We start from the raw sequence: 230,686 nt of genomic DNA, 5'->3' as shown, positions 1-230,686 counted from the left end.
AGAAATTTTATCTAGGCTGGTGCGGCTCAACCCAGTGATCAGACAGGCGAACACGCCACCTAAAAACATAATCAGAGCAAAGACAAGATAAAACGAGTTGAATGGCATTATTAAAAAATAGCCGATACAGCCGAGGTACCCAAGAATAAACAGAGCGACAAAAGCCCATAAAAATCGCCACTGTGGCAAAGCAGTACGCCGGCAAATACGAGTGGTTTCTCGAAGGGTGCACAACAAAAACATCAAACCAACGAGAAGAAGACCGATGATCAATAATTGCATTAAGAAATGGCCACAAACAGTCGGGGGTCAATGCCAAAAGTATAGGATCAAAGTTAACTTTTTGCATTACTGTATTGTGGCCATAGTGGCATTTTTGCCTTACAGTGACGTAAAGAAAAAATCAGCCATTTAAATCAATCGCAAAATCATTATCTTATAACTTCAAGAATCACAGTAGCGCTAAGGTCATCGCCAAGGACAACACCGGTTTCGCACCCAGTTTTCAGCCCTCTATTTTAGCCGCTACTCTGGCGTTCTCACGATCTAAGCTAGATTACTCAACTGCCATAAAGAGCTAAAATTATATTTTATCATTGCTTTGATAATAAAAAGTTATGATGATAAAAAGCGCTCGAACTGCACAAAGGAAATGCCATGTCTCTTGACAACAAACGCCTTCACCCGACGTGGTTGAAAACGTTCACCACCTTAGTGGAAACCGGCCACTTTACCCGCACGGCTGAAATTTTATTTATGACTCAACCGGGTGTCAGTCAGCATGTCAAAAAGCTCGAGGAAGCGTGTGGCCAAGCCCTGATTTCGAGAGTCAACAAACAATGCCACATCACCGATGCGGGTAAAAAAGTCTATCACTATGCATTAAAAGCCCAAAAGCTGGAACGCGAGTTGATTGAAACCATCAACCAGCAAGACCCATACAGCGGTGAGTATCGACTCGCCTGCTCTGGCGCACTGGCGTTGCGGCTCTTTCCCGTGTTGCTTACCTTGCAACGACAATACCCCAAATTGCTGACCCACTTAGAAGCCGCGCCGAATCACCAGATGTTACAGGGCGTGAAAAATGGCACGCTTGATGTTGCCTTAGTGACATCGACCCCAAGTGAAGGCTTATACGACAGTGAGTTGATTGGCTATGAACCGCTCTGTTTAATTGTCCCTGCAAAGGTGCAGACCTCGTCTGTCGATACCCTGGTCGAGAAATTATTGTCACTGGGGTTAATTCACCACCCCGACATTGAGCATTACTTATCGCTGTACCTTGGCAAAACGGCGCTCACCGAACTCAAAACATTAACGGTGCACCACTTTGCCAAAAAAGCCTACATCAACCAGATTCATCAAATCCTCGAACCGGTCGCCGAGGGGCTGGGGTTCACAGTCTTGCCACAATCGGCGCTCGACAGTTTCAGCCGCCATCACCAAGTGCAAATTTTAGAGCCACAACACCCGGTCAAAGAGCCCTTGTATTGGGTGACTAAGCGCCATCGCCCGTTACCTGAGCGTTTTACAAAACTAAAACAGCGCATTAAAGACACGCTCGAACTTAGCAATGCGTCGTGATTATTCCAATGTCATCAACAAAGTATTGCCTTGTTTTTGCACCTTGGCTTTACCGACTGGGGTCTCAGGCCGTTTGATATTTTTCACTTGGATCTGATCAAATCCCCACCCGTTTTTATACAAAAACGGCTTGATGTAGTGCTCGCGTAAATTGTGGCGATTAATAAAGGTTCTTGAGCGAGTCAAATCATAAAAATAATCACTCATTTTTCGTTCATCAAGGGTGACGACAATACGCTTAAATTGCTGGGGTTGCTTGAGGTAATGACGTGCATCATTGGCGTTAAACAACTGAGCCATGTAAATGCGCTTATGGTTATAGCCAAAATTGTAGTCATGCATTTTGTAGGCAAAGGGCACGCACAAACACAGCAGTAAAGCGCCGCGAGCCCAGTCGGTCTTAACCAACAAAGCAAACATCATCAACCCTAAGGGTAAGGTGATCCCAGAGCGCAACGGCACGTTCACCCCTAAGACAAGAACACTGGCGTAAATAGAAAAAATCACCATAAACACCAGTACACAATACTTGAACTCTTGACCCAAAGCCCAAAGCATTACCGCCAACACCGGCAAGTAAAACCACCCACTGAGATCGGCAATATAACGGGCATTGCGTTCAAAATTACCACTGCTTTTCAATACGTTTTGCCACAGAGAAGCCACATCGTGCATCGGGGTCGACTTTCGCCATTGGGCAAACTCAATCCAATGCCCATGGTCAGTGGCAAGAGTGGTGTACAAATACACCGAAGCTTGTGACACGCCATACCCCAACACATAACCGGCAATCCACACCGCGACAAACCGCAACAGCTCTGGCCAAGAGGCGCGCTGCAGTGGGCCAACAAACAGCAAGGGCATTAAAAAGTAAAACGCCGGATAGGTTGCAAAAAACAGTACCCCAGCCGTCAGTAACAAGACCGTACGGGACATCTTATTGCTCAATAAAGCAAACAGCGCCATCATCAAGGTCCCCGGCACTAAGGTCATTGGCCATTTAAACAGCATGGTAAAATAAGGGATGTTTAACGCCACCAGAGCAAACAACACAGAAGACCACAACACCGGACGAAAGCGATGGGCAACGACAAAGCTAAAGACAAACAAAAACGCGTTGCTCAGTAGCGCGGCCAGATCCGGAGGCATGCGTTTGAGCCCCTCAAACAAGGCAAAGTTAATCCAACGCCCTTCTGAGATAAACTTCTCGGTGTAGCTCGGCATGTAACTGAGCGCATCGTGGGCGACATTTTCAATCAAAGAGATGTGTAGGTTATACCCGCTCAGCACGGCCACCAGTACAGTAACCCCCCAATACAAGCCGTGCATTTTTTGCTCGCCTTGCAGTTTAGACCAACGTAAAGCCCAAGACTGACATACTTGATTCATCGTCTCTCCTTAGCGAAACACCATTCGGTAGCCCAAATAATTCACTGTCATTGAGCTAAGCATGGCAACGCCTTGTCCAACATAGACATTGATACCCACCCCATCGACCAAAACGTAAAGCAATGCGGTACTGATCAATAACGAGGTGCCATTCACCGCAATAAACGCCCCAACCTGCCCGGCGCGTTTTTGCGCTTGGAAGACAAAATGGCGATTGAGAAAAAAGCTCACCATAACCCCAATGCCGTACGCCGCCACCGAAGCCAATAGATAAAGCCCCAACCACCAGTGCAACAAAACAAAGCTCACATAGCTCACGGAACTGTTGATCGCGCCAACCATCGCAAAACGCAGCACTTGCCCCCATGGCAACCAATCGGCTTTTTTCTGCTCGGCCTTGGCATCGGGGTGCTTTTCTTCCCTATCACTCTCCGCCTTACTGCTCTGGTTGGCGTGAGCGGGCCATTTTGCGTTACTCATGGCGATCGCTTAACTCTGAATCACAGGGACTGTGGTTCTTATCACGGCCAGACTCACCGGGCGTCTTTTTAACAATGTACAAGGGCCGGCCTTGTGATTGCTTGTAAATCCTGGCCACGTATTCGCCTAGGATCCCAATCGAAATCAGCTGCACTCCGCCCATGAACAGCACAGACACCAACAGCGATGTCCAGCCTGAGACCCAGTGATCAGAGATCAAGCGATTGATCACCGAATAAATCAACATCACAAAGGCGATACCTGAGCTCATAAACCCAAGGGCAATCGAGATTTTCAGCGGTTTAACAGAAAAAGACAAAATGCCATCGAGGGCGAATTTAATCATTTTCTTCAGTGGGTATTTGGTCTCACCAGCAAAACGAGGGGCACGCTGATAACTCACCGAAGTTTGATTAAAGCCCACCCAGCTGACCATACCGCGAATAAATCGCGATTTCTCCGGCATGGCTTTTAGCTGCTCGACCACCTCGCGATCCATTAAGCGAAAATCCCCAGTATCGAGTGGGATAGGCACTTCCGATAACCGGTTAAGTACCCGATAAAACGCTTTGGCCGACCAACGTTTAAAGCCCGATTCGCCCTCGCGACTTTCGCGTGTGCCGTACACCACATCGTAACCGGCTTGCCACTTTTCTATCATTTGCTCGATCACCGCTGGCGGGTCTTGCAGATCGGCATCAATCAAGACCACCGCCTCGCCTAAACTGGCATCGATTCCGGCGCTCACCGCCACTTGATGACCAAAGTTACGCGAAAAAGAAATCACTCGAATGGCATCATGGGCCTGGCTATGCGCTAACAATTTACTTTCCGTGTCATCACTGCTGCCGTCATTGACGAAAACAAATTCAAACTGATAACCGCGCATGTGGCTGCCAAAAGCCAGTAACTCACTCACGGTTTGATCAATCACTTCACTTTCATTAAAACAAGGCACAACGATGGATATCAAAGCAGACATTTCTCTCTCCATGTTGAAATTTTTTCTTACATTAACAGGTCTTTGTAAAGACACTTACAAGTTTTGGTGAATTGTGTGTACAAAATGTCACCGCTTCTTGAGGCCGGATGCGATTTACTTTTCAATAGAATAACGACATCAAATCGTCATCTTTTTGTCACTAGAAACTCATTTTTCTGCCGTGGAACTGACACATGAGCCACTTACAATCCAACAGCATGAGGTCATTGAGGTAACTAATTATATGGAACAGAAATCGCCATTCAGACTGCCCCGAAAAACGCCTTTTGGGGTCGGTGAAAACATCGCAGAGTGGGCGACGGGACTGAGCAAACTGGATACGTTTTATCAAACTCGCCCTGCCAACTGCAGCACGGAAGAATTTTTGCGCTACACCCTAAGTGTGCTGAACATCGATTATCAAGTCGTTCGCGGTGCGGTTGATTCCATCCCCAAACACGGGGCCACCGTGGTGATGGCCAACCACCCACTGGGCTGTGTTGAAGGGGTGATCTTAGCCGAAATCCTATTGATGATTCGCCCTGATGTGCAAATTTTAGCTAACCAATACCTCAAAACGGTTCCTGAGCTCGACCAATTATTCATTGGTGTCGATGTCTTTGAAGGGCAAAATGCGGCAAAAGCCAACCTAAAAGCGCTGCGCCAAGCCAACAAGCACCTGGCAGAAGGCGGCTTGCTGCTCATGTTTCCCGCCGGCGAAGTGTCTCAATTAGTCAACCGCAAAGAAAAACGCCTAGAAGACAAAGAGTGGAGCCGCTCGGTCAGCAGCCTGATCCGCAAAAACAAAGCGCAAGCGGTCCCGGTCTTCATCAACGGCCACAATTCACAACGCTTTTATATGGCGGGAAAAATCCACCCTTTATTACGCACTTTAATGCTCGGGCGTGAATTGCTTAACAAAGGCCAGCAAACGATTGAATTAGCCATTGGCGAAACCATCAAATACAAAGAGCTCAACAAACTCGACGACCAACAGTTAGTCAGTTATCTGCGTCTCAATACCTATTTGATGCAAAAGTACACCCAACCACCTGCTCTAGCGACTTCTGGGGATCAAAGTCAAGCGTTGCCGATTGCCGACCCTTTGCCGTTGACCGCCTTGTTGCAAGACATTCAATCACTGCCTCGCGAAGCACACATGGTGTCAAGTGGCGAGTTTGACGTTTACTGTGCCACCAGCGATCAACTGCCTTCTATGATTCACGAAATCGCTCGCCAGCGCGAAATCAACTTTCGCGATGTGGGCGAAGGCACCGGCTTAGCCCTCGACATGGACGATTTTGATCACGATTATTACCACCTCTTTGTTTGGGACCGCGAAGCGCAGCGATTTGTTGGCGCATACCGGTTGGGATTGGTCGATCAAATCCTCAGCCAAAAAGGCGTGAAAGGCTTGTATTCGCGCACCTTATTTCACTACGACGAGCGCTTTTTAAATACCATGGGCAAGTCGATTGAAATGGGCCGCTCCGTGGTGGCAAAAGAATACCAAAAAAGCATGAGTGCCCTGCTATTACTCTGGAAAGGCATTGCAACTTTCGTGGCTCGACACCCCGATTACACCCATTTATTTGGGCCGGTCAGTATCAGTAATGACTACAGCTTAGAAGCGCGTCAATTATTGGCTCAATCCATGACCCTGCACTACTACGACGATCAAAGCGCCGAATACGTATTGCCGTCTAACCCCTTACCAGACACCCGTCACTGGAACACCGGCATGCTCACGGCGCTTGGCGATTTGCAACTGCTGTCACGCGTGCTCTCTCGCATGGACAACGGCAAAGGGGTACCGGTTCTATTGCGCCAATACCTAGGGCTCAATGGAAAAATTGTCTCTTTTAACGTCGACCCCGACTTTAATGATGCCCTCGATGGCCTGATCATGGTCGATTTAACCGACGTCCCGGTTAAAACACTCGCGCGCTACATGGGCTTAGAAGCGGCCGAGCACTATTTGCAATATCACGCCATCGACTGAGTTGTTAACCGCGTGTTAACCACTCAGCCATTACCCTAAACCATTGGTGCAATACCAATGGTTTTTTTATCCACGCCCCGTTGACGTGTGAGCCGACATTCAGTCACCAAAAATCAAACACTGTTCGAGAAATAAACCGACGTATTGCGATACACTGCGCCTTTCGCCACCGATGGCGATTTTTGTTCCCAACCACAAGTGAGACACCCGCATGTTAAAAGCGCTTTTGGTCGAAGACGACATCGATCTGGCCTCAACATTAATCGACTATTTAGCTCTAGAAGACATCGAATGCGATTTTGCCGCCGATGGGCTGGTCGGCTTAAACTTAGGTCAGAGTCAGGATTACCAAGTGATGATTCTCGACCTCAATTTACCGGGTTTACAGGGGCTGAGCGTGTGTGAGCGTTTGCGAAGCCAAGGGATCGCCACGCCCATTTTAATGCTGACCGCCAAAGACACCCTCGAAGACAAACTCAACGGCTTTGATAAAGGCGCCGACGACTACCTGGTCAAACCCTTTGATATGGAAGAATTAGTCGCGCGTCTTAAAGCGTTGTCTAAAAGGCGCAGCGGGCAAGTCACCAAACTGCAAGTCGCCGATTTGATCTTTGATCTCACTCTAGGCGAGGTGACGCGCGGCGAAGGGCGCTTAAAACTCTCGCCGATTGCCAGTCAATTACTGGAGATTTTGATGCGTGCCTCACCAAGTTGTGTCACCCGCGAGACCTTGATCAATGGCGTCTGGGGCGAGGAGCAACCCGATAGCAACAGCTTAAAAGTCCACATCTACAACTTGAGAAAACAAATTAACGCCCACGGCCCTGCCCTACTTCACACTGTCGCGGGTCAAGGCTTCGTGCTTCGCGAAGAGAGCTAATATGAAAATTCGCCGCAGTGTTAAGATTTATCTTTTTTGCGCCATGATCCTAATGGGGATCATTACCATCGCCAGTTTGACCACCATCAGTGGCAGCTATTACATCGACGGCATGGATCGGGCCATTCGCTATGCCATGATCGACATTGCCAAAAACACCGACATGGCAGAACGCAAACAAGCCAATGTGTTGGGCTATAACCTATACAGAAACTGGGAAGATATCCCAAGTGCCATCTCAGAAAATGTCGAGCGCCCCCAGTCGTCATCACAATTGAACAAATGGTCTGACACTTGGCCATTTTGGTTTACGCCTCCAAATCGGGTCATCATTATTGCTCGTTATGACACGCCAAAAAATCAAACCATTTATATCACCCGAGAGTTTAACGACATCAAAAACGATAAAACCATGGAGAAACCGACGTTTTATCGACAACTGATCTGCATCGGCTTTATCGGTATCACCTTGTTTGTGATCATGTTGTTTTTTATTTTCCATCGCATTGCCAAGCCGATGGAACGCATGCTGGATTGGACCAAAAGCTTAAACAAAGAGAACTTACAAGACGATATCCCTGACTTTCGCTATACCGAACTCAACACCTTAGCAGAGCTGATCATCGCCAGTATGACCACAGTGCAAGACTCATTAAAGCGCGAGCAACAGTTTTTGTCCTACGCCAGTCATGAACTCAGGACCCCCATCGCTGTGGTGCGCAGCAACAGCGAATTGATGAAAAAAATGATTGCACTGCCCAACACTCAAGACAAACAAGAGAGTGCATTAAACCGCATCCAACGCGCTGGGCTAACCATGACCGACTTGTGCGAAACCTTGCTGTGGCTCAATCGCCGCACCAACGAAAAGCTGCCCATTCAATCCCTCGAGTTGGATAAGCTGGTATCGCAAATCGCTCATGAACTCGATTACCTGAGTAAAGACAAACCGGTTCACGTCGACATCATCACCACGCCTTATACTTGCCTGTGTGTCAAGACCTTAGCGCGCATCGTGATCAGCAACTTAATTCGCAACGCTTTTCAACACACGCACTGCGGTCACGTACTCATCAAACAGCAGGGCTCTGAGCTCGAAATCGTCAACCACAATCAAAGTGAACTTTCCAAGGAAGCGGAATTGGGCTTTGGCTTAGGACTCGAGCTCGCCGAGCGGATTATTCGCCAACAACAATGGTCTTATCAAGTGCAAAAGCATCCTCAAGGCCGCAGTATTTGGTTGGATTTTAGTCAACAAACCGCCCCTAACCGCTCAATAAATCAACCAAATAGAGATCGAGATCAAATGTAGTAAAATTACAAAATTGAGGTCGTAAATTACACAATGACGAATGGCTGCGATGAAATCACCCCCCAAAAGTGACATAGATCACATTTTTAGAATTTCACCAAGCTCCAAAGCGCCTGTTAAGTGAGCAAAATCACACAAATAAACAAAGAAAAATTGGTATTTGTGTGATTCGAATCAATAAAGTACACCTTGACTTATAAAGTGACGCCTTTTTGTATCATAATTACCTCCATTTTTGAGACACAGATCACTAAACTGCCGAAATAGTGCTTCTTTATTAGACGATTGATCACAAAAATTTCTCATCCCTTTAAACTTGCGCCGACTGTGCTAAATTTCACTCAAACCAATAAAGACTCACCTGAGTCAACCAACGTAAACCATTGAACATCAAAACGGGGAACAAGCATGATTTCACCAGAAGCTAAGATCAAAGTGCAAAACTTTGGCCGCTTCCTCTCCAATATGGTCATGCCGAATATCGGCGCCTTTATTGCATGGGGATTTATCACCGCACTATTTATTCCAACAGGTTGGATTCCTAACGAGACTTTGTCAAAACTCGTTGGTCCAATGATCACTTACTTGCTGCCATTACTCATCGGTTACACCGGTGGTAAATTAATCGGTGGCGAACGCGGCGCCGTTGTCGGTGCTATCACGACCATGGGTGTGATTGTCGGTACTGACATTCCAATGTTCATGGGCGCAATGATTGTCGGTCCTCTTGGTGGCTGGGCAATTAAAACGTTTGACCAAAAAGTTGACGGTAAAGTAAAAAGTGGTTTTGAGATGTTGGTAAACAACTTCTCTGCCGGTATCATTGGTATGATCTGTGCGATCATCGCCTTTATGGTTATCGGTCCATTTGTCAAAGGCCTATCTAACGTCCTTGCTGCAGGTGTTGATGTCCTAGTCAGCGCTGGTCTTCTTCCTCTGACTTCAATCTTTGTTGAACCAGCGAAAGTTCTCTTCTTGAACAACGCCATCAACCACGGCATCTTCACTCCGCTTGGTATCCAACAAGCTGATGACATGGGTCAATCGATCTTCTTCCTTATCGAAGCAAACCCAGGTCCTGGTTTTGGTATCTTGTTGGCTTACATGGTGTTTGGTAAAGGTACTGCTCGTCAAACGGCTGGTGGTGCATCGATCATCCACTTCTTGGGCGGTATCCACGAGATCTACTTCCCATACATTCTGATGAACCCACGTCTTATCCTAGCGGCGATCGCTGGTGGTATGACAGGCGTATTCACACTGACTATGTTCAACGCAGGTCTTGTGTCTCCAGCGTCTCCAGGTTCTATCTTCGCGGTACTCTTGATGACTCCTAAGGCGTCTATCGTTGGCGTATTGCTTTCTATCGCTGCTGCAACCGCGGTTTCCTTCATCGTTGCTGCGCTGCTAATGAAAACGCAAAAAGCGACGGATTCAGAAGACGACATCGAAAAAGCCACTGCGCAAATGAAAGACATGAAAGCGTCTTCAAAAGGCCAAACCATCAAAACTAACGGCCCAGTTAACCGCATCATCGTTGCTTGTGACGCAGGTATGGGTTCAAGTGCAATGGGTGCAGGTCTGCTGCGTAAGAAAGTCCAAACAGCCGGTCTTGATATCGATGTGACGAACATGGCGATCAACAGCTTGCCACAAGACGTTGACATTGTTATCACTCACAAAGACCTGACTGACCGTGCTCGCAAACACGCGCCAAACGCTCAGCACATTTCACTGACTAACTTCCTAGACGGTGACACGTACAACAATCTGATTGCTGAACTGCAAAAAGAAGCAGCGCCAGCGGCGGCACCTGCACCAGAAGCGGCTCCAGAAGCGCCAGCGGCTGAAGAGTCAGGTAGTGTTTTCAAACTGCAAGCGAAAAACATCCACCTTGGCCTAACAGCAAGTACGAAAGACGAAGCGATTCGCTTTGCCGGTGAGCAACTTGTTGCCATGGGTTATGCGGAGTCTGAGTATGTTGACGCCATGTTTGAACGTGAAAAACTGGTTCCGACTTACCTCGGTGAATCTATCGCCGTCCCACACGGTACTGTTGAAGCTAAAGACAAAGTTCGTGAAACTGGTATTGTGATTTGTCAGTACCGCGAAGGTGTTCAATTTACTGACGACGAAGATGACGTAGCTAAATTAGTTATCGGTATCGCAGCGAAAAACGACGAACACATTCAAGTTATCACAACGATTACGAATGCCCTTGACGACCCAGATGCCATCGACATCTTGACGCAAACCAACGACGTCAACGAAGTCTTGAAAATTCTCGGTTAATTAGGACAAACTCGCTCCTAAGCAGAGGTCAACAGCCACCCCCAACGCGCTGTTGGCCTCTTTTTCCAATACTCATTAAGTAGGTATCCATCATGAACACAGCAATTCACTTTGGCGCAGGTAACATCGGCCGTGGTTTCATCGGTAAACTGTTGGCAGATGCGGGTATTCACGTCACCTTCGCCGACGTTAACGAGACTGTCGTTGACCGTTTGATCCAAGACCAAGCATACCAAGTTAAAGTGGTCGGCGAAGACTGCGTTTTCCAAGACGTCAACAATGTCACGGCCATGTACTCAAACAAGCCTGAAATTGTTGAAGCGATGGCGAAAGTCGATTTGATCACCACCGCGGTTGGTCCAACCGTCCTTGAAATTATTTCATCCAGTGTTGCAAAAGCCATTGAGCTTCGTTGCCAAGCGCAAAACACCACAGCATTGAACATCATTGCCTGTGAAAACATGGTTCGCGGCACCACCTTCCTCAAAGAAAAGGTGTACGCACAGCTGTCTGAGAGCGCGCGCTCTTTTGCAGACCAATACATTGGCTTTGTCGATTCAGCGGTTGACCGTATCGTGCCACCGGCAGAAGCGAGCGATAACCCGCTCGACGTTACCGTAGAAAGCTTTAGTGAGTGGATCGTTGACCAAACTCAGTTTGTTGGCGATATCCCTAATATTCCTGGCATGGAAAAGACTGACAACCTGATGGCGTTTGTTGAGCGTAAGCTGTTTACTCTCAATACCGGTCACTGCATTACCGCTTACCTTGGCTGCTTAAACGGCGTCAACACCATTCGCGAAGCCATCGAGCGTGAAGACATCCGCAGCGTAGTGAAGCAAGCGATGCAAGAAAGCGGTGAAGTACTGATCAATCGCTACGGGTTCGACCGTGAAGCACACAGCGCTTACATCGAAAAAATCCTTGGCCGCTTTGCCAACCCATACTTGCTTGACGAAGTGGATCGCGTTGGCCGTCAACCGCTGCGCAAACTGGGTGCCAATGACCGTTTGATCAAGCCACTACTCGGCACGATTGAATACAACACCGCTAACGATGCCATCTTACACGGCGTCGCCGCAGCGCTGAAATACAACAACGCCGACGACCCGCAATCTGTTGAGCTACAACAAGACATCAAAGACCTTGGTGTTGAAGCGGCACTGGCAAAAGTAAGCGGCCTAGAGCAAGACGGCGAGATCGTCAAAAAAGTCGCCGAGCTATACCAAGCACTATAAGCTCGCAACCATTTATCCGTCGCCCTTTTAAGGACGAGCGAAGATAAAACGTTAAAAAAGAGATAAACAGGGTGAGCGCACTCTGTTTATCTCAGACAACAAGGATTGCGATATACCAAAACCCATTGTAATATCCGCACCCCAAATTGAACCGTTTCTCTTTTACCCTGATTGATCTATGCAAATGGCATAGCTTTGGATTTTCAGTCTTATGCAACAACAACTTAGTGATAACGACATCCTAGAGCGCCTAGAACAATCGCCCACATTACGCGGCTTTTTTGTCAGTGCCGTCGATATCCTCACCCAAGGCATTGATCAGTTAATTCAGCGGGTATTTTTAAAAGACGATTTCGCCGTTCAATCTGTGGTAGGCCCACTGCTTGGCGAGCAAGGTCCCTTAGCGGATGTCCAAGTTCGACTCAAATTGTTACTCGGCCTTGGCGTTTTGAGTAACCAAACCTTTCAAGACATTGATGCCATTCTCAAGCTCAGTCAGCAGCTCAACCGCGAAGTCGATGAATACCATTTTACCTCGTTTGCTTTGCTACAACGCTTAGAAAAAATCCCATCGATGGCCATGGTCGCGCAGCAAGCCCAACACCAGCTCAACCTGCCCAATATGGACGACAACCTCAAGGCGATGCAAAAAGAGCGACAAACCCAGGTATTGATTTCAGCCTTGTCGTTGACCTTAGTGCAGCTCTACCAGCAGCTCAATATTGAAAGCCCACTGTAACCCTAGCTTTAGTGTCGCTCTCTTGATACCACCCGGTATACTGAAAAGACACAGACTCACTTGCCGAAGATAAGATCATTTGTCGATAATCAACCGCTCGCTCGTCACTGGCGCTCAACGCGATAAAACGCTTTTCCCTGTGTATTCGTTATTGATTCGCCCCTTTTTTCCCTTCGGTATACCAGACAAAGATAACCAAACTCTGCCCCAAGTTAGGCCTTGAATCGTTACAATTTGGTGCGTGAAATTATTTTAATTAATTTCATTAAAGTGAAAAGGTTGTAATCAATTTATAAAAACGTTGTCATACTAGGCCATTTTTATATCAATTTGGCATACTTGTACCTTTTAAATAACTTTTTGTTCTAGATTCAGTCACCGATATTGACCGCTATTGCCGTCATTTTTAACGCTCCACAAACTGACAAATCATTAATAATTGCCTATTCAGTAGCATAAAAAATCATAAAATTGCGATTCATTAGTGAATAACCAATATGATTGGTGATGTTATTAACCCGTTCAACTAAAGTGACAAAATGGAACCGCTTCCATATAAGTTTGCTCACCGGCCAATACGGACGATGTTTAAGCAACCGGTTGGCCGCTTCTTTGTGGCTGAGATGGCAAATCTATTGCATTAGCCCTAACGCACCGATGTGTGGTCTGGCGCACATTGCACCAACAATGAGGCATTGGGTTTCGCGCTTGGCAAGGCGTCTTGTCAAACGGATCACTCTCTCGATATGGAAATACAGCAGCAAAGGAAAGCATAAGTGGCGACTAGGCCCTTATGCCAGCGAATTTAAGTGAGGTTTAGTATGAAAGTTTTGGTCCCGGTAAAACGTGTCATTGACTACAACGTCAAAGTGAGAGTGAAAGAAGACGGTACGGGTGTCGATCTCTCCAACGTCAAAATGTCCATGAACCCCTTTGATGAGATCGCCGTTGAAGAAGCGATCCGCTTAAAAGAAAAAGGCATCGCCGACGAAGTGATCGTCGTCTCCATCGGCGTCAAACAAGCTCAAGAGACCTTGCGTACTGCCCTGGCGATGGGCGCCGATCGCGCGGTGCTCATCCTCAGTGGCGATGACGTCAATCAAGACATCGAACCTTTAACCGTGGCCAAACTGCTGGCAGCTATCGTCGACAAAGAGCAGCCTCAGCTGGTGATCACCGGCAAGCAGGCGATCGATAACGACATGAATGCCACCGGGCAAATGCTCTCTGCCCTACTCGGTTGGAGCCAAGCGAGTTTTATCTCTCATCTTGAGGTCGAAGGCGGCATGGCTCGCGCCACTCGCGAAGTCGATGGCGGTTTGCAAACCCTGGATGTGGCATTGCCAAGTATTGTGACCGTGGACTTGCGCCTCAACGAGCCGCGCTTTGCTTCCCTGCCCAATATTATGAAAGCCAAGCGCAAGCCATTAGAAGAAATCAGCGCCGATTCACTCGGTATTGATTTAGCGCCTCGTCTGAATGTCATCACAACCACTCCCCCCCCGACTCGCGCAGCGGGAACCAAAGTCGACTCGATTGAACAATTAATTGATAAACTCAAAAACGAAGCGGAGGTGCTCTAATGTCTGTTTTAGTCCTAGCCGAACTCAACCAATCCAATTTAGTGTTAGACACCACCGCTCGCGTGGTCAATGCCGCCAAAGCACTGGGTGAGGTCACGTTACTTTGCTTGGGAGAAAACCTCTCCGATGCCGTTGCCAGCGCGGCGACCATTGACGGGGTGAGCCAAGTACTGGCCGCTGACAGCCCGCTATTGGGTCAGCGCCTCGCCGAGCCATGTGCGGCCCTCATCAGCCAATTAGAAGGCTACCAATACATCGTTGCCGCAACCAGCAGTGATGGCAAAAACCTCTTGCCAAGAGTGGCGGCACTGCTCGATGTCATGATCATCAGTGATGTGATTGCCATCGATAGCCCAGATACTTTCCAGCGTCCAATCTATGCTGGTAATGCCATTCAAACCGTGCAAAGCCGCGACGCCGTCAAAGTACTCACCGTGCGCGCGGCAAGCTTTGAACCGGCGACAACCGGACCCGCCGCCGCGGTACAAGACCTCGCCGCAGTTGATCTACCGAGCCCATCGACCTGGGTCGAAAACAAAGTCTCAGCCAATAAAGGGCCTGAGCTGTCATCGGCCAAAACCATCGTTTCTGGTGGCCGCGCGGTCGGCTCCGAAGACAATTTCAGCCTAATTCGCAGCCTGGCAGACAAACTCAATGCCGCGGTAGGCGCTTCGCGAGCCGCTGTCGATGCAGGTTATGCCCCCAACGATTGGCAAGTTGGCCAAACCGGGAAAGTCGTCGCACCAGACCTTTATATCGCTTGTGGTATTTCCGGCGCCATCCAACACCTTGCTGGCATGAAAGACTCAAAAGTCATCGTCGCCATCAACAACGACCCCGATGCGCCTATTTTCCAAATTGCTGATTACGGCTTAGTCGGTGATTTATTTGACCTGGTCCCCAAACTGACGGAGGCCTTGTGATGAGCGCTCGGCGTATCGATGGCCGAGCGCGTGCTGAGCGACTAAAGCGCGAGGTGGCCGCAGAGGTTAAAGCCCTGTGTGTGGCCGGTGCCCAAAAGCCCGGCCTCGCCGTCATACTGGTTGGGCAAGACCCGGCCAGTGAGATTTACGTCAATAACAAAATCCGCACCACCACTGAGGTTGGCATGGCGACCTTCGCTCATCACCTCGATGAGCAAACGCCAGAAGCCGAACTCATTGCGCTGATTGAGTCACTCAATGGCGATGACAACATACATGGGATCTTAGTTCAGCTGCCTTTGCCTATGCATCTCGACAGCAAAAAAATCATTGAACTTATTGCGCCACACAAGGACGTCGATGGTTTTACCCTTGGTAATGTCGGCCGATTGGTCAACCAATTACCCGGCTTGATCCCCTGTACGCCGCTGGGCTGCCTGTTGCTGCTCGAAGAACAGATAGACGACTTTCGCGGTAAGCAAGTCGCGCTGATCGGCTGCTCGAATGTTGTCGGTAGGCCGCTGATCCAACTGTTATTACAACGCGACTGTACGGTGACGGTGGCTCACAAGCACACCACCAACACCGCCGAGCTCACACGCATGGCCGATATTGTCATTGTCGCTGCGGGCAGCCCTGGGTTGGTCAAAGGCAGTTGGATCAAACCGGGTGCGGTGGTGATCGACGTGGGAATTAACCGCATCCAAAACGGCGAAAAAACCCAAGTGGTGGGCGATGTCGCGTTTAATGAAGTCAGTGAGGTGGCGAGCGCCATTACTCCCGTGCCAGGGGGCGTGGGTCCGATGACCATCGCCTGCTTGCTGGCCAACACGTTAACCGCTTACCGCTTACAAACGCAGTAAGTGTTATGGAATCAATTACATTCAAAGGATTGTCGAGGTCGTTATGCCCAAGTATTGTTTAACCGTTACCTGCCCTTCACAACGCGGTATTGTCGCCGCGATTTCAGGTTATTTAGCTGAAAAAGGCTGCTTTATTTCAGATAGTGCTCAGTTTGATGATCCCGACACCGGGCGCTTTTTTACTCGGATCAGCATCATCAGCGAAATGGGGGCCACCCGCGATGATCTGGCCGTTGGTTTTGCCGATGTGGCGGAAAACTTCGAGATGGATTGGGATATTCGCGGCGAAGACGAAAAAATGAAAGTGTTGATCATGGTGTCTCGCTATGGCCATTGCTTAAATGATTTGATCTACCGCAGTCGCATTGGCTCATTGCCGATTGAGATTGTCGCGGTGGTGTCTAACCACATGGACTATCAAAAACTGGTGGTCAACAACGACATTCCTTTCCATTACATCAAGGTCACCAAAGACAACAAAGCCGAGGCCGAAGCGCGCTTGCTGTCGCTGGTTGACGAAAGCGGTGCAGAGCTTGTGGTCCTCGCCCGCTACATGCAGATCTTGTCTGACGCGCTTTGTCAAAAAATGTCCGGCAAAATCATCAATATTCACCACTCTTTCTTGCCGTCATTCAAAGGGGCCAGCCCTTATCGCCAAGCCTTCCAAAAAGGCGTGAAATGGATAGGGGCAACGTCGCATTACGTGACCGCCGACCTCGACGAAGGACCGATCATTGAGCAAGACACCACCCGGGTCACTCACGCGCAATCGGCTGATGATTACGTCAGTCTTGGCCGCGAAGTGGAATCCTCGGTGTTAGCGCGAGCGATTCACGCCCACGTTAATCGTCGGGTGTTTCTCAACGGTCAAAAAACCGTGGTGTTCCCGCCGTCACCAGGTAGCTTTTCGTCAGAGCGAATTGGCTAAATCACAAGCTAGGCGGACGAAAGCCTAGTCTCTCGTCTGCCTTGGCTGGTTAGACACCATCAAATGAGCTACCCACCCTCGTGTCACCCGACTGGGGGCGGTTAGGTTTCATTAGGTTATTCAACAAGGAGTAGTGTATGACCACAGAACGCGAACTCATGGAATACGACGTCGTCATTGTCGGCGGCGGTCCGGCTGGCCTTTCGGCCGCCATTCGCACCAAACAGCTCGATCCTGAATTGTCGGTGATTTTATTGGAGAAAGGCTCAGAAATTGGCGCGCACATTTTGTCTGGTGCGGTATTAGACCCCAGCGGCCTTGATGCGTTATTCCCCCATTGGCGAGACATGGACACGCCAATCAAGACCCCAGTCACCAGCGATAAGTTTGTCATGCTCACTGAGCGAGGCAAACTGACACTGCCTAACATGGCAATGCCAAAATTGATGAACAATCACGGTAACTACATCGTCTCGATGGGCAATGTGTGCCGCTGGCTGGCCGAACAAGCCGAAGCGCTGGGCGTGGAGATTTTTCCTGGCATGGCGTGCTCAGAACTCGTCTGGGAAGGCGATACCTTAGTCGGCGTGGTTGCTGGGGAATTTGGCCGCCAAAGCGATGGCAGCGAAGGCCCCGCTTACGAACCCGGCATGATCTTAAAAGGCAAATACGTTTTCTTAGCCGAAGGCGTGCGCGGGTCGCTTAGCCAACAAGTGATCAAAAAGCTCAATTTAAGCCAAGGGCATCAAGTACAAAAATACGGTCTTGGCATGAAAGAGATCTGGAAAATCGACCCAGAAAAACACCAGCTCGGCACCGTAGTGCACACCATGGGCTGGCCTTTAAACAACCACGCTGGTGGCGGTTCATTCATCTATCACGCCGAAGACAATCAAGTGTTTATCGGTTTTGTTGTGCACCTGAATTACGCCAACCCCCATTTATCGCCCTATCAAGAGTTTCAACGCTTCAAGCACCACCCCGAGATCGCCCAATTACTCGAAGGCGGTGAGCGCGTCGCGTATGGCGCTCGTGCTATCTCGGAAGGCGGTTACCAGTCGATCCCAGAGGTGGCCTTTGCCGGCGGTGCGCTGCTTGGCTGCTCGGCCGGCCTGGTCAATGTGCCGCGTATTAAAGGCAACCACAATGCGATGTTATCTGGGCAACTGGCCGCCAGCGCCGCCGTCGAGGCGATCCATCAAGGCCGTCAAAGCGATGTGCTCACTGACTACAACGATGAGCTTCGCAATGGCGCCATTGGTCAAGATTTAAAACCGGTGCAAAACGTCAAACCATTGTGGTCGAAGTTTGGTCTGTGGGGCGGTCTGATCTTTGGGGGGCTAGATATGTGGTGGGCCAGTTTGTTTGGCAAGCCGTTATTGGGTTCAATGCCCCATGGCAAAAGCGACGCCGAATCGACGCAAGCGGCGGAAAAGTTCACGCCCATCGATTACCCCAAGCCCGATGGCGTACTCAGTTTCGACCGACTCACCAACGTGGCCTTTTCTGCCACCAATCACGATGAATCCCAACCGGCGCACCTGCGTCTGCACGACAGTGAGTTGCCGATCAAGGTGACCTTGCCCCAGTTTGATGAACCCGCGCAGCGCTATTGCCCGGCTGGCGTTTATGAAGTGGTGACAGAGCAACAAGCGCACAAGTTTCAGATCAACTTTCAAAACTGCTTGCACTGCAAAACCTGTGACATTAAAGACCCGATGCAAAACATTGTCTGGAGTACGCCACAAGGGGGGGATGGCCCTAATTATCCCAATATGTGAGCACTGTCTTGCCCCGCCCTTCGCAGCCCCACTCACTCGGTGGGGCCTTCTCGTTTCGATGTGATGAGTGTCCAATCGCCTCATCCAACCTGCTCAGCACTAAGACTGACTCATGGCAAGTCAATGACAGTCGTTTGATAAGTCTCTATAATCGGCCAAAAGATCAAGAAAACAACGCGGCTCAACACGTTATCGACAGCGGCGAACACCGTTGCGAACACGATGGTTATCAAAGGATTTAGGACTCATAGCACCATGGCACTCACCACCCATAATCTCAGTGTTGGTTATCACGACAAAGCGATTGTCCAACACGTTACTATTGAGATCCCCGACGGCAAAGTCATCGCACTGATTGGCCCAAACGGATGCGGTAAATCGACCTTGCTCAAGGCGTTGGCCAATATTTTAACGCCATTAACGGGTGAAGCGCGATGGCAAAACCAGTCCCTGCATGGCCTGTCACCCGCTTACCTCGCCACGCAATTGGCCTTGCTGCCACAAACGCAACCCATCCCAGAAGGCATTATCGTTAAAGATCTAGTGGCGTACGGACGCAGTCCTCACACCGGGTTTTGGGGGCGACTGAAGCCGCGCGATCACCAAATCGTTGCCGAGGCAATGCAGACCGTTGGTGTCGATGCGTTGGCAGAACAATTGGTCAGTGAACTTTCCGGCGGCCAACGCCAGCGGGTGTGGCTTGCCATGACACTCGCTCAAGATACCCCGTATTTACTGCTCGATGAGCCGACCACTTATATGGACATCAACCACCAAGTCGAGTTGATGAAGCTGTTGCGCAAACTCAATGAGCAAGGCAAGACCATCGTCACTGTCTTACACGACATCAACCAAGCTGCGCGATATTGCGATCATTTGATTGTGATGAAAGCCGGGCAGATCAGCGCACAAGGCAGCCCTGAAGCCATCCTAAGTCAATCTATGCTCAAAGCCGTGTTTGATCTCGATGCCCAAATTCACCGTGATCCGATTGCCAATACCCCGATGTGCGTGGTCGAATAATGTCTGTGGTGAAATGATGCCTGTGGCCGAGTGATCTGTGTGATCGAATAAGCCCACCAGCGCTCAAACGACGCACTGGTGGGCTTTAACGCGACTAGGCGGGGCGAGTAAACCACTGTTGAATGAATACCGTGAGCCAACCGCTGAACACACCAAGCCAGATAATAGCAAGGTACACAGCTAGGCTATCGGCATGCAGTGGCGGATGGGCTGCAAAAAAAGCAATCATACCAATAAACCAAGCCGCTAAATTATTGACCCAAGGGATGACGCGCAGGCTGACTACTGCAAAAGCGCACACAAACACCGCGCAGGCAAACGACAACACTCCGATAACCGGCATCAAACCGCCGATCAAGTGCGCCGCGCCAATGGCCAACACAAACCCCAACCCAGAACAAAGCCCGGCACTGAGCGCATTTTGCCAAGTGGGTGGACGGGTGAAAAATGCCACCCAGCCAACAAACATCACCCAAGGTGCTAAACCGATTAATGCCGTCAGTAAGGCAGATAAACTGGCGACACAGGCGGCAACCAAGGTCGCGCGATGAAAGGTACACTCACGCCAAGCACGCATCTGAATCAACATATCAAGACTCCTTAAATCATGCCGCCATTGGCACGCAGTACTTGCCCGTTAACCCATTGACCATCAGTGCCGGCCAGAAAAGCCACTACATTGGCAATGTCTTCTGGCTGACCAAGGCGGCCAAGTGGGTTGAGTGACGATAAGTGTTCAATGACCGACGGTGGTTTTCCGTCTAAGAACAATTCGGTCGCCGTCGGACCTGGTGCGACGCAATTTACCGTGATCTGGCGCCCGGCAAGCTCTTTGGCAAAGATCGCCGACAGCGTCTCGACCGCGGCCTTCGTCGCGGCGTAGACGCCATAGTTGGCCATTTTTAACCCCACTACACTGGTCGACATATTGATAATGCGCCCGCCCTCGTTCATGTGACTGGCGGCGCAGCGCAAGGTGTTAAAAGTGCCGGTTAAATTGGTATCAATATGGGATTGATAATGCTGGTCACTGGTTTGTGACACCGGTGCTAGGGCCATAATCCCCGCGTTATTGACCAGCACATCTAAGCGGCCAAACCTGCGTTTCACTTCATCAAACAGGTGATTGACCGACTCCGAATTGGCCACGTCCGCTTGTATTGATACCGCCTGGCCCCCTTGTTGTTCAATCTCTTCAACCAGCTGCTCGGCCTTGGCGGCACTGTTGGCGTAATTGATCACCACCGCATAACCATCACTGGCTAAGCGCTTGGCAATACTGGCACCGATGCCTCTCGACGCGCCGGTAATTAAGGCGACAGGTAAAGTGTTCATCATGATTTCCTCACAGTTACTTAGTTAACAAAAACCAGTATAAAGTGAGAAATTAATTCGATAATGAGGCAATAATGGCCTACATTATTCGAAAATTAACAACAATCTCCATGACAGACACAACGGCTCGCGCTATAAAGAAGGTGTCAAAGATGGAACCGCTCGAGCAAGGGAAAGTGTTATGGACAGATTAAAACAAATGGCGGTTTTTGTGCGTATTGCCGAGCGCCAGAGCTTTACCAAAGCCGCCGATGACTTATTGCTGCCTCGCGCCACCGTAACCAATCAAATCAAGCAACTTGAAGCGCGTTTACAAGTGCGGCTGTTAGAGCGCAGTACTCGCCAAGTGCACTTGACGCAAGAGGGCGCGCTGTTTTATCAACGGGCGACTAAGATCCTTGCCGAGCTAGACGAAGCGGAACACTTATTTTCTCCCCGTGAGCCAAAAGGCGTATTGCGGGTCAATATCGTGGGGGCACTGGCCAGCCACTTTGTGATGCCTTACCTCGATACCTTTTGCCAACGCTATCAGGGCATTGAGTTGCATTTGTCAGAAGACGATCACTACATCGATCTCATCAAAGAAGGGGTCGATTGTGTGGTGCGCGTCGGCCCGCTGCACGACAACACCTTAGTGGCCAAACCTTTGTCTCGGCTTGATATTATTACCGTCGCCAGCCCGCGTTATTTGGCGCAACACGGCACACCGACAACCTTAGACCAACTGACCGAGCACTTTGCCATTGGCTACGCCCATGATATTACTCACCAGCCCTGTCGGCTCGATTTTATGCAAGCCGGTGAGCCCGTGAGCGTCACGCTCAAATCCCGTTTAACCGTCAGCAGTACCGGGCTTTATGCTGATGCGGCACTGGGCGGATTGGGACTCATTCAGGCGCCGCGCTATCGGCTAGAAACCGCGCTGCAACGTGGCGAACTGATCGAAGTACTCAGCGATTACCAGCCCGCTCCTATTCCCGTGTCGCTGCTTTACCCGCAAAATAAGCACGTAACGTCTCGCGTACGGGTATTCGGTGACTGGCTCAGTGAGCGCTTTGAGTCATTATCCTTTAATAAAACGTGATCTCAGAGGGTGTTTTTGGTTACATTAGTCGCCTTCAATAACGGCTTAATCACACCGTCGCATCACTCACGGTGTTACCCATTGCCCTTTATTTCAATCTGACATGGAAGCATGAAACACATGAATCACAAGTTTCAACTCATTTTGACCGGCGGTACTATCGACTCTTACTACGATACGGAGCGTTGTACCCCCATCCCACACCAGCACAGCGTGATTGCCGATCACCTAAAAGACGTCGCCGGTATGCAAGCGGAGCAATTTGATGTGACGACCGTCTGCATGAAAGACAGTCGCGAGATTGAAGATAAAGATATTGATCAAGTGGTTGCTGCGATTGAGCAAAGTCCATTAAACCGCCATGTGATCACGCATGGCTCGTTTACCCTCTTTACCAGTGCGCGTTATTTACAGTCTCGCCTTCAAGCCGAGCACCAACAAGTGATCGTCTTTACCGGTGCCATGATCCCGCTAGCCGGATTTTCTCCTAACGATGCCAGCTTTAACCTGGGCAGCGCCATCACCGCCGCTCAGTGTTTAGAGCCAGGGGTGTACATTGCCTTTCACGGCAAAATTTATCGCCCAGAAGACATGGAAAACCTTCACTAAACGCTCATTGTTTCGCTAAAGCACACTCACCATTAATGGCCAATTGCGTCTTAAACCAAGTGCGCAATTGGCACACTAACTTGTGGTCGCTGCGATAAGAAGGCGCGAGGAAATAAAAGCCAAATCCGCTGTCATACGCCAGCCCCAATGGGTTGACGAGCTCACCCGATGCAATGGCGTGCTCGGCTAAAAAATCAGGGACCAACGCTAACCCCAGTTGTTGGCGGGCCGCTTCGAGTGACATGTAAAAATGCTCAACGCCATGGCTGGTGTGGAGTAAATCGGAATTGGCCACCCCCCAATTATCCAGGCATTGGCGCCACAACTGAGGCCTTGTGGTGTGCATCAACAACGGATGCGACAACAGATCATCAGGGCAATCAATTGGCGACCTTGCCAAACGCTTGGCCCCCGCCACCAATAACAAACGCTCCGCACGCAGCAGCACCGCCTTGTCATCCCCGACCGACAAAGGCAAACAACGCACCGCAATATCGGCACTGGATGAATGAAATTGATAGCCGCCATCGCCGGCACTGATATCAAGGTGCAAAGAGGGGATTGTCGATCGCAATGACTCGAGCCTGGGGATCAACCACAGTGAACTGAACGACGGAGTAACATCAACCGTAAAGCGCTCAACCGACTGAGTTTGTTGCGAAAGGTAAGACGAAGCGCTCTGAATCTGATCCAAGGCCTCGATCACCGTGGGCAAAAATTGTTTACCCGCCTGAGTGAGGCGCAAACCGCTGCCTTGGCGATCAAACAAGGCGACGTCCAAGTGACTTTCCAAGCGTTTAATTTGCTTACTGACTGCCCCTTGTGTCACGAATAGCTCTTTGGCCGCTTGTGAGAAGCTGAGTTTTCTCGCTGCAACTTCAAAGACTTGCAATGCATTTAATGGCGGCAATCGATTTTTCACAGACCTACCCTATGACTTTTATTCACTGGCTATGAGAATAGATCGTTTGTTGAACTCGGTAAAGCAGGCGTAGAGTCAACGCAAAGGAAAACACAGACATGGATATCGAGATGAGCCACATTTTTCAACGTCATTGCCACAGCCAACTGCCGATAGCCACACGTGGTGAAGGCGTCTATCTTTTCGATCAGAATGGCAACGCCTACCTCGATGGCAGTGGCGGTGCCGCGGTCTCTTGTTTAGGCCACAGTCACCCGGCCATTCGCGACGCGTTGCATCAACAAATCGATTCGGTTGCCTACGCCCACAGCGGTTTTTTTAACACTCAAGCCAGTGAGGCTCTGGCAGAAAAGCTGATCGCGCACGCCCCTGGTAAGCTCGACAAAGTCTACTTTTTATCTGGCGGCTCGGAAGCCATTGAAGCGGCGCTCAAACTGGCTCGACAATACTTTGTCGAAAAAGGCCAACCGCAAAAACAACAGTTCATCGCCCGCCGCCAAAGCTATCACGGCAATACCTTAGGCGCATTGGCCGCCGGAGGCAATGCACTGCGCCGAGCCCCCTTTGATCCCTTGTTAATGAAAGTGCACCACATCGCGCCGTGTTTTGCCTACCGATATCAAAGCGCCGACGAAAGTGCTTACCAATATGGGCAGCGCTGCGCGTTAGAGCTTGAACAAAAAATTCTCGAGGTGGGCGCCGAAAACCTGATTGGCTTTATCGCCGAGCCGGTGGTGGGAGCGACTCTTGGGGCTGTCGCCGCCGAACAAGGCTACTTTCAAACCATTCGCCGAATTTGCGACCAATATGGCCTGTTACTCATTTTAGATGAAGTGATGTGTGGCATTGGCCGCACCGGCAGTTTGTTTGCCCATCAACAAGAGCACATCGAGGCGGATATCGTCACCGTTGCCAAAGGGCTTGGCGCGGGGTATCAGCCGATTGCGGCCATGATTGCCAGCCAAGCGATCCATCAGACCATCGCCGATGGCAGTGGTTTTTTCCAACACGGTCATACCTATATGGGCCATGCCGTCGCCACCGCAGGTGCCTTGGCCGTGTTAAACACGCTAGAGCAAGAACAGCTTTTGCCTCAGGTGGTCAGCAAAGGTGAGTTGCTGCAACACACGTTAACCGAGCGCTTTGCCGAGCACCCGTTCGTCGGTGATGTGCGCGGACGCGGGCTGTTTCGCGCCATTGAATTGGTTGAAGACAAAGCCAAGAAAACCCCTTTTGCTTCGTCGAGCGCGTTGCACACCAAGATCAAAGCCAAAGCGATGGCACTTGGGTTAATGTGCTATCCGATGCCCGGCACCGCCGACGGTCAGCACGGCCATCACATTTTGCTAGCCCCGGCCTATATCATCACTAATGACCAAATCGATGAACTGGTCGATAAATTGTATCGCGCTGTCGATGATGTCACTCAATCACTGACCAAAATGTAACCACATTGAAGAAACACCCCATTGATAAGGAAACCCCATGAGTACGCCAACCCCTCACGCCACTCGTATCATCGTCGCCGCCAATGGCGCGAGGCACAGCAAAGACCATCACCCACATTTGCCCATCACGGCACAAGAGATGGCGATAGAAGCTCAGCAGTGCGTCGCGGCAGGCGCCAGTATGATTCACTTACACGCCCGCGATGCCAATGGCGTACACAGCTTGGCGGTGGAGGAGAATCGAGAAGTCTATCAAATGGTCAAGCAGGCAGTTGGCGACCAAGCCTTGGTCCAGTTAACCACCGAAGCGGTCGGCCGTTACTCTCCAGAGCAACAAATGGCACTCGTTGACACCCTTCAACCCGAGGCCACTTCACTGGCACTGGCTGAGCTGATCCCAAGCCCGGAGAGTGAGCCCTTAGCGGCGGCGTTTTTTCAGCGACTCGCAAAGCAAAACACCCTAGTGCAATACATTCTCTATACCCCTGAGCAAGTGCGTGAGTATGGCGCCTTGCGCCAACGCGGCACGATCCTCGATTCGCCCCATCACCTGTTGATTGTGCTTGGTCGTTATCAGCAACACCAACAATCTCACCCCCAAGATTTAGACGCCTTCATGCCGTTGTTGTCTGATATTGCGGTGCCTTGGGCGGTCTGTGCGTTTGGCGCTCAAGAGCAGGCGTGTCTGTGCTACGCCGCCTCACTCGGCGCGGATGTGCGCGTTGGGTTTGAAAATAACCTGTTCGACGAACACGGCCAATTAGCCGCCAGTAATGCCAGCCAAGTCGCCGCATTAAAGCGCGCGTTAGCACAACGAGGCATTGAGGTGGTGACACACCCCACCTGGCCTTAGAGGTTGCGTGGGCTTAGGTGCATTAGACTTAGGTAAAGTGAGCTTAGGTAAAAGCGCTTCGCAAACCACCTCGCGAAAATGTTAACAGGCCCCTTTTTTCGCTTGGCCCGGCGGGCAAAATTTACCGTGGCTGTGATGACCGCCGTGGCCACCATCGGAGCCCACTTTCACGTCGACATTGTCTAAGCGCCCTTCAACGCGCGTGAGTTGGCATCCTGATAACAAGAGCACACTACTGAGTAATAAAAGGGATAATTTCATCGGGTTATTCTCTATGCGTAAAAGTGAATCGACAACCACATCACCAAGCGGAGCAACGACATGGGGTCACCTTGTTGAAGGTGCGGTGGTTACTTTTGTGTCTTGCGAAAAATGCAGTGCTCGGCATACTCGCCAACCTGATTGGCGGTCCAGTCACCTTTTGGTTTGTCGTCCATTTCTTGGCACCATTGTTCGCTGCCCACCTCTGGGCTGCACGCCATTAATCCCATCACACTGACTAAAAGCAAGGCGCGGGTCGCGCGGCTAAATTGAGACATGACACTCTCCAAATAAATAACGCCAGTTTAATTGACGGGGCTTATATAATGACAAATTAAGGTAAAAACCTCCTCAAGGCGGTGTTAGGTGATGAGGTTATTGGGGTTTCAGTCACGTTGTTTTTAGGACAACCGCGTGAAATACTATCGGCTTGATTTTACTAACCGAAGTAAGGAAGGAGCCATGGAGCTTTCTCAAGTCGATATTCAATCGCTGCTGATTTTAAAAACGCTGTTGGAAGAAAAACACGTTTCTAACACCGCTTATAGTATGAATATCAGTCAATCTTCTGTTAGCCGTACTTTACAAAAGATGCGTGGGTTATTTGATGATGACTTGCTGGTTCGCTCTCCTTCGGGGTACGACACCACCGCGAAAGCCCGACAAATTCTGCAAGATATCACTCAGGTCATCAACAGCCTTGAGGTACTAATACACAAACAATCTTTTCAACCCGAACTTTGTACCAGCACGATTAAATTTTTTGGCCTTCAGCCACAAATTAATCGTATTTTACCCACCATTGTCGGTGAGATTCGCCGTCAAGCCCCAAACATGAAAATCAATATTAATAGCAATGCACAGCGCCATTTTGACGCGCTGATTGACGGTAATGTTCACTTTGTCCTGTCTTCTCATCAACCCGAGCACTCGGATCAAAACCTATACCGTATGGCGGTGGCCAAGCGCGACTTTCGGCTATTAATGAACAAAAATCACCCTCTGGCAACACGCCCTCTGACCCCAGAAGCCTTACTTGAATGTCACTTTGGCCAAATTTCATTACAAGGTGAACAAACCCTTTCTTTTGAACATAAATTTATTGAGCTTGGCTTGAGCAACAAAAAAAATCGCTTATCGATCCCGGTACAACTGTCGCACTTTAGCTCAGCCCCTGATATCGCAGCGTGTTCTGATATCGTTTTTCACCTGCCAACGCCATACGCCGAAGAAGCGTGCCGCGATCCTAGGCTCATCACACGCGAGGTTCCCAAAGCGTTGCAGTTACACTTTTCTTCGGTGTTTTTGTATTGGCACAAACGATTTCACAATGACCCGATGTGTGAATGGGTTCGAGGATTGTTTAAGGCCCACTTTGATGAAGAATCTTCAAAAGCCTAACGTCAGATCGCCACAAGAATAACAAAAAAGGCCGAGATCACGTGACCCACTATCCATATTGAGAATAGTGGTCTTGCACAAAATCGATAATGATATGATTGCGAATAATTGTCATTCTCTATTTAATTGATAACAATTATCAATTAAATGGAACTTTGTTATTCATGAAATCGTTTGCTGTGTGCTCTCTGCCTTTCTTGTTGAGTGCCCTGTTGCCTGTATCCCTCTTTGCTCAAGATAATCAGACAGAACATCTGGTAGTGACTGCAACTGGGTATCAACAAACCGAGCTTGAAGCCCCTTCATCGATCAGTGTGATCACTCGAGAAGACATTGAGCAGCGCGCTTATCGCGATCTCACCGATGCCCTAAAAAATGTTCCTGGGGTTACCGTCACAAGTGGAGGTTCCCGACAGGACATTTCCATTCGAGGTATGCCAGCAGACTACACCGCCATTTTAGTGAACGGCCGCAAACAATCGGGGCGCGAAACTCAAGTCAGCAGCAGTGGTGGCTTTGAGCAAGATTGGTTACCCTCGATTGAGATGATTGATCGCATTGAAGTCATACGCGGGCCCATGTCAACGTTATACGGCTCCGATGCCATTGGTGGGGTGATAAATATCATCACACGTCAAGAGTTTGCTACCTGGCAAGGCTCACTACGTGTAGAAACCGTACTCCAAGAAGACGCTGACTATGGCAACTTTTATCAAGGCCAGTTATCGCTCGCCGGGCCTCTGTACCAAGATAAACTCAGTGGCGCGATCAGCGGCTTATATCAAGAACAACAAGAAGATGACATTTTATACGCCAATGGCAGTAAAAGGCTGGACAATGTCAGAACGTCTCTCTATTACCAAGCCACCGAAGCTGACCGTCTGACTTTTGATGCCACGTTTCACGATCAAACACGTAAAAATAGCGCGGATAAATCCCGTACTCGTGATTCTGAAACCAACAATGATCGTGTCTCATTTGGGCTTGCACACCAAGGCCGCTACCTAGATTGGCAAGGGGATTCCTACCTCACTTACGAACAAATAGAGAATCGAGGACGAGAGCTCAAAGTTGAGAACTACCAGGCTCATTCTCAATGGTCAGTGGCAAGCCTTAACCACTACCTGACACTTGGCAGTACACTTGAGTACCAAGCGCTAGACAACAATGAGTACCTTTTTAGCAACGGGCAGTGGTCAGTATTTATCGAAGATGAGTGGCGACTGAACGATGATTGGACTTTAACCTTAGGGATGAGGTACGACGATAACCAACAGTTTGATGGCCATTTAAGCCCCCGCCTTTACAGTGTTTATCACTTAGCGCCGCAATGGACGCTTAAAAGCGGAATCTCTACGGGTTACCGAGCGCCATCGTTAACGGAAATGGAAGCAGACTGGGTTCAAGAAAGCTGTAACGGGCGATGTGACGTTTACGGAAATAGCGATCTAACGCCAGAGCAATCGATCAACTCTGAGATGGGATTGTATTATCACGACAATTCATCGCTAAACGCTAATATCACGGTATTTTACAATGATTTTAACGATAAAATCGATACCGAGGATCTTGAGGAAAATTGTACTGAGACCTATTGTGACAGCCGTTATAACAATATTGATCAGGCCTTTGCATATGGTGTTGAAACCAGTCTATCGAGTGAACTTAGCCAACAAATCAAGATCAATTTAAGTTACACCTATACACACAGCGAACAGTTATCGGGCGAGGACCGCGGCCAACCACTCACACAAATGCCTGAACACTTAGTCAGCCTTAACGGACAATGGCAATTGAGCGACCAAGTCGGCTATTGGTTATCGGCAAATTATCGCGGTAAAGATAACAATACCATCACGACCAACTCGCGTAATAACCTTGCTCCTTCTATAACGGTTTTTGACAGCGGCGCGCACTGGCAAGTGACGCCTTCGCTCAAAGCAATGGCCGCCGTTTACAACATCTTTGATAAAGAAACCACCTACCAAGAATACGGTTACGTTGATTATGGCCGTCGATATTGGCTTGCTATGCACGTGAATTTTTAACGACATCACAGAGAGATAAGATCACAAGGCCTTATTCAAGGCCTTGAATAAATAAGGAATAAAATGAAGTTCATCACTGCGCTTTTCACCCTATTATTCAGCTTTAACACCGCTGCCACATTGCCACCACATGTTTTACACCAAGACATCGCAATCGATCATCCTCAAGGGGCCCCTCTCTCGCTCGACCTGTATATCCCGAGTAAAAAACCACTCGCCGCAGCGCGCCCGTTACTGATTTGGATCCACGGCGGTGCGTGGAAGCGCGGTAGTAAAGATCAATTACCGACCAAAAACCCATTACTGCTCAAACGCGTGCTTGACCAAGGGTACGCACTCGCTGCCGTTAATTATCGTCTTAGTGGTGAAGCGGTTTTTCCCGCACCAGTCATCGATATCAATGCGGCGTTAAATCACCTGCAAACGCTATCATCACAATATCACTTAGCCAGCCAAGATATCATTGTGATGGGCCGCTCTGCCGGTGGACACCTCGCCAGCTTAATCGGTGCACTTAACCGCGATAAAAGTGTGACGTTTTATGGTCAAGCTAATTACAACGTACTCGCCGTCGTTAGCTTCTTTGGACCAACAGACTTATTAGCGTTAGGAAAAAAAGGCAATAAGATTGTGTCAGAGCGCTCTTCCGTGGCGAGATTTCTCGGTACTCTTCCAACGGATAATCCAGAGTTAGCTCGTCAAGCTTCGCCAGTACACTACATTTCTAAGCAGAGCCCGCCTTATCTTTTAATGCACGGCGACCAAGATAAACGGGTTCCACTAGCCCAAAGCGAACGATTAAAAGCGAAACTCGATCAAGCCGGTGTCGATAATACGCTGTTAATCGAGTATGGCGTCGGACACAGTGCGGCCATTTTCGATAGTCCAGCTTATGTCGACCAAGTCATTGCTTTTGTGCAGCGCTATCTGCCTCTTTCCGTCACCAAGTAGCATTGGATGTAGAGTAAAGTGACCACCATTTGGGATAGGTAACCAATAGGCAAAAAAAAATGCAGCAAGGGGATTTGCTGCAAAAAAGGATTATAACAGGAGTTACAAATCATGAAAAAAGTAATTAGCGTTCAAGGCAGTGGATTCGCTAACCGGGCTAGAATACGGTTTTTCGTGATTTAGGTCACGTTACAATAACACCATTCATTGTGGTCAGAATGTCACAGGTAAATACCCATCGAGCTCAATAACTGATCACCCTAGAGGGTTAAACCACTCACCAGCATCACTGCGCATTGACGCAAAAAAGCCCGCGGCGACATGCAGCGGGCTCAATGTCATATCGGCTCTGTCAGAGTTAGAACGAGTAACGCGCAGCGACAGCAAAGATATCGTCTTCACCCTCGATGTCGTTGATCTTATATTCGGCTAACGTTTTAAAGTTCTCCGTCAGCTGATATTCACCGCCGATCGAGTAAGAATCGACAGTATCTTCATCATCGCGCTCAAGGCCATTGTAGCCGATAAGCGCAGACAGTTTTTCGGTTACTTGGTAGGTTGCCACCGCTTCAATACCGGTGTAATCAACGCCGTCTTCTGAGCCGTCTTTTGCCCAGTTTTCGCCGTCGCTGTACAGCGCTGCCAGGTAGAGTTTGTCGTACTGATATGAAATCGCCGTTGTGATCAGCGTTTGATCGTCGGCTTCGTCGAGGCCTTCACCTTGGTTGTAGCCCAATGCCACATTAAAGCCGTACGGCAATTTATAATTCGCCGCGAGGCCAAAAGAAGAGGCATCGGTCTCGCCATTGGTTTGCACGACTTCGTCGTTTTCTGCTTGATAGCTAGCGTGTACCGTCAAGTCTTGGTAGTGACCGGTCAGTTTAAATACTGAATCCGAACGGCCCGTGCCGAACAAGTCAGAGCTCACCCCGGCGGCTTCATTGCCAAACTCAGGGAAGATATCGGTGTAATCAGAGACCAATGTCACCGCGCCGTATTGGCGGCCGTAACTGATGGTACCATAATCCGCACCCACACCAATGTACCCTTTACGTACATCAAACTCATCGTCTTCATCGCTGTCGTCGCGGCGGTTAGATTTGAATTCAAGCTCATAAAGACCAAAGGCGTAGTAGTCTTGATTGATTTGTGATTTGCCAGACAGGCCAACGCGAATGTAGCTTTGATCGCCATCGCTGTCGTCATCACCTGAAAAGTAGTACATGCCTTGTGCACGGCCGTGGATATTCAGTTCTTTTTCATCGTCTGAATACACGGTGGCAGCTAAAGCTGAGTTGCTCAAAAGAAGGGCGCTGATCGCCAGCGTTATTTTTTTCATTTCCATGATATCACCACTGCATGATTTCCTAATAAACGCGGTTAATTATGGTGATATCAATGAAAAACGACAGTGCAATATTGACTATGAACTATGGTGAAAAAGCCGCAACAAAGACAGAATAACACAGTATGGACAACGACTTAGCGCTCAAGTTCCGTTACCCAGCATGGTGAACCACCGTCAACGGCGCTGATGAGACAAATTGTTGCCAAACCGGAGGCGTGCCAATACTTTGCTGCACAGAGTCAATAAACAGCTTGACCAGAGGTTGCTGGTTGCGATGGCTGTACATGGCGTAGATCTCCCCAAATGGCGGCAGGTGATGGTCGGGTAACAAGCGAACAAGCCCTTGAGACTCGAGTGATGAGGTGAGGAAAAACTCGCCGATCAAAGCAAAACCAAGCCCTGATTTAACCGCCTCTAAAATCAAGTCGGTTTCATTGACAAAATACGCGCCCTGAATGGGATAGGTTTTGATTTCCCTTGATTGCGGCGTGGGCGCAATGCGCAATTTATCGGTTTTAAAGTGATGATTGGCGTAAACTATGGCCGGCAACTGACTGAGTGCCTCTGGGCTTTGCGGCATGCCGTGTTGCACAATAAATTCGCGTGAGGCCACCAACGCCATGTGGTTGGTCGCCAAGCGGCGCACGATCATATTCGACTCTTGAATCGGGCCAATGCGAAATGCCACGTCGTACCCTTCGTGGATCACATCGACGCGTTCGTCATCGAGACGCAGCTCTACCGTTACCCCTGGGTAATGTCTCATGAAGGTTTGTACGGCTTGGCCCAAGTAAGTGCGACCAAAAAAAGCCGAGCAGGAGATTTTTAAATGCCCTTTGGGTTCGCTTTGAAAAAGAGAGGCTTTATTGCGGGTTTCGGTGAGGACATCGCGCACTTTTTTCGCTTGCGCGACCATTTCGACCCCAGCTTGGGTCAGCGACAGAGAACGCGTGGAGCGATTGAGCAAACGCAGGCCAAGGCTGTCTTCTAATTTTTTAATTTGTTTCGACAAGGCCGAACGGTCGATGTGGTTGCGATCCGCAGCTTTGGCAAACGTGCCATATTCTGCCACATCCAATAGTAATTCGAGTTGGGTTGCCAAATCCATTGCTCGCATTCCTCTTTAACCAAAATAACTATTAATTAAGTCAACAGAGTGTACCGAATTCATTGGCGTTGTTTATCGTTTAATTGGCGCTTGTGTGATGCCAAAACGGCACGAAAGTGACTGAAATTTGGGCTTAAAAGGAAACAATACCCAAAGGGAGGTGACAACATTCATTTATTGATTTGTTTTTCAGTTAATACCTACTTTGATTTTGCGATAAATAGCCCGTGAGCGGTTAATACGTTTTCAGACTTTAATGTCCACCGGGTACTTGTTGTGTTGGATAACAAAGTTTGAAACTTAGTTTTGGACAGAAACGTTTTAGAACTGATGTGCTATAGCATTTCTGCCAGATTAGGAAAAATATGTTGAGGCCATAGTCGTTTGTTAGCTATTGCTTCCCCTCGAGGTTTGGAGCTGCATTTTTCGCCATATTATTGGCCGCTGCAATAATCAAGCTCTGTACAATAGCTGGTGAAGTTAATCCTATTTGAAACGCTAAAATCGTACTGATTTTGTCACCGTTTAACAAATATATACAAGTAACACCCGCGCCTAAGATAGGAAGCGTAAAAAATAGTGATATTGTAAATCCAATGTACTTGCCTAATGGTAGTTTATCTTGCTCTGGTTTCATGAAATGCTCAGAGATTTTCATACCGAACAAAACGACTCCACCGAAGATTGCAATAATTATTAGTCCAAGGTGAGGGCCTAACGTACTGGTTATTGAATTTAGTGACTCAGGCATCTTCTACCCCTTGACGTTTTGAAGCAAAGAAATCAATAAACTTCCATTTCAAAGGCGCTTCTTTAATAAAACGCTCTTTCGACATGAGCAATACTTTCCCATCCTTTGAACGAAAAGGCATATATTTTATTTCTTTTGCTAATTTTTTGTCATAAGCGATAAGTTGTCTTAATTTCTTTTCAGGTACGTGAGCCTCTTTCGCAATGCCCTCTATACTTCTCATACTAAATTTACGGTTGTTTAATGCCAACCGTATCTTCTTTCTAATTTCCTCGACAGAAGATTCTTGTTTTGCCTTTTTTTCTTTGTTCAATTTTACAACCTCTGCATTTCAAGAAAATAGTTACCGCATTATACCTTAATCACTTAAGCCACTACATATCAAAAATGCAACACGTGCCGAATCACGCTTAAACAGTTTTTATACAAAAAATATAAGATACTAATTAGTTTATTTAGGCTGCATACTTCTGAATGCTTTTTCGTTATCATCACCTTTATATTCATACAAACACACCGCAGCAGATATCAGCGTATTTCTAGCAACTTCATAAGCAATTTTCCTTTCAGCGTCTAGAGGCTCCAACCTGTCATAGTAAGTGCCATGCAATACCTTTGAACGTCCATCGTCATAAATTTGCTTAATCAATTGATCTAACGTTTTAGGTTTGTCTCCTTTCGTTACGACCTCTTCTCCATCAACCCCAAGCAAAGTTGAAACCATGTTTGAGATACCAACGGACTTACCTCCGTTTGAAAGAACATCTAAACTTGTCCCTAACTTTGCAATAGCAACTGCATCACTCGATTCACGACATGCTTCGCCAAACCAATCTAAAGCCGTAGCCCAACGAACAACTAACTTAGGATGAGAATGTGGTCCTGGATGTAGTAACCCCTCTAAAATTGAAGCGATTGACGGAATAAATGATTCTATACTCGACATAGCTTCCTCCAGCCTAGCTTTAGATACTCCATTAAATCGGTCGCTTAATCCTGCTCCAGGGAGCCAAAGATTGCCATTGGTTTCTATTAACTGATGGATACTAATAGGACCTAACCTTTCTTCATGGAGTGCTTGCTGCAAAAAGGAAGATCGTACTCCAAGGAGCAACGAAAGCGAGTCAAGAGCACTTTTGGCGACAATCTGAGCAAGCTTTCGAGAATAATCTCTTTCAAAACCTGTAATAGTAACCTTAATTAAAGACGGACAATCTTTTATGGCTAGATAAATATCCGAACCCAAACCTAGTATTTTTTCTCGATGTTTCGGTTTTTTTAAAGCCTCTTTTACTAATGTTTTCCAATTATTGTTAGCTTCTTTTTCTCCTAGATAACTATCCTTGCTAGATTGTGGAAAATCAACTGTGTCAATCCAATTTTCTCTAGTTATAAATGTAATAGGACCTAACTCAAAAGGGGCTTCAGACTCTACCCCTAAAGTCCAAGCAGGAAAATAATGAGTAAATGATGTTACGTTATCAGAAATTACTTGTTCAATTTTACACTTAAGTTCTTTAATCGCGGATTTATCACCATCCATATATTTTTTGTCAAAAGAACCTTCTACGAACATATTTGCAACGATTTGTTGCGTTACTTTCATGTAACTTCCCAGCTCAATCCTCGGTAACCCATTTTGTCGGTTTTCAAATATAACTGTCGTTAGCTTTCTTAAGTGATCATTCGCATCTGGCGTAAATCTAATTTGATATCCGTGAGTATCATCTGTTACAAAACAAGGAAAACCATGTTCGCTCCCCCAAGAAAATTCTTTCGAATGAATATATGTTAATTCGACAACTAATGCAGTTAGGTGCTCTCTAATACTCATCTAATCAACTAACCTCTAGTACCATACTTCTAATTTTTTACAATTCGTTCTATATGGCGTTTAGCCGCTTTTCATACTCCCATAATGCAACCTTTCCAATTGCAGTTCAATTTATAATCAATATGTTAATGAAAGGAAATGGATATTAGATTGCAAAATAAGCCATAATTTTAAAAAGCTTACGACGACGCTCCCTCGGATAACTACAGGTAAGGGAAACTTTCATCCAAAAGAAGTTAATTAACTTCTGTCATAACAAACAATGGCGGCATAATCGTGCCAGATTGAAAAAGCTGTCACGAATGGGACATTTCAAATTACTGTATGCCCCTTTCAGTCAAATCTATAAGGCGCTCTACAAGATATCAGCAAATTTGGGGAGAGCACTGGAAGACGATAACTCTTCTTCTAACTTTCCTTCTCTTGCTAGACGCTGTTTGTTCATCGCTTGTGTTTCGTAATAGTCCTGTGCAATAGCTGTTTCAATGAACTCCACCGACTGATCGGTAAAGTCATTTACCGCATGTTTGATCTCTTCCAGCGAGACACTGAAAAACTCTTTACGGCGATTAATCATATTCAATCGGTGAGTATCAAACTTATCGTGAAGCTTCTTCTCTAGAGTTGGAGCATCATCAGTATGAATCATTGCATGTACATCAAAGGTAAACGGTACTGATGCATCTCCAAGCTCTTTCACTCGATCCATTGGTTCTAATCGACGGGTCATGCCTATCTTGTAGACATTTTCCCCAAACGATCCAATGTTAGAAATAACATAAACATGACCTTGCTTAGTTTGCTCAGCCATTGATTGAGCACGTTGGTGCTTGCGCTCTGCTTCCTCTAAGTTTGCCTGTAACTGTGCAATCTGTTTTTCTAGTTCTGATTTCATTTCATCGCTAGCTTTTTCAAGCTCTTTTCTCGCAGCATCCAAAGCCTTGTGATAACGCTTTTCTTCCTTTATAGCTTCCGCTTCTGCTTTTTTTATCTCTGCCTCTATTTTTGCTTCTTCACGCATTTGTGCTTTGATTTCCGCCTGTTCTTCTTTTTCGCGTTGTTTCTTTTCACGATATTCGTAAGTCAATTGGAGTTCTTTTAACTTTTCTTTGAGATAACGCTCTGTAATAGATATGGCATTCGGTTCATTTAGCTGATTGATTGCGACGAACGCTTTTTTTATACGTTCTTCCATTTTTGTAACGTTTTTCCACGTACAGTTGGCAATAGCTGCCTCACATTCGTTATTGAAGGCTCTTGCGGTGAGACGAATAGTCTTGTTGGTCATTTTCTTGCCTTCGCTTCGAGAACCGTCTACAGACCATTCACGGTAGCAGTATATCGCTCCACCAGAAGACTTCTCTCTCAACAAGGTTTTCTGGCACTCTTTACATTTCTTGATCTCTTCTTTGAATGTTTCAGATGCATCAAAATCAAACTTTGGTTCATAGAATCCGAGTTCAATAAGCTCAATATCTTCGCTGAATATGGCGATTTGTGTAGTTAAAGAGTCATAAGTACTTTTCTTACTTTTGTAGTCAACCTGAAGTTTACTGATCTGCTCTTCAACAGATTGACGTTTCGCAATTGCCTCGTCTCTCTTGGATTCGATTTCGCGTAAGGCTTGACTCGATTTTTCTTCTATCTCTTTCTTGTCAATTTTCAGCTGATCCTTGATTTGCTCGCACTCAGCTTCAATATCAAATATGTGAGAGTATTTTTCTTTATACTCTTCGATTGTTGTTGCTGCCTCAGATAATTGAGTTTCTGTAACGGCCAGTTTCTGACTTAGCTTTGAAGACTTTCTTACCAAAAAAATCCCGACAACAAGTAAAATTACTATAGCGCCTATTAGCATATAAGTTAGTGAAATTTGTTCCATCTACCGCCCCCTACCGTCTCATTAAATATGAAACTGGTAAGATAACTAATATCTACTCTCGTGTAACCGAGAAAATGTCACAATAGAGATATTTGTGTGCGGAAAATGTGAGTCAATCATACTGTCTTCATGTGCTAACATGTTCGAGGATTTCTATTAGTATTTGTATGGAAAAGCCAGATGAGCAGGGTGTGAATGAATTCCTACTCTGACTGAAATGGCGCAAAACCTCACTAGAGCAAACAAAAAAGGCAGCGAATCTTCGCTGCCTTTTTAGTATGAGACGTTATTCGCTAAAGCGCTTTGGCTTACTCAACCGTCACCGCTTTGGCGAGGTTACGAGGTTGGTCAACATCCGTGCCCTTAATCAGCGCGATGTGGTACGACAGCAACTGCATCGGCACCGTATAGAAGATAGGCGCCGTCACTTCATTAACGTGTGGCATCTTGATGATCTTCATATTCTCATCGCTTTCAAAGCCCGCATCGCGATCGGCAAACACGTACAACAAACCGCCGCGCGCACGCACTTCTTCCACGTTCGACTTTAACTTCTCAAGCAAATCATTACTAGGCGCAATCACCACCACCGGCATATCGGCGTCGATCAGTGCTAACGGGCCGTGCTTAAGTTCACCGGCGGCGTAGGCCTCGGCGTGAATGTAAGAAATTTCTTTTAGCTTGAGTGAAGCTTCCATCGCGATCGGGTAATACTCACCGCGCCCCAAGAACAAAGTATGATGCTTATCGGCAAAATCTGGCGCTAAAGCTTCGATGTCTTTATCAAATTCAAGCGCTTGCTCTATCGCCTTTGGCAATTCGTGCAAAGCATTGACAATCTCTGCCTCGCGCTGCTCAGACAAACGGTGTTGCAAACGACCAATCGATACCACCATCATGAGCATCGCAGCCAACTGAGTAGTGAATGCCTTAGTCGAGGCTACGCCAATCTCGGTGCCGGCACGGGTCATAAAGGCAAAATCCGATTCGCGCACCAAAGACGAGCCCGCCACGTTACAAATGGTCATCGCCGCCATATAGCCTTTGGCTTTGGCAATGCGTAGCGCCGCCAAGGTATCCGCGGTTTCCCCCGATTGAGAAAGAGTGACCAACAAACTGTTAGGACGCACAACAAAATCGCGATAACGGAACTCAGAAGCAATCTCGACATCGCAGCTCACACCAGCGATCGACTCAAACCAGTAACGCGCGGCCATGCCCGAATTGTAAGACGTACCACAGGCAATGATCTGCACGTGTTCCACTTTGCTTAAAATATCTTCAGCGTGAACGCCAATCGCATTGGTGATCACTGATGCCTCAGACAGGCGACCTTCCATGGTATTGATCAGCGCTTTTGGCTGCTCAAAAATTTCTTTTTGCATAAAGTGACGATAATGGCCTTTATCACCGGCATCGTGCTCGGCATTCGACTCGCTCACCTCGCGCTCAACACGCTCGCCTTGGGCATTAAATACCGTCACATCGCGACGGGTGATCTCCGCCACATCGCCTTCTTCTAAATACATAAAGCGGCGAGTCACGTTTAACAATGCCAACTGATCCGACGCCAAAAAGTTCTCACCGACCCCAAAACCAATCACAATCGGGCTGCCAGAGCGCGCCACCACAATACGCGATGGGTCGTTGCGATCCACCACCACGGTACCGTAAGCCCCTTCGAGCTGCTTGGCGGTTTTTTGCAATGCTTCCAATAAGGTTTCTGACGTGCGTCGCTCCCACTCCACCAAATGAGCAATCACTTCCGTATCGGTCTGAGATTCAAACACATAGCCGCGCGATTGCAGCAAAGTACGCAAGCTTTCGTGGTTTTCAATGATTCCATTATGCACCACGGCAATATCGCCAGACATATGCGGGTGAGCGTTGATTTCAGACGGCTCACCGTGCGTTGCCCAACGGGTATGGGCGATCCCCGTCCCACCGGTCACTTGCGCCGCTTCTACCGCATCCGCCAACTCTTGTACCTTGCCCAAACGGCGTACACGAGTGAGGTTTTTCTCGCCATCGACGACCGCCACACCGGCAGAATCGTAACCGCGATACTCCAAACGGCGTAAACCCTCGACTAAAATCTCTGCCACATCACGCTGCGCAACCGCGCCAACAATACCACACATATATCGACTCCTAACTTTTGGCTCTGATTTGCCACGATCTCACGGCCCTGGCAACTGCTATCTAATGGTAAAGGACTCGCATTGAGCATAGTCCCTCTATTAAGCCGTGGCCAACAAAACGCCAACGGGTTTTGTCAACTCAACGGCAAAGGCTGGGTCACTATAAACTGCTGACCAAAACGCGAACCCCTTGGGCTTCAATCGCGCTTTTTTGCTCACTGCGAATGCGCTCATCGGTCACGAGCACGTCAATGTCTCCCCAGCCCAGCTCTAAATTTGGCATGCGGCGGCCAATTTTATCGGCTTCAATCATCACCACCACCTGCCTAGACACTTCCGCCATCACTTGGCTAAGGCCCACTAATTCATTAAAGGTTGTCGTCCCGCGTGCTAAATCAATACCGTCTGCACCGATAAACAGCTGATCAAAATCGTACGAACGCAATACCGATTCTGCGACTTGGCCCTGAAAAGACTCTGAATGATTGTCCCAAGTGCCACCGGTCATCAACAAGGTCGGCTCACTTTCTAGCTCATTAAGCGCATTGGCGACATTTAATGAGTTAGTCATCACAACTAAGCCTTGTTTTTGATTGAGTTGTTTAATCAGCGCTGCAGTCGTGCTGCCACTGTCGATCACAATTCGATGATGATCGCGAATTAAACTCGCCGCCGTTTTGGCCAAGGAAACCTTACGAACCGAAACATTATCATCTAACGCATCATTCAATACTTCTTTCGGCAAAGCCACCGCGCCACCATAACGACGAAGCAGCTGACCATTTTTTTCTAATGACGCTAAATCTTTGCGAATAGTGACTTCTGAAGTTTCAAACAAACGAGATAAAGCATCTACGCTGACTTCGCCAAGTTGATTAACCCGCTTAGAAATGGCCAATCGTCTCAATTCAGTGTTTCGTTTCGACATATAAATTTAGCACACAAGTTACGAACTGAAAGTCATTATATCGACAACGAAAGGTAAAAATCCATTTATTTCACTGCCAAAAATTAATAAATAACGTTAAAACCTTGTCCTAAGACAAAGTGATTTTCGTGATATTGACTAAATTCGGTGGTAGAATCACACCAAGAAAGTAAAAAAATTACAGAATCTATGATGACAGTATAAAAAAACAGCGCCTAATGGCGTTTTTTGTCGTAATATAGCTGTCATCTGCTAATGCAATAGTCATAAAATGACTAAATGATGTGAAAGACTTACAACTCTGAAGTAAACTGATAACCAATCGCGCTCTGATACAAGGAAGACAGAGCAAAGACAACTTTAGAGTCGATGTTTTCTAAAATTACAACTGTATGTATCGGAGACTATTTTCCATGAAAAAGACCAAAATCGTTTGTACGATTGGCCCTAAGACTGAATCTGTTGAGAAACTGACTGAACTCGTAAACGCTGGCATGAACGTTATGCGTCTTAACTTTTCTCACGGTGATTTCAACGAGCATGGAACCCGTATTGCTAACTTCCGTCAAGTGATGGAAGCCACAGGTCAACCACTGGCTATTCTTCTTGATACCAAGGGCCCTGAAATCCGCACCATTAAATTGGAAGGTGGCCAAGACGTTGACCTAGAAGCAGGTCAAACCTTCACTTTCACTACCGATGCGAGCGTTGTCGGTAACAAAGACATCGTAGCGGTGACTTACCCAGGCTTCGCCGCTGACCTAAGCGTCGGCAACACCATTTTGGTTGACGATGGCTTGATCGAAATGGAAGTGACCAAAGTGACCGCAACCGAAGTAACCTGTACGGTACTCAACAACGGTGCTCTTGGCGAAAACAAAGGCGTTAACCTACCTGGCGTTTCTGTCAGCTTGCCTGCGCTGTCTGAAAAAGACAAAGCCGACCTTAAGTTTGGTTGTGAGCAAGGCGTTGATTTTGTTGCCGCTTCTTTCATCCGTAAAGGCCAAGACGTTCGTGAAATCCGCGAGCACCTAAAAGCCCACGGCGGTGACAACATCCAAATCATCTCAAAAATTGAAAACCAAGAAGGCGTAGACAACTTCGACGAAATTCTAGAATTGTCTGACGGCATCATGGTTGCTCGTGGTGACCTTGGGGTAGAAATCCCAGCGGAAGAAGTAATCTTCGCGCAAAAAATGATGATCGAGAAGTGTAACCGCGCACGTAAAGTGGTGATCACAGCAACACAAATGCTTGATTCTATGATCAAAAACCCACGTCCAACCCGTGCAGAAGCCGGTGACGTAGCCAACGCGATCATGGACGGTACTGATGCCGTTATGCTTTCAGGCGAAACCGCGAAAGGTAAATACCCAGTTGAAGCCGTGACCATCATGGCACAAATTGCGGCACGTACTGATAAAGCGCTACAAGCAGAGCTAGGCTCTCGCCTTGACAGCCCTCGCCTACGCATTACAGAAGCAGTTTGTAAGAGCGCGGTAGACACGGCAGAAAAACTGACGGCGCCAGTGATCGTTGTTGCAACAGAAGCCGGTAAATCAGCACGCTCTGTACGTAAATACTTCCCAACGGCGAACATTCTTGCTGTCACCACTAACAGCAAAACTGCAGCGCAACTTGTGCTAACCAAAGGGGTTACGCCAATCATCGTTGATTCGATTGCCAACACCGATGCTTTCTACCACTTAGGTAAAGAGTTGGCGCTTGAGTCTGGCTTTGGTAAAAAAGGCGATATCGTAGTGATGGTTTCTGGTGCCCTTGTGTCATCAGGTACAACCAACACCACATCAGTACACGTACTGTAATCACATCGTTATCGAGACGCAAAAACGAGGCCCAAGTGGCCTCGTTTTTTATGGTTAGAACCTTGATATTACTAGGACGCTGCTCTTGTTGTAAGGCTGATATTGCTGGAACGCGGGCTGGTTTCTTTAAGAGAAAAATCATCGCCGGAAAAAGGATATAAAAAAGACGTCGATAACCTCGAACTCGAGTAACAAACTAAGCGGCGCTCACCACAGGGATCAGTGTATGTTAGACTTACCAGCCAAAGAACTCACGATGATGGGTATTGAGCAGCAAGATCATGGGTAAAAAATACAGCGCACTGAACTGAAAACCGAGCACAATCAAACTGACAATCGTCAAACGAACTAATAAACGCGATGGTGAAAGCACACCGACCTCCTCAATAACACTTCTATCAATGATGACATCAGTATACATTTTAACCAGTTCAGTGCAATATCATTTTGGCTATTAGACCTTAGTCGTAATGCGTAAAAACTGAAGGCAAGATCACAAGTTATTGGCAAAGCTTCAATTTCATATTTTGACGTGCTTCAAAAAAAATCGATAAAAAAAGCCATCGCAACGGCGATGGCTTATAGAGAGATAAAATTGTCGAGTAATGGGATTAGGCTCGCAGTGAACGCTCACCGCGCGCCATACCAACGACACCAGAGCGAGCCACTTCAATCACTTCTGTTACTTCAGAAATGGCGCGAATAAAGGCGTCGAGTTTGTCGCCAGGGCCGGTCAACTGCACCGTGTACTGAGATGGGGTGACATCGACAATTTGGCCGCGAAAGATATCCGCGGTGCGTTTGACTTCTTCGCGCGCAAACCCATCGGCTTTGATCTTCACTAACAACAACTCGCGCTCTAGGTGATCGGTCTCGGAGACTTCTTGTACCTTAAGCACATCGATCAGCTTGTGCAGTTGCTTGAGAATTTGCTCAAACTGCATGCGGTCTGTTTCTGTAGTGATATTTAGCCGCGACAGGGTTTCATCATCGGTTGGCGATACGGTCAAAGATTCGATGTTGTACCCACGCTGTGAAAACAAGCCCACCACTCGCGATAAAGAACCCGGTTGGTTTTCAAGTAGTACTGAAATAATGTGTCTCATAATTAGGTTCTCTCCGTCTTGCTTAACCACATTTTATCCATGCCCTCGCCTTTGATCTGCATCGGGTAGACGTGCTCGGTCTCATCGACGTTGATATCGACAAACACCAGACGATCTTTCATATCTAAAGCTTTTTGCAAGCCCGATTCCAACTCTGCAGGCGATTGAATGCGGATGCCAACATGGCCATAAGCTTCGGCAATGGCAGCAAAATCAGGCACAGAGCTCATGTAAGAGTTCGAGTGACGACCTTGGTAGATAATGTCTTGCCACTGTTTGACCATGCCCAAGAAACGGTTGTTAAGGTTAATGATTTTAACTGGAATATCATATTGCAACGCGGTCGAGAGCTCTTGAATATTCATCTGAATACTGCCATCGCCAGTCACCACTAACACCTCTTCATCAGGGTGGGCAAACTTCACGCCCATCCCCGCGGGCAGACCAAAGCCCATGGTGCCCAAACCGCCTGAGTTAATCCAACGACGCGGCTTGTTAAACGGATAATACAAGGCGGCAAACATCTGATGCTGACCGACATCAGAGGCCACATACGCATCGCCATTGGTCAGACGGTGCAAGGTTTCAATCACTTGTTGCGGCTTGATACGCTCGGGATCGGTCTCATAAGCAAGACACTGGCGTTCACGCCAAGACTGAATCGACTGCCACCAAGGGTCGAGGTTTTGCAACTCGGTGCCGGCTTCTTGCTCAACCAACAACTTGAGCATGGCGTCGAGCACCTTGTCTGCCGAGCCGACGATCGGCAAGTCCACTTTGACATTTTTTGAAATCGACGACGGGTCGATGTCAATGTGCATGACTTTGGCATTAGGGCAGTATTTTTCTAAATTGTTGGTGGTGCGATCGTCAAAACGAACGCCAACACCAAAGATCAAATCGGCATTGTGCATGGCCATATTGGCTTCGTACGTACCGTGCATCCCCAGCATCCCCAACGAGTTGGCATGGCTGCCGGCAAAGGCGCCGAGCCCCATCAAGGTACTGACCACCGGAAGATTGAGCTTTTCAGCCAACATGGTCACTTGGCGATCGGCTTCTGAAATCACCGCGCCACCGCCGACGTAAAGTACCGGCTTTTTCGCTGCGACCAAGGCTTTTAACGCTTTTTTGATCTGACCTTTATGGCCAGAGGTGGTCGGGTTGTATGAACGCATCGACACCGACTCTGGATACTGATAAGGGAATTTTAACTGCGGATTCATCACATCTTTTGGCACATCAATCACCACCGGGCCAGGGCGGCCAGTCGAAGCAATGTAGAAGGCTTTTTTGATGATCTCTGGAATGTCTTCGGCTTTTTGCGCCATAAAACTGTGTTTGACGATTGGGCGTGACACACCAATGATGTCACACTCTTGGAACGCGTCATTACCGATCAAGTTGGTCGGTACGTTCCCGGCAATCACCACCATGGGTATCGAGTCCATGTAGGCGGTCGCAATCCCCGTCACCGTATTGGTTGCCCCCGGTCCAGAACAGACCAACACCACACCGGGTTTACCGGTTGAGCGAGCATAACCATCGGCCATGTGGGTCGCGGCTTGTTCGTGTCGAACTAAAACGTGTTTAATTTGATCGTCTTTGGCGTGCAATGCGTCGTAAATATCGAGCACTGAGCCCCCAGGGTAGCCAAAGATTTGCTCTACGCCTTCTTCGATCAGAGATTGGACGATCATCTCTGCGCCGGACAACATTTCCATATTTTCTCCTTATCAGAGCTTGGATCACAGGTAAGTAATAAAAGTCTGATTTTACATAGTTTAGGTCTTATTCGTAGCCTAACTCGAAAAACCTCAGCTTTTCGGGCTATGCTCAACTCAGATCATAATCTGAGCCGATGACGCCCTTACTTTACTCTGCGCGTGACCAATACGCCAATGTGCGCTAGAGCACATATAAAATTATCCACCAACAAAGATAGAAAATTAAGGGTTATAACCCAAACTATCGACAGATCAATGAAATTAAAAACCAAGGTAATAAAAAAAATGAAATAAAATAAAAGAAAACATCGAGAGTCATGCCGTAATCAACCATCCAAAAACGTCGCTTACGTCACTTTTACAGCATAATATATTGTCATCATCAATAAATGAGACGCAAAAGATAGCCCCAAACAGAGGGTGAAAAAAACAGCACATTAGACATTAACTTTGTTCTTGAGCCAATAAATAATCCATAAAAGAATGGCTTTTCAAACCAATGGCACAAATTCAAAACAAAGCGCAAACAATCTTATCGCGCAGTGTAAAAAACGCGCACCCTTTATTCCCCTCTCCCCCTGATAAGCCCGGCGGCACAAGGCCAGTATCGAGACTTAGGCTTGCCATTGACCTTGTGCGCAAAATAACCGCTTAGCAAAATTTGTCCCATTAACCCCGACGGACAACGCACAGCGCGATGCTCATCAGGCCAGCCTAGACAGCCCAAAAGGCCAACCGCTGCGCTTGTTGTACAAACTTGGCCCAGTCACGACAGCAAGTTTAAAAGGGGCGGGACGTCGGTGTGATAGCGCCTGACCATGATGATGTGACGGCGCTTTATGATCGGTGAGGCTTTGTGAGTGACACTGCGTTAATAACGCTATTGGTGACGTGCGCTTCGTGATCTCTTAACGATGACATAAACGCGCACGACACCCAAGGGGATAACGGTTGGGGGACTTCGTTAATTACGAGGCCGTTTGATACATGCGATCGATAAGGCCAGCGTATTTCTCGGTGATCACCTTGCGGCGCAGTTTGAGCGTTGGGGTGATCTCACCAGATTCAATCGAAAACGCGACCGGCAACAAGGTAAAGCGCTTAATTTTTTCAAAGTTGGCCAACTCCTGCTGGATAGACTGCAAACGCTCATCGAACAGCGCTTGTATCTCTCGGTGCTTAAGCAAAGCGTCACGGTCGCTAAAGGCAATACTGCGCTCTTTGGCAAACTGCTCTAATGCCTCAAAACAAGGTACGATCAAGGCCGACACAAAATGGCGCATGTCCGCCACAATCGCCACTTGCTCAATGAACTTATCTTGGCCAACCACTCCTTCGACTCGCTGCGGCGCAATGTATTTCCCGCCGGAGGTTTTCATTAGCTCTTTGATGCGGTCAGTGATGTGTAAACGACCTCGCTCGTCGAGATGGCCCGCGTCACCTGTTTTGAGAAACCCGTGTTCATCAAAGCTGTCGGTTGTGGCTTGCTCTAACCCAAAGTAGCCTCGCATCACCATAGGCCCGCGCACTAAAATCTCATTATTGGCGCCAATCTTGATCTCCGTATTGGGCATCGGCTCGCCAACGGACTCCATTTCGATACCGGTGTCGGCCCAGCAGGTCACCGTAGCCGTGGTTTCTGTCATGCCGTAACCGAGTTTGACATTAATGCCCATGGCGTGAAAAAAGCGGCCAATGTTGGCGTCCAACTTAGCGCCGCCACAAGGCATCATTCGAATGCGACCACCGAGCGCATCACGCACACGTGAATACACCAGTTTATCGGCTAAGCGATAACGCAGCGAATCGGTTAATTGTGGGTTTTCTAGTGCTTTTTTGCCTAAAGACTCCGCCCAAGTCAGCAGCGCTCGGCGGTAAAACGGCGCTTTGGCGGCTTTTTCGCGAATGCCTTGGTAGACTTTTTCATAAAATCTTGGCACCGCACACATCAAGGTGGGCCGTACTTGTCCTAACGCCGCTTGCACCTCGGCAGGGTTGGCAAGATAGGCATTACAAGCACCGCGGTACAACACGTAGTAGCTCCAAGCGCGCTCAAAAATATGTGCCAAGGGTAAAAAACACAAAGAGACATCCTTTTGGCCGACATCGAGTCTTTGGTCGTGTGCTAACAATTGCGCGCCGAGGTTCGCGTGATCCAACATTACCCCTTTGGGATTGCCCGTGGTGCCAGAGGTGTATATCAAGGTAAAGAGATCTTGTTGCTCAAGGCTTTCGACCCGCTGAATCAATTCTGAGTCCGGCGTTTTGTCCGCCATGGCGATAAAGTCTCGCCAAGCGAGTAATTTGCCTTGGTCGGGCAACGCAATGCTATCGTCTAAGGTAATGATCCAAGGACAAATATGCGCCACGGCTGCACGTGCTGCCAGCGCGATCTCCAACTGTTGCTGCGAGCCAACGAACACCACCTGCGCTTTAATATCACCTAAAATATGACACACTTGCTCAAGCGTACTGGTGGCGTAAATCGGCGTACTGATGGCGCGAATTTGCAGCAAACCAACATCGGCAAATGTCCAACGCGGGCTATTGTCAGCAAAGATAGCCCCGGTTTGTTGTACCCCCATTCCCATATGCAGCAAGGCCTTGGCCACCGCATCACTCTGCTGGCCAAACTGGCGCCAGGTGAGAGATTGCCATTGCCCTTGTTGCTCAAAACGCATGGCCGTCTGATCGGCAAGAGCATCAAATTGGGTTCGTAAATGAGTAACAAGATGGAAAGAAGGCTGTGTCATACAAGGGCTCGTCAGTTCAGCTTACAAGTGTTAGCTATCTAAAATGATGAAATTCTATCCATCGCCATGCAAAAGACAAGTCTTAGTCAACGTTTGTTGACAAAAATGCGCAGTTTATTGGTATTAAGAGGTTATTTATTGCTAAAACTCAAATTAATGACAAAAAGCGCTGCCGATCAGCAACGCTTTTCCCATCGAGGCACGAGGTTATTTGGCGACCACTTTACCGCAAGAAGCCATCAACTGATCGCGAAGCCACACGTGGCCTTTGTCTTTTTCACTCGATTGATGCCAGCTCAAGTAACCGCAAATTTCTTTTTGTTCGAACGGGAAGGTCAAGATTTGCAATTGGTCACTGTTAGAGGCATTTTCCGCCATCCAACGCGGGGCAACCGTGACGAGATCAGACTGGGCAACAACGTACAATAAGTTGCTCAAACTGCTGCCTTCATAAGAAGCGCTGGTGGGTATGTCTCGGTAGGCTTGCTCAGAGAAACAACGCTGGCCGTGCGCTTTAGACAGCTTGGCCAAGCTTTCATTGAGCAGTTGCTCTGGGGTGATCTCACCCTTGATACGCGGATGGTTTTTCGACGTCACCACCACCAATTCATCGCGAAACACTTCGGTGCTGCAAAAACCACTTTCTTCAAAGCGCGCGTAGTCGATAACAAAATCGATGTCTTGGAAACGCAAACGCTGAGACAAGTTGTCATCGAATTCCGCATCGAGATGCAACTGAACATGCGGTGCCTGTTGGTGAATATCATTCATCACCGTCGGCGCAAAACGCATATCACTTGGGCTGCAAATCGACACTTTAAACATGCGAGTAGAGCTTTCTGGTTGGAAAGACATCGCCGGCAATTCGTTGCGGATTAACTGCAACGCCTGACGAACAGGGCCAAACAGTTGACGAGCGCGTTGGGTCGGTGAAATGCCGCGCCCTTGACGCATAAACAATTCATCATTAAACATGACTTTGAGACGCGCCACGGCATTGCTCACCGCCGGCTGAGACATCCCCAAATTGTGAGCGGCACGGGTAATGTTTTGCTCTTGCATAACAGCGTCAAAGACGGTCAGCAAGTTTAAATCGACACCGCGCAATGTGCTTTCATTGTGGCGATAGCTAGCAACAGAATTGATCGCTTCTTTTTTATCTAACATGTCTCGTTTTCCTCATCGTGATGTAGGCCGTGTTGTATTTGTATACGCAATGCCAGGCCCAAAGATAGTTCGCTTAACTAATGTTGACCTCACTATGATTCATTTAGCTGGTGATTAGTATCAAACTTGATATTAAATCAGCTCTTTTTAGACCAAAACACAAAAATCACTTTAATATCATCAACTTGAGGTTTTTATAAAAAAATATAAATCCAAGTAATTTATCTTTTTTAGAACAATTATTGATTGAGGTTATCATTTTAGGGTCTTTTTAAAACACAAATGAAACAAAGAGAGCAACCATTCAGCCAGTCAATACCGGCCCTGTCAGCGACTCTGATAACACGAGGTAGCCCATGATTTGACGATGTTAAAGCCATTAACCGTGTCGATTAACCCTGGCGATTGAGCTTGGAAAAAGCCAACAAAACCTCTTTGGCAAAGTTAATCCGCGGCTGTGCCAACGCTCCTTTTCGCCACGCCAGATACAAAGCATTCTTCGGACCGGTTGGCCCTAGGCTGACTAGCCGTCCAGACTCAATGGCCTCACGACACAAATAATCGGGCAGCACCGAGTACCCCACTCCAGTGTGAACCATACCGGCAATGGCGCGAATATCCGGACATCGAGCAATCAGCCGTGAGGTGCACTTTTGGCCAAAGGCAAACTCAAAGTACTCGCGGATGAGCGGCAACTCACCATCGTAACTGATCAAAGGTAACGCATTCAGCGCCGCAGCGGTCACCGCCTCTTGAGGCATTTGTTGAGCCAGTAACGGGTGCGCCACCAACATCAGCTCTTCACTATCGAGTAAAGCGTAATCGTACAAGCTCGCCTCAGGTAAAGAGGCGGTGATCGCCAAATCGGCACTGCCTTGCGATAAAGCGCGGTATATTTGTTCGCGGTTGCCCGGCAAAATTGCAATATCAAGCTGGCCCGACTGCAGCAAATTGGCCAATTGGGCTGAAGCCACATAGCTGATGTACTCAGGCGGCCCTGCCAAGGTGATCACGCCACTGATCTGCGTCGAGTGCGCCCGCATCGACGCCACCTTTTGTTCAATCGCATCCATGTGACCAGCCACTTGGTGCGCCAAATCGTGGGCGGCATCGGTTGGGTCGACCCCGCGATGACGACGGGTAAACAAGGGCTTGCCTACCACTGATTCCATGGTTTGAATGTGAGCGGTCGCCGCCGGTTGAGATAAGCCGAGGTGCTCGGCGGCTTTAGAAATATTGCCGCAGCGATACACTTCGACAAAGGTGCGCAGTTGAATAAAATAAGCCATATTTGCTATCAGTTTTCTGATGGTTACTACAATATTAATTGAATTCTACTGATTGTAAATCTCGTTTAAGCTGGCGGCATCTTTTATTGATAGGACAGTATTCATGCATCGCCTTCCTGTAAACGCTCTTTTGATCAGTGCCCTTTTTGTCAGTCACAGTACCAGTGTTTTTGCTTCAGAAAATACCGAGATGGCGGCAGAAAAAGGCCAAGTGTTGGTATTGCTTTCAAGTGAAAGCGCCATGACATTAGCCGATGGCAGTCAATATCAAACGGGTTATTACCTCAACGAATTTGGCGTCCCGGCCGATGCCTTGCTAAAAGCCGGTTACCAATTGGTCATCGCGACGCCAAAAGGCAACGCGCCACGCGTCGACCAAAATTCGGTATTGCCCATGTACTTTGATGGCTCAAAACAAGAAATGCAGCGCATCGAAAAGGTGGTCAATCAACTCGACGGCCTTCGCGACCCGCTGTCTTTTGACCAATTGCTGCAAGGCGGTTTACAAACGTACCAAGCGGTGTTTATTCCCGGTGGACACGCCCCGTTGATCGACCTGGCCAACAACCCACAAGTCGGTGAGATCTTGCGCCATTTCCACCAAGCGAAGAAACCCACGGCGGCCATTTGCCACGGCCCGATTGCGTTACTCAGTGCCCAAGCTCAGCCACAAGAGTACTTAACCGCCATGGTCAATGGCGAGTCACAAGCGGCCAAGCAGTGGATTTATCAAGATTATAAAATGACCATCTTCTCTACCCCTGAAGAGCAAGTGTTTGAGCAATCCCTCGGAGGCAAGTCGCTGACTTATTACCCAGCCGATGCGATGAAAAAAGCCGGCGGTGCCATGGACTACGCCGAAAAGTGGCAACCTCATGTAGTGGTTGACCGCGAACTGATCACCGGTCAAAACCCGTTTTCCGACGACGAGCTAGCCAAGCAATTGCTCAAGGCGCTCAACGCGCAAACCAAGCAGTGATTCAACGCACTGCCCAATCCCAAATTTCCCGAAAAGAGGACCAAGAACAATGAGTGAAAAAGTCATTTTAATTACTGGCGCATCAAGTGGTATTGGTGAAGCCACCGCACGAACCTTAGTCAACGCAGGCCACAAAGTGGTTCTCACCGCCCGCCGCCAAGCGCGCCTTGATGCTCTGGTTGCCGAATTTGGTGACCACAACGCGCTGGCCATCGCGGCCGATGCGACCGATTACCAAGCACAGCAACAAGTGGTTGAGGCTGCTATCGAGCGCTTTGGTCGCCTCGACGTGGCGTTTGCCAATGCCGGGACGGGGATCAGTCAACCCGGTACAGAAAACGGCGATCCCAACGAGTGGAAAAAAGTCATCGATATCAATATCAATGCCCTACTTTGGACGGCGCACACCACCTTGCCTCATTTGCGCGCTAGCCAAGGTCACTTTATTCTCACCAGCTCTGTGGCAGGTCGAGATACCCATGCTGGCAGCATTTACAGCTCATCAAAATGGTTTGCTTATGGCTTTGGGCAAAACTTGGCGTTGGAAATGGCGCAATGGCAAGGTCGCTGCACAACCATCACTCCGGGCATGGTCAACACCGCGTTTTTTGACCAGCCTAAGCTTGATAAACTGCAGCCCCAAGATATTGCCGATGCCGTGCTGTACGCCATTTCAGCGGATCCGCGTGCCAACGTTCGTGAAGTGCATATTATGCCGAGTTACTGATTACTGAGTGAAAGACAGTGGGACACAGTGTAAGACAGTCAAACACAGTGTAAGACAGTGAAACACAGTGTAAGACAGAAGCAAGATCACTGCGTTTCAAGATCGCTGCGCTTCAAGTAGCAAGGAAAAGACAAAGACAGTGGGACACAGTGTAAGGCAGTCAAACACAGTTTAAGACAGTGAAAGACAGTCAACAGCTCGCGACGGCCGGGGTCGGCAGCCGAGGTAAGTGCGCAGTCACCAACACGGCGATGCGTTAGAGGCTCCGACCCCTAAGAATGGTGTGGGACAGTCAAAGACAGTGAAACACAGTGAAAAGCAGGAGCAAGATCACTGCGTTTCAAGATCGCTTCGCTCCAAGTAGCAAGAAAAAGACTTAAAACCCAAACAGCTCGGTTTTGACCTTTCTTGCCACTTTAGCGAAGCGTCCTTGCAGTGAAACGATCTTGCAGCGAAGCGATCTTTTCCCTGTATCAAGCGCAGCGAACTGTGTTTCACTGTTATTGACTGTCTTTCACTGTTATTGACTATGTTTCACTGTTATTAACTGTGTTTCACTCGACTAACGGTGCTTACATCGCCGCCGCGTAATCGGGGAAATCCACTTGCTCCCACAAGGTGCGATGCAAACTTTGCTGATCATGCCACTGGCCACTGACCACCCAGCGAGCTAAGGCTGCGGCAACATCGGGATAGCGAATACTCTCCGCATCGTCAGAAGCAATCCACTCGCGCACCACCGCCGCATCTAAGCTCTCCATCACACTGGCAAGGCCTAGCGTTTCGAGCGTTGCGACATTACTTTGCTGCTCAAACTGACCAGCCAGTGGCTTTAACAACAGCTTTTTCCCCAAAGACAAAGCTTCAGAAGGCAGTTCAAAGCCACCATTGGCCATCACGCCGCGACAACGCAATAAGTAGTCGTGGAAACGGGTACTCAGCGGGTGCCATTCTATATCGCTGCCTTGGTGCACTTGGTGAATATCGGGATGGAAACACACAAATTTTTGCTCGCCAAAACGTGAGAGCAAGGATTCCACTTCCTCCAGAGACTCAAAAGGAAGGTAAACCAAAATAAAGTCTTCTTTTTTTACCCCGGTCGGTTTGATATCAATGATCGGCGGCAAAATGGGCTGATCAAAGTGATACCAATGCAACGCCACATGATGATTGGCAGGCGCAAAGTGTTCGATCATCTGCTTGTCTAACCAACTCGCGCCTTTAAGTGGCACCGAATGGCGAAACGCATTTTGGTGACTGATGCCAATACAAGGTACGCCTTGACGTTTGGCCGCCCATGCCGTGACGGGCTCAAAATCGTTGATCACCAAATCATAACCCGATAAATCAAGCGCCAACACTTCATTCCAAAAGCGGGCGATGTTGTTGTTAATCGCGGTCTTAAAATAGTCGACTCGACCTTTGTCAGTCACAAATGACAGCCCTTTGCGCACCGCAAAGTCACCAAACACCGCCATATCAAAAAACTTTTCACGCTTGCGGCCAGAAAATAAAAAATCGACCTCGACATCGTGCTGTTGAAGCGCAGAAGCCATCGCACGTGCTCTGGCCACATGACCATTGCCCGTCCCCTGAACACCATAAAGAATACGCATTAAGAAATCCCTAGGATGTGTAATGCGAGGTGAGCACAGGAAATTCCCAAACCAGCCCCTATCACCACATCCGTTAGAAAGTGAACACCTAACAAAATTCGTGAAGCGCCAATCAAGGTTCCCCAGCACCAACCAAGCCAAGCCCATTGAGGGAAGAAGGTGCTGATGAGCGTTGCCATAACAAACCCGGCAGCCGTGTGGCCAGAGGGCAAACTATAGCGATCAGAAGGGGTAATAAATGCCGACAACAAGTCACACAAATCACTTGGGCGACGTCGTTTAAAACCATTTTTGAGTGTCCAATAAATTGGCAACTCAATGGCAAACGCCACCAACCCGGCAGCGAGAAATACCCCGCCAACTTGTGGATGCAACCACCAACACAGCAAACCGAGTAGCAAATACAGATCGCCGTCGCCACTGCGCGAGATCATTTTACTAATGGTCGCCACTTGGCGATTAAACTTATGCTGCAAACAAAATGTAGATACGGCTAAATCGAACCGGACAATAGACTCGATAGTGCGCATATTTATCCCTTACTGTGATGACACTTTGTACCGTTAGAAAATTAAAAAATTTGCGTGACAAGTACGTGACGGATCGTTTGAAGTTCGATGACAGCGGCAAGTACATATTAAATTCACTAACAAATACAAAGCGTTATTAAATATGAAACTTTGAAGACAATAAGCACTTAATGTCTTATTTGAAAAAAGTCCACTCAAAAAAGCCGTGACGCATCTCGACTCTTAGCGAGAAAAACTTGACGTCAAGCGATGAGTAGGTTACTAATTGGTTATCAATTTGTGGAAAGGTCAACAATACCATTATGACATTTAACGTTTCTCTCCTCCTGAGCCTCCTCATCGTGAATCAATCGCGCGGGTAGCTTGTGGAAGAAACACCACAGACAAGATTACAAAGCCCGCATCGTTATGCGGGTTTTTTTATACCTATAAGATTTTATACCTTAAATGCCGGAAGAAAGCGACTCACCAACAACAAAGGATGCAAACATGAGTGACCAAGTGATTATTTTTGACACGACCCTACGCGATGGCGAGCAAGCGTTGTCAGCCAGTTTGACCGTAAAAGAAAAACTGCAAATCGCTTACGCACTCGAGCGCCTCGGGGTTGATGTGATTGAAGCGGGCTTTCCCGTGTCGTCGCCAGGCGATTTTGAATCGGTGCAAACCATTGCTCGCCACATTAAAAACAGCCGCATTTGTGGTTTGTCACGTGCGGTAGAAAAAGACATTGATGCCGCCGCAGAAGCGCTTAAAGTCGCTGAAGCGTTTCGCATTCACACCTTTATCTCGACCTCGACCATCCACGTTCAAGACAAGTTGCGCCGCAGCTACGACGACGTAGTTGACATGGCCGTTCACGCCGTGAAACACGCTCGCCGCTACACTGACGATGTCGAGTTTTCTTGCGAAGACGCCGGCCGCACGCCTATCGACAACTTGTGCCGCATGGTTGAAGCCGCCATCAATGCGGGCGCGACAACGGTGAACATTCCCGACACCGTGGGCTACACCGTACCCAGCGAATTTGGCGGCATCATCACTAACTTGTTTAACCGCGTCCCTAACATCGACAAAGCGGTGATTTCTGTGCACTGCCACGACGACTTGGGCATGTCGGTTGCCAACTCGATTTCCGCGGTTCAGGCCGGAGCGCGCCAAGTAGAAGGCACGATTAACGGCATTGGTGAGCGCGCGGGCAACACCGCCTTAGAAGAAGTGATCATGGCACTAAAAACCCGTGAAGACTACCTAGGGATCACCACTGGCATCAAACACAACGAAATCTCCCGCACCAGCAAAATGGTCAGCCAGCTTTGCAACATGCCAATCCAAAGCAACAAAGCGATCGTCGGTGCCAATGCCTTTAGCCATTCATCAGGCATTCACCAAGATGGCATGTTGAAAAACAAAAACACCTACGAAATCCTAACGCCAGAGTCGATTGGCCTACAAAAACAAGCGTTGAACTTAACCAGTCGCTCAGGTCGCGCGGCGGTGAAAAGCCATATGGATACCATGGGCTACAACCAAGACGAGTACAACCTTGATGTCTTGTACGAAAACTTTTTGAAATTGGCCGACCGCAAAGGCCAGGTATTCGACTACGACCTTGAGTCTTTGATGTACTTTTCTAACTTGCGCGAAGAAGATGACTTCTACAAGTTGAACTATTTAAGTGTACAATCAGGCAGCGTGATGGCCACCACCAGCATCAAATTGCAATGCGGTGACGATGAGCGCTGTGAAGCGGCGGTGGGCAATGGCCCGGTCGATGCCCTTTACCAGTGTATTTATCGCGTCACCGGTTATGATATCGTGTTGGACAAATTCGATCTCACCGCCAAAGGTGAAGGAGAAGACGGCTTGGGTCAGGCGGATATTATTGCCAACTACAAAGGCCGTAAATACCACGGTACTGGCATGTCGACCGATATTGTTGAAGCCTCAGGCGAAGCACTGCTTCACGTGATCAACAGCATTCATCGCGCCAACCAAATCGAACAAATTAAGAAACAAAAAATCGCATAAGACCGCGCCAAGGTGCCCACTGCCGGCGCCTTGGCCACAAGGTCAACACAACATCCGGCCGAGAAGCCAATAAAAAAACGCATAAATTTAAGAAAAAGGATCACCATGACAGACAGAAGCTATACGATCGCCATCCTACCCGGTGACGGTATCGGCCCTGAAGTGATGCAGCAAGCGGAAAAAGTGCTTAATGCTATTGAGAAAAAACACGGCATCACATTGCAACGCAGCCAACACGATGTCGGTGGTATTGCCATTGACAACCACGGCTGCCCATTACCAGAACAGACCGTCAAAGCGTGTGAAGCGGCAGACGCCGTCCTGTTTGGCTCTGTCGGCGGTCCAAAATGGGAACACCTACCGGCCAATGAGCAGCCAGAGCGCGGTGCCCTACTGCCGCTTCGCAAACACTTCCAATTGTTCTGTAACTTGCGTCCAGCACAAATTCACCAAGGCCTAGAAGCGTTCTCGCCTTTGCGTGCTGACATTTCTGACCGCGGTTTTGATATCGTGGTTGTGCGCGAGTTAACCGGTGGCATTTACTTTGGCCAACCCAAAGGCCGCGAAGGCGAAGGCGCCAACGAAAAAGCCTTTGATACCGAGGTTTACCACCGCTACGAAATCGAACGCATTGCCAAAATCGCCTTCGAATCCGCGCGCCTACGCGACAAAAAAGTATGCTCTATCGACAAAGCGAACGTACTACAAAGCTCTATCTTGTGGCGCGAAGTGGTCGAAGAAGTGGCAAAAGACTACCCCGATGTCGAGCTGTCACACATGTACATCGACAACGCGACCATGCAACTTATCAAAGACCCATCGCAATTTGACATCATGCTGTGCTCGAACATTTTCGGCGACATCATTTCTGACGAATGCGCGATGATCACCGGCTCGATGGGCATGCTGCCGTCAGCCAGTTTGAACGAAAGCAAATTTGGCCTTTACGAGCCAGCAGGTGGCAGCGCACCGGATATTGCCGGTCAAAACATTGCCAATCCCGTGGCGCAAATTTTATCGGCGGCCTTGATGCTGCGTTACAGCCTAGGTGAAGAAGAAGCGGCACAATCAATAGAAAAAGCCGTATCACAAGCCTTGTCTGCCGGTCAATTGACGGCGGATCTCGCCGGTAACAAACCCGCGCTATCGACCTCAGAGATGGGTGACATCATCGCCGCTTACATAGCGCAGCAATAAGGCACACGGACAGCAATGTGGCAGTCTTGGGGCTGCCTATAAAAACCCACTGGAGAGAAGAGCAATGGGCAAAACATTATACGAAAAAATTTATGACGCTCACGTGGCAGTGGCCGCCGCAGGGGAAACCCCGATTTTGTACATCGATCGTCATTTAGTACACGAAGTGACCTCACCACAAGCGTTCGACGGTCTGCGTGAAAAAGGTCGTAAAGTTCGCCAAGTGAGCAAAACCTTTGCCACCATGGACCACAACGTCTCAACCACCACCAAAGACATTACCGCTTCTGGTGAGATGGCGCGCATCCAAATGGAAACCCTATCAAAAAACTGTGAAGAGTTTGGGGTCACCTTGTACGACATCAACCACGAATACCAAGGCATTGTCCACGTGATGGGCCCAGAGCTTGGCATCACGCTTCCGGGCATGACCATTGTATGTGGTGACTCACACACCGCCACCCACGGCGCGTTTGGCTCGCTGGCCTTTGGTATCGGTACGTCGGAAGTTGAGCACGTATTGGCAACCCAAACCCTAAAACAAGCCAAAGCCAAAACCATGAAGATCGAGGTTCAAGGCAAGGTCGCACCGGGGATTACCGCCAAAGACATCGTGTTGGCGATCATCGGCAAAACCACCGCTGCTGGCGGCACCGGTTACGTGGTCGAATTCTGTGGCCAAGCGATCCGCGACTTGACCATGGAAGGCCGTATGACGGTGTGTAACATGGCGATTGAATTGGGGGCCAAAGCCGGCTTAATCGCGCCAGATGAGACCACCTTTAACTACATTAAAGGCCGTAAATTTGCGCCAAGTGAACAAGATTGGCAAGACGCCGTCGACTACTGGACCAGCTTGCGCAGCGACGACGATGCTGAATACGACGCTGTGGTGACTCTCGATGCCACCCAAATCAAACCTCAGGTCACTTGGGGCACCAACCCAGGTCAGGTGATTGCCGTGGATGCAACCATCCCAGACCCTAAGGACATGACTGACTTAATTCAGCAATCGTCTGCCGAGCGCGCGTTAAAATACATGGGCCTTGAAGCGGGTAAACGCCTAAGTGACTACACCGTCGACAAAGTCTTTGTTGGCTCTTGCACCAACTCACGTATCGAAGACATGCGCGCCGCCGCTTCTATCGCTCAAGGTCGCAAAGTGGCCGACCACGTCGAAGCCATCATCGTACCGGGCTCAGAGCAAGTCAAAGCGCAAGCCGAAGCCGAAGGCCTAGACAAAATCTTTATTGAGGCGGGTTTTGAGTGGCGTATGCCAGGTTGCTCGATGTGCTTAGCGATGAACAATGATCGCCTAGGCCCACACGAGCGCTGTGCGTCGACTTCAAACCGCAACTTTGAAGGTCGCCAAGGCCGCGATGGCCGTACCCATTTGGTTAGCCCAGCCATGGCTGCCGCCGCCGCGATTGCCGGCCGTTTTGTTGATATCAGAGAGTTGGACTAAGGAGAGCATATCATGACAGGTTTTAAACAACACACTGGGTTGGTCGTGCCTCTTGACGCCGCTAACGTCGATACCGATGCGATCATTCCTAAGCAGTTCTTGCAGAAAGTCTCTCGCTTGGGCTTTGGCAAACACCTTTTTCACGATTGGCGCTTCCTCGACGATGCCGGCGAGCAGCCCAATCCCGAGTTTGTGCTTAACTTCCCGCAGTACAAGGGCGCGAGTATTTTGTTAGCCCGTGAAAACTTTGGCTGTGGTTCTTCTCGTGAGCACGCGCCTTGGGCCCTAGCGGATTACGGCATTAAAGCCATGATCGCCCCAAGCTTTGCCGATATTTTCTACGGTAACTCGATCAACAACCAAATGGTGCCCGTCCGCCTGAGTGAGCAAGAAGTCGACGCGTTATTTGACTACGTTGAAAACAACGAAGGCGCCGAGATCACCATCGACCTCGAAGCATTAGAAGTGCGCGCTAATGGGGAGACTTATTCGTTTGAAATCGATGAGTTCCGTCGTCACTGCTTGCTCAATGGTCTCGATAATATCGGTTTAACGCTACAACACGCGGATAAAATTGCCGAATACGAAGCGAAGATCCCAAGCTTTCTTAAATAATCGTCTTTTGACGGTTCAAAGACCGACAATGCGCTGCCAATCTTGGCGGCGCTTTTTTTATCAAAACTGAAGAGTATGGGACAGTCAAAGACAGTGAAACACAGTGTAAGACAGAAGCAAGATCACTGCGTTTCAAGATCGCTTCGCTCCAAGTGGCAAGAAAAAGACAAAGATAGTGGGACACAGTGTAAGACAGTCAAACACAGTATAAGACAGTGGAACACAGTGTAAGACAGTCAAACACAGTATAAGACAGTGGAACACAGTGTAAGACAGGAGCAAGATCACTGCGTTTTAAGATCGTTTCCTGTCTCAAGCGCAGCGAACTGTGTTTCACTGTTATTGACTGTCTTTCACTTTTTCTTTGAGCGAAGCGATCTTTTCCTGTCTCAAGCGAAAGAAAACCCCTCGCCGGCCGTTCTATATCTTTAACAAGACAACCCCAAATACCATCGCCGAATAGAGATAGCCCCTATGAGACTAGCCACACTATTGAGACTCCCCAAATTACTGCTTTGCTTGTTACTGCTTACCCCACTTTCTGCCTATGCCGCGCCCAAATCTGATCTTTGGGATTTTTGGTCTGATCACAATGCTCAATCAACGCAAAAAGTCGATCACAGCCAATGGCAAGCAATACTGACTCAATACGTCAAAACCGAGGGGGAACAGACCTACTTTCGCTACGGCGACATCAGCAGTCAAGACCGAAACGTCTTAACTCAGTACCTAAACCAACTCACGTCACTCGACCCTCGCGATTTAAACCGCGCCGAGCAATTCGCCTACTGGGTCAACCTTTACAACGCGTTAACCGTCAATCTGATTGTCGAGAACTACCCACTCAAGTCGATCACCAAACTCGGCGGCCTATTCTCGTTTGGCCCTTGGGATCAAGACATCACCCAAGTGGCGGGCCAAACTCTGACGCTCAACGACATTGAACACCGTATCCTACGCCCAATTTGGCAAGATTACCGTATCCATTACGCGGTCAATTGTGCAAGTATCGGTTGCCCTAACCTCTCTGCCACCGCCATCACAGCCGACAATACCGAGGCCTGGTTAACGACGGCAGAAAGCGAATTTGTTGCCAGTCAAAAAGCCATGTCGATACAAAAGGGCAAAAAAGTGATTTCGTCTATTTTCGTTTGGTATCAAGAAGACTGGGGTGGCCGCGAGCAGGTCAAGCGCTACTTAAGTGAAAAACGCCCCGAGCTCGCCAAGCAAAATGGCGACTGGGATGACGCCTACGACTGGGATTTAAACGTATGGCCAAAAGCGCAGTAAAGGCATCACCAGCCCGAAAATAAAAAAACGCGCCATACTCTGGCGCGTTTTTTATTTTTATTGACCACCTTGGCAAACTGGCCGAGGTTACGCGGCGTGCTCATTTATCGCGGCGTACTTAGTTGTCATAGATCACTTAGTTTCCATAAATCAATTAGTTGCCATGGCTCACTTAGCTAGCGCGGTGTTTTTTGATCATATCGTAGGCGTTTTGGATCTCTTGCGATTTTTCTTTCGCCACATTCATCATCTCTGGTGGCAAACCTTTGGCCATGAGCTTATCTGGGTGATGTTCGTTCATCAATTTGCGATAGGCACGCTTAATCGTTTTATCATCATCACTTTTATTGACGCCCAAGATTTGATAGGCACTGTCAAGCTGTCCTTGGTTGGGTTGCTGACCAAAACCGTGCGAAGAAGAACCGCCCGCCCCTTGCTGATGAAAGCCCTGCTGCTGTTGAAAGCGAAACGCCGCCATATAACGGGCCAAACGCGCCTCGAGATCGCGAGCCGAAAAACCGAGCCCCTTGGCCACCCGTTGCAACACGTCGCGCTCACTCGGGTGTAAATCACCGTCGGCAAACGCCGCTGAAATTTGTAGCTCTAGGAAAAATTGCAACAAATCATAACGGCTGTTGGTCGCTTGTTTGACGCTGGCTAAGGTCTCTTCGAGCGGGAAATCACTTTCTTTACCGGCGCGAAAGGCGGCTTGAGCGGCACTGCGCTGCTCACCGTGCAGGTTCATGCGCTCCATCATCGCACTGGCTAATTGGATCTCTTCGGCCTTGACCTGACCCTTTGATTTGGCCACGTGCCCCATGACCGAAAATGCCGCGTTAAAAAAAGCACTTTGTCGCTCTGCCTGATTAGGGCCGCCGGCAAAACTGCCCGGATTAAACCCCGCGCTGCGGCTCATGCCTTTGTCGAACTGATGACCGATAAAACATCCCAATGCCGCACCGATTACGCCACCGAATAAAAAGCCAAAAAAGGCCCCGAGCAATTTACCAAAAATCTGCATCTTACCTACTCTATCAATGAATTTTTTCCGCCTATTGCGGTCTTATTTTAGCCGTGTGTCAAACCATGGTTCAACGAGCCATCGCAATGGCTTCCGATCATAGAGACCACAGCACCCGTAAAAAGTGTCAAAATGCGTTGCAGTACTGACTCATTCAAAAGTGAATACCGCTTTTTGATCGCGATGGCGAGCGAGATGACAATCTTGACACTGAGTTTGTTACACTTTCTTTTTTGCCTGACTTTCGGCCTCTAGACTGGCCAAGCCATGGACGCCAGAGAAACAACACAAGGCGACAACGTATCAATGCTGGCGTTAGACAGACCAACGCCGGCAAAAGAACAAGGCAGAAAGCATAGCACGAACACCGCTTGTGATGCGCCTCTAACTTCTGTGCTTTGTGATTTTATGGACAACAAATGATAATGATTAAATGGGGTTTATAGTGCCGATAGCAATGAAATCCTTTATCATGGATAATTATGACAACCATCTGGCAGATCTCGCCATCTAGCAGTAGTGACACAGGAAAGTTCAATCCAATGCGACAATTTACCCGCACAGTATTAGCGGCCTCAATAAGCTACGCCTTGTTCGTGCCTGCAACCCACGCTGAGTCTTCTAAAGACTCAAACACGATGAAATCCACTCAGTCGACCTCGAGTAGTAGCGATGATCTCAACCAAGAAGTGGTGATCACCTCCGATAAACTCGAAGCCGTCAATGGCGACAAAGCGGTTTATTCAGGTAACGTCAAAGTGACACAGGGCAAAAAGTCCATTGCCGCCGATACCATGACCTTGCACCAACAAGACAACGTCGCAGTGGCTGAAGGCAACGTAAAAATGACCGATGGCAATGTAGAAGCCACCTCGGACAAGGTCACCAATAATCTCAACGACGACACGTTTTCACTAGAGAACACCCAATACCAATTCACCTGTCAGCAAGGCCGCGGGGAAGCCGCCTACATCGCCAAGACAGGCCAAGCCATGTACGAACTGGAAGATGGCTCTATCACCTCTTGCCCAGAAGGCGATGACTCATGGCGCTTGGTCGCCTCCGACATCAAAGTGGATCAAGACGAAGAAATGGCGACCTTGATCAACCCGCGTTTTGAAATTTTAAATGTCCCGGTCGCCTATTTCCCTTATTTGACCTTGCCGATTGGCGAAACGCGCAAGTCCGGATTTTTATTCCCTTCGGTGTCTTATGGCTCCGACGACGGCTTTGAAACTGAAGTTCCCTATTATTGGAACATCGCCCCTAATTTAGATTTGACCTTCACCACCCAATACATTCAAGAGCGCGGGGTCAAATACAACGCCGATTTTCGTTACTTGAGTTCCTCGTTTGGCGAAGGGCAGATCAGCGGTGAGATCATCAACGCCGACAGCAACTACGACGATGAGCGCCGCTGGGCAATGCAATTTGAGCATTCAGGACTTCTCGACAAGCACTGGCTCCTCGATGTTGATTATTCGAAAGTCAGCGACAACGATTACTTTCAAGACTTCTCAACCGATATCGGCAGCCGCGACGAAGGTTACTTGACCCAATCTGGCACCATCGCTTATCGCAGTGCGAATTGGGATGCGGCGCTAAAAGTGAAAGACTTTCAAGTGCTAGAAGATGATACCGAACCGTATCAAATGGCGCCGCAGTTGGCGTACAACTACTATGTTCCCCTGACTCGCCATCTCAATTTCGACGTCAAATCGCAAGCGACGCGCTTTATCATCGACGATGCCAGTCAACCCGACGCCACGCGTTTGCACATCGAGCCTGGGTTTACCATTCCGCTCAACAGCACTTGGGCAACCTGGACCACAGAAGCGCGCTACTTAAGTACTTACTATCACCAAGACATCGATAACATCACTGATAGTACGCTCCAGGGCGAGCTTAGCAGCGAAGTGACGCGCAACATCCCTGAGTTTCGCAGCCATGCCGGTATTTACTTTGAGCGACCGCTGGATTGGTTTGGTGGCTACACGCAAAGTTTCGAACCGCAAGTGCAGTATTTGTATATCAAAAACACCGACCAAAGCGACATTTACAACTACGATACCACCATTTTGCAAACCGATTATTACGGCCTGTTTCGCGATCGCAAATACAGCAGTATCGACAAGATCGCCGCTGCAAATCAAGTCAGCTACGGTGCCACAACCCGTTTTTACGACAGCGACTACAAAGAGCGAGCGAATATCGCCTTTGGTCAAATTTACTACATCGACAAAGACACCAAGATCACCGACGATGATGACGCATCAAGCTACTCTTCTTGGGCGGTCGAAGCGGATTTCAACTTCAGCGATAACTTGTTCTACCACGGCGGTGTTCAATACGACGTCGACGGCCGAGCCATGCAGCTCGCCAACAGCACCATTGAATACCAAATGCCCAAGGGGTTTGTGCAGGCCAACTACCGCTACGTCAGTCTCGATTACATCGAAGACAACCTCAGCTATGACGATTACTCCACCATCACCAGTGACGGTATTTCGCAAGCGGGCTTAGTGGGCACTTACCAAATCACCAACCGCTGGTCGACCGCCGGTCAGTACTACTACGACACGACCGAGCACGTCAGTATGGAATGGCTCGCCAGCGTCAAATACAGCTCTGACTGCTGGTACATGACGGTGTCTTATTCGAAACAGCTCACCGGTTGGGATGGCGACACCGTCGGCGGAACCAGCCACGCGGAATACGACAACAATGTGGGTATCAACTTTGGTATCCAAGGCTTTGCCACCAACAAACGCAACGAAAGTGCTCAGAAAATGCTCGACGATTCGGACATGTCTATCGAATACGGCCGACCGTTTTATCTCAGTAACTAATTTTTTAACCATTGGCAAAGATGGCCAATGCCACCCAAGAAGTAATGGGAAGACTCAATGAAAATAACCAAATTGCTGCTTTTATCCCTTGCGTGCTCTTTTGGCGCTTTCGCCGCCCCGCAAGAACTCGATCGCGTTGCGGTCGTCGTCAATGATGGGGTCGTACTCCAAAGTGATATCGACACCTCGCTAAAATTGCTGCAAGTCAATGCCAGAGAGCAAAATCAATCCTTGCCAGCCCTCTCGGTGCTGCGCGAACAAGTTCAGGACAAACTGGTTCTCGACACGTTACAAGCGCAAGAAGCCAAACGCATTGGCGTGAGTATCGACGATCAAGATCTCGACAAAGCCATCGCCTCGATCGCTGAAAACAACGACAAAAGCGTGCCGCAATTGTTACAAGAGCTCAATGACGCCGGGATCAGCACCCGCGAGTTTCGCCAACAAGTGCGCCGGGAAGTCGAAGCCAACGAAGCGCGTAATGCCTTGGTTCGCCGCCGCATCAATATCATTCCCGCCGAAGTCGATAGCCTGGCCAAAGTGATGAGTGAAGAGAGCGATAAAACCGTCCAATACCGCATTGAACACATTCAACTGCGCGCAGACGAAACCAACAAAAGCGAAGTCGAAGCCAAAGCCGAAGACTTGGTGGCTAAGCTCGAGCAAGGCGCTAACTTCAAAGAACTCGCCTACACTTACTCCAAAGGTCCCAAAGCGTTAGAAGGGGGCGATTGGGGTTGGATGCGCAAAGAAGAAATGCCCACCATCTTTGCCGATCAAATCAGCTTGCCGAGTAAAGGGGCCATCATCGGTCCTTTTCGCAGCGGTGTTGGCTACCACATTTTGAAAATTGCCGATATAAAAGGCCTGCAAACCGTCTCCGTGACCGAGGTCAATGCCCGTCATATTTTGATTAAACCCACCATCATTTTAAGTGATCAAGGGGCGCAAAAAGAGCTGAAGACCTTGCGCAGCGAAATCGAAAGTGGCGAAGCGAGTTTTGGTCAACTGGCGAGTAAATACAGCCAAGACCCAGGCTCTGCCGCCAAACAAGGCAACCTAGGCTGGCAAACCCCAGATCTTTACGTGCCAGAATTTAAACACCAAGTCGAAACGCTCCCGGTGGGTGAGATCAGCGAACCGTTTAAAACCGTACACGGCTGGCACATCGTGCAAGTGATCGAGCGCCGCCAAGTCGACAAAACCGAATCGGCGATGAAAAACCGCGCTTATCAATTGTTGTTTAGACGCAAATTTAACGAAGAAGCGACCGCTTGGACACAAGAGCTCAAAGCCGGCGCCTATATCGAGAACATTGGATCGGACGAAGAATAATGGTATTAGCTAACCCCCAAACCTCAGTCAAACGCATTATCGTCACCGCAGGCGAACCGGCGGGGATTGGCCCAGACTTAGTGCTCGACCTGTCAAAACAAGACTGGCCACACCAAGTGGTCGTGTGTGCCGACAAACAATTGCTGGCCGAGCGCGCCGACCAACTCGGTATTTCGGTCTCTTTGCTGGATTACGATCCCAACCAAGCCGCCAAACCACAGCAAGCGGGCACCCTACAAGTGGCGCACATCGCGATGGCCGAGCCTTGTACCACGGGTCAATTGAATGAAGCCAATGGCGGATACGTGTTAAAAACGCTAGAATACGCCGCCCAAGGCTGTATGAATGGCGAATTTGATGCTATTGTCACCGGTCCAGTGCACAAAGGGGTGATCAATCGTTCGGGCGTTGCCTTTAGCGGCCATACCGAGTTTTTTGCCGAGCAGTCCAATACCCCGCTGGTCGTCATGATGCTGGCAACCGAAGGATTAAGAGTGGCGTTAGTCACTACGCACATCCCTCTGGCGTACGTATCGAAAGCCGTGACCAAAGAGCGGCTCACCGCCATCATCGATATTTTGCATCGAGATATGGTGGAAAAGTTCGCCTTGCGCGAGCCCAAGATTTACGTGTGTGGACTCAATCCGCACGCCGGTGAAGATGGCTGCCTCGGTTTCGAAGAAATCGACACCATCACACCAACATTACAACAACTTCGTGATGAAAAAGGCTATCACCTCGTCGGTCCATTGCCGGCCGATACCATTTTCAATCACAAATATTTACAAGACGCTGATGTGATTTTAGGCATGTATCACGACCAAGTCTTACCGGTACTCAAGTACAAAGGCTTTGGTCGCTCGGTGAACATCACCTTGGGATTGCCTTTTATTCGCACCTCCGTAGACCATGGCACCGCACTGGACTTAGCGGGAACAGGTCAAGCTGATACAGGAAGTTTCCATACGGCACTGCGTCACGCAATCGAACTGGTAGAGAATAAACAATGAGAAATGATGTCCATCTCGGACACAAAGCGCGTAAACGTTTTGGTCAAAACTTTTTAAACGATCCGTACGTTATCGACGGCATCGTATCGGCAATTAACCCCCTGCCCGGGCAAAATCTGTTGGAGATTGGCCCAGGTCTTGGCGCCTTGACTGAACCTGTTGGCCGCGAAGTCGATAAATTTTCCGTCATCGAATTGGATCGCGACCTCGCCGAGCGTTTACGCCACCATCCAGAATTGGCCGACAAGCTGACCATCCACGAAGGGGATGCGATGAAGTTCGACTTTTCCCAGTTGGTGCAAGAAGGCAACAAACTGCGTGTATTTGGCAACTTGCCGTACAACATTTCAACGCCTTTGATGTTTCACTTGTTTGAATACCATCAGCACATTGAAGACATGCACTTCATGCTGCAAAAAGAAGTCGTCAATCGCTTGGCGGCCGGCCCGGGCTCCAAAGCCTATGGTCGCCTGACTGTTATGGCGCAGTACTTTTGCAAAGTGGTACCGGTTCTAGAAGTGCCACCGACCGCGTTTGTGCCACCGCCAAAAGTCGACTCAGCTGTAGTGCGTTTAGTGCCTTATGAAACCTTGCCACACCCAACCACGAGCCTCACTTGGCTAGAGCGCGTGTGCCGCGAAGGTTTCAACCAAAGGCGCAAAACCGTGCGCAATTGCTACAAAGGCTTGATGTCGCAAGAGACACTCGAAGGCCTGGGTATCGACACCAGCATGCGCCCGGAATCATTAACACTGGAGCAATTTGTCGCCATGGCGAACTGGTTAGACAAACAACATTAATCACTCAAAAAGGTGCCCACGGGCGCCTTTTTCTTGGTTTTTACTACTTTCTTAGTCTTTACCACAATGTCAAAGGAGCGGTTATGGAATGCCCACAACCTTGCATCAAGGTACAAGTACAAACGAGATACATCCCCGAACAATCCAACCCAGACAGTAAGCACTATGTGTTTGCCTACTTTATTACCATCAAAAACCTCAGCCAACAGCGCGTACAGCTGATCAGTCGTCGCTGGCTGATCACCGATGCCAATGGCAAACAAATCTCAGTAGAGGGCAATGGGGTGGTCGGCAAACAACCGGTGATTTTACCCGGTGATGAATACTCCTACAGCAGCGGCACCGCGATAGAAACCCCGGTCGGCGCCATGCAGGGACACTACATCATGCACGACGACCACAATCGGCCTTTCACGGCAGAGATTGAGGCGTTTCGTCTCGCCATTCCCAACATTTTAAATTAATCCGAAGGCAAAGCATTAGCACGTTATGGCAAATTACATTATCGGCGATATTCAAGGCTGTTATGCTGAATTTCGCGCCCTATTAGCACAGGTTAATTTTGATCCACAACAAGATACCCTTTGGCTGGCCGGGGATCTCGTCGCCCGTGGCCCGCAATCGCTGGAAACGCTGCGCTACGTCTACAGCATCAAAGACAGTGTGCGTACGGTGCTGGGCAATCACGATCTGCATTTGCTCGCCACCGCCCTTGGCCTGTTTAAAGCAAAAAAGAAAGACAAAACCGCCCCAATTCTCGACGCCTATGATCGCGATGGTTTACTCAATTGGCTGCGTCAACAACCTCTGTTACAAGAACACCCCGAGTTTGTCATGACCCACGCCGGCATTTCTCCTGCATGGGATTTAGACACCGCTAGGCGCTGTGCCCGTGAGGTCGAACAAGTGCTGTGCAGCGACGATTGGCCTTGGCTCATTGAGCATATGTACCAAGACCAACCGGATCAGTGGCAGGCTTCATTAACTGGCATTGAGCGCTATCGTTACATCATAAATGCCTTTACCCGTATGCGCTTTGTCACCACAAACGGCGCTTTGGATATGGCGTGTAAACTGCCGCCCGAGCAACTGACAGACCAAGCCTTAATGCCCTGGTTTGATTACCCGCAGCGCATACCGCTAAGCAAACCGGTGTTATTTGGCCACTGGGCGGCGCTCGAAGGTCATCACGGCCAGCAAGAAATCGGTCTCGACACCGGCTGTGTGTGGGGTAACTGCTTAACCCTGCTACACTGGGAAACAAAAACCCTCTATCAGCAGCCCGCCATAGAGGGTTAAAAAGCCGTCAACATGTGGTGTTCAACATGGCAACTAATGCGCTTTACGAGTGAATCCCTATTGCGATGACTCACTCGTTGTACGAGATAGGATCTCAAAGCGCATGGCATATTGATTGCGCTCATCGGCGTCGTGTTGATCTTGTTCGATCACCTGCCAACCTTCGCCCCAATCGGGAAAATAAGTATCGCCATCGACACTGGCCTCAACATGCGTCAAATACAAATGGGTCGCCAGCGGTAAGAAGGCTTGATAAATTGTGCCGCCTCCAATGATCATCACTTCTTCAGCATCTTTAACCAGCTCAAGTGCTTGTTGAGTTGAAGCCACGACTTCTACCCCTTGGATCTGTTTTTGTGGGTCGCGGCTGATCACTATGTTGCGTCGCCCAGGTAACGGCCGGCCAATCGATTCAAAGGTTTTGCGCCCCATCACAATCGGCTTGTCTAATGTGCGCGATTTAAACCATTTAAAATCGGCCGGTAAATGCCATGGCATCTGGTTGTCGAGACCGATAACGCGATCGTTTGCCATTGCGGCGATCAAACTGATTTTCATTATTTATCCTAAACTTCCGAGGGGTTGATGTCGAACTATACAATCGGTTTACGGCGGTAAAACAGCAGCCCAGGCACCGCCAACCCTATCGCCAAGCCCGCGATAATAAACATGGCCTTAATAAAGTTCTCCATGCCTATCGCCATCAGCTCTGGCGTATAGCCCGCGCGATTGATTTCCACTAAAGCGATCATGGCTTTAAAAGCAAACACACCGGGAAACATCGGTATCAAAGCCGCGACCGTCACCACCTTGGGGTGGGCCAAAAGTCGTTGAGACCAATAAACGCCCAGTAGGCTCACCAAGGTAGCGGCAAAAAAGGTGGCCCACTCGATCGGGATCCCGGTATTCATTAACACATAACGCGTACCGTGGCCAAGTGCACCGCCAATGGCGCACAACTTCAGCGCCTGCAGCGGTACGTTAAACACCATGGCAAAGCCTACCGCAGGCACCGCGGCAAACACCATATCATTGAGTAATCCTAACAATAATTCCATCGTGTTTTTACCCCATCCAACTCCACACACCGGTTAAACTCATCGCACCAACAATGCCCAAACTGGTGGCTAAGGTCAGTAAAGTGGCCATAACGAAACGAGCGATGCCCATATTAATGTGACCTTTTAGCATATCAGCCACCGCGTTAATTAAGGGAAAACCCGGCACCAGCATCAACACCGATGAGGCCATCACTATGGTCGGTTGATTGCCAATGTCCAGCATCACCGCCTGCGCGGATACCAAGGTGGTAACAAACGCCGTGATGGCAAAGTTGAGTAAGGGGTTAAAGTGACGATGGGCAATTTCTTGTCTGACGTACATGCCGGCAGCCGAGGCGATAAAGGTCATGGCAAACACTGGCCAATCTCCCCCTGCCAAACGACTAAAGCAAGCACAAGATGCCCCGATCATGACAAGAACGAGCCAGCGATTGTAACGCTCAGGGCTGATCTCATTGAGCTTTTTCTGCGCCATCTCGTGATCGAGAAGCTGTTTTTCCATCATAATACAGATGCGTTGGATCTGAGTCACGACACGCATGTTGATCCCGCGATCGGCACAGCTTCTCGTCGTGGTCACACAGTGATCATCAATGCGAGTCGTCACGACTAAGGCATTGGCAGACAAAGCAATTTCAACATCCTCAATGCCACATGCCGCGCCCATACGACGCATAATATCACTGACCAGGGTACTCTCTGCCCCATGAGCAAGTAACCTCTGCCCCGCTTGGGCAATCAAACGAGAAATGGCTCGCTGCTTGCTAAACATGTTGATGATTACCTTATTATCTTAACTAAGCCAAAAGAGGGAAACACAATAGCATAGCAACACGGCCTTTCCCTGTCTCATGATGTCGCGATTTAACTATAAAAAAAAGCCGCAAACCTAAGCTTGCGGCTAATCAATATAAGGTTACTCGGATGCGATCACAAGCCGATGATTAATCACGAACGTATATAACGTGACCATCGTCTTCTTCGTCGTCCCAATCATCCCAATCGTCATCGTCTTCGGTGATGACATTGTTACCAGACATGGCGTCTTTGTGGTAATCGTCCCACATGAAGTCGACTTTCTCTTCTTCGCTCTGCTCCTCGCTCTCGCGCGGCATTTGCTCCATAAAGTCGGCTAATTTGTAGCAAAGCTCTTGCGTACCTTGCTTGTTAACCGCCGAGATCTTGTAGTAATCGCCTTCCCACGCCAACGCTTCTAGGATCTCTTGGATCTTCGCGTCCACTTCGTCTTCCGGCATCAAATCGACCTTGTTAAACACCAACCAGCGGGGTTTATTGGCCAATTTTTCACTGTACTGCTCAAGCTCATCAATAATGGTCAACGCATTTTGCGCCGGATCGCTTTGATCGATCGGCATGATGTCGATCATATGTAAAAGCACGCGACAACGCTCAAGGTGCTTCAAGAAGCGAATACCCAAGCCAGCACCATCGGCAGCGCCTTCGATCAAGCCAGGAATATCCGCCACCACAAAGCTCTTTTCCGGTACCACGCTGACCACGCCTAAGCTTGGGATCAAGGTCGTAAACGGATAATCCGCCACTTTTGGCTTAGCCGCAGACACTGAACGAATAAAGGTCGATTTACCCGCATTAGGCAAGCCCAGCATACCCACATCGGCGAGCAACAACAGCTCTAAACGCAATTCGCGTACTTCGCCTTTGGTCCCCATGGTCTTTTGGCGCGGCGCACGGTTCACTGACGACTTGAAGCGCGTATTGCCCAAACCGTGCCAGCCCCCTTTGGCGACCATGACTTTTTTGCCGTGTTCAGCCACTTCACCGACGATCTCATTGGTGTGGATATCCACGGCACGAGTCCCGACAGGAACGCGTAAAACCTTGTCCTGACCGCGTTTACCAGTACAGTTACCGCCACGGCCATTTTCGCCGCGACCACCGTCGTAAAAACGCTGAAAACGGTAATCGATCAAGGTATTGAGGTTTTCATCGGCTTCGATATAGACATCACCACCATCACCGCCATCGCCCCCATCAGGGCCACCTTTGGCGACGAATTTTTCGCGCCAAAAACTGACGACGCCATTACCGCCATCACCAGCTTGTACTTTAATTATCGCTTCATCAACGAACTTCATCTTTGACTCCGACTACTTCGCGAGTGTCTGCCCCATCACGTTGGGCAGAGAGATTCACTTTCCACGTTGTGATCACAGCCGACTCTGCGGCTATAACGTGGCTTGATTGTCGCTATTATAGCGTTAAACGCGCCATTGTGTGAATGTCACACAAGGTTCGCGACAATACAATTGACAGACCCGTAGCCCCAATAAGACGCTCACTAACTCGGTGATCATCTCTATCGACCACAGCGTTAATCAGGTTGCTATTATGACCTGCTAGACTGTCAACTGACGAAAAAAAAACCCCACCATGTTTGGCAGGGCTTTTGAATCTACTAGCTTAAAACTTAGTAATAATTACTCAGCTTCGATGCTAACAAACTTACGGTTCTTAGGACCTTTCACTTCAAACTTAACTTTACCGTCAGAAAGAGCGAATAGAGTGTGGTCTTTACCTAGGCCAACGTTGTTGCCCGCGTGGAATTTAGTACCACGTTGACGAACAATGATGTTGCCCGCTAGAACAGATTCGCCACCAAAACGCTTAACACCTAGGCGTTTGCTTTCTGAATCGCGACCGTTACGAGTAGAACCACCAGCTTTTTTATGTGCCATTGTTAAACTCTCCTATAGATTAAGCGTTAATACCAGTGATTTTCACTTCCGTGAACCACTGACGGTGACCTTGCTGCTTACGAGAGTGCTTACGACGACGGAACTTAACGATTTTAACTTTATCGCCACGACCGTGTTGTACTACTTCAGCAGTTACTTTACCGCCCTCTACTAGAGGAGCACCAACTTTAATGTCTTCACCGTTTGCAACAAGAAGAACTTTATCAAATTCAACTGTTGAACCAGTTTCAACGTCTAATTTCTCTAAACGAAGAGTTTGACCTTCGCTTACACGGTGTTGTTTACCACCAGATTGGAAAACAGCGTACATATTTTACTCCGCTTTTTCCGCACAGCCATATTTGCGTATTATTTGTGCAATGAGGGTGTGCGCTAAACTAATCATCAATAGGGCGCAGATTCTACGTCAAAGCCGGCAGGATGACAAGGGCTAATTGAAAAAAATTGGCGAAAAGCTAATCGCCGCTAAAAAGTGTCACAATCATGCCTTTATGGAAGGTATTAATCAATCCATTTTCGTGTATGATTCACCGATAAGACAAACAGATAAGCCTTGCAGGGTCTAACTTCTAGCTGGACGTATGATGGATTTTACTACTATCCAATCACTGACTGCCGACGACATGGCAAAAGTGAATAAAACCATTCAAGCCCAATTAAATTCTGATGTGAGTTTAATCAATCAATTGGGCTTTTACATTGTGAGTGGCGGCGGCAAACGACTTCGCCCATTGTTAGCGGTTCTCTCCGCCAAAGCACTGGGTTATCAGGGAGAGCACCACATCACCGCCGCGGCGTTTATTGAATTCATTCACACGGCGACATTACTGCACGATGACGTGGTCGACGAATCGGACATGCGCCGTGGCAAAGCAACCGCCAACGCGGCCTTTGGCAATGCCGCCAGCGTGTTGGTCGGCGATTTTATCTACACTCGCGCGTTCCAAATGATGACCGAGCTCGAGTCGATGAAGATCTTACGATTGATGAGTGAAGCGGTTAATGTGATTGCTGAAGGTGAAGTGTTGCAGCTGATGAACTGCAACGATCCCAATACCACCGAAGCCAGTTACATGCAGGTGATCTACTCTAAAACCGCGCGTTTGTTTGAAGCGGCGACGCAAATCGGCGCCATTCTCAACCAAGCCTCACCCGAGGTCGAACTCGCGCTGCAAAACTACGGCAAGTATTTAGGCACCGCGTTTCAATTGATCGATGACGTGATGGATTACGACGCCGATGGCGAGGCAATGGGCAAAAACGTCGGCGACGATCTCGCCGAAGGCAAACCGACTTTGCCACTGCTGCACGCGATGCACCACGGCAACGACCAGCAAGCGCAAATGATCCGCAAAGCGATCGAGCAAGGAAACGGCCTCGACAAACTGAGTGACATTCAGGCGGCAATGGCGCAAACCGGCGCCTTGGATTACACTCGCGATCGCGCCCAACTCGAAGCCAAAAAAGCCATTGCCGAACTCGACATTTTGCCAGAGTCTGACTACAAACAAGCGCTGATTGCCTTAGCGCACATGTCGGTTGAGCGCAGCAGCTAACACAGGGTTACTCTCGCTTATCACGACGCCATAAGGCTGCTAAGACCAAGGTATATCGCTGACCAAGGTATATCGCCGCTGAGACCACGCTTATTTCGCCGTCTCAGCGCGCTCTGGTTGGCGAGCAGCGAACCCTTTCCGCACAGAGATTAAGGTGCTTGATCTTAAATGCGCAATATTTTAAATGCGCAATGGCAGCTCACGACACCGCCAAGATGATGCGTTCTGGGCTTGAATGTGGCGACTGGTCTGGTAATGACGAAGACGACGCCTCATCGGCGGCCAATGCGTCGATGTCGACGCTGTGATGATCGTGATCGTCTTGGCAGATCAACACCTGATCAGCAGGCAACATCATCGCAAATGGCGCTTGATCACTCATGATCAGGACTTGAACATCACCGCGAGGATCGCTTGGATCGGCCACATTTTGGATCAAACCAAACCCCGCCGGGCAAAACACGTGTACGCCTGGTTGTAATTGAGCTTTATTCATCGTCACACTCCTCGTATCGGAAAGTCATCGCACTTTGTTGTGCTTGTATCACTGACGATACCGTTATTTCTGGGTTAGCCGATCATCACGGTGACGGCCTAAAGACACTCAACCGTTGCGTTACGCCATCGGTCGCCTGCTTTGACCTCACACCAGAGACAATCGTAGGTTGTCGCAATGGGTCACTCGCCCTTTAATACGATAATTGAGTGAAAAAGTTCGCGCGACAACCGGTTATGCTCTTACTCATGGCGCGAATCCATACCGCTAATCCATACCGAGAATCCCCGGCGCCATCGTAAGCGGGCTTTAGGCCCATATCACGGCATACCACCTCTTTGATTCTCCCTTAAATGGACTGCCTTGCTAAGCGGCAAATTGATAGCCCATTCCCATCTAACTCAAGAGAACACCAAAGCTCAATCTCATGGCAACCATGCTAAAAAACCCCATTCAACCGTTTGTCAGTAAATCTTTAGCGTTTGTCTAAAAAAACGCCAACTCAATAATCTTACCCATCCGATGAATCGTGTAAATACAGCGTATGAAAAAATGATCAATATCAAAGCAGTGGCTCAACAATGAGACAATAATGGTCGTGGAAGACAGCGAAACACAGTGTGGGACAGTGAAATACAGTATGAGACAGTGAAGCACGGTATGGGAAAGTGAAGCACAGCATGAAGTAGCGGAAGACATAAAAAAACCGACTCAGGCACCCCTCCGTCGTCGGTTTGACTTGGTATCCAATCTCGCGGCACGTCGCCGCGAGATATGAATTTTATCGCGTTGAAGGCGCAACAGCGGTGAACGCCACTGGTCGGCCCTCGCCCTTAATTGGCGAATTCAACACCTAAAGCAATGTCTTTGTTAAGCGTTTCTAACATGCTGTCGAGCGCCTGTTGCTCGAAATCACTCAAGTTGCCGTAAGGTAAAATGGTTTCAACACCGTCTTTACCCAATTTAACTGGTTGAGCAAAGAAAGGCGCGTGTGTGCCATCGCCTTCGACATAAGCACACTCAATCACCGAGGACTCACCTTGCAAGGCTTTGACCAGTGATAAGCCAAATCGACACGCCGCTTGGCCCATAGAAAGGGTTGCACTGCCGCCACCGGCTTTGGCTTCGACCACTTCGGTACCGGCGTTTTGAATGCGATGCGTTAACGCTGCAGTCTCTTCGTCGCTAAAGCTCACGCCCTCAACTTGAGACAACAAAGGCAAAATGGTCACGCCAGAGTGGCCGCCAATCACGGGTACCGACACCTGAGTTGGTGACAAGCCTTTTAGTTCAGCAACAAAGGTTTCTGCGCGGATCACATCAAGTGTGGTCACGCCAAATAGGCGGCGCTTGTCATAAACCCCGGCTTTTTTCAGCACTTCTGCTGCAATCGCGACCGTGGTATTTACGGGGTTAGTGATAATGCCCAAGCAAGCATTCGGACATACGGCCGCGAATTTTTCAGTTAATGACTTAACGATACCCGCGTTGACGTTGAATAGATCCGAGCGGTCCATACCCGGTTTGCGCGCGACACCGGCAGAGATCAACACCACATCTGCCCCTTCTAACGCAGGGGTTGGGTCTTCACCGCAATACCCTTTGATCGATACCGGAGTCGGAATGTGGCTCAAATCAGCGGCGACACCAGGGGTGACCGGGGCAATGTCATACAAAGCCAAATCCGTTCCCGCTGGCAGTTGATTTTTCAGTAGTAAGGCAAGAGCTTGACCGATGCCACCTGCGGCACCAATTACAGCAACTTTCATGTTTCATCTCCTAGAGAGGCTAATTATCATGGTTGATATCAAATAAGCGTGTCAAAAAGTGACGCCATTAGCGCAGGTCACTCAAAGACTCAAACTATAAAAACGTGTTTGTACGCTGAATCCGTCAACGACGCTGAGTCGGTCAACGGGTTGGGCATAAAAAGTCGGGTTGTCATTGGTTATCGCGCATTGATGTCGCAAATAACCGCATTGCATGTCTCGCTTGATACGGCAAAACCGCACGAAAAATACGGCGTAGATTTCATCGAGTGCGCGTAAAGCCTGCAACCGAGCAAAAAACGGGCAACGCTTTGCTACCGACACGAAACACGCCCAAACCAGCACGAGGCAAACTCAATGGCAATGCACTATTTGTTATCAAACGCTGCTTTTATCAGCAGCTCACCGCTCACGCTAACCAAAGCGCAGTGGGATTACAAATAAGCATGTGCAACTTTGAGAGCTAATGCACTTTATACCGTCAGTTTATTACCCAAAATGTGTTTCGACTCGTTTTCTGGTCGACCAAAGCGGTACTTTGCCTTGCTCTCAAGCCTGTTATTGTGCATAAGATTGCGCGGATATCGACGCAAAATGACTCATTTTAGCAATTATTCATTGCTAAATTTTGGAAAAAGTGAATAAATATGCGAAAATGAAATTATTACTTAAGCCTTGAGTCCCTTTTGCTATGCGTAATTCAGATAAACAAGATCAACTTATTCGCTCCTTTAAAGCCCTGCTAAAAGAAGAGCGATTTGGCTCGCAAAGCGAGATCGTCGATGCACTAAAACTTGAAGGTTTTGAAAGCATTAACCAGTCAAAAGTGTCACGCATGTTAACCAAATTTGGCGCGGTTCGCACTCGAAATGCGAAAATGGAGATGGTTTATTGTCTGCCCGCCGAACTTGGCGTGCCCACGGTGAGCAGTTCACTGAGAGAATTGGTGCTCGACATCGACTACAACCAAGCGCTGGTTGTCATTCACACCGGCCCTGGCGCCGCACAATTGATCGCGCGACTGCTCGATTCACTGGGCAAATCAGAAGGGATTCTCGGGGTAGTTGCAGGCGATGACACCATCTTTATTACCCCCACATTGTCTATCACCACCAAAGCATTATGCCGCTCTGTCAGTGAGTTGTTCGATTATCACGGCTAGTCATGCTTAGGCATTATTCATGCAATTAAATGCATTTATCACAGTGGGTTTTGCACACGGTTTGTGCAAAACTCGCCTATCGTCTAAGTTATTGATAAAACGAAATAGTGACTCAAATCACATTTTTAGTTTTTATGGCAAAAGCCCCCAAAACAAGATAACAAATTGAAATTTAAATAAAAACTTCCCTTTTTCGTCTAAATCGTTCCTTCCTGAGCTAGTTTTTATCACTATTATTAGCACTGACTGTATCATTTTATACCAATTCTTTTGGTATGATTCAGCCGAGTTTCTTATCAATGATTGATAGTAGAAACATGCCGTTTCCAGCAAGGAGACCTCTTAGCAGTGCACATTGTTTCGAGATAACGATTATTAAGGAAGGGAAGTTTATGGCATTTAAAAAATTGATCACGGCAAGTGCGATTGCCGCAGCGACCATGACTATGGGTTCTGTTCAAGCACAGGACTTCGTCACCATTGGTACTGGCTCAGTAACCGGCGTTTACTACCCAACAGGTGGTGCGATTTGTAAACTGGTCAATGCCGGTCGTAAAGATCACAACGTGCGTTGTTCTGTTGAATCAACGGGTGGTTCTATTTACAACGTCAACACCATTCGCGCCGGCGAGCTCGACTTTGGTATTGTTCAATCTGACTGGCAATATCACGGTTATAACGGCACCAGCAAATTTGCTGAACAAGGCCCTTACAAGAAGCTACGCGCGGTATTCTCTTTGCACACCGAACCGTTCAACATCATCGCTCGTAAAGACGCTGGTATCGATAACGTCTCTGACCTTGCAGGCAAGCGCGTCAACATCGGTAACCCAGGCTCGGGTGACCGCGCGACCATGGGTGTGGTCATGGATGCCATGGGTTGGACCAACGACAGCTTTAAACTCGCGTCTGAACTAAAAGGTTCTGAGCGTTCACAAGCGTTGTGCGATAACAAAATCGATGCGTTCATCTACGTAGTTGGTCATCCAAACGGTTCAATCAAAGAAGCCACCACTTCTTGTGATGCCAAACTGGTTCCTGCCACTGGCCCACAAATTGAAAAAATCGTGGCGGATCACCCATACTACACGACGACCAATGTACCGGCTGGCACTTACCGCGGTACAGAGCAAGACGTTCATAGCTTCGGTGTTGCCGCTACTATGGTGAGCACGACCGATGTTTCTGAAGACGTGGTGTACAACGTAGTAAAATCCGTATTTGAAAACTTCGACACCTTTAAGCGTTTGCACCCTGCATTCGCTAACTTGAAGAAAGAAGATATGATCAAAGACGGTCTATCCATTCCTCTTCATCCAGGTGCCGTGAAGTACTATAAAGAAATTGGTTTAATGAAATAAACCACTCGCCGACGAGAAGCCCGCCTTCTCGTCGAGCACCCTATCGTACAGCAATGTACACTATGACCCACTTATCACTGAGTGGGTTTGTAATTTCACGCTTTCTCTTTTTTGTCCCTTAAACACGGTTTTTCTATCAAGGAGCACAAAACAGTTCAATACCGAGAAAGCACAAGGATTGTTAAGGATACACCTCCATGACGACGAAAAATTCTCCGTCACAATTGACGCCAGCGGACGATGTCCAAGACATGGTCGCTCAGGCTGATACAGGGGCTCGCCATCCGGGCGGAATACAAGGGCGAATTTTGTGGTTCGTACCGTTGTGCTGGTCACTATTCCAACTGTGGTACGCTTCTCCTCTGCCATTCATTTTTGATTTTGGTGTGCTCAACGACACGCAAGCACGGTCTATCCACCTGATGTTTGCCATTTTCTTGGCTTTTACCGCCTACCCCGCTTTCAAACGTTCACCGCGAGACACCATCCCAGCCATCGATTGGCTCTTGGCACTGGCCGGCAGTTTTGCCGCCGCGTATATTTACATTTTTTACAACGAACTGGCCGACCGCTCTGGCGCCCCAACCCAATTCGACATCGTTGCGGCGGTAACGGGGATGGTTCTGCTGCTTGAAGCCACGCGTCGCGCGCTCGGTCCACCTTTGATGTGTGTGGCCGCGGTCTTTTTGCTCTACACCTTTGCTGGCCCTCACATGCCTGACGTCATTGCTCACAAGGGCGCTAGCCTTAACAAAGCCATGTCTCACCTGTGGCTTACCACCGAAGGGGTCTTTGGGGTTGCATTAGGCGTATCGACGTCGTTCGTTTTTCTGTTCGTTTTATTTGGCGCAATGCTAGAACGTGCCGGTGCTGGCGCCTACTTTATTAAAGTGGCCTTTTCACTGCTTGGTCACATGCGTGGTGGTCCTGCGAAAGCCGCGGTGGTCGCATCGGGTTTATCGGGATTGGTCTCTGGATCATCCATCGCCAACGTGGTCACCACAGGCACCTTTACCATTCCGCTGATGAAACGCGTGGGTTTCCCGGGTACCAAAGCGGGCGCTGTAGAAGTGGCAGCGTCGACCAATGGTCAGCTCACTCCGCCCATCATGGGGGCCGCGGCTTTCCTTATGGTCGAGTACGTGGGAATTTCTTACGTTGAAGTCATCAAAGCCGCGATTTTACCGGCGCTGATTTCTTACGTGGCCTTGATTTACATCGTTCACCTTGAGGCTTGTAAAGCTGGCATGAACGGCTTGCCGCGCCGCCGCACGGTCACTCTGGCACAAAGCTTGTTGTCGTTTATCTTCACCCTACTGGGCCTCTGTGCGATCAGCGCCGCCGTTTATTACGGTGTCGGTTGGACCAAACAGGCGTTTGGCGCAGCAGCAACCCCAATCATGGCTATTGCCTTGGTCGCCGTTTACGCCGCCCTGGTTCGCATTTCAGCGCGTTACCAAAAAGAAGGGGCCACTGAAATCGACGAAAACCTCACCGAGGTCCCTGATGTCGGCCCAACGGTCAAATCGGGCTTGCATTTCTTATTGCCGATTGTGGTTCTAGTTTGGTGTTTAACGGTTGAGCGTTTCTCTCCGGGCTTGTCCGCGTTTTGGGCAACGGTCTTTATGATCTTTATCTTGTTGACCCAACGCCCTCTAATGGCGCTGTTTAACGGTGAGAGCGATGTCAAAGGCTCGATTCGCCAAGGCATTGACGATCTGAGTGAAAGCTTGGTCAATGGCGCGCGTAACATGATTGGTATCGGCGTGGCAACAGCCGCTGCAGGTACCGTTGTCGGCGTGGTCACCTTGACCGGTATTGGCCTGGTGATGACCGACTTTGTCGAGTTCATCTCTGGGGGTAACATCATTTTGATGCTGCTGTTCACCGCCGTGATCAGTTTGATCCTCGGTATGGGCTTGCCGACCACCGCCAACTACATCGTGGTGTCGACCCTAATGGCACCGGTTATCGTCACCTTAGGTGCGCAAAGTGGCCTGATCATCCCATTGATTGCCGTACACTTGTTTGTGTTCTACTTTGGTATTTTGGCCGATGACACCCCACCGGTTGGCTTGGCGGCGTTTGCTGCTGCCGCAATTGCCAAATCTGACCCAATCAAAACCGGTATTCAAGGCTTTACCTACGACATTCGTACCGCCATTTTGCCGTTTATGTTTATCTTCAACACACAATTGTTGTTGATTGGTGTGGATTCTTGGTGGCACCTTGCCCTGACCATCTTCTCTGCCGTTACCGCCATGTTACTGTTCTCTGCCGCGACACAAGGTTGGTGGTTTACCAAAAACAAATGGTGGGAAACCGCTCTACTGTTGGTGTTGACCTTCTCGTTCTTCCGCCCAGGTTTTTGGTGGGACATGATCTACGAACCGACAAAAATCTCACCCGGAATTGAGGCAGCTCAAATTGTGGAGCAATTACCTGTGGGACAATCGCTTGAAATTCGCGTTGCCGGCATGACATTAGAAGGCGAACAAGTCGACAAAATTGTTAGCTTGCCGTTTGATGATCGTGCCACGACAGGGGAAGAGCGCTTGTCTTCTATGGGTCTAACCACTCGTGAAGATCAAGGTAAGCTAATCGTTGACCTGGTTGAATTTGGCAGCCCAGCCGAACAAGCTGGCGTCGATTTTGATTGGGAAATCGAAGCGGTCATTGTTGAAAACCCGCGTCCGATGAAAGAATGGGTCTTTGTGCCTTGTATCTTAATCGTGATTGCAATGGCAACACTTCAGCGCCGCCGACAAAAACGCCTAGCTTAATTGACGAGTTAACACACGTCACTCGCTTATCAACGCCCCACTACGGGGCGTTTTTTATTGCGCCTAACCAAGACGGCGACCGCCTCACTTATCTTGGTTAGGCATTGTCTAGGGTCATACCAAAGTGGTAAAAACTATGTATAAACACATTCTCGTTCCCGTTGATCTCAACGAAGAAGGCTTTGCCGATAAAGCGGTCCAACAAGCGGTGTGGCTCGCTAAGCAATCTCACGCCGAGCTGCATTTACTCACCGTGATGCCCGCGGTTCACATGCCCATGGTCGCCTCTTACTTTCCCAAGGAGGCAGAAGAAAAAATGGCCCGTGACTTAAACGATCACCTGTGCAGCTTTGCCGCCCAAAACATTGATGATGACGTGGTGTACCACACGTATGTCAGACGCGGCAAAGTGCACACTACTATCGTTGAATACGCGTATAAATTGGGCGCAGATTTAATTGTGATGCCCAGCCACAAACGCAATGCGATCAATCGAGTGGTGTTGGGCTCAGTGGCTTCTCAAGTCGTCGATCACTCCCCGGTCCACGTGATGGTGGTTAAGCCGCAGGGCTAACGCCCCGACCTTAAGTGCAAGACAGTGAAACACAGGGACAAGATCGCTTCGCTCCAAGTAGCAAGAAAGCCCCTAAGGAAGAATAGTATAAGACAGTGTGACACAGTGAAGCACAGTAAAGAACAGTGAAAGCGCATGATCACTTGGGGTCGGATTCGCTGGATCGCCGTACTCGCCACCGGCGTTGTACTCTTGTGGATCCGACCCCTGAATGTTTGTTCAAATAGTGAAGACAAGTAGCAAGTGGCAAGAAAAAGACTTAAAACCCAAACCGCTCGGTTTTGACCTTTCTTGCCACTTGAAGCGTAGCGACCTTGAATGTTTCACTGTCTTTCACTTTACCTCAACAGTGATTCTTAGCCATTAAGCTCATCACTTCTAGGGGTCGGATCCGCACAACACCGAGCACAAGGTCAGTCAATCTATCTCGCAAATCCGACCCCGTTTGAGTTAGAAAACGACTACCGACGACAGGACACCCATATATTTAATGACGTAAACATTGATGACTGTTTTGCAAATATAGGTCCTGAAAACATCGCTGCGGCTTAGAGCAAATACCGCAGATGTTACTCTTGTCTCAACCCTATGCGTTCCCACGCAGGAACATGGGAACGAGAAGAAATAGTCTGGTTTTGACCTTTCTTGCCACTTGAGCGCAGCGTCCTTGGAGCGAAGCGATCTTGCAGTAAAACGATCTTGAAGCGCAGCGACCTTTCTTTAAACTGTGTTAAGCGCAGCGGACTGTCTTACACTGTCTTACACTGTCTCACACTGTGTTTGACTGTCTTACACTGTGTTTGACTGTCTTACACTGTGTCACACTCTCTCACCCCGCCTCACACCACCACATTTTGTGGCGTGCCGGACAAAAACGCGTCGATGTTATCGAACAAAATCCCCGTCAACTTGGCAATGGCCGAATCGCTGCCCCACGCCACGTGTGGCGTTAACAACAAATTGGGCAAAGCTTGGTGTGCAAGCAACACGTGATCGCTCGGTGCCGGCTCTTGAGTAAACACGTCCATGCCCGCCCCGGCGATGTGCTGCTGTTTCAGGGCAGAGACTAAGGCATGCTCATCGACTAAACCGCCGCGACCGGCGTTGATCAAAATGCTGTGCTTGGGCATCAAGGCGAGTTCGTCTTCGCCAATCAAATGATGGGTGTCCTCATTTAAAGGGCAGTGTAAGCTGATCGCATCGGCCATGGACAACACTTGCTCAAAGGGTAAAAAGCCCTGGCGACAGTGCTTCGCGCCCTTGCGCTCAGCAAAAACCACATTCACGCCCAGCGCTTTAACCAAGTTGGCGGTGGCTTGGCCGAGCTCACCACTGCCAATGATACCCAGAGTTGAGCCGGCCATGTCTTGAATCGGGTGAGTAAAGAAACAAAAATGCCCCCCCTGCTGCCACACGCCTTTGGCAATGTCTTGATGGTAACCTTTGAGGTTGCGCTTTAACGCCAACAACATGGCTATGACATGCTCAGGCACCGAGCGTGTCGCATAACCGCGAATGTTGCACACGGTAATCCCCATCGCTTGGCAGGCGGCAATGTCGACATTGTTGTAACCCGTCGCGGCCACAGCGATCATGGTTAAATCTGGCAATTGCGACAGTAGCGCTTCATCCAGGACCACTTTATTGACGATAGCAACCTTTGCCCCTTGTAAACGCTCCACCACTTGATCTCTTGACGTCGCCGGATAACTCTGCCATTGATGCTCAACACTGAGAGTGGGTAAGGCAATATGGGCGGGAATGGTGTCTTGATCTAAAAAGACTATCTTGGGGACTGGCATAACTTCTCCTTGTTGAACAGCAACCATGCCCAGCTAAACCAACCCTAAATGAGGGGGCGACATGGCGCTGTGGTAGAAAAAACGACTCGAGGGCTCGATCACCACAAAGGGCGCTGCTCTCTAACTCGACACTAACTGTTTGTAATCTGGTAACTGGCGCGGTTGAGTGGTGTGCTCCATTAACACGGCCTGTGCATCAGGAAAAAAGTCACACTCAACAAATGCCTGGCTCAAGTGTTCACTTCGTGGGTGATAAAAAGTTAACTCGGCCGCGTGCAATTGCAAACGTTCAGAAAAGGCGTACGCGTCTTCGTGCGCATAAAACTCATCACCGACAATCGGATGCCCAAGCGCCATCATGTGCACTCTAAGTTGATGTGAACGTCCGGTAATGGGCAACAATCTCACCACCGCCGTTTGCGATTCTTGCACCATAAGCTGATAACGGGTTTGCGATGGCTTGCCCTGCTCAGAGCAGACTTTTTGTCGCGGCCGGTTGGGCCAGTCGCAAATTAACGGCAAATCGACGATGCCCTCAGGCTCTGCCAATTGGCCCCAAACTCGAGCGTAATAGACTTTTTGCGGCAAGCGATATTGAAACTGTTTTTTGAGCGCCCGCTCCGCTTGTTTGTGTTTGGCCATGAGCATCAACCCTGACGTCGCCATGTCTAACCGGTGCACCACTTGCACGTCGGGGTACAACTCAACCATCCGGCTCCACATACTGTCGTAATGCTCTGCGGCGCGACCAGGAACCGACAGTAACCCCGCCGGCTTATCCACCACCACGATGTCTTCGTCTTCAAGCACAATACGAACGGGGGTCATCGGCGGCGTATAAGATTGCATAGCCATAAATATCCTCAATTAGTAACAGTGAAATAATATGGCTTTTTAGGCATTTTTTGGCATATTTCACTAAGAAGTTTTCAAAAGTCAAAAGCTCTTGCTTATTGTGTCCATTCTAATTGACAGCTTAGTCAGATGTCATCATTATGTCGTGCTTGACAAGTAATAAATGGTCAAAATAGGCCATGTCAATCCCCGCCGTGCGACAATCGGCACGCAATCTTCGCGCACATCATGAAATATCGGTAGTATGGATACCCAGTTTGGTTGTTAACCTACCCCAGCTTTGATGCCAACAAAGTGGCGGGACTCGACCCTATTCCTGATGACAACGGTGATTGCCTTTTAACCCGCACGGCTTGCCAAAGATCAAAAGCACAACATAACAGGAACGAGTATGGAAAATACGGCCGCGTATTCCTCCGACAAGCCAGACACCTTCAAAACCTTGCTTCGCTCATTGGGGCCAGGGATCATGATGGCGGCGGCTTCTGTCGGTGGATCTCACTTAGTAGCATCAACCAAAGCTGGCGCCATTTACGGCTGGCAATTGGCAGGCTTGATCTTATTGGTCAACCTATTTAAATATCCCTTCTTTCGCGCTGGGGTACAATACACCATCGGCACACGAGACACTCTTGTTCAAGGCTATGCCAAACTCGGCCGAGTGTACCTCATTGTGTTTGCCGTACTTACCACGATTTCCGCGGTGGTCAATACCGCAGCCTTAGTGCTGTTCAGTGTGAGCTTATTGCGCTTTTTCATCCCTTTTGATGTCTCCACTGTCACCTTGAGTATCGGTATCATTGGCGTTTGTTTGACCATCCTGTTCGCCGGCCACTACAAAGCCCTCGACAGCTTGTCGAAACTCATCATGGTGTCCCTGTCGATTTGTACCATTATTGCTGCCGCGATCGCCTTTAACCAACACGCCGCCACTGCGGTTGTGGTAGAAAATCCATCGCCGTGGACCTTGGCCGCCATTGGCTTTATCGTCGTCACCATGGGTTGGATGCCGGCGCCTATCGAGGTGTCCAGTTTGACATCCGTATGGCTAAAAAGTCAGTGTAAACAGCAGCGCGTCACCCCGCGTTCAGCCCTATTTGACTTTAATATCGGTTACGTCACCACCGCGATTTTGGCGATTGTCTTTTTGTCATTAGGCGCTTTGGTGCTCAATGGGTCTGGGGTTGAATTGTCTAAATCCGGCGTTGGTTTCTCTCAACAATTGGTCAGCATGTACTCATCGACCATCGGTGAGTGGGCACGTCCTCTGATTTCTGTGGTCGCTTTCTTCTGTATCTTTGGCAGCACCATTACCGTTATTGATGGTTACTCGCGCGTGATTGCCGAATCACAACGCCTCATCATGCGCAAAGACAGTCAATCACAAAGCACCAGCTTCATGTGGATGCTGATCGTCTCTGCGGTGGCCTTGGCGATTTTGACCTTCTGGGCATCAGCGTTACTGCCTATGCTCAACTTTGCCATGATTTTGGCCTTTATGACCACCCCAGTCTTTGCTTTGCTCAACTACATCTTGGTGACCCGTACCCCACTGCCTGAAGAGTTGGTCATGGGACCGAAGATGAAAATGCTGTCGATCGCCGGTTTGATTTACTTGTTTGGTTTCTTAGCCTTATTCATTTGGTGGAAGTGGTTGATGTAATACCACTCCAATAAAAAAACCAAACGAAAAAAAACCGCCAACGGCTTAACCGTTGGCGGTTTTTTATCGCTATAGCGCAGCGCTCTGTAGGCGATTAATTGTGAGAAACGACAATCAAGCGCAACGAATCAAGCTGATAATCGGCCGACTCTATAAAGCGTGTCGACTCAGAAATTTGCTCGGCGATCAGAGTAAGCTCATCCTCGCGAATATTCGGGTTCACGGCTTTTAACGCTTGTAATCGCTCAAGCTCCGCACCCAATTGATCGGTCATTTTGCTCATCGCCTGAGCTTTGATGTCGGCAACTGGGCCTGCCATCAAGCCTTCACTTTGCTCAATGAGGTGATGCACTTGGGTTTGCACCGAGCTCACCAATTTATTGGCAATGTGACGGCCAACCGGGCTCAGTTGGCGGTTAAAGCTTTCAAACTCAACCTGCGCCGATAAATCATTGCCCTTGGCGTCCATCATCATTCGCACTGGCGTGGTGGGCAAGAAACGGCTCAGCCCTAAGCGTTTTGGCGCTTGGGTTTGCACCGTATACACCAACTCGAGCAGTAAGGTCCCTACGGGCAACGCCTTGTTTTTCAGTAGCGATACCGCCGATGTCCCTACGCCTTCACTGAGCAATAAGTCGATCCCACCTTGGATCATCGGGTGTTCCCAGCTCAAAAAGTGCATGTCTTCACGAGACAAGGCCGTATCGCGATCGAAGGTCACCGTGGCCCCTTCATAAGGCAGGCCGGGGTAGCTTGGCACCAGCATGTGCTCGGCCGGCGTTACCACAATGGCATTTTCGCCTTTGTCGTCTTGGTTTAGGCCAATGGTGTCAAACAGGCTCAATGCGAAGCTGACCAAATTGGTATCGCCATCGCCGACAGCAATTTGATCGACAATCTGCGTGGCTTTATCACCGCCGTTAGAGTGCATCTCTAGCAGGCGATCGCGCCCTTGCTCCATCGCTTGCTTGAGCTCTTGATTGATCTCGTTCGACTTAGCAATAATATCCGCCAGTTCACTGTGATCCCCAGACGCCAGCATCGCGACGAGTGGTTCGCGGAATTGATCGTACACCAAACGCCCCGTTGGACACGTTTGAGCAAAGGCATTGAGGCCGTGGTGATACCACTCAACCAACACTTGCTGCGCCGTGCCCTCTAAATAAGGGACGTGAATGTCGATATCGCGCTGCTGACCAATGCGATCTAAGCGGCCAATACGCTGCTCGAGCAAATCCGGGTTAAAGGGCAAATCAAACATCACCAATTGGTTGGCAAATTGGAAATTGCGACCTTCTGAGCCAATTTCGCTGCAGATCAATACCTGAGCGCCGCCTTCCTCTTGGGCAAAGTAAGCCGAGGCTTTATCGCGCTCAAGAATCGACATGCCTTCGTGAAAGACCGTGGCTCTCACCCCTTCACGCTCGCGCAGCGCCTGCTCAAGTTGCAACGCCGTGCTGGCACGTGAGGCGATCACCAAGATTTTTTCATTGCGCTTGGCGAGAATCTTTTCTAGTAACCAGTTGACTCGAGTATCAAATTGCCACCAGCTCGACTCATCGCCTTCAAACTCTTGGAACAACTCTTCTGGGTAGAGATTTTTTAATGCGCGCGCTTCAGGCGTCATTTTGCCACCCAGCATGCCCGCTACCCGCATCGCCGTCGTGTACTGGCTCGGAATGGGCATCGGCAATAAATGCACACGGCGTTCAGGAAAGCCCTGAATGCCAGCGCGGGTGTTCCTAAACAGCACTCGGCCGGTGCCGTGGCGATCCATCAAGTTATCGATTAAGCTCTGGCGCGCCGCATTTTGTCGCGCTTCATCGTCGCTTTCTAACTCGGCAAACAACACGTCCGCTTGCTCGCCCAAGAGCGATTCAATCTTGGCTTTGCCATCGGCATCGATGGCTCGGCCAGAAAATAGCCCAGCAATCGACTCCGCCACCGGTTGGTAGTGCTGCTCTTCTTCGACAAACGCCTCAAAGTCGTAAAAACGATCCGGGTCGAGCAAACGCAAACGCGCAAAGTGACTCTCTCGGCCAAGTTGCTCAGGTGTTGCCGTGAGCAACAGCACCCCTGGCGTCGCTTCGGCAATCGCTTCAATCACTTGGTACTGGCGGCTCGGCTTTTCTGGCGTCCACTCAAGGTGGTGCGCTTCATCGACCACCAAGAGGTCCCAGTTGCCTTCAACGGCCTGCTCAAAACGCTTGCGGCTCTTGCGCAAAAAGTCCAAAGAACAAAGCACAAACTGTTGGGTTTCAAAGGGGTTATCGGCTTCGGCAAAGGCTTCGACACAGCGCTCTTCATCAAAAATAGAAAAGTGCAAATTAAAGCGGCGCATCATTTCAACCAGCCACTGATGCTGCAGGGTTTCAGGCACGACGATCAGCACGCGTTCGGCACGGCCGAGCAAAATTTGCTGATGAATGATCATGCCCGCTTCAATGGTTTTACCCAACCCCACTTCATCGGCCAATAACACGCGGGGCGCGTGGCGGCGGCCAACTTCGTGTGCGATGTACAACTGGTGAGGGATCAAACCTGCACGCATACCGCACAACCCGCGCATTGGGCTTTGGTGTTGCTGATATTGATTGTTCAGTGCGCGATAACGCAAAACAAAGTTGTCCATCCGATCGACTTGACCAGCGAACAATTTGTCCTGTGGTTTATTCAAGCGAATGTGATGGCTCAACATGATTTCACGCAATGCCACAGTTTCTTGTGTATCTTCGCGTTCCCCTTCATAGGTAAAGACCCCATCGGCTTCGCGTACTTGCGTGACGGTTAATGTCCAGCCTTCCTGGCTTTCGATCGTATCACCAATGTTAAACATCACACGGGTGACAGGGGCGTCGTGACGGGCATAAACTCGGTTTTCTTCTGATGCACTAAACATCAAGGTCACAGTGCGCTCATCAAGCGCCACTACCGTGCCTAGGCCTAAATCACTTTCAGTATCACTTATCCAGCGTTGTCCGACAGCAAATGTCATGAACGGGCTACCTCGTCAATTAAATGGGGAATGACAGTGTCAGTGAATGGCGATTCGCTTCACTCCACACAGGGAGAACAAGCGCCATTCACTGCTCATTTTAGGTCTGTGAGGCCGACCTCACCTTGGTAAAGCGGCAAGTTTACTTGATGCTGTGAGCAAGGTCACGCCTCTGAGTCAGGTTGTGAATTATTTTTTTGAAGCTTGGCCTTTGTCATAAAACAGTAAGAGACTCGTGGCATTGGTATAACAACAGCGATAGCCTATACTTTGACTAGGAGGTCTATGAACTGTCCCCAATTATTGGGTCTTTGCTACCACAGCCAGACGGCTGAATAAAGGAAGTGCAACGTGCACCGGTAGCGACAATGACTCGGTGAACGTTGCCATTGAAATGGATGCTCAATCTAGGATTGTGCTATATAAGGAGACGCTCATGGGCGATACTGACCGGAAACTGTTTGTTCTCGATACAAATATCCTGTTACACGAACCTTTAGCCATCTACTCATTTCAAGAGCACGACGTCATCATCCCGATGACTGTGTTAGAAGAGCTAGATAGAATCAAAGACAGCAAGCGCGACGTCGCACGCGACGCACGAGTGGCCATTCGCGCACTTGAAGATCTCTTTCGCGATGCCACCCCCGATGAAATCGCCGGCGGCATTCCCGTTAACCGCAACAAGCCGACCCAAGGCACCATCGCCATCTTGGCCGATTTTGAACTGCAAGAAACCGTCAAAGCTTTTGCCGACAAAGCGGGTGACAACCGCATCCTCAACGGCGTTTTACACTTACAGACCAAGCGCGCGCCGCGCGATGTGGTACTGGTCACCAAAGACATTAATATGCGTTTGCGTGCCAAAGGCGCAGGCGTGCGTTACGTCGAAGATTATCGCACCGACCAGCTGATCGACGACATCCAATACCTCACCAAAGGTTTTCAAAAACGCGAAGGGGCTTTTTGGGATCACGTCGATGACGTCAACAGTTATGCGTTGGCCGGTAAGACCTTCCACACCCTCGATCGCAAAACCTTTGAACCGACTTACATCAACCAATACATCATCGATGAAGACAGTGACTTTGCCGGTCGCGTAGAGCAAATCATCGACGACAAGATCACCATTCGCGATCTCAGCCGCGAACGCATGATGCATCGTCAAGCGTGGGGCATCACCCCGAAAAACGTCTACCAAGCCATGGCTCTCGATGCCCTGCTCGACCCAGAGATAGACCTCACGATTTTAACCGGAGCAGCTGGTAGTGGTAAAACGCTCCTCGCCCTCGCCGCTGCGCTAGAGCAAACCATAGAGCAAAAGCGCTTTGACAAAATTATCGTCACTCGCAATACCCCCGACATCGGTGAATCAATTGGCTTTTTGCCCGGTACCGAGGAAGAAAAAATGCTGCCTTGGCTCGCCGCCGTCACCGATACGTTAGAAGCCCTACACAAAAACGATCACTGCACCGAAGGCTCGATGAAATACATCTGTGACAAAGCCAATATCCAATTTAAATCGATCAACTTTATGCGCGGCCGCTCGATTCAAAACGCCATCGTCTTGCTTGACGAGTGCCAAAACTTAACCGCTTCACAAATCAAAACCATCCTCACCCGTTGTGGTGAAGGGACCAAGATCATCTGTTCGGGCAACTTAGCCCAGATAGATTCGCACTACTTAACCCCGGTAACCTCAGGCTTAACTTACATGGTTGAGCGATTTAAAAACTTTGAAGGCAGCGCCAATATCCACCTCAATGGCGTGGTGAGAAGTCGCCTGGCAGAATTTGCCGAAGAAAACCTCTAATACCAATATCGATAACCCCAGATATTGATAACCCCACCCCGCTGACCGCGCCTCCCCGGTTCTTCAGGTCAGCGGGTTTCTGTCATACCAATCTGGTCAATGAGAGCGCAGACAGACCGAACGCCTTAAAAAGGCAAAAAAAAGAGAAGCCATTTGGGCTCCCCTCTTTTCTTATACGTATTGAACTTTTGTTATACGTGTTGAATCACGGTCGATTATTCGGTGCCGCCGACGGTCAACGCGTCGAGTTTTAAGGTCGGCTGACCCACTCCCACTGGCACGCTTTGCCCGGCTTTACCGCACACACCGACACCGCGGTCGATATCGAGATCGTTGCCGACCATCGAGATTTGCTGCATGGCTTCAATCCCCGAGCCAATTAAGGTCGCGCCTTTAACTGGGCGGGTGATCTTACCATTTTCAATCAGATACGCTTCTGACGCTGAGAACACAAATTTGCCCGAGGTAATGTCCACTTGGCCACCGCCGAAATTGGGGGCGTACAAGCCTTTTTCCACCGTCGAGATGATCGCTTCTGGCGTGTGCTCACCGGGCAACATGTAGGTGTTGGTCATGCGCGGCATGGGTAAATGCGCATAAGACTCACGGCGACCATTGCCGGTCGGCGCGACGCCCATTAAGCGAGCGTTGAGCTTATCTTGCATATAACCTTTTAAAATACCGTTCTCAATCAGGGTGTTGTATTGTCCATTTACCCCTTCATCATCGACGTTGAGCGAGCCGCGACGGCCGGTCATGGTGCCATCATCGACAATGGTACACACCGAAGAGGTCACCTTATCGCCAATTTTACCGGAGAAAACCGAAGAATCTTTGCGGTTAAAATCGCCTTCTAAGCCGTGGCCCACCGCTTCGTGTAACAATACGCCAGGCCAACCCGCTCCCAATACCACCGGCATGGTTCCTGCCGGGGCGGCTTGCGCTTCTAAGTTGACCAGCGCCATGCGGATCGCCTCATCGGCAAAGTAATACGCCAAGGCCGCGCCGTCGTTGTCTTGTAAAAAAGCGTGATAGCCATAACGGCCGCCACCGCCAGCACTGCCACGCTCGCGGCGATCGCCTTTTTGCGCCAATACCGAAATCGACAAACGCACCAAAGGGCGCACATCAGCAGCGTAAGTGCCATCGGTTGCCGCCACCAGCATTTGCTCGTGTACGCCACTTAAGCTGATCGACACCTCTTTGATCAGAGGCTCTTTGGTGCGAATGTACGCATCAAGAGATTTCAACAGATCGCTCTTTTGCGCTTTGTCCCAGCTTGATAGCGGGTTATCAGCGGCGTAAAACACTTGGTTATCACGACGAGCAAAAGCCTGAACCTTGGCGCTTTGACCTTGGTTAGCAATGCCTCTTGCCGCTATCGCACTTTGCTTTAAGCCTTGGTGATGCAGTTGATCGGAATAGGCGAAACCGGTTTTTTCACCGGTGACGGCACGAACACCGACCCCGGTATCAATATTAAAGGAGCCATCTTTGATAATGCTGTCTTCAAGCACCAAAGACTCATGCCAGCTCGACTGAAAATAAATGTCGGCGTAGTCAATATCACGCGTCGCAATACTTGCGAGGGTATCCGCCACATCTTGCTCAGAAAGACCATTGGCGGTCAGTAATGCCTCTTCGACTTGTTGAATACTCATAGTTTGCTCTTTTGGTTACCAGCCCCAATCTCAAATTGCGGAGCTGCTGTCAGTACGCCGACCGAATGAAAGAAAGCACGCCAACAGGCAGCGCGCCTATCAAGAGTCTCTACTGCTCTTTCGCGAGCGGCGACTTGACCAGTTGATGTTCAAAGCGACCATGCTGACTCAACGGCATGGACTTGCGAATCGATTGGCCGACCGACAAATCGACATCGGCCAACAATAAACCCGGTGATTGTGCCAATTGTGCCGTGACACTACCCCAAGGGTCAACCACCATTGAATGCCCCCACGTATCTCGACCACTGGAATGATGGCCGGTTTGCGCCGCCGCGATCACCCAAGATTGCGTTTCAATCGCTCTGGCGCGCACTAAGATCTCCCAATGCGCCCGGCCGGTAACCGCGGTAAACGCAGCCGGCAGTAATATCACCTCGGCGCTGCGTTGGCGCAGGGTTTGAAATAACGCCGGAAAACGGACGTCATAGCAAATCGACATGCCGGTATGGGCAATGGCGCTATCAAAACTGACCACCTCTTGCCCTGCGACAAAGGTATCCGACTCGCGATAGTGTTGATGACCATCGGCGACATCGACATCAAACATGTGCAGTTTGTCGTAATGAGCCAAATACTCGCCGTCAGGTCCCCAAGCGATCGAGGTCGAGGTTACGCCTTGTTCGGTTCGGATCGGCATACTGCCCAGTACTAAGGTCAGCTGACACTCTTTGGCAATGATAGACAGGGCTTGTTGAAGAGGGCCATCGCCGAGCGGTTCGGCAATGCGATGGTAATCGTGTTTGTTGCCAAATAATAACGCATTTTCCGGTGTCAAGGCCAACTGCGCCCCGGACTGACAAGCTTGGCGACACTGCTGGCGGACAAACTCAAGGTTGGCTTCGACGTCGCGACTCGACGTCATTTGAATCACGGCTATACGGCTCATCGGCATTATCCTTATCGTTAGAGTCAAACCTGAACGTTAGAAAAATAAGCAAAAAAACCCACTGGCAAAAAAGTGTTTCTCATTGTTTTATACTCATCCTAACAGCAAGTGGGCCACTGGCAGATAGATTAAGGCCACAAAAGTGAAACAAAAGCGCTCATTTGTGAACAGGGAGCGCTTTGTGATGCACGGTTCGCCTCTACTCGTCGCTCGATAATGCCTTGGGCAAGGTATACTCCCCTTTACTGCGCGAGATTTCCTTCACTTTAGGATCGCTCATCGGCCCGCTGATCTCATAGTTCACCTTGGTAAAGACTTCCACCACCGGCGAGAGCACCGTCGAGACCGCAAACACATACAAGGCGGTCGGTGGCGACACCGCAAACGCCGTCAACACCGGAATGCCCGAGGTAATGTCTGGAACAAACGCCACTTGCGCATCCACGGTGCGCTTATCCAAATCCGCTAAGCCCTTGAGCGTCATGTCGCCCGCCAAGGCATCCATCTTAATGTCATTGGTCAAAAAGACGCCCTTGCTGATTTCACCGCTGCCGGTGATCGAATCAAAGGCCATGCCGTTGTCAAACACATCAGAGAAATCGAGCTGCATCTTGCGAATAATCGAATCTAAGCTAAACAGGCCCAATAACCGCGCCGCGCCGCTCACATCCGACACCACGCCTTTGCCAAGTTTGAGCTTGACCTTACCATTTAAGCTCGCCACCGGGATCGCCCAAGGAGACCCTTGCCAAACAAGCTCGGAGTTCACCTCAAACGGCGCTTTTTGTATGCCCGAACTGATGCCAAAACGCTGCATTAACTCACTGTTGTTTTTGCCTTTAAAGCGCATCGTCATCTGGGTGTGGCTCTGCTCACCGCTCAACTGCCAATCCCCTTGTAGCGAGAGCACATTACTGCCACTTTGCACTTTAAACTCCGGCCAACTCAAACCGTCCTCGCGCCGTTCAACCTGAGCGCTGAGCTTGCCGACTTTGTAGCCTTGTAACCAAAAGTCATCAATGTTGAGGCTCAAATTGGGCATCATCTGGTAAACCGTGCGCTCCAGAGCCGATACTTGAGCCGACGAGTCGTGTTGATTGAGGATAGGCTCGTGGCGATCTTGCTCAAGAGTTTGCTCAAACCCGGGAATGTACAAATGAAAACGCGACAAATCGATGGCCAATTGGTCGGGGGCCAGATAACTGACCTCACCCTCGGCCTCTTTGCTGTCGAGTTTGGCCTGCCAACGACCTTGTTTTTGCTCAGCGCTTAGCGCAACCTGGTGCCAATTAATATCACCTAATTTAAGCGTATTGACCTTGGCGACAAGTTCGTTGGGCTCGCCAAACTGAAAGCCCTCCTGACGCGCTTGCGATTTGACTTGCGCTATCGAAGTTGCCGCTTGGCGCAAGGTGTTGAGCTCAACATCTTGATTGGCCGGCGCAGACGATGGGACTTGCTCGCTCGGGGTTGACTCGCCTAACGAGGCAAAAAAGTCGACCCAACCATCGCCATCGAGCTGATCGGTTTCGATAACAATCTGCTTTTTACCGGGCGTTAAACTCACTTGGGATGACGCGCGTTCATCGGTCGAGCGTGGCCCTAAGTGCAAACGGCTGCGGGTAATGGCGGCGTAATCCTTCTCAAAGGCAATGTAACCATCGTAATCGAGCCACTGGCCATTGAGCTTAGGTAAGCGCGCCGACAGTGTGAGCCCATCTTGATCCCCCGTTGCCGTGACCTTGGCATAACCGGCCTTACCTGAGTCAAACGTCAGTGGCGCTGGGTAATCACTTTTGAGCCCCAACACCGGCGCTCCGGCCTTCGCGTTGAAGTCAAACCCCTCTGAGGTTAAGTTGAGCGTCAACCCCAACTGCCACGGCAAGAAACCCGACAAAGGCGCCAACCAATCGGCATTGAGACGGCGCTTGAGCTTGGGAATATCCCAATCGGCGACGGTATTGATCGTCAAATGATAGCCAGAGGCTTGCTCTTTTGCTTGCAGATCAAACGACAAAGGCTGACCGAGCCACTGAGCCGACATGCCGGATGCAAACAGTTTGTCGTTGTCAAAATTCAGCTCGCCAGAGACGTTAGAAAAGGCCATCTCTGGCGCGGTTAAACGCACCGGGTTGTCCTTAAAGCGCACCGCCCCCCAAGCGCGTGGGTCGCGGTGTTGGGAAAAGGGAATCGACAGCTGAAAATCCGCCCCCACTTGACCTTGCACCTGTACGGTAGACAACGCGGCGCCAACCGAGCTTTGCAGTGGCGTTTGATTCATGTAGTCGCGAATGGCGGTGGCTTTGCCAAACGCACTCGCCTGAACCTTGATCTCACTGTCGGCCGAAAACGACGGAATTTCCCCAATCACCCGCGACGCGGTGACGTCGCCGAGTTTGGCGTGGTGAGAGTCAAAGTACATCGCTTGGTTGTGAAACAGCAAATCGAGTTGCATGTCATCCATGCTCGGCCAATCCGGACTGAACTGATAACGCGCTTGCGTCAGCGGCACCCAAGCCTGAAAGACCCCTTGATGTTGCTGATAAGGGAATTGATCCAGCTCGCCGTACCAGAGCACTTTCGCCCGTTCACTTTGCCCCGCTTGAATTGCGTCAGATAAGTAATCACTCAGTTCACTGCCAAGAGCCGGTTCGGGCAAATAGCGCCAGGTTTGGCCAGCATCATTGATTTTCGTTTGCGCATACAAAGACAAAAACGGCGCTTGGTTATTCAATACATCGACGCGAAACTGACCATTGAGCTGCAAGTCTGGGGTGGTGACATCAATATCGTCAGACCACAAACGCCAACCGTTCTTCAATTGCTGCCACACCAATTGCACTTGCGCTTCATTGATCACCAGCGGAGCTTTAAACACCGAACCATAGGGCAAGGTGTCATCGCGCAGGCGACTGTTGAGCACCCACTGCTCGCGGTTGCCGCGAATATCGCCACTGAGTTTGTGTACTTCTGGCAACAGTGACCACTGCTGCATCGACACATCGGCAAACTGAGCGGAATAGCGCACCCCCTGATCGCGGGTATCGTAAGCGACGCGAACGTCTTCGATTGCCCCTTGTAATTGCCATTGTGAAAACGCCTCTCGCGCGGTGTCGCCGTCGCTAAACAGCGGGACTAAAGGGGTTAAGGTTTCCAGCGACAATTGCGACAGATTGGCGGTGACTTGGCCAGGACGCCACTGTACATCAAGGTGAAAATCGGGCCATTCAACGTCATCGGTAAACAGTTTCACCTGAGAGGTGCTAAGCTGCCACCCTTGCCCCTGAGGCACTAACCTCGCTTCACCAGAGCGCAACCGCAGTTGGTGGCGCTGTGACTCCCCTTTCACCTGCCAAGCCAAGCGCGAAGGCAACCAACGCAAATACCCATCGGTTGGCTCACCGCGCGCCACACTCAGCCACGCCTGCAGACCAATACTGGCGTGCTCAATACCGGTGTCGAGCAGGTTTTGTTCACTCAGCCAAGGTTTGAGATCTAAGCCGGGTGCATTGAGGTAAAAGTCACCACTGATGTCTTGTATCGAGCCAAAGTCGCGAAACTGCCCCTGCAATTGCAAACGCCGTGGCCCACGTGGACGTTGATCGTCCTCCCCAGTGGGCTCTAAACGAGCATACCGGCGTGCGCTGGCCGAGCCAAGGGCCTGCTGTTGAGTGGCTTTATCGAGGTCTTGAGTCGCGTTATCGAGATGTTGTGAGTGTTCACTGTCTTTGGAAGCGCCCTCATCATGGCCGTTTGATGTTCGACTGCCGTGGTCATCTTCTGCCGCCGTTAACCTTGGTGAGCCTTTCTGGTGTGGGCGTGAGCGCGCTTCATCGCTTGAGGCATGGCGATAAGGTCGCCACGGCCGAGGCAGTAACACTTGCCCATCGAGACGGTGCTGATCGCCATCATTGAACCAGTTTAGCTGCTCAAGCTCCAAGCGTTGAGGATCGCCAGAGCGGGCCACATACACCACGTTGGCATCGCGAATGCTAACCTGTTCCAGTTGCCTGAGTAACCAGTGCTCCAAAGCAGAAAAAGACGTGTTGTGTTCGGGCGATGAAGGGGTTGACGAAGCTTGCCCGCGATGGTGCTGCTGCCAGTGGACGTCACTGAGATCGGCCGCCAAGTGCTCAATTTCCAAGTGAGTCAGTACTAACTTTCTTTGCAACAAAGAATCGAGTAAATCAAACTGCACATACAATTGCCCAATGGCAATATCGCGCGCCTGACTGTTTGGCAAGGCGTCAATCGGCACGCGCTCAATGCGCACACCGTCCAAACGCAGTGAAGGCTCGAGATTGCGCCACGTCCCAGACACTTGTTCAAACTGCATGTCGATGCCAGTTTGTGTCTTGACCCAGGCTAAGATCTCGGGCTTTACCTGATTGAGTTGCGGCAAACTCACGCGCAACACGGTGGCGGCCATGGCCATCACCAACAACATCACGGCCAAGGCCCACAAGCCCATTCTCGCCAAGGTCTTCAAGCTCAAGCGCTCCTACATCATCACTACGTCAAATTGCTCTTGCACATACAAAGGCTCAGCCTGAACTTTCACCTGCTTGCCGATGAACACTTCCAGTTCGGCCAACGCGTGAGATTCATCGCCTTTGAGGGCGTCAACCACCGCGGCCGAGGCATACACCAAAAAGCAATCGGCGTCATAAGCGCGATTGACTCGGTTGATCTCGCGTAAAATTTCGTAACACACGCTTTCAACCGTTTTGACACTGCCACGTCCTTCACACGTTGGACAAGTAGAACACAGCACATGTTCAATACTTTCTCGTGTGCGCTTGCGCGTCATCTCGACCAAGCCGAGTTGCGTAAAGCCGTTGATATTGGTTTTCACCCGGTCTTTGCTGAGTGCATTTTCCAATGAGGCCAACACTCGCTGACGATGATCAGAAGACATCATATCAATAAAGTCGATGATAATGATGCCGCCAAGGTTGCGCAGTCGCAACTGACGAGCAATGGCTTGCGTCGCTTCAATGTTGGTATTAAAGATGGTTTCTTCGAGATTGCGGCGGCCAACAAACGCCCCGGTGTTGATGTCGACCGTGGTCATGGCCTCAGTTTGATCGATGATCAAATAACCGCCAGATTTGAGTTCGACTTTTCGTTCGAGGGAGCGTTGAATTTCGTTCTCGGTGTCGTACATATCAAAAATGGGCTTATCGCCTTTGTACAACTCGAGCTTGTCGGTGAGCTCGGGGACATACTCACGAGTAAATTCACATAAGTTGTCGTACTCGAGGCGCGAATCAACCAAAATTTTGGTCAGCTCAGTACCGACAAAATCACGCAAAATACGCTGTGCCAAACCGAGTTCGCCGTACAAGGTGGAACGGGTTTTATACTTGGCACGGCGCTCAACGACCTTGTGCCACAAGCGCTTTAAAAACGCGGCATCTTGAGACAGCTCTTTGTCTTTCGCGCCTTCTGCCGCGGTGCGAATGATAAAGCCGCCGTGTTCATCGCAATATTCACCGACCACTTTTTTTAATCGCAGCCGCTCTTTGTCACTCTCGATGCGCTGTGACACACCAACGTGACTGGCGCCTGGCATAAAGACCAAATAACGCGATGGCAAGGTGATGTCGGTGGTGAGACGCGCCCCTTTGGTGCCCAAGGGATCTTTGACCACTTGCACCACCAAATCTTGGCCAGGGTGAACCAAGTGAGCGATGTCGCGCACCTGAAATTGCTTCTTTTCACTTTCCGCGACACATTCAGTGTGTGGGACAATATCAGAAGCGTGGAGAAATGCCGCTTTGTCGAGACCTATATCGATAAACGCCGCTTGCATGCCCGGTAAGACACGACTGACACGGCCTTTGTAAATATTGCCGACAATGCCGCGTTTGGCTTCGCGTTCGACATGCACTTCTTGCAGTATGCCATTTTCGACCATGGCGACCCGAGTCTCACTCGGGGTGACATTGATTAACAACTCCGCACTCATGTGCCTTCCTTAAAGCGTTTAGCCCATCATCGACATTGGCAAACCCCGTTTGATTCTGTCCAGGCTTCGTCACTCGTGATGGGGCTTATTTTGATAAAAATCGGTGCAAGAGCTGGTCCGTTTCGTAAAGGGGTAACCCCACCACAGCGTGATAACTGCCTTCAAGGTGGGTGACAAACCGGCCACCTAAACCTTGAATGGCGTAACTTCCCGCCTTGTCACAGGGCTCGCCGCTTTGCCAATATTGTTCTATTTCTTGACGAGACAAAGACTTAAACCAGACCTTGGTGGTGACCAACACATTGTGGTGCTGCTGGCCTTGAACCACACTCACTGCGGTGAGCACTTGGTGTACGGTACCAGACAATTGCTTGAGAATCTGATAACTGTGTTCTAAATCGCGTGGTTTTTCAAATACCTGATCGCCAAGGGCAATCAAGGTATCCGAGCCCAACACCACGGCATCAACTCCGTTATGGGCGTGGTTATCGCTCTCGCTTTGCTGCGCGTACAAGGCGTGGTATTGCTGTTGCCCCGCCTGCGCTTTTTGCTGTGCGAGTCTCAATACATACGCTTGTGGTGACTCACCTTGGCATCGGCGCTCTTCAATGTCTGGTGCGCACACCTCAAATTGATACCCCAACTGGCTCAGCATCTGCTGACGCCTTGGCGAACTTGACGCCAAAACCAGCGTCGGTGCTTCTGTGCTCTGGCGCGGTGTTGCCATACTTTACGTTTTCCTCAATTGACCATAGACTCCAGGTGCTCTACCTAAGCGTTACCTGCCCCGGTGACAAGGCCACCAGAGCAATACAACCCGCCCGCCTAGCGCACGTGCCAAATGCGTCTAATTCGGCGCATCAACAAGAACAACCAAGGCCAAAGTATCGCATTGATCAGCGCGCTCCACAAAGACAACGGATTAAACACCACATCTTGGATCAGATACTCACCGGCAAACACCAACAACTTGAGCATGGCGGTAAAGAAGGCGATGAGCAGCGCCTGTTGCCACAAAGCCATGTTGCGAATAACCAAAAAGTTCAACGCAACCAGATAGATAACAATGGACATCATCATACCACGTATCCCTAGCGTCGAACCAATCAGTAGATCCCATATTAAGCCTAAAATCAGTGCACTGCCGACATTGACGCGATGAGGCACCGCCAACACCCAATAGGTCAACACCAAGAACAGCCAGGATGGGCGCAGTAAATCCAATGTCCCAGGCCAAGGAATGGTTTGTAAAACCAAAGCAACAAAAAAACTCAACCCAATCACGATACGACTTTTCATTGTTTATTCCTTGTTGTCATCGCTAGTTACCGTTTGGTTCGCGGATTGGGAGCTAGGCTCAACCCCATCAGTCGAGGCTTGCGGTTCGGAATCGATACTCACATCGCCTTGCCCTAACGCAGCATCATCTTGAACTTGACTGCGCAGGACGTGTTGTCGATCGTCGTTAGGCCAAACCAACAACAGATAACGCAAACGATCAAATTGCACGACGGGCTCGGCTTTGATTTCGGCGAATTCGCGATGGGTATTGTGATTCACTAAGGTGACCGTTGCCACCGGATAGCCCTCGGGAAAGACCCCCGCCAAGCCAGAACTAACCAGCTGATCGCCGACCTGGACATCGGTACTGGTAGGAATATTGGGCACATCCATTTCGTCAATGCTGCCATTGCCCGATGCCACAACGCGAATGTCATTGCGAATGATCTGCACCGGGATCGCTCCTTTGGCATCGGTGAGCAACAACACACGGCTGTTGTGGGCCGCGACAAACGTCACTTGCCCGACAATGCCCTTTTCGTTGATCACGGGCTGGCCTTCGTAGACGCCATCAATACGGCCTTTGTCAATCACAACCTGATGGCGGTATGGCGACGTATCCACCGCCATTACCTCGGTTACGACTTTTTTCTCATCGCGGACAAATGACGAGCCGAGCAACTTTCTCAATCTTTGGTTTTCTTCGCGGTATTGAGCCAGCAAACTGACGTCACTTTGCTGATGCAATAATTCGCGTTTTAACTGTTGGTTTTCTGCGATCAGAGATTCACGGGCATTGAGGTGCTGATACAAACCGTCGAACATGCTTCTTGGCATATCGGCAGCGTATTGGATCGGAGCGACGACGCTATTGAGTAAATAGCGGAAATGGGAAAATGTATCGAGCCGACTGTCGGCAAACATCAGCCCTGCTGAGACTACCGTAGCCAAAAACAGTCGCAATGGTAAAGAAGGGCCTCGACCAAAAATTGGCTTCATTGTAATAAAAAACCTTGGATATTCTGGGCTAGTAACGCCCTTGGTCACCCCATCGCAAGAACGAGATAAGCTCTCATTACTAAGAGCTTATCCCAAACTTCTGCTTGCGCTGGCCACGGCCAACAACAGACAACGAAGGTGTGCCAAGCCAGTGCCTAGCCTACGCCATTATTCTTCGGTAAAGAGATCGCCACCGTGCATGTCGATCATTTCTAATGCTTTACCCCCGCCACGAGCCACACAAGTGAGTGGGTCTTCGGCAATTACAACCGGAATACCAGTTTCTTCTGTCAATAGGCGATCCAAAGATTTCAGCAACGCACCACCGCCGGTAAGTACCATGCCGTTTTCAGAGATATCAGACGCCAACTCTGGTGGGCATTGCTCTAAAGCAACCATCACGGCAGAGACAATCCCCGACAACGGCTCTTGCAGCGCTTCAAGGATTTCGTTGGAGTTAAGGCTAAAGCTACGTGGCACCCCTTCTGCTAGGTTGCGACCGCGTACTTCGATCTCTTGGACTTCATCGCCTGGGTAAGCCGAGCCGATTTCGTGTTTGATTTTTTCTGCCGTCGCTTCCCCGATCAAGCTGCCGTAGTTACGACGCACATAATTGATGATCGCTTCGTCAAAACGGTCGCCACCAATGCGCACAGAAGACGAGTAAACCACACCGTTTAGTGAGATCACCGCCACTTCCGTGGTTCCGCCGCCGATATCGACCACCATCGAACCGGTTGGCTCAGAAACGCGCAAGCCCGCACCGATCGCCGCCGCCATCGGCTCGTCGATCAAGTACACTTCACGCGCGCCGGCACCGAGTGCCGATTCGCGGATCGCACGGCGTTCTACCTGCGTTGAACCACAAGGCACACACACCAACACTCGTGGGCTCGGTTTTAAGATGCTGTTGTCGTGCACTTGCTTGATAAAGTGTTGCAACATTTTTTCTGTGACATAAAAGTCGGCAATAACGCCGTCTTTCATCGGGCGAATCGCCGAAATATTCCCCGGCGTACGGCCTAACATTTGTTTCGCTGCATGACCGACGGCAGCAACGCTTTTCGCAGAACCAGCGCGGTCTTGGCGAATAGCAACAACAGAAGGCTCGTCAAGAACAATGCCTTGTCCTTTTACGTAAATGAGAGTGTTAGCGGTCCCCAAATCGATCGACAGATCGTTAGAAAACATACCACGAAGTTTCTTAAACATACTCTTCGCTTTTCCTACAAGAATAGAAGATAAAAATTGTTCTAAATGTACCAATGCCTTGCAACTACGGCAAGGCATTGGGGGCGAAACATGGACGCAAAGCCGCAAATTATTGCAAACTTTTAACCAAGCCAACGCGAAAGGTCACTTTTTTGCCTGACCAAGCCAATAAACGTCGCGCGAAGCCGCTTTTATGCATAGCCCAGGCAAGCACGACAAGCAGCAGCCATTGCCAGGGGTTATGCTTTTTTCCAGCGATTGCGGCGACCGAGTTTCACTTGGGTTTTCGGCTTACTGGTTTTGTGCGTCAAACGCGGCAGTTGCTCTGGCCACAAGGGGGATTCTTGATCAAAGTAACGCCCCTGACCACCATCCACCCCCAACTCTTGCAACGTCTGCCACTCTTGACGACGCTCGACGCCCACGGCAATCACCTGCGTTTGGCTGTTGGTCACCGAGCCAATCATACTGCGGACAAACAATTGGTTTTCAGGACGTTCATCAATGTTTTTGACCAAGTTGCGATGCAGTTTAATAAACTGAACATCGAGCTCTTTGATGTAGTGACTGCTGACAATCGTGCGCCCCGCTTGGCCAATTAACAGCTCGCAGCCCAATCCGCGAATCAAACGCGCCACCGGTCGCATCGTATCGAGGTAGCGAACAAAATTGGCTTCAATAAACTCAAAGCTCAAACGCTGGCGCAGACGACTTGGCACTTGCAGCATCAAATCGCGGAACCAGCGTTGGTAAGCGGGATCGCGAAACGGCAACACGTGTAAGTTAAGCGAGTAATCGACCTCGGCGAGCTTGTCTTGCTTAAGCAGGTTTAACATTTGATTGAGCACCGCCTTGTCCATCACCGTCTCATAACCAATTTGCTTAAGGGCGGTCAAATAGCGCGAGGCCTTGACGATGCCATGGTCGGGATCGTAAATGCGACAGGTCACTTCCTGGTGAATCAATTCGCGGCCGCCCCCGCTTTGGCACAAATAAGCGCTTTGCTTAAACAGGTAAATCTTATCGGTTTGCATCGCCTGATCCAGCAGTGTACGCCAGCGCACAGAGCCTCGGGTCGGCGTGTCTTCCGCCCACTTTTGATAACGACTCCACCCGTTATGCCCTTGCAACTCAGCACTTTTTAGCGCCATGTCGACCTCATCCATGATCAAATTTTGTCGCTCGCCCTCGCGATAATGGGTCACGCCAATATGAACCCAATTATCGCTTTCCAAGGCGTCGAGCGGAGTCACTTGATCCAACTTTTTGATCATTTGCTGGCACACTGCGCTGACTTCTTTATCGGTGAGGTGCGGGATCATAATGGCAAAATCGGCGGTGAAGTAACGCGAAAACACCGCCTCCGGATAACGCTGAACTTGCTTTGACAACAAACGGCCTAGGTCTATCAAAAACTGATCTGCCTCTTGTTCGCTGTGTTGCTCTTGAACGGTTTTCCACTCTTGCACTCGCACCTGAATCACCGAACCAAAGCTGTTGCTCTCTTGCAACGCCGATTCGAGTTTACTGTCGAATAAGATGCGATTGGCGCTGCCGGTTAAGCGGTCTAAAAAGGTTTGCGTGCGAATAAAGGTATCAAAACGGCTGCGCTCTTGACGGGCATCTTGCAGCTCTTCGATCAAACGGGTTAAGGCATCAGACGCGGTAAAGGGCCACTCGCGCTCATCGCCTTTGGCGTTTTCTTCGACTCGGCCAGCGAGGATCATACGCCCGCGCTCTTCGAGTAATTCAGAGCCAAGCAATTGTTCTCGTAGCCATTTCACCCCTTTGAGCAAGCAAAAAATCACCAGCACCACCGCAAAAGTGATCGACCACATCGCGCCAAACGAATAGCTATATCCCACGTAAGGCGGAATGGCGTGTAATGAAATGGTGTAATTGCTGTTGTGGGGCAAAGCAAACTCGTGGTGATAGAGGCGCTGAGACTCAATGTATTGCGGTAAGGTGCTTTTAAACTGATACACCACCGCCGCCGGCGATGAGATTTCCATCTCTACCACGTTACTGGCCTGCAATAGCTTTGGCAGCCACTGTTTCATGGCATCGGCGTCTTGCGCGTCTTGCATTTCTTGGTCAACCACATTGACGATGCGCTGCAGATAATGGGTCATGTACTCTTGTCCCAAACGCTGAAACGACAAGGTCCCGCCGAGGAAGAGAATAAACATGGCACTGACAACAATAACAGTAACGAAAGCCACTAAGCGTTGGCTGAGTTTTAATGTCGGGGTAAAACGCATAAAGAGTGAATTCCTTTTCAACCAATGTGCGACTGGCAATGATAATCACGGTCAATTTCCATGACCAAAGAACAAAATAACGCCCAAACCAGTGGGAGCCGTTAGTTTACCCCGCGCGGGAGGTAAAATACAGTTAAAGAAAGTATAGGACAGTCAAACACAGTGTGGGACAGGAAAAGACAGGAAAACAAGTAGCAAGATCGCTGCGCTCCAAGTAGCAAGATCACTTCGTTTCAAGTTGCAAGAAAACCTAAAAACGAGTTACGGGAGAAGAGTTACAGGACACCCATGTATTTCACAGCAAACAAATTGGTGGGTGTCCTGAACTTTCACTCTCCCTGTCATTCACTGTGTTAAGCGCAGCGAACTGTAATTCACTGTGTCACACTGTCTTTCACTGCAAGCAAAAAACAGGACACCCAAAAAAACAGGACACCCATGTATTTCACAGCAAACAAATTGGTGGGTGTCCTGAACTTTCGCTCTCACTGTCATTCACTGTGTTAAGCGCAGCGAACTGTGTTTTACTGTGTCACACTGTCATTCACTATTTTTCACTGTCTTTTCCTTGCCACTTGAGCGAAGCGTCCTTGCAGTGAAACGATCTTGAAGCGCAGCGATCTTCTTTTTCAGCGCAGCGACCTATCTTTTCCCTGTGTTAAGCGCAGCGGACTGTAATTCACTGTGTCACACTGTCTTTCATTGTCATTCCCTGTCTCTCCTCGTCAACTCAAAATCATCGAGAACCTGATACGCGGCCGGCACCATAAAAATCACCAGCAAGGTCGAACTAAAGACCCCAAACACAATGGCAATCACGAGCGGCTTCAACACTTGGGCCTGTAAACTCGGCTCAAACAACAAAGGCAACAAACCGGCGGCGGTGGTCACCGAGGTTAAGAACACCGCTCGAAAACGCTCTCGGCTGGCTAAAATCAGCGACTGATGTAACGGCTCGCCCTCCTGCAAATGATGACGAATGTACTGCACCAACAAAATAGAATCATTGACCACAATACCCGCCAACGAAATAAAGCCCATCACACTGGGCATACTCAATGGGTAACCCAACAGCCCATGCCCAACGATAACGCCGATCAGCGCTAACGGGATCGCCAACATCACCACCAAAGGCTCGATGTAACTGCGAAATTGATAACTTAAAATAACAAACACGCCAAACAAACCGAGCAAAAAGCCTTTCGCCATCGACTGCCCAGTTTGCGCTGCGTCTTTGGCTTCGCCATCACTGGCAAATCGCAAACCTGGGAACTCGGCCTGTAATCGCGGCTGTAAGTCTTGGCTCAAACGGCGATTGACTTCCGTCGAGCTCAATGACGTGCCATACGTCTCGGCATAAACACTGATGGCTCGGCGTCCATCAATTCGCTCTATCGCCACATAATCGCGCTGGGGTTGAATCTCGACTAAAGCAGATAAAGGCGCAAACTGACCATCGGCCAATTGTATCGGTAGGTTTTCTAATTCGCTGAGTTGATCGAGCTTATCGTCAGCGATCCGCACCTCGATATCAATGCTCTCGCCTCGCCATTGCCGCTCATTTGCGGTGATACCAAGCAAAGCCGAGCGAATTTGCTCGGCCACCTCAGCCCGGTTTAGCCCCAAGCGCAAGGCATTGGCTTTGAGGGTTAACACATACTCAGGCTTGCCAAGGCGCATACTATCAACAACGCCATTGAGGCCCAAGGAGCGCAAATAGTGTTGGCTTTGCAACGACGCTTGTTTGAGCACATTAAGATCGTCGTGCATCATACGAAAATCGACCGCACGTCCCCCCGGCCCCATCGCTGGCTGTTTGTAGACAACGGCAATCGGGCCGGCCAACTCGCCCACCGCGTCTCGCCAATGAGCAATAAATTCGCTGATCGTGGTATGGCGCGCTTCGGCGGTCAGTAAATCCAGCCGTACCGTTGCCAAATGCGGCCCGCTTTCGTTGGCATCGGCATTGTGGTTATATTGCTCAGTGAGGTGGCGCAGCAACACACGCCCCCCTTCCTTAGTGCGACTTAACTCCGTCGCGGCTTGTTTGGCCCCCGCGGCAATCTTCGCCACTAGCGATTCGGTTTGAGACAAAGGCGTCCCTGGTGGTAAGGTCACACGCGCTTCAATCACATCGCCATCCATGGTCGGGAACGGCTGAAAACGAACAATGCCACCGATCACCGCGGCCAACGCAAACAGAAGACTTGCCAAGACGCACGCCAAGAAAAGGTAGCGATAGCGCAGCACCGCATCCACCGCGCGAACCAATGCCCCTTGGCGAAAGCGTTCAAACTGACTCAACAACCTTGTTTTTATCGGCCAAGGCCCCCGCAACATTGACCGCTTGTTTTGTTCACCGCGCAAAGAAGTGGCTAAGTGATGAGGTAGAATCCAAAATGCCTCGATCAAACTCAGCGCTAAGACTAAAATCAACACCTGGGGTACGGCTTTGAGCACCGCGCCCATCTGACCATCGAGAAACAACAAGCCGCCAAAAATACACAAGGTGGTCAAAAAAGAAGACATCACCCCAGGTAAGACTTTTGTTACCCCATTGACGACCGCTTGCTCGAGCGGCTGACCGCGGTCAATATGCGAGGCGACGGACTCGGCAATCACTATCGAATCGTCCATCATGATCCCTATCGCCATTAACAGACCGACTAAGGACATCACGTTGATCGACAGCCCCAATTGAGCCATTAAAAACAAGCCACCCAAAAAAGCCGCTGGCAAACCAAGCGCGACCCACAGAGAATAGCGGAACGAGAAGAACAACCACATACACAAAAACACCAGCACAATGCCCTGCGCGCCGTTTTTGATCATCATCGACAAGCGGTCCCACAGTACCGAGGACAGATCATTGCTCAATGTGAGCGTTACACCGGTTGGGGTAAACTGGCGTTGTTGTTCGACAAACTCAGCCACTTTGGCTTTGATGTCTAACGCATCATCGCTTTTTCGTTTGTAGATCTTCAGTACCGCGGCGGGTTTATCGTCAAAAAGAATTTTGTTTTCAGCCAGCTCAAATTGATCGTCAATACGAGCGATTTCACCCAGCCTCACTTGTCGGCCTTGCTCATCCGCCGCCACCACCAAGGCGTTCAAATCTTCCACAGACGTTACCGCATCGCCAAAGCGGATCAAAAACTCCCCTTGCGCCGTCGATAAGGTCCCCGCCGGCGAAGACTGAATTTGCCCGCCGAGTTGATCGGCAATTTGCGCGACGCTCATGCCTAACTGGCGCAGTGCCAATGGATCAACATCCACTCGCCACAAGTGATCAGAAAACCCGGTTACCGTCACCAACGCCACCCCCATTTGTTGTTTGAGTTCGCGTTTAAGTTGCTCGGCATACAACTTCAGTTCGGGCAAACTCAGCGGGGCACTGATGGCGATATCAATCACCGGCTCTTTCCAATCCAACTCTTGTACAACCACAGACTCCAACGCCTGAGGAAAATCGTCAATCGCATCAATTTGGGTTTGAATATCGAGCAGCATTCGCGACAGTGGTGCTTGACTATTGAGCTTGATCTTCGCCTCGGCCACCCCCTCTAACGACTCACAGCGCACCTCATCGATATTGGACAAGCCATCCATCGCCTCTTCGATTCGAAGGCACAATTCCTGTTCCACCTCCTTGGCCGACGCACCGGGGTAAACGGCGTTGATGGAAACATAAGGCGGGGCAAATTCGGGAAACGTCTCGCGTTTAAGTCCGCTCAACGAGGATACCCCTAATACCAACATCGCCAACATCAACAAATTGGCTGCGGTAGGATGACGAGTAAAAAAAGCAATCACAATGCCTCTCCTTCAGGGCGAACACGCATTCCCTCAACCACGGGTAAAAGGTCTTGAGCAATAAGGCGATCGCCGCGGCGTAACTCAGAGTCAATGGCCACCCAGCCTTGCTGAGAAAACAAAGGCGTCACCGCAACAAACTCCACCTGATTATCGGCGCTCAAGCGATAAACCTTATCACCGTGTAAAGCGCTGGCGGGGATCACCATCTGCCGGCTCGGTTGGCCGTTGATCTGTGCGGTGACCATCTGTCCTTTGGTCGGCATGGGCGATATTCCCTCGCGGTTCACGCCTTGTGAGAGGGGAAGCTCCAGCGTAACCGTGACCATCGACGTCGTGGTATCTACACCTTGACCGACACTGCGAACCCCAGCGTCGATCTGTGTGGTGTGGGCCCCTTGCTGCCAACTGATTTGGGCCGTCGCGTTTTGAAAACCGCCTTGTGCCATCAGTACCGACCACGCTTGTTGTGAGATCATCACCGGCAATGTCATTGCGCCCATCTGATAACCCGAGGCCAGAACTTGGCCAGCATTGACCCACTGACCAAGCGTCACACTGACCTCCTCAACATAAACGGGCTGCGCGAGTTGCCAGCGCGTTTTTTCTCGCTCGCGCTGCGCCAGTTGCCATTGGGCTTGCGCATTGGCCAATTGTGCTTCGGTTTTGGCCACCTCACTGGGCCACAAAGCCAACTCTTGTTGTAAGGCGGACAAGGCCCCTTGCTGAGTCAAGACCGCTCGGCGCTGAGTATCGAGATCAACATCAACCCCCAACCCTTTACTTTGCAGGCGCAACTGGCGTTGAACCTCTTTTTCCAGCAAAGAAAGGTGTTGCTGCTCTAGGCGTATCGAGTCGTGTAGATTTTTTTTCTGTTGTTGCTTACGCATTAATTCTGCTTGGTACTCACTGACTTGAGCCTTGGCTTGTTCAAAGCGCAATTGATAGTCAAGATCATCCATCTGCAACACGGTTTCCCCTTGTGGCAATTGGAACCCCGTCTGTAGATTCGGGTGTTTAAACACCACCTCACCAGCAACCTGTGCCACCATTTGCCAATCTTGCTGAGCGGCGACAACGCCATACCCCATCGCTTGGGGGGCCACCTCTCGCTCCGTGACGGTAACCACGTTCACAACTGGCGTGTAAGCCACACTGTCAATGTCCGTGGGCTGAAGCCGACTTTGCACCGCCAACCAAACCGCCACCACAGACAGTGCGATAACCACTGCGCTTATCCACCTCGATGCCATTATCTTGTTACTCCTTTGATGTATTCATCCGCCGCTGTGGCGGGGCAAGTTGTCTCTCACTCTTGGCACTTCGACTCCGTTTGTAAAAAACCGTGACGGATCACGTGGAGATTGTGTTGATATAAGCGCTTGAGAAAGTCCTCACTAAGCTCAATATGATGCATTTGATAAAACGCAGGGGGCGCCAAAAAAGGAAAGACCATTAAACTGAGATAACTAATACGCGCCAAACGGCTATCAATATCAGGCTGAAGTAGATGATTATCGGCAATATGGGCAAATAAACGTTCAATCAGTGACGTAATATCGCCAAAAATACCGTCGAGCAATTGCCTGGGGGTTTCGTGGTTAGCGCCATACAATGTTTGAAAAATGAGACGAGGAAAATCAGGCACTTTGCCCATTTCTTGATAGTAGATTTCCATTAATTGATAAAAAGAGTCTGGGGATTGTTGTGCCAACAGACGCTCAATATTACTCAACATCGGCGCGATGGTTTCTCGTATCACCGCTTCAAACAACCCCGCCTTGTCAGTGAAGTAATAATGGATAAGCGCACTGTTCACCCCAGCGTTTTTGGCCACCATACGCAGTGAAACTTGGGCGTAGGGCTTGGAGACAAACAGCGCTCGCGCCTGATGAATTAATGTTTCTCGAGCTTGCGTAGGCTGTTGTGGACGCCCCGCTCGGCGTGGTGGCTCTGCCATGATATTCCCTCATCAAAGACCTCCTATAACAAGGCAGGGTCGATGCAAATTAATCACTTGATTAATTATAGGCAGAAGCACAGTGATTAGGCGAATGGATTAATTCACTGTTTGAGGTGTTTTTGATGAATATCAAGACGGGGAGAGCTCCCTCAGTGAAACACAGTATGAGACAGTGAAAAACAGTCAAACACAGTGTAAGACAGTAAAAAACAGTAAAACCTAGATCTGAACTTTGATAGCTGTGTTCCCCTGTCATTTACTGTGTTTAGCGCAGCGGACTGTGTTTTACTTTATTTACGGGACACCCATGTATTTAATCACCTCAAAATTGATGGCTGTCCTAAAAAGAGCGTTGCAGTGAGTGACGAAATCAAAGTGCAGGATAATCGGGGTCGGATTCGCGAGATCGCTATAATCACCACGGCGATCAACGTTTGTTGATCCGCCCCCTATAGCTCGAACTGACTTAGCAAAGACAAACTAAACTCACCAACCCACACAAATGACTGCGCCTACATCAACACTGATTCTTAGTCCATTAAACTCATCACGTCTAGGGGTCGGATCCGCACAGCACAGAGCGCTAGGTCAGTCAGTCTATCTCGCAAATCCGACCCCGTTTGAGTTAGAAAAGAACCAGTTACAGGACACCCATGTATTTCACCGCAAACAAATTGGTGGGTGTCCTGAACTTTTTCCCTGTGTTTAGCGCAGCGGACTGTGTTTTACTGTGTCACACTGTCTTTCACTGTCTTTTCCTTGCCACTTGAGCGAAGCGTCCTTGCAGTGAAACGATCTTGCAGCGCAGCGATCTTCTTTTTAAGCGCAGCGATCTATCTTTTCCCTGTGTTAAGCGAAGCGAACTGTGTTTTACTGTGTTTTACTGTGTCACACTGTCTTTCACTGTCTTCTTAAAAAAAACCACTCGCGAGGAGTGGTTTCTAACAACATAAACAGGCCGAGATTAAAACGGAATATCGTCGTCAAAATCCATTGGTGGCTCATTGTACTGCTGAGCCGGCGGCTGCTGTTGCGGCGCTTTCGGGGCCGATTGTGCTGGCGCTGGAGAAGATTGAGGCTGCTGATACTGAGGCTGTTGTGGTTGACCCCAGCCTTGTTGACCGCCGGCAGGTTGGCCGCCTTGACCCATAGGGGCACCGCCACCTTGACGACCGCCAAGCATTTGCATCACACCGTTAAAGCCTTGTACAACCACTTCGGTGGTGTAACGGTCTTGACCGCTTTGATCTTGCCATTTACGCGTCTGCAATTGCCCTTCAATGTAAACTTGAGAGCCTTTGCGCAGGTACTCACCCGCCACTTCCGCCAACTTGCCAAACAAGGCCACGCGGTGCCATTCGGTTTTTTCACGCTGTTCGCCAGTCGCTTTATCGCGCCATGACTCCGAAGTTGCAAGAGTCAGGTTCGCTACAGCGCCACCACTGGGCATATAACGGATTTCAGGGTCGTTACCTAGATTACCAACTAAGATAACTTTGTTAATTCCACGGCTCGCCATAGTGTGCTCCGTTTGAGGTTCTGATTGGATAATTAGCGACTAAGGATACCACGCTTTACCTTGGAAACAAGTTCAAAGCGGCTACCTGTTCTGATTATATGCGCTGTCACCCTCCGTGGGGGCAGAATGCGAAAAAATGTTACGCCTTTCTCAATTATGGCGCCAGTGGATGAGTAAAAAGCCAACGAGCTTCCCAAATATTTTTTTCTCGATTGGAAAAATCCCGACTAGCTAACCAAGCTCTTTTCAGTGAGCAGAGAGCCATCACCGACTCGCCCTCAACGCATCATCGGAGGCGGCCTTTGACCACACACTAAGTTCATACCAAGGCAACACCATAATAAAAACATCAAAACCACTACCCATACCGACAAGGAGTCTAGCATGAACAGTAACACTTACTACCAGCGCCAACTCATCATGTTAAGCAGCCACGATAAGCCCGTGATGGCCAGCCAACTAACGGAAGCATTGGCAGAACACAACCAATCACTGACAGTGTGTAAGGTGGCAAACCTCGGGCAGCTCGATATCCCACACAAAGTGTTTCTGATTGATTTTTTTGAGTCAGAACTCGTGCTGGCGGAAGCCAAACGTCACAAGGTCGACCTCTACAAACACGATGTGATCATCATCAACGGGCGTGATTCATTGCCAACCGACAACTTATTGCGCTTTGGTTGTCTCAAGGGCTTTTTTCAGCGTGAATCACCGTTAAGTGCCATTACCCATGGCATTAGTAATATTCTCAACAACAAAGACTGGTTGCCGCGTCAAATTGCCAGCCAACTGCTGTACTACTACCGCGAAAGCACTTTAAATCGCATTGCCTACGCCAAAGGGCTGTTGACCGCTCGCGAACAAGAAGTCTTGGAGTGCTTGGGACTCGGCGAAACCAATTCAGAAATCAGTGACAAGCTCTACATCAGTGAGCACACAGTTAAAACCCATATCCATCACATCTATAAAAAAATTGATGTTGGCAATCGCACTCAAGCCATGTACTGGGCTCGTAACAATTTGCATTAATAAGCAGTGAAACACAGTTTAAAACAGTCAAACACAGTATGAGACAGTGAAACACAGTAAAACCTAGAGCTAAGCGTGAGCGCTGTGTTTCACTGTGTTAAGCGCAGCGGACTGTGTTTCACTGTTATTGACTGTCTTTCACTATCTTTACCTTGCCCCTTTAGCGAAGCGTCCTTGCAGTGAAACGATCTTGCAGCGCAGCGACCTGTTTTAAATCAAAGTGTAAAACAGTCAAACACAGTATAAGACAGTGTAAAACAGTAAAACCTAGAGCTAGGCGTTGAGCGCTGTGTTTCACTGTGTTAAGCGCAGCGGACTGTGTTTCACTGTTATTGACTGTCCTTCACTGTCTTTCCTTAAGCACAGCGACCTTCTTTTTACTGTTTCTTTATACAGTTCTCACTTCCCTCTTTTGCCCAGAGTATGCCATACTAAGGCTTGGTAACCTGTTTAGAGCGGTGAAAATGGATAAGATCGAAGTACGCGGTGCCCGCACTCATAACTTAAAAGACATCAACCTAACCATTCCTCGAGATAAACTGATTGTGATCACGGGGCTATCGGGTTCAGGCAAATCCTCATTGGCCTTTGATACTCTCTATGCCGAAGGGCAAAGACGCTATGTTGAGTCCCTCTCAGCTTACGCGCGCCAGTTTTTATCCTTAATGGAAAAACCCGATGTCGACCACATTGAAGGCTTGTCGCCAGCGATTTCGATCGAGCAAAAATCCACCTCACACAACCCTCGCTCAACCGTCGGCACCATTACCGAAATCTACGATTATCTGCGCTTGTTGTATGCGCGCGTCGGTGAGCCTCGCTGCCCAGATCACGATGAGCCACTAGCGGCACAAACCGTGAGCCAAATGGTTGATAAAGTCTTGGAACAAGCTGAAGGCAGCCGCTGGATGCTCCTTGCTCCAATCATTAAAGAGCGCAAAGGCGAACACAGTAAAACCCTGCAAAACCTCGCCGCTCAAGGTTTTATCCGCGCTCGCATCGATGGCGAGATCTGCGACCTATCCGATCCACCGTCGCTCGAACTACAAAAGAAACACACGATAGAAGTGGTGGTCGACCGCTTTAAGATTCGCGACGACTTGCAACAGCGCTTGGCCGAATCGTTCGAAACCGCCCTAGAGCTCACTGGCGGCGTGGTAGTGGCCTCTTCGATGGACGAGCCTGGCAACGACATCGTCTTTTCGGCTAACTTCGCCTGTTCACAATGTGGCTACAGCATGCAAGAGCTCGAGCCAAGGCTGTTTTCGTTCAACAACCCAGCCGGCGCCTGTTCGACCTGTGATGGCCTTGGCGTGCAACAGTACTTCGACGCCGACCGCGTGGTCACCGACCCATCGCTCAGTTTGGCCGATGGGGCAATTCGCGGTTGGGACAAACGAAATTTTTATTACTATCAAATGCTCAGCGCCTTAGCAGAGCATTATGATTTTGATCTTTCCACGCCGTTCGAAAAACTGCCAAAGAAAATTCAATCGGTTATTTTGCAAGGCTCTGGCCGTCAAAATATTGAGTTTAAATACGTCAATGACCGCGGTGATATGCGCGTCAAACGCCATCCTTTTGAAGGCATTCTCAACACGCTTGAACGCCGCTACCACGAAACCGAATCGAACAGCGTTCGCGAAGATCTCAGCAAGTTGATTTCAACCAAATCTTGCGCCAGTTGTGGTGGCACCCGCTTGCGTCAAGAAGCTCGCCACGTGTTTATCGGCGACACCAACTTGCCGACCATTACCGAACTCAGCATTGGCGACACCTTGCGCTTTTTCGAGAACTTAGAGCTCACAGGGCAGCGTGCCAAAATCGCCGAAAAAGTCATGAAAGAGATCCACGACCGCTTGCACTTTTTGGTCAATGTGGGGCTCAATTATCTCAACCTATCGCGCAGTGCAGAAACCCTCTCCGGCGGTGAAGCGCAACGCATTCGACTGGCGAGCCAAATTGGCGCTGGTTTGGTTGGCGTGATGTACGTTCTCGATGAGCCTTCGATTGGCTTGCATCAACGCGACAACGAACGCTTGCTCAAAACCCTCAATCACCTGCGTGATCTTGGTAATACCGTTTTGGTCGTCGAACACGATGAAGACGCCATTCGCAGTGCCGATCACGTGATCGACATCGGCCCCGGCGCTGGGGTTCATGGCGGCAGTATCTGTGCACAAGGCAGCGTTGAAGACATCATCGCCACTGAAGATTCATTAACCGGCCAATACTTAAGTGGCCGACAAGCGATTGCCGTACCTGCACAGCGCACCCCGGTCGACAAGAAAAAAATGGTCAATTTGAGTGGCGCCAGTGGCAACAACCTCAAGGACGTTGACTTCAATCTGCCCGTCGGTCTATTCACGTGTATCACCGGTGTATCGGGGTCAGGTAAATCGACCTTGATCAACGATACGTTTTTCAAAATTGCCCACACCGCGCTCAATGGCGCCACCACAGCCAAACCGGCGCCGTATAAAAAGATCAAAGGATTGGAGCACTTCGACAAAGTCATCGACATTGATCAAAGCCCGATTGGCCGCACGCCGCGCTCTAACCCTGCGACCTACACAGGGATTTTCACGCCAATACGCGAATTGTTTGCCGGCACACAAGAGTCACGCTCTCGTGGCTACAAACCTGGCCGCTTTAGTTTTAACGTGCGCGGCGGCCGCTGTGAAGCTTGTCAGGGTGACGGTGTCATCAAAGTTGAAATGCACTTTTTACCCGATGTCTATGTCCCTTGCGATACTTGCCAAGGGAAACGCTACAACCGCGAAACCCTCGACATTCGCTACAAAGGCAAAACCATTGCGGAAGTACTTGAATTAACAGTTGAAGACGCTCGTGAGTTCTTTGCCCCCGTGCCGGTAATAGCCCGTAAACTGCAAACTCTGATCGACGTCGGCTTGTCTTACATTCGCCTCGGTCAAGCGGCCACTACCTTGTCTGGTGGTGAAGCGCAGCGCGTTAAATTAGCTCGTGAGCTATCAAAACGCGACACAGGCAAAACGCTATACATTCTCGATGAGCCAACGACAGGGTTGCACTTTCACGATATTGCTCAGCTACTTACCGTTCTTCATCAGCTAAGGGATCGCGGCAATACCGTGGTGGTCATCGAGCACAATCTCGACGTGATCAAAACCGCTGACTGGATTGTCGACCTCGGGCCAGAGGGGGGGCAAGGCGGCGGCGAAATCATTGCGCAAGGCACGCCAGAAGACGTTGCTAAAGTAGTTGGTTCGCACACCGCACGCTTTCTTGGCCCATTATTGACGGCAAAAAATTAACCCCAACAAACGTGTGAAGCGCAAAGAAAAAGTGAGTGGTGAGCCACGGCTAAAGCCACTTACCGCTTTGATGCGCTTCAATTTCTCACTGGCGCTTGATATGGTAGCTTATTGACTTAGCGGGGCGTTCGCGGCTGTTCGAGAAGACAATCAAAACCGATTGGATAACGAGAACCGCTGCGTAAAAAGAGAGAAGAAATAAATATTTAAAATAAACAAATGGTTAAACAGTAACTCTAACCATTTTTTAAACACTGTTATCGAGCTTTTTATTAGCGACTCAAATGCTAAATGATTGAATCTCGTTGGGATCACAACCCACGTTAAGAGAGACATGGCATCATCGAGTGCAATAAACCAAGCCAATAACGCCCAGCTTTTGCTACCGTCACCCGACGTTGACCGAAAAAGAGAACCTAACACCATGGCCATCGTTCACTACAGCGGCACCAAACTGGCTCCAAAGCCAATCGTTTTACCTCTAACTCGACTGTTTATGGTCTCCATGGCCGTGTTGTATTTATTCGCTATGCACATTTTTTTGCCCAACAGCGGCGGAGAAGGCTTTTCGCTCCCCTTTAACCTCACCACGTGGATTGCCGCGTCTTGGATTATTGGCATTGGTTTGTGGCAGGCATGGCGTATGAACACTTGGCGAGTCAGCAAACTCAGCGTCTTGTTGTTGGTGGTCTGCGTCTTGATGAGCCTGCCGATATTCTACCCCGAATCCGACCTAAGCCACGCGCTTCCTCGCCTGGTGGGACTCTGGGCTGGTTGGCTTTTTTTATCAGTATTACAACAATTTAAGCTGAACAACAATCAAAAGCAGAGCTTGCTATTTTTGATTATTCTCGCCGCCAATATCGAAGCGCTGTTCGCCTATTATCAATACTTTTTACTCGATGCCGACAACTTGCTCGGTTACAACATCGACAGCAACCGGCCCTATGGGATCTTTCAACAGCCAAATGTGATCTCAAGCTTTTTGGCCACGGGGCTCATCTTAGCCACCTATTGCTTTGCTCGTTTGCCCTATAAATACAACAAACACTGGTTTATTCACGCCGTGTGTTTGGTCACACCAACAATTTTATTACCGCTGATCATCATGATCGCCTCACGCACCGCTTGGCTGGCGACTTTCGTCTCATTAGTGCTGATGCTGCCGTATTTGCGCCGTTTTGTCCCTTGGCGACGTGCAATGACCTGGGCGATGATGTGTTTGATCGGCATCGTACTCGGCGCAGGGCTTATCACCGACCAGCAACTCGACGGCGAAAGTGTCGCCGCACAAAAACTCGGGCTCACCTCATCGCGCTCATTTACTTACCCGCAAAGCCTGGACATGCTGATCGAAAAACCCTTTAGTGGCTATGGATACGGGCGCTTTGAAGAAAGCTATATTTTGTATACCGCCCATCAACACGCCCTCAATCCAGACTACCCTGCCGGTTTGCCCAACCTCACTCACCCACAAAACGAGCTGTTGTACTGGGGCGTAGAAGGTGGTGCTCTGCCCTTACTGGGTATTCTCATTGCGGGGTGTTATGTGATTTATCGCCTGCGACGTGGTAAACCGGGTACGCGCTTAGCCACCTTTTCGATCTTGGTACCGATACTATTGCATACCCAACTCGAGTATCCGTTCTATCTATCGTCAATTCACTGGCTTTCATTTTTGATCTTGCTTTACTGGATCGATCAGCGCGGTGGAAAAATCTACGACTTACCGCTGTGGAGAGGCTGGAAAAAAGGATTGCAAGTGAGCTGCTGGCTTATTCCAACCGTGACTACTCTGGTGTTGGTGACCACTTTACAAAGCGGGCTGGCTCTCACCCGTTACGAGGCCGAAGGGGAAGATCACCCCGAGCAACTGAGTGCTTTACTCAACGCCTACCTGTGGCAAGACCGACTCGACAAAGCGCGTTACACCGCCGACCTAAAAGACGGCCTCAGAGACCAAGACCCCATTGCTCTTGAGCGCTATATCCATTGGGCATTAGGCATGATTCAAAATCAACCTAGAACGGAATACTACCGCAATTTACTCACCGCTTATCGTCAACTTGACATGCCGTTAAAAGTCCAACAGGTGAAAAAAGAGGCCGATTTCTTGTTCCCGGGACACGACTTTGCCCCCGATAACAACGCGCCAAAAGGCACCGCGACCACCCCGCTAAACCGCGCTTTGTAGTGGGGCAGTGAAAAACAGTGTAAGACAGTGAAACACAGTATGAGACAGTACAAGATAGTTAAACACAGCGAACTGTATCACACTGTCATTCACTGTCTTTTTCCTAACTTTTAAAGGGACAGGCAAGATATCCCAGACATCCACCTTCATATTAGGAAGGCAGTTATCGCTTCTATATTAGGACAGGCAACCTATCGACTTGTATTTAATGATGCATTGACTATCTAGCCTGTCCTTATATTGATTCATCTTGCCCTTCAAACATCACATGCAATTTGTTCCCATCAAGATCGCGGCAATAAGCACCGTAGTAATGAGGACGATAACGATATCCCGGTGCACCTTCATCAGAACCACCTAGATCCAGCGCCTTTTGGTGAAACGCATCCACTTCAGCTCGAGATCGCGCCTGAAAAGTAACCTGAACACCATTACCAACGGTCGCAGGCTTTTGATTAAAAGGGGTTAATACCCAAAAGCAACTCGTCCCACCAATTGGGCCATAACCGATTTCACCCTCAACTTGCATGGTGCGCTCCATCCCGACTACGGCGAGTAACTGATCATAAAACTCACCCGCTTTGTGTAAATCTCGACTACCAAGTGTGACTCCGACTAACATAATCGCTCCTTAAAAAGCATAAAAATACACCGCACAGTCTAACGGCTTCAAAGCGCAAGTGAAACCAAAGTCAAAACGGTGGCATAACGCAGCTTGTACACTCTGTGTTTATAGTAAAGGGGATGGATTAGATAAAGGGACAAGCAATATTTCAACCAAATAGGTCCAACAAACAATAAAAAGGACAAAGATAAAAGCAAAGATAAAAGGACAGGCCAAATAATGCCCTCACCAAATTATCGCGAGGATTATCTAGCCAAGATAAAAGGACAGGCCAAATAATGCCCTCACCAAATTATCGCGAGGATTATCTAGCCTGTCCCATTATGTCAGTATCACTTAATCTCTGAGTACTTTTTCCAAGGCGTGTAAACAAAGGGCGACATTTTCCTCACGGGCACCATAGCCCATCAAACCGACACGCCATGCTTGCCCAGCCATCTTGCCTAGCCCTGCACCAATTTCGAGATTAAAACGCTGCAATAGTTGATAACGCACCAAGGCCTCTTCAACGCCAGAGGGAACCCGAATGGCATTGAGTTGCGGCAACCTTACATCATCGTCCACAATAAATCCTATGTCTAAGTCGCTCAAACCATGCACCAGCAGTTGATGCATGTCCCGATGTCGTTGCCAGCTTTTTTCTAAGCCCTCATTAGCCAGCATCACCAACGACTCGTGAAGTGCATAAAGACTATTAACCGGAGCAGTATGATGATAACTTCGCTGATTCTGACCTCCCCAATAACCCAAAATTAGGTTTTGGTCGAGAAACCAACTTTGCACAGGGGTTTGACGCGATTGCATTTTGTGTACCGCACGCTCAGAAAAAGTCACCGGCGATAAACCTGGTACACACGATAAACACTTCTGACTGCCAGAATACACCGCATCGAGTTGCCAATCATCGACATACAATGGCACCCCACCTAAAGATGTCACCGCATCAACAATAGTCAATGCTTGAAACTGCTTAGCAATATCAGAGAGCGCCTTGGCATCAGATAACACACCGGTAGAGGTTTCTGCATGAACGAAAGCGAGTAATCGGCAATCGGGATGCTGCTCAAAAGCGTGTTTTACTTTGTTCACGCTAACCGGTTGCCCCCATTCATCATCAACCACAATAGGCTCACCGCCACAGCGTATAACATTCTCTCTTAAGCGCTCGCCGAACACCCCATTTCGACACACAATCACTTGATCGCCAGGTTCAACTAAATTGACAATACAGGCTTCCATCCCCGCACTACCCGGAGCAGAAATAGGAAAAGTCAGCTCATTTTTAGTTTGAAAGGCATAGCGCAATAGCTGTTTTATTTCATCCATTAGCGATATAAAACAAGGATCTAGGTGACCTATTGTTGGCCGACTCAGCGCTTGTAATACTTGTGGTGAAATGTCTGACGGCCCCGGGCCCATCAAGGTTCGTTGCGGCGGGTAAAAGCGTTCAAATGTCATGCTGATTCCTTAGCTGTGCGAGTGATTAACCCATCTACCATATCACTCAGCTGATGGTCCGCAAGACCAAGTCAATATCTTTGAACAGCACCACTCATTTTTCCTCAATACCCACATCTCTTTAACAGCATTCATCACAGCAAAAAACAGCCCCCAAAAAGGACAGGCAAGATTTAGCGACATAAGAAAAGTCATAAAAGGACAGGCGGGAATGACAAAAAGGACAGACTGATAACCTATAGCTAATTACAAAAGACGAACAATCTTGCCTGTCCTCATTTGAATTTTACCAAACAGCTTCTACTGCAATAACGCCAGGTTATTTAGACTGTCCTGTTATTTCGCTATTTGGGCTGTCCCAATAAGGCTCTGGTCCAAAACGTTCGGAGAAAAAGTCGATAAATGCTCGTACTTTAGGCGCTAACATTCTGGAGCTTGGATAAACCGCCCAAATTGCCGAGTCCGTTTTGAGACGGTAATCAGTCAAGACTTCTACCAACTCACCATTTTGAAGCGATTGATTGCAACACCACGTCGAGCAAATAGCAATCCCTAAACCAGCAATACAGGCATCGCGTACGGCCTCACCATTATCGGCAAAAAAATGTCCCTTCGGCTTGATCGCTAACTCGCCTTTGGCTGTTTCGAACAAACACGTTTCGGTACCACTTAAATGCAAAAAGCGATGCTCCATTAAATCATTGGGGTGTTCTGGCTGCCCATACTGTTCGATGTAATCTGGAGACACACACAAACGTCGGGTATCCGAGGCCAATTTCCTCGCAACTAAAGTGGAGTCTTTCAATGCGGCATTGCGGATTGCCACATCAAAACCACCTTCAACCAAATCGATAATGCTATCGGACAGTCGAAAATCCAACGTCAGCTGAGGGTAGTGCTGGGTAAACTCTTTCATTAATGGAATCAAATGCATACGGCCAAATGATGCAGGAGCGGAAATCCTTAACACCCCCTGAGGCACGGCTTTACCCGCGCCAACCGATGCCCGAGCTGACTCAACACTCTCTAGCACCTCTCTCGCATGTGGTAAAAATGCAATCCCTTCTTGAGTTAAAGAGACTTGCCGGGTCGTTCTGTGTACCAAACGTACATTTAACGACTGCTCTAATTTGCTGATGTAAGTACTCGCCACCGCAGGAGATAGCCCTAACGCACTGCCAGCCAAGCTGATGTTGTGAGTTGATGCCAAGCGGACAAACATCTTTAAATGCTCAATATTCATCATCGATTCCGTTGTGATTAAAAGCGAGAAAGAAGGTAAATCATGCTTATATTATTAAGAGTATCGATAGTGAATAAATTAACAAGTCATGATTATCAATTTTTTCTATAAAATCTTTATCGTTATTCGCCATTGTTCAACCTAATCACACCAGCTAAAGTCAATTTATCGCTGGCCATTAATGGTAAGGGTGGCCACCTAGACTTTGAATGTGATCTGTTATCGAGAGGACAAGTGATGACGCAAAAATATTTCTCCGTTTTAGAAGTCACGCCAACCAGTCAAGATTGGCTTGAAGAATACTCAGAAGTCGCCAGCCCACGAGTGGCTCACTACGGGGGGCGCTACATTGCAAAAACCACCGAACATATGACTCTTGAAGGCAACCGAGAACAGCCTGCAGTTCGCGCAATCATCGAATGGCCAAGTAAACAAGCCGCTCTCAACTTCATGCAAGATCCGCTTTATAAACCACAACTCGACGCCAGAACCCAGGGCTCAGTAAGCCATCATGCTTTACTTGAAGGGATTGATTTGGCTGAAGATAACTAAGAGAGATGAACATGAAAAAAACAATTTTAATTACCGGTGCCACCGATGGCATCGGCTACGAAACCGCAAAGTCTCTTGTCGAGATTGGCCATAATGTGATTGTTCACGGCCGAAACCCAGCCAAAGTAAAACAAGTTAGTGAGCAACTCATGGCGATAAACAGCACAGTGAACATTGAAGCCCTGATCGCTGATCTGTCTCAGCAAGAGGCGGTGAATACCATGACGACGCAGTTAGAAAGCCGAGATGGTCAGATCGATATCGTGATCAATAATGCGGGTATTTTCACAACATCAGCGCCTATTAATGAAAAAGGCTTAGATATTCGTTTTATGGTCAATACCTTAGCGCCATATCAAATCACGAAAGCGTTACTTCCATTAATGCCAAGCTCTGGCCGTGTCGTCAACCTCTCCTCTGCCGCGCAAAAATCTGTCAATCTCGACGCGCTTAAGGGCACAGTTCGTCTTGGCGATAACGATGCATACGCACAAAGTAAACTGGCTTTAACCATGTGGTCTCACGCCCTTGGCAACGCGCAAGGCAGTCACGGTCCTGTCATCATCTCAGTTAATCCTAAGTCCTTTTTGGGCAGTAAAATGGTCAATCAAGCCTACGGAATAGCGGGCAGCGACTTGAGCATTGGTGCCGACATTCTGGTCCGTGCAGCGTTATCTGATGAATTTGCGACAGCACAAGGTCGATACTATGACAATGATATTGGTGCATTTTCCGATGCCCACCCCGATACTTATCAAGCCAGTAAGGTTGAAAGCTTGATCGAGGCGATGGATCATTTATTAGCCGACCAATAAAGCCCCTCCGATAATGGCCAGATAAGAGATAATGGGACAGCCCCAATACTCTCTGACCTTAAAGAAATATCTTAAAGGGACAGGCTAGATAACGAGACAACATAAAAGGACAGCTTTAATTTGGGCTGTCCTTTTTATTAATTTGTAATTTGGACTGTCCTTATTTGTCACTAAATATAGCCTGTCCTGATATCTTCATGATCACGAATCTTATAAGCCAACTGAGATAACATGACTTTTCGATTGACAAAAAACGTATAAACACGTTCAATGGGCGGGCAAATTGCAGAAGAGGAGCATTGCCCAGGTAATTGTTTTGTGGAACCGCAAATCCAATACAAAACAAAGAGGGGGAGCAATGCCGAGGTAGATTTAAAGTGTGGTTTAAATCTGTCGGTTGACTTGGGTTGAATCCCATCAACTGTCATCAACTCAATTGATGAGGAGCTTCTGAGGTCTAGATTATCTATCTTTTTTTCCTCGCTGTTTTCCCTTCACTCTCTTCTCTCGGCGCATACTTTATTCATTTTTTAAGTCGTGGGAGAACAAACGTGAGCGCATTTAATGTTGCAAAATTTGGTGGTACTAGTGTTGCTGATTTCGAGGCAATGAGCCGTTGTGCAGCGATTGTAAAAAGCAATCCGCAAACTCGATTGGTGGTCAGCAGTGCTTGCTCCGGAGTCACTAACCTATTGGTTTTACTTGCTAATGGTGTTGCAGACATCGAGGAGCGTCAATCCATTATCACCAAACTTGAGCACATTCATTTTTCAATTTTAGAGCACCTTAACGATACTGATATGGTGCGCGTAGAACTCGAACGCATTTTAGATACCGTCCGTAGCTTAGCAGAAGCGTCTGCCATCCAAGTGAGCAACAAATTGACGGATCACCTCGTCGCTTGCGGTGAATTAATGTCGACTTATATACTCGCGCAACTGATGGTCGAACAAGGTCTCGATGCGGTAAGGTTTGATATTCGTGATGTGCTAAAAACCGACGACCAATTCGGCAGAGCAGAACCCGATGTGACACTAACAGGTCAACTGGCCATGGAAACACTACGCCCTTTATGTGAGGCAAAAGTTGTTGTTACCCAAGGTTTTATTGGTTCAGATGATGCGGGCAATACCACAACACTAGGGCGAGGTGGCAGTGACTACAGCGCCGCTCTCATTGCAGAAGCAGTGAAAGCACAAGGCCTACAAATTTGGACCGATGTCCCAGGGATTTATACCACCGACCCAAGAATAGCTCCGAATGCTTCTCCGATCCCTGAAATTAGCTTCAACGAAGCCTCTGAAATGGCGAACTTTGGCGCGAAAATTTTGCACCCAGCGACACTAGTTCCAGCACTTCGCCATGATATTCCTGTTTTTGTCGGTTCATCAAAAGCGCCCGAGCAAGGCGGTACCTGGATTCGTCATCAAGTCGAAAGCTCTCCTCAATTTAGAGCCCTTGCTTTGCGTAGTAATCAAACTATGGTTACTTTGCGCAGTGCAAAAATGTTCCACGCCTACGGATTCTTAGCAAAAGTTTTCGAAATTTTAGCCAAGCACAAGGTTTCTGTTGACTTGATCACGACCTCTGAAATCAGCGTTTCCATTACACTCGACAAAACCGACACCTCCGGCGGCTCTCCAGAACTTCCTACTGAAGTAAGAGCAGAACTCGAAGAATTGGCCCACGTCGACGTAGAAAGAAATCTCAGTTTAGTTGCTCTCATTGGCAATCAAATGGAAACAAAGGGCTATGCAAAACAAGTATTTAGCACTTTGGGTGATTACCACCTTCGCATGATTTGTTACGGAGCAAGCGACCACAACCTGTGTTTCTTAGTCGATGCAGACGAAGCTAAAAATGTGGTACAAAAGCTTCATAGCACGCTATTTGAATAATATCGATTTGATTAAATTTTACCGATATGAAGATACTGGATGCCGATAGAGGCTGATTTCGATGAGGACTGTCCTTTTTATTTATATAAGGACAGCCCTTTTATTGTTTCCTCACTAATGATGCCCACCTCATTTCAACAACTAACTTCAATATCTAGCCTGTCCTTTTATCTATCCATTTCAACAACTAGCCACAATATCTAGCCTGTCCTTTTATCTATCCGTTACCATTCGTTTACTAAGTAAATCACTTTTTTGTTCAAAGTCATGTTTAATAAATACCATTTTTAGTGACACAAAACACAATAAAAGCCCAAAAACTATCACTTCTAAGCAAACTGATTAAACTGTATAAAAAAACAGCACATCGAGAACCTAATGACCACTGCACGCAAGCACCTCGTGAAAACAGAAGTAACGCCTTACTATCACTGTACTTCTCGCTGTGTAAGACGAACGTTTCTCTGTGGTAACGATCCTCTAACCGGACGTAGCTTTGAGCATCGTAAAGATTGGATTGAACAACGTCTTTGGTCATTAAGCGCCATCTTTTGTATTGATATTTGTGCCTATGCTATTATGAGTAACCACTATCATCTCGTGATACATATAAACACCTACAAAGCTGAAAGTTTAAGCAATACAGAAGTACTTAAGCGCTGGGAAAAAATCCATAAGATTCCTGCTAACTTACGGCTATTATTCAGGAAAACCACTCTAAACAAGCAAGAAAAAGCGTTAATTAACCGACACCTATCATTGTGGCGGCAACGTTTGTCGAGTTTGAGTTGGTTTATGAGAGAATTGAATATGGGCATTGCCCAACAGGCGAATAAAGAAGATAAGTGTACAGGGCATTTTTGGGAGAGTCGCTACACATCCAAAGCACTATTGGACGAGCAAGCCTTGATCAGCGCCATGGCATACACCGACTTAAACCCAATAAGAGCTAACATTGCCACTACACCGGAAAACTCAGCTTACACATCGATTCAACTTAGATGCAAAGCTCTAAAGGAAGAACAACCACAACCTAAACCATTGGCAATATTAAGCTCAGCCCATTACTCAAACGATACATTTACACTCCCTTTTAGCCTTTGCGATTACCTGAAATTTGTCGACTGGGTTGGCAGACTCATTAAAGAAGATAAGCCAGGAGCGATCCCCAAGAACATCCCAAGTATTTTGACAAGACTTAATTGGCCGCTAGAAACTTGCTGCCAATCTTATCGACGGTTTGGCCAAAAAGGAGTGCAATGGATTGGTAGCCAGGAAAGTGTCAACAGGGCTCAGTTGCAACTAAAGCGCAAGAAAATGAAAGCGCTGCGGCTATCATAATTAACTTTGCTCTTTGAGCTTCTCACGTTCCTATTTTGCAGTGATATAAACTTACTTTTCTATAAAAACACTATCCATTACGGGATAACGTTTTCTTACGCCATAAGCACACCACCGCAAAACTAAAAAAGCAGCTTCGTCGACAATTTTGTCCTTTCCTAGACGCGACTATGTATTAAATGCCCCATAAAAAACAGACTAATAAACAGACTGTCCTTTTTAGATAGTCCTTTTTATATATAAAAACAAGACTGTCCCTTTATAAAAATCACAAACCGATATTCGGCCCCAACCAGCGCTCTGCTTCTTCCAAAGACCACCCTTTTCTTTGCGCATAACTCTCTACTTGGTCTTGCTGGATCCCTGCAATCGCAAAGTATCTAGACTCTGGATGTGAAAAATACCACCCAGATACCGAAGCCCCAGGCCACATCGCATAGCTTGATGTCAGAGACATACCTATCGTCTCCTCAACATTGAGCATTTGCCACAAGGTTGCTTTTTCCGTGTGTTCAGGGCAAGCGGGATAACCGGGTGCGGGGCGAATACCTTGATATTTTTCTCGAATCAGCTCATCGTTAGACAGGTTTTCATCAGCAGCATAGCCCCAAATATCGGTGCGCATTTTTTCATGTAAATATTCCGCAAACGCCTCGGCCAAACGGTCGGCAACGGCTTGGATCATAATGGCGTTATAATCATCACCGGCGGCTTTATAAGCATCCGCTAACTCACGCTCACCAATCCCTCCAGTTACCGCAAAAGCGCCGATCCAATCTAATTGGCCACTGGCTTTAGGCGCAATGTAATCCGATAAACAGTAATTATACCCTTTGGGCTTCTCCGTTTGCTGGCGTAAGTTGAACAGGCGATGAGCCACTTCAGAGCGCGTTTCATCGCAATAGACTTCGATGTCATCCCCAACACTGGCCGCAGGGAATAAACCGCACAGACCACTGGCTTTTAATAAGCCTTCAGACTCCACCCGATCGAGCAAGGCGTTTGCATCATCAAATAATCGCTGTGCTTCTTGACCCACTTCTTCATGCTTGAGAATCGTTGGGTACTTACCCACGAGCCCCCAAGTCATAAAAAATGGCGTCCAGTCGATGTATTCTCGCAGCGTACTGACACTCATATTGTCATAAACATGGACACCCGGCTTGGCAGGGCTTGGCGGAGTATAATTTGCCCAGTCAATCGCCACTTTGTTTTCTTGGGCTTTTGCTAATGAGACAGGCTTGGTGCGCGGCTTTTTACGATTGTGTTGATCGCGCACTCGATCGTAGTCGGCATCAAGCTTGTCAACGAAATCTGGCCGCAATTCACTAGACAGTAATGACGTACACACCCCAACCGCTCTTGAGGCATTGTTCACATACACCACGGGTTGGTTATAGTTTTGTTCAATTTTGACTGCGGTATGCGCTTTCGATGTGGTTGCACCACCAATCAGCAAAGGCAATTCAAAGCCTTGACGCTCCATTTCTTTAGCAACGTGGACCATTTCATCGAGTGAAGGCGTAATAAGACCAGACAAACCAATGATGTCGACATTTTCTTCTTTGGCGACTTTCAAAATCGTCTCACACGGCACCATCACACCTAAGTCAATGATTTCATAGTTATTACATTGTAATACGACCCCTACAATATTCTTGCCGATATCGTGGACATCGCCCTTCACTGTCGCCAATAATATTTTCCCGTTCGAACTGCCCGCTTGTTTCTCTGCGTTGATGTAAGGCTCTAAGTGGGCAACGGCCTGCTTCATTACACGAGCCGATTTAACCACCTGAGGCAAAAACATTTTTCCTTCACCGAACAGATCGCCGACCACGTTCATCCCATCCATTAAGGGCCCTTCGATCACCTCAAGTGGCTTACTCGCCGCCACACGTGCTTGTTCGGTATCTTCGACAATAAATTCCGTGATCCCCTTAACCAAAGCGTGCTCTAAGCGCTTTTCTACCGGCCAAGTACGCCATTCTAACGCACTCGCATCATCGACTTTGCCTACCGCATTAGCTCGATATTCTTCGGCGATATCCAGCAAACGCTCTGTCGCATCATCACGACGGTTAAGTACCACGTCTTCCACGGCATCGCGCAAACTTTCTGGCACATTGTCGTAAATCTCCAATTGACCAGCGTTGACGATCCCCATGTCCATGCCGTGTTTAAAACAGTGGTACAAAAAGACGGCATGAATAGCTTCGCGCACATAATTGTTACCGCGAAATGAGAAAGACACATTCGACACCCCGCCAGACACCATGGCATGGGGTAAGTCGCGTTTGATATCGGCCACCGCACCAATAAAATCAACCGCATAGTTGTTGTGCTCATCAATCCCCGTCGCCACGGCAAAAATGTTAGGGTCAAAAATAATGTCTTCAGGCGGGAAGCCCACTTCATCCACCAAAATCCGATAAGCCTGAGTACAGATTTCAATTTTTCGCTCACGAGTATCGGCCTGTCCTTCTTCATCGAATGCCATCACGACGACAGCGGCGCCGTAGCGACGGATCAACTTAGCGTGATGAATGAACTTTTCCTTGCCTTCTTTCAGTGAGATAGAGTTAACAATCCCCTTGCCTTGAATGCATTTTAGACCGGCTTCGATCACCTCCCATTTCGACGAGTCGACCATGATCGGCACTTTCGATATTTCGGGCTCAGACGCACACAAGTTCAAAAAGCGCACCATGCACGCTTCGGCATCAAGCATGCCTTCATCCATATTGATGTCGATGATTTGTGCGCCATTTTCGACCTGCTGGCGAGCAACGTCTAACGCTTCATCGTAATTTTCTTCTTTTATGAGACGCTTAAATCGAGCCGACCCGGTGACATTGGTCCGTTCACCAACATTGATAAACAGACTGTCCTTATTAATGATCAGCGACTCAAGCCCCGACAACCGACACGATACTGAGTGCGTGGGCAATGAGCGCGGCGCAACCCCTTCCACCGCTTTGGCCATCGCTCGGATATGCTCAGGGGTCGTACCACAACAACCACCAACGAGGTTCAAAAATCCTGCGCGGGCCCATTCACCAATATGCTCGGCCATGTCGCGAGGAGACAAGTCATATTCGCCAAAGGCATTAGGCAAACCCGCGTTGGGGTGAGCAGACACATAAGTTTCAGAAATGCGGGACATTTCCGCCACGTACTGACGAAGTTCATCAGGACCAAGGGCACAGTTAAGGCCAAAGGAAAGCGGCTCAACATGACGAAGAGAATGATAAAAGGCTTCTGTGGTCTGTCCCGATAACGTTCGGCCGGAAGCATCAGTGATAGTCCCTGAGATCATCACTGGCAATCGATGACCCACTTCATCAAATACCGACTCAACAGCGAAGGCACACGCTTTGGCGTTCAAGGTATCAAAAATGGTTTCGATCATAATGAGATCGACACCACCAGCGATCAACGCACGGGTAGACTCAGAATATGCGACCACCAAATCATCAAAAGAGACATTGCGAAAACCTGGGTCATTGACGTCAGGCGAAATCGAGCACGTGCGGTTGGTTGGGCCTAACACACCAGCGACAAAACGCGGTTTTTCAGGGGTCTTTTCACTCCACTCGTCAGCCGCCAGACGGGCAAGCTTCGCCGCCTCTAGATTAATTTCAGCACTCAACGCCTGCATATCATAATCGGCCATCGCAATGGTCGTGGCATTAAAGGTATTGGTTTCGAGAATGTCGGCACCCGCGGCTAAATACTGACGGTGAATATCGACGATGATCTCAGGTTGCGATAACACCAACAAATCGTTGTTACCCTTAAGATCACAATGCCAATCGGCAAAACGTTGCCCGCGATAATCCGCTTCTTCTAAGCGAACCCCTTGGATCATGGTTCCCATGCCACCATCGATCAGCAAAATGCGCTTATTGAGCTCAGTTTCAATCTTTACTTGTCTGTCCTTTACCACGCGAAGTGCCTCTTCAATGACGTTAACTTTGGCTATATTAGCACATTAATTTTGGAACTCTAGATGGCTAAAATGTTTTTGTGAACTATCTTATACCCAATTTTCCTTGTGCATCAAAGTGCAAAAAAGTGTTTGCTATTTGTTCAGTAAGCGTTGAAAATTCACGACACATTTTTTTACAAATAAAGAGCAGCCCATGTCGGTATACACTACCCTTTGTTTTCTCTCCGCGGCGGCCATGATGATAGCGTTTATCAATAGCAAAATTGGTAAAATGCAAACCACCATTGCCATTACCGCTGGCGCAATGATGCTATCGCTTTTGATCTTAATTGCAGGTCAAAACCATTGGTTTCATTTAACTCAAATTGCGACAGAAACCGTCTCTAGTATCAACTTTGAAGATTTCTTGCTAAAAGGCATTTTAGGCTTCCTTCTCTTTGCCGGTGGTCTGGGGATCAAACTCCCGAACCTTCGAGATCAAAAATGGGAAATCGCCACACTTGCCCTCGGAGCCACTCTCTTCTCTACCTTTTTTATTGGCTTCGTCTTATACGGATTTTGTCACCTCATCAATATCGAACTCGACCTAGTTTACTGCTTATTGTTTGGCGCTTTGATCTCCCCTACCGACCCTATTGCCGTGCTGGCTATTGTCAAAAAGCTCAATGCACCAAAGCGAATTTCGACACAAATTGAAGGCGAATCCCTCTTTAACGATGGCTTCGGCTTAGTCATTTTCGTCACTCTATTTACCATCGCCTTCGGCACGGAAACGCCAACGATAAGCAGTGTGTCGATGCTATTTATCCAAGAGGCCCTTGGTGGAATCCTTTATGGCTTAGCTCTTGGCTTACTCTTTCACTATTTGATCAGTGCCACCAACGACCACTCGATGGAACTGTTACTCACCATTGGCGTCCCTACGGCTGGTTATGCCTTCGCAGAAATCCTCGACGTTTCCGGCCCGCTTGCCATGGTGGTCTCGGGAATTATGATTGGCAACTGGACACGCTACATCGGTTTTTCTAAAGAAAGTGAAGATCACCTCGACCACTTCTGGGAATTAGTCGATGAGTTTTTAAATGGTGTCTTATTTTTGTTGATTGGCCTAACCATGCTGTTGTTCCAATTTCACATCGAAGACTGGATTTTGATGATTTTTGCCGTACCGGCTGTCCTGTTATCTCGCTACTTAAGCGTCGCATTGCCCTATATCGGCTTCAAGCGCTACCGGACATACAACCCGTGGTCAATCCGCATCTTAACTTGGGGCGGCTTACGCGGCGGACTTGCCTTAGCCATGGCCCTTTCGATCCCATCCGGTATTTGGGTGATCCCAGACAAATTGATCGATGTACGCGAAGTCATTTTGGTAATGACTTACGCCGTGGTGGTATTTTCCATTTTAGTGCAAGGCTCAACCATTACGCCAATGATCGAAAAAGCCAAAATCGCTGAAAAAGACATGGAAGAAGAAATCGCCCCCCAAACAAATCAGGACAGGCAAGATAAAGTGATCGACTAGCTTATAGCTTATCGGGACAGGCAAGTTAAGACCGTTAAGGGGACAGGCAACTTTTACAGAACGTAAAAAAATAAAAAGGACAGGCACATTAGCTAGCCTGTCCTGTTATATGCTTGTCTTTTAATACAACAGAACCGACAAGAGAGTTTAGAATTAAAGAGACAGTCTGTTTCATTATTTAGCCTGTCCCTTTATTTCCCTATAGCGCAGAAAAAGCTTGTGCAACTTTCTCTACATTGCGCTCATTAAGACCTGCCAGGCACATACGCCCACTCGATATTAAGTAAATCCCATGCTCGTTTTGCAACCTGGCCACTTCACTTTCACTAAATCCTGTGTAGCTAAACATGCCCTTCTGCTGAGTCAAAAAACCAAAGTCGCGCTGAGGAGATAACACTGCTAATCGATCTTGAAGCGCCTTTCTCATGCTGAGAATACGAGTTCTCATCGCTTCGACTTCACTGAGCCAAAGGCTATACAACTCTTCGGAATTCAATACATTAGATACAATCACCGCTCCGTGCTTGGCAGGGCTCGAATAATTGCGGCGAACGGTCGCTTTTAGTTGCCCAAACACGCGAGACGCTTCTTCTTCATCTCGACACACGACCGATAAACCACCGATACGCTCTGCGTACAAAGAAAAGATTTTAGAGAATGAATTGCTCACAAAGGAAACAACGTCTTTTTCTTGTGCGATCTTTCTGAGCACGTAAGCATCTTCATCCATCCCATCGCCATAGCCTTGATAAGCCATATCAAAAAATGGAATGAGTTTATTTTCTTTAATTACTTCAATGATTTGATCCCATTGATTATGAGTCAAATCGACACCTGTTGGGTTGTGACAACAAGGATGTAATAAAACGATACTTTGCGAATCAAGACGTTTTAATTGGGAAAGCATGCCTGAAAAATCCAGCATTTTCGTCTGCTGATCAAAATAGGGGTAAGTGTAAACCTCAAAGCCCGCACCAGCAAAAATAGCGTGATGATTTTCCCAAGTCGGGTTACTTACCCACACGCTAGATTTTGGAAAATAATGATGTAAGAAATCGGCGCCAATCATCAATGCACCAGACCCACCGAGAGTTTGGATCGTCGCAACACGATTCTCATCCAACGCACTGTGATTTCTACCAAAAATTAATGGTTGTAATGCATTTCGATAGGCGGGTAAACCTTCCATTGGCAAGTAAATACAGGGCTCATCTGCTTGTGCCGCGATGACCGTTTTCGACTGTTTAACTGAGCCCAACGTTGGGATATTACCTTCATCGTCATAATAGAGACCAATACTGAGGTTCACCTTATCCGCTCGTTCATCTTGAATAAACTTTTCCATTAGCGACAAAATGGGGTCACCAGCATAGGGGGTTACATGTTGCAGCACAAAACTCTCCTTGAAAAACCGTTTGTGATGGGGCCAAAATCTTATGAATCAATATGTTAAATTAAATATCATTGACCATAAAAACAGCAAATTAAGACTATAAAATACGTCTTGATAGTAACGGGAAAACAGCCGCTAACACAACGATAAAAGTCGAGTAATATTAGGACAGGCTAAAAGAAAAGTTTATCAGGACAGGCAAAATATCCATTATCTAGCCTGTCCCTTTAAAAAAGAACCTAAACAAGACTTACAACAAATCATTAAGAGCAATACCAACCCCGAGCCTTTGCGTGTGTGCATCGTAATCAATCAAGCTCTCACCGTAGCCATTAAAGTACTGAGTATAAAGGCGAATATTCCTATATATTGGATAGCTCCATGTGAGTTGCAAAGCCCCTTTATTATCTTCGCGCAGATTGCTACGTAGCATCATAGTAAAACGATGCTCCCCTAACCCATACAACCCTGTAAGCTCAACATTGCCCATATACTTGTTGATATCTGGGTTATCATCGCCGGTCGCATCATCTGCAGAGGACTTTTCTTCTTCGGGAATGCGCCACCACGCTTGCAAATTAAACACCAAAGGGCCGCGTTCGAACACCATATTCCCCATGACTCGGTTCCAGCTGCGAGACAAATCACCAGACTGCCCGTTTGACTGATGATTGACGCCAAATCCAAATAAAGAATTCGTCATACCAGCAACCTTCCAATCATTTGGAAATACTAAGAAAAACTCGGGTTCATGGACAGTTTCTCGAAAGGGCGCTGAATTATCGCGGTTATAAACTTGCCACCACGATTGGTTGGTGTAAGCAAAAAACAGTTGCCCACTGCCCAAAATATTCTCTGCTAATGGTAATTTAAAACTAATCTGAAACTTGGCCTCGGTGTTGTCCAAATCGTCATAATCATCCCCCAACGCTTCTTCAAATGGCTCGGTATTGGGGTTGGAATTGTAAGTAAAAGGCAGCAGATAATTGGCTTTATGAGGCGTAATCACAAACGGGTTACCTTCTACTTTTTCTTCTTTTTTTACTCTCTGTTCTACAAGCGAATCATCTATATTTGTTGCACTTAGCTCATCGGACAAAGAGCTTGTTTCTGACGCGGAAAATGTGAAAGATGAAAAAAAAGCAGCAACAAAGGCAATGCAACCTGACTTATACCTGTTCATTAATGGCCTCATTAATTGTTGAAAATTCGATACAGACGAAAAATAATTTATCACTTGAACAGTACAGAACATAGGACAAACAAGATTAATGACAATAACTTTACCATTCTAAGTTAAAGGGACAGGCTAGATTCAAATTTTAGTTAAAGGGACAGGCAATTTAACTGCTATTGAACCTCCAAAATAAAAACATGACCTTCATCACATAAACATAATTACTACAAGCAAAGCTGATAAAATAGACAATACTGTATATAAACACACCGATTTGATTTATCGACATGACAACAGCACGCAAACACCAAGTAAGGCCTGACGTTACGCCCTACTACCATTGTACTTCTCGCTGCGTACGGCGCTCTTTTTTGTGTGGAGTAGACGAGGTTTCAGGTCAAAGTTTTGAACACCGTAGAGGATGGATTGAAGAGCGTTTATGGGCCCTTAGCTCGGTGTTTTGTATCGATATTTGTGCGTATGCCATTATGAGTAACCACTATCACTTAGTTCTGCACCTTAACACAACCAAAGCTCAAAACCTCAGCGACAAAGAAGTGATCACGAGATGGAAAAAACTCCACACCATCCCGCCCTCTTTATTATTAATATTAAAAAAAGACACACTCGATGAAGGAGAAAAAGCATTACTCAGTAAGCACTTAACAACATGGCGGCAACGTTTATCGAGTTTGAGTTGGTTTATGAGAGAAATGAACATGGGCATTGCACAACTGGCAAATAAAGAAGATCGCTGCACTGGTCATTTTTGGGAAGGAAGATACAAATCTCAAGCTTTATTAGACGAAACGGCTCTGATCAGTGCCATGGCCTATGCCGATCTCAATCCAGTTCGCGCCCAGATAGCCAATACCCCAGAGCAATCAGAATACACATCGATCAAACTTCGGTGCTGGGCCTCAACACACCATACCTACCAACCAAAGCAACTTGCTCCACTCAGTGTTCATCCACTAAAAGGCGAACATTTCACTATCCCCTTCAATTTAAAGGATTACTTTAACTTCGTCGATTGGGTAGGCAGGATAGTTCGAGATGATAAGCCAGGCGCTATCGCCAAAAACACGCCCAATATTTTATCTCGATTGCAATGGCCCGTTGAGTCATACAGCTCAGCTTACCAGTGTTTTGGTAAAAAAGGAGTACATTGGGTAGGGTGTAAAGAAAGTGTGGATAGAGCCCAATCAATTCTCAAACGCAAAAGAATGAAAGCACTGAGATTGTAAGCCTTCATTGCTATGTTCAAACAAGTTCGATTTCCCTTAATACTTGAGATTTTTAAATCTTCAAGGCTTTGTCGATGTAATTACCAAAATCCTTTTCGAGTGAATTAAATTCTCATTCTATTTTCAGGTTTATATCAAAACCATCAAAAATACACTATGACACAATTAATAAAGGGACTAATAAAGGGACAGTCCCAATAACATGTGTTAAATCGCCTGTCCCGATAACTCCCGTAGGTAAAATTGCCTGTCCAGTTATTTAATAAAAGGACAGGCCTCTTATAAACCTTAAACCTCTAAAAAGACTATAAACCTCAGTTGCCTGTCCTTTTAAGAATAATTACTCTTCGTAACCATTTGGGTTATTTGACTGCCAACGCCAAGTATCTTCAACCATCACCTGTAACGATCGTTTCGCTCGCCAATTAAGGGCTTTTTCCGCCGTAGTCGGGTCAGCCCAACATTCTGCAATATCGCCTGCACGACGAGGAAGTATTTGATAAGGAATAGGTTTTCCTGATGCTTTTTCGAACGCAGCAACCATTTCTAGAACGCTGTTGCCCTGCCCCGTGCCTAAATTAAATACGTGTAAACCACTATCAGAACCAACGTGATTCAGCGCCGCAACGTGACCATCAGCCAAGTCGACCACGTGAATATAGTCGCGAACTCCCGTTCCATCTGGTGTTGGATAATCATTACCAAACACGCCTAATTTTTCCCTGCGCCCAACAGCAACCTGGGCGACAAACGGCAATAAGTTGTTAGGAATTCCCTGTGGATCTTCCCCTAAGCGTCCAGATTCATGAGCACCAACTGGATTGAAGTAGCGAAGCAGAGTAATACTCCAGTCTAAGTTCGCGGCTTGAAAGTCACGTAGACACTCTTCAACCATCAACTTACTACGGCCATAAGGGTTGGTCGCCGAGGTGGGGAAATCTTCTTGAATTGGAACCGAAGCGGGATCACCATACACTGTTGCAGATGAACTAAAAATCAGAGACTTAATGCCAGCTTTGTCCATTTCAGAAACTAAATTCAATGTACCTGAAACGTTATTATCGTAATACGTCAGAGGTTTTTGCACTGACTCCCCCACCGCTTTTAAGCCAGCGAAATGAATGACACTACTGATGTCGTGCTCACTGAAAATCGTGCTTAGAATTTCAGGATCTCTCACATCGCCTTGATAAAATTCGACGGACTTTCCACTAACCTCTTGAATTCTAGATAATACTTTTTCTTTACTATTGTATAAATTATCCAGAACAATTGGCGTGATACCGGCTTCAATCATTTGAATACAAGTATGACTGCCAATGTACCCCGTTCCACCTGTTACTAATACTTTCATATTTCACCTAGCCAATGATTATCTTAGAGCGTTTATTATCTTGCCTGTCCTTTTAAAGACAAAAGAAAAGAGCCCTAAAGCTCCTTTCGTTGAGATGTAAAAGCAGTCTGTCACCTTATAAAGCAAATAGAGCAAAAGTTGCCTGTCCCGATAAAAGATAACCAGCCTGTCCTTTTATAAATTATTTATTTTTCTTTTCTGTTTTTACATCTTGTTCTTTTTGATAAAGGTTTTCGTAACAGTAGTTCGTCGCTTCGATATAGCCTTCAACACTACCGCAGTCAAAACGTTCGCCTTTAAATTTATAAGCAAGAACACAACCCGTTTGCGCTTGTTTAAGCAACGCATCGGTAATTTGGATCTCGCCGCCTTTACCTGGTTCCGTATTTTCTAAGATATCAAAAATATCTGGTGTTAAAATATAACGACCAATAATAGCTAGGTTGCTTGGCGCTGTGCCTTTTTCTGGTTTTTCCACCATGTTATCAACACGATAGATATCATCTTTAATCATCTCACCAGAAATCACACCGTATTTGTGTGTCTCATCTTCTGGTACTTCTTCTACGGCAACAATAGAACAACGGAACTGTTTGTAAAGCTCAACCATTTGGGCTAACACGCCTTTATCTTGGTTGACACACAAGTCATCAGCCAAAACGACAGCGAATGGATAGTCACCCACCAAAGGACGCCCAGTTAAGATTGCATGACCCAAACCTTTCATTTCACGCTGACGAATATAAGTAAAGTGAGCCGAGTCAATCAAGCCACGAATATCGTCAAGTAGAGCTTCTTTACTGGTCCCGCTTACTTGATACTCAAGCTCGAAGTTCTTATCAAAATGGTCCATCAAGGAATGCTTACCACGACCGGTTACCACACACATTTCGGTCATACCGGCTTGAATTGCTTCATCAACACCGTATTCAATCAATGGTTTATTGACCACAGGCATCATTTCTTTCGGCATTGATTTCGTTGCCGGTAAAAAACGAGTCCCATAACCGGCTGCGGGGAATAAACACTTTTTAATCATAACTGAACCTAATTGTCCCTAACTGACTTTAATAAATTTTTAGATGACTCACCCTGGCTGGTAAGCAGAAAATATTGCTGTTGTATGGGGACAGACCACTTACCAAGAGAGCGCAATCTTGCCTGTCCTCTTAAGAGCGTTATCTAGCCTGTCCCTTTAAGAAACTCTCTATCTTGCCTGTCCTCTTTTAAAAATCCTAGGGACAGACCACTTACGAAGAGCACTATCTTGCCTGTCCCGATAAAAGAAAACTTGCCTGTCCTCTTAAGAACTCAAAACAGATATCTTGCCTGTCCCTTTAAGAAACTACAAAACAGATATCTAGCCTGTCCCAATAAAAAGAGACTTGCCTGTCCTCTTAAGAACAATAAAAAGAAAACTTGCCTGTCCTCTTAAGAACAAACCGCTATCTTGCCTGTCCCGATAAAAAGAAAACTTGCCTGTCCTCTTTTAAAAATCCTTAATCACTGCCAAACAAATCGCGGGTATACACCTTGGCTTCCACATCGCGGATCTCATCAACCATACGGTTCGCAACAATGACATCCGCTTGCTGTTTAAAGGCCTCAAAATCGGTTTCGACGCGAGAGTTAAAGAACGTTGACTCTTTTAACACCGGCTCATAAACAATCACTTCAATGCCTTTGGCTTTCAGACGCTTCATGATGCCCTGAATCGAAGAGGCGCGGAAATTGTCAGAGCCCGCCTTCATGATCAAGCGATAGATACCGACGACCTTAGGCTGACGTTTTAAAATCGACTCAGCGACGAAATCTTTACGCGTGGTGTTGGCATCAACAATCGCACGAATAATATTATTAGGCACATCTTGGTAGTTCGCCAATAATTGCTTGGTATCTTTGGGCAAACAGTAACCGCCGTAACCAAAAGACGGATTGTTGTAATGACTGCCAATACGCGGGTCAAGGCCAACGCCTTCAATGATTTGACGCGCATCCAAGCCGTGAATTTCTGCGTACGAGTCCAATTCATTAAAATAGGCCACCCGCATCGCCAAATAGGTATTTGAAAAGAGTTTGACCGCTTCAGCTTCGGTCGAGTCGGTAAACAGCACCGGCACATCTTGTTTGACTGCGCCGCCAAGCAATAAATTCGCGAAGATTTCGGCGCGCTCACTTTGCTCACCCACAATGATACGCGATGGGTGCAAGTTGTCGTAAAGCGCGCGACCTTCACGTAAGAACTCAGGGGAGAAAAGAATGTTATCGCTCGCGAACTGGGCTTTGAGCTCTTTGGTGTAACCAACAGGAATGGTGGATTTAATCACCATCACCGCCTCTGGGTTAATCGCCATCACATCTTTGATGACCGCTTCAACAGATGAGGTATTGAAATAGTTGGTCTCAGGGTCGTAGTCGGTTGGCGTGGCGATAATCACGTAATCGGCGTCTTGATACGCGTGCTGTTTGTCGGTGGTCGCGACAAAGTTGAGCGCTTTATTGGTCAAAAAGTCTTCGATCTCAGCGTCGACAATCGGCGATTGCTTGTCGTTAAGCATTGCCACTTTTTCTTCAACAATATCAATAGCAACCACTTGGTTGTGCTGAGCCAAAAGCATGGCGTTTGAAAGGCCGACATAGCCCGTACCCGCAACTGCAATTTTCATTTTTATTCCTTTAGAGCTCGGTGAAGCCTTTTTAATACTTAAACAGAACCGTATCTTGGTAGCATAACAAAGTTATTGATATCAAGGTAGCGCGAGGCTTTATCGTAAACAAACTGCCTTATGATTAAGACAAAATTTCGCCACAAAAAAGAAAAAATAGCGTCAAGGTTGATCTATGTCTCGTTTTTTTGACTTTAGTGATTGACTTCACATTGATGAAAGGCAAAGTAGCAGGCAAGACAACAAGTAGAACACCAATTTCATGCACATAAAAAACAAGGTTTTAGCGCAGAGAGTTTGCTAATTTCTAACATCTATTTGCATAAACCTTGCCTAGAGCAAGAAATTTCAAGTATCTTAGTCCACATATAACAAAAAACGAGATGAATGAAAAAGCAACAAACCATGGACTTGGTCAATGTTCATTCATCGATAATGCATAAATTAATCTTTTGATTTTATTGATAGTTTAACGTTATCAATATCAAAGATAAAAAGTGCGATTCAATGTCAGTGTGCGAAGCGTGTTATGGATAACGCAAACAACCATCGGGCGGTAGCGTATCAAAACGCCCTAGTAGCAAAGTGAAATACAGTACAAGACAGTGAAACACAGTATAGAACAGTGGACTGTCTCACACTGTGTTAAGCGAAGCGGACTGTTTTACACTGTCTCACACTGTGTGAAGCGCAGCGACCTGTGTATAAAACGAAGCGCACTCAACCACCACCTAGCCCTAATCATTCAAAGACAAATTATGCTAAAGAAAATTACCTTCTGCTTGGCACTGGGGTTAACCTTAAGTGCTTGTGCCTATAAGCCGCGTGAAGTGAGTGCCGACATCCCCTTGGTATCGCCTAACAGTTCGATGTTAAACGGTCAACTGATTGCCAAAAAATACTGGCCACAACTCGACGACGCCACCACGCAAAGCCTCACCGCAGAGAATGTGACCATCAGCGTCAGCGCGCCGTATTTTTCTGCGCTGGGCAATACTTGCCGTACTTTAGAAGCGCAATTAAGCAATGGCGATGATCGCGTGCAAATCGCTTGCTCACGCCCTTATAAAGGCACAGACGCCGATCCGGTGTTTAACCCGGTTACCCCTTGGTATCTGACTCCTTCGCTGAATAAGGGCGAGACGTTACCTGTTGTGCAGTAAGAAGACAGTGCAACACAGTTTAAGACAGTAAAACACAGTCTAAGACAGTGAGATACAGTAAGAGATGGTGAAAAGCATTGGAAGGCAGTCGACTGTCCCGCACTCTGTTTCACTGTGTTAAGCGAAGCGGACTGTCTCACACCCTATTTTACTGTGCGAAGCGACCTATTAACACAGAATACACATGGACACCCTATGACTGATACGTCACATTGGAAAATCACCCTGCGCCGCGTTCCAACCTCGGCACGACGCCTCACACGTCCCCTAACAACGGCGTTTTGTATGGCTGGGCTTAGCCTGTGTCTGATACCGACGCTGGCCCATAGCGCAGAGGAAGAGCAAAGCAATAACCTTCAGCTCAATCAAAATCAAAGTGCGACGCCATCAAGCATCGACCTCAATAGCACCACACCCAACGAAGCCTTGGCCGACGGCACCTTTAGCCAAGAAAATCGCTACAATTTGCTGCTTCCCGGCGAGACCGACGTGCGCAAATTACTGCCGTCTTCCGGTGAGATAATGCCGCCGCCCTATGGAGCGAACTTGTTTGCCGGCGGTTACGAGACCGAACGCAGTAACGGCACACTGGATAACTACCCCATCGCACCAGGCGATAAGCTCAACATTTGGATTTGGGGCTCGGCCAACTACTCCAATGTGGCCACAGTCGACAATCAGGGCAACATTTTCATTCCCGACGTCGGCCCGATTCAGGTGATGGACGTTAAGGCAAGCCAGATCAATCAATTTGTCAGTGAAAAAATCCGCCAGGTGTACACCAAAAACGTCAATGTTTACGTGAACTTATTAACGGCAACGCCAATTACCGTCTATCTAAGTGGCCCGGTGATCCGCCCTGGGCAATACGCAGGTATGTCGTCAGACAGCGTATTGTATTACCTCAAGCGCGCCGGCGGGATTGATTCAGAACGCGGCAGTTATCGCGACGTTCGAGTGGTGCGCGATGGTCAAACCGTGGCCAAGATCGATTTGTACCAGTTTATGAAAAACGGACAAATGCCGAAGATCAACTTCAAAAGCGGCGATACCATTTTGGTCGAACCGCAAAAAGCCGCCATTACCGTCAGCGGCGGGGTGCGCAATCCGTTTCGCTTTGAGTTAAATGGCGAACAAGCGCTCGGCAGTGCCCTGGCTAACTTGTCTTTGCCTTTGCCGAAAGTCAGCCATGTTGCCGTCACTGGCAATCGCGCTTCTGGCCCTTTTTCTCGCTACATGAGTTATCAGAAGTTTCAAAACTTTACCCTTCGCGATGGCGATAAGGTGTTGTTTAATGATGATTTACACCCACAAGTGATCGATATTGAAGTCGGTGGCAGTTACCTAGGCCCATCCTACTTTGCCGTCACCAAACAGGCGCGTCTGCACGATGTGTTAAACGCCATTCCGGTCGATAAAAACTTGGCCGACATTGGTTCGGTGTACATTTTGCGCAAAAGCGTCGCCGAACGGCAGCAAAAGCTGTTAGAAGAGTCACTCGATCGATTAGAGCGCAGTGTGTTTACTGGCCCAGCCTCTTCGACTGGAGAAGCGTCGATTCGTTCGCAAGAAGCGCAAATGGTGCTGCAATTTACTGAGCGTGCTCGCAAGGTCAAAGCCCTCGGTAAAGTGGTGGTCGCCGATCACGGTAAAGTCTCGAATATCTTACTGGAACAAGGCGATAAGATTGTCATTCCGAACAAAACCGATTTGGTGCAAGTCGCGGGCGAAGTGTTAATGCCGCAAGCGGTGGTGTATAACCAAGATGCCAGTATCGACGACTACGTGGCTTGGGCAGGCGGGTTTTCCGATCGCGCCGAAGACAAGCGCATCGCCGTGGTACGCGCCAATGGGTTAGTTGAGTTCGAACCCGAAGAGCCGGTGCGCAAAGGCGATCAAATCTTGGTGTTGCCAAAAGTCGACAGCAAAACCATGCAATCGATCAAGGACATTACCCAAGTTATTTATCAGATTGCGGTGGCGGCCAATGTGGCAACCTAAGGCCCTTGTGATGGCGACAAAACGCAGCGCCAATGGGCCGTTCGTGAACCGAGTCATTGTTGATCAGATCACCGGTGGGCAAACCATCGGTGGTCAAGCTATCATAGGTCAGGCAAGCGACATCACGTTCAGCGCGGAACCAGGCTTCAGCACCCCGCGCGTTGCCCACCCCAATACGGTGGGAGGGCAACATGGCTGATGTAAAAAAACGCTCGACCCTCAAAGTGTGGGGCGATGTAATTTTTGCCATTTTTTTGCGTGAGATTAAAAGTAAGTTTAACGATAAATTTGGTATTGCGTGGTCGGTGTTTTCGCCAGTCGCCTTTATTTTTATGCTGTCTTACATTCGCGGCCGTATGGATGGCGGTGATACCCATGGCATCCCGACTTTCATGTTTATGGTCATCGGCATGATCATGGTACAATTTTTTTTAGGCGTGTTGGGCTCAGCCTCTGGCGCCTTTCAAAAAAATAAACCCCTGTACGCCTTTCGCCAAGTGCAACCGATCAGCTCAGTGATAGCGATCGTTTTTTTTGAGCTGCTGGTCAAAATCGCCGTTATTTTGGTCATCGCCATCATTATTTATTACTTACGCATGGATTTGCATGTTGATGACTATTTAGAAGTGATCCTCAACCTGATTCGTGTGTGGCTGTTTGCTTCCAGCCTGGGCTTAATCGTCTCAATCGCTGTCTGTTATGTACCAGAAGTGAAAAAAATCATGGGTCTAGCCACTCGACCATTATTCTTTATTTCGGGGATTTTCTTTAGCCTGCAAGACATCCCGCAGCAATATTGGCCCTATTTAACCTGGAACCCCTTGTTGCACGCGGTGGAGCTGACTCGCTACGCCGCCTACCCGCAATACGGCGATGCCGGAGTCAGTTATTTCTTTTTAGATGCCTGTACCATTTTGCTGCTGTTTTTTGCTTTGGCGATTTATCACGTCAGTTGGAAGCAGGCGATCAGTCGGTAAAAACCAGTGAGACACAGTGAAACACAGTATAGGACAGTGAAATACAGTAAGACACAGTGCACCGCCTTAGACTGTCTCACACTGTGTTAAGCGCAGCGCACTGTCTTAGACTGTGTTAAGCAAAGCGTCCTTGTTTACCTTATTAAAATGACAACCTTAACGGAACATTATGATTTCAACGGTCAGTGACTTTGAAGGTTTTAAAAAAGCCTGTACAGCTAAACAATTTAGCGATATCAAATACTTAACAGAATCGGTAGCTTTTTACCAACAGGCTGGTAACCCTGAACTGGCCAAACGCATTCAAGTGCGCATCAACAATGTAAAAAAAGCGAATCAACAAAAAAAAGCAAAGCAACAACAAAATGTTGAAAAGGTTTACCAAGATTGGCTCAATGGTTTTAGCACAGAAGAACAAAACCAGCCCGACCTGTTAGAACAAGGCCTCGATCAATTAAAGCAACAATCGCCACCAGCCGCTGAGTTAGCGAGTAAAAAAATCGCCGCTTTGCGTTTGTTGCCCCAGGTACAAACCAAGTCACAGCAAGCCAGTTCAAAGCAAACCAATACGCCTAATGCCAAGCCCAGTGAGCCAAAAGGCCAAGCGGCAAGCGCCAAAGCCGGCAGCCCTTTTGATAAACTCCCCAAACCTTTGCGCAGTTACTTTGTCCTCCTAGTTTTGATCCCGTCACTGCTGTTCGCGCTCTATCAATTATTTTGGGCCACCGAGCGTTACGAAAGTGAAGCGCAAGTGCTGGTCAAAGAACCCGATTCCACCACTACTATGGACGCCACCATGGCCGCGCTGTCTGGCCTTGGTGTAACCAATACCGCCGGCACGGATCCACAAATTCTCGAGTCGTACATTTTTTCGAACGACATGATCAACTATCTGGACGAGACCATTGATTTGCGCCAGCATTTTAGCGATACCAATATCGATGTGTTTAGCCGCGTTCACGATGACGACAGCCGCGAAACCTTTGCCAAGTATTATGAAGATCACGTCAAGGTCGAAATTGATGAAGCGTCGGGCATTTTGCGTATTTTCGCCCAAGGGTTTGATCCCGACTATGCCCAGACCCTAGCGCAAACCATCGTCAAGCGCTCGGAGTGGTACATCAACTCGATTAGCCATCAATTGGCCGAGGCGCAACTGGCCTTTATTCGCAAAGAGTCGGTGGAAGTGGAAGACAAACTGAGCCAAGCGCAAAGCACCTTGCTCAACTTTCAACAAAAATACAACCTGCTCGACCCAACCGCCGAAGGCACCGCCAAGCAGCAAATTACCTATGGGCTAGAAGGGCAGATCAGCGCCAAAGAAGCGGAGCTTAAAAGTTACCAGTCGATCATGACCGACAGCGCCCCGCGCGTGGTGGCCTTGCAAAACGAGCTCAATGCCCTGCGTGAGCAATTGCTCAAAGAGCGCAACAAGCTCGCCCAAGATGGCGATAAAACCATTCCGGTCAGCGAAATCATGGCCCAATTTACCGATCTCAAGGTCAAAAACGAACTGGCACTGCAAGCGTATACTTCGGCGCAGGTATCGTTAGAAAAAGCGCGTATTGAGACCTACCGTCAAATCAAATACTTAGTTGTGGTTGAAGCGCCGACACTGCCAGACTCTCATCGTTACCCGGATGTGGTGTATAACATTACTTTGTTTACCCTGTTAGCGGCGATGTTGTACGGTATTGGTCGTATTATTTTGGCCACCATTCGCGAGTTGAAGTAAACGACAGTTAAATACAGTGTCGGACAGTGAAACACAGTTAATAACAGTATAAGACAGTGGAATACAGTGTAAGACAGTGGAACACAGAAAACCAAAATCTTATCTTTGGGGGCTGTGTTTCACTGTGTTAAGCGCAGCGAACTGTCTTAGACTGTCTCACACTGTGTTAAGCGAAGCGCACTGTCTTAGACTGTCTCACACTGTCATTCACCGTCTTAGACTGTCACATACTGTCTTAAGCGCAGCGCACTGTTTTAGACTGTTTCACACTATCCTAACTATTTTAATTTTTAACCAACATAGACATAAAAAAGGCTTAACCATGTCAAACCCACAAAACCGTAAAGGTATCATCCTCGCGGGCGGCTCCGGCACCCGTCTTTACCCACTGACCAAGGAAGTCAGCAAACAACTGATGCCGGTTTACGACAAACCGATGATCTACTACCCGATCTCAAGCTTAATGATGGCCGGGATCACCGAAATTTTGATCATCTCGACCCCGCAAGAATTGCCGCGCTTTCAAAACCTGCTCGGTGATGGCAGCGACTGGGGCATCAAGTTTGAATACGTGGTTCAGCCTTCGCCAGACGGCCTGGCACAAGCCTTTATCCTGGCCGAAGACTTCTTAGCAGGCTCTCCAGCGGCCCTCGTGCTCGGCGACAACCTGTTCTACGGCCACGATCTGTCGCACTCACTAGAGCGTGCTAACCAGCAAGAAAGTGGCGCGACCGTGTTTGGCTATCACGTCTCTAACCCCAAATCGTACGGCGTGGTCGAGTTCGACGAGTCAGGCAAAGCGATTTCGATTGAAGAAAAACCAGAGGCGCCTCGTTCCAACTACGCGGTTCCTGGCCTGTACTTCTTCGACAACCAGGTGGTCGAGTTTGCTAAAAACGTCCAACCGTCGGCACGTGGCGAACTTGAGATCACCGATGTGATCGATCAATACCTCAAAGCGGGCACCTTGCAAGTCGAAGTCATGGGTCGCGGCACCGCTTGGCTTGATACCGGCACCTTAGATGACTTGCTCGATGCCGCGCTGTTTATTCGCGCACTCGAAAAACGCCAAGGCCTTAAAGCCAACTGCCCAGAAGAAGTCGCCTACCGCAAAGGCTATATCGACGCGGCCAAGCTGCGCGATCTCGCTCAGCCATTAGTCAAATCTGGCTACGGTAAATACTTGCTTGATTTGCTCGAGCACCGCGTTTTTTAAGCCCAAACCAGGGTTAAACGTGTCGTATTTGAGCGTCGAATGTGCGTTTCACCACTGAGATACGGCCAAATGGCCTACTGCTCTGTCGATACAGAGTTAAGCCAATAGCCGATCTCGGCGCCTCGCCGTCACTCTTCTCTTATTATTTCGCTAATCTAGAACGCCAATCGCAGGTAAACCTAGACGGCGTCATTGAGTGGCGTTGTTGTTCGCGTCAGTTTTTACCTGCCCCGCAGCGTAATTTGGCCGAATATTGACGGACGGCACGCAAAAGCGGATAGTATACAGACAATCGCAATACTGAAAAAAATAACACTCTAAGTTGGCCGACAATGAAAATTATTGACACCAAAATCCCCGACGTAAAAATCATCGAACCGCAAGTGTTTGGTGATGAGCGCGGTTTTTTTATGGAAACCTTCCGCACCACTATCTTCAATCAACAATGCGCTGAACGCGAATTTGTACAGGAAAACCACAGCAAATCGGGCCATGGTATTTTGCGCGGTCTGCACTATCAAACCGAGAATACCCAAGGCAAACTGGTGCGCGTCGTCAGTGGCGAAGTGTTTGACGTGGCCGTCGACATGCGCGAAGGTTCAGACACCTTTGGCCAATGGGTTGGCGAGATCTTATCTGCCGACAACAAACGTCAACTCTGGGTACCAGAAGGTTTTGCTCACGGCTTTTACGTGATCAGTGAGCAAGCCGAATTTGTTTACAAATGCACCGACTTTTACAACCCAGGCTCGGAAGTCTCGGTAAAATGGGACGATGCAACCATTGGGATTGAATGGCCCTTAGTCGACGGCAAGGCCCCATTGTTGTCGGGTAAAGATGAAGCCGGGCTGAGCTTTGAGCAAGCGCCCAAGTTTGATCTCAACCTCAAGATCGTCGACACCCAATAAACCACTATTTTGGGGTCAATCCGAACCATCCATACCCTAGGTTTGATTACCGTTAAGGGTATGGGTGGCATCGATATAGGGTCGGTATGGATGCGATAAATTGGGATACGGTGGGTAGGAAGAAAATGGCCATCGCGCTGTCGGTATAAAAAGGGGTGTACAAAACATGGTGAATAATGAGTAAGGATACAACCACCAAGCAAGCGACTCAGGCTTATGTGTCGGTGATTTCTCATCATCACGAAGCCATCATTGAAAAACTCGGGTCACTCAAACGCTTGGCGCAACATCCGTCGATCACCGTCATTTTGCGCAACAATGTGCCGCGCAGTGAGGGCGATAACCAGGATACCGCAAGCGCGGCATCAAAAGACACAAGGCCGACAGACACGGTCAATCAAGCCAACGCCAGTCACCAGGTGTTGGCCAACTATTGCCAGCAGCACGGTATTGAGTATGTTATTAATGAAAGGCCGCAAGGTTTCGCCGCCAATAACAATGACAACTTTTTACACGCTCAATCTCTGGGTATGCAAAGCCGCGATATGTTTATCGTGCTCAATCCCGATGTGCACATCAACGGCCCAACCATACGTCAGATGATGGACTGTATCGCCTTTCGCGATGGCATCGAGCTCGCCAATCACTCCGGTGATGGCTGCCCAAACGAACCTCACCACCAAGCGCCCATCGAACTCGCGACGGTGAATTTATTTCTCAACTCAAAACGCAGCGTCTTTGATGACAATTTACGCCGCTACCCCAATTTGCTCAATTTTGCTCGCAACTACCTGCTGCGCGATCGCAGTACCGTGGTCGATAAATCACACCCCGTAGCCGCAGGTGAGCGCTTTTGGGCCAGCGCGGCGTTTTTGTTGTGTCGAGCCAGCTTGTATCAGCAGTTGTGCGGCTTTGATGAGCGTTATTACATGTACTGTGAAGACATCGATTTTTGTTTGCGCGCCGAACAGCTCGGCTACCCGGTGGAATTTTTACCCAAGCTAAGCGCCATTCACTATCGCCGTCGTCACAGCCAACGCTTTATGTCGAAAGCCTTTCGCCAGCATCTGCACAGTGTGTGGTTATTTTCGTTGGCCAAGCGCGGTTGGGCGACGATGAAAAGCCGTCTGCCCGCCCTCGCTGGCGACCCTGTCGCCTGCCACAGCGCAGAGACTCACAACCAGAGCGAGCAAAGCAAGTACAGGTTGAAAAGCGCCGTAGACCCAAAAGCACCGGCTCAAGGTCGTGCTCGCCCAAAGACCGAACTTAGCGCCGCCCAGGCCTCGGTGCTAAAATGAAACCTCGTGCTACTGTCAAACCTCGCGCTCATATGAAACCTCACGCTAATGTGAAACACGGCAAACAAGGCACCAACCAGGCCAAAGCCGATCTCGCCGCCAACCCCGCACCAGTACTGGACGCTCACTTGGCTTCACCACGGTGGGCGGTGGTGGTGATGTATCACCCCGATGAGGAAACGCTGCAGTTTTGGCAACGCATGGCCAAGGCGGTCAACTTAGTGGTGGTCGACAATACCCCGAGTGATATGGCAATCAAAACCCCAACCTGGGCCGACTATTGGATTGCCAACCACAATAACCTCGGCATTGCCAAAGCCCTCAATCAGGGGTTACACATGGTCACCTATCTCAATGATCAGGCGCTGCGAACTCAATGCCAATGGCAAAACGCGAAGGCCGTGGTCAATGGCGCGCCCGTCGCCCCGACTTCGGCCTCTGCGGCGATCCCCCCGAGTGCCCAGCCCTGCCCTGAGCTGACAAAATCGGTCACCCAACCGCCCTTGCTCGCTTACACCACCCATGCCCCTTTATGGTGTGCCCTGTTTGATCAAGATACCCGCATCAGCGTGGAACAAATCGAGCAGTTGTTTGCTAAAGCCGGTCAGTTGTCAAAAGAGTGCGATCAGGCCAAGCGCCCCAGTATTGCCGCGCTGTGCCCAAGCTATCGCGCCAAAAACCTCGACCGTTTTGGCGATCTGATCACCATAGACGCACAGGGCATTTCGCGTCTCAACCCCAACATGATGACCGAGCAACAAAAGCAGCAGGTGTACCCGGTGGCCTACACCATTACCTCGGGCAGTGTGGTGAATCTAGCGGCGATGGAAAAAATCGGCCTGCACGACGATAAGCTGTTTATTGATTTTGTTGATATCGAGTGGGGGCTGCGCGCCAATCACTTGGGCTATCAGGTGTTGCAATGGCCACAAGTGGTGTTAGAACATCAACTGGGCGATGCGCCGATTGAACTGTTTGGCCACAAGATCGTGACCCACAGCGCCGTGCGTCATTTTTATTATTTTCGCAATGCCATGCTGCTGATGAAGCGCGGCTATGTGCCCGCGGTATGGAAGCGCACCGAACTGAAAAAACTGTTGCCGCGTTTTGTCTGCTACGCCTTGTTTGCCAAACCCAGGTTAAAGCATACCCGTGCCATGCTCGCCGGTCTTTGGGCGGGTTTACAAGGGCAAACCGGTCGTCAGCATCAGCCTAAAGCGATGTCGAAAGACATCAAACGCTAGCGACCTTGAAGTACAGCGCCCTTTATCATACCGACGCCCGAGCACAAGCGACTCGCTCACCATACAGAGTATCGCGACAGCAACCATCACCAGATACCGAAATACCGAGAGTAATAACAGGTGGGTGTTATCCCAACCGGTTGTGTCGATGAGGTATGTCTCCCTTTTTTGAACGATGGGTTAGAGACCTAAGGATTTGTGATCCCTTGGTTACCAATCCATTCATTTTACTGATTTGTGTTAACAGAACGTTGTGCGTTGTCATACGCTAGGAAATTACTATGAGCTTAAAAATTTTAGTCACCGGCCTTGGTGGCCAACTGGCCTACGAACTGGGCCAAACCCAACCCGATAATGTGGAGATGGTCGCACTCGGTATCGATGATCTCGATATCACCAGCCAAGAAAACGTTCAAGCGGTATTTAACCAGCTTCAGCCCGATTGGGTGATCAACGCCGCCGCTTACACCGCCGTGGATAAAGCGGAAAGCGACACCGACACCGCCTATGCCGTCAATGAAACCGGCAGTGAACTGCTGGCGAAAGCCTGCGATGAATTTGGCGCGCGCTTGATTCACGTCTCGACCGATTTTGTCTTTGATGGCACCAAAACCACCCCTTATCAAACCGATGATGTGCCCAACCCCATCAACGTTTACGGCGCATCTAAGCTGGCGGGCGATCTTAAGGTGGCGGAAATTTTACAAGGCCGCGCCAGTATTATTCGCACCGCGTGGGTCTACTCGGCGCACGGCAATAACTTTGTCAAAACCATGCTGCGTTTAATGAGCGAAAAAGAGCAGCTCGGCATTGTTTACGATCAAGTGGGCACCCCAACCTGGGCCAAGGGCTTAGCCGAGATGATTTGGTCACTGCTGGCCAAGCAACAAGCGCAAGGCGTGACAACAGACGAAACCCTTACACTGCACTGGACCGACGCGGGCGTGGCTTCTTGGTATGATTTTGCCGTTGCCATTCAAGAGCTCGGGCTAGAAAAAGGCTTGCTCGATAAAGCGATCCCGGTGGGCCCAATCCCAGCCAGCAATTACCCAACCCCTGCGACGCGCCCGAGCTTTTCGGTGATTGATAAGTCGACCGCCGAGCAAGCCAGCGGCGTGCAGACGGTGCATTGGCGTAAGCAGCTTAGCCAAATGATGGATGAGCTAAAGGCCGTTTAAGACAGTAAGTAACAGTGTAGGACAGTCAAAATCGCGTGCTGGTCGGGGTCGGATTCGCGGGATCGTTACAATCACAACGCTAGCGAAACTCTTGTGGATCCGACCCCTATGGCTCGAACTCACTTGGCAAACAAGCAAGATTGACCACAGCCTTTGCAGTACATGATGATAAACCGACACAAAAGTCATTCTCTGCCAAGAGGGTTTATCATTTTTAGGGGTCGGATCCGCATAACACCGAGCACGAGTTCGGTCAGTCTATCTCGCAAATCCGCCCCCACTTGAGACAGCGCAGCAAACTGTTTCAAAAAACATGCAGGGGTCAGAGCTTCGCCACCCAAGGCGCACTGATAAGTTCGAGATACTCCAAAGCTACTGACCCCGTACCGTAATTGTGGTGACACCTAAAGCGCGTGCTGATCGGGGTCGGCAGCCGGGGTAAGTAAGGAGTCACCAACACGATAATGTGTTAGAGGCTCCGACCCCTGAATGTTTAAGGCTGTGGCAGTAAAAGACGGTGTAGGACAGTGAAACACAGTAAATAACAGTGTAGGACAGTCAAACACAGTGGAACACAGTCAAAATCGCGTGCTGGTCGAGGTCGGATTCGCGGGATCGTTACAATCACAACGCTAGCGAAACTCTTGTGGATCCGCCCCCTATGGCTCGAACTCACTTGGCAAACAAGCAAGATTGACCACAGCCTTTGCAGTACATGATGACAAACCGACACAAAAGTCATTCTCTGCCAAGAGGGTTTATCATTTTTAGGGGTCGGATCCGCATAACACCGAGCACGAGTTCGGTCAGTCTATCTCGCAAATCCGACCCCACTTGAGACACTGAAGCGAGCTGTGTTTTACTGTGTTAAGCGCAGCGACCTTGATTTAAAAAGAATAAAACTATTAAAACATGCAAAAGAAAACCCTATATCTACATATTGGCTGGTCAAAAACGGGCACATCAGCAATTCAGCAACAACTCGATGCCCACTTCAAAACCTTGAAGTCAGAGGGTATTTTGTACTCGAAAAAGCTGCAAATGAATGATAATGCCCACCATCATTTTGCCTTGGCCTTTCAAGAAGCCAAAGCCTACCCAGCCAAGTTCACCCCATCAGAAGTGATGGCGTTACACGACAAAGAAATGAAGCGCCACCGCTGCCATAGTGCGATTATTTCTTCTGAATTATCGCCGTTTTATTATCAAAATGACGCATTTAAAAAGTGGGTAACCCAATTTAAAAACGTAGTGGTCATTGCAACGGTGCGCCCGCAATCGGAAGTGCTCGTATCGCTTTTTAATCAGCTGATTAAAGACCCGCAAGTTCGTTTTAAAGCCACGTTTTTTCAGCTGACTATTAATAGCTTAGGGCGATTTAATTACTTTAATTCCCTCAATCGTTGGCGAAACCGAGTTGGCGATGGCAACATCAAAGTGATTAATTACCAGAATGATGTGGTGCAAAGCTTTCTCGAACTCTTTGATTTAGCCGTAATCGGTGATACCAAGAAGATCATTAACCCTTCGTTACCTACTTCTGCCCTTTTGCAAATTCAGCAGCAAGCCCTCGAGATCAGTAATCCAAAACAGTACGCCAAACGAAGAGATGAGATCACCCAAGAGTGCCAACACCAGCTCGAACCGCCATCAAAAATATGGTTAACGGCCGGCGAGTTAAGAAGCATTGATAATCATTATATGGCGTCGAATAACCGTGTAGCGCGAGAGTTTCTCGGTCAACCGAAATTATTTACCCAAAGCGACTATCGCGATATCTACGTGTATTAAGTCATTGTAATACCAAAAAAACTGATAAGCGAGTCCAACTGAGTACCCTATGCCGTATACAAAAGTAAAGATGGTCGCCATTGCCAAAGATGAAGGCCGTTACCTGGCGGAGTGGCTGTATCATCATCACCACTTTGGCTTTGATGATTTTGAAATTTACCTCAACAACACCAGTGATAATAGCCGAGATGTCATTCAAGCCGTGCAATCTTTGTTAGAGATTAATATCACGGTGGTAGAAGCGGATGAGTTATTTACTGAGTTTGGCCAGCATTTCCAAACTCAAGTCTATCAGCGCGCGTTACGCCGCACTTCAGCACGTGACTTTTCTCATGTCGCTTTTTTAGATATCGATGAATTTTGGACACCGCGTGATTTTACCACGTCGATTAACGACTACTTAGCTCAATCGCCAACGCCACAAGCAGTGCATGTATTCAACTGGGCCATTAAACACAGTGAAACGCGCTTTGGCTTAGCGATTACGGATAACAATCTCTTTACCCTAAACTCACACATCAAGTGCATTACGCCGGTGCGTTATGAGCTCAATACCAAGGTGCACAATGTGATTGGTGACAATGTCGATTACCGCAATAGCGAAGGCCGAGCCGCTGAGTTTATCGATCACACGATGTCGAAAACACAGATAAGTCCGGCAGCCCTGCCTCAGTTTTTTATTGTTCACCGTTTATATCGCAGCCAGTACGAGTATGTGTCGTCATTGTTTAGAGGGAGACCTAATGGCGCGCGCTTTAAGTCAAACCGAATGGGCTATGCAGCAAAAGCCAAAGGGGTCGAATACAGCCCTCTCCCTCACCATTATGAAACGTACCACCAAGGGCTTTGTCTTCTCAATACCCAGTTATCGGAGCTTTTGAGTCGCGCTGAGCGTTTCGTTAATCAACGCTATCAGGCTTTATTGGATACCCTTGATCGCGGCGTGTCCTCAGGAGAGGCATTGATCCTGGATCGCGCTTTGCGTCATATTACCCGGCCGGATATCAAGCCTTACCAGCAACGTCTCAAACAACAAAAAATCGATCGGAAAATCTTTCAGATTGGTTTTAATAAATCCGGCACCGCCAGTATTTACTTTTATTTTCTCAATGAAGGCTTTAAGGCCATACACTGGGATAACGGCAAGCTGTCAAAACAGATCCACCATAATGCCAAAAACAATATCAATTTATTAACTGGCTATGAAGCGTTCCAAGTGTTTACCGATATGGAACACAGGGACGATGACTTGATGCCGTTTTACAGTGCAGAACGTTATTTCCAGCAACTTGATCAGCAATACCCAGATTCTATCTTTATTCTCAATTATCGCGATAGAGACAAGTGGATCAAAAGTCGCTTGAATCACCCTGGCTACTTAGCAAGAACGATGAAAGCAACCGGGCAAAGCCGAGCGCAAGTGATCGCGGACTGGCAACACCGTTATCATCAACACATTAACGCAGTGAAAACTTACTTTGCCGAGCGCGATAACCTCATCGTGATTGACTTAGATAAGGATCCCAGTGACAAACTATTTACTGAATTGAGTCGTTTGGGCTTTGTGTTGCACAATCAGCACTTACCGCACACTCATCAAACTCGACACCGAACTCAGCTAACTCGGTATCAAGCAATGCGGCAAAGATTGATTGCCATGGTGCCGTCTCCCATCAAACAAAAAATAAAATCCTTGTGCTTTCGTGTGCAAACGCGTTGGCAGTAACCTTTGCCATTCACTCCATGACACTTAAAAATTATTAAACTATGCTGATTAAAACACTGCTTAAAAAGGCAATGGCCAAATACCGACGCCCTCATTTTTTTGATGGGGTTGTCGGCGATTTTCTCGGCGGTTGGTGCCAAGGTGCAGACCGGGTGGATTTTCTTATTCAGGGGCAGCGTTGGGCAACGTGCCCTTGTGATGTCAACCGGCCTGATCTCGGTCATCTGATGGAAAATACTCAGTGTGGTTTTACCTATCCATTAGATGCGGCAACGCTGCCGGTTGACTGCTTATTTAAACGTGAGTTCACCGTTGAGTTGCTGTTTTATCAAGCCGATACACTGCTCGTCCGTTCACAGCAGCAGGTCAATCCACAAACTTGGGTCGAAGGAGCCAAGCTTTATTACGGCGTGAGTGTTCATGAATTGGTCAAGCACATAACCGCCAGTCAATTATGGGATGAGCCCTTTTATCTCAAGCAAGTGCAACCTCATGAAACTCAGCACCCGAATGCCATTATCGATTTTCTGATCAAAGCCAATGCATTAGGTAAACTGCCATCTCGTCATTTTAATACCCCCTACTACCTTGCCATCAATCAAGATGTTGCTCGCAGTCACTTTAATCCCTTAGTCCATTATCTGGCCTTTGGTGAAGAGCAAGGTCGTCGCCCAATGCCCTATTTTTCACCAAACATCTCCTCTACATTGCCCAATCGTGATGAGGTAGAGGCTCACCACACTCAAACCACAACGCAATTTGAGGCTTGGTTGGCCGATAGTAAAAGCCTTCCTTTATTGGAGGATGAAAGTTGGCACCGAGCGCAGTCCGTGGTCAGCAGGGAACAATACCGGCAATGGATTAACGGTGAGATGATGACGAAGCATCAGGCACAAGCTCAGTTACGTCAGATGCCATTACACCCGCTTATCTCGATTGTGGTTCCGGTTTACAACCCAGACAAAGTACTACTGGAGCGGTGCATAGAGTCCGTGCTTGAACAATCTTACCCACATTGGCAGCTGTGCCTGGCCGATGACGCTTCAACCAAACCTCATGTGCGTGAAGTGCTTGAATATTATCAACACCTTGACTCTCGTATCCAGGTGATTTTTCGCGATGATAACGGCCATATTTCGGCAGCCAGTAACAGTGCCTTAGCGCTCGCTCGCGGTGAATGGACGGCCTTACTTGATCACGATGACGAACTGTCGCCACATGCGTTATTTCATGTCGTCAGCACGATAAATCAACAACCGGATGTCGATTTCATTTACACCGATGAAGATAAAATTGATGAGACAGGACAGTACAGTGCGCCACATTACAAGTCAGATTGGAATCTTGATCTGCTTTACAGTCAGAACTATGTGTCGCATTTAGGGATCTATAAAACCGAAATCGTCAAACGCATCGGCGGGTTTCGCCAAGGGTATGAAGGCAGTCAGGATTACGATTTACTGCTGCGTTACTCACGAGAAATTGATCACACCAATATTGTCCACATCCCAAAAGTGCTCTATCACTGGCGGGTAACCGCCGGCTCAACGGCCAGTGGTGCTGAGGCGAAATCTTACACCACGCAAGCGGGGATCAAAGCGCTGCAAGATCACTTTGAGCAGCTCGGTGAACAGGTCAGCGTGGAGCGTGGTAAACAAGATAATATTTATAAAGTAAACTGGCCGATTGCTGATGCCAACCCTTTGGTTTCGTTACTCATTCCGACGTACAATGGCTATCAAATCACCAAACAAGCAATTGATTCAATCTTAGAGAAAACCACTTATCGTCATTTTGAAATTTTGTTGATTGATAACAACTCGGATGACGCTGCAGCCTTAGCCTACTTTGAGCATATCAATCAGCATGAGCAAGTGCGTGTGCTGCGCTACCCACACCCATTTAACTATTCAGCGATCAATAATTTTGCCGCCAAACAGGCAAAGGGCGACATTTTGGGCTTAATTAATAACGACATCGAAGTGATTAACCCCGAGTGGTTGACGGAAATGGTGTCTCACGCGCAGCGTAGCGATATCGGCTGTGTGGGCGCCATGCTTTATTACCCCAATGATACGATTCAGCACGCAGGGGTCATTTTAGGGATTAATGGCGTAGCTGGTCACTCACATAAGCACTTTCCTCGCGAGTCCAATGGGTACTTTAGCCGCTTACACCTAGTGCAGAACTTATCCGCGGTAACCGCAGCCTGCTTGTTGGTAAGGAAGTCTGTATTTGAGCAAGTCGGCGGATTAAACGAAACGGATCTTAAGGTAGCCTTTAACGATGTCGATTTTTGTTTAAAAGTGAAGCAAGCCGGCTATCGCAACCTATGGACACCTTACGCCGAGCTGTACCATCATGAGTCTATTTCTCGGGGCGCGGAAGACAACCCAGAAAAAATTGCCCGCTTTAATAAAGAGGTCGAATACATGAAAACAACGTGGGCGACCGATACAACACCCGATCCATTTTACAACGCAAACCTTACACAGATTAAAGAAGATTTTACGATTGCCGTGTAAATTTGCTGTAGGCTATTTAAGGCTTAATTCTCGTTTTAAAATTAGGAATTTATTACCATGCTAGGAAAAATAAAAAGTGCAATTTATAAGCGACCTTTGCATTGTACCGATGGCTTAGTCGGCTCAATCATTGGGGGTTGGTGCCAAGGGGCAAAAAAAGTCGACATTTTGCTGAATCAAGAATTGATTGCCAGTTCGCCATGTAGCACGAAACGAGAAGATTTAAACAGATTACTCAAGGATGTGAAATGCGGTTTTGCGATTAAAATTGATGGCAAAAGCATAAACCCGTTTTGGTTTTCAGCCGCCACCGTTGAGTTAAAGGTCATCTATTATCGCCAAGATAATACGGTATTAATTGAAACAAGCACCACGCTAGACAGCCAAGAATTATTAGAAGCGATTGATACGTATAATGGTCAGCATTTAGATGACTTAGCCAGCGTAATCAGACAATCCGGTTTATGGGATGAAGCGGTTTATCAAACACAACAGATGGGGAGTTTGATACAACACTCAGATCCCATTAAAGATTATCTATTAATTGGTGAAAAACTTGGTAAAAATCCTAGCCAGCATTTTAGTACTTTTTATTATCTAACAGAGAATCCAGACGTAAAAACCAATAGCGTTAATCCACTGATTCACTATATACAAGTTGGTGAGCAAGAAGGTAGAAAGCCAGTCCCTTACTTTAACCCTGAAATTTACAAATCGAAAAACCCTGATCTCGCAGACTATGATTCATTACTTCTTGGGCACTGGACGCATCATGGGATTAATGAACATCGAATTTTTAGTGACTTCGTTTCAACGATCACTCAACCAACTCAGCTTGATCCCTATTTATCATGGCGTTTAAAAAACGAGCAGGAAGGTTTTGTCGACATCATTCGAGATATTAACGAGTTTACTCATCAGCCACTCATTTCGATTGTGGTGCCGGTGTATAACCCTGAGAAGGAATTGCTCGCCGAGTGTATTGAGTCGGTGATGGCGCAATCATACCCGAATTGGCAATTGTGCCTGGCCGATGATTGCTCACCGAAAGCGCATGTTCGTGAGGTGTTAGAGCATTATGCCCAGCGAGATTCTCGTATTAAGGTGGTGTTTAGAGAGCAGAACGGTCATATCTCCGCTGCCAGTAATAGCGCATTAGACGTCGCCACCGGTGAGTGGACTGCGCTGCTGGATCACGATGATGAGCTCCATCAGCACGCCTTATATCATGTGGTTAAGGCGATTAATGAGACCCCAGATGTCGCTTTGATTTACAGTGATGAAGATAAGATGACCGAAGAGGGTGAGCGTTTTGGGCCGCACTTTAAGTCGGATTGGAATTTGGATCTGCTCTACAGCCAAAATTATGTGTCGCATCTTGGGGTGTATAAAACCGAGATCGTGAAACAGATTGGCGGTTTCCGCTTGGGTTATGAGGGCAGTCAAGATTACGATTTGTTGCTTCGTTACTCACGTGAAATCGATCACGCAAAGATTGTTCACATTCCTAAAGTGCTGTATCACTGGCGAGTGGTCGAAGGCTCAACCGCGTCGGGCTCTGAGGCGAAATCCTATACCACGGATGCGGGTATTAAAGCGCTAGAAGATCACTTTAAGCAGCTTGGCAAAGCGGTGACTGTTGAGCGTGGTAAACACGATAATATTTACCGGGTAAAATGGTCTATTATCGATAACCCATTCGTTTCATTAATAATACCAACCTATAATGGCCATGAGATCACAAAACAAGCGATTGACTCTATCGTTGAGAAGTCGACTTATCGTAACTTTGAGATCATTTTGGTCGACAATAATTCAAACGATCCGGACTCTTTGGCCTATTTTGATGAAGTGAATGAGCACGAGCAGGTAACGGTGCTTAAATACCCGTATCCGTTTAACTATTCCGCAATCAATAATTTTGCCGCTCAGCACGCGAAGGGCGAGATTTTAGGCCTGGTCAATAATGACATTGAAGTCATCAACCCAGAGTGGCTGACGGAGATGGTCTCTCACGCACAACGTGAGGATATAGGCTGTGTGGGAGCAATGCTCTATTACCCTAATGATACCATTCAACACGCCGGTGTGGTGATTGGACTTGGTGGTGTAGCTGGCCACTCACATAAACACTTTCTTCGAGATGAGCATGGCTATTATAATCGCTTAAAGATAGTACAAAACTATTCAGCGGTAACGGCCGCTTGTTTGTTGGTGCGCAAATCGGTATTTGATGCCGTTGGCGGCTTAAACGAAGAGCACTTAACGGTGGCCTTTAACGATGTCGATTTTTGTTTGAAGGTGCAAAAAGCCGGTTACCGCAACCTGTGGACCCCGTACGCAGAGTTGTACCACCATGAATCGATTTCGCGTGGCTCGGACGAAGCACCAGAAAAAGTTGAACGTTTTCATAAAGAAGTGGCTTACATGAAAGCCACCTGGGCGACACACATACAGCCAGATCCGTGTTACAGTGTAAATTTAACTAAGGCCAGAGAAGATTTTTCAGTAGGGAATTAAATGAAGCGATTGATTTTACATGTGGGTTTTCATAAAACGGCAACCTCTTCGATACAAAAAACACTGGCCCATAATCGCAGTGAATTAGAAAAACAAGGATATATATACCCTAGCTTTATTAGACATAATAAAGACATCATTAATCACTCGATACCTTTTTATTCAGTGTATTGCCAAAAACCAGAACTTTATCATATCAATATAAAAAATGGTGATAGCAATAATATAGGTGAAGCTAATGACAATTATAATAAACAAATTGATCATTATCTCAGCATGGATAAAAATATAATCATTTCGGGTGAGGACATTTCCGTCTTACCTCATCATGCTCTAATTTCTTTAAGGGATAAGATACTCTCAAAAGGCTTTGACCTAAATGTCTACTGCTCTGTTAGAAAACCGTACCCATTTACTTGTTCTGAATTACAAGAGCGCATTAAGTCTGGTAATGGAACTCTAGATAATATTACTGTGACTAAAAAAAGTGGATTTATTGAAAAGCTCAAACAGGTCTTCGGTGAAAAAGTCACTTTTTCTAGCTTCGAAGAAGATATTCAATCTAAACAAGGTGTTGTAGGTGCAATGTTAACTCGTATGGGGGTTAACTGTCACAAGCTTACTGTTCAAAACAGTAATGAAGGTTTTGGCAACCAATCAACTCGCTTTTTAGCCCACCTAAATAAAAACTCGCCAACTATTTTAGATGGTAAAATCAACCCAGTTGGACGAGGCTATTTTACAAAAAGTCTAGATAATGAAAAATTTCACCTTACTGGGAAAGAGCTCGAAAAAGTAAAAAATGAATTGAATAAAGAGAATGGACGTATTCAAACTCTTTTAGGCGCAAGCTACTGCGACTCTCATTACCCTGTAATAAAAGACGAAAGCTATTCGATTGAACGATCAGTACAACTTATAAAAACGTACACGAATCGTCATACATTATTTGACGGGATTCAACACATACTGGAACACTCTACTTTTTCTGCCTCTGATTTAGCCAACCAGTTAGATTTGACAGTTGAGGAATATAGAAATTTAGCCCAAAAATTCAAAGGGGTAAATATTTTTCATTCTTTGACATTTATTGCTTTTGCGAAAAAATTAAGGCCGCAAGGTCCGGTTATACGAGATCTTTATGAAGAAATAAAGCAAGAATTTTTAAATAACATTAATATCGGCATTGGTATCATTACTTTTAATCGTATACATGACCTGCAAAAAACGATTAAATCTGTCAAAGAGAATACCAGTGATAAAGTAAATGTTTTTGTGGCTGATGATGGTAGCACTGATGGGACCAGCGAATGGTGCCAGGAAAATAACATACCTCACTCTCAAGGTTCAAACAAAGGTGTTGTAAGAAACAAAAACAGAGCTTTATATTATCTTTATGAGAAAAAGAAATGCGACATTATAATTTTATTAGAAGATGATTGCCGACCAACAACACCAGGCTGGGTTGAAGATTGGGCTGTTGCCAGTTTTTTGTGGGGACATATAAATTACGCTCACCGCAGAATCATTCAACGTAAAGACGCGTTAATAGAGGGTAATGGCGAACCTTATGACCCATTTATTTGCAAGCTAGTCACAGGCCAATGCACTGGTTGTTTCAGTAAAGCATTAAGCAAAGTCGGCTATTTAGATCCTCGGTTCTCTGGTTATGGCGCAGGGCATGTAGAATGGACAGAACGCTTTATTAAACATGGCTATAACGGAAGTAATTCAACTTTAAAAGTATTCCCTGCGATAAACTCCGGTTTACACTCTGATGATGCCCCCACATTTAAAGATGAAGAGCAATTAAAGCGTAATCAAGAATTAAAGAGATCAATGGAAAATGATCAAAGCTATCGCTTACCTTGGAAAGACGAAGTGGATATGCATGAATTTATGAGTGAAATACCCGGAGATAATAGTGAGTAAGTTGATTTTACATATTGGTTTTCATAAAACTGGTAGTTCTTCATTGCAGAAGTCTTTACTATTAAACCAAGAAAAACTAAGTGAAAACAAATGGAGTTTTTTCAGTTTAGACAAATACGGAAACTCATCAAACTTCATACAAATAAATAGTGAAAAAGACAACATTCAATATACTTTAAGTAAAGAATTTGAAAGTACATTAAAAAATAATCAAAAAGAAAATCTTATTATTTCTGGTGAACACTTTTCGTTACTTGGACGTCGTCATCAAAGCATAATACAATCACTAAAAGAAGTGTGTCATCGTTATTTTGATGAAATAACAATAGTGGTTTATTTACGTCGTCAAGACAAACTGGCTTTATCTTTTAAGCAACAGGCCAGCAAAGGCAGTAAAAAAGGCGAGATGATTTCTAGCTTATTGTGCGGACATTCAGCGTCCGCATTACCTGAGATTACTCCCGAACTGCATGAGTACCTTGATTATTATGATAAACTAAGTGTATGGAGTGATATTTTTTGCTTTAACAACTTACTTGTTGTGGACTTCGAAAACCTTATTGAAAATGATATTTGTATAGATTTTTCACAAAGACTTAATTTGGGATTTAGGTTACCTCCAGAAAGAATAAATAGTGGTGTAAAAAAACGATTTAGCTTAATTTCTCATAATCTAATCAAGCATCAATTTCCAGTTGAGAGCATAAAACGCATACGTCGCAATCTCGCCCATGATAATTTTAAAATACTTCCTCAATATGATGAAGTTAAAAAATTCATGAGTCACTTTTTAGATAACAACGAGAATCTAAGTAAATTTGATATCAATTTTAACCAAGACTATGATAATTATCCTAAATCTAGGCAGTATGGCTTTAACGAAGATGATATTGAGGCTTTATTTTCCACGATAAAGAAGAGCATAGGCCAAATCACGTTAACTACGAAAGAAATTAACAACTTGAGAGATTCAGCTGTTGCACTTGAAAAAATAGACATACAAAAGGCCTATAATCTAATGAAAATTGCTCACAGATTTAGGCCTAACGGAAGCTTTATTAATAAAAAAATAGTTGAATACACTAACATTCTTAACTTAAAGAAAAGTGATTAAAGGCTACTAATATTTATATGTTTAGGGGCTATTTATCATGCCCATTTTATTGATATGCTCCTATCATCAAGCCCTCCTCTATGATGGTCACTTAAAAAGCTCTTATTACAAAAAGATTTACCTTGTCTAATAACGTTAAAAGAATGACATACTGTTAACTCGATCACTTATTCACATGATTGATAATAAATTAGGTGATCTGTAGCACACAATCATTTATCCTTTACATAAATTTACGAAAAATTGACGTAACGGTTCTCTTGAACTGATGGAAAAAACGTCATAGAACAACAACATGGAGCAGCAAGCGGCTTACTTGCTGAAACAATTAGTATGAATAAACGTAACCTGCTCGTCACAGGTGGCGCGGGCTTTATCGGCTCGAATTTCGCGCTCTACTGGCTTAAAAACCACACCAATGACAAGGTAATTGTGCTCGATGCCCTCACCTATGCCGGCAATCGCGCTAACCTGGTTGATGTGGAATCCCACCCTAATTTTACCTTTGTGCACGGCGACATCTGCAATACGGAACTGATCGAAACCCTGATCGCGAAGCACGAGATCAACACCATTGTGCATTTTGCGGCCGAGTCCCATGTCGACCGTTCGATCACCGGCCCCGATGCCTTTATCGAGACCAACATCTTGGGCACGTACAGCTTGCTAAAAGCCGCCAAGAAGCGTTGGATTGATGAGCCAATCGCGGCAGGCAATGCCCCTCTGCCCCATCGTTTCCATCACGTGTCCACCGATGAAGTCTACGGCACCTTAGAGCCCAACGACCCTGCCTTTACCGAAGAGACCGCCTATGCGCCCAATTCTCCTTATTCGGCTTCGAAAGCGGCGTCGGATCATTTGGTGCGCGCCTATCATCACACCTATGGGTTAGAGGTGACGACGTCGAATTGTTCAAATAACTACGGTCCTTATCACTTTCCTGAGAAGCTGATCCCATTAATCATCACTAACATCTTGCACGACAAGGCCTTGCCGATTTACGGTGATGGCAAGCAAGTACGTGACTGGCTGTATGTGGAAGATCACGCGCGCGGCATTGAGTTGGTGCTAGAGAAAGGTCGCCTGGGCGAGAACTACAATATCGGTGGCCATAATGAATGGCAAAACATCGATATCGTCAAACTGGTGTGCGAATTGATGAATTCCGCATTTGCCGCTGACCTCACCTTAACCGAAAAATACCCGTTAGCGACTAAGGTAGCCCAAGGTGAAGCCGAAGCGCTGATCACCTATGTGATCGATCGCGCCGGCCACGATCGCCGTTATGCGATTGATGCGACCAAGACCAATAATGAGCTGGGTTATAAACCGGCCGAGTCGTTTGAGACAGGAATCAGAAAAACCGTTGCTTGGTATCTGCAAAATGATGCTTGGTGGAAAGCGTTGCTGTAATAACGATAGCCCCCAGATTTAAAAGAAAAATATTGTTAATCCCCTAGTATTGAGATTAAAAAAAGAAATTATTATGAATGAAACGATCAGTAGTGTAAGTCAAGAAGCCCATATCGAACTGATTGGCTCTTCCGGTTTGTTAGATGAAACCTATTACGCCAATAATAACCCAACAGTTCAATCACCCGATCTTGTTGAAGATTACTACTTTTTGGGAAGTGAAAAAGGCACTAATCCATCTTTCCTATTTAACACTCAATACTATCTTTCTAAAAATCCTGATGTGGCTGAAAGTAATACCCACCCTATGGTGCATTACATTATAAATGGTGAAAAAGAAGGTCGTTTACCGAGTGCATTTGTTGATCTAGAATACTTAAAGAAACAAATACCAAGCGACATCAATTCGACGTATTTAGCGTATTTTTATGCCAACGAAATTGAACTTGGATTATCTGCACACCCTTATTTTGACTGCGATTTTTATTTAGCCAATAACCCAGATGTCGCTGAGTCAGGTTCTTCTCCTTATCATCACTTTATTGCTTGTGGTGCACTTGAAGGTCGTAAACCACGAGAAGATATTAATTTTTCTGCTTATCTTGAAAAACACAATATTGATACTAATCTGGAGCATCCATTTAGGCATTTCATTTTGTTTAGTGAGCATCCTATCGAGCTAGAAGTTAACGATATTCCCGTTATTGAAGTTCACTCACAAGAAGATGACTCATTCGGCGATAACGTTGTGCCATTAGTCGCTAATCATGATGACATTGAAACTCAAAAGGCTCAAGAAGTTCAAGAAGTTCAAGAAGTTCAAGAAGTTCAAGAAGTTCAAGATATAGAATCAGACATAAAAAATACCGAAACCTATCAATTATTAAAAAATAGCCCATTATTTTCAGAAGAATACTATAAAGCTCATTACCCTGATGTCGGTGGTGACCCTATAGAGCACTTTATTAAGTATGGCTTTAAGGAAGGGCGTAATCCATCTCACGAATTTGTGACTAACTATTATTTAGAGAAAAACCCTGATGTAGCTGCTTCTGGTGTTAATGCTTTACAGCACTTTATCAAATATGGCCAAGGTGAGGGTCGTAAAGCACGGGTGAAATACGTAGCGCCTGAAAGCCGAAAAGAAGTGTACTCACCGTCGATTTTGTTCATCTCTCATGAAGCCTCAGAAACTGGTGCGCCTGCGGTACTATTGTCGCTCATGAACTGGTTAAAAGACCATACCGATATTAACTTCTCTATTATTGTCGGCGCTTCAGGTCCTTGGAATGCTAAGTTTGAAGCAATTGCACCGACCTTTTTCATGGATAGACCACACACTGGTGAAGACATTGCCAACTTCTGTGGCGATCATGTACAAACCGTGTACATTAATACGATCGCAGCCGCGAGTTATGCCAAAGCTTTTGAGTTTTTACATGCCGAGTTTGTTACCCATGTTCATGAAATGGAGAATGTATTTAAGATTTTTGAACATGAAGTCGAGATTTTAAAAGACCTTTGCCAAAAATACATTGCCGTATCTCCGGGTAGCGTCGAATCGCTTAATAAACGCTTCACAAATATCGATCTACAATACCTCAAGCCGTTCATTAACCACTATGCCCAGGTTGAGGAGACAGCACACCCATGCGAAGGCAAAAAAATTATTTTTGGTTGCGGTGCCGTCGAGAAGCGAAAAGGGTTCGATCTTTTTTGCCAAGTCGCGCAACACCTCAAAAAACAGACTATCACTAACGTTGAAATGCACTGGGTTGGCTCAGATCAAAACAAAGATCTCAATGCCGCCAATACCATTGCCGAGTTTGGTGTTGAAGAAATCGTCAAATTTATTGGCCCGAAAGCCAATCCGCGCGATTACTTTAAACACGGCGATCTGTTTTTGCTTACCTCACGTGAAGACCCGTATCCACTCGTGTGTATGGAAGCGGCCGAGCAAACCCTGCCGGTTATTTGTTTTGATGGCCAAGCCGGTGGCATGCACACTTTTGTCGAGCAAGATGCCGGTAAAGTGGTTGACTATTTAGATACCAATGCGATGGCTAAAGCGGTTATTGAATTGCTAAATGACGAGAAGTTGCGCCATACCATGGGTAAAGCTGCGCAGCAAAAAGTTACTCAGCGCCATTATGTTGATGTCATCGCACCGCAAATTTTAGACTTTTTACCCACCGCCGCGACGGTGGGACAAATGGATAAAGTCGAAAACTATAAAGCGCTCATCGATAACGCTGATATTGTCTCTTTTGATATTTTCGATACCTTGGTCACTCGAGAAATGGCACAACCCGAAGTGGTGTTTGATATTGCAGAATATCAACACACGGCGACAGAAGCCGGTATTTTATCGCTGTTTGAAGAACGGATGAAAACCGCGGGTAAAGTCCTTGGCAGTAAACAAGGCAAAGTGGATGACATTTCGGTTGACGAGATCTACCAACACATGCCGCTTTATCGCGATAGTCGAGTTGAAAAACGGGCAGAAATTGATACCTGTATTGAGCACCCAATCGGTAAAACGCTTTATCAATATGCATTAGAACAAGGTAAACAAGTTTACATTACCAGTGACATGTATCTCGACCGCGACACTATTGAACAAATTTTAAAAACCAATGGTTACCAACAGTGGAATGAATTTTTCTTATCCTCTGAACGCGGTAAGAAAAAAGACACTGGTAAACTGTTTGAAGAAGTGAAAAAAGCCGCCAAAAAATCTGGGGTTAAAGCCGATAAAATCATCCATATTGGCGATAACTGGATTGGTGATGTGAAATGTGCTCGCCAAGCGGGTTTGAATGCTGTGCGTTTCTCTCCTATTTACGAGAGCGACAGTAAAATGATTGAACTTAATCCACAACAAAAGCAATCATTATCACAAATGGGCCGTATTTGGGATAGCTTTAGTACCCAAGCAACGCGTTTGTGGGCGCAGTCTAATCCGCAACTAGCTAATGATTTTTATACCAAACTGGGCTTTGAGTTGACTGGGCCATTAGCGACCATGATGGCAATGCACACCAAGAAGCTAGCCGATGAGCAAGGGATCGAAAAAATCGTCTTTATGGCCCGAGATGGCCGTATCATCAAGAAAGCCTTTGATACTTTGTACAAAGATGAACTTGAGCAAGGGCAATATCAATCGCAGTACCTACACTTATCGCGCGCAACGGTGGTTGGTGCCACGTTTGAAGAGCAACTCACCTCCAATGATTTGTATTTCTTGATAGAAGGCTTACACCTAGCCGAAAAGCCTATCAGTTACTTCTTGAAAAAAGCCAAGTTGGATCCGACAGATTCTCACATTAAAGCGAAAGTGAAATCGGTTTTTGACTCTGTTGATTATGTACCCAATTGGAACGATTTTTCCAAACTTTCTGGTATGTTGGAGTCCTTATCAGCCGAGATTTACCAAGCCAATAGCGCGCAACGCGATGGTTTAGCTCTATACTTGAAAGATCACGGTGTACTTGATGCCAAAAAAGTTTTAGTGGTCGATGTGGGTTGGCTTATCAACATTCAGTCTCGTTTGGATCGCTTTGTACGCACGTTAAGCCCAGAGACCGAAGTCATTGGTTCCTATGTGGGGACTCGCGAGAGGGTCAATAAGAGCCTTAAACATTCTTCTTTGCTGTACAACCTCGGTGAACCGGCTCTGTATTCGCGTTTCTTGGAAGATAACGTGACTTTATTTGAAGTGCTGTTCTCTTCTCCTGAGCCATCGGCCGCCGCGATTACCGCAGTCGACGGTAAAGCACAATTAACACTCAAGCCATTAGGGTCGCCATTACCTAAGGAATACATTGTTGCGCAAAAACTACAAATGGGCGCCGAAGCCTATTTCGATACTTTAACGACAGCGGTGAACGATCACCTGCCGCTGACGATTTCGACCGATTATTTCTACGCACTCTTCGAAGCCCTAGTCAATACCGATAACGATATTGCCAAGGTTGAATTAGGTCACTTTGAAGTGCGCTTGGGTGGGCATCATGAGTTTGTCGCTTATCAAAGCTTGATCCCGACAGAAGCTAACCTAGATTATGCATATACACCGCACAATGAATATTTTGCCCCAATTGACTATATCGGCAATAGCAAGACAGAGGCTTTAGACAGTGTGATCATCACCTCAGCTGGTCTCGATAATGGTTCAACTCGCTACCGTGCGTTGCACTTAGCCGAATCGTTACAATACCAAGGCAAAAATGCAGTCGTCATGCATTCGCAAACCGATTTAGCCACGGCAGAATCGTTAATCGAGCGTTCACAACGTGTGGTATTTCAGCGCGTATTTGCTGAACAAGGCAATGTGGGTGAGTTTTTAACTTTAGCGCGTCAGTATAATAAGCCTTGTGTGGGCGAAATGGACGATTTGGTATTTCCTGAGCACATAGCTGAAGTCGGTTCGGTAAAAGGCGGTGAATGGAACTTAGATCAAGCGATGTTTGTGGCAACCGCTTATGAAGGCTTTATGTTGCAACTTGATAGTATGATCGTTTCAACCCCTGCTCTAAAAGAATACATTGAAGGTAAATATAAGATCGATTGCCAAGTGATCGGCAATAAGATCAGAGCTAAAGACATTCGCCAACCACAAGCGAAAACCGGCGCCTTGAAATTGGTATACGCCTCAGGCACCTATTCGCATAAAGAAGATTTCCAAATGATTGAGCAAGAACTGTTTGATTATTTGACGGCAAACCCAGATGTACAATTGTCAATTTTGGGCGCAACTCAATCTTCTGAACGAATTCTGGCCTTACCGAATGTAAGTTGTTACCCACTGTTACCTTACAATGCTATGCTAGATTTTATCGCTCAACACGATTTGATGTTAGTGCCATTAGTTGATGATATTTTTAACAATGCGAAGTCTAATGTTAAGTTTGTCGAGGCCGGTGCGATGGGCGTGCCAGTATTGGCTTCTAGCGTTCGTGAGTTTGCATCTTGTATAGAAGATGGTGTGAATGGGTATGTGTTTGATGACTCAAAAGAGTTTGGACAAAAGTTAGCGAAACTATCTAATACAAAACTAAACGATGTAACTGCCGAACTAAACAAATCAATTATTAAAAAATTTAATACAAGAGTTAAATAAACAATGAATAATTTTATCAAATATCAACCTAGAAATAATATTGCCTACTTACTTAACCCTAAAGTAGCTTGTACAACTATTCAAAACTCTTTATTAAGTGGTGAGGTGGGTAATGTTCATGATATAAACAACTTCCCTCCATATAACAACCCATTTGTACCTATTTTCACTGTTGTTAGAAACCCTTTCGACCGTGCGGTTTCTGCTTATTTAGATAAAGTTGTAAGCCAAAAAGATTTAGTTGTTTGGAAAAATTTCGTCGAGTCATTAGGTCTTGAAGTTGATTATGACATTTCTTTTGAACAATATTTAGACATTCTTTTAAATCACTCAAACCTATCAACAGCAGATAAACACTTTAGACCACAAGTGTATAATATGCATGGTATTACACCATCTTTTGTCGGTTACTTGGAAGATATGAAAAGTGTCACTGAACACTTATCAAATTTTGGAATAGAAATAATTAACCGTATTCCACATAAAACCGATACTAAATCTAAAAAAATAGAGTTGCTAGAAAATAAATCTGTTCAGGAAAAGATTATTGCACTTTATGGTGTAGATTTCGATGCCTATGGCTATAGTCATGATCCAAAAGCCAATTTTGATTTAAAACCCATCTGCCAAGAACAATATATACCCAACGATCTTGTAGCAAATCATACTAATATAGCTTCTGACTATTTGGCTGATGTTTTCAGGGAAGCGGCTCTAATTTGCGAAGATAAAAATAACAATGTTGCTTTAGAACTTGTAAAGTTAGCTAAGAAAATTAGGCCACGTGGACCAGTAATACAAGAAATAAAAGAGAGAATAAAAGGTAAAACAAACAAAGATAACAAGAGATAAAAAAGATGGATAAAGAAACAAAAACTATTATTCTAATATCAACACAAACAAGTGCTACAGGTTCTATTTGCAGAATAATAAACAAACTAAACAAAAGTAACAGAAAATTTCTAACCTTCGGGAAAGAAAAAATTGACATTATTGGTAAAAGGTTTGAAGACATACCTAAATATAATCATATAGTTCTTCATAACAGGCCTGACTTCCTTAGAATGTTAAAAAACCCAGAAGATTACCGTTATATTGTAAATTTTCGTGACCCAAGAGATAGACTTTGCAATTCATTTCATTGGATGCAACAACATCCATTTCACCCTGGAGAAAGCAAGGATGAAATAAACAAAAGGAAAGATGAAATAGAGAAGCTAGGTATAGATAATTGGGTCATACAAAACATCAAACCACAATATGAAAGCTTTTTATTTGATTTTATTATAAAAAACAATAACTGTGATATGACTTTTGCAACTTATGCAGAACTATGTCTTAATTTTGATCGCTTCTTATTGAAAGTCTCAACTTTTCTTGATGAAAAAATTGACGCTCAAACATATAAAGAATTAGATAGTGAGCGTTGTGATAATTTACACCAAAATAAAGAATGGATTGGAGGTAGATGGAAAGGTGCAGATATTCTTCCTGGTCGACATAAAAATGAGTTAAACGAAACTACTATTAGTGTTTTAAATGAAAAATATAAGAGTGTATTAAATAATATGTCTAAATATGATAATGAAAATTCTCTTTCATATAAGTAGGGTAAGTTAATTATGAAAAAATCACTACTTTTATTAGATTGCACCCTACGCGATGGCGGCTACTATAACAACTGGGACTTCCCTCAAGAAGTCGTTGAAGCTTATTTAAAAGCCGTTGCTGACGCTGGTATAAACTACGTCGAACTCGGCTTGCGTAATTTCCCAAAAAATGGCTTTTTGGGCGCTTATGCCTACACCACAGAGCAACACCTTAACACGCTCGACTTACCAGAAGGTCCTATCTATGGAGTAATGGTTGATGCCAAAACCATTCTAAGTGCCGACATGGACCCAGTGGCAGCCGTGGACGCACTATTTGTACCGAGATCAGAAAGTAAAGTGGATCTCGTGCGTATTGCTGCCCACTTCCATGAAGTTGAACACTCTGCTTCTATGGTTGCTCGCCTCAAAGAACTGGGTTACATCGTGGGTTATAATTTAATGCAATCTGGCGGTAAACCATCAGAGCTGATCGCCGAAAAAGCCCGTATCGCTACCTCTTGGGGCGATAACCTCGATGTGCTGTATTTTGCAGACTCTCTAGGTAATATGGACGAAACGGAAGTAGAGCGCATCATCAAAGCGATCCGCACCGAATGGACCGGTACCATGGGCATTCACACTCATGACAACATGAGTAAAGGCTTGGATAACTCTCTCACCGCTAAAAACAATGGCGTAGAATGGCTTGATGCCACTATTACCGGCATGGGTCGCGGCGCAGGCAACACGCAAACGGAACGCCTTTTGGCCGTGATAGCCCAAGAACATGGTTATAACGCACAGCCGGTGTATGATTTAGTCGTTCGTCATTTTGAAAAAATGCAAAAAGACTATGGTTGGGGCACCAATTTACTTTATTTCCTAGGTGCGCAAAATGATGTTCACCCGACGTACATTCAAAACCTGTTAACCAGTAATTTTTACGGCACTGATGAAATTATTAGTGCTATTAGTTACCTCAGTAAGCTTGATAATTCACAGTCCTACGACGGGCTAATTTTAGAAAATGCTATTAATAGCAAAAATAATAATAACACTATAACAGGTAGTTATGATCTGAAAAGCTTATTTAAAAACAAAGAAGTTTTATTGCTATCAAACGGTCCTAATACCCAAAAGTACAAATCAGCTATTGAACTATACATCAAAGAAAAATCACCTATTGTACTATCAGTCAATATTAATGATTATATCAATGAAGAGCTAATAGATTACTATGTAATCTCACATAACGTAAAACTAATAACAGACTTTGATAAGTATAAAAAATTACAATCAAAGATCATACTTCCCAAACATAGATTCGACAATGATGAGCTTTCTGAGTTGCAAGAATTATCGATATTAGATTATGGATTCGAAGTAAATGAAAGCCATTTTGAAGTACATGACAATTATGTCACATCACCATATGATATCACCATTTCATACTGCCTTGGCATTGTAACTGCTGGCCATTGTGAATCAGTGCGTTTAGTTGGATTTGATGGGTTTGATAAACATGATGATAGACAAATACAGATGTTAGATCTCTTAAATCACTACAATAAAAATCCTAATAGACCAAAACTTATTGCACTAACTCCAACAACATATACCATCACTCAGAGTTCAATTTATGCCATCCACTAATATCCAGCAATACGATTACTATATTTTTGATTGTGATGGTGTGATTCTAGATTCTAATAAGCTCAAGATTGATGCGATGGGCAAGGCACTACAACAATTGAACGTCAGCAAGGCTGACGTTCAACGTTGCTGCTCGTATTTTGCCAATAACTTTGGTAAGTCGCGCTTTCATCATGTCGAGGTTTTTGTCGAAGACCTCTTGAAAATTGAAGACAATGAAAAAGCGAGCTTTACTGAGCGTGTATTACAGTTTTTTTCTGAGCAGTGCCAGTCTTTGTACCTCACTGCACCAATGACGCCAGGCTTCGTCGAATTGATTGAGCAACTTGATGGTGAGAAATACATTGCCAGTGGCTCAGAGCAAAACGAATTACGCGCCGTCTTTAAACAGCGCGGCCTTGAGCAGTACTTTGCGGGTATTTTTGGCTCGCCGACTCCTAAAGCCAAATTAGTAAAAAATATCATCGAAGCCATGCCTAACAGCAACACCGTGATGGTAGGGGATGCATTGTCAGATTTACAAGCCGCGCAACACAATCACATTGATTTTATCGGTTATACGCCTTTTTCTAATGTGCCGGAATTATTGACCGAACAAACGCAAACCGCCGGATTTACGGTGATCGATACTTGGACAAAGCTCAACATTAATTAATAAGGAATATTCATGAAATTTGCAGTGGTGATCCCCGCACGCTACCAATCAAGCCGCTTTCCTGGTAAGCCATTAGTCTCTATTTTGGGCAAACCGATGATCCAGCGAGTATGGGAGCAATGTTGCCAAGCTGTGGATGCCAGCCAAGTGTATGTTGCAACCGACAGCGATAAAATTGCCGACGCAGTAAAAAGGTTTGGCGGCCAAGTCGTTATGACCAGTGAAAACTGCCTTACTGGCACCGACCGCCTTGCAGAAGCCAACCTAACATTAGACTGCGATTTTTTAGTTAATGTACAAGGTGATGAGCCTGTAATTGATCCTGAGAACATCAAAAAAGTTATCCGCTTATATCAAGAAACGGGCAACATCACCAATGCTTACAGTGAAATAAAAACGGAAGAAGAATTTCGCTCTTTTACTGTACCAAAAACCGTGGTGTCAAAAGGCGGTCAGCTTTTGTATATGAGCCGCTCTCCAATTCCAGTCACTAAAGATAATGTGTTTAAAAAAGCCTATAAACAAGTGTGTGTGTACGCGTTCGGTCGTGATGATTTAACCTTCTTCAGCTCTATGAAAGAAAAGACGCCACTGGAACAAATTGAAGACATTGAGATTTTACGCTTTGTTGAATCAGACATTCCAGTCTCTATGGTAGAAGTACCTAGTGGAACGCTAGCGGTTGATGTACCAGAAGACGTAAATAAAGTTGAGATTTTTTTAAAGTACGAAAAAAAACACTGAGACATTACATGATTAAAAAAGCATACTGTTTTGAGCCGTTAATAGGTGAAGATAGTACTTCACAAAACAACTTAACATTACATTCATCCAGTCAAGTATTAAAAGAATATGATTGGCTGATCTTTACTGATAGTAGAGGTTTAGAAAGAGATGATAAAACAAAAATAGAAAACACTTGGATTTATAAAACTTGTGAATACTTAAAGAAAAACAAACATTCATTTTTGGTGATATCACGACCTAAAAATTTAACTACTTTTTCCACATTAATAAACTTTTTAGAACTGAATGAAATTTCTTTTAAAGGACTAATAACAAATGTGGGATTTGTCGATTGCACGCCCAAAAAAAGAACAGCAGTCAATGACATTAAACTTCAACTAAATAACCTCCAAATTTCAGAGCAAGAAGAGAAAGTATTTAGCTCTTATGAGTTAAACAATGGAAATAAAGAGCAACTTTATAGTATATCTTTAGATAAAAAAGCCATAACACACATACAAAAAGTATTAAAAAAGCATTTTTCAACACAACTTTTAATTAAAACACCGATAATACCCAAAGATAAAGAATTTCAAAGAAAAAGACCAAATGAATTCTATGAACAAATAGAAGAGACAAATAGCTTAATAGATAACATTGCGAATGGTATCGGTGCTATCACAGTAGACTTTCCCAGACATATTTTAGAGACATTTGATGGTGTACATTTTACAGATAAAGATCATGATTTAGTGTACGCCCTTTTAAAAAAAATGATTATTGAACAGTTAAAAAATAAAAAGAAATATTTATAGGGACCTCCACCTATTTGACACTGTACTAACCCACCCCTGCTCTTGCATTATTTGTACAAATAAACAGCAGGACAATCTCATGATACAAGCTCGACATACACAAGCTTCACTCGAAGATACGCGCTACTACCACTGCATATCGCATTGTGTACGGCGAGCTTACCTCTGCTGACAAGACCATTACAGCGGGAAAAACTTCGAACATAGAAGGGTTTGGCTCGTCGATCGACTACGCCTACTTTCACAAGTTTTCGCCATTGATATCTGCGCCTACGCCATCATGTCTAACCACTACCACCTGGTATTGCACATCGATGAAAAACAAGCGAAAGCATGGACTCACCAAGAAATCGTCACCCGATGGGCAACCCTGCACCACACCCCACCGCTCATCGTGCGCTGGCAAAAAAACGAACTCACCTGTGACGCCGAAATAGATAAAACCATTGAAATTATTGAACAATGGCGAGAAAGATTAATGAGCCTATCCTGGTTTATGCGTAACATGAACGAATACATCGCGCCCGCCAAGCTAACCAAGAAGATCAATGCACAGGAAGGTTTTGGGAAGGACGCTTCAAATCTCAAGCCTTACTGAGCGAACGCGCCCTACTGAAGTTGCATGGCCTACGTTGACCTCAACCCCATTCGAGCCACTATGGCAAGCTCTCTTGAAAACAGTGAATACACCTTGATATTCTAGCGCATCCACGGCCACGCTTGCCAAGACGACACCGGACAAGGGCAATGCAAACAACTCCCTAAGAAAGCGTTGCTCGGCTTTGTCGGCAACCAAAGGCAACACCAACCGCAAAAAGGACTCGAATACTCCCTGCCGGACTACCTTGAACTGGTCGAAACCCTTGGCCAAACAATACGACCAGACAAACGCGGCTTCATTGTATCGACTGAAAACAGCCTGCTACAAAAGCTAGAGCTTGATGAAGACCAATGGTTAACCCTATCAGAACAATTTGGCCGCCATTTTCGCCAGGCCGTTGGCGATACTCAGCAGCTCAGACATTACTCCCCCCATACCCATAGAGCTTGGGTGAGGTAAGGGAAATCAGAGTGTAAGACGGTGGATGACCGAACAAGACAGTAAAACACAGTTTAAAAGAGTAGCAAGATCACTTCGTTCCAAGTAGCAAGTAATTCAGAGTGTAAAACAGTCAAACACAGTACAAGACAGTGAAACACAGCTGGACCTCTTAACTGTATTTCACTGTGTTAAGCGAAGCGGACTGTGTCATACTGTCTTACACTGTGCCACACTGCACTCCCCATACAAAGCATGTTAAATTAATCCCATAACAAAGGCTTAAAACGGACTTACCTACTATGTACAAAACCCTACTTTGCACAGGCTTCCATCGCAGTGCTACTTCCGCCACCGCACACTACCTGCACAAAGCCGGGCTCAACATGGGCTACGAGCTCATGGGCGGTAACATCAGTAACCCCAACGGACACTACGAAGACTGGCCAGCCGTACGACTTCACGACCAACAACTGGCCAACAACGACACCAACTGGCAATACCACCAGCAAACCCCATTGCACACCGACAAAGGCTTTCTCAACGACTACATTGCCAAGCGCAACCAACACGACCAACATTGGGGCATCAAAGACCCACGCGCCTGCCTATTTTTAAACGACTGGCAACAAAGCCTAGGGGAACACGGTCACTACCTTTTTATTGCTCGCCATTGGAGCAGCTGTATCGAATCGCTACTCCATCGCCACAGCCGTGAATTTGCTCACCAACTGCCAACGCTGACCCCTGAACACGTCACACTGCAATTTTGGAGCACCCCAGAGCTGGCTGCCAACATGTGGATCGCCTATAACCGCCGACTCATCGACTTTGCCCAGCAACACCCAAAGCAAACCCTGATCGTAACCCAACGCGCCTTATTTAACGGTGTGCCGATCATCACTCGCATTAACGAAAAATTTGGCTTCGACCTCGATGATAACGCCGACAGTCCTTATAAACCGGAACTCTTTAACGACCGCGCCTCAACACAGATCAAAGCATCGCTCTCCAAGAGTTTGATTGCCAAACTTGATGCCCTCTGGCAACAACTGCTCACCCTTGCTGATGCCACACACAGTGATGAAAAACCCATCGAATACACGCCCACTGAACTGCCAGACTCCCTATGGGCGCAGTACGAGCAAGCGCTAATAAAACAACATCAAAATCAGCCGAGTTCAGAGCCCAACTATCCAACCACCCCACAGGCTTTGACCTACCCAGATCAACAAAACGCAGAAACCCTCAACGAATGGTTGAAAACCCTGCCACTGCCGATTGCTACCGACGAAAACCTAAAACAAATCACGCTCTACCTCGACCAGCATCAACCGACCAATGGCAATACCTGGATTGAATTGGGTAAACTCGCCTTACGCGCCAAACAATTTACCCAGTCAATAAGCGCGTTCAAAAACGCCATCGCCCTAGGCAGCTATGCGCCCTTTGTTAGCCTTCACCTTGGGCAAGCCTACCAACAGCTTAACGACATCACCAAAGCGAACTACTTTTACCGCAAAGCCATTAAAGACAATCCGAAAAACCCACAGTTTTACGTGAGCTTGGCACAATGCTTAGTCAGCCAACACCACACTCAACAAGCGTTCCAATGTTTAGAAGACGGGATTGAACACCTTGGTTACTTACCGCCTTTGGTCATCAAATACGCTGATCTGCTCCTAAGTGACAATCATTTAGAAAAAGCACAGCAAATACTCGACCAATGCACCAAGCCCGAACACCCCATCGTCATCCAACTCAACACGCGTCTCGAACTGCAAAAGGATTACCAAAGTGGTGTTAAACACTACAAAGATTCGGTACGAGAAAAGGTGCAACAAGCGGATAAAATCACGTGGCTGGCACAAACGGGGTCACTACTTGGTCATGCCAGTGCAGAGCAGGATCTTTTGGTGAGATGCTGGCAACATTGGCAAGCGTTGTAGTCTGTATAAAACAGTGTGAGACAGTACAAGACAGTGAAACACAGTAATTCAGAGTGTAAAACAGTCAAACACAGTACAAGACAGTGAAACACAGCTGGACCTCTTAACTGTATTTCACTGTGTTAAGCGAAGCGGACTGTGTCACACTGTCATATACTCTACTACTATGCAAAATTTAACACTTTTGAATAACACACCTCGGTTGGGAAAATAGGGATAAAATGATAAAAATCACCACCGCAGAACAACTGCAAACGTTACTGGCTCAACACGACATCACTAAAAGCCTGGCCGAGCCATTCGAGCAAGACTTTGTCACCGAAGATATCTACGTGCGCTTTTGCTTAGGTGACATCAACAAACCCATCATAGTCGCCTTTTCCAACGCAGGCGAAACCACTACCGAGCAAAAACTCAACGACCCCAACTACCGCCCTTGGGGCTACGACTTCATCACCAAAGAAGGCTACAGTGTTATTTCCTTCTCTTGTTACCAAAAAAACAACTGGTTTCGCACGCCACTCACACAAGAAATCATAAAAGTCTTTAGCCAATACATTACTCCATATAGTGAAAAGCTCGGTTATGGTGGCTCGATGGGAGGCTACGCGGTCGGTGCCTATTGCGATCTTCTCAAACTTGACCGCTGTCTGCTGTTTAACCCCATCTCCACTTTAAACCCCGAGTTAGTGCCGTTTGAAAACCGCTTTAACAGCGCGGCCAACCACTACCCATGGCAAAGCGATTTTCACGATGGGGCAGACACTCACACGCCAAAATTGATCGTGGTCGATCCGTTATTTAACCAAGATAAACGCCATGCCTACCGCTACCAAAACGCACAAATGATCAACTTTCGCGGTGTTGGTCATGGCATTCCCAGGCACTTACTGACGGTAAAAGCCCTTAAAGACAGCTTTTATTGCCTGATCAACCAAACTCTGCCAGACCACCACTTTTACCGAAAAATTCGCAACGGCAAACGCCAATACCAGCATTATTTTAAATTCATTACTTCAAACCACATCAAACAACTCACGCCAAAGCGCAAGCAAGTCATTGAGCAATATCAACAAGCTTTCATCAACAGCTTACCGGAGCAAGAACGGTTAGCCGCAACGCCAAAACCGCAGCCACCAAAGGCGAAAGTGACGCCACTCAATGATAACGATATCAACAGGCTACGCGACTTAGCGGTTCAGTTAGAAAAGACCGATCTGCAAGCCAGTTTAGATTTGATGTTAATGGCGCAAAAACTGCGACCTAATGGCCCGTTTATCAATAAGCGCGTTAGCATGTATCAGGAGAAGTTGAAAAGTAATAAAGCACAGTGAGGGGCGGTGTAGGACAGTGAAACACAGTATGAGACAGTCAAACACCGTTTAAAAAAGTCGCAAGATCGCTTCGCTCCAAGAGAATAAATACAGGACACCCATGTATTTGACACAGTGAAACACAGTCGGACTTCTTAACTGTGTTTCACTGTCTTAAGCGCAGCGGACTGTCTTACACTGTGGCACACTGTTAAGACGTTACTTACGGCTTGGCAACACCCCTCCTGTTAAATACAAACTCACCGCCGCAAGTACCGGATAACCAAACGCCTCATTGATCTGCTCACCAATGGGCGCCCAGTCCATGCCGTGCAAACACCCTCCTATCACCAGCGTATGCAATAACACATACGGCACCGTAAACAACAACACAATACAACGCTGTAAAAGACGAAACGGTTCGTACGCCTTTAACAATTGCACCTTTTGTTCTGCCTGCTCTTGGTTGGTAAAAATAAGCGCATCTCCACTGTTGATGATTGCGTTCATTCCTTTGGCGATGGCGGCGTCACTGCCAAATAACTTACCGATAAAGCTCATGATGTTCTCCTTTAAAAGAAGTGGCAAGATCACTTCGTTCCAAGATCGCTTCGCTTCAAGTAGCTAGAACAAGGAGCAAGATCGCTTCGCTCCAAGTAGCAAGATCACTTCGTTTCAAGTTGAAAGAAAAACCCAAGACTAAAACCTAAAAAACAGATTTTGACCTTTCTTGCCACTTTAGCGAAGCGTCCTTGCAGTGAAACGATCTTGAAGCGAAGCGACCTTATTTTTAAGCGCGGCGATCTTTTATCTTTTTGAAACACAAAGTCGATTTTTAACTAATCAGCGAGCCTCCTATCCCAAAATTCATTAGAAAAAAGTAAAACTCAGCTCTTTTTCACCACAATAAACTGAAGTAATGACAAGTCAGACGGTATCTACCATGGCATATGAAAAATTAATTGTATGGAAACGAGCTAAAACCCTCACCGTTGAGATCTATAAGCACCTAGAAAAATGCCGAGACTTCGGGTTCAAAGATCAAATAACTCGTTCAGCTCTCTCTATCCCTTCCAACATTGCAGAAGGATATGAACGTGCTTCCCCCAAAGAATTTGCCAACTTTCTAAATTACGCAAAAGGTTCATGCGGTGAGTTACGTACCCAAATCTATATTGGTCTTGAAATCAATTATATTGAGCAAACCGTCGCAACTCGCTGGTTAAAGGAGACCGCTGAGATTTCCAGAATGTTAGCGAGCTTTATTAAAACTAAAAAAAACAAGTAGCTAAAAAAAAGTGGCAAGATCACTTCGTTCCAAGATCGCTTCGCTTCAAGTAGCTAGAACAAGGAGCAAGATCGCTGCGCTCCAAGTAGCAAGATCACTTCGTTTCAAGTTGAAAGAAAAAACCAATACTAAAACCTAAAACCCTATGTTTTCTGATTTTAATGTTTTGACCTTTCTTGCCACTTGAGTGAAACGTCCTTGAGCGCAGCGGTCCTTGCTACTGTATTTTCCTTTCTTGTTCCTTGAGCGAAGCGTCCTTGCAGTGAAACGATCTTGCAGTGAAACGATCTTGAAGCGAAGCGGACTGTCCTACACTGTGTTTTTCAACCAAAACCCGACATCAAAACACGGGCAAGACTTGGGCGGATCCTCTGGCGACAACCAATCGCGATGACCGACCACACACACAGGATCAATCGAAAACCGCGCCGACAACGTAATGATAAGATCGCGCAACACCAACATCTGATCCTCAGTAAAATTATCCTGCGGCGCGCCTAACTCATCGACACCGCCGACCAAACAAATGCCGATATTGCCGCGATTATGACCGCGAACATGCGCCCCCTCACACGCCATCGAACGGCCCGCGACTAAAGTGCCACTTCGCTCAATCACCCAGTGATAACCAATATCACGCCAGCCGCGAGCCAAATGCCAACGGCGAATATCCGCCGCCGACACCCACTGATCCGCCCGAGTTGCCGAACAATGTACCGTAATAAAACGCGGCGCGGCCATACTCGCCCCCTTAGCGCACACCGACAACACCGGATGCAGCGCCCCCACATTTAACTCACTCATACCCCAAGCCCTCGCAACCCCTTACCAGGCAACGACGAAGGCTTAACCACCCCTGCCGATTTACTCACCGACTGAGCCAACGACGCCGCCCCGCCATTGCCCACTTGATACTCTCGCATCACCGCCGTAAACAACGCCTCGCAAAAATCACACACCTCAAGCAGCACCTCATCCACCACCTGATCGCAAGCCAAACGCTCCGACAAAGACAACAGCCCCAGCCTGGTCAACTTACTGCCATCAGAGAGTGCCAAACGCCCGCGACGCTTCACATCCGAAAACAACGACTCCTTATTCGCCTTACCGCTAAACGTCACTCGCTTAAACAGCCAAGACCACAACCACAAAGCGACACTCTCACTGCGCTCACAGGACATCTCACTCAGTGCCAACAAACGCCCTTGCAACCTTGCTTGATGCCCGAGCACCGCCTCTTCACTGCTATTCGACGACTCGACACCAAAACGCGCGTACACCAAGGCATCGGCCAACGGAAAACGGCGCGACAAATCGGTATTGATCTCAAGCCATTGCTGAGAAGACAAAGCGCGGCCGGGAATAACCTCAGCGCTAAGGACACCCACATACGAACTTACATACCATTCCATCATAGCCATAAGGACTCCTGATTCATTCAAATGATCACGATTTCATCGACATCACTACCGTCAATTCAAATGAGAAAACGAATAAGACTTATTCCAATCTTATGCTTCTCACCCTCCCTGCTCGCTCTGGTTTTTCGCCGCCCTCTTTTTTAAGCGACGCACAAGTAACGACACCTCAACACGCAGTGAGCGCATAACAACAACGGTTAACTAACATCGACACTGGGCTAAGCAAATACCACGGCAAACGCACTGCTTGGTGAGAACCTTTGCTTAACACACTCATTTTAGATAGAGATCCAGCACAAATTTGTGGCGTGATAAATAAACTTGACAGCTATCAACAAAGTGGTCAGAAAACGGCCATTTTTTGGGAAAGCGCTCAAACAATTGATAAATCATTAAAAAATAATGAGGAAAAATCGAATTCCTCTGACTAAAACTAATAACACGCCTTATTTGGCGTTTTAAAAGTCATAAATAGTTACTTATGTATGCGCAAAAACGTGACTTAACTCACCTAAAGGCAAAAAGTTTGCTTCAACGCTGCCAGTGAGCGTCACAAAACGATTATCGAATCTAAACCACGTAACGAGGTGTGCTTATGTCGATCCCAATCACGCAACAAGTTATTAATATTTCTGTCGGCTCAATGGCGAGCAAACTGCTATTAATCAAACTGGCCGACCAAGCCGATAGCTTTGGCACCAGCTTTCCTTCGCATCGATTTTTAAGCGAATGCTGTGAGGCATCGGAGCGCACGGTGCGATACCAACTCAAATACTTAGTCGAGCAAGGTTGGATCACCATCAGCAATCGCCACGACGCCCGCGGCCGCCAGCGCAGCAACTTTTACCACCTCAACCTCGATAAAATTCGCGCCGCTTACCAAGCTTTTATCGACCAACAAAAAAGCCGCCGCGAGCGCTACCAATCGCCCAAGGCCAGCACCCCAAGCGCAAAAACCGCGCCGCCAACCAAGCCGATCAACAAATCACTCGATGTCGAGCCCAACGCTCATAAAGAGACAAAAAGTTATCCACAGGCAAATGAAACTCAATGCGTAAAAACCGAACATCAGGGTGGCAAGAGTTGCCTACAGGAGGTGGCAAGCGCTGCCGACCACGTGGGCGGCAAGAGTTGCCGACATAATCTTTTAGAAATAAATAAAAAAACTCTGTCGGCAATTTTTGCCACCCTACCCCACCATGAGACTTCGCACCGGTTTGACGATTTGCCCTTTCAGTCGTTGCGCGAGCAGGTGAATTTGGATGATTTTGAGATTTGTCGGCGGGTTTTGAAAAACAAGTCGCAAGATCACTTCGTTTCAAGATCGCTGCGCTCCAAGTAGCAAGAGAAAGATAGTAAAAAAACAAACAATGTTCTTTAAAAACATGGGATTAAGATTTCCTTTCGTGTTTACGATACTCGAATGGGCAGCAAGGGACATTAGCGTGAATAGCATTTGGATCATGGCAACCCAAAAGCGCCGACTGACCGTCAAAACATCACTTAAAGATAACCAAAGGCATCACTTGGGGTCGGATTCGCGGGATCGACACAATCACAACTTGCACTCAACGCTTGTGGATCCGACCCCTATGGCTCGAACTCACTTGGCAAAGAACAAAGACTGACCTTAGCAATTGACACCATTGACGGCACCGACATCAACGCTCATTCCATCCCCATTTGTTTCATCACTCCTAGGGGTCGGATCCGCATAAGACCGAACACTGGGTCAGGAGTATTTACGGGACACCCATGTATTTCACTACAATAAATTAGTGGGTGTCCTGAATTGGTTTCTACAACAAGGAGCAAGATCACTTCGTTCCAAGATCGCTTCGCTCCAAGTAGCAAGGAAAATCAAAAGACAGTGTAAAAAGAACAATGCTCTTTAAAAACATGGGATTAATATTTCCTTTCGTGTTTACGATACTCGAATGGGCAGCAAGGGAAATTAGCGTGAATAGCATTTGGATCATGGCAACCCAAAAGCACCGACTGACCGTCAAAACATCACTTAAAGATAACCAAAGGCATCACTTGGGGTCGGATTCGCGGGATCGACACAATCACAACTTGCACTCAACGCTTGTGGATCCGACCCCTATGGCTCGAACTCACTTGGCAAAAAACAAAGACTGACCTTAGCAATTGACACCAATGACGGCACCAACATCAACGCTCATTCCACCCCATTTGTTTCATCACTCCTAGGGGTCGGATCCGAATAAGACCGAGCACTGGACCAGGTCAGCCTATCTCGCAAATCCGACCCCGTTTGAGACCGTCAAAACATCACTTAAAGATAACCAAAGACATCACTTGGGGTCGGATTCGCGGGATCGACACAATCACAACTTGCACTCAACGCTTGTGGATCCGACCCCTATGGCTCGAACTCACTTGGCAAAGAACAAAGACTGACCTTAGCAATTGACACCAATGACGGCACCAACATCAACGCTCATTCAGTCTCCACTCACTTCCTCACTTCTAGGGACGGATCCGCATAAGACCGAGCACTGGGTCAGGCCAGCCTATCTCGCAAATCCGACCCCGTTTGAGACCGTCAAACATCACTTAAAGATAACCAAAGACATCACTGGGGTCGAACTCACTTGGCTCTTGATTCCTGTCTTTGATTGCTATTTTTGATTAAAAAAGCCAATCTCAACAATGAGAATGCAAGTGCAATAACACACTGTTCACTTAGCCACTATTCTACCTTTGTATTTCGTTAATCAACGACTTACAGCCCAATCTCAAGCGTGAGAAAAACAAAGCAACCAATTGCAATAAAACCTTAATCAAACACCACAAGACTCGAGTTCAAATAATTGATTTAAAACAACTTAATGAACAAACCGCCGACTCACACTACTGGCTGATTACATACCAAAAGTCACAACATCCTAAAATGACCGAGTCAAAAAATTCACATAGACTCGCGCTTATTCACTACCAACATTATCAATAACAACACTGACACACACCCATCCCGATTGCCGAAAACCAACAGGCAGGGAGAGTGAGCACAGGGCAAGAGCAAGCAATAAATACAACACCTATGGAACCTTGAACAACACACAATAACAACGATAGATGGCAAAGGAGTGAGCGCGATGGTGAGCATACAACTGACAAGGGAATCGTCTTTTCAACACAATAGCAATCTTAAGGCAATCAATACCGCCCTACCAAATTGTTACTTAGATGGGCTTGTTGACGGAGAATTAAAAGGCTGGGCACAAGGCGCAGAAAGCGTAAAACTCTACCTGCAAAAAGAATTTATTGCCGAAGTGTCATGCCAACGCTATCGACCCGACTTGCTCGGCCAACTTTACGATGCCCGCTCTGGGTTTTTCTACCCTCTGCAAGTGAGCGACATTCGCCCGATGTGGCGTCATCTGGACCATATTGAGCTGTTGGCGGAATTTCTCATCGGCGAAGACATTGCCTATCGTGAACGTTGCTTAATTGATCGTCAACAACTTCAACAAGCGCTCGATTTAGATAGCGTCATTGCCACCCTTTACCAACTCGACCCATTAGACCCAGAAGGCATTTTCAGTGGTTGGTGTGTGGGGGCGACGCATGCTGAGATCTTTATCGGCCACCAGAGTATCGTTACCTTACCCTTAGAACACCTGCGTTTGGACGTGCCGAAAGAGATTGAGGTGCCCGTCTACGGTTTTCAATTTTACTTGGACACCTTTCACATTGAGCCCTTTTGGTTTAACAAGGCCAAGTTAGATTATCAGGTGGTCTTTTACAATCAGCACGAGCAATGTTTGTGCGCCGACCACCATGGTCAAATTGAGTCGAAAAAGCTGCTCGACAGCATTCAATACTGCAACGCCATCCCGATTTCGTTGATTGCGCAAACCATTGGCGACTCGATGCTGTGGGATGAAGCCTATTACCTGCGCCAGGTCCCGCACCAAGAAATGATCCACTCCAATAAGCTCTATGATTACGTGATCAAAGGCGAGCGCTTTGGCCGCAGCCCTCATGCGCATTTCAATACTCGTTATTACCTCGCCAATAATATCGATGTGGCCGAAGACGGGGTGAATGCCTTTTATCACTACCTAACCAACGGGGAATTGGAATATCGCGCCCCCACGCCTTACTTTGATCCGCTGATTTATCAACAAGAAAACCCCGACTTGGCGAGTTGGGAGCTGTCTTTATTGTCTCATTTTGCTTTAAACGGCTTACAAGAAGGGCGCAAACACAGCCAATTTTCGACACTCGCCAAGGCCGAGCAGCACATTGACCCGTATTTACTATGGCGACTGAACAATGAAAACGACCACTTTGCTGCCATCAGTCGCGATTTGGACCGTTTTGAGCACCGCCCGTTAATATCGATTGTGGTGCCGGTGTACAACCCCGACCGAGCGCTGCTTGAGGCCTGTATTGAATCGGTGATTGAGCAATCCTACCCCGACTGGCAGTTGTGTTTGGCCGATGATTGCTCTTCTCAAGCACACGTTCGTGACGTATTGGAGCATTACGCCGCCCAAGATAAGCGGATTAATGTGGTGTTTCGTGAACAAAATGGCCACATTTCGGCGGCGAGTAACAGCGCTTTAGACATGGCGATCGGTGAATGGACCGCGCTGTTGGATCACGATGATGAGTTACATCAACACGCTTTGTACCACATTGTAAAACAGGTAAACCTGGCACCGGATACCGAGTTGCTCTACAGCGATGAAGATAAGATGAGTGAAGATGGCGCCCGTTTTGATCCGCATTTTAAATCAGACTGGAATCTCGATCTCCTCTACAGCCAAAATTACGTCTCCCATTTAGGGGTGTATAAAACGGCGATTATCAAACGCATCGGCGGTTTTCGGTTGGGCTATGAAGGCAGCCAAGATTTCGACTTGTTGCTGCGCTATTCGCGAGAAATCGACCACGCCAACATAGTGCACATTCCCAAAGTGCTTTATCACTGGCGTGTGATAGAAGGCTCGACCGCTTCAGGCGCCGACGCCAAATCTTACACGACCGAAGCGGGGATCAAGGCACTGAAAGATCACTTTCACGCATTGGCAAAAAACGTTGACGTCGAACGGGGCTTGCAAGACAACCTCTACAAGGTAACGTGGCCAGTCCAAGATAACCCATTGGTATCTTTGATCATTCCAACCTATAACGGCCATGAGATCACCCAACAAGCGATCGACTCTATTCTCGAAAAGTCGACCTATCACAACGTTGAAATCCTGTTAGTCGACAATAACTCCGATGATCCCGACGCCCTCGCCTATTTTGATCAGCTGAGCCAGCACGAGCAAGTCACCGTGCTGAGATACCCGTATCCATTCAATTACTCCGCCATCAATAATTTTGCTGCTCAACACGCCAACGGTGAGGTGCTGGGGTTGATCAACAACGACATTGAAGTAATAAGCCCAGATTGGCTTACGGAGATGGTTTCTCATGCGCTGCGCGAAGACATTGGCTGTGTCGGCGCCAAACTTTACTACCCGAACGACACCATTCAACACGCCGGTGTGGTAATGGGGATTGGCGGCGTGGCTGGGCATTCTCATAAGCATTTTAAGCGCAGTGCCCACGGTTACTTTAGTCGTTTGCAAATCGTACAGAATTATTCCGCGGTAACGGCAGCGTGCCTGGTGATCCGCAAATCGGTTTTTGACCAAGTGCAAGGCTTGAATGAAGAGCATCTGTCGGTCGCTTTTAACGATGTGGATTTTTGCTTAAAAGTGAAACAAGCGGGTTATCGCAATGTGTGGACGCCCTACGCTGAGTTGTATCACCATGAATCCATCTCTCGCGGCGCGGAAGATAACCCGGAAAAAGTCGCCCGTTTTAATACGGAGATGGAATATATGATGCGCACTTGGGCCACCCATCAACAGCCCGATCCTTTCTATAGCCCAAATTTGTCACTGACCAGTGAGGACTTTTCGATCATTCAGTGAGATGCAGGAACAAGTTCGCTTCGCTCCAAGTGGAAAGAAAAAGACTTAAAACCCAAACAAATCGGTTTTGACCTTTCTTGTCACTTTAGCGAAGCGTCCTTGAAGTGCAGCGATCTTGTAGCGAAGCGATCTATATAAAATCATACCAACCAAGGAAGGCACCATGAAACGATTAATCCTCCATGTCGGGCTACACAAAACCGCCACCTCTTCGATTCAACAAACCCTGGCTGGCAATGCCAAAGCCCTTTCTCAACAACATTGGTTTTACCCGATTTTTTATCGCCACGATCAGGCCATCATCAATCACTCGATCCCTTTTTATTCACTCTACTGCTCACAACCTGAGCATTATCACATCAACATCAAAAATGGCGACAGTCGCATTATTGATGACGCCAACCGAGATTATCAGCAACAAATCGAACAACTACTCAATATGGAGACCAACATTATTCTCTCAGGCGAAGACATTTCGATGCTGCCACAGAAGGCACTGCAAGCATTGAAAGAAAACATTGTCAGTAAAGGGTTTGATTTAACAGTATTTTGTTCGGTCCGCAAACCCTATCGATTTACGTGCTCAGAACTGCAAGAGCGGATTAAGTCGGCCAATGGTCGATTAGATAACCTGACGGTGCAGCGCAAAAGCGACATCATTGAAACACTGCAAAGCGTATTTACCGATAACATGGTGTTTTGCAACTTTGAACAAGACGCGCAAACTGAGCCTGGTGCGGTCATGTCGATGTTGTTGCGCATGGGCTTAGACACCACAGACTTTACGCTCCACCATAGCAATCAGGGGTTTGGTAATCTCTCAACGCGTTTTTTGGCTCACCTCAATCAAACTCACCCAACGATCATTGGCGATCAACTGAACCAGCAAGGTCGAGGCTTTTTTAGTCACAGTGTCGATGAGGATACATTTTTATTAACCGAGCAAGAGCTTGACCAAGTGCAATCCACGCTCAATGAAGAAAATCAGCGTCTGCATCATTTACTGGGACCAGAGTATTGCGACAAGGATTACGCCACCATTGACGCCGTTAAACTGGATCTGCCGATGGCCAAAAAACTCATCGAACACTACACCAATGCCCATACGCTGATAGCGGGGGTCGATTTTATTTTACAGCACGCTTCAATCAGTGCCGTGGCCTTGGTTCATACGCTGGGGTTGTCTCAAGAGACCTGTTATCGATTAGCCTTAACCTATCAAACAAGCCATATTCGCCATGCGTTTGCCTTTATCGCGATGGCCAAAAAAGCCGCGCCCACAGACCGGTTAATTGCCCAGCACTACGAGAGGCTAAAGACTCGATTTCTTGCGACCATTAAGCTAGGCATTGGCATTGTGACTTATAACCGCTTGTCCGATCTTAAAAAAACCGTCAACTCCGTGATAGAGCATACCGGGATTCACGCCGCAGACGCTCACCCGGTATTGCGCTCTGTGCGTTTATTTGTCGCCGACGATGGCAGCAGTGATAACACGTCACAATGGTGTCGCTCTCAGGGCATTGCCTGCTCTCAGGGCGTCAACCGCGGCGTGGTGCGTAATAAAAACCGCGCGCTTTATTACCTTCATCACCAGCAGCAGTGTGATGTTACGATTTTGCTTGAGGATGATTGCCGCCCTATCGATGATACCTGGTTTCACGACTGGGTCGTGGCGAGCTTTTTATGGGGGCATATCAATTTTGCGCACCAGCGTATCATCAAAAAAGAAGGCGCGGTGTTTGCCGGTAACGGCCAGGCTTACGACCCATTTGCTTGTCGATTAGTCACTGGCCAATGCACCGGTTGTTACTGCGATGTGCTCGAGGCGGTGGGTTATCTCGACCCGCGCTTTGAAGGCTATGGCGCTGGACACGTTGAATGGACGGAGCGCTTTGTTAAGCATGGCCATACCATTATTGAAGGCTATGGTGATGATCAACATGGCGTCGCGAAAAAAATCACCTTGTTTCCGGCCATTGATCACGGTTTATTATCGCAAGATGCCCCGACGTTTAAGAATGAGGCGCAGTTGAAGCGCAATCAGGCCTTAAAGCAACGCATAAACCATCAAACACGGTGCCCTTGGCCTTGGAAAGATGAGGCGGAAAAAGTCGAGTTTTTGGCTGATATTTCAGAGCAGTGCGTCGATCAGTTGAGCGCCGTGTAAGGCGGAGTGGGACAGGAGTATTTACGGGACACCCAGGTATTTCACGGGAGGTATTTACGGGACACCCATGTATTTCACCGCAATAAATTAGGGAAACAGTATGGGACAGTCAAACACAGTGTAAGACAGTAAAAAAACAGTAAAACCTAGATCTTATCTTTGAGAACTGTGTTTCACTGTCATTCACTGTGTTAAGCGCAGTGGACTGTGTTTTACTTTTTTACAGGACACCCAGGTATTTCACCGCAACAAATTGATGGGTGTCCTGAATTGGTTTTTAAAACAAGGAGCAAGATCACTTCGTTCCAAGATCGCTTCGCTTCAAGTAGCAAGGAAAACCAGAGTATAAAACAGTCAAACATAGTTTAAGACAGTGAAATACAGTCGGACTTCTTAACTGCATTCCCTCGTTCCCATGCTCCCGCGTGGGAATGCAGACCACAGAGTACAAGTGTTCTCGATGATCGGATTGGCAGCGAGTAAGACCAGGGCGAATAGCATTTGGATCATGGCAACCCAAAGCGTTCACTTGGGGTCGGATTCGCGCGATCGACACAATCACAACTTGCACTGAACGCTTGTGGATCCGACCCCTAGAGATCGAACTCACTTGGAAAACAAGCAAGACTGACCTTAGCAATCGACATCAATGACGGCACCGACATCAACGCTCATTCCATCCCCATTTGCTTCCTCACTCCTAGGGGTCGGATCCGCACAAGACCGAGCACTGGGCCAGGTCAAGCTATCTCGCAAATCCGACCCCGTTTGAATTAGGTAAAACCAAATAAAGACAGTGAAACGCAGTCGGACTTCTTAACTGCATTCCCTCGTTCCCATGCTCCCGCGTGGGAATGCAGACCGCCGAGTAAAGGTGTTCACGATGATCGGATTGGCAGCGAGTAAGACCAGGGTGAATAGCATTTGGATCATGGCAACCCAAAGCGTCCACTTGGGGTCGGATTCGCGCGATCGACACAATCACAACTTGCACTCAACGCTTGTGGATCCGACCCCTATAGCTCGAACACACTTGGCAAGAACAAAGACTGACCTTAGCAATTGACACCAATGACGGCACCGACATCAACGCTCATTCCATTCCCATTTGCTTCCTAACTTCTAGGGGTCGGATTCGCATAAGACCGAGCACTGGGCCAGGCCAGCCTATCTCGCAAATCCGACCCCGTTTGAATTAGGTAAAACCAAATAAAGACAGTGAAACGCAGCCGGACTTCTTAACTGCATTCCCTCGTTCCCATGCTCTCGCGTGGGAATGCAGACCACCGAGTAAAGGTGTTCGCGATCATCGGATTGGCAGCGAGTAAGACCAGGGGGAATAGCATTTGGATCATGGTAAGCCAAAGCGTTCACTTGGGGTCGGATTCGCGGGATCGACGCAATCACAACTTGCACTCAACGCTTGTGGATCCGACCCCTATGGCTCGAACACACTTGGCAAAGAACAAAGACTGACCTTAGCAATCGACACCAATGACGGCACCGACATCAACGCTCATTCCATTCCCATTTGCTTCCTCACTTCTAGGGGTCGGATTCGCATAAGACCGAGCACTGGGCCAGATCAGCCTATCTCGAAAATCCGACCCCGTTTGAATTAGGTAAAACCAAATAAAAACAGTGAAGCACAGTCGGGTTTCTTAACTGTATTTCACTGTGTTAAGTGAAGCGGACTGTGTCACACTGTCATTCACTAGTTTCTAAGCACCAGTATTACCGGAATCACCGCCTGATGATCCAGACGAAGAACCGGTCGGCACTTCTTCTTCGGCTATCTCACAAGTCACCGGATAGTCAATATTCAAACTTTCCGTTGCGGCATTACCCGTGGTGTGAGTAAAAGAGCGGTAGCCTTGGCCATACACGTAGGAATAAACATAGTAATCCGTCTCTTGTTTTAGGTTTTGAACCAACTGGCTGTCGGCTTGAGTGTAGCCCCAATAACGGTAGGCGTTGTAATAAGAGGTGCCCAGCTCGCGAATGTAAATGTACCCCGGTTGCTGAGTGGCAATACTGGTGTCTTGCTCACACACGGTGCGGTTAGCGATATCGACTTCAACATAGTCCGGCTCGGCCACATCGACAGTAATCGTGCCATTGTGTAAATCACAAATCGAACCGGTGTAGGTGTTATCGCTGCCAACAGAAACGCCGTTAACGTGGGTCAAAGCAGACTGCCCATCGACAAAAAATTCTATATTGAGGTCGCTAAAGTTGGGCGGGTTGTAGATGGTTAATTGGCTGTTATCCCCCCAATAACCCGAAGAGCGATATTTGCTGTAGCCACTGCGTTGCAATTTCATCGCCAATGGAGAACTATTTTGCCCCCCTATACTATTGAGTACACTGATTTGCAATGGGTTATTGCTACAACGCGCGCCATACCAATCGAGGTTCCAATAAGATAAGTGATCGACATCCATACTGACGGTGTAGGTGTTGGTGTCACTATCGAGCGCACCAACGGTGGCCGTGCCCTCGAGAGACCACTGACCGGTCAACTCATCGTAACTCCACATTGGGATGGTATCGTCGGTGGCAATCACAGCTCCGGTGTCTGGATTAACTGTCGCGGCAGGAACCTGCATCGAAATCGTGGTCGGATTGCTGAAATTCTTAACAACATCACCGTCTTCATTACTGATTTCAATCGCCACAAAGCCGGCTGATGCAAAACTGAAATCGGCGTCCACTTCATCGCCGTTTTCATCAATGTAGGTTTCGACATCTAAGCCACCAGGAAAGGCGGCCAGCGAAGAGGTGGTCGCCTCACCGCTGCCTTCGGGTTCATTTGAGAAGTAATTGACTGCGGCGGTGAGCGTTCCGGTCACAGGGTTGCCATCGGCATCAGTCACTATGGTATTACTTGGAATCGTAACGGTGGCCGAGCCTCCCGCCATGGCCGCGAAGTTTTCATCATCGCTATCCGCGGCTTCGGTGGTTAAGGTCAGCGTTTCGAGCACGGTCCCGGAGTCATCGGTTTCAAACTCTTGGCTCACCGATTTTATCGCCACCGTTGTTGAATCAATGTTTTTCGAAGCCAATACAATGGTCGTGCTAAAGTTATCATCCACATCGACGGCAACATCACTGCTACTCGAAAAATACCCCGGTGCCGACACCACCATTTTCAACGACAAGCTCGATACGCCATCTGGAATATTTTGCCCGGTCAATAAAAGCAACCCATCAGGGGCATCATATTCATCATCACTGTCCGCTTCTCCAGAGCCAGTTTCTACCACGTAGCTAGCGTCATCACCAATTAACGTGACCGTCGCGTTGAGCAGTTGACCATCTTGATCTTCAATGGTTACCGAGATAGGAGTTTCAATTGCAGAGAGAACGGAAGGGGCTTCATAGGTTGTTGTCTCACCGCTGCCATCGGAGTCGGAACCACATCCGGCGAGCAGAGCGGCGGCCACCGCTAAGCTGAGTTGCTTTATTTTCATCGATTAAGTCCTTTTAATGCCAATTTATTTAACGCTGTTAGAAAACGGTATTTGTTCTTATTCATGTGAGGGAGGTGATGTAGGCCAATGTGATTTCGATGCCAAGACAAGATCCGATCTTATCTGTTCATGACCATCGTTCAATTAATCAACAAATCATTCACCGCAGTTATAGGTTTGTATAAAACTAGATTCATTGCAAGTGACAATTTAATGATTATTTTTAAGCCAATGAAAAGGCAGTATTAAAAATATAGTTTGAGATAGTGAAGAACAGTGAGGCACAGTGAAACACAGTGTGGGACAGTATAAGACAGTGAGACACAGTATGAAGTATTTACGGGACACCCATGTATTTCACTGCAACAAATTAGTGAGTGTCCTGAATTGGTTTCTACAACAAGGAGCAAGATCACTTCGTTTCAAGATCGCTTCGCTCCAAGTGGCAAGGAATTCAGAGTGTAAAACAGTCAAACACAGTGTGGGACAGGGGATATTTACGGGACACCCATGTATTTAATCACCTCAAAATTGATGGCTGTCCAAAAAAGAGAGTTGCAGCTAAGCGCAAATACCGCCGGTGTTACTGGTATCTTAACCCTATGCGTTCCCACGCAGGAGCGTGGAAACGAGAGAATTGGTGGGTGTCCTGAACTTTTCCCTGTGTTAAGCGCAGCGAACTGTGTTTTACTTTTTTTACAGGACACCCATGTATTTCAAGCCCGTGAATTGATGGGTGTCCTGAAAATGATTAAGTAAAACCAAGATCTTATCTTTGATGACTGTATTTGACTGCGTCACACTTTCTTGCAGCGCAGCGGTCTAATTTTACTGGTTTTTACCGCCGTTTCTTTACATACAACTCAAGGCGATGATACACAATATCGTAGCCGAGCTCTTTGGCTATCGTTTCTTGTAGTGCTTCTATTTCTTCCGAGCAAAACTCAACGACTTTACCAGTTTCGACATCAATAAGATGATCATGATGGGGCTTATTGGCAAGTTCATAGCACGTACTCGCGCCCTCGAACTCGTTACGGATCAAAGCGCCACGTTCTTCTAACACGGTGACGGTACGGTATACTGTCGCTAAAGAAACACTTGCATTGAGCGTTTTCGCACGCTCGTGCAGCTCATCAATATTGGGGTGATCATGCGAGCTTGCCAACGCCGCTAGGATCGCCATTCTCTGCTGCGTAATGCGCACCCCTTCTGCTCGTAGCATCTCTTCAAGCTCATCAATAAGTGCAACATCACTGCCGTTATTTGGTTCTTTTTGTCCAGTCGTCATAAATCATCTATGTTTTATATATATTCTTGTTGCGATTGATTCGCATCTGCAATAGTATTATTGCAGATGCGAATCAGTTGCAAGTAATGTTTATCGTCTTGCTACGCTTATTTACTCATTAATTATTCTCATTATCAAGGAGAGAGAGATGTTCAAGCCAAAATTTGCTGCGCTAACGTCAGCTCTGTTACTCGCTTTATCCCCTTTGGCCAATGCCGATCAAGATAAAATGAAGGTGGTAACCACGTTCACTGTGATTGCTGATATGGCAAAAAATGTCGCAGGTAATGCCGCTGATGTGGTTTCTGTGACCAAGCCTGGCGCGGAAATTCACGGCTATGAACCAACGCCACAAGATATTGTGCGCGCGCACGACGCCGATCTCATCTTGTGGAATGGCATGAATTTAGAGCTGTGGTTTAAGCAGTTTCTTGCCAACCTCAATGACGTCCCTTCTGTCACCTTGACTGAGGGGATTACGCCGATCCCTATCGCATCGGGCTCTTACCGTGGAAAACCTAACCCTCACGCTTGGATGGGCCTCAATAATGCGATGATTTATATCGATAATATTGTAGCGGCTTTTTCCAAATACGATCCAGATAACGCCGATATCTACGCGAATAACGCCGAGCAATACAAAGCCAAGCTGCGCGCTACCATCGAGCCATTAAAAGCGCAAATCGACAAAATCCCAGAACAAAAACGTTGGTTAGTGACTTGTGAAGGCGCATTCAGCTACCTTGCTAAAGACCTTGGCTTGAAAGAGTTGTACTTATGGCCAATGAATGCCGATCAAGTGGGTACACCGCAGCAAGTTCGCGCGGTGATTGATGGGGTTAAAGCGCACAATATTGATGTGGTGTTTTGTGAGTCGACCGTCAATACTTCACCCGCCAAACAAGTCGCGCGCGAAACCGGTGCCACTTATGGTGGTGAGCTCTATGTCGATTCGCTGTCTGCCCAAGATGGCCCAGTGCCGACCTACTTAGACCTTTTAACCACGACCTCAAAAACCGTTGCCAAGGGTTTGACGGCAAAATAATAAAGACGTCGAGAAATGCGAAAGTATCGGGCGGTACCAATCAAGACTTTATTTTGTGATCGCCCTGAATACGAAACCAATTTTTACTTCTATACTAAGTAGTTAAAGATAAAAACGTTATCATCAAAACAAGGCCAACAGCACGCTTTTATTTTGTCATGAGAACCAAATCCAGAGTTGGAGACGCTCAACCAGATGAATCACCAAGATAGTGAAAACACATTAGGGATTGAAGCCAGTGACGTTACGGTGACTTACCGCAATGGCTTTACCGCTTTATACGACGCCAGTTTTACCGTTCCCCAGGGATCCGTCACTGCCTTGGTCGGCGTGAATGGCGCGGGTAAGTCAACCCTGTTCAAGGCGATTATGGGGTTTGTGCCTATGGGTCAAGGGCAAATTCGCATTATGGGGCAAAGCGTGAAGAAAGCGCTTAAAAGCAATTTGATTTCCTATGTGCCTCAATCAGAAGAAATTGATTGGAGCTTTCCTGTTTTGGTTGAAGAAGTCGTCATGATGGGGCGCTATGGTCATATGAACTGGCTGCGCAAACCCAAGGCTTCGGATCATCAAGCGGTCGAACAAGCATTACAACGCGTCAACATGCAAGACTATCGCAAGCGTCAAATTGGTGAGCTCTCCGGTGGACAAAAGAAACGCGTTTTTTTAGCTCGTGCTTTGGCGCAAGAATCAAAGGTCATTCTTCTTGATGAACCTTTTACTGGCGTTGATGTAAAGACCGAAGATCAAATTGTCGAACTGCTGCGCTCACTGCGTAAAGAAGGCCATGTGATGTTGGTTTCAACCCACAACTTAGGCTCAGTCCCCGAGTTTTGCGATCGCACTATTATGATCAACCAAACGGTTTTAGCCTCTGGTCCCATCGAAACGACTTATACCCGACAAAACTTACAACGGGTATTTGGTGGATCATTAAGGCACTTTACACTCAATGGCAATACCTTACATCACGATGAGGACACCCGTGAGCTAACCATATTGACCGATGATGAACGTCCATTTGTCCAATACGATGGCAAAGCGATGACCGCCAGTCAGGAGAAGACATCGCAATGATCGAGTTATTGTTAGAGCCCTTTCAATACAGTTATATGACGAATGCGATGTGGGTCTCTGCACTCGTGGGTGGAGTGTGCGCATTTTTATCGTCTTATTTGATGCTAAAAGGCTGGTCATTAATTGGGGATGCGTTGGGACATGCGGTGGTGCCGGGTGTCGCTCTGGCTTATATCATCGGCTTGCCATTTGCTTTTGGCGCGTTTATTTCTGGCGGGATCGCAGCGGGAACCATGTTGTTTTTGTCTGAGCGTTCGGGGCTCAAAATCGACGTGATCATCGGATTGGTTTTTACCTCGTTTTTTGCACTGGGCCTCTTTCTTATCTCCGTCAATCCGGTCTCGATTAGCGTACAAACCATTACCATGGGCAATATTCTCGCCATTACGCCAGAAGACACCCTACAACTGATCATCATTGGCGTGGTCACCTTATTGGTGTTGCTGGCAAAATGGAAAGATCTGATGGTGACCTTCTTTGACGAAAATCACGCACGCAGTATTGGTTTGAACCCTCCAGTATTAAAAGCGATCTTTTTTACTTTGTTGTCGGCTTCTGTGGTCGCAGCCATGCAAACCGTTGGCGCCCTGCTGGTCATTGCATTAGTCGTTACCCCTGGTGCTACCGCCTATTTGCTTTGCGATCGATTCCCACGCCTGATTATGGTGTCGATTTTAATTGGCAGTGTCACCAGCTTTATTGGCGCTTACATCAGCTACTTTTTAAACGGGGCAACCGGCGGCATTATTATCTGCCTGCAAACGATGATTTTTATCGCGACCTTTTTCTTCGCCCCAAAACACGGTTATTTCGCCGCCAAAACTAAAGCCAAACAAGCGTTAAAGAAAACCGCTCAAGCTCATCAAAATGTGGCTAAGGACGAATACTGATGGATCTTTTACTTCCTTTCCAATTTCCTTTTATGCAAAACGCCTTCTTGATTTGTTTTGTCGTCGCCTTGCCAACGGCGTTACTGTCTTGTTTTTTAGTCATGAAGGGATGGGCATTGATGGGGGACTCTGTCAGTCACTCCGTTTTGCCCGGTATTGTCATTGCCTATGTCACTGGCGCTCCGCTGTTACTTGGTGCCTTTATCGCTGGCATGACATGCAGTTTGCTGACCGGCTTTTTCGCTACCAATTCACGCTTAAAGCAAGACACCGTCATGGGAGTGGTCTTTTCAGGTATGTTTGCATTGGGGATTGTCCTTTATGTCGCACTGAATACCAATGCGCACCTCGACCACATCTTATTTGGCAACATGCTGGGGATAGAGAAACAAGAAATTCAAACATCGGCTATCTTAGCCGTGGTCGTCGTGACAGGTTTGGTTTTGTTTTGGAAAGACTTTTTACTGCACGCGTTTGATGAAGTACAAGCTAAAGTGAGTGGATTAAATGTCACTGTGCTGCATTATACCCTGTTAACCTTTTTGTCCTTGACCATTGTCGCCACCTTAAGCTCGATTGGTTTGTTATTGGCGATAAGCTTATTGATCGCCCCTGGTGCTATTGCCTTTTTATTGGTACGTCGCTTTTCGACTATGCTGTGGCTTGCGGCTTTGATCAATCTTTTCACCATGCTAGCCGGTGTCTACATCAGTTTTTATGTAGACAGTGCCACGGCGCCAACCATAGTGTTAATCCAAAGCGGCATTTTTATTTTGGCTTTAATGCGCAAAGTGGCGGTAACAAAGTCGACAAGTGCTCAATTACGTGTAAAAGCACAATAAAACTCCAAAACAGTGTCAGACAGCGGGGATTTGCAGGAGGTATTTGAGGACACCCAACTAAAAGGTATTTGCAGGAGAGGCGATATTTGCGGGACACTCATGTATTTAACAGCGAATAAATTGATGGGCAGGGATTTGCAGGACACCCATGTATTTCACAGAATATGTTTGGAACACTCAACTACTCAACTACTCAACTACTCAATTAAGATAATATTTGCGGGATATTTTTGGGACACTCATGTATTTAACAGCGAATAAATTGATGGGTGTCCTAAACTTTCATCCTAAACTTTCACTGCAGTGTGAGACAGCTTAAGACGGTGAAACACAGTACAGTAAAGAACAGTGGCAAGAACGCTGTCTTAAACTGAGATATTTGGGGGAGATATTTGGGCGACAGCCAAGTATTGAAGATCGCCTAATTGATGGGTGTCCTGATGTTTTCCTGATGTTTTTCTTTTAAAGTGTCGTTAATCTAACGGCCCATTTCCCTTGGTGAGTCCGTTCGCAGTTTTCTTGGGTATCATAGTGAATGTGTTTTGCTGCGTTTTTCAATTTAATCCCAACCTGATTAAACATCGCTTGAATAGTCGCAGAGACTTTTTTCTCACCGCCTGCGTCCAGAAAAGCCTCACCGTCATGATTCGTCTCAAAGACACAGACAATTTTTAAGCTCTGAGGAAAAGAGTTAAAATCAACACTATGCGTCACCCATAAAAAACCTTGGAACTCTTTTAAGGTCTGTTCACACACCGTGGTTAATACTTCACGAATTTGATTATCAATTTTTTTATCGGATTTACGCATGTTCGACGCTCCCTCTCAGTGAAAAATAAACGTGACTAGGAGGGTACAATAAAATTGACCTAATGACAGCTCGGTAAAAAGGAAGTGGGTGGAACAAGACACTAGGGTCAAGCTTGCCGTTTAAGCCATCACCTTTCAAAGCGTAAGGAAAGTAGTGATAGTTTGTTATGTGTGATACTTTTGCCTAACCCAAGCTCGATGAGTGTGACTGGCGTATTCTCGCAAATCATCCACTCCACCGACAGCGCAACTAAAGTGGCGACCAAACTGAGCTGAAAAGCGCTCCCAGAGTTCGTCATCAAGCCCCAAAACGTGTAAAAGACTTGATGTATCACTCATAAGGAAACCCGCCTTATCAGGGTTCACCACTTGGCCCAACCTCTCGACCAACGCAATATAGTCTAACAAAGAGTATTCAATACCGAGGTAAGCCTTTACAGAGTTGTGGGCCAATTGGCGCTGATTGCCTAAAAAACCAAACAATGACTTTTTCGGTAAATGCTCAACCTGGCCTTGCCCTTGATCTTTCGCACATGCGTTGCCATGAAGCCTTTCATAAATAGATGTAAATTCAGATCTCTCAAGCTTATTCGTCATTTTTGCTCGTACAGGGTTTAGATCGACATACGCCATGCAAGCCAGTAAAGCCCGCTCATCAAGTAAAGCTTGGGATTTGAAACGCCCCTCCCAAAACCTTCCCGAACACTGCTCTTCTTTGTTGGCTTCTCGCGCAATAAACTCGTTGAGATTACGCATAAACCAAGAAATATTCATCAACCTCTCTCGCCACAAACTGACAATACGCTGGACTCTTTTGATTTCAGCCTGACTGGCCAATTCACCTTTTAGCCAAGATTGAATTAATATTGGTGTGCGATATAAGGTCGTCCATCGCTCGACAACTTCACGTTCTGACCAGTTTTGTGCTTTTTTATCATCGACATGTAAAACCAAGTGATAATGGTTAGACATGATGGCATAGGCGCAAATATCAATGGCAAACACTTGTGCGAGTAGGCGCATTCGTTCGATAACCCACACTCTCCTATGTTCAAAATTTCGGCCGCTATAGTCATCCTGGCCACAAAGGTAAGCTCTTCTTACACAACGAGAAATACAATGATAATAGGCCGTATCTTGCAACGAAATAAGGGACGAGCGAGCTTGAGTCATCGTTAATACCATGCTGTTTTTTTATACAGTAATTAAACAATAGTTTGTGATGAGTGGTTGTCAAATATTTTTGCCACTTTGTGAACATATGACTGAGAATGAAAAAGCGTAAAAACCGACGATACGGGACCATTGACGATATAGGACCGATACAGGGACCGATACAGGGACCGATACAGGACAGTCATATATTTGAACACCAATCAATTCATGGGTGTCCTACTTTGTCTCTTTATGAATAACGACAAATACATGGGTGTCCTACTTTGACTCTACGACTACACGAAACGACAAACACTCACATATCAATTCGTGATTTCATCAATCTTAGATAGAGAAAGAACATGAGTGTCCCGCTTTGATATCCTGTTTTGATAAGTGCTCAATCGTGATGTAATCGCTTGCGTTCACAGTTTTGATCCGTATAATGCTTCGCAATTTGTCTGCACTACGGTGATATTATGCCTTCTTTACACACACAAAAATGCTCTGACTGTGATCGTTTTAACGCACTGGTCGGTATTAGTTGTTGTGACTTTTGTGCTGATGTCTCTATGTTTGGAGCAGAAATTTCTGATTCCGTATAGCCTCCTTATTATAAGGGGGCTTTTTTTTGCGCTGCGCATCGAAAAGGAAAACTGTCATGGACAATACCTTGTATCAAAAGCACATCATTTCGATTCCTGAGCTGAGTCGTCAAGAGCTCGAACTGATCGTCGCGACGGCGGCCGATCTCAAAGCGAACCCTCGTCCGGAGCTGATCAAAAATAAAGTGGTGGCGAGTTGCTTTTTTGAGCCTTCGACGCGAACTCGTTTATCGTTTGAGACCGCCATTCAACGCATTGGTGGCGACGTCATTGGTTTTGACAACGGTGGTAATACATCACTTGCCAAAAAAGGGGAAACACTCGCAGACTCAGTGCAGGTTATCTCTTCTTATGTGGATGCCTTTGTGATGCGACACCCTCACGAAGGGGCAGCTCGTTTGGCCTCGGAATATTCTAACGGTGTTCCGGTGATCAATGCGGGAGACGGTGCCAATCAACACCCAACTCAAACCCTGTTAGACTTATTCTCGATCAGTGAAACACAAGGCAGGTTAGATAACCTCAATGTGGCTTTTGTCGGCGATTTAAAATACGGCCGCACCGTACACTCCCTCACACAAGCGCTGTCTAAATTTAATAACATCCGGTTTTATTTCATCGCCCCACAAGCTCTGGCAATGCCTGATTACATTTGCGAAGAGCTCGACGACGCCGGTATTTCCTATAGTTTCCACAACGATATCGAAAGTGTGGTTCCTGAGCTTGATGTTCTTTACATGACTCGAGTTCAAAAAGAGCGCTTTGACCAATCTGAATACGCTCACATCAAATCGGCTTATATTTTAAGTGCCGATTTACTCAAAACTGCCCGGAATAACCTCAAGGTGTTACATCCACTACCTAGGGTGGACGAGATCACAACAGATGTCGACAGAACGCCTTATGCCTATTATTTCCAGCAGGCGGAAAATGGCATGTACGCTCGTGAAGCCTTATTGGCCCTGGTATTAAATCAAGATTTGGGAGAGTAAACGAATGCGCGAAACTCAACTGCAAGTCGAAGCAATAAAAAACGGCACAGTGATCGACCATATCCCGGCGCAAATGGGAATTAAAGTGCTCAAACTGTTCAATATGCACAATTCAGAACAGCGTGTCACTATTGGCTTAAACCTCCCCTCTTCTGCATTGGGTCACAAAGATCTGCTCAAAATTGAAAACGAGTTTATTAATGAAGAACAAGCGAAAAAGCTCGCTCTTTATGCACCTGATGCTACGGTCAATCAGATCGAAAATTACGATGTAGTGAAAAAACTGGCTCTGTCGTTACCAGAATCAATAAGCCAAGTATTTCAGTGTCCTAATAGCAATTGTATTACTCATGTTGAGCCTGTCGCTACACACTTTAAAGTGATTCAAAAGTCACAAGATGTACGTTTAAAATGCAAATACTGTGAGAAAGTCTTTGCTCGCGATATTGTGATGGATAAGTAATCTTTTACACTCGATGAGTCAGGCACATCACCAGCCCCAAGTTGATTACTGTCGTCTTCGGGGCTTTTTTACGCTTGCCAAATACTGAGACTCAATATCTACAGGACAGTCAATAAAAAGATAATCGACGACAGCATACAAAAGCGATCTGTCATCGCCGTCAGATTAATGGGTGTCCTGCTTTGCTGTCTCCTAGCTGGAAGGCGTTTCTCGAGGTAAATACATGACTGTCCTCATTTAAAAAAACGACTATTATATGGATGTCCTGAGTAGAGGCGTTACATGGGTGTCCTGCTTTGAAAAAGCGATTACTTGGGTGTCCTGAATAGAAAGCGGTTTGTCATTCGACTGTCGGGCAAGAGGCTTTACTTGTTGTGCGGGGCTAACTTCTTTTGGAATTTTAGATGGTACATCCGCTTATCTGCCACTTCCAATAAGGTATCTTGACGAATGCCATCTTGGGGGAAAAATGCAGCGCCGATACTCGCTCCTAAGTTAACACTTAACTCAAAGTTATCTAACGCGGCAGTAATCTGCTGCTCAAAACGCTTGATCATGGTCAGAATACTCGCTTCATCGCCACAATCGTGGATCAAAATAGCAAATTCATCGCCGCCTAAACGGGCAATCATGTCACCTTTTCTCAGCGCCGCATTCAATGTGTTGGCTAATTTTTGTAATACTCGGTCCCCTTGCTGGTGACCAAATCTATCATTAACTTGCTTAAAGTTATCGAGGTCGAGATACAGCAGAGCAAAAACCTTTTGTTTTTCTTTGCAGCGCAAAATCAATTCATCGAGGTAGTACTCAAATGCACGTCGGTTCGAGACTTGAGTCAAACTGTCTTGATGAGCCAGTGCCGACAACTGATGATAATCTTCAAATAACTCGCGAATGTCGCTAAACACCGCGATGTAGTTCTTGCCTAAGTGCCCACCGTCGTGCATGTCAATGCTGAGAAGTTGAGGAAAAACGGCTCCGTCTTTGCTTTGGTGCCACACTTTGCCATGCCAATGACCGTTGATCTCAAGCTCACTCCACATTGAACTGATGGTGGCACGAGTGGTTTCTTCGCTAAATAATTGGTTGAGGCTTTTACCTTTAACCTCCGATGAACGGTATCCTGAAAGCCGTTCAAACGCGGGATTGGTATCAACCACGTTCATCGCTTGATCGGTAATGACCACCCCTTGCCCGGTCGCTTTAAAAACACAAGATAACAGTTCTAATCGGTGACCTTGATTAATGCGTTCCGTGATATCAGTAAGGTAACCGTTCCAAACGACGCGACCACCCGGCTCTTCAATGGGGATTGAGTGGCCTTCGACCCAAATAATGCCTTTGGTGGGGTGACAAATACGAAACGTGGCCTGCCAAGGCGAAAGGCGGTTTTTAGAGCGTAAGAACGCATCAAAAATTCTCTGCCAGTCTTCTTTATGGATTACTTGATGCGCTTTTTCAGGGTGAGATTGCAAAAAATCGGACTGGCAACCATAGATGTGAAAGGCTTGCTCTGAAACAAAGGGGAACTGCATTTTACCGTTGGACTGCAACTCAAATTGAAACACAAATCCGGGTAAATTATTGGCCAATGTCATCGCTTGTTTATGAAGCGCATCGATTGCCAACTCCCTTCGCCATTGCTCTGTGATATCCATGTTGATACCCGCAACACACAGCGGTTGCCCTTGTGTATTTCTCCTGACCACCGACCCCTTCGAGAGTATTTTAACCCAATAACCCTCTTTGTGACGCATCCGACACTCGATGGCTAATTGGTCGCGGCTTCCTGCCAGTAAAGATTGAATTTGTCGATGAGCAGTAATGAGATCGTCTTGGTGAACGAGCATAGCCCAGGTATCGAAACAATGGGGTTCAAGCTCTTTGAGCTGGTAGCCGAGCATCTCTGCCCAGTGGCGATTGAACTGAGCGTTATCAGAGTCTACCTCCCAATACCAAGTGGCGACCCCTGCCGCTTCAAAAAAGGGCACTTGATCTGAGAACTCATCGCATTGCGGCCAGGTTATCTCAAAAACGCTTGGTTCCATGCTTCAACACCTTGTCCATTCGTCACAGTGCGGTGCATTGAACAAAGTAGGATAACTGGTTCACTCACCTGCGGGCTTCCTGTTATGCGCTAATCAATTAATAAATAAAATAAAAAAAACGCCTATGGCATTATTCAACATAAGTCATATTAAGTGAAGTGTTTTTTTGCCATCTAATTGAGAGATATCATGAAAACTTCCCAAAATCACAGACTTAACATTTAAGGAATTGTTCATTATTTGGACAATAGTCACATTTTCCTCTCCACGCCAAGTGCACTTTCTTATTTAGGCACCGTATAGGGCTGGGTTACTTGTGCCCCTTGCCGTATCAAAGAAGCATTGGTCTTGGTTTTACTGGGTAACTCCGTGATGGTCTCTGGGTTTGAATCTAAAATCGAGGCTTAGTAAATCACTTGATAAACCAAGGAATAAATTATCGCAAAGCCCAGTTCAGTGATCTTGGCGTTACTTATGTGAAAAACTGCTCACAGGGCTATCGTTTCACGCCAATATAAGGTAATTTAACGGTTTATCATTGTAATGTTGGTTATCAAGGCTGTTTTTGCTTTGCACTCAACAAAAATGCAACCATCTTATTATGAATAGTTTATACTTTCACAAGACAACGTGGTTAGGGTGAAGATTTTGAACCACAAGCCAACAGAACAAATTGAACAGATATGCCAAAGACGAGGGGTGCGCTTAACCCCTCAACGACGTGCGGTTTTTGAGCTTATCTGCCAAAGTAACAAAGCCTCTAGTGCTTATGAATTATTAGAGCAATTGCAAAAAAGCGAACCACAAGCCAAACCGCCCACTGTGTATCGCGCTCTCGAATTTTTGCTCGAACAAGGCTTTGTACACCGTGTTGAATCAACCAACAGCTACATTTCTTGCTGTTTGAGCCACGAATCACAACACGTGTTTCAACTGTTAATTTGCGATCGATGTGGCTATGTCGAAGAATTACACGACGACAGCTTAACGGCTCAGTTAAATGTCAATGCAAAACAGCACCAATTTCATTTAACTAAGCAGGTCATCGAGTCTCATGGCATCTGTCAGGATTGTTACACCTCAGAAAAATAGATAGAGAATGTTATGCGAGCAGAATTTGTAAACCCGTTTTTAGCTTCACTGTTGAATGTTTTAAAAACCATGGCTTCGTTAGAGCTAAAACCGCAAAAGCCGAGAATCAAAAAAGATGAAATTGCTCGCGGTGACGTTTCTGGCTTGATTGGTATGGTGGCGCCAAATACCCGTGGTTCGATGTCGATCACCTTTGACGAGAGCCTGGCTTTGGAAATCATGCAAAATATGCTGGGTGAGCGACCGAATGGCCTAAACGAGGAAGTCACTGACATGGTGGGTGAGATCACCAATATGGTGACCGGTGGTGCGAAACGCATTTTATCAGAAAGTGGCTTTGACTTTGACATGGCGACACCGGTGGTGGTCTCTGGCCGCGGTCATACCATTCGCCACAAGTGCGAAGGCGCGATCATCATCATGCCGTTTAACTCTCAGTGGGGCAATGCTTTCATCGAGATTTGTTTCGAGTAACCTCGCCAAATTAAGCCCTCCTCGCTCGAAGTTGTTCCGCTTCTGTGTGAGCTGCGAAAAAAAGCCAGTATTGACACTGGCTTTTTTTGATCGTCTTGGTCGAGATTAGATCAGCGCTTTATATGCATTGATCAACCCATTGGTTGAACTGTCGTGCGAGTCAACCGGGCTGTTATCCGCAAGCTCTGGCAAGATTTGGTTCGCCAGTTGTTTACCAAGCTCTACGCCCCATTGGTCAAAGGTGAAGATATTGAGGATCACCCCTTGAACAAAGATTTTGTGCTCGTACATCGCGATCAATTGACCTAACGAGCGCGGCGTGATGGACTTAAGCAAAATTGAGTTGGTTGGGCGGTTGCCTTCAAATACCTTGAACGGCGCGATCTGTGCCACTTCGGCTTCGGATTTACCGGCAGCCACTAACTCTTCTTTCACCGTCTCTAGCGATTTACCAAATGCCAATGCTTCGGTTTGCGCAAAGAAGTTCGACATCAGTTTTTGGTGGTGATCAGAGACCGGGTTGTGAGAAACCGCTGGCGCAATAAAGTCACACGGGATCAATTTCGTACCTTGGTGAATCAGTTGGTAAAACGCATGCTGACCATTGGTGCCTGGCTCACCCCAGATAATTGGGCCGGTTTGGTAGTCAACTGGATTGCCATTGCGGTCGACGTATTTGCCATTCGATTCCATATTGCCTTGTTGGAAATAAGCAGCAAAACGGTGCATGTATTGATCGTAAGGCAAAATTGCTTCGGTTTCCGCACCGTGGAAGTTGTTGTACCAAAGGCCGATCAGCGCCAGTAACACGGGGATATTTTTGTCAAATTCGGTGGTTTTGAAGTGCTGATCCATCTCGTGCGCACCGCTGAGCAGTTCGACGAAATTATCATAACCAATCGACAACACAATCGACAAACCAATCGCTGACCACAAAGAGTAACGACCGCCGACCCAATCCCAGAACTCAAACATGTTATCGGTATCAATACCAAATTCAGCCACGGCTTCGGCGTTGGTCGACAAGGCAACAAAGTGCTTAGCCACGTGTGCTTGTTCTTTGGCTTCGGCTAAGAACCAATCGCGAGCTGTGTGGGCATTGGTCATGGTTTCTTGGGTCGTGAAGGTTTTTGAGGCAACCAAGAACAACGTGGTTTCCGGGTTAAGGCCTTTCAGCGCTTCGGCCATGTGCGTGCCGTCGACGTTGGAAACAAAATGGGCATTCAAGTGGTTTTTGTACGGCTCTAGTGCTTCGGTCACCATGTAAGGGCCGAGATCCGAACCACCGATACCAATGTTGACGATGTCGGTGATCGCTTTGCCGGTATAGCCCGTCCACTGACCAGAGATTACCCGCTCAGAGAAGGATTTCATTTTTTCCAACACCGCGTTGACGTCTGGCATGACGTCTTTGCCGTCAACGAAGATAGGATCGTTACTGCGGTTGCGAAGGGCAACGTGCAACACAGAACGGCTCTCCGTTTGGTTGATGGTTTGACCGCTAAACATGGCTTCGATGGCAGACTCGACATCGGTCTCTTTGGCCAAGTTCAACAAATGAGACAAGGTTTCTTCAGTGATCAAGTTTTTCGAGTAATCGACTAAAAAGTCAGAATTAAAACGGGTTGAAAATTTATCAAAACGCTGCGCATCGTCGGCAAAAAGAGTTTTAAGGTCGAAGTCTTTCGCAGAGGCGAAATGGTCAGTTAAGGCTTGCCACGCATTAGTTTGCGTTGGATTAATATTTTTCAACATGTTGTGATTCCCAATCTGAATGTTTTGTGAAGTGGTGCAGAAGAGCGCCTCACCTCATTATAATAACAAGTAAAATCTTAATGTTTCTTTCTGTTTTCCTTTTTTATCACGAACGGCGAGGCGCGGCTAGATGATCTGGTTGTAACTTGTAGAGCATCGGCATATCAAGACTTTAAATGACCTAATTTTAACCGCTTCTTTACTTCACCATCACGGCCTATCGCCAGCGAGAGACAGCAATAGCCCAACAATATGCCATTCACAACCAAGGTTTACCCTTGCCCGCTTCTGAGCTATGGTCTACACGTTATCCGATTTATCGTCGCGCTTTCTTGGGCGGCCTTCCCACCATCACGAGGTTAGTATGTGGCAACAAATTACCATCGAACTGCCGGCCAAACGCCGTGGCTTTCATTTAATCACCGACCACATTGAGCGTGCCATGACTCAGCTCAAACCGATCGAAGTCGGCCTTGCTCATTGCTTTATTCAGCACACGTCGGCCAGCTTGAGTATCAACGAAAACGCCGATCCGACCGTCAGAGCCGATATGGAAGCTTATTTTCATCGCTTAGTACCAGAAAATGCGCCCTACTTTCAGCATACTTACGAAGGACCCGACGATATGCCTGCGCACATTAAAGCGGCCATGCTTGGCAATAGTGTGACAGTACCGGTGCAAAATGGGCGTTTATTACTCGGCACGTGGCAAGGGATTTACTTAGGTGAGCACCGCAATCACGGTGGGTCGCGTCGGGTTATTGTTACGTTACAAGGACAGGCATAACCCCTGCTGATACTTGGTGCGCTCCCTAACCATCGCCATGGAGATAGGCAAACAAAACGCCCCTTCCACAATCGGCAAGTGACGTGAACGAGATGGTAACGCGCTTTCAACGGCCCGCTCAGCGAGCCGTAATACGGTTATAAAATCAGGGGACTTATTCGTCGTCGAAGGCAGGACCGGCGTAGTTATCAAAGCGCGAGTGATGGCCTTGGAAGGTCAGACGCACCGAGCCAATTGGGCCGTTCCGTTGCTTACCAATGATGATTTCAGCAATGCCTTTGAGTGCACTGTCTGGGTTGTACACCTCATCGCGATAGATAAACATAATCAAATCCGCGTCTTGCTCAATCGAGCCCGATTCACGCAAATCTGAGTTAACCGGGCGTTTGTCGGCCCGTTGCTCCAACGAGCGGTTTAACTGTGACAGCGCCACCACAGGGACATTGAGCTCTTTGGCAAGCGCTTTTAGCGAGCGAGAAATTTCCGCGATTTCTAAGGTCCGGTTGTCCGATAAAGCCGGCACGCGCATCAACTGCAAGTAGTCGACCATGATCATCGATAAACCGCCGTACTCTCTTGCCACACGACGGGCTCGCGAACGCACCTCCGTCGGTGTTAGGCCTGAGCTGTCATCGATGAACATGTTTTTTTTCTGCATCATAATGCCCATGGTCGACGACAAACGCGCCCAGTCTTCGTCGTCGAGCTGACCGGTTCGGATTTTCGTTTGATCCACCCGCGACAACGAGGCCAACATCCTCATCATCAGCTGCTCAGCCGGCATCTCGAGCGAGAAAATCAGCACCGGTTTTTCTTGATCCATGGCGGCGTTTTCACACAAGTTCATGGCAAAGGTGGTTTTACCCATCGAGGGACGCGCCGCGACGATGATCAGATCGGAGCCCTGAAGACCGGCGGTTTTCTTGTTGAGATCGGTAAAGCCAGTGTCGACCCCAGTCACGCCATCTTGCGGGCTTTGATACAGCTCTTCAATGCGATGAATGGTTCTTTCCAACACCGACTCGACACTTTGCGGCCCTTCGTTTTCGTTGGTGCGCTCCTCGGCAATCGCAAAGACCTTACTCTCGGCGAGATCGAGCAAATCTTCACTGCTGCGCCCTTGTGGGTCGTAACCGGCGTCGGCGATTTCGTTGGCCACCCCAATCAAATTTCTGACCAATGCGCGTTCGGCCACGATGTCGGCATAAGCGATGATGTTTGCCGCACTTGGGGTATTTTTGGCCAAGTCGGTTAAATAAGCAAAACCGCCGACATCATCGAGTTGTTCGCGGTTTTCTAAATATTCAGATAAGGTGATCAAATCCAAAGGCTTGCTTTGTTCTAAAATGGCTTTGGCGGCATCAAAGATCAGACGATGAGGTCGGCTGTAAAAATCCTTGGTCACTACGCGCTCGGCCACAGAGTCCCAGCGTTCATTGTCTAATAACAAGCCACCGAGCACCGATTGCTCGGCTTCAATCGAATGGGGTGGCACCTTGATAGAATCCACCTGCTTGTCTGCGTTGCGTCGCTCTTTAAATTCAGCCATTGCTTTACTCACTTACCTTATTTGACTGCTGATTATAACGGATTTTTGCGCGGGTTTTCGCGGTGAAATGACTTTAACAGAGAATCTCTGACTTTTAACCTAACATTGACGCAATCGCCAAGACAGATGCGTAATATCCGATCACTGAATCATGACTCAATGAGGTTAGCGTGCCAAACCTGTGGTGTTTTTTGGTTTTATCACTCCTTTGCTCCCCGCTATACGCGCAAGAAACCCCCAATCCCAATTCGGATGCCAGCCCGTCCTCCGAGCCTAAGATTGAGATCAGCGATCCGTTAAAAACCGAGTTTGAAATTGGTTTTCAGGCCAACACCGGCAACACCGACTCGCGCACCTTTAATACCCGTTTGAGTGCTGAGTACACCGAAGGGCGTTATCGCTCGAGCGGTTTACTCAAGTTCTACAATTTATACGAAGATGGCGATGAAAGTAAACGTCGTTCAAATTACGAATTTCAGCTCGATTACAAGACCGGTGTCAGAACCTATCGCTATGGCAGCTTTGATGGCACCGACTCGCAATATACCGCCTATTATCAAGATTATACCATCTCTGCAGGGTTTGGTTACCAGTTGCAAAATACTGAAAATTGGCGTTTAGAATGGGAGCTTGGTCCGGGCTATCGCTATCAAAAACCCAATCTCGATGAAATTGATGATGACGACATCGTATTTGAAACCACGGTCAAAGAACCGATTGTTCGAACTCAGTTGACCAGCCAATGGCAGGCGTTAAAAAGTGTCAGCTTAGAAAACATCGTCACTGTGATTGCCGGTGGCAGTAATACCCGAGTGGAGAACGAGTTCAATATCACCAACAAAATCACCGAAGGGATTGCCGTCAAGATCAGTCATAACTTAACTTTTCACAACAAAGTGCCCAGCGGATTAGACAAAACTGACACCACGACCAACGTCAACTTGTTGTTTTCGTTTTAGTTTTAAAGAAGATCGCTACGCTTCAAGTAGCAAGATCACTTCGTTCCAAGTGGCAAGGAAAACCAGAGTATAAAACAGTCAAACACAGTATGAGACAGTTAAACACAGTCGGACTTCTTAACTGCATTCCCTCGTTCCCATGCTCCTGCGTGGGAATGCAGACCACCGAGTAAAGGTGTTCGCGATCATCGGATTGGCAGCGAGTAAGACCAGGGGGAATAGCATTTGGATCATGGTAAGCCAAAGCGTTCACTTGGGGTCGGATTCGCGGGATCGACGCAATCACAACTTGCACTCAATACATGTTGCTATTTACAGGACACCCAAGTATTTCAAGTCTCAACAATAGATGGGTGTCCTAACTTTCTGCTCTGTGTTAAGCGCAGCGCACTGTATCACACTGTCATTCACTGTCTTTACCTTGCCACTTGAGCGAAGCGTCCTTGCAGTGAAACGACCTTGAAGCACAGCGATCTTCTTTTTAAGTACTCCGGGACACCCAGGTATTTCACCGCGAATGAATTAGTGGGTGTCCTGAATTGATTTCTGTCAAACACAGTATGAGACAGTGAAACCCAGTCGGACTTCTTAACTGCATTCCCTCGTTCCCATGCTCCCGCGTGGGAATGCAGACCACCGAGTAAAGGTGTTCGCGATCATCGGATTGGCAGCGAGTAAGACCAGGGGGAATAGCATTTGGATCATGGTAAGCCAAAGCGTTCACTTGGGGTCGGATTCGCGGGATCGACGCAATCACAACTTGCACTCAATACATGTTGCTATTTACGGGACACCCAAGTATTTCAAGTCTCAACAATAGATGGGTGTCCTAACTTTCTGCTAGTGAAACGACCTTGATGGAGAGTGGAGAGTTACAGGACACCCAGGTATTTCACCGCGAATGAATTAGTGGGTGTCCTGAATTGATTCTTTGGATCATGGTAAGCCAAAGCGTTCACTTGGGGTCGGATTCGCGGGATCGACGCAATCACAACTTGCACTCAATACATGTTGCTATTTACGGGACACCCAAGTATTTCAAGTCTCAACAATAGATGGGTGTCCTAATTTTCTGTTCCTAAACTTTCCTTAAGAACAACTCATTAATCACTATGGCTGACATCCAAGTCCGTGAACTTAACCGTGAAACTGCCGCCACTACTTTTGTTTGCTTGGGCATAGTTTCCTGCCTTGAAGTAAAATGTATCGTCCAACCAATCATCGTCCATATCCCCCTCGCCTATGGTGACGGATTTAGTTACCGTTTCTCCTCCATAAGTGACCGAAATACTTATTTTTTTATCTTCAACCTCAATAGTATAGCTCCATTCATCGGTACCGGGCACCAAGCCGAACTCTAGATCAAAGTTGTTGCCGTCTTCGGCACTTTCATTGATGATCGCACGAACGTCTTTTGTCGGGCCATCCCATTGCAATTTCACTAAGGCATAATTGGAGTTATGTGCATGTATTTGGCCAACTACTGTTTGTGGATCGTCATCATAATAGTCGGTCACACTAAGGGTGGCAGAAAGAGTATGAGTGCCGCTACTAATATCCCAATTGGCCGTACCCGTTGAGTCACACGCACTCCAATCGTATAACTCTCTGAGTTCAGAACGAACATAACTTGAATTTAGCGTTGATGCCCCGCCGTCCAATGGGGTAACAAAGACCATCGCGCCTGATGAATCGCTGTAAAAATAATTGGTATCTTCAAATCCTTCATCAATTCCAGAGCCACTGTAATTATTGCCGGTACAATCGCTGGGTAGGATTTCTGCAGCATCATCATCATCACCGGAGCCAAAATACGCGTATTCACTCACAGGCAATGTCAACTTCCATTGGCTTAAATCAAAATCATCCGATGGGGCAGCAAAAGCTTGGCCTTGTGTTACTGCCAGTACAGCAACTAAAGTACTCAGTGTCGTTAATTTCATTTTGACCTCTATTGTTGAAAGTAATTTGTCATCAATATGTATCTGCATGTTTTCCAGACGACAATAAGATTGATGAATCGTTACCTTTGGTCAATTACTGAACTATTAATTTTTATATCAAAATATAATAATAACCATTCCGATTCCACATTAATCATAATTCATTGATATTTATCATAATTAATAGATAAACATGAAATATAACAAAAATTAAAAGGATAATTTTTGTGAATGATATTTGTGTATTGGCAGTGTAATGTAGCAAGAGAAAAACAGTGTAAAACAGTCAAACACAGTGTAAGACAGTGAAAAACAGTAAAACCAAAATCTATCTTGAGAGCTGTGTTTCACTGTGTTAAGCGCAGCGTACTGTCTTACACTGATCACCCTGTCTTCTCTGTATTTTAAACAAAAAAAAGGCACTGGATTAACCAGTGCCTTTTTTGAACTCTTAACTGAGATTACTCAGCAACAACTTGTACTTTTGCTGTTGCGAATACTTCTGAGTGAAGTTGAACAGTGATGTCAAATTCACCAGTAGTACGTAGAGCACCTTCAGGAAGACGAACTTCGCTCTTAGATACTTCAACGCCAGCTGCAGTGATTGCATCTGCGATATCGCGAGTACCGATAGAACCGAATAGTTTGCCTTCGTCACCAGCTTTAGAAGTGATAACAACCGCTTCTAGAGCTTCAACTTTCTCTGCACGAGCTTGAGAAGCCGTTAGTTGCTCAGCAACTTTCGCTTCAAGTTCAGCACGACGAGCTTCAAACATTTCAACGTTTGATTTAGTCGCCATAACAGCCTTACCTTGTGGGATAAGGAAGTTACGCGCGTAACCAGACTTAACGCTTACAGTATCGCCAAGACCGCCAAGGTTACCGATTTTATCAAGTAGAATAACTTGCATTGCTTAATCCTCTTTCTTAATAAAACGAACCGATTACTGATGCTTGTCAGTGTACGGAAGTAGCGCTAGGTAGCGAGAACGCTTGATAGCACGTGCAAGTTGACGTTGGTATTTCGCGCTTGTGCCAGTGATACGGCTAGGTACGATTTTACCAGCTTCAGTGATGTAGTTTTTAAGAGTTGCTACGTCTTTGTAATCAATCTCTTGTACGCCTTCTGCAGTGAAACGGCAGAATTTACGACGACGGAAGAAACGAGCCATGGGCTATCTCCTGATCTAAATATGAGTAATGTTGTCGGCATGTAACACTAATTTTCCCACCCCATTCCGGCTGGTTTGGTAAGCAACAAAGCCGCTTACCTCAATGTGACTGCCTAAAACTAAATGTTGAGTTAAGTCTTGTGACCTCGCCCCGCTTACCACCACCGGCATGCGACAAAACACTTGCCTAGGCAGGTCAGCTTCAATCACAGTGGAACGGTGCTCAAGCCAAAAACGGCAATGCTCAATTCCACTCGGACTGCGGCTTCGAATAGGGTCTTTTGTGATAGAACCACTCAACACCATTCGATTGGTCATAGAACTTATTACTCAGCAGCTTCTTGTTTCGCTTCAGCGTCACGACGTGGAGCGCGTTCTTCTTTCTGCTTAAGCATGATAGAAGGCTCAGTGATCGCTGATTTAGTACGCATAATCATGTTACGTAGTACCGCGTCGTTGAAACGGAAAGCCGTTTCCAACTCGTCGATAACCGCTTGGTCAGCTTCTACGTTCATAAGAACATAGTGTGCCTTGTGAAGCTTGTTGATTGGGTAAGCCAATTGACGACGACCCCAATCTTCTAGACGGTGTACAGTACCGCCAGCTTCAGTGATAGAACCAGTGTAACGCTCGATCATGCCAGCAACTTGCTCGCTTTGATCTGGGTGCACCATGAATACGATTTCGTAATGACGCATGGGTTGCTCCTTACGGATTATTCAGCTTCCACAATTGGTCCAGTCAACCAGAGGAAGCAAGGAACGAAAAAAAATGACTGGCATTAAGGAGTGCGAATAGTACAGAAAGGAAGCAAGATAGGCAAGGGAAATACAAAAGAAAGTTTAAGGCTGTGTAAAACAGTCGAACACTGTTTAAGACAGTGAAACACAGTCGGACTTCTTAACTGCATTCCCTCGTCCCCATACTCCCGCGTGGGAACCACCGAGTAAAGGTGTTCGCGATCATCGGATTGGCAGCGAGTAAGACCAGGGGAATAGCATTTGGATCATGGTAAGCCAAAGCGTTCACTTGGGGTCGGATTCGCGGGATCGACGCAATCACAACTTGCACTCAATACATGTGGATCCGACCCCTATAGCTCGAACACACTTGGCAAAGAACAAAGACTGACCTTAGCAATCGACATCAATGACGGCACCGACATCAACGCTCATTCCATTCCCATTTGCTTCCTCACTTCTAGGGGTCGGATCCGCATAAGACCGAGCACTGGGCCAGGTCAGCCTATCTCGCAAATCCGACCCCGTTTGAATTAGGTAAAACCAAATAAAGACAGTGAAACACAGTCGGACTTCTTAACTGCATTCCCTCGTTCCCATGCTCCCGCGTGGGAATGCAGACCACAGAGTACAAGTGTTCACGATGATCGGATTGACAGCGAGTAAGACCAGGGGAATAGCATTTGGATCATGGTAAGCCAAAGCGTTCACTTGGGGTCGGATTCGCGGGATCGACGCAATCACAACTTGCACTCAATACATGTGGAACCGACCCCTATGGCTCGAACACACTTGGCAAAGAACAAAGACTGACCTTAGCAATCGACACCAATGACGGCACCGACATCAACGCTCATTCCATTCCCATTTACTTCCTCACTTCTAGGGGTCGGATCCGCATAAGACCGAGCACTGGGCCAGGTCAAGCTATCTCGCAAATCCGACCCCGTTTGAATTAGGTAAAACCAAATAAAGACAGTGAAACACAGTCGGACTTCTTAACTGCATTCCCTCGTTCCCATGCTCTCGCGTGGGAATGCAGACCACCGAGTAAAGGTGTTCGCGATCATCGGATTGGCAGCGAGTAAGACCAGGGGGAATAGCATTTGGATCATGGTAAGCCAAAGCGTTCACTTGGGGTCGGATTCGCGGGATCGACGCAATCACAACTTGCACTCAATACATGTGGATCCGACCCCTATGGCTCGAACACACTTGGCAAAGAACAAAGACTGACCTTAGCAATCGACATCAATGACGGCACCGACATCAACGCTCATTCCATCCCCATTTGCTTCCTCACTCCTAGGGGTCGGATCCGCACAAGACCGAGCACTGGGTCAGGTCAAGCTATCTCGCAAATCCGACCCCGTTTGAATTAGGTAAAACCAAATAAAGACAGTGAAACACAGTCGGACTTCTTAACTGCATTCCCTCGTCCCCATACTCCCGCGTGGGAACCACCGAGTAAAGGTGTTCGCGATCATCGGATTGGCAGCGAGTAAGACCAGAGTGAATAGCATTTGGATCATGGTAAGCCAAAGCGTTCACTTGGGGTCGGATTCGCGCGATCGACGCAATCACAACTTGCACTCAATACATGTGGATCCGACCCCTATGGCTCGAACACACTTGGCAAAGAACAAAGACTGACCTTAGCAATTGACACCAATGACGGCACCAACATCAACGCTCATTCCACCCCATTTGTTTCATCACTCCTAGGGGTCGGATCCGCATAAGACCGAGCACTGGGCCAGGTCAGCCTATCTCGCAAATCCGACCCCGTTTGAATTAGGTAAAACCAAATAAAGACAGTAAAACACTGTCATTCACTATCTTTACCTTGCCACTTGAGCGCAGCGTCCTTGCAGTGAAACGATCTTGCAGCGAAGCGGACTGTCTTACACTGTGTCACACTGTCTTGGTTACACCGTCGCCAGTTGTTCACGCATCTTCGCGATCACATCTTGATAATCTGGCTGATCAAAAATCGCCGAGCCTGCGACAAACATATCGGCGCCGGCGCGGGCAATCTCAGCGATGTTGTCGATTTTCACCCCGCCGTCGACTTCTAAGCGAATGTCGCGGCCGCTGGCGTCGATCAACTGACGTACTGCGCGCAGCTTATCCAAAGTATGAGGAATGAAAGATTGGCCGCCAAAGCCAGGGTTGACCGACATCAGCAAGATCAAATCCACTTTATCCATTAAATAATCGAGATGGTGCAGTGGCGTCGCCGGATTAAAAACCACGCCCGCTTTCATGCCGTGTTGTTTGATCAATTGCAAGGTGCGATCAACGTGCTCAGACGCTTCAACGTGAAAGGTCACCATAGAAGCGCCCGCTTCGGCAAAGTCAGGGATCAGGCGATCGACCGGTTTCACCATCAGGTGCACATCAATCGGGGCAGTGATGCCAAAGTCGCGCAGCGCTTTACACAAAGGCGCACCAAAAGTGAGATTCGGTACGTAGTGGTTATCCATCACATCAAAGTGAATCACATCAGCACCGGCGTTGAGTACGCGCTCAACATCATCGCCCAAACGAGCAAGATCGGCAGATAAAATCGATGGTGCTATTAAAAAATCTCGCATACTTCCCTCTTCAATCAGTGTGCTTTTGTCGTGCGGGATACCGTGCACAATCGCCACCCCGCTGCTAGAAAACCCTTAGCTAGATGAGCAGTTTATCTCAAAAAGCCTCACTTGGAAAAAGGCGTTGTGACAAACTGCCTTGCACAGCGTTTTTTTTAAAAGGACGTCAGCAAAAGGGGCATGTCACCGGTAAAAACAAAGAGGATAAGCAAGATTGAATACCTTACCCCTTTAGTGTTTTTTTACTCTTTTTCTTACCCGGTGCTTTGGCAACAGACATCTCAGTCACCGACGTGATAATCGCCTCGGCTTTGGGCTTTACTTGGCGCTTGGTCTTTGGCTTGTCGAACAAGGCCAGCAGTTCGTTGACTTTATTGCGCCCTGAGCCATTGCGACTGATGGTGCGTTTGACTTGCACCACGTTTAACGTTGCCCCGTGATACAAGCGACGCGTTAACGTGGTGTCGTGGTTAGAGATCAATACCGGAATGCCTCTTTGCTGCGCGGTTTCTTCTGCGATATCGGCCAGCGCGGCTTGATCGTCAAGCGAAAAGCCATTGCCCGCGTAAGAGGTAAAATTGGCGGTGTGAGACAAAGGCGCATACGGCGGATCGCAGTAGATCACACTGCCCTGCTTAGCTTGGCGAAACGTCTCGGGGTAGCCTTCACAGATAAAGGTCGCATTTTGCGCTTTTTGGGCAAAAAACTCTAACTCCGCTTGCGGAAAGTACGGTTTTTTGTACGAACCAAACGGCACATTAAAGCCGCCTTTTTTGTTGTAGCGACACAAGCCATTAAAGCCAAAGCGATTCATATACAAAAACGCCAACGAGCGATAAAACACATCATCGGTGCCATTAAACTCACTGCGCACCGCAAGGTACGCGTCTTTGCGATTGTACTCTGGGGTAAACCAGCGTTTGGCTTCGTCGATATAGCGCTGGGCGTCGGTTTTGAGCAGGTTGTACAAGTTGATTAGGTCGGGGTTGATGTCCGCCAACACGTAGTGTTCAAAATCGGTATTGAGAAAGACCGAGCCTGCGCCAACAAAGGGTTCCACCAGCTGCTCGCCGTCCGGTAAATGACGTTGAATATCCTCTACCAGACTGTATTTTCCACCTGCCCACTTTAGAAAGGCGCGCTGTTTTTTCATTGACTGCTCTGTATTTCGATCTCTAGGGTTGTGAAGGCTGCGGAATGTAACATATTTTTTGACTGAACTCAGGATTATTTCGCCCGTTCAATCTCCCTTTGCACTTGGCGCAATGACTTAGCCCAAGGCTCGGCGGCGCGCAGTGACGCCGGCAAGGTGCTTACCGCATCGCGCGCCAGTTGTATGGTCGGATAATCTTGGTAAGTGATGATATACCAGGTTTTCTCGTTGCGCACCGTCGGGTAAATGCGCACTTGCGATGCCACTTGATGGGTGTCCAAAAAGCGTTGTACTTCTTGCGGGCTTTGCAATGCCGCCAATTGCAAGGTGTAGTGTTTACCAGGCAAGGCCATTAAGGCTTCGCGGGCATAAGAAAAACGCACCGCATTCGGGGCCGCCTCGCTTGCGTCTGCCGAGCGAGCATCTTGCCCTTCGCTGCCCTCTGGCGACTCGCTACCCGTCGCATCGGCACTGTCTACCTTCGAATCCTCGGGACTCGCCTGGTCAGCTTGAGTGTCCGCAGGCTGAGACTCAACAGAATCGCCTATCGCTGAGTCTGCTTCACTCGCGACACTGGCTTCTGTGCTGCTTTGCTCACTGGCAGGGGCCGATTCTTCGCCTAAGAGCGCATCAACCACATCGGCATTGATCACCACGCGCTTTTTATCGCCGTCGTCACTGCCGACACTTTCTTCACTGCCTACCACACTCGGTGGCAACGCACTGGAATCGTCGGCAATGCCCTGCTCTTGGGCCCATTGCAGTTCGCGATCGCCTTGTGTCAGCGATGCCGACTCCGTGGCACTTTGGCCTTCGGGCTCTGATTGAGGGGCTTGCTCGTCTTGAGAGTCTGAGGAGTCTAAACTTGGGATCGCCGTTTGTTCCAGGCTGTTGAGGATCTGCTCTGCCTGTTGCTCGGCATTGGGCTGCTGCCACAACCACCAAGCACTGCCACCGGCGATCGCCAGGAGTAACAACGCAATCAGCAGTAAGTTTAACGGCGAGCCAATGATTGAACGAATGATGATTTTCTTTTCCACGCTTATCTCCCCTAACGCCATGATGTCACCTGGCAAGGGCACCACAGTTTTAAATTCATTGCGCACTTTTTTTTCCACTCGCCGGTCGACGTATTTGACCACCAAGGATTCAAAAAAATGGCGCGCATCCATCTCCGAGAGTGGCTCAACCTCAAGCTCGATCGGCTTGTGATCTTGGCCATACATCAGACGACCGACCATCTTCTCTACCGTGGCCGGAATCGCAAACAGCAGAACATTCACGGTCCAATTGGGGTTTTGCTGCGCGGCCAGTACCCATTCCCAGCACTCGGCGATCAGAAAGTCGTCTAGGTGTTGAGCATCATCGATCGCAATGACAATATCAACCACTTCATCGTCAGTAAGCTGTGAAAAACTGTCGAGTAAGCTCTCTTGTGGATCGAGATAAGGGTCGGCAAACAATTGACTGAAGATCATCACCCGTTGCGACGTCGCCGTATGCGTTGGCCGCGCCATCAAAAGCACTTGGTCTTTGTTTTGCGCAAAGACTTCCAGATAACGCTGAGCGAGCCACGATTTTCCCGACCCTGGCGCACCGCTTATCGTGATCAGATTAGAGCCGAAATGGGTCAACAGCTCGAGTCGCTCTAACAACTGAGTTTGACTTTCTAACTCTAATAAGTGGGGAGATGACGCGCTCATGCTTTACCCTAATGACATAAAACCAGAGCAGCGCACTGGTTTTATTGGCAAGATTGATAACGGCGAATTAACGGCCACTGTCAATCGCCGCTCGGATCATGTCTAAGCTGGCATCGGAACGCACTTGCGCCGTGCCGATCGAGGTTGGCAATACCAATCTCAATTCGCCGGCCAGCACTTTTTTGTCGCGCATCATGTGTTTGATAAAGTCGTCAAAACTCATGTTCTCTGGCGTGTGCGTGGGCAGCTTAGCGCGAGTGAGCAAGTTTTCAATTCGCTCGACATCCGCAGGCGTGATCAGGCCGTTGAGCTCGGCGGTTTTCGCCGCCATCACCGTTCCCGAAGACACCGCTTCACCGTGCAACCACACGCCATAACCCAGCTCGGCTTCAATGGCATGACCAAAGGTATGACCGAGGTTGAGCAAAGCGCGAATGCCCGACTCTTTTTCATCAATCGCCACCACATCGGCTTTAATTTGACAGCAACGCGCAATCGCATAGGCCAAGGCTTGTTCATCGAGGGCGTACAAAGCGTCGAGATGCTCTTCTAGCCAGACGAAAAAGTCGCGGTCGTAAATGATGCCGTATTTGATCACCTCTGCCATGCCTGCCGCAAATTCGCGCGCCGGCAAGGTCGCCAAACAGTCGGTGTCGATCACTACGGATTTTGGCTGATAAAACGCGCCGATCATATTTTTACCCAATGGGTGATTGACCGCCGTTTTACCGCCTACCGAAGAGTCGACTTGCGACAGTAAGGTGGTCGGGATTTGAATAAAGTCGACACCACGTTGGTAACACGCCGCCACAAAGCCGACCAAGTCACCAATCACGCCACCGCCCAAGGCAATGAGCAGTACATCGCGTCCGTAATTGCCCTCGAGTAAAAAGGTCATCACGCGATTAAAGATGTCTAAACTTTTGTATTGTTCACCATCGGGTAAAGCCAGTAACGCGGGTTTGGCCCCCACCGCCTGCACTTTGTCGATGATGGTTTGTCCGTACAAAGGCGCCACTGTTTCATTGGAAACAATGACGACTTGCTGGTTTTCTCGGATATGAGAAGACAATGAGGCTGGGTCATTGAATAACCCAGCACCAATTGAGATAGGGTAGCTACGTTCAGCTAAATCGACCGTAATCCTTTCCATGGGAAGACTCCGAAGTTAGAAAGCGTTAAGTTTATCTCTCTTCTAGCATTTTTACGATCTGGTTGGCTACCACTTTTGCACTTTGATCATCGGTGCGAACGGTATAATCCGCCACTTCTTGATAAAGTGGGTTACGCTCAGCCGCGAGTGCCTCAAGAACTTCACGGGGTTGGTCCGTTTGCAATAACGGACGTTTTTTGTCGCGATTGGTACGAGCAAGTTGCTTCTCAATCGTGGTTTCGAGGTAGATCACGATGCCGCGAGCAGACAAGCGGTTGCGGTTTTCTTTACTCTTGACAGAGCCACCACCGGTCGCCAGAACAATGCCTTGTTCTTCAGTGAGATCGTTAATCACTGTTTCTTCGCGCTTGCGGAATCCTTCTTCGCCTTCAACATCGAAGACCCAAGCAATATCCGCACCTGTGCGCTCTTCGATCACAGTGTCAGAATCAACAAACTCCATATGAAGTTGTTGAGCGAGATATCTACCAATTGTACTTTTGCCAGCACCCATCGGGCCAACAAGAAAAATGTTACGTTTCTCAGCCATATTCAGCAGTAATTTTACAACGTTAATTCAATGACATCGCCACAAGAAGACACATGAGATCAAAAAAGAATCCAGGGCTTGTGGCACCAATTCCTCACAGATATTTCGTGATAAGACCCGAAATTATCCAAGCAAGCAGGCCCTAATGCAACATTATTTTTTATTTCATTGCTAAGGGCGGTAAAATAATACCGTTTTGATTCGGTGTGCGCGCTGCAATAGATACGGAGAAAAGCCTTAGTACGCCACCCATTTTTTCTTATAAAAGAAGCCTCTAACAGATTATTTTACCTTTAAGTCCCTCAGCGCTGCTATCGGTTTTTCTTCACCGGCTTGTTTTTCTTTACTCGCTAAGAGGCCCCGTGTGTGAGCGAGACGGGGATCAGCCGCGGCGTGACAAAAATAAGCAACTCACTGCTGACCTGGTTTTGATACTGACGTCGAAATAACGCGCCAACGCCAGGCAGATCACCAAGCCACGGGACTTGCTCTGTCACCTCGCTGTCCACCTGATGAACAATGCCGCCGAGCACGATGGTTTGACCGCTTTCTACCAAGACTTGGGTCTCTAGTCGTCGCGTGTCTATCGCCACCGCATAACCGGTCGAGGTCGGCACCGTTTCACCTTGGCTGTCTTGTGTGACATTGAGATCAAGGCGCAGCCACTCGCCATTGATCACTTGTGGGGTGACCGACAAACTCAGCACCGCTTTTTTAAACGCCACAGACGTCGCCCCACTGGCCGCCGATTCCACATAGGGGATCTCGCTGCCTTGTTCAATATACGCCGTGGTTTGATTGGTGGTGATCAAACGCGGGCGACTGATAATCTCTGCTTTTGACGCTTGTTGCAAGGCCGAAAGCTCTAAATCGAGTAAAACGCCGTGTCCGAGCCGCCCCACTTGCATGGCCACCGAGGCGGCCTGAGCAGCGCTGGCGGCCAGATTGACATTGAGCTGCTCACTCAATGACGCCCCTTCTTGGCGATCAAAATAACTTTGGTTTTGCCAGTTTTGTTCGATGCTCGCCCCCACCCCATCACCGGATAGCCCCCATCGCACCCCGATTTCATCCAAACTGCCACGGGTGACGGTCACCAGACGCGCCTCAATTTCAATTTGTTTGGCAGGTACGTCGAGCTGCGCTATCAGGTTTTCAATGCGCTCGAGTTCGGCTCGGCGATCGTCGATGATCAGCGCATTGTTCTGGCTGTCGGTCACCACCCGTCCCTGTTCAGACAACCACGACAAGGGGTGTGAGGTCTGTAATTGCTCGAGCAAGGCGGCCGCAGATAGGTGTTGCAAGGCAAACGTGCGCATTTGAGTCGGCTCAGCCTGAACCGGTTTGGGCGCGACAAACCAAATCTCTCCTTGCTTGTCGAGTTGCAGTTGATGACGGTATAAGATGGCATCAAACGCCTGCTGCCACGGCACTGACGTCACATTGAGGCGGGTGTCCCCGCGCACGGCCTCAGACACCACTAAATTAATGCCCTTTTGACTGGCCAGTAAATACAAGGCATCGGCAATGGCCATGCGCTCAATGTGCACGCTGGTCTGCTCGGCGCCGTTGGCATGCTCTGCCACCTTAGCCGTGGCCAGCACAGGTTCTCGCGGCGCCGTTTGCGCCTTGGCTAAGGTGGTAACGCTGACACTAAGCGCAGCAAGGGTAACACACCAAGCGGCCCATCCGACGCCTCGACTTGCGAGGCGATACCAAGCCAGTGGGCCACCGTTCGCGTTGAATGCGCTCATCACACGCCATGAGGTGAGTTTGATTTTGGCCATAAACACTCCTTGCTCAATCCATCGTCTGTACTTGTGCACGCGCCCTCCCTCGGCTCAATCCACATAGGGCCATTGCTGACGCCGCCAATGACATCGCCCCTGAGCCCAATGCCCTTGCTGCGTGACAATGGCATGGGGCAGCACCTCGGTGAGTAAGTGCGCAGGGCGAGCAAACCACTGACCGGGCGAGACACTGGCAATGGCGCGGCTAGTGGGGTCGCGCAGCCAGACAAAGTCACGTTGCTGGTATTGGCTGCGCCCCTGAATGTGCAATTGACTCAGCTTGGCATTGGCAAACGCACTGACGCTATCGGGCACACATTGATGCCTTGGCTTGGCCGGGAGCAGAACACGACTGGCAAAGCCGGTGCGCGTTTTCATCCAGTGCGAGGAAGAAGCGCGAGGCGTGATCGATGACGTTAAGGGCGCAGAGGAAAACTCGGCTAGCCAGGACTCAGGCCAAGCTAAATGGCTCACCTCGAGCGTGAGCTGCCACTGCCCTTGGGCCTGCCTAGACCAGTTGAGCGACTCAATCGCCAGCGCTTGGGCCGCCAAGTCGCTCAGCCATTGCGACAGCCCTTGTACCGGTCCGTTTACAACCAAGCGATAACCACTGGTCTTTGTGTCTGGCATTCGCTTATCAACAACTGGCTCATCAGACACTCGCCCATCAGATCCTGGTGCCTCGAATACTGGTGCCTCGAATACTGGCGTCACCGTGAGAGTGAGCGTCGGCGCCTTATCGCGCCCCTGAGAAGACAACCAGGCGCCGAGCGTGTCAGACGACAACACCAAAGGCGCGCCGCGATAGTGCCAAGCGCGTTGCAACGCGTGCAGTTCCGCTTGGCGTTTTGGCAAGGCCAACATCGCGCGCTCGACGCCCTCCACCTCGCGTTGCTGCGTCGTGAGTGCCTGTTGCTGCTGATAAAATCGCTCCCCAAGTCTCGCCGCCCCACCCACGCCAACCACCAGCGTTAAGCCAAAGATGAGCACTCTAGCCCAATACCAGATTTTCACCTCTGGGCAGCGCTTAAGCCCCTCGAGATAGTGGACATCAAGCGCTTGAGCCGGTTGACTTTTTGACCTCTCTCCTGAAAGCTCAACTGAATGCTCCGCCCCGTGACGGTCGGCAACACGCGTGTCATCCACCTTTGACCTCCTTATGGCGCGCGTTGAGTACTGGCGTGGCATGGCTGGCTTGCCGATCATGAACGAGACCACTTAGAGGCTCGCCGCTCTTTTCATCCCGGCTTAAATGACGATTGAAGCGGTAGTGCCAGTGCTGCCACCCGCTGGCGAAAGGGGCGCTGACCGGCAACGGGCCAAGCGCCACACGCCGGTTAAGTGCGCGGCCCAAAAGAAACGGCGGCGCCACTTGTGCCACTGGCAGTTCGACTTGCCAAGCCCACTGTTCAGGTTGCCACTGCCAGTTCAGCAATTGTAAGGACGCGCCGCGGCGCACTTGGTCCTCGAGCCAATCGGTGGTTTGATGCCAGGCATGCCAAAGCTCATGGTGGCGAGCCTGTTGCTGCTGCCACAACGCCCAAGCTTGTGACCAGGCGGTCAACTGCGCCGCCTCATTTTGTCGCACTTGAACTTGATGGCGTAAGCTTGCCGTGTGCGCTTGCAGCTCGAGCAGGTGAGCTTGACGCTGCTGATAGACAGGCTCGCTGACCCAAACGCCGCTTAGCAAAGCACAGAGCATCAGCGCCACCGACGCCAACAGCTGCTTTTGGTCGCGCCGCCGCTGCTGAACTTGCCAATCCTTGTGCCACGGCATGAGATTGATGGTCGCCGCCCCCGCCTCATCCGATGGCGTGCGCGGCGCCTTTGCGGTTTGAGCATCGCGTTGACCAGTTTGAGCATCGCGTTGACCATAGCGCAAAGAGCGAGGTTGATAACGGCCTTGCCAACCGAGAAAATACTCACAAGCCGCGCGGTGCTCAAGTCGGCGCTTGGCTTGCTCACGACCCAGAGTTGCCGCGGATAATGGCCCAGCGTCTGCCGGTGATGCAGAGCAAAGCGAGTCTGATGAGGGAAACTCTGAATGCTCTGACTTTGCAAGATCTGACCTTGGAAAGACGGATTCTGAAAGCGGATCCTCTGACCACAAAGGGAGCGCGCTTTTCGGGATCACCATATCCAATGGCCAATGCAAGGCGCGAAAACAACGCTGGCAGGCGTCAATCACCGCTTGGCGCACCACACACAAATCAACCTCGCGCTGGCCGTTTTCGGCGTTCGTCACGCGCAGCGCATCCCAATGCACCGCGTCCATCGGGCAAGACAAGGATTGACTGACCGCCTGTTGCAAGGCTTGCTGACTTTTGGCAAGCGAGAGATCGGCGGGCAAACTCACCGACTTGTAGAGCACTTGGTGTTCGGGGATCATCACAATCACCGAGCCTGCTGGCGCCAACGCGCCATGGACAATCTCTCGCACGCTCTTGACACTTTGCTGATGATTCTGACCGTCGAAATCGGCGACAATAGGCCAAGATAAAGGTATTTGTGCTTCGGCCGTTAAATGCCAATCTCGTTGCTGATCTCGCCGCTGGTATTGCCAAGTGATGAGATGGCAAAATTGCTCAGTCAATTCAATGGTGGTCAATGTTATCAGCGTCACGCCTTGCTCCTATCTCTCTGTGACAAAGGCTGCTATGCTTTACGCCACTAACTACCTGAGCCTTTAACTTGTCGAGAGTATGACTAAGTGGTTAACCCCGTGGTAAGGCCAAATAGAACGTTGTATTACAGGGTCATTGCATTTGCTATTAGTACAGTTTTTCTGACTGGTAATTGCGTTTTAATTGGCAGACTGCACCGTTTTTGTCATCAGGGCCTGCATCAAACTTTGATGTATCGCGTCTTGATATTTCTCGGGAAACCCTTCGACATGCCACAAGAATAGTCAGGTCCGCTTTTTAGCCGCCTTAATCAATCAGGAATTTACCGGTGAAGTTCATAAAACGATTACTTATATTTGCAGTGATTTGCATTTTACTTGGGATAGGGGTCATCTTTGGCATGTATCAATACGTCAAGCCAGAGTTACCTGACGTGGCCACGTTAAAAGAAGTGGAGCTGCAAACCCCAATGCAAGTGTTCACAAAAGACGGCAAACTGATGGCTCAGTTTGGTGAAAAACGTCGTATCCCGGTTCAGTATCAAGACATTCCCCAAGATCTGATCCACGCCCTCATCGCGACCGAAGACAGTCGTTTTTATGAACACCCCGGGGTCGATCCGATCGGCATTGTGCGCGCGGCTTTTGTGGTGTTGGTCTCAGGTCACGCCAAACAGGGCGCCAGTACCATTACCCAGCAGTTGGCCCGTAACTTCTTCTTGAGTAATGAGAAGAAGATCATGCGTAAAATCAAAGAGATCTTCATCGCCATTCACATTGAGCAGCTGTTGAGCAAACAAGAGATCATGACCTTGTACATCAACAAGATCTTCTTGGGTTATCGCTCTTACGGCTTTGGCGCGGCCGCGCGTGTGTATTTTGGCAAAGAGCTAAAAGATTTGAGCTTGAGTCAAATCGCGACCCTAGCCGGTATGCCAAAAGCGCCTTCGACCATGAACCCACTGCACTCGATTCAACGTGCCACCGCGCGTCGCAATATTGTGCTTGGGCGCATGCTCGACGAAAACTACATCACCCAAGCTCAGTACCAGCAAGCGAAGAACGAAACCTTAGTCGCCAGCTACCACGGCGCCGAAATCCAGGTTCACGCTCCGTATTTAGCCGAAATGGCGCGCGCTTGGATGGTGGAACGCTACGGTCAAGAGCAAGCCTACACCTCTGGCATGAAGGTCTACATGACCATCGACTCTAAGCTGCAACAAGCGGCCAATGAGTCTGCCGTGCACAACTTGCTTAACTACGATGAGCGTCATGGCTATCGCGGCCCAGAAAACGTGTTGTGGAAACAAGGCCAAGCGCCGTGGGATGAAGAAAAAATCCTCGACTACCTCACCGACCAACCGACCTATGGCGAACTTTACCCCGCGGTTGTGACGCGCGTGGGCGACAAAGACGCCACCGTCGAAGTCAAAAAAGTCGGCCCAGTCGAACTCGATTGGTCTAGCATGAACTGGGCGCGTCGTTATATCACCGACAAACGCCAAGGCAATTCACCGAAGTCGGCCAGCGAGATCCTCAGCGTTGGCGACCAGATTTGGGTGCGCAAAAAGCCCAATAAAGACGCACAGGCCCCTAGCGATCAAGACGCTTGGCGTTTGAGCCAAGTCCCGGGCGCCAATACCGCCTTTTTGGCCATGAAACCACAAGACGGTGCCATTTTGGCTCTGGTCGGCGGCTTTAACTACAACCACAGTAAGTTTAACCGCGCCACTCAGTCGGTTCGTCAGGTCGGCTCGGGCATCAAACCCTTTATTTACTCGGCGGCGATGGACAATGGCATGACCCTCGCAACCCTAGTCAATGATGCGCCGGTCAACAAATGGGATCGCAGCCAAGGCACGGCATGGCGTCCGAAAAACTCGCCGCCAACGTACCTAGGCCCAACTCGAATTCGCATTGGTCTCGCGCAGTCGAAAAACGTCATGGCGGTGCG

Annotated in this window: 173 protein-coding genes, 1 pseudogene and 1 riboswitch (2 of these 175 running past the window's edge); of the genes and pseudogenes, 92 read left to right on the top strand and 82 right to left on the bottom strand. The window is 47.8% G+C overall.

All coding sequences use genetic code 11. The annotated features are described in order from the left end of the window. Window positions 1-282 carry the 5' end (the start) of a bifunctional diguanylate cyclase/phosphodiesterase gene (locus AB0763_RS03065; protein WP_306101085.1) on the bottom strand. It extends 1,326 nt beyond the left edge of the window, so the window shows 282 of its 1,608 coding nt (coding positions 1-282); its start codon is at window positions 280-282; its stop codon lies off the left edge, out of view. A gap of 375 nt (window positions 283-657) precedes the next feature. Here AB0763_RS03065 and AB0763_RS03060 point away from each other — a divergent pair, with 375 nt between their 5' ends. After that, window positions 658-1,584: a LysR family transcriptional regulator gene (locus AB0763_RS03060; RefSeq protein WP_306101084.1), complete on the top strand. Its 927-nt coding sequence runs from the start codon at window positions 658-660 to the stop codon at window positions 1,582-1,584. On the opposite strand, the gene AB0763_RS03055 is transcribed toward AB0763_RS03060, so the two are convergent. From AB0763_RS03055 to AB0763_RS03045, 3 genes are read right to left on the bottom strand one after another with little or no spacing between them, the layout of a single operon-like run. Then, complete coding sequence (locus AB0763_RS03055) at window positions 1,585-2,973, bottom strand: GtrA family protein (protein ID WP_306101083.1); 1,389 nt, start codon at window positions 2,971-2,973, stop codon at window positions 1,585-1,587. A gap of 9 nt (window positions 2,974-2,982) precedes the next feature. Continuing rightward, complete coding sequence (locus tag AB0763_RS03050) at window positions 2,983-3,453, bottom strand: GtrA family protein (protein WP_306101082.1); 471 nt, start codon at window positions 3,451-3,453, stop codon at window positions 2,983-2,985. Continuing rightward, window positions 3,446-4,435: a glycosyltransferase family 2 protein gene (locus tag AB0763_RS03045; RefSeq protein ID WP_306101081.1), complete on the bottom strand. Its 990-nt coding sequence runs from the start codon at window positions 4,433-4,435 to the stop codon at window positions 3,446-3,448. The genes AB0763_RS03050 and AB0763_RS03045 overlap by 8 nt, the downstream gene beginning before the upstream one ends. A 244-nt stretch (window positions 4,436-4,679) precedes the next feature. On the opposite strand from AB0763_RS03045, the gene AB0763_RS03040 reads away from it, so the two are divergent. The 12 genes from AB0763_RS03040 (at window position 4,680) to fecE (ending at window position 19,999) form a co-directional block, all read left to right on the top strand. Beyond that, a complete protein-coding gene (locus AB0763_RS03040; RefSeq protein ID WP_306101080.1) occupies window positions 4,680-6,437 on the top strand; it encodes a lysophospholipid acyltransferase family protein in 1,758 nt (585 codons plus the stop codon). A 211-nt stretch (window positions 6,438-6,648) separates the two neighbouring features. After that, window positions 6,649-7,317, top strand: coding sequence for a response regulator transcription factor (locus AB0763_RS03035; RefSeq protein WP_306101079.1), 669 nt, complete (start codon window positions 6,649-6,651; stop codon window positions 7,315-7,317). Window position 7,318: 1 nt separating this feature from the next. After that, entirely contained in the window at window positions 7,319-8,629 is a 1,311-nt protein-coding gene (locus AB0763_RS03030) for a HAMP domain-containing sensor histidine kinase (protein WP_306101078.1), read from the top strand. 408 nt (window positions 8,630-9,037) lie between these two features. Beyond that, window positions 9,038-10,921: a PTS mannitol transporter subunit IICBA gene (locus AB0763_RS03025; RefSeq protein WP_306101077.1), complete on the top strand. Its 1,884-nt coding sequence runs from the start codon at window positions 9,038-9,040 to the stop codon at window positions 10,919-10,921. Window positions 10,922-11,010: 89 nt separating this feature from the next. Beyond that, window positions 11,011-12,159, top strand: coding sequence for a mannitol-1-phosphate 5-dehydrogenase (locus AB0763_RS03020; RefSeq protein ID WP_306101245.1), 1,149 nt, complete (start codon window positions 11,011-11,013; stop codon window positions 12,157-12,159). Between the two features lie 211 nt (window positions 12,160-12,370). Beyond that, window positions 12,371-12,898, top strand: a complete 528-nt coding sequence (locus AB0763_RS03015) for an MltR family transcriptional regulator (protein WP_306101076.1) — start codon at window positions 12,371-12,373, stop codon at window positions 12,896-12,898. An 821-nt stretch (window positions 12,899-13,719) separates the two neighbouring features. After that, window positions 13,720-14,481: an electron transfer flavoprotein subunit beta/FixA family protein gene (locus AB0763_RS03010; RefSeq protein ID WP_306101075.1), complete on the top strand. Its 762-nt coding sequence runs from the start codon at window positions 13,720-13,722 to the stop codon at window positions 14,479-14,481. Next, on the top strand, window positions 14,481-15,404 hold the full coding sequence (locus tag AB0763_RS03005; protein WP_306101074.1) for an electron transfer flavoprotein subunit alpha/FixB family protein: 924 nt from the start codon (window positions 14,481-14,483) through the stop codon (window positions 15,402-15,404). Before AB0763_RS03010 ends, AB0763_RS03005 begins: the two co-directional genes overlap by 1 nt. Then, entirely contained in the window at window positions 15,404-16,267 is an 864-nt protein-coding gene (gene folD / locus AB0763_RS03000; RefSeq protein ID WP_306101073.1) for a bifunctional methylenetetrahydrofolate dehydrogenase/methenyltetrahydrofolate cyclohydrolase FolD, read from the top strand. Before AB0763_RS03005 ends, folD begins: the two co-directional genes overlap by 1 nt. 43 nt (window positions 16,268-16,310) lie before the next feature. Beyond that, window positions 16,311-17,195, top strand: coding sequence for a formyltetrahydrofolate deformylase (gene purU, locus AB0763_RS02995; protein WP_306101072.1), 885 nt, complete (start codon window positions 16,311-16,313; stop codon window positions 17,193-17,195). 137 nt (window positions 17,196-17,332) lie between these two features. After that, entirely contained in the window at window positions 17,333-18,976 is a 1,644-nt protein-coding gene (locus AB0763_RS02990; RefSeq protein ID WP_306101071.1) for an electron transfer flavoprotein-ubiquinone oxidoreductase, read from the top strand. A gap of 255 nt (window positions 18,977-19,231) precedes the next feature. Next, a complete protein-coding gene (gene fecE, locus AB0763_RS02985) occupies window positions 19,232-19,999 on the top strand; it encodes a Fe(3+) dicitrate ABC transporter ATP-binding protein FecE (RefSeq protein ID WP_306101070.1) in 768 nt (255 codons plus the stop codon). A gap of 94 nt (window positions 20,000-20,093) precedes the next feature. On the opposite strand, the gene AB0763_RS02980 is transcribed toward fecE, so the two are convergent. Next, window positions 20,094-20,588 carry a DUF1097 domain-containing protein gene (locus tag AB0763_RS02980; protein WP_306101069.1) on the bottom strand — a complete coding sequence of 165 codons (495 nt, stop codon included), beginning with the start codon at window positions 20,586-20,588 and terminating at the stop codon, window positions 20,094-20,096. An 11-nt stretch (window positions 20,589-20,599) separates the two neighbouring features. Next, a complete protein-coding gene (locus AB0763_RS02975; RefSeq protein WP_306101068.1) occupies window positions 20,600-21,337 on the bottom strand; it encodes an SDR family oxidoreductase in 738 nt (245 codons plus the stop codon). 178 nt (window positions 21,338-21,515) lie between these two features. Here AB0763_RS02975 and AB0763_RS02970 point away from each other — a divergent pair, with 178 nt between their 5' ends. Together AB0763_RS02970 and AB0763_RS02965 are read left to right on the top strand one after the other, a co-directional pair. Continuing rightward, window positions 21,516-22,418 (top strand): LysR family transcriptional regulator, encoded by a 903-nt coding sequence (locus tag AB0763_RS02970; protein ID WP_306101067.1) that lies wholly within the window; start codon window positions 21,516-21,518, stop codon window positions 22,416-22,418. Window positions 22,419-22,538: 120 nt separating this feature from the next. Continuing rightward, on the top strand, window positions 22,539-23,027 hold the full coding sequence (locus AB0763_RS02965) for an asparaginase domain-containing protein (protein ID WP_306101066.1): 489 nt from the start codon (window positions 22,539-22,541) through the stop codon (window positions 23,025-23,027). Window positions 23,028-23,031: 4 nt separating this feature from the next. Here AB0763_RS02965 and AB0763_RS02960 read toward each other — a convergent pair whose 3' ends face one another. Further along, on the bottom strand, window positions 23,032-23,949 hold the full coding sequence (locus tag AB0763_RS02960) for a LysR substrate-binding domain-containing protein (RefSeq protein ID WP_306101065.1): 918 nt from the start codon (window positions 23,947-23,949) through the stop codon (window positions 23,032-23,034). A gap of 110 nt (window positions 23,950-24,059) precedes the next feature. Between AB0763_RS02960 and AB0763_RS02955 the strand changes: the two genes are divergently transcribed. Both AB0763_RS02955 and AB0763_RS02950 read left to right on the top strand, forming a co-directional pair. Next, a complete protein-coding gene (locus AB0763_RS02955; protein WP_306101064.1) occupies window positions 24,060-25,397 on the top strand; it encodes an aspartate aminotransferase family protein in 1,338 nt (445 codons plus the stop codon). A gap of 37 nt (window positions 25,398-25,434) precedes the next feature. Next, window positions 25,435-26,250 carry a 3-keto-5-aminohexanoate cleavage protein gene (locus tag AB0763_RS02950; protein WP_306101063.1) on the top strand — a complete coding sequence of 272 codons (816 nt, stop codon included), beginning with the start codon at window positions 25,435-25,437 and terminating at the stop codon, window positions 26,248-26,250. Between the two features lie 81 nt (window positions 26,251-26,331). On the opposite strand, the gene AB0763_RS02945 is transcribed toward AB0763_RS02950, so the two are convergent. Continuing rightward, window positions 26,332-26,511 carry a hypothetical protein gene (locus AB0763_RS02945; RefSeq protein ID WP_306101062.1) on the bottom strand — a complete coding sequence of 60 codons (180 nt, stop codon included), beginning with the start codon at window positions 26,509-26,511 and terminating at the stop codon, window positions 26,332-26,334. 89 nt (window positions 26,512-26,600) lie between these two features. Next, window positions 26,601-26,741 carry a DUF3012 domain-containing protein gene (locus AB0763_RS02940; RefSeq protein WP_306101244.1) on the bottom strand — a complete coding sequence of 47 codons (141 nt, stop codon included), beginning with the start codon at window positions 26,739-26,741 and terminating at the stop codon, window positions 26,601-26,603. A gap of 232 nt (window positions 26,742-26,973) precedes the next feature. Here AB0763_RS02940 and AB0763_RS02935 point away from each other — a divergent pair, with 232 nt between their 5' ends. The 3 genes from AB0763_RS02935 (at window position 26,974) to AB0763_RS02925 (ending at window position 30,911) form a co-directional block, all read left to right on the top strand. Then, complete coding sequence (locus AB0763_RS02935; RefSeq protein ID WP_306101061.1) at window positions 26,974-27,912, top strand: LysR family transcriptional regulator; 939 nt, start codon at window positions 26,974-26,976, stop codon at window positions 27,910-27,912. A gap of 164 nt (window positions 27,913-28,076) precedes the next feature. Continuing rightward, window positions 28,077-29,960, top strand: a complete 1,884-nt coding sequence (locus AB0763_RS02930; protein ID WP_306101060.1) for a TonB-dependent receptor — start codon at window positions 28,077-28,079, stop codon at window positions 29,958-29,960. 63 nt (window positions 29,961-30,023) lie between these two features. Further along, window positions 30,024-30,911: an alpha/beta hydrolase gene (locus AB0763_RS02925; RefSeq protein WP_306101059.1), complete on the top strand. Its 888-nt coding sequence runs from the start codon at window positions 30,024-30,026 to the stop codon at window positions 30,909-30,911. Between the two features lie 358 nt (window positions 30,912-31,269). On the opposite strand, the gene AB0763_RS02920 is transcribed toward AB0763_RS02925, so the two are convergent. From AB0763_RS02920 to AB0763_RS02885, 8 genes are all read right to left on the bottom strand, one after another. Then, entirely contained in the window at window positions 31,270-32,256 is a 987-nt protein-coding gene (locus tag AB0763_RS02920) for a porin (protein WP_306101058.1), read from the bottom strand. A gap of 154 nt (window positions 32,257-32,410) precedes the next feature. Then, the gene (locus tag AB0763_RS02915; RefSeq protein ID WP_306101057.1) at window positions 32,411-33,367 is read right to left on the bottom strand and encodes a LysR family transcriptional regulator; all 957 of its coding nucleotides are present in this window, start codon (window positions 33,365-33,367) and stop codon (window positions 32,411-32,413) included. A gap of 391 nt (window positions 33,368-33,758) precedes the next feature. Beyond that, window positions 33,759-34,118 (bottom strand): hypothetical protein, encoded by a 360-nt coding sequence (locus AB0763_RS02910; RefSeq protein WP_306101056.1) that lies wholly within the window; start codon window positions 34,116-34,118, stop codon window positions 33,759-33,761. Further along, the gene (locus AB0763_RS02905; protein WP_306101055.1) at window positions 34,111-34,431 is read right to left on the bottom strand and encodes a hypothetical protein; all 321 of its coding nucleotides are present in this window, start codon (window positions 34,429-34,431) and stop codon (window positions 34,111-34,113) included. The genes AB0763_RS02910 and AB0763_RS02905 overlap by 8 nt, the downstream gene beginning before the upstream one ends. A gap of 138 nt (window positions 34,432-34,569) precedes the next feature. Then, window positions 34,570-35,952 carry a HEPN domain-containing protein gene (locus AB0763_RS02900; RefSeq protein WP_306101054.1) on the bottom strand — a complete coding sequence of 461 codons (1,383 nt, stop codon included), beginning with the start codon at window positions 35,950-35,952 and terminating at the stop codon, window positions 34,570-34,572. A 355-nt stretch (window positions 35,953-36,307) separates the two neighbouring features. After that, window positions 36,308-37,834 (bottom strand): DUF4041 domain-containing protein, encoded by a 1,527-nt coding sequence (locus tag AB0763_RS02895; protein ID WP_306101053.1) that lies wholly within the window; start codon window positions 37,832-37,834, stop codon window positions 36,308-36,310. Between the two features lie 308 nt (window positions 37,835-38,142). Next, window positions 38,143-39,975 carry a glutamine--fructose-6-phosphate transaminase (isomerizing) gene (gene glmS, locus AB0763_RS02890; protein WP_306101052.1) on the bottom strand — a complete coding sequence of 611 codons (1,833 nt, stop codon included), beginning with the start codon at window positions 39,973-39,975 and terminating at the stop codon, window positions 38,143-38,145. Between the two features lie 160 nt (window positions 39,976-40,135). Next, complete coding sequence (locus AB0763_RS02885) at window positions 40,136-40,903, bottom strand: DeoR/GlpR family DNA-binding transcription regulator (protein ID WP_306101051.1); 768 nt, start codon at window positions 40,901-40,903, stop codon at window positions 40,136-40,138. 413 nt (window positions 40,904-41,316) lie between these two features. Here AB0763_RS02885 and pykF point away from each other — a divergent pair, with 413 nt between their 5' ends. Continuing rightward, window positions 41,317-42,729: a pyruvate kinase PykF gene (pykF, locus tag AB0763_RS02880; protein WP_306101050.1), complete on the top strand. Its 1,413-nt coding sequence runs from the start codon at window positions 41,317-41,319 to the stop codon at window positions 42,727-42,729. Window positions 42,730-42,964: 235 nt separating this feature from the next. Here pykF and AB0763_RS02875 read toward each other — a convergent pair whose 3' ends face one another. From AB0763_RS02875 to AB0763_RS02850, 6 genes are all read right to left on the bottom strand, one after another. Beyond that, window positions 42,965-43,102: a hypothetical protein gene (locus AB0763_RS02875; protein ID WP_306101049.1), complete on the bottom strand. Its 138-nt coding sequence runs from the start codon at window positions 43,100-43,102 to the stop codon at window positions 42,965-42,967. Window positions 43,103-43,340: 238 nt separating this feature from the next. Beyond that, on the bottom strand, window positions 43,341-43,835 hold the full coding sequence (gene ilvN, locus AB0763_RS02870; protein ID WP_306101048.1) for an acetolactate synthase small subunit: 495 nt from the start codon (window positions 43,833-43,835) through the stop codon (window positions 43,341-43,343). A 2-nt stretch (window positions 43,836-43,837) separates the two neighbouring features. Next, window positions 43,838-45,559, bottom strand: coding sequence for an acetolactate synthase 3 large subunit (locus AB0763_RS02865; protein ID WP_306101047.1), 1,722 nt, complete (start codon window positions 45,557-45,559; stop codon window positions 43,838-43,840). 971 nt (window positions 45,560-46,530) lie between these two features. Next, complete coding sequence (locus AB0763_RS02860) at window positions 46,531-48,315, bottom strand: long-chain fatty acid--CoA ligase (RefSeq protein ID WP_306101046.1); 1,785 nt, start codon at window positions 48,313-48,315, stop codon at window positions 46,531-46,533. A 207-nt stretch (window positions 48,316-48,522) separates the two neighbouring features. Further along, complete coding sequence (leuO, locus tag AB0763_RS02855; protein WP_306101045.1) at window positions 48,523-49,482, bottom strand: transcriptional regulator LeuO; 960 nt, start codon at window positions 49,480-49,482, stop codon at window positions 48,523-48,525. Between the two features lie 392 nt (window positions 49,483-49,874). Then, window positions 49,875-50,771: a LysR family transcriptional regulator gene (locus AB0763_RS02850; RefSeq protein ID WP_306101044.1), complete on the bottom strand. Its 897-nt coding sequence runs from the start codon at window positions 50,769-50,771 to the stop codon at window positions 49,875-49,877. Between the two features lie 103 nt (window positions 50,772-50,874). Here AB0763_RS02850 and AB0763_RS02845 point away from each other — a divergent pair, with 103 nt between their 5' ends. Next, window positions 50,875-51,750, top strand: a complete 876-nt coding sequence (locus AB0763_RS02845; RefSeq protein ID WP_306101043.1) for a type 1 glutamine amidotransferase domain-containing protein — start codon at window positions 50,875-50,877, stop codon at window positions 51,748-51,750. A 49-nt stretch (window positions 51,751-51,799) separates the two neighbouring features. Beyond that, window positions 51,800-52,477 (top strand): SDR family oxidoreductase, encoded by a 678-nt coding sequence (locus AB0763_RS02840; protein WP_306101042.1) that lies wholly within the window; start codon window positions 51,800-51,802, stop codon window positions 52,475-52,477. 572 nt (window positions 52,478-53,049) lie between these two features. Here the strand turns inward: AB0763_RS02840 and AB0763_RS02835 are convergent. After that, a complete protein-coding gene (locus AB0763_RS02835; RefSeq protein ID WP_306101041.1) occupies window positions 53,050-54,093 on the bottom strand; it encodes an MJ1255/VC2487 family glycosyltransferase in 1,044 nt (347 codons plus the stop codon). Beyond that, window positions 54,093-54,623: a phosphatase PAP2 family protein gene (locus tag AB0763_RS02830; RefSeq protein WP_306101040.1), complete on the bottom strand. Its 531-nt coding sequence runs from the start codon at window positions 54,621-54,623 to the stop codon at window positions 54,093-54,095. The genes AB0763_RS02835 and AB0763_RS02830 overlap by 1 nt, the downstream gene beginning before the upstream one ends. Window positions 54,624-55,112: 489 nt before the next feature. Here AB0763_RS02830 and leuA point away from each other — a divergent pair, with 489 nt between their 5' ends. The 5 genes from leuA (at window position 55,113) to AB0763_RS02805 (ending at window position 61,221) form a co-directional block, all read left to right on the top strand. Next, window positions 55,113-56,654 carry a 2-isopropylmalate synthase gene (gene leuA, locus AB0763_RS02825; RefSeq protein WP_306101039.1) on the top strand — a complete coding sequence of 514 codons (1,542 nt, stop codon included), beginning with the start codon at window positions 55,113-55,115 and terminating at the stop codon, window positions 56,652-56,654. Between the two features lie 105 nt (window positions 56,655-56,759). Beyond that, on the top strand, window positions 56,760-57,851 hold the full coding sequence (leuB, locus tag AB0763_RS02820; RefSeq protein WP_306101038.1) for a 3-isopropylmalate dehydrogenase: 1,092 nt from the start codon (window positions 56,760-56,762) through the stop codon (window positions 57,849-57,851). Window positions 57,852-57,915: 64 nt separating this feature from the next. Then, the gene (gene leuC / locus AB0763_RS02815; RefSeq protein WP_306101037.1) at window positions 57,916-59,316 is read left to right on the top strand and encodes a 3-isopropylmalate dehydratase large subunit; all 1,401 of its coding nucleotides are present in this window, start codon (window positions 57,916-57,918) and stop codon (window positions 59,314-59,316) included. A 12-nt stretch (window positions 59,317-59,328) separates the two neighbouring features. Then, window positions 59,329-59,931 (top strand): 3-isopropylmalate dehydratase small subunit, encoded by a 603-nt coding sequence (gene leuD, locus AB0763_RS02810; RefSeq protein ID WP_306101036.1) that lies wholly within the window; start codon window positions 59,329-59,331, stop codon window positions 59,929-59,931. 474 nt (window positions 59,932-60,405) lie between these two features. Further along, window positions 60,406-61,221 carry a DUF547 domain-containing protein gene (locus AB0763_RS02805; protein WP_306101035.1) on the top strand — a complete coding sequence of 272 codons (816 nt, stop codon included), beginning with the start codon at window positions 60,406-60,408 and terminating at the stop codon, window positions 61,219-61,221. A 172-nt stretch (window positions 61,222-61,393) separates the two neighbouring features. Here the strand turns inward: AB0763_RS02805 and djlA are convergent, their stop codons facing one another. Next, window positions 61,394-62,242, bottom strand: coding sequence for a co-chaperone DjlA (gene djlA / locus AB0763_RS02800; protein ID WP_306101034.1), 849 nt, complete (start codon window positions 62,240-62,242; stop codon window positions 61,394-61,396). 542 nt (window positions 62,243-62,784) lie between these two features. On the opposite strand from djlA, the gene lptD reads away from it, so the two are divergent. The 6 genes from lptD (at window position 62,785) to AB0763_RS02770 (ending at window position 69,535) form a co-directional block, all read left to right on the top strand. Further along, window positions 62,785-65,091 carry an LPS assembly protein LptD gene (lptD, locus tag AB0763_RS02795; RefSeq protein ID WP_306101243.1) on the top strand — a complete coding sequence of 769 codons (2,307 nt, stop codon included), beginning with the start codon at window positions 62,785-62,787 and terminating at the stop codon, window positions 65,089-65,091. Between the two features lie 57 nt (window positions 65,092-65,148). After that, the gene (surA, locus tag AB0763_RS02790; RefSeq protein ID WP_306101033.1) at window positions 65,149-66,426 is read left to right on the top strand and encodes a peptidylprolyl isomerase SurA; all 1,278 of its coding nucleotides are present in this window, start codon (window positions 65,149-65,151) and stop codon (window positions 66,424-66,426) included. After that, window positions 66,426-67,436 (top strand): 4-hydroxythreonine-4-phosphate dehydrogenase PdxA, encoded by a 1,011-nt coding sequence (gene pdxA / locus AB0763_RS02785; protein WP_306101032.1) that lies wholly within the window; start codon window positions 66,426-66,428, stop codon window positions 67,434-67,436. Before surA ends, pdxA begins: the two co-directional genes overlap by 1 nt. Beyond that, entirely contained in the window at window positions 67,433-68,236 is an 804-nt protein-coding gene (rsmA, locus tag AB0763_RS02780; RefSeq protein WP_306101031.1) for a 16S rRNA (adenine(1518)-N(6)/adenine(1519)-N(6))-dimethyltransferase RsmA, read from the top strand. The genes pdxA and rsmA overlap by 4 nt, the downstream gene beginning before the upstream one ends. A gap of 83 nt (window positions 68,237-68,319) precedes the next feature. Continuing rightward, window positions 68,320-68,700, top strand: a complete 381-nt coding sequence (gene apaG, locus AB0763_RS02775) for a Co2+/Mg2+ efflux protein ApaG (protein ID WP_306101030.1) — start codon at window positions 68,320-68,322, stop codon at window positions 68,698-68,700. 25 nt (window positions 68,701-68,725) lie between these two features. Continuing rightward, on the top strand, window positions 68,726-69,535 hold the full coding sequence (locus AB0763_RS02770) for a symmetrical bis(5'-nucleosyl)-tetraphosphatase (RefSeq protein WP_306101029.1): 810 nt from the start codon (window positions 68,726-68,728) through the stop codon (window positions 69,533-69,535). Between the two features lie 57 nt (window positions 69,536-69,592). On the opposite strand, the gene folA is transcribed toward AB0763_RS02770, so the two are convergent. From folA to rplU, 6 genes are all read right to left on the bottom strand, one after another. Next, window positions 69,593-70,093, bottom strand: a complete 501-nt coding sequence (gene folA / locus AB0763_RS02765) for a type 3 dihydrofolate reductase (RefSeq protein WP_306101028.1) — start codon at window positions 70,091-70,093, stop codon at window positions 69,593-69,595. A gap of 35 nt (window positions 70,094-70,128) precedes the next feature. After that, window positions 70,129-70,593 (bottom strand): threonine/serine exporter family protein, encoded by a 465-nt coding sequence (locus tag AB0763_RS02760; RefSeq protein WP_306101027.1) that lies wholly within the window; start codon window positions 70,591-70,593, stop codon window positions 70,129-70,131. A 7-nt stretch (window positions 70,594-70,600) separates the two neighbouring features. Next, complete coding sequence (locus tag AB0763_RS02755; protein WP_306101026.1) at window positions 70,601-71,368, bottom strand: threonine/serine exporter family protein; 768 nt, start codon at window positions 71,366-71,368, stop codon at window positions 70,601-70,603. 172 nt (window positions 71,369-71,540) lie between these two features. Next, a complete protein-coding gene (cgtA, locus tag AB0763_RS02750) occupies window positions 71,541-72,713 on the bottom strand; it encodes an Obg family GTPase CgtA (RefSeq protein ID WP_306101025.1) in 1,173 nt (390 codons plus the stop codon). Between the two features lie 342 nt (window positions 72,714-73,055). Then, on the bottom strand, window positions 73,056-73,313 hold the full coding sequence (rpmA, locus tag AB0763_RS02745) for a 50S ribosomal protein L27 (protein WP_007467532.1): 258 nt from the start codon (window positions 73,311-73,313) through the stop codon (window positions 73,056-73,058). Between the two features lie 19 nt (window positions 73,314-73,332). After that, the gene (gene rplU / locus AB0763_RS02740; RefSeq protein ID WP_306101024.1) at window positions 73,333-73,644 is read right to left on the bottom strand and encodes a 50S ribosomal protein L21; all 312 of its coding nucleotides are present in this window, start codon (window positions 73,642-73,644) and stop codon (window positions 73,333-73,335) included. 274 nt (window positions 73,645-73,918) lie between these two features. Between rplU and ispB the strand changes: the two genes are divergently transcribed. Next, window positions 73,919-74,890 carry an octaprenyl diphosphate synthase gene (ispB, locus tag AB0763_RS02735; protein WP_306101242.1) on the top strand — a complete coding sequence of 324 codons (972 nt, stop codon included), beginning with the start codon at window positions 73,919-73,921 and terminating at the stop codon, window positions 74,888-74,890. A gap of 199 nt (window positions 74,891-75,089) precedes the next feature. On the opposite strand, the gene AB0763_RS02730 is transcribed toward ispB, so the two are convergent. Together AB0763_RS02730 and mdh are read right to left on the bottom strand one after the other, a co-directional pair. Next, window positions 75,090-75,386 (bottom strand): hypothetical protein, encoded by a 297-nt coding sequence (locus tag AB0763_RS02730; RefSeq protein WP_306101023.1) that lies wholly within the window; start codon window positions 75,384-75,386, stop codon window positions 75,090-75,092. A gap of 833 nt (window positions 75,387-76,219) precedes the next feature. Continuing rightward, window positions 76,220-77,155 (bottom strand): malate dehydrogenase, encoded by a 936-nt coding sequence (mdh, locus tag AB0763_RS02725; RefSeq protein ID WP_306101022.1) that lies wholly within the window; start codon window positions 77,153-77,155, stop codon window positions 76,220-76,222. Window positions 77,156-77,846: 691 nt separating this feature from the next. On the opposite strand from mdh, the gene argR reads away from it, so the two are divergent. The 4 genes from argR to AB0763_RS02705 all read left to right on the top strand — a co-directional run bounded on the left by argR (window position 77,847) and on the right by AB0763_RS02705 (window position 83,035). After that, the gene (gene argR / locus AB0763_RS02720) at window positions 77,847-78,317 is read left to right on the top strand and encodes a transcriptional regulator ArgR (RefSeq protein WP_306101021.1); all 471 of its coding nucleotides are present in this window, start codon (window positions 77,847-77,849) and stop codon (window positions 78,315-78,317) included. Between the two features lie 392 nt (window positions 78,318-78,709). Continuing rightward, window positions 78,710-79,678 carry a TAXI family TRAP transporter solute-binding subunit gene (locus tag AB0763_RS02715; RefSeq protein ID WP_306101020.1) on the top strand — a complete coding sequence of 323 codons (969 nt, stop codon included), beginning with the start codon at window positions 78,710-78,712 and terminating at the stop codon, window positions 79,676-79,678. Between the two features lie 197 nt (window positions 79,679-79,875). Then, complete coding sequence (locus AB0763_RS02710) at window positions 79,876-82,461, top strand: TRAP transporter permease (protein ID WP_306101019.1); 2,586 nt, start codon at window positions 79,876-79,878, stop codon at window positions 82,459-82,461. Window positions 82,462-82,597: 136 nt separating this feature from the next. Continuing rightward, a complete protein-coding gene (locus AB0763_RS02705; RefSeq protein ID WP_306101018.1) occupies window positions 82,598-83,035 on the top strand; it encodes a universal stress protein in 438 nt (145 codons plus the stop codon). A gap of 839 nt (window positions 83,036-83,874) precedes the next feature. On the opposite strand, the gene AB0763_RS02700 is transcribed toward AB0763_RS02705, so the two are convergent. After that, on the bottom strand, window positions 83,875-84,837 hold the full coding sequence (locus AB0763_RS02700; protein ID WP_306101016.1) for a D-2-hydroxyacid dehydrogenase: 963 nt from the start codon (window positions 84,835-84,837) through the stop codon (window positions 83,875-83,877). A 120-nt stretch (window positions 84,838-84,957) separates the two neighbouring features. Then, entirely contained in the window at window positions 84,958-85,692 is a 735-nt protein-coding gene (locus AB0763_RS02695) for a pseudouridine synthase (RefSeq protein WP_306101015.1), read from the bottom strand. Window positions 85,693-86,083: 391 nt separating this feature from the next. On the opposite strand from AB0763_RS02695, the gene AB0763_RS02690 reads away from it, so the two are divergent. Then, window positions 86,084-87,355, top strand: coding sequence for an NRAMP family divalent metal transporter (locus tag AB0763_RS02690; protein WP_306101014.1), 1,272 nt, complete (start codon window positions 86,084-86,086; stop codon window positions 87,353-87,355). A gap of 94 nt (window positions 87,356-87,449) precedes the next feature. On the opposite strand, the gene rapA is transcribed toward AB0763_RS02690, so the two are convergent. Beyond that, complete coding sequence (rapA, locus tag AB0763_RS02685; protein WP_306101013.1) at window positions 87,450-90,350, bottom strand: RNA polymerase-associated protein RapA; 2,901 nt, start codon at window positions 90,348-90,350, stop codon at window positions 87,450-87,452. Between the two features lie 436 nt (window positions 90,351-90,786). On the opposite strand from rapA, the gene AB0763_RS02680 reads away from it, so the two are divergent. Then, on the top strand, window positions 90,787-92,163 hold the full coding sequence (locus AB0763_RS02680) for a PhoH family protein (protein WP_306101012.1): 1,377 nt from the start codon (window positions 90,787-90,789) through the stop codon (window positions 92,161-92,163). Between the two features lie 215 nt (window positions 92,164-92,378). Here AB0763_RS02680 and tldD read toward each other — a convergent pair whose 3' ends face one another. The 13 genes from tldD to AB0763_RS02615 form a co-directional block, all read right to left on the bottom strand. Beyond that, window positions 92,379-93,824: a metalloprotease TldD gene (gene tldD, locus AB0763_RS02675; RefSeq protein WP_306101011.1), complete on the bottom strand. Its 1,446-nt coding sequence runs from the start codon at window positions 93,822-93,824 to the stop codon at window positions 92,379-92,381. A 109-nt stretch (window positions 93,825-93,933) separates the two neighbouring features. Continuing rightward, window positions 93,934-94,773 carry a carbon-nitrogen hydrolase family protein gene (locus AB0763_RS02670; RefSeq protein WP_306101010.1) on the bottom strand — a complete coding sequence of 280 codons (840 nt, stop codon included), beginning with the start codon at window positions 94,771-94,773 and terminating at the stop codon, window positions 93,934-93,936. 199 nt (window positions 94,774-94,972) lie between these two features. Continuing rightward, entirely contained in the window at window positions 94,973-99,268 is a 4,296-nt protein-coding gene (locus AB0763_RS02665; protein ID WP_306101009.1) for a YhdP family protein, read from the bottom strand. A 6-nt stretch (window positions 99,269-99,274) separates the two neighbouring features. Further along, entirely contained in the window at window positions 99,275-100,744 is a 1,470-nt protein-coding gene (gene rng, locus AB0763_RS02660; RefSeq protein WP_306101008.1) for a ribonuclease G, read from the bottom strand. Between the two features lie 85 nt (window positions 100,745-100,829). Continuing rightward, entirely contained in the window at window positions 100,830-101,471 is a 642-nt protein-coding gene (locus tag AB0763_RS02655) for a nucleoside triphosphate pyrophosphatase (RefSeq protein ID WP_306101007.1), read from the bottom strand. A 98-nt stretch (window positions 101,472-101,569) separates the two neighbouring features. Continuing rightward, the gene (mreD, locus tag AB0763_RS02650) at window positions 101,570-102,043 is read right to left on the bottom strand and encodes a rod shape-determining protein MreD (protein WP_306101006.1); all 474 of its coding nucleotides are present in this window, start codon (window positions 102,041-102,043) and stop codon (window positions 101,570-101,572) included. A 3-nt stretch (window positions 102,044-102,046) separates the two neighbouring features. Beyond that, window positions 102,047-103,024, bottom strand: coding sequence for a rod shape-determining protein MreC (gene mreC / locus AB0763_RS02645; protein WP_306101005.1), 978 nt, complete (start codon window positions 103,022-103,024; stop codon window positions 102,047-102,049). A 168-nt stretch (window positions 103,025-103,192) separates the two neighbouring features. After that, window positions 103,193-104,236: a rod shape-determining protein gene (locus AB0763_RS02640; RefSeq protein ID WP_306101004.1), complete on the bottom strand. Its 1,044-nt coding sequence runs from the start codon at window positions 104,234-104,236 to the stop codon at window positions 103,193-103,195. Between the two features lie 239 nt (window positions 104,237-104,475). Beyond that, window positions 104,476-106,497 carry an RNase E specificity factor CsrD gene (gene csrD, locus AB0763_RS02635; RefSeq protein WP_306101003.1) on the bottom strand — a complete coding sequence of 674 codons (2,022 nt, stop codon included), beginning with the start codon at window positions 106,495-106,497 and terminating at the stop codon, window positions 104,476-104,478. Window positions 106,498-107,202: 705 nt separating this feature from the next. Then, entirely contained in the window at window positions 107,203-110,310 is a 3,108-nt protein-coding gene (locus tag AB0763_RS02630) for an efflux RND transporter permease subunit (protein WP_306101002.1), read from the bottom strand. Beyond that, window positions 110,307-111,563, bottom strand: coding sequence for an efflux RND transporter periplasmic adaptor subunit (locus AB0763_RS02625; RefSeq protein WP_306101001.1), 1,257 nt, complete (start codon window positions 111,561-111,563; stop codon window positions 110,307-110,309). Before AB0763_RS02625 ends, AB0763_RS02630 begins: the two co-directional genes overlap by 4 nt. Before the next feature lie 56 nt (window positions 111,564-111,619). After that, window positions 111,620-112,270 (bottom strand): TetR/AcrR family transcriptional regulator, encoded by a 651-nt coding sequence (locus AB0763_RS02620; RefSeq protein WP_306101000.1) that lies wholly within the window; start codon window positions 112,268-112,270, stop codon window positions 111,620-111,622. 967 nt (window positions 112,271-113,237) lie between these two features. After that, window positions 113,238-113,792, bottom strand: a complete 555-nt coding sequence (locus tag AB0763_RS02615; protein ID WP_306100999.1) for a single-stranded DNA-binding protein — start codon at window positions 113,790-113,792, stop codon at window positions 113,238-113,240. Window positions 113,793-114,176: 384 nt separating this feature from the next. On the opposite strand from AB0763_RS02615, the gene AB0763_RS02610 reads away from it, so the two are divergent. From AB0763_RS02610 to AB0763_RS02600, 3 genes are all read left to right on the top strand, one after another. Continuing rightward, window positions 114,177-114,821, top strand: a complete 645-nt coding sequence (locus AB0763_RS02610; protein ID WP_306100998.1) for a response regulator transcription factor — start codon at window positions 114,177-114,179, stop codon at window positions 114,819-114,821. Window positions 114,822-115,285: 464 nt separating this feature from the next. Beyond that, the gene (gene uvrA / locus AB0763_RS02605) at window positions 115,286-118,117 is read left to right on the top strand and encodes an excinuclease ABC subunit UvrA (RefSeq protein ID WP_306100997.1); all 2,832 of its coding nucleotides are present in this window, start codon (window positions 115,286-115,288) and stop codon (window positions 118,115-118,117) included. A gap of 334 nt (window positions 118,118-118,451) precedes the next feature. Continuing rightward, window positions 118,452-120,311 carry a PglL family O-oligosaccharyltransferase gene (locus tag AB0763_RS02600; protein ID WP_306100996.1) on the top strand — a complete coding sequence of 620 codons (1,860 nt, stop codon included), beginning with the start codon at window positions 118,452-118,454 and terminating at the stop codon, window positions 120,309-120,311. A 235-nt stretch (window positions 120,312-120,546) separates the two neighbouring features. Here AB0763_RS02600 and AB0763_RS02595 read toward each other — a convergent pair whose 3' ends face one another. The 3 genes from AB0763_RS02595 to AB0763_RS02585 form a co-directional block, all read right to left on the bottom strand. Further along, window positions 120,547-120,933, bottom strand: coding sequence for a VOC family protein (locus AB0763_RS02595; protein ID WP_306100995.1), 387 nt, complete (start codon window positions 120,931-120,933; stop codon window positions 120,547-120,549). Between the two features lie 339 nt (window positions 120,934-121,272). Further along, on the bottom strand, window positions 121,273-122,394 hold the full coding sequence (locus tag AB0763_RS02590; RefSeq protein WP_306100994.1) for an alanine--glyoxylate aminotransferase family protein: 1,122 nt from the start codon (window positions 122,392-122,394) through the stop codon (window positions 121,273-121,275). Window positions 122,395-122,713: 319 nt separating this feature from the next. After that, a complete protein-coding gene (locus AB0763_RS02585) occupies window positions 122,714-123,637 on the bottom strand; it encodes a LysR family transcriptional regulator (protein WP_306101241.1) in 924 nt (307 codons plus the stop codon). A 237-nt stretch (window positions 123,638-123,874) separates the two neighbouring features. Here AB0763_RS02585 and AB0763_RS02580 point away from each other — a divergent pair, with 237 nt between their 5' ends. The 4 genes from AB0763_RS02580 (at window position 123,875) to AB0763_RS02565 (ending at window position 128,243) form a co-directional block, all read left to right on the top strand. Next, the gene (locus AB0763_RS02580; RefSeq protein ID WP_306100993.1) at window positions 123,875-124,189 is read left to right on the top strand and encodes a DUF1330 domain-containing protein; all 315 of its coding nucleotides are present in this window, start codon (window positions 123,875-123,877) and stop codon (window positions 124,187-124,189) included. A gap of 11 nt (window positions 124,190-124,200) precedes the next feature. After that, window positions 124,201-125,004, top strand: coding sequence for an SDR family NAD(P)-dependent oxidoreductase (locus tag AB0763_RS02575; protein WP_306100992.1), 804 nt, complete (start codon window positions 124,201-124,203; stop codon window positions 125,002-125,004). A gap of 281 nt (window positions 125,005-125,285) precedes the next feature. Further along, window positions 125,286-125,462: riboswitch (Lysine riboswitch) on the top strand. A gap of 93 nt (window positions 125,463-125,555) precedes the next feature. After that, window positions 125,556-126,902 (top strand): lysine-sensitive aspartokinase 3, encoded by a 1,347-nt coding sequence (gene lysC, locus AB0763_RS02570; protein ID WP_306100991.1) that lies wholly within the window; start codon window positions 125,556-125,558, stop codon window positions 126,900-126,902. Between the two features lie 378 nt (window positions 126,903-127,280). Beyond that, on the top strand, window positions 127,281-128,243 hold the full coding sequence (locus tag AB0763_RS02565) for a transposase (RefSeq protein ID WP_306100990.1): 963 nt from the start codon (window positions 127,281-127,283) through the stop codon (window positions 128,241-128,243). 268 nt (window positions 128,244-128,511) lie between these two features. Here the strand turns inward: AB0763_RS02565 and metH are convergent, their stop codons facing one another. Continuing rightward, window positions 128,512-132,192 (bottom strand): methionine synthase, encoded by a 3,681-nt coding sequence (metH, locus tag AB0763_RS02560; RefSeq protein ID WP_306100989.1) that lies wholly within the window; start codon window positions 132,190-132,192, stop codon window positions 128,512-128,514. Window positions 132,193-132,388: 196 nt separating this feature from the next. Between metH and AB0763_RS02555 the strand changes: the two genes are divergently transcribed. Beyond that, window positions 132,389-133,720, top strand: coding sequence for a sodium:proton antiporter (locus tag AB0763_RS02555; protein WP_306100988.1), 1,332 nt, complete (start codon window positions 132,389-132,391; stop codon window positions 133,718-133,720). A gap of 199 nt (window positions 133,721-133,919) precedes the next feature. On the opposite strand, the gene AB0763_RS02550 is transcribed toward AB0763_RS02555, so the two are convergent. Beyond that, window positions 133,920-135,113 (bottom strand): amino acid aminotransferase, encoded by a 1,194-nt coding sequence (locus AB0763_RS02550; RefSeq protein ID WP_306100987.1) that lies wholly within the window; start codon window positions 135,111-135,113, stop codon window positions 133,920-133,922. Window positions 135,114-135,363: 250 nt separating this feature from the next. Further along, window positions 135,364-136,296 (bottom strand): phospholipase A, encoded by a 933-nt coding sequence (locus tag AB0763_RS02545; protein WP_306100986.1) that lies wholly within the window; start codon window positions 136,294-136,296, stop codon window positions 135,364-135,366. Window positions 136,297-136,577: 281 nt separating this feature from the next. On the opposite strand from AB0763_RS02545, the gene AB0763_RS02540 reads away from it, so the two are divergent. Next, complete coding sequence (locus AB0763_RS02540) at window positions 136,578-137,537, top strand: transposase (protein ID WP_306100985.1); 960 nt, start codon at window positions 136,578-136,580, stop codon at window positions 137,535-137,537. Window positions 137,538-137,877: 340 nt separating this feature from the next. Here AB0763_RS02540 and galE read toward each other — a convergent pair whose 3' ends face one another. From galE to AB0763_RS02525, 3 genes are all read right to left on the bottom strand, one after another. Continuing rightward, window positions 137,878-138,891 carry a UDP-glucose 4-epimerase GalE gene (gene galE, locus AB0763_RS02535; protein ID WP_306100984.1) on the bottom strand — a complete coding sequence of 338 codons (1,014 nt, stop codon included), beginning with the start codon at window positions 138,889-138,891 and terminating at the stop codon, window positions 137,878-137,880. A 181-nt stretch (window positions 138,892-139,072) separates the two neighbouring features. Continuing rightward, window positions 139,073-139,930, bottom strand: a complete 858-nt coding sequence (galU, locus tag AB0763_RS02530; RefSeq protein WP_306100983.1) for a UTP--glucose-1-phosphate uridylyltransferase GalU — start codon at window positions 139,928-139,930, stop codon at window positions 139,073-139,075. Between the two features lie 460 nt (window positions 139,931-140,390). Continuing rightward, window positions 140,391-141,557, bottom strand: coding sequence for a nucleotide sugar dehydrogenase (locus AB0763_RS02525; RefSeq protein WP_306100982.1), 1,167 nt, complete (start codon window positions 141,555-141,557; stop codon window positions 140,391-140,393). Window positions 141,558-142,315: 758 nt separating this feature from the next. Here AB0763_RS02525 and AB0763_RS02520 point away from each other — a divergent pair. The 27 genes from AB0763_RS02520 to AB0763_RS02390 all read left to right on the top strand — a co-directional run bounded on the left by AB0763_RS02520 (window position 142,316) and on the right by AB0763_RS02390 (window position 181,183). Beyond that, entirely contained in the window at window positions 142,316-142,720 is a 405-nt protein-coding gene (locus AB0763_RS02520) for a hypothetical protein (protein ID WP_306100981.1), read from the top strand. 195 nt (window positions 142,721-142,915) lie between these two features. Continuing rightward, on the top strand, window positions 142,916-144,721 hold the full coding sequence (locus tag AB0763_RS02515; protein ID WP_306100980.1) for a polysaccharide biosynthesis/export family protein: 1,806 nt from the start codon (window positions 142,916-142,918) through the stop codon (window positions 144,719-144,721). A gap of 191 nt (window positions 144,722-144,912) precedes the next feature. Continuing rightward, a complete protein-coding gene (locus AB0763_RS02510) occupies window positions 144,913-145,698 on the top strand; it encodes an ABC transporter permease (protein WP_306100979.1) in 786 nt (261 codons plus the stop codon). Window positions 145,699-145,867: 169 nt separating this feature from the next. Further along, complete coding sequence (locus AB0763_RS02505; protein WP_306100978.1) at window positions 145,868-147,433, top strand: lipopolysaccharide biosynthesis protein; 1,566 nt, start codon at window positions 145,868-145,870, stop codon at window positions 147,431-147,433. A gap of 322 nt (window positions 147,434-147,755) precedes the next feature. Continuing rightward, window positions 147,756-148,649, top strand: coding sequence for a glucose-1-phosphate thymidylyltransferase RfbA (gene rfbA / locus AB0763_RS02500; RefSeq protein ID WP_306100977.1), 894 nt, complete (start codon window positions 147,756-147,758; stop codon window positions 148,647-148,649). A 332-nt stretch (window positions 148,650-148,981) separates the two neighbouring features. Further along, on the top strand, window positions 148,982-149,557 hold the full coding sequence (gene rfbC / locus AB0763_RS02495; RefSeq protein ID WP_306100976.1) for a dTDP-4-dehydrorhamnose 3,5-epimerase: 576 nt from the start codon (window positions 148,982-148,984) through the stop codon (window positions 149,555-149,557). Window positions 149,558-149,733: 176 nt separating this feature from the next. After that, the gene (locus AB0763_RS02490) at window positions 149,734-150,855 is read left to right on the top strand and encodes a hypothetical protein (RefSeq protein WP_306100975.1); all 1,122 of its coding nucleotides are present in this window, start codon (window positions 149,734-149,736) and stop codon (window positions 150,853-150,855) included. Then, window positions 150,852-152,099, top strand: a complete 1,248-nt coding sequence (locus AB0763_RS02485) for a hypothetical protein (RefSeq protein WP_306100974.1) — start codon at window positions 150,852-150,854, stop codon at window positions 152,097-152,099. The genes AB0763_RS02490 and AB0763_RS02485 overlap by 4 nt, the downstream gene beginning before the upstream one ends. Before the next feature lie 281 nt (window positions 152,100-152,380). Further along, the gene (gene rfbD, locus AB0763_RS02480) at window positions 152,381-153,277 is read left to right on the top strand and encodes a dTDP-4-dehydrorhamnose reductase (RefSeq protein WP_306100973.1); all 897 of its coding nucleotides are present in this window, start codon (window positions 152,381-152,383) and stop codon (window positions 153,275-153,277) included. A 912-nt stretch (window positions 153,278-154,189) separates the two neighbouring features. Next, the gene (locus AB0763_RS02475) at window positions 154,190-155,068 is read left to right on the top strand and encodes a hypothetical protein (protein WP_306100972.1); all 879 of its coding nucleotides are present in this window, start codon (window positions 154,190-154,192) and stop codon (window positions 155,066-155,068) included. A gap of 49 nt (window positions 155,069-155,117) precedes the next feature. Then, window positions 155,118-156,794, top strand: a complete 1,677-nt coding sequence (locus AB0763_RS02470; protein WP_306100971.1) for a glycosyltransferase family 2 protein — start codon at window positions 155,118-155,120, stop codon at window positions 156,792-156,794. Between the two features lie 41 nt (window positions 156,795-156,835). Further along, on the top strand, window positions 156,836-159,319 hold the full coding sequence (locus AB0763_RS02465) for a glycosyltransferase family 2 protein (RefSeq protein ID WP_306100970.1): 2,484 nt from the start codon (window positions 156,836-156,838) through the stop codon (window positions 159,317-159,319). A gap of 57 nt (window positions 159,320-159,376) precedes the next feature. Next, window positions 159,377-161,839 carry a glycosyltransferase family 2 protein gene (locus tag AB0763_RS02460; protein WP_306100969.1) on the top strand — a complete coding sequence of 821 codons (2,463 nt, stop codon included), beginning with the start codon at window positions 159,377-159,379 and terminating at the stop codon, window positions 161,837-161,839. Further along, a complete protein-coding gene (locus tag AB0763_RS02455) occupies window positions 161,840-163,771 on the top strand; it encodes a glycosyltransferase family 2 protein (protein WP_306100968.1) in 1,932 nt (643 codons plus the stop codon). Continuing rightward, entirely contained in the window at window positions 163,764-164,885 is a 1,122-nt protein-coding gene (locus AB0763_RS02450; RefSeq protein WP_306100967.1) for a hypothetical protein, read from the top strand. The genes AB0763_RS02455 and AB0763_RS02450 overlap by 8 nt, the downstream gene beginning before the upstream one ends. 333 nt (window positions 164,886-165,218) lie before the next feature. Continuing rightward, complete coding sequence (rfbB, locus tag AB0763_RS02445; RefSeq protein WP_306100966.1) at window positions 165,219-166,298, top strand: dTDP-glucose 4,6-dehydratase; 1,080 nt, start codon at window positions 165,219-165,221, stop codon at window positions 166,296-166,298. A gap of 73 nt (window positions 166,299-166,371) precedes the next feature. Further along, complete coding sequence (locus AB0763_RS02440; RefSeq protein ID WP_306100965.1) at window positions 166,372-171,420, top strand: HAD-IA family hydrolase; 5,049 nt, start codon at window positions 166,372-166,374, stop codon at window positions 171,418-171,420. A 3-nt stretch (window positions 171,421-171,423) separates the two neighbouring features. Then, window positions 171,424-172,272 carry a sulfotransferase family 2 domain-containing protein gene (locus AB0763_RS02435; protein WP_306100964.1) on the top strand — a complete coding sequence of 283 codons (849 nt, stop codon included), beginning with the start codon at window positions 171,424-171,426 and terminating at the stop codon, window positions 172,270-172,272. 5 nt (window positions 172,273-172,277) lie between these two features. Further along, window positions 172,278-173,030: a hypothetical protein gene (locus AB0763_RS02430; RefSeq protein ID WP_306100963.1), complete on the top strand. Its 753-nt coding sequence runs from the start codon at window positions 172,278-172,280 to the stop codon at window positions 173,028-173,030. Window positions 173,031-173,042: 12 nt separating this feature from the next. Next, window positions 173,043-174,665 (top strand): aldolase catalytic domain-containing protein, encoded by a 1,623-nt coding sequence (locus AB0763_RS02425; RefSeq protein ID WP_306100962.1) that lies wholly within the window; start codon window positions 173,043-173,045, stop codon window positions 174,663-174,665. After that, window positions 174,652-175,320, top strand: a complete 669-nt coding sequence (locus AB0763_RS02420) for an HAD family hydrolase (RefSeq protein ID WP_306100961.1) — start codon at window positions 174,652-174,654, stop codon at window positions 175,318-175,320. The genes AB0763_RS02425 and AB0763_RS02420 overlap by 14 nt, the downstream gene beginning before the upstream one ends. A 12-nt stretch (window positions 175,321-175,332) precedes the next feature. Further along, window positions 175,333-176,064 carry a 3-deoxy-manno-octulosonate cytidylyltransferase gene (gene kdsB, locus AB0763_RS02415; protein WP_306100960.1) on the top strand — a complete coding sequence of 244 codons (732 nt, stop codon included), beginning with the start codon at window positions 175,333-175,335 and terminating at the stop codon, window positions 176,062-176,064. 8 nt (window positions 176,065-176,072) lie between these two features. Beyond that, window positions 176,073-176,861 carry a hypothetical protein gene (locus AB0763_RS02410; RefSeq protein ID WP_306100959.1) on the top strand — a complete coding sequence of 263 codons (789 nt, stop codon included), beginning with the start codon at window positions 176,073-176,075 and terminating at the stop codon, window positions 176,859-176,861. Between the two features lie 280 nt (window positions 176,862-177,141). Then, window positions 177,142-177,459, top strand: a complete 318-nt coding sequence (locus AB0763_RS02405) for a hypothetical protein (protein ID WP_306100958.1) — start codon at window positions 177,142-177,144, stop codon at window positions 177,457-177,459. Between the two features lie 174 nt (window positions 177,460-177,633). After that, window positions 177,634-177,921, top strand: a complete 288-nt coding sequence (locus tag AB0763_RS02400) for a hypothetical protein (RefSeq protein WP_306100957.1) — start codon at window positions 177,634-177,636, stop codon at window positions 177,919-177,921. 281 nt (window positions 177,922-178,202) lie between these two features. Beyond that, window positions 178,203-179,849 carry a tetratricopeptide repeat protein gene (locus AB0763_RS02395; protein ID WP_306100956.1) on the top strand — a complete coding sequence of 549 codons (1,647 nt, stop codon included), beginning with the start codon at window positions 178,203-178,205 and terminating at the stop codon, window positions 179,847-179,849. 221 nt (window positions 179,850-180,070) lie between these two features. Continuing rightward, window positions 180,071-181,183 (top strand): hypothetical protein, encoded by a 1,113-nt coding sequence (locus tag AB0763_RS02390; RefSeq protein ID WP_306100952.1) that lies wholly within the window; start codon window positions 180,071-180,073, stop codon window positions 181,181-181,183. A gap of 198 nt (window positions 181,184-181,381) precedes the next feature. On the opposite strand, the gene AB0763_RS02385 is transcribed toward AB0763_RS02390, so the two are convergent. Further along, window positions 181,382-181,723, bottom strand: coding sequence for a hypothetical protein (locus AB0763_RS02385; RefSeq protein ID WP_306100951.1), 342 nt, complete (start codon window positions 181,721-181,723; stop codon window positions 181,382-181,384). Window positions 181,724-182,105: 382 nt separating this feature from the next. Between AB0763_RS02385 and AB0763_RS02380 the strand changes: the two genes are divergently transcribed. Continuing rightward, window positions 182,106-182,450 carry a four helix bundle protein gene (locus tag AB0763_RS02380; protein WP_306100950.1) on the top strand — a complete coding sequence of 115 codons (345 nt, stop codon included), beginning with the start codon at window positions 182,106-182,108 and terminating at the stop codon, window positions 182,448-182,450. A gap of 309 nt (window positions 182,451-182,759) precedes the next feature. On the opposite strand, the gene AB0763_RS02375 is transcribed toward AB0763_RS02380, so the two are convergent. Further along, window positions 182,760-183,254: an N-acetylmuramoyl-L-alanine amidase gene (locus AB0763_RS02375; protein WP_368643635.1), complete on the bottom strand. Its 495-nt coding sequence runs from the start codon at window positions 183,252-183,254 to the stop codon at window positions 182,760-182,762. Then, window positions 183,251-183,871 (bottom strand): hypothetical protein, encoded by a 621-nt coding sequence (locus AB0763_RS02370; protein WP_306100949.1) that lies wholly within the window; start codon window positions 183,869-183,871, stop codon window positions 183,251-183,253. The genes AB0763_RS02375 and AB0763_RS02370 overlap by 4 nt, the downstream gene beginning before the upstream one ends. Before the next feature lie 595 nt (window positions 183,872-184,466). On the opposite strand from AB0763_RS02370, the gene AB0763_RS02365 reads away from it, so the two are divergent. The 3 genes from AB0763_RS02365 to AB0763_RS02355 all read left to right on the top strand — a co-directional run bounded on the left by AB0763_RS02365 (window position 184,467) and on the right by AB0763_RS02355 (window position 192,001). After that, on the top strand, window positions 184,467-185,213 hold the full coding sequence (locus AB0763_RS02365; protein WP_306100948.1) for a helix-turn-helix domain-containing protein: 747 nt from the start codon (window positions 184,467-184,469) through the stop codon (window positions 185,211-185,213). A 1,780-nt stretch (window positions 185,214-186,993) separates the two neighbouring features. Beyond that, a complete protein-coding gene (locus AB0763_RS02360) occupies window positions 186,994-189,831 on the top strand; it encodes a glycosyltransferase family 2 protein (protein WP_306100947.1) in 2,838 nt (945 codons plus the stop codon). A gap of 163 nt (window positions 189,832-189,994) precedes the next feature. Then, on the top strand, window positions 189,995-192,001 hold the full coding sequence (locus AB0763_RS02355; protein ID WP_306100946.1) for a glycosyltransferase family 2 protein: 2,007 nt from the start codon (window positions 189,995-189,997) through the stop codon (window positions 191,999-192,001). A 1,721-nt stretch (window positions 192,002-193,722) separates the two neighbouring features. Here AB0763_RS02355 and AB0763_RS02350 read toward each other — a convergent pair. Together AB0763_RS02350 and AB0763_RS02345 are read right to left on the bottom strand one after the other, a co-directional pair. Next, the gene (locus AB0763_RS02350) at window positions 193,723-195,474 is read right to left on the bottom strand and encodes a hypothetical protein (RefSeq protein WP_306100945.1); all 1,752 of its coding nucleotides are present in this window, start codon (window positions 195,472-195,474) and stop codon (window positions 193,723-193,725) included. Window positions 195,475-196,312: 838 nt separating this feature from the next. Next, a complete protein-coding gene (locus AB0763_RS02345) occupies window positions 196,313-196,765 on the bottom strand; it encodes a Fur family transcriptional regulator (RefSeq protein ID WP_306100943.1) in 453 nt (150 codons plus the stop codon). Between the two features lie 148 nt (window positions 196,766-196,913). Here AB0763_RS02345 and AB0763_RS02340 point away from each other — a divergent pair, with 148 nt between their 5' ends. From AB0763_RS02340 to AB0763_RS02325, 4 genes are all read left to right on the top strand, one after another. Next, window positions 196,914-197,810 carry a metal ABC transporter substrate-binding protein gene (locus AB0763_RS02340; RefSeq protein WP_306100942.1) on the top strand — a complete coding sequence of 299 codons (897 nt, stop codon included), beginning with the start codon at window positions 196,914-196,916 and terminating at the stop codon, window positions 197,808-197,810. 195 nt (window positions 197,811-198,005) lie between these two features. Next, on the top strand, window positions 198,006-198,887 hold the full coding sequence (locus tag AB0763_RS02335; RefSeq protein WP_306100941.1) for a manganese/iron ABC transporter ATP-binding protein: 882 nt from the start codon (window positions 198,006-198,008) through the stop codon (window positions 198,885-198,887). Further along, on the top strand, window positions 198,887-199,777 hold the full coding sequence (locus tag AB0763_RS02330; RefSeq protein WP_306100953.1) for a metal ABC transporter permease: 891 nt from the start codon (window positions 198,887-198,889) through the stop codon (window positions 199,775-199,777). Before AB0763_RS02335 ends, AB0763_RS02330 begins: the two co-directional genes overlap by 1 nt. Then, window positions 199,777-200,619: a metal ABC transporter permease gene (locus tag AB0763_RS02325; RefSeq protein WP_306100940.1), complete on the top strand. Its 843-nt coding sequence runs from the start codon at window positions 199,777-199,779 to the stop codon at window positions 200,617-200,619. Before AB0763_RS02330 ends, AB0763_RS02325 begins: the two co-directional genes overlap by 1 nt. 462 nt (window positions 200,620-201,081) lie before the next feature. Here AB0763_RS02325 and AB0763_RS02320 read toward each other — a convergent pair whose 3' ends face one another. Beyond that, entirely contained in the window at window positions 201,082-201,429 is a 348-nt protein-coding gene (locus AB0763_RS02320) for a Fis family transcriptional regulator (RefSeq protein ID WP_306100939.1), read from the bottom strand. A gap of 165 nt (window positions 201,430-201,594) precedes the next feature. Further along, window positions 201,595-202,602, bottom strand: a complete 1,008-nt coding sequence (locus AB0763_RS02315) for a transposase (protein WP_306100938.1) — start codon at window positions 202,600-202,602, stop codon at window positions 201,595-201,597. A gap of 643 nt (window positions 202,603-203,245) precedes the next feature. Between AB0763_RS02315 and pyrB the strand changes: the two genes are divergently transcribed. Then, entirely contained in the window at window positions 203,246-204,181 is a 936-nt protein-coding gene (pyrB, locus tag AB0763_RS02310) for an aspartate carbamoyltransferase (protein WP_306100937.1), read from the top strand. A gap of 4 nt (window positions 204,182-204,185) precedes the next feature. Then, a complete protein-coding gene (gene pyrI / locus AB0763_RS02305; protein ID WP_306100936.1) occupies window positions 204,186-204,644 on the top strand; it encodes an aspartate carbamoyltransferase regulatory subunit in 459 nt (152 codons plus the stop codon). 365 nt (window positions 204,645-205,009) lie between these two features. Here pyrI and AB0763_RS02300 read toward each other — a convergent pair whose 3' ends face one another. After that, a complete protein-coding gene (locus tag AB0763_RS02300) occupies window positions 205,010-206,692 on the bottom strand; it encodes a sensor domain-containing diguanylate cyclase (RefSeq protein WP_306100935.1) in 1,683 nt (560 codons plus the stop codon). 630 nt (window positions 206,693-207,322) lie between these two features. On the opposite strand from AB0763_RS02300, the gene zur reads away from it, so the two are divergent. Both zur and AB0763_RS02290 read left to right on the top strand, forming a co-directional pair. After that, on the top strand, window positions 207,323-207,784 hold the full coding sequence (gene zur / locus AB0763_RS02295) for a zinc uptake transcriptional repressor Zur (protein WP_306100934.1): 462 nt from the start codon (window positions 207,323-207,325) through the stop codon (window positions 207,782-207,784). A gap of 12 nt (window positions 207,785-207,796) precedes the next feature. Then, the gene (locus tag AB0763_RS02290) at window positions 207,797-208,258 is read left to right on the top strand and encodes a chemotaxis protein CheX (protein WP_306100933.1); all 462 of its coding nucleotides are present in this window, start codon (window positions 207,797-207,799) and stop codon (window positions 208,256-208,258) included. A 105-nt stretch (window positions 208,259-208,363) separates the two neighbouring features. Here AB0763_RS02290 and pgi read toward each other — a convergent pair whose 3' ends face one another. Next, a complete protein-coding gene (gene pgi, locus AB0763_RS02285) occupies window positions 208,364-210,013 on the bottom strand; it encodes a glucose-6-phosphate isomerase (protein ID WP_306100932.1) in 1,650 nt (549 codons plus the stop codon). Window positions 210,014-210,377: 364 nt separating this feature from the next. Between pgi and AB0763_RS02280 the strand changes: the two genes are divergently transcribed. Next, window positions 210,378-210,800 (top strand): secondary thiamine-phosphate synthase enzyme YjbQ, encoded by a 423-nt coding sequence (locus AB0763_RS02280; protein ID WP_306100930.1) that lies wholly within the window; start codon window positions 210,378-210,380, stop codon window positions 210,798-210,800. A 154-nt stretch (window positions 210,801-210,954) separates the two neighbouring features. Here AB0763_RS02280 and AB0763_RS02275 read toward each other — a convergent pair whose 3' ends face one another. Continuing rightward, window positions 210,955-212,349 carry a replicative DNA helicase gene (locus AB0763_RS02275; RefSeq protein ID WP_306100929.1) on the bottom strand — a complete coding sequence of 465 codons (1,395 nt, stop codon included), beginning with the start codon at window positions 212,347-212,349 and terminating at the stop codon, window positions 210,955-210,957. 170 nt (window positions 212,350-212,519) lie between these two features. On the opposite strand from AB0763_RS02275, the gene AB0763_RS02270 reads away from it, so the two are divergent. Continuing rightward, on the top strand, window positions 212,520-213,308 hold the full coding sequence (locus AB0763_RS02270; protein ID WP_306100928.1) for a YdiY family protein: 789 nt from the start codon (window positions 212,520-212,522) through the stop codon (window positions 213,306-213,308). A 1,103-nt stretch (window positions 213,309-214,411) separates the two neighbouring features. Here AB0763_RS02270 and AB0763_RS02265 read toward each other — a convergent pair. The 13 genes and pseudogenes from AB0763_RS02265 to AB0763_RS02205 form a co-directional block, all read right to left on the bottom strand. Continuing rightward, on the bottom strand, window positions 214,412-215,251 hold the full coding sequence (locus AB0763_RS02265) for a polysaccharide lyase family 7 protein (RefSeq protein WP_306100927.1): 840 nt from the start codon (window positions 215,249-215,251) through the stop codon (window positions 214,412-214,414). A gap of 461 nt (window positions 215,252-215,712) precedes the next feature. Further along, window positions 215,713-216,162: a 50S ribosomal protein L9 gene (rplI, locus tag AB0763_RS02260; protein ID WP_306100926.1), complete on the bottom strand. Its 450-nt coding sequence runs from the start codon at window positions 216,160-216,162 to the stop codon at window positions 215,713-215,715. A gap of 33 nt (window positions 216,163-216,195) precedes the next feature. Continuing rightward, entirely contained in the window at window positions 216,196-216,423 is a 228-nt protein-coding gene (rpsR, locus tag AB0763_RS02255) for a 30S ribosomal protein S18 (protein WP_000090472.1), read from the bottom strand. 15 nt (window positions 216,424-216,438) lie between these two features. Next, window positions 216,439-216,741 carry a primosomal replication protein N gene (gene priB, locus AB0763_RS02250; RefSeq protein WP_306100925.1) on the bottom strand — a complete coding sequence of 101 codons (303 nt, stop codon included), beginning with the start codon at window positions 216,739-216,741 and terminating at the stop codon, window positions 216,439-216,441. A gap of 8 nt (window positions 216,742-216,749) precedes the next feature. After that, window positions 216,750-217,121: a 30S ribosomal protein S6 gene (gene rpsF, locus AB0763_RS02245; protein WP_306100924.1), complete on the bottom strand. Its 372-nt coding sequence runs from the start codon at window positions 217,119-217,121 to the stop codon at window positions 216,750-216,752. 1,970 nt (window positions 217,122-219,091) lie between these two features. Then, window positions 219,092-219,760: a ribulose-phosphate 3-epimerase gene (rpe, locus tag AB0763_RS02240; RefSeq protein WP_306102356.1), complete on the bottom strand. Its 669-nt coding sequence runs from the start codon at window positions 219,758-219,760 to the stop codon at window positions 219,092-219,094. A 346-nt stretch (window positions 219,761-220,106) separates the two neighbouring features. Continuing rightward, window positions 220,107-220,913 (bottom strand): annotated as a pseudogene (locus AB0763_RS02235) (Dam family site-specific DNA-(adenine-N6)-methyltransferase); the annotation flags it as partial. Window positions 220,914-220,987: 74 nt separating this feature from the next. Beyond that, window positions 220,988-222,616 (bottom strand): AAA family ATPase, encoded by a 1,629-nt coding sequence (locus tag AB0763_RS02230; RefSeq protein WP_306102357.1) that lies wholly within the window; start codon window positions 222,614-222,616, stop codon window positions 220,988-220,990. 67 nt (window positions 222,617-222,683) lie between these two features. Continuing rightward, on the bottom strand, window positions 222,684-223,769 hold the full coding sequence (aroB, locus tag AB0763_RS02225) for a 3-dehydroquinate synthase (protein WP_306102358.1): 1,086 nt from the start codon (window positions 223,767-223,769) through the stop codon (window positions 222,684-222,686). Between the two features lie 31 nt (window positions 223,770-223,800). Next, window positions 223,801-224,319: a shikimate kinase AroK gene (gene aroK / locus AB0763_RS02220; RefSeq protein ID WP_306102359.1), complete on the bottom strand. Its 519-nt coding sequence runs from the start codon at window positions 224,317-224,319 to the stop codon at window positions 223,801-223,803. A gap of 350 nt (window positions 224,320-224,669) precedes the next feature. Next, complete coding sequence (gene pilQ / locus AB0763_RS02215; protein ID WP_306102360.1) at window positions 224,670-226,106, bottom strand: type IV pilus secretin PilQ; 1,437 nt, start codon at window positions 226,104-226,106, stop codon at window positions 224,670-224,672. Window positions 226,107-226,160: 54 nt separating this feature from the next. Then, window positions 226,161-227,255, bottom strand: a complete 1,095-nt coding sequence (locus tag AB0763_RS02210; protein WP_306102361.1) for a hypothetical protein — start codon at window positions 227,253-227,255, stop codon at window positions 226,161-226,163. Continuing rightward, window positions 227,248-228,732: a hypothetical protein gene (locus tag AB0763_RS02205; protein ID WP_306102362.1), complete on the bottom strand. Its 1,485-nt coding sequence runs from the start codon at window positions 228,730-228,732 to the stop codon at window positions 227,248-227,250. The genes AB0763_RS02210 and AB0763_RS02205 overlap by 8 nt, the downstream gene beginning before the upstream one ends. 329 nt (window positions 228,733-229,061) lie before the next feature. Here AB0763_RS02205 and AB0763_RS02200 point away from each other — a divergent pair, with 329 nt between their 5' ends. After that, on the top strand, window positions 229,062-230,686 hold the 5' portion of the coding sequence (locus tag AB0763_RS02200; RefSeq protein WP_306102363.1) for a penicillin-binding protein 1A. Its footprint extends 955 nt past the window's final position; 1,625 of the gene's 2,580 nt are visible here — the first part of the coding sequence; it begins with the start codon at window positions 229,062-229,064; its stop codon lies off the right edge, out of view.

This window comes from Vibrio sp. HB236076 (assembly GCF_040957575.1).
Classification (GTDB): Bacteria; Pseudomonadota; Gammaproteobacteria; order Enterobacterales; family Vibrionaceae; genus Vibrio.
Note: the sequence above shows the minus strand (reverse complement) of the source record. Positions and strands in the feature narration are given on the sequence as shown.

Coding starts and splice junctions, on each gene's coding strand:
- AB0763_RS03060 (WP_306101084.1), top strand. CDS start 658: ATGTCTCTTGACAACAAACGCCTTCACCCGACGTGGTTGAAAACGTTC.
- AB0763_RS03055 (WP_306101083.1), bottom strand. CDS start 2,973: ATGAATCAAGTATGTCAGTCTTGGGCTTTACGTTGGTCTAAACTGCAA.
- AB0763_RS03050 (WP_306101082.1), bottom strand. CDS start 3,453: ATGAGTAACGCAAAATGGCCCGCTCACGCCAACCAGAGCAGTAAGGCG.
- AB0763_RS03045 (WP_306101081.1), bottom strand. CDS start 4,435: ATGTCTGCTTTGATATCCATCGTTGTGCCTTGTTTTAATGAAAGTGAA.
- AB0763_RS03040 (WP_306101080.1), top strand. CDS start 4,680: ATGGAACAGAAATCGCCATTCAGACTGCCCCGAAAAACGCCTTTTGGG.
- AB0763_RS03035 (WP_306101079.1), top strand. CDS start 6,649: ATGTTAAAAGCGCTTTTGGTCGAAGACGACATCGATCTGGCCTCAACA.
- AB0763_RS03030 (WP_306101078.1), top strand. CDS start 7,319: ATGAAAATTCGCCGCAGTGTTAAGATTTATCTTTTTTGCGCCATGATC.
- AB0763_RS03025 (WP_306101077.1), top strand. CDS start 9,038: ATGATTTCACCAGAAGCTAAGATCAAAGTGCAAAACTTTGGCCGCTTC.
- AB0763_RS03015 (WP_306101076.1), top strand. CDS start 12,371: ATGCAACAACAACTTAGTGATAACGACATCCTAGAGCGCCTAGAACAA.
- AB0763_RS03010 (WP_306101075.1), top strand. CDS start 13,720: ATGAAAGTTTTGGTCCCGGTAAAACGTGTCATTGACTACAACGTCAAA.
- AB0763_RS03005 (WP_306101074.1), top strand. CDS start 14,481: ATGTCTGTTTTAGTCCTAGCCGAACTCAACCAATCCAATTTAGTGTTA.
- folD (WP_306101073.1), top strand. CDS start 15,404: ATGAGCGCTCGGCGTATCGATGGCCGAGCGCGTGCTGAGCGACTAAAG.
- purU (WP_306101072.1), top strand. CDS start 16,311: ATGCCCAAGTATTGTTTAACCGTTACCTGCCCTTCACAACGCGGTATT.
- AB0763_RS02990 (WP_306101071.1), top strand. CDS start 17,333: ATGACCACAGAACGCGAACTCATGGAATACGACGTCGTCATTGTCGGC.
- fecE (WP_306101070.1), top strand. CDS start 19,232: ATGGCACTCACCACCCATAATCTCAGTGTTGGTTATCACGACAAAGCG.
- AB0763_RS02980 (WP_306101069.1), bottom strand. CDS start 20,588: ATGTTGATTCAGATGCGTGCTTGGCGTGAGTGTACCTTTCATCGCGCG.
- AB0763_RS02975 (WP_306101068.1), bottom strand. CDS start 21,337: ATGATGAACACTTTACCTGTCGCCTTAATTACCGGCGCGTCGAGAGGC.
- AB0763_RS02970 (WP_306101067.1), top strand. CDS start 21,516: ATGGACAGATTAAAACAAATGGCGGTTTTTGTGCGTATTGCCGAGCGC.
- AB0763_RS02965 (WP_306101066.1), top strand. CDS start 22,539: ATGAATCACAAGTTTCAACTCATTTTGACCGGCGGTACTATCGACTCT.
- AB0763_RS02955 (WP_306101064.1), top strand. CDS start 24,060: ATGAGCCACATTTTTCAACGTCATTGCCACAGCCAACTGCCGATAGCC.
- AB0763_RS02950 (WP_306101063.1), top strand. CDS start 25,435: ATGAGTACGCCAACCCCTCACGCCACTCGTATCATCGTCGCCGCCAAT.
- AB0763_RS02945 (WP_306101062.1), bottom strand. CDS start 26,511: ATGAAATTATCCCTTTTATTACTCAGTAGTGTGCTCTTGTTATCAGGA.
- AB0763_RS02940 (WP_306101244.1), bottom strand. CDS start 26,741: ATGGGATTAATGGCGTGCAGCCCAGAGGTGGGCAGCGAACAATGGTGC.
- AB0763_RS02935 (WP_306101061.1), top strand. CDS start 26,974: ATGGAGCTTTCTCAAGTCGATATTCAATCGCTGCTGATTTTAAAAACG.
- AB0763_RS02930 (WP_306101060.1), top strand. CDS start 28,077: ATGAAATCGTTTGCTGTGTGCTCTCTGCCTTTCTTGTTGAGTGCCCTG.
- AB0763_RS02925 (WP_306101059.1), top strand. CDS start 30,024: ATGAAGTTCATCACTGCGCTTTTCACCCTATTATTCAGCTTTAACACC.
- AB0763_RS02920 (WP_306101058.1), bottom strand. CDS start 32,256: ATGGAAATGAAAAAAATAACGCTGGCGATCAGCGCCCTTCTTTTGAGC.
- AB0763_RS02915 (WP_306101057.1), bottom strand. CDS start 33,367: ATGGATTTGGCAACCCAACTCGAATTACTATTGGATGTGGCAGAATAT.
- AB0763_RS02910 (WP_306101056.1), bottom strand. CDS start 34,118: ATGCCTGAGTCACTAAATTCAATAACCAGTACGTTAGGCCCTCACCTT.
- AB0763_RS02900 (WP_306101054.1), bottom strand. CDS start 35,952: ATGAGTATTAGAGAGCACCTAACTGCATTAGTTGTCGAATTAACATAT.
- AB0763_RS02895 (WP_306101053.1), bottom strand. CDS start 37,834: ATGGAACAAATTTCACTAACTTATATGCTAATAGGCGCTATAGTAATT.
- glmS (WP_306101052.1), bottom strand. CDS start 39,975: ATGTGTGGTATTGTTGGCGCGGTTGCGCAGCGTGATGTGGCAGAGATT.
- AB0763_RS02885 (WP_306101051.1), bottom strand. CDS start 40,903: ATGTCGAAACGAAACACTGAATTGAGACGATTGGCCATTTCTAAGCGG.
- pykF (WP_306101050.1), top strand. CDS start 41,317: ATGAAAAAGACCAAAATCGTTTGTACGATTGGCCCTAAGACTGAATCT.
- ilvN (WP_306101048.1), bottom strand. CDS start 43,835: ATGAGACACATTATTTCAGTACTACTTGAAAACCAACCGGGTTCTTTA.
- AB0763_RS02865 (WP_306101047.1), bottom strand. CDS start 45,559: ATGGAAATGTTGTCCGGCGCAGAGATGATCGTCCAATCTCTGATCGAA.
- AB0763_RS02860 (WP_306101046.1), bottom strand. CDS start 48,315: ATGACACAGCCTTCTTTCCATCTTGTTACTCATTTACGAACCCAATTT.
- leuO (WP_306101045.1), bottom strand. CDS start 49,482: ATGTTAGATAAAAAAGAAGCGATCAATTCTGTTGCTAGCTATCGCCAC.
- AB0763_RS02850 (WP_306101044.1), bottom strand. CDS start 50,771: ATGGCTTATTTTATTCAACTGCGCACCTTTGTCGAAGTGTATCGCTGC.
- AB0763_RS02845 (WP_306101043.1), top strand. CDS start 50,875: ATGCATCGCCTTCCTGTAAACGCTCTTTTGATCAGTGCCCTTTTTGTC.
- AB0763_RS02840 (WP_306101042.1), top strand. CDS start 51,800: ATGAGTGAAAAAGTCATTTTAATTACTGGCGCATCAAGTGGTATTGGT.
- AB0763_RS02835 (WP_306101041.1), bottom strand. CDS start 54,093: ATGCGTATTCTTTATGGTGTTCAGGGGACGGGCAATGGTCATGTGGCC.
- AB0763_RS02830 (WP_306101040.1), bottom strand. CDS start 54,623: ATGCGCACTATCGAGTCTATTGTCCGGTTCGATTTAGCCGTATCTACA.
- leuA (WP_306101039.1), top strand. CDS start 55,113: ATGAGTGACCAAGTGATTATTTTTGACACGACCCTACGCGATGGCGAG.
- leuB (WP_306101038.1), top strand. CDS start 56,760: ATGACAGACAGAAGCTATACGATCGCCATCCTACCCGGTGACGGTATC.
- leuC (WP_306101037.1), top strand. CDS start 57,916: ATGGGCAAAACATTATACGAAAAAATTTATGACGCTCACGTGGCAGTG.
- leuD (WP_306101036.1), top strand. CDS start 59,329: ATGACAGGTTTTAAACAACACACTGGGTTGGTCGTGCCTCTTGACGCC.
- AB0763_RS02805 (WP_306101035.1), top strand. CDS start 60,406: ATGAGACTAGCCACACTATTGAGACTCCCCAAATTACTGCTTTGCTTG.
- djlA (WP_306101034.1), bottom strand. CDS start 62,242: ATGCAGATTTTTGGTAAATTGCTCGGGGCCTTTTTTGGCTTTTTATTC.
- lptD (WP_306101243.1), top strand. CDS start 62,785: ATGCGACAATTTACCCGCACAGTATTAGCGGCCTCAATAAGCTACGCC.
- surA (WP_306101033.1), top strand. CDS start 65,149: ATGAAAATAACCAAATTGCTGCTTTTATCCCTTGCGTGCTCTTTTGGC.
- pdxA (WP_306101032.1), top strand. CDS start 66,426: ATGGTATTAGCTAACCCCCAAACCTCAGTCAAACGCATTATCGTCACC.
- rsmA (WP_306101031.1), top strand. CDS start 67,433: ATGAGAAATGATGTCCATCTCGGACACAAAGCGCGTAAACGTTTTGGT.
- apaG (WP_306101030.1), top strand. CDS start 68,320: ATGGAATGCCCACAACCTTGCATCAAGGTACAAGTACAAACGAGATAC.
- AB0763_RS02770 (WP_306101029.1), top strand. CDS start 68,726: ATGGCAAATTACATTATCGGCGATATTCAAGGCTGTTATGCTGAATTT.
- folA (WP_306101028.1), bottom strand. CDS start 70,093: ATGAAAATCAGTTTGATCGCCGCAATGGCAAACGATCGCGTTATCGGT.
- AB0763_RS02760 (WP_306101027.1), bottom strand. CDS start 70,593: ATGGAATTATTGTTAGGATTACTCAATGATATGGTGTTTGCCGCGGTG.
- AB0763_RS02755 (WP_306101026.1), bottom strand. CDS start 71,368: ATGTTTAGCAAGCAGCGAGCCATTTCTCGTTTGATTGCCCAAGCGGGG.
- cgtA (WP_306101025.1), bottom strand. CDS start 72,713: ATGAAGTTCGTTGATGAAGCGATAATTAAAGTACAAGCTGGTGATGGC.
- rpmA (WP_007467532.1), bottom strand. CDS start 73,313: ATGGCACATAAAAAAGCTGGTGGTTCTACTCGTAACGGTCGCGATTCA.
- rplU (WP_306101024.1), bottom strand. CDS start 73,644: ATGTACGCTGTTTTCCAATCTGGTGGTAAACAACACCGTGTAAGCGAA.
- ispB (WP_306101242.1), top strand. CDS start 73,919: ATGGATTTTACTACTATCCAATCACTGACTGCCGACGACATGGCAAAA.
- AB0763_RS02730 (WP_306101023.1), bottom strand. CDS start 75,386: ATGAATAAAGCTCAATTACAACCAGGCGTACACGTGTTTTGCCCGGCG.
- mdh (WP_306101022.1), bottom strand. CDS start 77,155: ATGAAAGTTGCTGTAATTGGTGCCGCAGGTGGCATCGGTCAAGCTCTT.
- argR (WP_306101021.1), top strand. CDS start 77,847: ATGCGTAATTCAGATAAACAAGATCAACTTATTCGCTCCTTTAAAGCC.
- AB0763_RS02715 (WP_306101020.1), top strand. CDS start 78,710: ATGGCATTTAAAAAATTGATCACGGCAAGTGCGATTGCCGCAGCGACC.
- AB0763_RS02710 (WP_306101019.1), top strand. CDS start 79,876: ATGACGACGAAAAATTCTCCGTCACAATTGACGCCAGCGGACGATGTC.
- AB0763_RS02705 (WP_306101018.1), top strand. CDS start 82,598: ATGTATAAACACATTCTCGTTCCCGTTGATCTCAACGAAGAAGGCTTT.
- AB0763_RS02700 (WP_306101016.1), bottom strand. CDS start 84,837: ATGCCAGTCCCCAAGATAGTCTTTTTAGATCAAGACACCATTCCCGCC.
- AB0763_RS02695 (WP_306101015.1), bottom strand. CDS start 85,692: ATGGCTATGCAATCTTATACGCCGCCGATGACCCCCGTTCGTATTGTG.
- AB0763_RS02690 (WP_306101014.1), top strand. CDS start 86,084: ATGGAAAATACGGCCGCGTATTCCTCCGACAAGCCAGACACCTTCAAA.
- rapA (WP_306101013.1), bottom strand. CDS start 90,350: ATGACATTTGCTGTCGGACAACGCTGGATAAGTGATACTGAAAGTGAT.
- AB0763_RS02680 (WP_306101012.1), top strand. CDS start 90,787: ATGGGCGATACTGACCGGAAACTGTTTGTTCTCGATACAAATATCCTG.
- tldD (WP_306101011.1), bottom strand. CDS start 93,824: ATGAGTATTCAACAAGTCGAAGAGGCATTACTGACCGCCAATGGTCTT.
- AB0763_RS02670 (WP_306101010.1), bottom strand. CDS start 94,773: ATGAGCCGTATAGCCGTGATTCAAATGACGTCGAGTCGCGACGTCGAA.
- rng (WP_306101008.1), bottom strand. CDS start 100,744: ATGAGTGCGGAGTTGTTAATCAATGTCACCCCGAGTGAGACTCGGGTC.
- AB0763_RS02655 (WP_306101007.1), bottom strand. CDS start 101,471: ATGGCAACACCGCGCCAGAGCACAGAAGCACCGACGCTGGTTTTGGCG.
- mreD (WP_306101006.1), bottom strand. CDS start 102,043: ATGAAAAGTCGTATCGTGATTGGGTTGAGTTTTTTTGTTGCTTTGGTT.
- mreC (WP_306101005.1), bottom strand. CDS start 103,024: ATGAAGCCAATTTTTGGTCGAGGCCCTTCTTTACCATTGCGACTGTTT.
- AB0763_RS02640 (WP_306101004.1), bottom strand. CDS start 104,236: ATGTTTAAGAAACTTCGTGGTATGTTTTCTAACGATCTGTCGATCGAT.
- csrD (WP_306101003.1), bottom strand. CDS start 106,497: ATGCGTTTTACCCCGACATTAAAACTCAGCCAACGCTTAGTGGCTTTC.
- AB0763_RS02625 (WP_306101001.1), bottom strand. CDS start 111,563: ATGGCATCGAGGTGGATAAGCGCAGTGGTTATCGCACTGTCTGTGGTG.
- AB0763_RS02620 (WP_306101000.1), bottom strand. CDS start 112,270: ATGGCAGAGCCACCACGCCGAGCGGGGCGTCCACAACAGCCTACGCAA.
- AB0763_RS02615 (WP_306100999.1), bottom strand. CDS start 113,792: ATGGCGAGCCGTGGAATTAACAAAGTTATCTTAGTTGGTAATCTAGGT.
- AB0763_RS02610 (WP_306100998.1), top strand. CDS start 114,177: ATGAACAGTAACACTTACTACCAGCGCCAACTCATCATGTTAAGCAGC.
- uvrA (WP_306100997.1), top strand. CDS start 115,286: ATGGATAAGATCGAAGTACGCGGTGCCCGCACTCATAACTTAAAAGAC.
- AB0763_RS02600 (WP_306100996.1), top strand. CDS start 118,452: ATGGCATCATCGAGTGCAATAAACCAAGCCAATAACGCCCAGCTTTTG.
- AB0763_RS02595 (WP_306100995.1), bottom strand. CDS start 120,933: ATGTTAGTCGGAGTCACACTTGGTAGTCGAGATTTACACAAAGCGGGT.
- AB0763_RS02590 (WP_306100994.1), bottom strand. CDS start 122,394: ATGACATTTGAACGCTTTTACCCGCCGCAACGAACCTTGATGGGCCCG.
- AB0763_RS02585 (WP_306101241.1), bottom strand. CDS start 123,637: ATGAATATTGAGCATTTAAAGATGTTTGTCCGCTTGGCATCAACTCAC.
- AB0763_RS02580 (WP_306100993.1), top strand. CDS start 123,875: ATGACGCAAAAATATTTCTCCGTTTTAGAAGTCACGCCAACCAGTCAA.
- AB0763_RS02575 (WP_306100992.1), top strand. CDS start 124,201: ATGAAAAAAACAATTTTAATTACCGGTGCCACCGATGGCATCGGCTAC.
- AB0763_RS02565 (WP_306100990.1), top strand. CDS start 127,281: ATGACCACTGCACGCAAGCACCTCGTGAAAACAGAAGTAACGCCTTAC.
- AB0763_RS02555 (WP_306100988.1), top strand. CDS start 132,389: ATGTCGGTATACACTACCCTTTGTTTTCTCTCCGCGGCGGCCATGATG.
- AB0763_RS02545 (WP_306100986.1), bottom strand. CDS start 136,296: ATGAACAGGTATAAGTCAGGTTGCATTGCCTTTGTTGCTGCTTTTTTT.
- AB0763_RS02540 (WP_306100985.1), top strand. CDS start 136,578: ATGACAACAGCACGCAAACACCAAGTAAGGCCTGACGTTACGCCCTAC.
- galE (WP_306100984.1), bottom strand. CDS start 138,891: ATGAAAGTATTAGTAACAGGTGGAACGGGGTACATTGGCAGTCATACT.
- galU (WP_306100983.1), bottom strand. CDS start 139,930: ATGATTAAAAAGTGTTTATTCCCCGCAGCCGGTTATGGGACTCGTTTT.
- AB0763_RS02525 (WP_306100982.1), bottom strand. CDS start 141,557: ATGAAAATTGCAGTTGCGGGTACGGGCTATGTCGGCCTTTCAAACGCC.
- AB0763_RS02520 (WP_306100981.1), top strand. CDS start 142,316: ATGCTAAAGAAAATTACCTTCTGCTTGGCACTGGGGTTAACCTTAAGT.
- AB0763_RS02515 (WP_306100980.1), top strand. CDS start 142,916: ATGACTGATACGTCACATTGGAAAATCACCCTGCGCCGCGTTCCAACC.
- AB0763_RS02510 (WP_306100979.1), top strand. CDS start 144,913: ATGGCTGATGTAAAAAAACGCTCGACCCTCAAAGTGTGGGGCGATGTA.
- AB0763_RS02505 (WP_306100978.1), top strand. CDS start 145,868: ATGATTTCAACGGTCAGTGACTTTGAAGGTTTTAAAAAAGCCTGTACA.
- rfbA (WP_306100977.1), top strand. CDS start 147,756: ATGTCAAACCCACAAAACCGTAAAGGTATCATCCTCGCGGGCGGCTCC.
- rfbC (WP_306100976.1), top strand. CDS start 148,982: ATGAAAATTATTGACACCAAAATCCCCGACGTAAAAATCATCGAACCG.
- AB0763_RS02490 (WP_306100975.1), top strand. CDS start 149,734: ATGAGTAAGGATACAACCACCAAGCAAGCGACTCAGGCTTATGTGTCG.
- AB0763_RS02485 (WP_306100974.1), top strand. CDS start 150,852: ATGAAACCTCGTGCTACTGTCAAACCTCGCGCTCATATGAAACCTCAC.
- rfbD (WP_306100973.1), top strand. CDS start 152,381: ATGAGCTTAAAAATTTTAGTCACCGGCCTTGGTGGCCAACTGGCCTAC.
- AB0763_RS02475 (WP_306100972.1), top strand. CDS start 154,190: ATGCAAAAGAAAACCCTATATCTACATATTGGCTGGTCAAAAACGGGC.
- AB0763_RS02470 (WP_306100971.1), top strand. CDS start 155,118: ATGCCGTATACAAAAGTAAAGATGGTCGCCATTGCCAAAGATGAAGGC.
- AB0763_RS02465 (WP_306100970.1), top strand. CDS start 156,836: ATGCTGATTAAAACACTGCTTAAAAAGGCAATGGCCAAATACCGACGC.
- AB0763_RS02460 (WP_306100969.1), top strand. CDS start 159,377: ATGCTAGGAAAAATAAAAAGTGCAATTTATAAGCGACCTTTGCATTGT.
- AB0763_RS02455 (WP_306100968.1), top strand. CDS start 161,840: ATGAAGCGATTGATTTTACATGTGGGTTTTCATAAAACGGCAACCTCT.
- rfbB (WP_306100966.1), top strand. CDS start 165,219: ATGAATAAACGTAACCTGCTCGTCACAGGTGGCGCGGGCTTTATCGGC.
- AB0763_RS02440 (WP_306100965.1), top strand. CDS start 166,372: ATGAATGAAACGATCAGTAGTGTAAGTCAAGAAGCCCATATCGAACTG.
- AB0763_RS02435 (WP_306100964.1), top strand. CDS start 171,424: ATGAATAATTTTATCAAATATCAACCTAGAAATAATATTGCCTACTTA.
- AB0763_RS02430 (WP_306100963.1), top strand. CDS start 172,278: ATGGATAAAGAAACAAAAACTATTATTCTAATATCAACACAAACAAGT.
- AB0763_RS02425 (WP_306100962.1), top strand. CDS start 173,043: ATGAAAAAATCACTACTTTTATTAGATTGCACCCTACGCGATGGCGGC.
- AB0763_RS02420 (WP_306100961.1), top strand. CDS start 174,652: ATGCCATCCACTAATATCCAGCAATACGATTACTATATTTTTGATTGT.
- kdsB (WP_306100960.1), top strand. CDS start 175,333: ATGAAATTTGCAGTGGTGATCCCCGCACGCTACCAATCAAGCCGCTTT.
- AB0763_RS02410 (WP_306100959.1), top strand. CDS start 176,073: ATGATTAAAAAAGCATACTGTTTTGAGCCGTTAATAGGTGAAGATAGT.
- AB0763_RS02405 (WP_306100958.1), top strand. CDS start 177,142: ATGTCTAACCACTACCACCTGGTATTGCACATCGATGAAAAACAAGCG.
- AB0763_RS02395 (WP_306100956.1), top strand. CDS start 178,203: ATGTACAAAACCCTACTTTGCACAGGCTTCCATCGCAGTGCTACTTCC.
- AB0763_RS02390 (WP_306100952.1), top strand. CDS start 180,071: ATGATAAAAATCACCACCGCAGAACAACTGCAAACGTTACTGGCTCAA.
- AB0763_RS02385 (WP_306100951.1), bottom strand. CDS start 181,723: ATGAGCTTTATCGGTAAGTTATTTGGCAGTGACGCCGCCATCGCCAAA.
- AB0763_RS02380 (WP_306100950.1), top strand. CDS start 182,106: ATGGCATATGAAAAATTAATTGTATGGAAACGAGCTAAAACCCTCACC.
- AB0763_RS02375 (WP_368643635.1), bottom strand. CDS start 183,254: ATGAGTGAGTTAAATGTGGGGGCGCTGCATCCGGTGTTGTCGGTGTGC.
- AB0763_RS02370 (WP_306100949.1), bottom strand. CDS start 183,871: ATGGCTATGATGGAATGGTATGTAAGTTCGTATGTGGGTGTCCTTAGC.
- AB0763_RS02365 (WP_306100948.1), top strand. CDS start 184,467: ATGTCGATCCCAATCACGCAACAAGTTATTAATATTTCTGTCGGCTCA.
- AB0763_RS02360 (WP_306100947.1), top strand. CDS start 186,994: ATGGTGAGCATACAACTGACAAGGGAATCGTCTTTTCAACACAATAGC.
- AB0763_RS02355 (WP_306100946.1), top strand. CDS start 189,995: ATGAAACGATTAATCCTCCATGTCGGGCTACACAAAACCGCCACCTCT.
- AB0763_RS02350 (WP_306100945.1), bottom strand. CDS start 195,474: ATGAAAATAAAGCAACTCAGCTTAGCGGTGGCCGCCGCTCTGCTCGCC.
- AB0763_RS02345 (WP_306100943.1), bottom strand. CDS start 196,765: ATGACGACTGGACAAAAAGAACCAAATAACGGCAGTGATGTTGCACTT.
- AB0763_RS02340 (WP_306100942.1), top strand. CDS start 196,914: ATGTTCAAGCCAAAATTTGCTGCGCTAACGTCAGCTCTGTTACTCGCT.
- AB0763_RS02335 (WP_306100941.1), top strand. CDS start 198,006: ATGAATCACCAAGATAGTGAAAACACATTAGGGATTGAAGCCAGTGAC.
- AB0763_RS02325 (WP_306100940.1), top strand. CDS start 199,777: ATGGATCTTTTACTTCCTTTCCAATTTCCTTTTATGCAAAACGCCTTC.
- AB0763_RS02320 (WP_306100939.1), bottom strand. CDS start 201,429: ATGCGTAAATCCGATAAAAAAATTGATAATCAAATTCGTGAAGTATTA.
- AB0763_RS02315 (WP_306100938.1), bottom strand. CDS start 202,602: ATGACTCAAGCTCGCTCGTCCCTTATTTCGTTGCAAGATACGGCCTAT.
- pyrB (WP_306100937.1), top strand. CDS start 203,246: ATGGACAATACCTTGTATCAAAAGCACATCATTTCGATTCCTGAGCTG.
- pyrI (WP_306100936.1), top strand. CDS start 204,186: ATGCGCGAAACTCAACTGCAAGTCGAAGCAATAAAAAACGGCACAGTG.
- AB0763_RS02300 (WP_306100935.1), bottom strand. CDS start 206,692: ATGGAACCAAGCGTTTTTGAGATAACCTGGCCGCAATGCGATGAGTTC.
- AB0763_RS02290 (WP_306100933.1), top strand. CDS start 207,797: ATGCGAGCAGAATTTGTAAACCCGTTTTTAGCTTCACTGTTGAATGTT.
- pgi (WP_306100932.1), bottom strand. CDS start 210,013: ATGTTGAAAAATATTAATCCAACGCAAACTAATGCGTGGCAAGCCTTA.
- AB0763_RS02280 (WP_306100930.1), top strand. CDS start 210,378: ATGTGGCAACAAATTACCATCGAACTGCCGGCCAAACGCCGTGGCTTT.
- AB0763_RS02275 (WP_306100929.1), bottom strand. CDS start 212,349: ATGGCTGAATTTAAAGAGCGACGCAACGCAGACAAGCAGGTGGATTCT.
- AB0763_RS02265 (WP_306100927.1), bottom strand. CDS start 215,251: ATGAAATTAACGACACTGAGTACTTTAGTTGCTGTACTGGCAGTAACA.
- rplI (WP_306100926.1), bottom strand. CDS start 216,162: ATGCAAGTTATTCTACTTGATAAAATCGGTAACCTTGGCGGTCTTGGC.
- rpsR (WP_000090472.1), bottom strand. CDS start 216,423: ATGGCTCGTTTCTTCCGTCGTCGTAAATTCTGCCGTTTCACTGCAGAA.
- priB (WP_306100925.1), bottom strand. CDS start 216,741: ATGACCAATCGAATGGTGTTGAGTGGTTCTATCACAAAAGACCCTATT.
- rpsF (WP_306100924.1), bottom strand. CDS start 217,121: ATGCGTCATTACGAAATCGTATTCATGGTGCACCCAGATCAAAGCGAG.
- rpe (WP_306102356.1), bottom strand. CDS start 219,760: ATGCGAGATTTTTTAATAGCACCATCGATTTTATCTGCCGATCTTGCT.
- AB0763_RS02230 (WP_306102357.1), bottom strand. CDS start 222,616: ATGAGCGCGTCATCTCCCCACTTATTAGAGTTAGAAAGTCAAACTCAG.
- aroB (WP_306102358.1), bottom strand. CDS start 223,769: ATGGAAAGGATTACGGTCGATTTAGCTGAACGTAGCTACCCTATCTCA.
- aroK (WP_306102359.1), bottom strand. CDS start 224,319: ATGGCTGAGAAACGTAACATTTTTCTTGTTGGCCCGATGGGTGCTGGC.
- pilQ (WP_306102360.1), bottom strand. CDS start 226,106: ATGGCCAAAATCAAACTCACCTCATGGCGTGTGATGAGCGCATTCAAC.